General features: G+C 59.2%; 173 protein-coding genes, 4 tRNA genes, 1 pseudogene and 2 riboswitches (1 of these 180 cut by a window edge). Of the genes and pseudogenes, 62 read left to right on the top strand and 116 right to left on the bottom strand.

The window, feature by feature from the left end:
- The 8 genes from O3675_RS04450 to rpsB all read right to left on the bottom strand — a co-directional run.
- On the bottom strand, window positions 1-814 hold the 5' portion of the coding sequence (locus tag O3675_RS04450) for a chromosome partitioning protein ParA (protein WP_371571212.1). It extends 41 nt beyond the left edge of the window; 814 of the gene's 855 nt are visible here — the first part of the coding sequence; it begins with the start codon at window positions 812-814; its stop codon lies off the left edge, out of view.
- A 538-nt stretch (window positions 815-1,352) separates the two neighbouring features.
- On the bottom strand, window positions 1,353-2,678 hold the full coding sequence (gene dxr / locus O3675_RS04445; RefSeq protein WP_371571210.1) for a 1-deoxy-D-xylulose-5-phosphate reductoisomerase: 1,326 nt from the start codon (window positions 2,676-2,678) through the stop codon (window positions 1,353-1,355).
- A 143-nt stretch (window positions 2,679-2,821) separates the two neighbouring features.
- Entirely contained in the window at window positions 2,822-3,409 is a 588-nt protein-coding gene (locus tag O3675_RS04440; protein ID WP_371571208.1) for a cell division protein DivIVA, read from the bottom strand.
- Window positions 3,410-3,613: 204 nt separating this feature from the next.
- Window positions 3,614-4,441, bottom strand: coding sequence for a phosphatidate cytidylyltransferase (locus O3675_RS04435; protein WP_303936779.1), 828 nt, complete (start codon window positions 4,439-4,441; stop codon window positions 3,614-3,616).
- Window positions 4,442-4,529: 88 nt separating this feature from the next.
- The gene (gene frr, locus O3675_RS04430; RefSeq protein ID WP_005508814.1) at window positions 4,530-5,087 is read right to left on the bottom strand and encodes a ribosome recycling factor; all 558 of its coding nucleotides are present in this window, start codon (window positions 5,085-5,087) and stop codon (window positions 4,530-4,532) included.
- A gap of 294 nt (window positions 5,088-5,381) precedes the next feature.
- A complete protein-coding gene (gene pyrH, locus O3675_RS04425) occupies window positions 5,382-6,125 on the bottom strand; it encodes a UMP kinase (RefSeq protein ID WP_005507067.1) in 744 nt (247 codons plus the stop codon).
- Between the two features lie 195 nt (window positions 6,126-6,320).
- On the bottom strand, window positions 6,321-7,151 hold the full coding sequence (gene tsf, locus O3675_RS04420) for a translation elongation factor Ts (RefSeq protein WP_005508816.1): 831 nt from the start codon (window positions 7,149-7,151) through the stop codon (window positions 6,321-6,323).
- Between the two features lie 153 nt (window positions 7,152-7,304).
- The gene (rpsB, locus tag O3675_RS04415; protein ID WP_005508818.1) at window positions 7,305-8,102 is read right to left on the bottom strand and encodes a 30S ribosomal protein S2; all 798 of its coding nucleotides are present in this window, start codon (window positions 8,100-8,102) and stop codon (window positions 7,305-7,307) included.
- 689 nt (window positions 8,103-8,791) lie between these two features.
- Here rpsB and O3675_RS04410 point away from each other — a divergent pair.
- Entirely contained in the window at window positions 8,792-9,232 is a 441-nt protein-coding gene (locus tag O3675_RS04410; protein WP_371571205.1) for a M23 family metallopeptidase, read from the top strand.
- Window positions 9,233-9,403: 171 nt separating this feature from the next.
- Here the strand turns inward: O3675_RS04410 and O3675_RS04405 are convergent, their stop codons facing one another.
- From O3675_RS04405 to O3675_RS04360, 10 genes are all read right to left on the bottom strand, one after another.
- Window positions 9,404-11,638, bottom strand: coding sequence for a flagellar motor protein (locus tag O3675_RS04405; RefSeq protein WP_371571203.1), 2,235 nt, complete (start codon window positions 11,636-11,638; stop codon window positions 9,404-9,406).
- 1 nt (window position 11,639) lies between these two features.
- Entirely contained in the window at window positions 11,640-12,716 is a 1,077-nt protein-coding gene (locus O3675_RS04400; RefSeq protein ID WP_371571201.1) for a hypothetical protein, read from the bottom strand.
- A gap of 260 nt (window positions 12,717-12,976) precedes the next feature.
- Window positions 12,977-13,050: transfer RNA gene (locus tag O3675_RS04395), tRNA-Ile, on the bottom strand.
- A 115-nt stretch (window positions 13,051-13,165) separates the two neighbouring features.
- Entirely contained in the window at window positions 13,166-14,371 is a 1,206-nt protein-coding gene (locus O3675_RS04390) for a glycosyltransferase (protein ID WP_005508822.1), read from the bottom strand.
- A gap of 325 nt (window positions 14,372-14,696) precedes the next feature.
- Window positions 14,697-15,569 carry a phage holin family protein gene (locus O3675_RS04385; RefSeq protein ID WP_314938881.1) on the bottom strand — a complete coding sequence of 291 codons (873 nt, stop codon included), beginning with the start codon at window positions 15,567-15,569 and terminating at the stop codon, window positions 14,697-14,699.
- 679 nt (window positions 15,570-16,248) lie between these two features.
- A tRNA-Asn gene (locus O3675_RS04380) sits at window positions 16,249-16,321 on the bottom strand.
- Between the two features lie 216 nt (window positions 16,322-16,537).
- A complete protein-coding gene (gene dnaG, locus O3675_RS04375; protein WP_371571199.1) occupies window positions 16,538-18,664 on the bottom strand; it encodes a DNA primase in 2,127 nt (708 codons plus the stop codon).
- 137 nt (window positions 18,665-18,801) lie between these two features.
- Window positions 18,802-19,968, bottom strand: coding sequence for a tRNA dihydrouridine synthase DusB (gene dusB / locus O3675_RS04370; RefSeq protein WP_049355088.1), 1,167 nt, complete (start codon window positions 19,966-19,968; stop codon window positions 18,802-18,804).
- Between the two features lie 175 nt (window positions 19,969-20,143).
- Complete coding sequence (locus tag O3675_RS04365; RefSeq protein ID WP_371571196.1) at window positions 20,144-21,121, bottom strand: N-acetyltransferase family protein; 978 nt, start codon at window positions 21,119-21,121, stop codon at window positions 20,144-20,146.
- Between the two features lie 128 nt (window positions 21,122-21,249).
- Complete coding sequence (locus tag O3675_RS04360) at window positions 21,250-22,629, bottom strand: glycine--tRNA ligase (protein WP_005507052.1); 1,380 nt, start codon at window positions 22,627-22,629, stop codon at window positions 21,250-21,252.
- A 232-nt stretch (window positions 22,630-22,861) separates the two neighbouring features.
- Between O3675_RS04360 and O3675_RS04355 the strand changes: the two genes are divergently transcribed.
- On the top strand, window positions 22,862-23,077 hold the full coding sequence (locus O3675_RS04355) for an RNA-binding S4 domain-containing protein (protein WP_005507051.1): 216 nt from the start codon (window positions 22,862-22,864) through the stop codon (window positions 23,075-23,077).
- A 428-nt stretch (window positions 23,078-23,505) separates the two neighbouring features.
- Here the strand turns inward: O3675_RS04355 and O3675_RS04350 are convergent, their stop codons facing one another.
- The 3 genes from O3675_RS04350 to O3675_RS04340 all read right to left on the bottom strand — a co-directional run bounded on the left by O3675_RS04350 (window position 23,506) and on the right by O3675_RS04340 (window position 26,342).
- On the bottom strand, window positions 23,506-23,670 hold the full coding sequence (locus tag O3675_RS04350) for a hypothetical protein (RefSeq protein WP_371571194.1): 165 nt from the start codon (window positions 23,668-23,670) through the stop codon (window positions 23,506-23,508).
- Between the two features lie 72 nt (window positions 23,671-23,742).
- Window positions 23,743-25,767, bottom strand: coding sequence for a copper-translocating P-type ATPase (locus O3675_RS04345; RefSeq protein ID WP_371571281.1), 2,025 nt, complete (start codon window positions 25,765-25,767; stop codon window positions 23,743-23,745).
- A 248-nt stretch (window positions 25,768-26,015) separates the two neighbouring features.
- Window positions 26,016-26,342 carry a heavy-metal-associated domain-containing protein gene (locus tag O3675_RS04340; protein ID WP_371571279.1) on the bottom strand — a complete coding sequence of 109 codons (327 nt, stop codon included), beginning with the start codon at window positions 26,340-26,342 and terminating at the stop codon, window positions 26,016-26,018.
- Here O3675_RS04340 and O3675_RS04335 point away from each other — a divergent pair.
- Together O3675_RS04335 and O3675_RS04330 are read left to right on the top strand one after the other, a co-directional pair.
- The gene (locus O3675_RS04335; RefSeq protein ID WP_371571192.1) at window positions 26,341-26,505 is read left to right on the top strand and encodes a CueP family metal-binding protein; all 165 of its coding nucleotides are present in this window, start codon (window positions 26,341-26,343) and stop codon (window positions 26,503-26,505) included. The two genes, O3675_RS04340 and O3675_RS04335, sit on opposite strands and share 2 nt — an antisense overlap.
- 71 nt (window positions 26,506-26,576) lie before the next feature.
- Window positions 26,577-28,043 (top strand): multicopper oxidase family protein, encoded by a 1,467-nt coding sequence (locus tag O3675_RS04330; RefSeq protein ID WP_371571190.1) that lies wholly within the window; start codon window positions 26,577-26,579, stop codon window positions 28,041-28,043.
- 529 nt (window positions 28,044-28,572) lie between these two features.
- On the opposite strand, the gene O3675_RS04325 is transcribed toward O3675_RS04330, so the two are convergent.
- Window positions 28,573-29,325 (bottom strand): alpha/beta hydrolase, encoded by a 753-nt coding sequence (locus O3675_RS04325; protein ID WP_371571188.1) that lies wholly within the window; start codon window positions 29,323-29,325, stop codon window positions 28,573-28,575.
- Between the two features lie 94 nt (window positions 29,326-29,419).
- On the opposite strand from O3675_RS04325, the pseudogene O3675_RS04320 reads away from it, so the two are divergent.
- Together O3675_RS04320 and O3675_RS04315 are read left to right on the top strand one after the other, a co-directional pair.
- A pseudogene (locus O3675_RS04320) lies at window positions 29,420-29,698 on the top strand (MerR family transcriptional regulator); the annotation flags it as partial.
- A 75-nt stretch (window positions 29,699-29,773) separates the two neighbouring features.
- The gene (locus O3675_RS04315; RefSeq protein WP_371571277.1) at window positions 29,774-30,235 is read left to right on the top strand and encodes a TipAS antibiotic-recognition domain-containing protein; all 462 of its coding nucleotides are present in this window, start codon (window positions 29,774-29,776) and stop codon (window positions 30,233-30,235) included.
- 130 nt (window positions 30,236-30,365) lie between these two features.
- Here the strand turns inward: O3675_RS04315 and O3675_RS04310 are convergent, their stop codons facing one another.
- The 3 genes from O3675_RS04310 to O3675_RS04300 form a co-directional block, all read right to left on the bottom strand.
- Window positions 30,366-30,716, bottom strand: coding sequence for a MerR family transcriptional regulator (locus O3675_RS04310; protein WP_044146078.1), 351 nt, complete (start codon window positions 30,714-30,716; stop codon window positions 30,366-30,368).
- A gap of 354 nt (window positions 30,717-31,070) precedes the next feature.
- Complete coding sequence (locus tag O3675_RS04305; protein WP_371571186.1) at window positions 31,071-32,399, bottom strand: homoserine O-acetyltransferase; 1,329 nt, start codon at window positions 32,397-32,399, stop codon at window positions 31,071-31,073.
- 180 nt (window positions 32,400-32,579) lie between these two features.
- A complete protein-coding gene (locus tag O3675_RS04300; RefSeq protein ID WP_371571184.1) occupies window positions 32,580-33,926 on the bottom strand; it encodes a bifunctional o-acetylhomoserine/o-acetylserine sulfhydrylase in 1,347 nt (448 codons plus the stop codon).
- 105 nt (window positions 33,927-34,031) lie between these two features.
- Window positions 34,032-34,144, bottom strand: a riboswitch (SAM riboswitch).
- 340 nt (window positions 34,145-34,484) lie between these two features.
- Between O3675_RS04300 and O3675_RS04295 the strand changes: the two genes are divergently transcribed.
- The 6 genes from O3675_RS04295 (at window position 34,485) to O3675_RS04270 (ending at window position 41,851) form a co-directional block, all read left to right on the top strand.
- On the top strand, window positions 34,485-35,471 hold the full coding sequence (locus tag O3675_RS04295; protein WP_371571182.1) for an ABC transporter ATP-binding protein: 987 nt from the start codon (window positions 34,485-34,487) through the stop codon (window positions 35,469-35,471).
- A complete protein-coding gene (locus O3675_RS04290) occupies window positions 35,468-36,328 on the top strand; it encodes an ABC transporter permease (RefSeq protein ID WP_371571180.1) in 861 nt (286 codons plus the stop codon). Before O3675_RS04295 ends, O3675_RS04290 begins: the two co-directional genes overlap by 4 nt.
- Window position 36,329: 1 nt before the next feature.
- Window positions 36,330-37,160 (top strand): ABC transporter, encoded by an 831-nt coding sequence (locus tag O3675_RS04285; RefSeq protein ID WP_371571178.1) that lies wholly within the window; start codon window positions 36,330-36,332, stop codon window positions 37,158-37,160.
- Between the two features lie 80 nt (window positions 37,161-37,240).
- The gene (gene rsgA / locus O3675_RS04280) at window positions 37,241-38,461 is read left to right on the top strand and encodes a ribosome small subunit-dependent GTPase A (RefSeq protein ID WP_371571176.1); all 1,221 of its coding nucleotides are present in this window, start codon (window positions 37,241-37,243) and stop codon (window positions 38,459-38,461) included.
- A gap of 215 nt (window positions 38,462-38,676) precedes the next feature.
- Window positions 38,677-40,854, top strand: a complete 2,178-nt coding sequence (locus O3675_RS04275) for a S9 family peptidase (RefSeq protein WP_371571174.1) — start codon at window positions 38,677-38,679, stop codon at window positions 40,852-40,854.
- 670 nt (window positions 40,855-41,524) lie between these two features.
- Window positions 41,525-41,851, top strand: coding sequence for a hypothetical protein (locus O3675_RS04270; RefSeq protein ID WP_070676181.1), 327 nt, complete (start codon window positions 41,525-41,527; stop codon window positions 41,849-41,851).
- A 279-nt stretch (window positions 41,852-42,130) separates the two neighbouring features.
- Here the strand turns inward: O3675_RS04270 and gatB are convergent, their stop codons facing one another.
- The 9 genes from gatB to O3675_RS04225 form a co-directional block, all read right to left on the bottom strand.
- Window positions 42,131-43,636, bottom strand: coding sequence for an Asp-tRNA(Asn)/Glu-tRNA(Gln) amidotransferase subunit GatB (gatB, locus tag O3675_RS04265; RefSeq protein ID WP_371571172.1), 1,506 nt, complete (start codon window positions 43,634-43,636; stop codon window positions 42,131-42,133).
- On the bottom strand, window positions 43,636-45,240 hold the full coding sequence (gatA, locus tag O3675_RS04260) for an Asp-tRNA(Asn)/Glu-tRNA(Gln) amidotransferase subunit GatA (RefSeq protein WP_371571170.1): 1,605 nt from the start codon (window positions 45,238-45,240) through the stop codon (window positions 43,636-43,638). Before gatA ends, gatB begins: the two co-directional genes overlap by 1 nt.
- 15 nt (window positions 45,241-45,255) lie before the next feature.
- On the bottom strand, window positions 45,256-45,552 hold the full coding sequence (gene gatC / locus O3675_RS04255) for an Asp-tRNA(Asn)/Glu-tRNA(Gln) amidotransferase subunit GatC (RefSeq protein WP_005507016.1): 297 nt from the start codon (window positions 45,550-45,552) through the stop codon (window positions 45,256-45,258).
- Window positions 45,553-45,767: 215 nt separating this feature from the next.
- On the bottom strand, window positions 45,768-46,535 hold the full coding sequence (locus O3675_RS04250) for a transglycosylase family protein (protein ID WP_371571168.1): 768 nt from the start codon (window positions 46,533-46,535) through the stop codon (window positions 45,768-45,770).
- A gap of 696 nt (window positions 46,536-47,231) precedes the next feature.
- Window positions 47,232-49,475 (bottom strand): NAD-dependent DNA ligase LigA, encoded by a 2,244-nt coding sequence (gene ligA, locus O3675_RS04245; RefSeq protein WP_371571166.1) that lies wholly within the window; start codon window positions 49,473-49,475, stop codon window positions 47,232-47,234.
- A gap of 223 nt (window positions 49,476-49,698) precedes the next feature.
- Window positions 49,699-50,592, bottom strand: a complete 894-nt coding sequence (locus O3675_RS04240) for a PP2C family serine/threonine-protein phosphatase (RefSeq protein ID WP_303937675.1) — start codon at window positions 50,590-50,592, stop codon at window positions 49,699-49,701.
- A complete protein-coding gene (locus O3675_RS04235) occupies window positions 50,589-51,740 on the bottom strand; it encodes an adenylate/guanylate cyclase domain-containing protein (protein WP_296546852.1) in 1,152 nt (383 codons plus the stop codon). Before O3675_RS04235 ends, O3675_RS04240 begins: the two co-directional genes overlap by 4 nt.
- Before the next feature lie 324 nt (window positions 51,741-52,064).
- On the bottom strand, window positions 52,065-52,553 hold the full coding sequence (locus O3675_RS04230) for a glucose ABC transporter permease (RefSeq protein ID WP_371571163.1): 489 nt from the start codon (window positions 52,551-52,553) through the stop codon (window positions 52,065-52,067).
- Between the two features lie 122 nt (window positions 52,554-52,675).
- Window positions 52,676-53,617, bottom strand: a complete 942-nt coding sequence (locus O3675_RS04225; RefSeq protein ID WP_371571161.1) for a biotin--[acetyl-CoA-carboxylase] ligase — start codon at window positions 53,615-53,617, stop codon at window positions 52,676-52,678.
- Window positions 53,618-53,848: 231 nt separating this feature from the next.
- Between O3675_RS04225 and O3675_RS04220 the strand changes: the two genes are divergently transcribed.
- The 6 genes from O3675_RS04220 to O3675_RS04195 all read left to right on the top strand — a co-directional run bounded on the left by O3675_RS04220 (window position 53,849) and on the right by O3675_RS04195 (window position 62,853).
- Window positions 53,849-54,130, top strand: coding sequence for a YciI family protein (locus tag O3675_RS04220; protein WP_005507003.1), 282 nt, complete (start codon window positions 53,849-53,851; stop codon window positions 54,128-54,130).
- A gap of 325 nt (window positions 54,131-54,455) precedes the next feature.
- Window positions 54,456-56,057 (top strand): acyl-CoA carboxylase subunit beta, encoded by a 1,602-nt coding sequence (locus O3675_RS04215; protein ID WP_005507002.1) that lies wholly within the window; start codon window positions 54,456-54,458, stop codon window positions 56,055-56,057.
- 71 nt (window positions 56,058-56,128) lie between these two features.
- Complete coding sequence (locus O3675_RS04210; protein ID WP_371571159.1) at window positions 56,129-56,536, top strand: acyl-CoA carboxylase subunit epsilon; 408 nt, start codon at window positions 56,129-56,131, stop codon at window positions 56,534-56,536.
- Window positions 56,537-56,834: 298 nt separating this feature from the next.
- On the top strand, window positions 56,835-57,923 hold the full coding sequence (locus O3675_RS04205) for a restriction endonuclease (RefSeq protein WP_314843831.1): 1,089 nt from the start codon (window positions 56,835-56,837) through the stop codon (window positions 57,921-57,923).
- Window positions 57,924-58,401: 478 nt separating this feature from the next.
- On the top strand, window positions 58,402-60,861 hold the full coding sequence (locus tag O3675_RS04200; RefSeq protein WP_371571157.1) for a restriction endonuclease: 2,460 nt from the start codon (window positions 58,402-58,404) through the stop codon (window positions 60,859-60,861).
- Window positions 60,862-61,092: 231 nt separating this feature from the next.
- Window positions 61,093-62,853, top strand: a complete 1,761-nt coding sequence (locus O3675_RS04195) for a DUF885 domain-containing protein (protein ID WP_371571155.1) — start codon at window positions 61,093-61,095, stop codon at window positions 62,851-62,853.
- 160 nt (window positions 62,854-63,013) lie between these two features.
- Here O3675_RS04195 and O3675_RS04190 read toward each other — a convergent pair whose 3' ends face one another.
- Both O3675_RS04190 and O3675_RS04185 read right to left on the bottom strand, forming a co-directional pair.
- The gene (locus O3675_RS04190) at window positions 63,014-64,306 is read right to left on the bottom strand and encodes a glutathionylspermidine synthase family protein (protein WP_371571153.1); all 1,293 of its coding nucleotides are present in this window, start codon (window positions 64,304-64,306) and stop codon (window positions 63,014-63,016) included.
- A gap of 134 nt (window positions 64,307-64,440) precedes the next feature.
- On the bottom strand, window positions 64,441-65,391 hold the full coding sequence (locus O3675_RS04185) for a hypothetical protein (protein WP_371571151.1): 951 nt from the start codon (window positions 65,389-65,391) through the stop codon (window positions 64,441-64,443).
- A gap of 471 nt (window positions 65,392-65,862) precedes the next feature.
- Between O3675_RS04185 and O3675_RS04180 the strand changes: the two genes are divergently transcribed.
- From O3675_RS04180 to O3675_RS04165, 4 genes are all read left to right on the top strand, one after another.
- Window positions 65,863-67,281: a dicarboxylate/amino acid:cation symporter gene (locus tag O3675_RS04180; protein ID WP_371571149.1), complete on the top strand. Its 1,419-nt coding sequence runs from the start codon at window positions 65,863-65,865 to the stop codon at window positions 67,279-67,281.
- A 407-nt stretch (window positions 67,282-67,688) separates the two neighbouring features.
- A complete protein-coding gene (locus O3675_RS04175) occupies window positions 67,689-68,396 on the top strand; it encodes a nucleoside triphosphate pyrophosphatase (protein WP_371571147.1) in 708 nt (235 codons plus the stop codon).
- A 164-nt stretch (window positions 68,397-68,560) separates the two neighbouring features.
- Entirely contained in the window at window positions 68,561-70,381 is a 1,821-nt protein-coding gene (locus O3675_RS04170; RefSeq protein ID WP_371571145.1) for a biotin carboxylase N-terminal domain-containing protein, read from the top strand.
- 395 nt (window positions 70,382-70,776) lie between these two features.
- Window positions 70,777-72,177, top strand: a complete 1,401-nt coding sequence (locus O3675_RS04165) for an MFS transporter (protein WP_371571143.1) — start codon at window positions 70,777-70,779, stop codon at window positions 72,175-72,177.
- 154 nt (window positions 72,178-72,331) lie between these two features.
- Here O3675_RS04165 and O3675_RS04160 read toward each other — a convergent pair whose 3' ends face one another.
- Window positions 72,332-73,750 (bottom strand): NAD(P)H-quinone dehydrogenase, encoded by a 1,419-nt coding sequence (locus O3675_RS04160; protein WP_044142785.1) that lies wholly within the window; start codon window positions 73,748-73,750, stop codon window positions 72,332-72,334.
- Between the two features lie 159 nt (window positions 73,751-73,909).
- Window positions 73,910-77,659, bottom strand: coding sequence for a transcription-repair coupling factor (gene mfd, locus O3675_RS04155; RefSeq protein ID WP_371571141.1), 3,750 nt, complete (start codon window positions 77,657-77,659; stop codon window positions 73,910-73,912).
- 557 nt (window positions 77,660-78,216) lie between these two features.
- On the opposite strand from mfd, the gene O3675_RS04150 reads away from it, so the two are divergent.
- From O3675_RS04150 to O3675_RS04095, 12 genes are all read left to right on the top strand, one after another.
- Window positions 78,217-80,583, top strand: coding sequence for a fibrinogen-like YCDxxxxGGGW domain-containing protein (locus O3675_RS04150; RefSeq protein ID WP_371571140.1), 2,367 nt, complete (start codon window positions 78,217-78,219; stop codon window positions 80,581-80,583).
- Window positions 80,584-81,111: 528 nt separating this feature from the next.
- The gene (locus O3675_RS04145; RefSeq protein ID WP_371571138.1) at window positions 81,112-83,580 is read left to right on the top strand and encodes a fibrinogen-like YCDxxxxGGGW domain-containing protein; all 2,469 of its coding nucleotides are present in this window, start codon (window positions 81,112-81,114) and stop codon (window positions 83,578-83,580) included.
- Between the two features lie 345 nt (window positions 83,581-83,925).
- Window positions 83,926-84,786 (top strand): hypothetical protein, encoded by an 861-nt coding sequence (locus tag O3675_RS04140; protein ID WP_371571136.1) that lies wholly within the window; start codon window positions 83,926-83,928, stop codon window positions 84,784-84,786.
- Between the two features lie 207 nt (window positions 84,787-84,993).
- Window positions 84,994-88,464 carry a fibrinogen-like YCDxxxxGGGW domain-containing protein gene (locus O3675_RS04135; protein WP_371571134.1) on the top strand — a complete coding sequence of 1,157 codons (3,471 nt, stop codon included), beginning with the start codon at window positions 84,994-84,996 and terminating at the stop codon, window positions 88,462-88,464.
- A gap of 478 nt (window positions 88,465-88,942) precedes the next feature.
- The gene (locus tag O3675_RS04130; protein WP_070847254.1) at window positions 88,943-89,731 is read left to right on the top strand and encodes a CDP-alcohol phosphatidyltransferase family protein; all 789 of its coding nucleotides are present in this window, start codon (window positions 88,943-88,945) and stop codon (window positions 89,729-89,731) included.
- Between the two features lie 11 nt (window positions 89,732-89,742).
- A complete protein-coding gene (locus O3675_RS04125; RefSeq protein ID WP_371571132.1) occupies window positions 89,743-90,693 on the top strand; it encodes a glycosyltransferase family 2 protein in 951 nt (316 codons plus the stop codon).
- Between the two features lie 17 nt (window positions 90,694-90,710).
- Window positions 90,711-92,066 (top strand): O-antigen ligase, encoded by a 1,356-nt coding sequence (locus tag O3675_RS04120; protein ID WP_304268716.1) that lies wholly within the window; start codon window positions 90,711-90,713, stop codon window positions 92,064-92,066.
- Entirely contained in the window at window positions 92,063-94,033 is a 1,971-nt protein-coding gene (locus tag O3675_RS04115; RefSeq protein ID WP_371571130.1) for a lipopolysaccharide biosynthesis protein, read from the top strand. The genes O3675_RS04120 and O3675_RS04115 overlap by 4 nt, the downstream gene beginning before the upstream one ends.
- Window positions 94,034-94,099: 66 nt before the next feature.
- Window positions 94,100-95,332: a Wzz/FepE/Etk N-terminal domain-containing protein gene (locus O3675_RS04110; protein WP_371571128.1), complete on the top strand. Its 1,233-nt coding sequence runs from the start codon at window positions 94,100-94,102 to the stop codon at window positions 95,330-95,332.
- A gap of 177 nt (window positions 95,333-95,509) precedes the next feature.
- Window positions 95,510-95,989, top strand: coding sequence for a PssD/Cps14F family polysaccharide biosynthesis glycosyltransferase (gene pssD, locus O3675_RS04105; RefSeq protein ID WP_070676155.1), 480 nt, complete (start codon window positions 95,510-95,512; stop codon window positions 95,987-95,989).
- A gap of 277 nt (window positions 95,990-96,266) precedes the next feature.
- Window positions 96,267-96,977: a glycosyltransferase gene (locus O3675_RS04100; RefSeq protein WP_371571126.1), complete on the top strand. Its 711-nt coding sequence runs from the start codon at window positions 96,267-96,269 to the stop codon at window positions 96,975-96,977.
- A 251-nt stretch (window positions 96,978-97,228) separates the two neighbouring features.
- The gene (locus O3675_RS04095) at window positions 97,229-97,726 is read left to right on the top strand and encodes a DUF2505 domain-containing protein (protein WP_070676153.1); all 498 of its coding nucleotides are present in this window, start codon (window positions 97,229-97,231) and stop codon (window positions 97,724-97,726) included.
- 167 nt (window positions 97,727-97,893) lie between these two features.
- On the opposite strand, the gene O3675_RS04090 is transcribed toward O3675_RS04095, so the two are convergent.
- From O3675_RS04090 to rfbB, 7 genes are all read right to left on the bottom strand, one after another.
- Window positions 97,894-98,391 carry an adenylyltransferase/cytidyltransferase family protein gene (locus O3675_RS04090; RefSeq protein WP_070686337.1) on the bottom strand — a complete coding sequence of 166 codons (498 nt, stop codon included), beginning with the start codon at window positions 98,389-98,391 and terminating at the stop codon, window positions 97,894-97,896.
- 527 nt (window positions 98,392-98,918) lie between these two features.
- Entirely contained in the window at window positions 98,919-99,389 is a 471-nt protein-coding gene (gene sufU / locus O3675_RS04085) for a Fe-S cluster assembly sulfur transfer protein SufU (RefSeq protein WP_005506960.1), read from the bottom strand.
- 65 nt (window positions 99,390-99,454) lie between these two features.
- Complete coding sequence (locus tag O3675_RS04080; RefSeq protein ID WP_371571124.1) at window positions 99,455-100,753, bottom strand: cysteine desulfurase; 1,299 nt, start codon at window positions 100,751-100,753, stop codon at window positions 99,455-99,457.
- Between the two features lie 187 nt (window positions 100,754-100,940).
- Entirely contained in the window at window positions 100,941-101,528 is a 588-nt protein-coding gene (pth, locus tag O3675_RS04075) for an aminoacyl-tRNA hydrolase (protein ID WP_005506954.1), read from the bottom strand.
- 187 nt (window positions 101,529-101,715) lie between these two features.
- Window positions 101,716-102,336, bottom strand: coding sequence for a 50S ribosomal protein L25/general stress protein Ctc (locus tag O3675_RS04070; protein ID WP_005506952.1), 621 nt, complete (start codon window positions 102,334-102,336; stop codon window positions 101,716-101,718).
- 243 nt (window positions 102,337-102,579) lie between these two features.
- Window positions 102,580-104,004 (bottom strand): sugar nucleotide-binding protein, encoded by a 1,425-nt coding sequence (locus tag O3675_RS04065; RefSeq protein ID WP_371571121.1) that lies wholly within the window; start codon window positions 104,002-104,004, stop codon window positions 102,580-102,582.
- Window positions 104,004-105,002, bottom strand: a complete 999-nt coding sequence (gene rfbB / locus O3675_RS04060; RefSeq protein WP_044142793.1) for a dTDP-glucose 4,6-dehydratase — start codon at window positions 105,000-105,002, stop codon at window positions 104,004-104,006. The genes O3675_RS04065 and rfbB overlap by 1 nt, the downstream gene beginning before the upstream one ends.
- Window positions 105,003-105,076: 74 nt before the next feature.
- Here rfbB and rfbA point away from each other — a divergent pair, with 74 nt between their 5' ends.
- The 4 genes from rfbA to O3675_RS04040 all read left to right on the top strand — a co-directional run bounded on the left by rfbA (window position 105,077) and on the right by O3675_RS04040 (window position 108,781).
- Window positions 105,077-105,937, top strand: coding sequence for a glucose-1-phosphate thymidylyltransferase RfbA (rfbA, locus tag O3675_RS04055; protein WP_005506948.1), 861 nt, complete (start codon window positions 105,077-105,079; stop codon window positions 105,935-105,937).
- 96 nt (window positions 105,938-106,033) lie between these two features.
- The gene (locus O3675_RS04050; protein ID WP_303936473.1) at window positions 106,034-107,506 is read left to right on the top strand and encodes a polysaccharide biosynthesis tyrosine autokinase; all 1,473 of its coding nucleotides are present in this window, start codon (window positions 106,034-106,036) and stop codon (window positions 107,504-107,506) included.
- Between the two features lie 112 nt (window positions 107,507-107,618).
- Entirely contained in the window at window positions 107,619-108,476 is an 858-nt protein-coding gene (locus tag O3675_RS04045) for a nucleotidyltransferase family protein (protein ID WP_371571118.1), read from the top strand.
- Window positions 108,473-108,781: a PqqD family protein gene (locus O3675_RS04040; protein ID WP_070676147.1), complete on the top strand. Its 309-nt coding sequence runs from the start codon at window positions 108,473-108,475 to the stop codon at window positions 108,779-108,781. The genes O3675_RS04045 and O3675_RS04040 overlap by 4 nt, the downstream gene beginning before the upstream one ends.
- 82 nt (window positions 108,782-108,863) lie before the next feature.
- Here O3675_RS04040 and O3675_RS04035 read toward each other — a convergent pair whose 3' ends face one another.
- The 11 genes from O3675_RS04035 to O3675_RS03985 all read right to left on the bottom strand — a co-directional run bounded on the left by O3675_RS04035 (window position 108,864) and on the right by O3675_RS03985 (window position 122,118).
- The gene (locus O3675_RS04035) at window positions 108,864-110,111 is read right to left on the bottom strand and encodes a glycosyltransferase (protein WP_371571116.1); all 1,248 of its coding nucleotides are present in this window, start codon (window positions 110,109-110,111) and stop codon (window positions 108,864-108,866) included.
- Window positions 110,112-110,123: 12 nt separating this feature from the next.
- Window positions 110,124-111,071: a glycosyltransferase family 2 protein gene (locus O3675_RS04030; RefSeq protein ID WP_005506943.1), complete on the bottom strand. Its 948-nt coding sequence runs from the start codon at window positions 111,069-111,071 to the stop codon at window positions 110,124-110,126.
- Window positions 111,072-111,135: 64 nt separating this feature from the next.
- Entirely contained in the window at window positions 111,136-112,176 is a 1,041-nt protein-coding gene (locus tag O3675_RS04025; RefSeq protein ID WP_371571114.1) for a glycosyltransferase family 4 protein, read from the bottom strand.
- Between the two features lie 2 nt (window positions 112,177-112,178).
- Window positions 112,179-113,582 (bottom strand): O-antigen ligase, encoded by a 1,404-nt coding sequence (locus tag O3675_RS04020; protein ID WP_005506939.1) that lies wholly within the window; start codon window positions 113,580-113,582, stop codon window positions 112,179-112,181.
- Window positions 113,579-114,694 carry a glycosyltransferase family 4 protein gene (locus O3675_RS04015; protein ID WP_005506938.1) on the bottom strand — a complete coding sequence of 372 codons (1,116 nt, stop codon included), beginning with the start codon at window positions 114,692-114,694 and terminating at the stop codon, window positions 113,579-113,581. Before O3675_RS04015 ends, O3675_RS04020 begins: the two co-directional genes overlap by 4 nt.
- A complete protein-coding gene (locus O3675_RS04010; protein WP_005506936.1) occupies window positions 114,691-115,776 on the bottom strand; it encodes an acyltransferase in 1,086 nt (361 codons plus the stop codon). The genes O3675_RS04015 and O3675_RS04010 overlap by 4 nt, the downstream gene beginning before the upstream one ends.
- 11 nt (window positions 115,777-115,787) lie before the next feature.
- Complete coding sequence (locus O3675_RS04005; RefSeq protein WP_371571111.1) at window positions 115,788-118,031, bottom strand: N-acetylneuraminate synthase family protein; 2,244 nt, start codon at window positions 118,029-118,031, stop codon at window positions 115,788-115,790.
- Window positions 118,032-118,121: 90 nt separating this feature from the next.
- On the bottom strand, window positions 118,122-118,850 hold the full coding sequence (locus tag O3675_RS04000) for a cytidylyltransferase domain-containing protein (protein WP_371571109.1): 729 nt from the start codon (window positions 118,848-118,850) through the stop codon (window positions 118,122-118,124).
- Window positions 118,850-119,950 (bottom strand): RNA-binding protein, encoded by a 1,101-nt coding sequence (locus O3675_RS03995; RefSeq protein WP_371571107.1) that lies wholly within the window; start codon window positions 119,948-119,950, stop codon window positions 118,850-118,852. Before O3675_RS03995 ends, O3675_RS04000 begins: the two co-directional genes overlap by 1 nt.
- Window positions 119,941-120,939 (bottom strand): glycosyltransferase, encoded by a 999-nt coding sequence (locus O3675_RS03990; RefSeq protein WP_070667137.1) that lies wholly within the window; start codon window positions 120,937-120,939, stop codon window positions 119,941-119,943. Before O3675_RS03990 ends, O3675_RS03995 begins: the two co-directional genes overlap by 10 nt.
- Window positions 120,940-121,197: 258 nt before the next feature.
- Entirely contained in the window at window positions 121,198-122,118 is a 921-nt protein-coding gene (locus O3675_RS03985) for a glycosyltransferase family 2 protein (RefSeq protein WP_371571105.1), read from the bottom strand.
- A gap of 181 nt (window positions 122,119-122,299) precedes the next feature.
- Between O3675_RS03985 and O3675_RS03980 the strand changes: the two genes are divergently transcribed.
- Both O3675_RS03980 and O3675_RS03975 read left to right on the top strand, forming a co-directional pair.
- Window positions 122,300-123,262, top strand: a complete 963-nt coding sequence (locus O3675_RS03980) for an alpha-1,2-fucosyltransferase (protein WP_294639926.1) — start codon at window positions 122,300-122,302, stop codon at window positions 123,260-123,262.
- Entirely contained in the window at window positions 123,259-124,227 is a 969-nt protein-coding gene (locus O3675_RS03975) for a glycosyltransferase family 2 protein (RefSeq protein WP_371571103.1), read from the top strand. Before O3675_RS03980 ends, O3675_RS03975 begins: the two co-directional genes overlap by 4 nt.
- Window positions 124,228-124,336: 109 nt before the next feature.
- Here the strand turns inward: O3675_RS03975 and O3675_RS03970 are convergent, their stop codons facing one another.
- From O3675_RS03970 to O3675_RS03960, 3 genes are read right to left on the bottom strand one after another with little or no spacing between them, the layout of a single operon-like run.
- The gene (locus O3675_RS03970; protein ID WP_371571101.1) at window positions 124,337-126,154 is read right to left on the bottom strand and encodes an ABC transporter ATP-binding protein; all 1,818 of its coding nucleotides are present in this window, start codon (window positions 126,152-126,154) and stop codon (window positions 124,337-124,339) included.
- Between the two features lie 8 nt (window positions 126,155-126,162).
- Window positions 126,163-127,272: an acyltransferase family protein gene (locus tag O3675_RS03965; RefSeq protein ID WP_371571100.1), complete on the bottom strand. Its 1,110-nt coding sequence runs from the start codon at window positions 127,270-127,272 to the stop codon at window positions 126,163-126,165.
- Window positions 127,272-128,246 (bottom strand): glycosyltransferase family 2 protein, encoded by a 975-nt coding sequence (locus O3675_RS03960; protein ID WP_371571098.1) that lies wholly within the window; start codon window positions 128,244-128,246, stop codon window positions 127,272-127,274. Before O3675_RS03960 ends, O3675_RS03965 begins: the two co-directional genes overlap by 1 nt.
- 318 nt (window positions 128,247-128,564) lie before the next feature.
- On the opposite strand from O3675_RS03960, the gene O3675_RS03955 reads away from it, so the two are divergent.
- The gene (locus tag O3675_RS03955) at window positions 128,565-129,695 is read left to right on the top strand and encodes a phosphotyrosine protein phosphatase (protein WP_294640386.1); all 1,131 of its coding nucleotides are present in this window, start codon (window positions 128,565-128,567) and stop codon (window positions 129,693-129,695) included.
- A gap of 137 nt (window positions 129,696-129,832) precedes the next feature.
- Here the strand turns inward: O3675_RS03955 and O3675_RS03950 are convergent, their stop codons facing one another.
- The 3 genes from O3675_RS03950 to O3675_RS03940 all read right to left on the bottom strand — a co-directional run bounded on the left by O3675_RS03950 (window position 129,833) and on the right by O3675_RS03940 (window position 132,446).
- The gene (locus O3675_RS03950) at window positions 129,833-130,813 is read right to left on the bottom strand and encodes a ribose-phosphate diphosphokinase (protein ID WP_294640388.1); all 981 of its coding nucleotides are present in this window, start codon (window positions 130,811-130,813) and stop codon (window positions 129,833-129,835) included.
- A gap of 20 nt (window positions 130,814-130,833) precedes the next feature.
- Window positions 130,834-132,288, bottom strand: a complete 1,455-nt coding sequence (gene glmU / locus O3675_RS03945) for a bifunctional UDP-N-acetylglucosamine diphosphorylase/glucosamine-1-phosphate N-acetyltransferase GlmU (RefSeq protein ID WP_294640390.1) — start codon at window positions 132,286-132,288, stop codon at window positions 130,834-130,836.
- An 87-nt stretch (window positions 132,289-132,375) separates the two neighbouring features.
- Window positions 132,376-132,446 (bottom strand) — tRNA-Gln (locus O3675_RS03940).
- Window positions 132,447-132,678: 232 nt separating this feature from the next.
- Between O3675_RS03940 and O3675_RS03935 the strand changes: the two genes are divergently transcribed.
- Window positions 132,679-134,508: an ABC-F family ATP-binding cassette domain-containing protein gene (locus tag O3675_RS03935; RefSeq protein WP_371571095.1), complete on the top strand. Its 1,830-nt coding sequence runs from the start codon at window positions 132,679-132,681 to the stop codon at window positions 134,506-134,508.
- Window positions 134,509-134,594: 86 nt separating this feature from the next.
- Here the strand turns inward: O3675_RS03935 and O3675_RS03930 are convergent, their stop codons facing one another.
- The 7 genes from O3675_RS03930 to rsmI all read right to left on the bottom strand — a co-directional run bounded on the left by O3675_RS03930 (window position 134,595) and on the right by rsmI (window position 141,506).
- Window positions 134,595-134,894 (bottom strand): hypothetical protein, encoded by a 300-nt coding sequence (locus O3675_RS03930; protein ID WP_315353909.1) that lies wholly within the window; start codon window positions 134,892-134,894, stop codon window positions 134,595-134,597.
- Window positions 134,895-135,148: 254 nt separating this feature from the next.
- The gene (locus O3675_RS03925; RefSeq protein ID WP_371571093.1) at window positions 135,149-136,156 is read right to left on the bottom strand and encodes a 4-diphosphocytidyl-2C-methyl-D-erythritol kinase; all 1,008 of its coding nucleotides are present in this window, start codon (window positions 136,154-136,156) and stop codon (window positions 135,149-135,151) included.
- Between the two features lie 68 nt (window positions 136,157-136,224).
- Window positions 136,225-137,097: a 16S rRNA (adenine(1518)-N(6)/adenine(1519)-N(6))-dimethyltransferase RsmA gene (gene rsmA, locus O3675_RS03920; protein WP_371571091.1), complete on the bottom strand. Its 873-nt coding sequence runs from the start codon at window positions 137,095-137,097 to the stop codon at window positions 136,225-136,227.
- Between the two features lie 45 nt (window positions 137,098-137,142).
- On the bottom strand, window positions 137,143-137,964 hold the full coding sequence (locus O3675_RS03915) for a glycosyltransferase family 25 protein (protein ID WP_371571090.1): 822 nt from the start codon (window positions 137,962-137,964) through the stop codon (window positions 137,143-137,145).
- Window positions 137,965-138,385: 421 nt separating this feature from the next.
- Window positions 138,386-139,207 carry a glycosyltransferase family 25 protein gene (locus O3675_RS03910; protein WP_049327927.1) on the bottom strand — a complete coding sequence of 274 codons (822 nt, stop codon included), beginning with the start codon at window positions 139,205-139,207 and terminating at the stop codon, window positions 138,386-138,388.
- Between the two features lie 230 nt (window positions 139,208-139,437).
- Entirely contained in the window at window positions 139,438-140,511 is a 1,074-nt protein-coding gene (locus O3675_RS03905; RefSeq protein ID WP_371571087.1) for a TatD family hydrolase, read from the bottom strand.
- Between the two features lie 65 nt (window positions 140,512-140,576).
- Window positions 140,577-141,506 (bottom strand): 16S rRNA (cytidine(1402)-2'-O)-methyltransferase, encoded by a 930-nt coding sequence (gene rsmI, locus O3675_RS03900; protein WP_049327925.1) that lies wholly within the window; start codon window positions 141,504-141,506, stop codon window positions 140,577-140,579.
- Window positions 141,507-141,690: 184 nt separating this feature from the next.
- Between rsmI and O3675_RS03895 the strand changes: the two genes are divergently transcribed.
- Window positions 141,691-143,337 carry a dolichyl-phosphate-mannose--protein mannosyltransferase gene (locus tag O3675_RS03895; RefSeq protein ID WP_371571085.1) on the top strand — a complete coding sequence of 549 codons (1,647 nt, stop codon included), beginning with the start codon at window positions 141,691-141,693 and terminating at the stop codon, window positions 143,335-143,337.
- 181 nt (window positions 143,338-143,518) lie between these two features.
- Here the strand turns inward: O3675_RS03895 and O3675_RS03890 are convergent, their stop codons facing one another.
- The 3 genes from O3675_RS03890 to O3675_RS03880 all read right to left on the bottom strand — a co-directional run bounded on the left by O3675_RS03890 (window position 143,519) and on the right by O3675_RS03880 (window position 145,659).
- Window positions 143,519-144,853, bottom strand: a complete 1,335-nt coding sequence (locus tag O3675_RS03890) for a DUF1461 domain-containing protein (protein WP_371571083.1) — start codon at window positions 144,851-144,853, stop codon at window positions 143,519-143,521.
- Window positions 144,854-145,000: 147 nt separating this feature from the next.
- Complete coding sequence (locus O3675_RS03885; protein ID WP_070676117.1) at window positions 145,001-145,222, bottom strand: DUF3499 family protein; 222 nt, start codon at window positions 145,220-145,222, stop codon at window positions 145,001-145,003.
- Window positions 145,223-145,242: 20 nt separating this feature from the next.
- Window positions 145,243-145,659, bottom strand: coding sequence for a WhiB family transcriptional regulator (locus tag O3675_RS03880; protein ID WP_049327922.1), 417 nt, complete (start codon window positions 145,657-145,659; stop codon window positions 145,243-145,245).
- Between the two features lie 654 nt (window positions 145,660-146,313).
- On the opposite strand from O3675_RS03880, the gene O3675_RS03875 reads away from it, so the two are divergent.
- The gene (locus O3675_RS03875) at window positions 146,314-147,114 is read left to right on the top strand and encodes a TIGR03089 family protein (protein ID WP_371571081.1); all 801 of its coding nucleotides are present in this window, start codon (window positions 146,314-146,316) and stop codon (window positions 147,112-147,114) included.
- Between the two features lie 177 nt (window positions 147,115-147,291).
- On the opposite strand, the gene O3675_RS03870 is transcribed toward O3675_RS03875, so the two are convergent.
- Window positions 147,292-147,909, bottom strand: a complete 618-nt coding sequence (locus O3675_RS03870; protein ID WP_371571079.1) for a GtrA family protein — start codon at window positions 147,907-147,909, stop codon at window positions 147,292-147,294.
- 342 nt (window positions 147,910-148,251) lie between these two features.
- Between O3675_RS03870 and O3675_RS03865 the strand changes: the two genes are divergently transcribed.
- From O3675_RS03865 to O3675_RS03855, 3 genes are all read left to right on the top strand, one after another.
- A complete protein-coding gene (locus O3675_RS03865; protein ID WP_371571076.1) occupies window positions 148,252-149,442 on the top strand; it encodes a 5-(carboxyamino)imidazole ribonucleotide synthase in 1,191 nt (396 codons plus the stop codon).
- Between the two features lie 99 nt (window positions 149,443-149,541).
- Window positions 149,542-150,180: a 5-(carboxyamino)imidazole ribonucleotide mutase gene (purE, locus tag O3675_RS03860; RefSeq protein ID WP_070629016.1), complete on the top strand. Its 639-nt coding sequence runs from the start codon at window positions 149,542-149,544 to the stop codon at window positions 150,178-150,180.
- Window positions 150,181-150,199: 19 nt separating this feature from the next.
- Window positions 150,200-151,201 (top strand): lipid II:glycine glycyltransferase FemX, encoded by a 1,002-nt coding sequence (locus O3675_RS03855; RefSeq protein WP_371571073.1) that lies wholly within the window; start codon window positions 150,200-150,202, stop codon window positions 151,199-151,201.
- Window positions 151,202-151,382: 181 nt separating this feature from the next.
- On the opposite strand, the gene glpX is transcribed toward O3675_RS03855, so the two are convergent.
- Window positions 151,383-152,390, bottom strand: coding sequence for a class II fructose-bisphosphatase (gene glpX, locus O3675_RS03850; protein WP_005508933.1), 1,008 nt, complete (start codon window positions 152,388-152,390; stop codon window positions 151,383-151,385).
- Window positions 152,391-152,807: 417 nt separating this feature from the next.
- On the opposite strand from glpX, the gene O3675_RS03845 reads away from it, so the two are divergent.
- Both O3675_RS03845 and O3675_RS03840 read left to right on the top strand, forming a co-directional pair.
- Window positions 152,808-153,527, top strand: coding sequence for a carbonic anhydrase (locus O3675_RS03845; RefSeq protein ID WP_005508935.1), 720 nt, complete (start codon window positions 152,808-152,810; stop codon window positions 153,525-153,527).
- A gap of 224 nt (window positions 153,528-153,751) precedes the next feature.
- Complete coding sequence (locus O3675_RS03840) at window positions 153,752-155,158, top strand: class II fumarate hydratase (protein ID WP_049338717.1); 1,407 nt, start codon at window positions 153,752-153,754, stop codon at window positions 155,156-155,158.
- Between the two features lie 133 nt (window positions 155,159-155,291).
- On the opposite strand, the gene O3675_RS03835 is transcribed toward O3675_RS03840, so the two are convergent.
- The 5 genes from O3675_RS03835 to mca all read right to left on the bottom strand — a co-directional run bounded on the left by O3675_RS03835 (window position 155,292) and on the right by mca (window position 160,307).
- A complete protein-coding gene (locus tag O3675_RS03835; RefSeq protein ID WP_070644151.1) occupies window positions 155,292-156,509 on the bottom strand; it encodes an MFS transporter in 1,218 nt (405 codons plus the stop codon).
- 468 nt (window positions 156,510-156,977) lie between these two features.
- Window positions 156,978-157,484, bottom strand: a complete 507-nt coding sequence (locus O3675_RS03830) for an NUDIX domain-containing protein (protein WP_049341532.1) — start codon at window positions 157,482-157,484, stop codon at window positions 156,978-156,980.
- 127 nt (window positions 157,485-157,611) lie between these two features.
- The gene (locus tag O3675_RS03825; RefSeq protein WP_304268769.1) at window positions 157,612-158,139 is read right to left on the bottom strand and encodes a prepilin peptidase; all 528 of its coding nucleotides are present in this window, start codon (window positions 158,137-158,139) and stop codon (window positions 157,612-157,614) included.
- A 107-nt stretch (window positions 158,140-158,246) separates the two neighbouring features.
- On the bottom strand, window positions 158,247-159,056 hold the full coding sequence (gene uppS / locus O3675_RS03820; protein ID WP_049346793.1) for a polyprenyl diphosphate synthase: 810 nt from the start codon (window positions 159,054-159,056) through the stop codon (window positions 158,247-158,249).
- 279 nt (window positions 159,057-159,335) lie between these two features.
- On the bottom strand, window positions 159,336-160,307 hold the full coding sequence (mca, locus tag O3675_RS03815; RefSeq protein WP_049346795.1) for a mycothiol conjugate amidase Mca: 972 nt from the start codon (window positions 160,305-160,307) through the stop codon (window positions 159,336-159,338).
- A 419-nt stretch (window positions 160,308-160,726) separates the two neighbouring features.
- Between mca and greA the strand changes: the two genes are divergently transcribed.
- On the top strand, window positions 160,727-161,224 hold the full coding sequence (gene greA, locus O3675_RS03810; RefSeq protein WP_049355875.1) for a transcription elongation factor GreA: 498 nt from the start codon (window positions 160,727-160,729) through the stop codon (window positions 161,222-161,224).
- A gap of 168 nt (window positions 161,225-161,392) precedes the next feature.
- Here the strand turns inward: greA and ilvA are convergent, their stop codons facing one another.
- The 19 genes from ilvA to sdhC form a co-directional block, all read right to left on the bottom strand.
- On the bottom strand, window positions 161,393-162,646 hold the full coding sequence (gene ilvA / locus O3675_RS03805; protein ID WP_049355872.1) for a threonine ammonia-lyase: 1,254 nt from the start codon (window positions 162,644-162,646) through the stop codon (window positions 161,393-161,395).
- Between the two features lie 210 nt (window positions 162,647-162,856).
- The gene (locus O3675_RS03800) at window positions 162,857-164,083 is read right to left on the bottom strand and encodes an AI-2E family transporter (RefSeq protein WP_371571065.1); all 1,227 of its coding nucleotides are present in this window, start codon (window positions 164,081-164,083) and stop codon (window positions 162,857-162,859) included.
- 173 nt (window positions 164,084-164,256) lie between these two features.
- A complete protein-coding gene (locus O3675_RS03795) occupies window positions 164,257-165,267 on the bottom strand; it encodes a Bax inhibitor-1/YccA family protein (RefSeq protein ID WP_049355870.1) in 1,011 nt (336 codons plus the stop codon).
- A gap of 199 nt (window positions 165,268-165,466) precedes the next feature.
- Entirely contained in the window at window positions 165,467-166,351 is an 885-nt protein-coding gene (locus O3675_RS03790; RefSeq protein ID WP_070688359.1) for a Cof-type HAD-IIB family hydrolase, read from the bottom strand.
- A 623-nt stretch (window positions 166,352-166,974) separates the two neighbouring features.
- Window positions 166,975-167,048: transfer RNA gene (locus O3675_RS03785), tRNA-Leu, on the bottom strand.
- Window positions 167,049-167,309: 261 nt separating this feature from the next.
- A complete protein-coding gene (locus O3675_RS03780; RefSeq protein WP_005508952.1) occupies window positions 167,310-168,695 on the bottom strand; it encodes an NAD(P)/FAD-dependent oxidoreductase in 1,386 nt (461 codons plus the stop codon).
- A gap of 459 nt (window positions 168,696-169,154) precedes the next feature.
- Window positions 169,155-170,789: a S8 family serine peptidase gene (locus O3675_RS03775; protein ID WP_371571062.1), complete on the bottom strand. Its 1,635-nt coding sequence runs from the start codon at window positions 170,787-170,789 to the stop codon at window positions 169,155-169,157.
- 63 nt (window positions 170,790-170,852) lie between these two features.
- Window positions 170,853-171,806 (bottom strand): exopolyphosphatase, encoded by a 954-nt coding sequence (locus O3675_RS03770; RefSeq protein WP_371571059.1) that lies wholly within the window; start codon window positions 171,804-171,806, stop codon window positions 170,853-170,855.
- 152 nt (window positions 171,807-171,958) lie between these two features.
- Window positions 171,959-172,558 carry a DUF501 domain-containing protein gene (locus tag O3675_RS03765; RefSeq protein WP_049341514.1) on the bottom strand — a complete coding sequence of 200 codons (600 nt, stop codon included), beginning with the start codon at window positions 172,556-172,558 and terminating at the stop codon, window positions 171,959-171,961.
- An 84-nt stretch (window positions 172,559-172,642) separates the two neighbouring features.
- Window positions 172,643-173,287 carry a septum formation initiator family protein gene (locus tag O3675_RS03760; protein ID WP_371571055.1) on the bottom strand — a complete coding sequence of 215 codons (645 nt, stop codon included), beginning with the start codon at window positions 173,285-173,287 and terminating at the stop codon, window positions 172,643-172,645.
- Window positions 173,288-173,388: 101 nt separating this feature from the next.
- Window positions 173,389-174,297 (bottom strand): beta-1,6-N-acetylglucosaminyltransferase, encoded by a 909-nt coding sequence (locus O3675_RS03755; RefSeq protein ID WP_005506839.1) that lies wholly within the window; start codon window positions 174,295-174,297, stop codon window positions 173,389-173,391.
- Window positions 174,298-174,652: 355 nt separating this feature from the next.
- Entirely contained in the window at window positions 174,653-175,933 is a 1,281-nt protein-coding gene (gene eno / locus O3675_RS03750) for a phosphopyruvate hydratase (protein ID WP_005506838.1), read from the bottom strand.
- Window positions 175,934-176,304: 371 nt separating this feature from the next.
- Entirely contained in the window at window positions 176,305-177,051 is a 747-nt protein-coding gene (locus tag O3675_RS03745) for a MazG family protein (RefSeq protein WP_070676099.1), read from the bottom strand.
- Window positions 177,052-177,139: 88 nt separating this feature from the next.
- On the bottom strand, window positions 177,140-181,021 hold the full coding sequence (locus tag O3675_RS03740) for an ornithinee aminotransferase (protein WP_371571050.1): 3,882 nt from the start codon (window positions 181,019-181,021) through the stop codon (window positions 177,140-177,142).
- A gap of 249 nt (window positions 181,022-181,270) precedes the next feature.
- Window positions 181,271-182,521: an amidohydrolase gene (locus tag O3675_RS03735; protein ID WP_303944198.1), complete on the bottom strand. Its 1,251-nt coding sequence runs from the start codon at window positions 182,519-182,521 to the stop codon at window positions 181,271-181,273.
- A 242-nt stretch (window positions 182,522-182,763) separates the two neighbouring features.
- Window positions 182,764-183,552: a succinate dehydrogenase iron-sulfur subunit gene (locus O3675_RS03730; protein WP_005506828.1), complete on the bottom strand. Its 789-nt coding sequence runs from the start codon at window positions 183,550-183,552 to the stop codon at window positions 182,764-182,766.
- A 1-nt stretch (window position 183,553) separates the two neighbouring features.
- Window positions 183,554-185,317, bottom strand: coding sequence for a succinate dehydrogenase flavoprotein subunit (gene sdhA, locus O3675_RS03725; RefSeq protein ID WP_005506821.1), 1,764 nt, complete (start codon window positions 185,315-185,317; stop codon window positions 183,554-183,556).
- A 51-nt stretch (window positions 185,318-185,368) separates the two neighbouring features.
- The gene (locus tag O3675_RS03720) at window positions 185,369-185,854 is read right to left on the bottom strand and encodes a succinate dehydrogenase hydrophobic membrane anchor subunit (protein ID WP_049338686.1); all 486 of its coding nucleotides are present in this window, start codon (window positions 185,852-185,854) and stop codon (window positions 185,369-185,371) included.
- 3 nt (window positions 185,855-185,857) lie between these two features.
- Window positions 185,858-186,316, bottom strand: coding sequence for a succinate dehydrogenase, cytochrome b556 subunit (gene sdhC, locus O3675_RS03715; RefSeq protein WP_005506819.1), 459 nt, complete (start codon window positions 186,314-186,316; stop codon window positions 185,858-185,860).
- Window positions 186,317-186,663: 347 nt separating this feature from the next.
- On the opposite strand from sdhC, the gene O3675_RS03710 reads away from it, so the two are divergent.
- Both O3675_RS03710 and O3675_RS03705 read left to right on the top strand, forming a co-directional pair.
- Window positions 186,664-187,773: a mannose-1-phosphate guanylyltransferase gene (locus O3675_RS03710; RefSeq protein WP_012904083.1), complete on the top strand. Its 1,110-nt coding sequence runs from the start codon at window positions 186,664-186,666 to the stop codon at window positions 187,771-187,773.
- 299 nt (window positions 187,774-188,072) lie between these two features.
- Window positions 188,073-189,431 carry a hypothetical protein gene (locus O3675_RS03705; protein ID WP_371571044.1) on the top strand — a complete coding sequence of 453 codons (1,359 nt, stop codon included), beginning with the start codon at window positions 188,073-188,075 and terminating at the stop codon, window positions 189,429-189,431.
- A gap of 146 nt (window positions 189,432-189,577) precedes the next feature.
- Here the strand turns inward: O3675_RS03705 and O3675_RS03700 are convergent, their stop codons facing one another.
- From O3675_RS03700 to O3675_RS03690, 3 genes are all read right to left on the bottom strand, one after another.
- Complete coding sequence (locus O3675_RS03700) at window positions 189,578-190,135, bottom strand: 2'-5' RNA ligase family protein (RefSeq protein ID WP_371571041.1); 558 nt, start codon at window positions 190,133-190,135, stop codon at window positions 189,578-189,580.
- 72 nt (window positions 190,136-190,207) lie between these two features.
- Window positions 190,208-191,272, bottom strand: a complete 1,065-nt coding sequence (gene trpS / locus O3675_RS03695) for a tryptophan--tRNA ligase (protein WP_070542584.1) — start codon at window positions 191,270-191,272, stop codon at window positions 190,208-190,210.
- 86 nt (window positions 191,273-191,358) lie between these two features.
- Window positions 191,359-192,234: an exodeoxyribonuclease III gene (locus O3675_RS03690; RefSeq protein ID WP_005506814.1), complete on the bottom strand. Its 876-nt coding sequence runs from the start codon at window positions 192,232-192,234 to the stop codon at window positions 191,359-191,361.
- An 80-nt stretch (window positions 192,235-192,314) separates the two neighbouring features.
- Between O3675_RS03690 and O3675_RS03685 the strand changes: the two genes are divergently transcribed.
- A complete protein-coding gene (locus O3675_RS03685; RefSeq protein WP_368492572.1) occupies window positions 192,315-193,148 on the top strand; it encodes a GntR family transcriptional regulator in 834 nt (277 codons plus the stop codon).
- Between the two features lie 106 nt (window positions 193,149-193,254).
- On the opposite strand, the gene O3675_RS03680 is transcribed toward O3675_RS03685, so the two are convergent.
- The 5 genes from O3675_RS03680 to purN form a co-directional block, all read right to left on the bottom strand.
- Window positions 193,255-194,133: a bifunctional methylenetetrahydrofolate dehydrogenase/methenyltetrahydrofolate cyclohydrolase gene (locus O3675_RS03680; protein ID WP_005508973.1), complete on the bottom strand. Its 879-nt coding sequence runs from the start codon at window positions 194,131-194,133 to the stop codon at window positions 193,255-193,257.
- 206 nt (window positions 194,134-194,339) lie between these two features.
- Window positions 194,340-195,614, bottom strand: coding sequence for a serine hydroxymethyltransferase (gene glyA / locus O3675_RS03675; protein ID WP_304276036.1), 1,275 nt, complete (start codon window positions 195,612-195,614; stop codon window positions 194,340-194,342).
- Between the two features lie 289 nt (window positions 195,615-195,903).
- Window positions 195,904-196,485, bottom strand: a complete 582-nt coding sequence (locus O3675_RS03670) for a TetR/AcrR family transcriptional regulator (protein WP_070676091.1) — start codon at window positions 196,483-196,485, stop codon at window positions 195,904-195,906.
- A gap of 254 nt (window positions 196,486-196,739) precedes the next feature.
- Entirely contained in the window at window positions 196,740-198,350 is a 1,611-nt protein-coding gene (purH, locus tag O3675_RS03665) for a bifunctional phosphoribosylaminoimidazolecarboxamide formyltransferase/IMP cyclohydrolase (protein ID WP_070676090.1), read from the bottom strand.
- Between the two features lie 212 nt (window positions 198,351-198,562).
- Window positions 198,563-199,129 carry a phosphoribosylglycinamide formyltransferase gene (gene purN / locus O3675_RS03660; protein WP_304276037.1) on the bottom strand — a complete coding sequence of 189 codons (567 nt, stop codon included), beginning with the start codon at window positions 199,127-199,129 and terminating at the stop codon, window positions 198,563-198,565.
- A 258-nt stretch (window positions 199,130-199,387) separates the two neighbouring features.
- Between purN and O3675_RS03655 the strand changes: the two genes are divergently transcribed.
- Window positions 199,388-199,951, top strand: coding sequence for a 4-hydroxyphenylpyruvate dioxygenase (locus O3675_RS03655; RefSeq protein ID WP_070676089.1), 564 nt, complete (start codon window positions 199,388-199,390; stop codon window positions 199,949-199,951).
- Between the two features lie 12 nt (window positions 199,952-199,963).
- Here O3675_RS03655 and O3675_RS03650 read toward each other — a convergent pair whose 3' ends face one another.
- The 3 genes from O3675_RS03650 to O3675_RS03640 all read right to left on the bottom strand — a co-directional run bounded on the left by O3675_RS03650 (window position 199,964) and on the right by O3675_RS03640 (window position 203,222).
- Window positions 199,964-202,420, bottom strand: coding sequence for a DUF6350 family protein (locus O3675_RS03650; RefSeq protein WP_371571034.1), 2,457 nt, complete (start codon window positions 202,418-202,420; stop codon window positions 199,964-199,966).
- A gap of 129 nt (window positions 202,421-202,549) precedes the next feature.
- Window positions 202,550-202,984: a plasmid stabilization protein gene (locus O3675_RS03645; protein ID WP_012904099.1), complete on the bottom strand. Its 435-nt coding sequence runs from the start codon at window positions 202,982-202,984 to the stop codon at window positions 202,550-202,552.
- Between the two features lie 10 nt (window positions 202,985-202,994).
- On the bottom strand, window positions 202,995-203,222 hold the full coding sequence (locus O3675_RS03640) for a hypothetical protein (RefSeq protein ID WP_044150747.1): 228 nt from the start codon (window positions 203,220-203,222) through the stop codon (window positions 202,995-202,997).
- A 35-nt stretch (window positions 203,223-203,257) separates the two neighbouring features.
- Window positions 203,258-203,392: riboswitch (SAM riboswitch) on the bottom strand.
- Between the two features lie 185 nt (window positions 203,393-203,577).
- On the opposite strand from O3675_RS03640, the gene O3675_RS03635 reads away from it, so the two are divergent.
- Together O3675_RS03635 and O3675_RS03630 are read left to right on the top strand one after the other, a co-directional pair.
- Window positions 203,578-207,708: an SNF2-related protein gene (locus tag O3675_RS03635; protein ID WP_371571274.1), complete on the top strand. Its 4,131-nt coding sequence runs from the start codon at window positions 203,578-203,580 to the stop codon at window positions 207,706-207,708.
- Window positions 207,709-207,903: 195 nt separating this feature from the next.
- Window positions 207,904-208,740 carry an aldo/keto reductase gene (locus O3675_RS03630; RefSeq protein ID WP_371571031.1) on the top strand — a complete coding sequence of 279 codons (837 nt, stop codon included), beginning with the start codon at window positions 207,904-207,906 and terminating at the stop codon, window positions 208,738-208,740.
- Window positions 208,741-208,909: 169 nt separating this feature from the next.
- Here O3675_RS03630 and O3675_RS03625 read toward each other — a convergent pair whose 3' ends face one another.
- Entirely contained in the window at window positions 208,910-211,444 is a 2,535-nt protein-coding gene (locus O3675_RS03625) for a helix-hairpin-helix domain-containing protein (RefSeq protein WP_371571028.1), read from the bottom strand.
- Between the two features lie 413 nt (window positions 211,445-211,857).
- On the opposite strand from O3675_RS03625, the gene O3675_RS03620 reads away from it, so the two are divergent.
- Complete coding sequence (locus tag O3675_RS03620; RefSeq protein WP_371571025.1) at window positions 211,858-213,432, top strand: dehydrogenase; 1,575 nt, start codon at window positions 211,858-211,860, stop codon at window positions 213,430-213,432.
- 180 nt (window positions 213,433-213,612) lie between these two features.
- Here the strand turns inward: O3675_RS03620 and O3675_RS03615 are convergent, their stop codons facing one another.
- Both O3675_RS03615 and O3675_RS03610 read right to left on the bottom strand, forming a co-directional pair.
- Window positions 213,613-215,088: an amino acid permease gene (locus O3675_RS03615; protein ID WP_371571023.1), complete on the bottom strand. Its 1,476-nt coding sequence runs from the start codon at window positions 215,086-215,088 to the stop codon at window positions 213,613-213,615.
- A 462-nt stretch (window positions 215,089-215,550) separates the two neighbouring features.
- Entirely contained in the window at window positions 215,551-217,032 is a 1,482-nt protein-coding gene (locus O3675_RS03610; protein ID WP_070688375.1) for an amino acid permease, read from the bottom strand.
- A gap of 496 nt (window positions 217,033-217,528) precedes the next feature.
- Between O3675_RS03610 and trmB the strand changes: the two genes are divergently transcribed.
- Window positions 217,529-218,335, top strand: coding sequence for a tRNA (guanosine(46)-N7)-methyltransferase TrmB (trmB, locus tag O3675_RS03605; RefSeq protein ID WP_005508988.1), 807 nt, complete (start codon window positions 217,529-217,531; stop codon window positions 218,333-218,335).
- Window positions 218,336-218,605: 270 nt separating this feature from the next.
- Here the strand turns inward: trmB and O3675_RS03600 are convergent, their stop codons facing one another.
- The 4 genes from O3675_RS03600 to dnaK form a co-directional block, all read right to left on the bottom strand.
- Complete coding sequence (locus O3675_RS03600) at window positions 218,606-219,112, bottom strand: heat shock protein transcriptional repressor HspR (protein WP_049355825.1); 507 nt, start codon at window positions 219,110-219,112, stop codon at window positions 218,606-218,608.
- Window positions 219,113-219,115: 3 nt separating this feature from the next.
- A complete protein-coding gene (locus O3675_RS03595) occupies window positions 219,116-220,108 on the bottom strand; it encodes a DnaJ domain-containing protein (protein ID WP_070688379.1) in 993 nt (330 codons plus the stop codon).
- 312 nt (window positions 220,109-220,420) lie between these two features.
- Window positions 220,421-220,999 carry a nucleotide exchange factor GrpE gene (locus tag O3675_RS03590; RefSeq protein WP_315353959.1) on the bottom strand — a complete coding sequence of 193 codons (579 nt, stop codon included), beginning with the start codon at window positions 220,997-220,999 and terminating at the stop codon, window positions 220,421-220,423.
- A 2-nt stretch (window positions 221,000-221,001) separates the two neighbouring features.
- On the bottom strand, window positions 221,002-222,834 hold the full coding sequence (dnaK, locus tag O3675_RS03585; protein ID WP_296548602.1) for a molecular chaperone DnaK: 1,833 nt from the start codon (window positions 222,832-222,834) through the stop codon (window positions 221,002-221,004).
- 760 nt (window positions 222,835-223,594) lie between these two features.
- Here dnaK and O3675_RS03580 point away from each other — a divergent pair.
- The 4 genes from O3675_RS03580 to O3675_RS03565 all read left to right on the top strand — a co-directional run bounded on the left by O3675_RS03580 (window position 223,595) and on the right by O3675_RS03565 (window position 230,618).
- Complete coding sequence (locus O3675_RS03580; RefSeq protein WP_371571017.1) at window positions 223,595-225,631, top strand: pentapeptide repeat-containing protein; 2,037 nt, start codon at window positions 223,595-223,597, stop codon at window positions 225,629-225,631.
- A gap of 136 nt (window positions 225,632-225,767) precedes the next feature.
- Window positions 225,768-227,414 carry a pentapeptide repeat-containing protein gene (locus O3675_RS03575; protein ID WP_371571015.1) on the top strand — a complete coding sequence of 549 codons (1,647 nt, stop codon included), beginning with the start codon at window positions 225,768-225,770 and terminating at the stop codon, window positions 227,412-227,414.
- A 183-nt stretch (window positions 227,415-227,597) separates the two neighbouring features.
- The gene (locus O3675_RS03570; RefSeq protein ID WP_371571012.1) at window positions 227,598-229,262 is read left to right on the top strand and encodes a pentapeptide repeat-containing protein; all 1,665 of its coding nucleotides are present in this window, start codon (window positions 227,598-227,600) and stop codon (window positions 229,260-229,262) included.
- 132 nt (window positions 229,263-229,394) lie between these two features.
- Window positions 229,395-230,618 (top strand): hypothetical protein, encoded by a 1,224-nt coding sequence (locus O3675_RS03565; RefSeq protein WP_141762270.1) that lies wholly within the window; start codon window positions 229,395-229,397, stop codon window positions 230,616-230,618.
- The last annotated feature ends 68 nt before the right edge of the window (window positions 230,619-230,686 follow it).

Genomic DNA, 230,686 nt, shown 5'->3' with positions numbered 1-230,686 from the left:
TGATCGTGGTCACCTGTTCGATGAGGCCCTGTTCCTTTTCGAGGAAGGAACTCAGGTAAGCGATAGCCATCTTTCGCTGTTCGGTATCTAGCCCGGTTGCTTCGCGGCAGGTCGCATCGTTGATCGCCAGCTCGTGGGTGTCCTGGTTGTTCTGGCTGTACTGTAGGCGAGCCATATCCGGAGACGTGTAGTCGCCTCCGAAGCGTTCCTTCATGCACTGTGCCCACTTCTCGGTGGCAGGCCCAAGATCTTTGAAGATTGCGTCGTTGTTAAGGTAGTGAACCGCAGTGACGTTGACCTTTTTTATGATCGCACGGGATTCTTCTGAACCGAAGACTGCGCGGGTGGCTTCTTGCTGGCAACCGCCCTTTCCTTCAGTACCGTTAAGAGCCTGCATTTCAGCGTCGCTCATAGTGAGGCTCTGCTCTTCCAGCGCTGTAGTAGCCGCAGAGTAGCGCTCTTCGTATCCGCGAGCGCGGGCATCCGCGACGGTGAGAGGTTCGAAACCAGCGGTCTGTAGCAGCGGGATTTCAGTTTCTCCTGCAGGAACCTTGTAGTTCGGGAATCCTCGTTCAGCCATGCACTGGCTCAGGGAACGCTGGTAGGCACGGGCAACGTTGTCAGAAAGTGAGGCGAGGTTCTCTACTTTTTCGATAGCTTGACTATCAGGGCTCTTGGAAGCGCTATACGCCTTCTCAGCGTTAGCGGACGCCGAGGAACCGCCGCTGGGTTGCCCGGACGCGCAGGAGCTAAGCAGCAGGGTTAGCGGGAGTAGAGCCCCGGCTAGGGTTCGTAGGGTGTTCTGTCGACGCATAGGTGGGCACTTCCTCGTGAAATATAGCTGCATCTTTGTCCGCTCGTTCAGGGGCTCTTCGTTGTTTGCCCTTGAGAGAACATATTTTGAACACTAGCCTACTATGCGCCGGGGGGGGGAGGCAAGGGGGACGGTGTTCGTCCTCTCGCCTCATGCAGTGTCTGGGATGGCACGCCGCATATTTCCTCCGGGATACGACTGGAGGGGCGGTGTTCGTCCTCGTTCCGCACCATAGCGTTTGGGGAGGCACGCCGCATGTTTCCTCCGCGCCTACGCAGGGGCACCCGTCACCCGGACGCTCCGCTTCCTCCTTGCTTCGCTGCGGAAGAGCGTCCGTGTGACACCCTGAGGGCGCATCCGGAAAACACGGCGCGCCACCTCCGGTAGCCTAGCGTGCGGGTGGAGGGGCGGTGTCGTCCGAAAGTGACATCAGGGTGCCCGAAGCGAAGCGAGGGCGGGTGCCCCTGTAGGAACGAGGACGAACACCAGCCCCTCCACGCCCCATCCCATAGAAATGCGAATACCGCCTCAGAACCGGTTAGTTGCCGGTCATGCCCAGCAGCTCATTCGCGCGAACGCGAGCCCAACGCTCTGCATTCAGCACAGCCTCCAGCGTCAAATCAGCGTCAGAAACAGCCTCAGCGCTGCCGGTGTGCTCCTCCAGCACACGCGCCACCGAATCGACAATGCAGGTAAAGCGAATCGCGCCCGCGTGGAATGCTGCCACGGCTTCCTCATTGGCGGCGTTGAACACTGCCGGGTGGGTACCGCCGACCTTACCGGCATCCTTGATCATGCGCACAGCGGGGAATGCTTCCTCGTCCAGCGGCTCAAAAGTCCAGGATGCAGCCTTCGACCAGTCACACGCGGGCACAGCACCGGGGATTCGGTGCGGCCAGGTCAGACCCAGCGCGATGGGCAGAACCATGCTCGGCGGGGACGCCTGCGCAATGGTCGAGCCGTCCACGAACTGCACCATGGAATGCACGATGGACTGCGGGTGAACCGCCACGTCAATACGGTCCAGGTCCACGCCGAACAGGTGGTGTGCCTCAAGCACTTCGAGTGCCTTGTTGACCATGGTTGCCGAATTGGTGGTGACGACCAGGCCCATGTCCCAGGTGGGGTGTGCGAGCGCCTGCGCGGGGGTCACGTCGTGTAGCTGTTCGCGCTTGTAGCCGCGGAAGGGGCCGCCGGATGCGGTGAGGATGAGTCGGTCGATTTCTGCGTCGGTTCCGGAGGCGAGCGCCTGCGCGAGGGCGGAGTGTTCGGAGTCGACGGGTACCATGGGGGTGTCCAGGGGGGATGCGTCGACGGCGGCGCGTACGAGCGGACCGCCTGCGATGAGGGATTCCTTGTTGGCCAGTGCCACGCGGTAGCCGCTGTTGAGGGCGGTGAGGGTCGGTTCCAGGCCGATGGAGCCGGTGATGCCGTTGAGGACGGTGTCTGCCGGGTGTGCTGCCGCCTGTACGGATGCTTCAGCGCCGTGGGCGATCTGCGGGGTGTAGCCGGTGGCGCCTGCTTCGGAGGCTGCCGCTTCGATGAGTTCGCGGAGGCGCTGCGCGTCGTCGGCGGTGCCGCTGGTGGCGACCAGTTCGGCACGCACGTGCACTGCCTGGCGTGCGAGCAGTTCGAGGGATCGGGAGCCTGCGGAGAGGGCGACGACCTTCAGCGGTGCGTCGGCAGCGGAGGCGCTGGTGCCTTTGAGTGCGGCGAGGTGGTCGATGACTTCCATGGCTTGGGTGCCGATGGAGCCGGTTGAGCCGAGGAGGGTGACGCGCTGCGGTGCGCGGGTGAGTTCTGTGAGGGCGTCGGTGAGGCGGTCGCGGTTGCCGCCGACGCATGCTGAGGATCCAAACTTCATGGTTCTAGTGTCTCATGAGCTCGCGGGTGGATTCGGGTACTGGCGCCGCCTCTCATTCTAGAAGGCCCCAGCATAGAAGACCCCAGCGCAGAAGAATCCCCCACCCTGTCGTTTTCGGGGCGGGGGATTCAACACTTCACGTTTTAGAGCAGATCCTGCAGCAGCTCAATGCAGCGGTCCAGGAAAGCATCCACCTGTGATTCCTCGTAGCTGACGGTGCCCGAGGCGGGGCGGAACTTTGCGTGGCGCACCACGGAGGGGTCCAGCGGCTCTTCACTGTTGAGCTGGGCGTACACGCGGTCGCAGATGGCGTCCACGTCGCCGACAAAGTAGCCCATGTGGCGGCGCTTGCTGGGGCGGCGGAAACGCTCACCGGCGGGGCGTTCCAGGCGGCCAGCGAGCAGCTCGCCAGTCTCTACAAGGGAGCGTTCCCAGTTGTCCAGGCCGTACGCCTCAATGTAGCGGCTGCGTTCGAGCTTGGCGAAGCGTTCCTCAATCTTTTCGAGGGCGCGGTCGACCACATCCAGCTGGTAGCCGCCGGGTTCTTCACGGAAGACGACCTGGCGGATTCGTCGGGAGGTGTAGAGGTCTTCGGGCAGTTCGGAGGCTCCGCTGAGCTTCTCGTAGTCCTCGGCGAGGCGGGTGAACAGGCGGTCTACTTCACTGCGCTTGTAGCCGGGTTCGGTTTCTGCTGCACGGGCAAATCCGCCTTCGCGGGTGGTGCTTGCCAAAGTGGGCTCCTCTCGACGATTGAACTTTAAGAATACCAATGCGCAGGCTACATGGTGCAAGGTTGGCGGGCGGTGTCTTAGATATAGCCTTTTACGCCCCTCATCAGCGGATACAGCGAAAGCGGGTACAGCAAAGGCGGGGCGCCCCTCCCCCACTCGTGGGAAGAAACGCCCCGCCTCCATAAGCGATAAAAGCTTCAGGCTTTAGAGCGGCATAATAAACCGGAAAATCAGGCAGCCAGCCGCCGCAGCGAAAAGAATCGAGTCCAGGCGATCCATCATGCCGCCGTGACCGGGCAGAATATTCGACATGTCCTTCACACCCATACGGCGCTTGAACACGGACTCGACCAGGTCACCGGCAGTCGAAGCGACCACCATGACCGCCGCCAACGGAATAGCCCAATACCAGGGCGAACCCATAACCGCCAAGGCGATAGCGCCAACAACCGCCGAGCCGACGAAGGAACCAGCCAGGCCCTCCCAGCTTTTCTTCGGGGAAATCTTCGGCGCCATCGGGTGCTTACCCCAATTCACGCCGGCAATGAAGCCGAACGTGTCATTGCAGATGGCCATCAGCAGAATCATGAGGATACCGCGCTCGCCGTGGTCCGTCTGGAAGTAGACCATGGCAATACCCAGCATCAGCGGCACCCACAGCAGAGCCAGGGCGCTACCGCTCAAAGACTTACCCAGTGAGACCTGACGGTCAGCACGCACGAGAGCAGAAGAGAGCAGCAGCGCCAGCAGGCTCACCGCCAGGGCGATGCCCAGCCCGGTAAAACCGAACAGGTAGGACACCACCACAATTGCGCCAGACAGGGCACCCAGTAGGTATTCCGGGATGCCGTAGCCGCGGCGGGTATTGAGCACGTGCCCAATTTCCCAGGCGCCCAAAGCTGCCGCGCCGGTAGCGATCGCAACAAAAACCGGCTGGTAAATCAGGCCCAGCACCAATAGCACGCCGAAACCAACACCCACACCAATGGCGGCGGGCAGGTTACGACCTGCTTTGGCGCTACGCGACTTCACCGGCGTTGCAGCGGTCTGCGGGCTCGACTGTGGAGCAGGCGGCGCGCCTCTCTCTTCTTTCGCTTCTTTGCGTGCACTCATTTGGGGTTTAGACCTCGAGCAGTTCAGCTTCCTTGTGCTTGTACAGTGCGTCGACCTGGTCGATGTGCTTCTTGGTCAGTGCGTCCAGTTCCTTCTCAGCGCGTGCGCCTTCGTCCTCACCGATTTCGCTGTCCTTGACGAGCTTGTCGATAGCGGTCTTAGCGTGGCGGCGAACGTTACGGATGGAAACGCGGGACTCCTCAGCCTTGCTGTTGACGAGCTTGGTGTATTCCTTACGGCGCTCAGCGGTCATTTCGGGCATGACAACGCGGATAGCTGCACCGTCGTTGCTGGGGTTAACACCCAGGTCGGAGTCACGCAGAGCCTTCTCGATAGCTGCCAGTGCGGTCACATCGAAGGGAACGATCTTGACGGTACGTGCGTCCTCAACGTTGAAGGACACCAGCTGCTGCAGCGGGGTCGGTGCGCCGTAGTACTCGGCGGTCAGGCCACTGAAGATTGCGGGGTTCACACGACCGGTACGAACCTTAGCGAACTCAGTCTTGGTTGCTTCGATGGTCTTTTCCATCTTCTCGCCGGCTTCGGCAAGGATTTCTTCGATCACGAAAGGATCTCCTTTGTCGGAATTCTGGGGTACCAGAATTGTCGGTGGGCGTTCGCTCAGCCCTCGTTATTCCCCGCCGGTTCGCGGCGCATCCGAGGCGAAAGCCTTACGGATACTGCGAAGTCGACGGGAAAGAGGCAGAACGTCGTATTTGATATAAGTCTAGACGGTACCGGCGGGCATAAGCGAGTTTTAGCGCCTACCCGCGCGGTACCGTCCAGAATAAGTCCGCGCTATCGAGCACGGTCACAATCAGAGGGGCATCAAACATGCCCCGGCCTAGAAAATTAGGCGTTAGCGAGTAACGAGGGTACCCATCTTCTCGCCCAGAATCGCGCGGGTCACGTTACCCTCACCCTGCATGCCGAACACGCGCATGGTCACGTTGTTGTCACGGCACAGGGAGAACGCGGTCTGATCCAGCACACGGATGTTGCGCTGCATTGCCTCATCGTAGGTGAGGTTGTACAGGCGCTCAGCGTTGGGGTCCTTGTTCGGGTCAGCAGTGTAGATGCCGTCCACACCGTTCTTAGCGACCAGAACCTCGTCCGCGTGGATTTCCAGGGCACGCTGAGCAGCCACAGTGTCGGTGGAGAAGTAGGGCAGACCCGCACCAGCACCGAAAATCACGACTCGGTCCTTCTGCATGTGGCGAATCGCGCGGCGAGGAATGTAAGTCTCAGCAACCTGCGGCATGGTGATAGCCGACTGAACGCGGGTGTCAATACCCTCCTGCTCCAGGAAGTCCTGCAGAGCCAGGGAGTTCATCACGGTGCCGAGCATGCCCATGTAGTCTGCACGGGAGCGGTCCATACCCGCCTGAGAGAGTTCAGCGCCACGGAAGAAGTTACCGCCACCAATCACGATGGAGGTCTCAACCTCGCCAACAGTTGCGGCAATCTGCTTAGCGATGCTGCGCACGACCTCGGTCGAAATGCCAACTTCACCGCCACCAAAAACCTCACCGGAAAGCTTGAGCAAAACGCGGCGGCGGCCGGTCTCGTCACGGTGCATCGGGCGGGGATTCGCTTCAGTCATGGTTCCTCCAGTGGCTTACCTAGGGGTTGTTATAGGTGATCGGGGCGGGCTCATGCCGCCTAGTCCTTATCAAGGATACAGCAAAGCCGGGTAGCCACCAGTGGTGACTACCCGGCTTCAGGCTATAATCCCAACCTCATACGATTTCCCTTACCGGGAACCCGCAATGCGGAAGGGTAGAACTGCAGCGAGTCCTTATGCACCCACGCGGAAACGTGCGAATGCGGTAGCGGTTGCGCCAGCCTCGGACAGAACCTGTGCGACAGACTTCTTGGAGTCCTTTGCGAAGTCCTGGTCCAGCAGGGTGTTCTCCTTGAAGAAGCCCTTCAGGCGACCCTCAACGATCTTGTCCAGAATCTTCTCGGGCTTGCCCTCAGCGATTGCGGTCTCGCGAGCAACGCGCTTCTCGGTCTCGATCTGGTCTGCGGGGATGGACTCGGAATCCAGGTACTTGGGGCTCATTGCAGCAATGTGCACTGCAACGTCGTGTGCGATCTCGTCGGTGTTCTCACCGGAGACAGCCAGCAGAACGCCAACCTGTGCCGGCAGGTCCTTGGAGGTCTTGTGCAGGTAAACTGCAACGTTCTCGCCCTCAACGCGTGCAACGCGGCGGACAACGATCTTCTCGCCGAGCAGTGCACCAGCGTCGGTGGTCAGCTCCTCAACGGTCTTGCCCTCGTAGGATGCAGCCTGCAGCTCTTCCAGGGTGGAAGCGTTAGCAGCAATAGCAGCCTCGAGCACGTTCTGGCCGAAAGCGATGAAGGGGTCGGACTTTGCCACGAAGTCGGTCTCGGAGTTGACCTCGATCATGTAGCCAACGCCGTTCTCAACGCGTGCAGCTACCAGGCCCTCAGCGGTTGCGCGACCCTCGCGCTTGGTGATGCCCTTCAGACCCTTAACGCGGATGATCTCGGCAGCCTTCTGCTGGTCGCCGTTAGCCTCGTCCAGAGCCTTCTTGACGTCGAGCATACCTGCGCCGGTCTTCTCGCGCAGTGCCTTGATGTCTGCTGCGGTGTAGTTCGCCATTGTGAACTCCTTGTGTTGCTGTAATAAATCGGGATGACATCCCGGTGGTACAAATGGCGGACGGCGCCGCGCCCAGGTCAGGGCGGGCGCCGTCCGAACGTGGTCCCCGCAGGCGGGGGCCACAAAGCATAAAGCTTAGTGGGCTAAGAAAGCTTACTTAGCTGCCTCTTCAGCCTGTGCAGCCTCGTGCTGCTCCAGGAGCTCGCGCTCCCAAGCTGCCATGGGCTCCTCAGCTGCTTCAGCCTTGCCGTTCTTCTTAGCGTTGCGCTCGATCAGGCCGGCTGCCACTGCGTCAGCAATCACGCGGGTGAGCAGGTTGACGGAGCGGATAGCGTCGTCGTTACCGGGGATCGGGAAAGCAACCTCGTCGGGGTCGCAGTTGGTGTCGAGGATAGCAACAACGGGGATGCCCAGCTTCTGAGCCTCGTTAACTGCCAGGTGCTCCTTCTTGGTGTCAACAACCCACAGGAGGGAGGGAACCTTGGACAGGTTACGAATACCGCCGAGGGTCTTCTCGAGCTTCTCGAACTCGCGACGCATGAGGAGCAGTTCCTTCTTGGTGTAGCGAGAACCTGCTACATCGTCGAAGTCAATCTGCTCGAGTTCCTTCATGCGCTCGATGCTCTTGGAGATGGTGCTGAAGTTGGTCAGCATACCACCGAGCCAGCGGTGGTTCACGTAGGGCATGTTCACGCGGGTTGCCTGCTCAGCGATAACTTCCTGAGCCTGCTTCTTGGTACCCACGAACAGGATGTTGCCACCGTGTGCGACGGTCGACTTAACAGCCTCGTATGCCTTGTCGATGAAGGCGAGGGACTGCTGCAGGTCGATGATGTAGATGCCGTTGCGCTCGGTCAGGATGAAACGCTTCATCTTGGGGTTCCAACGGCGGGTCTGGTGACCGAAGTGAACGCCGGAGTCCAGCATTTCACGCATAGTTACGACGGGCATGTCGTCTCCTTTGTGGTGCCGCGCGGACCTCCCATTCGGGCCAGCCCAACGCGCGCATAGTAGTTATCAGTTTTTCCTGGCGGCGGTTAGCGTTCACGGTTACCCGTTCAGCTCAGGCCCTAACCACCCCGTGTGGGTGGACCGAAGGTCCCTTATCGGCTCCTCGTTTGAGGATGCCGCTCACGCCGCGCGTCGTCAGTGATGCTGTGCGGAATCCCTCGATGAGGGAGAATACCCGCGCAGGCACACTGCAATACGACATTGTACCGTATATTCCGCGATTAATCCGCCGGATTAGGGTTAAAACCTGCACAGGCGCGGCGAGTGTGTGCAGGGGCACTGTGGATAAAGGATTTTAAGGCGAAAACGGCGGGGTTATCCACAATTTTTCGTGAGGCGCTGCGGGGCGAGGCAATTCGTGATGTGCTCAGAAGATGAAGCAGAACATGAAGACATTAGCGACAACGCTACGGCACGCAACGCTGGTGGCGTGCTGCCTGCTGGGTGCACTTGTGAGTGCGGGCGGGCAGGGCTACACGGGTGGGCAGGACTATTCAGGCGGGGCTGGTTTTACTAACGGTACCACCGCAAGTACGCAAGCTCCCAGCAGCGCACACGTTCCCCACACCGTTGAGCTCATCGCGAGCCGACTACGCTACCGCTCCCCCACCTCCGAATCCAGACCGCGGGTGATCCGTCCCTTTGAGAAGCCCGCCCAACGCTGGAGCGCAGGGCACCGCGGCGTAGACCTTGCCGTACCCGAACACGACCGGCGCGTCTACGCACCGGCACCGGGAAAAGTGGTTTTCAGCGGCACGGTCGTCAACCGCAAAGTACTGGTCATTGCGCATCCGGATGGGCGGCGCAGCACCTTCGAACCCATGGACGAAGCACTACCGGTCGGCACCACGGTTGCAGCCGGTGAGGTAATCGGCACCGTCGCAGGCGCGGCGGGCGGCAACAGCGAGCGCCCCTACCGGCGATGCTCCACCCCCTGCCTGTACTGGGGTGTACGACAGGGAGGCGCCCGCGGGGACGGCAGCGGCAAGGCCGCCGAGTACATCAACCCCATGAGCCTGCTGGGCTCGAAGGAGCCGAGCATTCTGCTACCCGTGCCGGGCGGATATTAGGCGCGGGTACTGGATATTAGGCACGGGTACTGGTTATTAGGCGCAGGTACTGGCGCCGAGCATGAGCCGAACCAGATATAGCTGTGGCCCGTCACCTCCTCAGAAGGAGGCAACGGGCCACAGGAGCCAGCCTAAGTTGTGCTCACTAGCGTAGGCGCTAGAGGTAGCTACTTACTGGAGGACGTCACCGTCATCAGCACCGAACTGGTTCGGCTGTACGGGCTGGTTCGGCTGTACAGGGTGCTGAACGGTCTGACCGGACTGAACCGACTGAGTGGGCTGTGCAGGCTGCTCAGTCGGAGGGATGTACGCGGGCATTGCCTTGGTCGGTTCGTTCTCGCCGTAGTTCACGCCGTGCTGCGGGGTGAACACCTGAGTCGGCGAATCATCACCCGTAGCGTAGGCGGTGTTCTGCGCCGGATAGCCACCCTGAGCCTGGTAACCGGGCTGAGCGGCATAGCCATTCTGAGCAGCGTAGCCGCCCTGTGCCTGGTAGCCGTTCTGCGCGTCAGCCTGGGTTGCGCCGTAACCGGTCGCAACACCCGCCGCCGCGCCCAGTGCCGCAGCCGAAGCGGCACGACGCTCACGGCCCTTCGCACGAGCCGCCGCAATCTTCTTGCGGAACAGGAAGAGCAGAATCAGGATGAGCAGTAGCAGACCCACAATAACCGCATCCACGATTACGTCAGTCATGCTCAGACCGGACACCGGAACAGTCAGACCGGAGGTGGTGCTGACACCGCGGTCGGTCTTAACGCTCAGCTCGCCACCGTTCACGCTCAGCTGCACGTGCTGAGAGTTCTTCGCGATGCTGTTCGCGGCATCTACCTTCTGCTGGTCCAGCGAGGAGAAGGTCGGCGCCTTGAAGGTGAACTCGAAGGGAGCTGCGTAGTAGTTACCTAGCTTCGAAGAGAGCTTGATCTCAGGGGTCACGGTGTAGTCGGAGCCGAAGGGGTGGTAGCCACCGGGGCGGGTAACGGTCACCTTCGAATCGGGCAGGTATTCGTTCAGGCGCTGGTTGAACTCGTTCTGGTCCTTACCGCGAACCTTCACGCTCACGATGGTGGCGTCGCCGTCCTGACGAACTTCGGTCTCGTCATTACCGCCGCCTGCGAAAACGTCCTTGAGCTTCTGCTCAGCACCCGCAACATCCGCGGTCGGGAATGCGTAGAGGAAACGAGCTTCCATGGAACCATCCAGACCCAGGGCAGTAGCCACCTTCATGCTCTTCATCTCGATCTGGCGCGAAGAAACACGGTCAACCGCGATGAGAGTACTGCTACCGCCCGAACGGGAGGAGCTAGCGCGACCCTCGGGGTCAACCATGTAGGACTTATCGTTGGTGTCCATGATGGTCAGAGTCAGGCCATCACCGCTCGGGGAGCACAGCAGCGCGCAGTCCAGCAGACCCGAAATCTTCTTCTGAACGGTGAAGTTATTATCCTTCGCCACTACCTCACGGCTAGCGGAGAGATCGGTACTACCTGCACCAAACAGCTTCTTGAGACCGTTGCCCAAATCCTCAATCGAAGAAGCGCTAAAGGTCAGGGTACGGCCCACTTCTTCCTTCGCGCTGGGGGTCGATGCGGAAGGAGCGTATGCCTTCGCCTGCGAGGACTCCAGGCCCTTCTTCAGCTCGGAGCCCTCAGGCTTGACCTGGTTCAGGTAGGCGTCGACCGCAGAAGCGGTCTCGGTGTTCATGATTTCCTTCGCGACGAAGGAAACCATCACGGAGTAACCGCCGTCCTTCTCCTTTACGTCAAGAATGACGTTACGGAAACCGCGGTCCTGAACATCCTTCGCGGAAATCTTAGAACCACCGGAGTTCTTCACTTCCTTCTCGCCAAACTTCACAGTGGTTTCATCGCTGCTGCTGAGAACACTGTTCTTATTGGAAGCAGACACAACACCGTCCACTACCAGAGCTTCAGGAAGCCAGCCCAGCAGATCGCCCGAGCTGAAGTTTTCCTTCACCTGAATACCCTGCACCAGACCCTGGTCAGAGTTGACAATGCTAATCTGCGGCTTGATGTCGGAACCCGAAGCCTTCAGCAGAGAGGTCACCTTGGACTGGTACTCGTCCACGGAGGAGAAGGATACCTTGAAAGTCGCACGAGCCTTGTCACCCTCAGACTGAATACCTTCGTATTCCAGGCCCTCGGGCAGGTGCTTACGTACGGACGCATCCAGCGCCTGGGTGCCACCCTTAACCTTGTCCTGGTTATCCTTCATGTTGAAGGAAACCAGAATGGTGCGGGTACCCTTCTCAGCGCTCTCAAGGCCCAGCTGAGTCTCAATCTTTGCGCTGCAGGCACTCAGAATCAGGGCGGCAATGGTCAGCAGAACCGCCAGGAACATCCAGCGCTGACGAGTCGGCGCGCTCGGGGCGTGAGTCATCGCGTGCATACTAGGCTCCCATCAGGCGAATAGCCACGTAGTAAACAATCATGGAGGCAAAAACCCAAGCAGTGCTCAACGCTGCGTGCATGATAATCGGGGACTTCGCGAAACGGCCCAGACGGTTCAGACCCAGGTAGGTCAGAGCCTCGCCCGAGAACACGGCGAAAGCAAGCACCAGGCCCATGAGCATGGTCAGGAAGGACGCACCGTCACCGCTACGGCTGAGGGTCATGAAGAACACGAGCAGGTTCAGCAGCAGGAACGAAGGAATCAGCACCAGCGAAGACACCGACACGGCGTGCATACTCGCGGTGAAAGACGCCGGAGCCTTGCCAATGCGCGCGGTCAGCTGCAGCTGCACACCGCGCAGAACCTGCACGCCAAAGATGGCGAGCGCCATCAGCACGTACGCCAGAATCATGCGTCCGGTCGGCACGGCCTGCGAGGCGTAGGCGCCACCGTAGGCACCGCCTCGACCGTACATATAGCCCATCATGGACATCGCGACAGTAGCAGCCAGAATCACCAGCTGGCTAAAGAAGAACGCGCCCACCAGCGACTGCAGAGTCGTGGGAACAATCCAACCCCACGCACCTGCGGAAGAGATGCGGGCGTGCGCGGTTGCCGGGTTGCTGGAGAAAACGTCCAGGAACGCGTTCCAGGTAGCACCCAGTGCCTTCACCGCCGGATGCGGTGCGCTCGGCGCATAGGTTGCCTGGCCGGGCTGACCCGGCTGAGCGGCACCCGGCTGAGCGGCACCCGGCTGAGGTGCATCGAGCTGCGGTGCGGCGGCAGGCTGACCGGGCTGGGCGGGAGCTGCCTGAGCCTCAGTATTCGGCTGCGCATTAGCGTTTACCTGAGCGGGCTGAGGCGCCTGCTGAGGCTGGACGGGCTGCTGCGGTGCTACCGGCGCGGCAGACTGAGCAACATTACCCTGCTGGCTCGGCTGAGCAGCCTGAGCTGCGTTACCCGGCTGAGCAGCCTGACCCGGAAGCGAAGCATCCTGCGCGGGGTGTGCGCCAGCATCGTAGCCGTAGCCGCCGGCTGCACCCTGCGACGGGTTGTTGGGAGTGTTCTCCGACATTGAGATCCTCTCGTATGATGTGTGGATGCAACACCTACCGGCTGAATCGGCATCTACCGGCGGCATCGCACTGTCTTTCGTGACAAGACTCTTCAACCCTACCGTATTGAACGCTATGATGCGTCTTCGTTCGTCATTTACTCATTTTCATCACCGTTGATGCATTCCATGCACGAAAATAGGCGCCCTGAGTGTACGACAAAAAGAACACGAAAAAGCCCCGCCCGCCGACAAGTGGGTGAAGTCGACGGGCGGGGCCGTAGGGAGTGCGGGGCTCGAACCCGCGACCAAGGGATTATGAGTCCCCTGCTCTAACCGGCTGAGCTAACTCCCCATCCGGTGCAGTGACGGCACGCTATGGGTGCCAGCACCATCCTCTAGAGTACCTGAACGGCGGCTGAGAACGAAAAACACTCTACTCCTACTCAACGCTCAGAATCTAGAGAAGCTTAGCGGCGCGAATCCAGGTAGCGCTGGTACGGAGCGTCACTCACGTACAGCTCCTCGAAGGTGCGCCAGGTGTTCTCAGCACTGTGGAAGCCCACGATACGGCGGGACTCGCGGCCCATCTGCTCGCGCTCAGCGGCGGGCAGGGAGAGCACCGCCTCCAGCTTCTTCGCCAAATCCTGAGCGTTATTGGGTTCGAAGAGGTAGCCGTTCACACCGTCCTCCACCAGGTGCGGCAGAGCCAGCGCGTTCGCGAGCACCACGGGGGTGGAGGCGCTCATCGCCTCCAGGGAAACCAGGGACTGCAGCTCGGCGGTACCGGGCTGGCAGAACACGTCAGCCATCTGGTACACCTCGGGCAGATGCTCATCCGGAACGAAGCCACGGAAAATCACACGGTCGGACACGCCGCAATCGTGTGCCTTCTGCTCGAGAGCCTCACGCAGCTCGCCGCCACCGGCAATATCCAGCACCACGTGCTCGAGGGTATCGGGCAGCAGGGAGAGTGCCTCGATGAGCACGTCCACGTTCTTCTCTTCGGCAAGGCGACCCACGAAGGCAATACGCAGCTCACCGGGAACCTTACCGGCGTCCGCTCCCTCAGGCAACTCGTAGTCGCTGATTTCAATACCGTTAGAAACCGGCATGACGGGGCGGTCAAAATGACCCAGGTCGCGCATCGCATCCGCACCGATCTGGGTGGGGGTGGTAACGACCGCAGTCTTGGAGAAGCAGAAACGCATGTCCTTCCAGGTGACCTTCTCAATCACACGCTTCACGGGATCGGGGAAGGGCAGGAACGGGTCAAGGTTCGCCGGCATGAAGTGGTTCGTTGCGATGACACGGATACCGCGGCGCTTCGCCTGGAAAATCAGGGCTCGGCCAATAATGTAGTGGCACTGCACGTGCACCACGTCCGGGCGCACCTCGTCAAGGATTGCACCAACCTCGGACCAAATCTCCCAGGGGATGCAGATGCGGTTCGTCTCGTGGGTCGGAGGCAGGTGCGAACGCAGACGATGCTCAACAATGCCGCCCTCTACTTCGGTGCGGTAGCTGGGGCCGGGGATGGGGCTGGCGGCGACTACGTGCACGGAGTGGCCTCGCTTGAGCATGGAGGTGGCGAGGCGGTGACCGAATTGCGCTGCACCGTTGATGTCCGGCGGGTAGGTTTCTGCGCCAATCAGAATCGTCTTTGCCTGTTCCATGACGGGGCTCCTCATCGGGGTGTAGTGTGTCGGTGACTTTGGGGTTTCGGGTGCGACGGTGCGCCGCTTCTACCTCTGTCTGCCGCGTGCACCGGGTGGGTCCAGTACGTACAGCACTTGTCTATTCTACCTGTGAGCTACGTCCTTCTCCGACTTGTGGCGGGCGGCTTTGGCTGGGAGTTACCTCTAAACCTCCCGTTGAGACGGGAGCCTGCAACCTGCCTGTAGACGCACAAACGCCCCGATACGATGATCGGGGCGTTTGGACGCTTGGCGTTAAACCTGCGCCGGTTGAGCGGCGGCTAGGTTTAGCGGCGAACAGTGCTTAGCGGCGTACCAGGCGGTTCAGGAAGTGCAGGACGGTTGCAATGGATGCGCCCAGTGCTGCGAAGGACTTCCAGCGTGCCTGCAGAACCTCGGGCTTGCGCACGTTCTCTGCCAGGCCGCGGCCGGTAGCTGCTGCACCTGCAGCAACCTCGGAGGGAACTGCCTTGAGAGCGTCCAGAGCCTGCTGGGTGTTGTTCTGAACGTCGCCGGTGTAGGACTGCAGGTCGTCGCGCAGGGCTGCCAGGTGCTGGCGGCGTTCTGCGGTGCGCTGCTTGAGCTCTTCGAAGGTCGGCGGCTTGGGCTCTTCCTCGCCGCGTGCCTTGCGCTCTTCAGCTTCCTGACGTGCGCGTTCTGCTGCTTCTTCAGCTTCCTTAGCCTTCTGCTCTGCACGCTCTGCCTGTTCCTTCTTCAGGCGCTCAGCGGACATGGCGGTACCTTCCTTGAGTACGCCGAGGTCGAAGAGCAGACCGAAGATTGCGGATTCGGGCTTGAACGGCAGCTGTGCCTTGACCTTCTTCAGACCGACCAGGGCGCAGATTGCCAGGACGATGAGGAAGACGAGGGCGAAGACCAGTGCGGATGCCCAGTAGGGCATGACGGTGCCGAGGCCGAGGATTGCTGCGGCGACCAGCGCAATGATCAGGAACAGACCGAAGACTGCTGCGACGCCGAAGAAGGCTGCGCCCTTACCAACGGCGATGCCCTTGGTCTTCAGCTCGTGCTTTGCAATCTGGATTTCGTCCTTGACCTGGCTGGGTCCGAGGGTCTTGAAGGTTTTGCCAGCGTCGATGATGTTCGCGACGCCGGACTTAATCCCGCTGATGCCAGCAAAGAAACGCTTGGGTGCCTTGGGATTAGTAGTAGTGGTCATGACCACCTCTCCGTGACGTGTTTTTGGAGGCTTCTTTTTCGCACTCCACCTCCTATAGTTTAGCCCCTTATGATACCTCCGCGTGACCGTTTGGGTGGGGGTTTGCGCTATCTCTTCAGGTATTTTCGACTTTCTGGAGGCTGCATTGAGCTGCGGGCGTAGCTTTCTGGGTTTTGTTGTCCCTGTGGATTTGCTCTGGAGTAGGCGTAAGAGGATGCCGATGCGCCGCTCCCCCGTTACGCGCCGAGTGGGCGTGTGGTTGATGTGGGCGAGGAACTTCTCTGTGCGTTAGACTTCACATTTTTGCAGGGTACATTTTTACAGGGTGAAGTATCTTTGCCTCGCCGAGGGCGTAAGCCCGAGGAGTTACTCATTCATGACTTGAAGAGACCGTTCCGACTGGACTCGAACTAGCGAGGCGAAGATTTTCCGAGCGCGCGAGGAAGTAAAAACCATTATCCCGCCGAGGGCGCAAGCCCGAGGGGTTACTGGTACACGGTTTGGAGAGAACGTTCCGACTGGACTCGAACTAGCGAGGCGAAGATTTTCCGAGCGCGCGAGGAACCAAAAATCTTTGCCTCGCCGAGGGCGTAAGCCCGAGGGGTTACTGGTTCGAGTCTGAGGAACGTATATAGCAAGAACCCCCGAGGCGAAGCCTCGGGGGTTCTTGCTATATCTGCTCCCCCGACTGGACTCGAACCAGTAACCCTTCGATTAACAGTCGAATGCTCTGCCAATTGAGCTACGGGGGATTATTTTGTTTTCGTTGCCGGTTTCCCTTGCAACGAGTAATAACTATACCGGGGCAATTTGGGCTCCGCAACTTGAAATGCTATGAAGTGCATCACTCTTTGGGTTGCGTGGCTGGTTTGGGTGGTGAGGGAGGCTTCTACCCCGCGGTATTCCCCGGCAACCTGCAGAACACAGGACATTCGGCAGATTGCCGGGGCGTAGCGGAAGAACCGTACTTAGCCGCGCTGTGCGCTGAGCTGGCGGCGGCGCATTTCCAGTTCGAGGAGCTGACGCTGTACCGCTTCGAACTCTTCGTCGTCGGGGTTGGCGCTGAGCTGCTCTAGGCGCATCATCAGGTCGGATTTTTGGCGGGCAATCTGCTGTTCGAATAGGGCATTGAGCGCGCCAGTCACAAAACCGGGCAGACGCTCAGCGCTGCTGACCGGTAGCGGTGAGACGGCAAGTTCCGCAATGGCGGGGTGTACACCCTCCACAGCGCCGGAGCGTACGCAGTTGATCCATTCGATGCCGGGGGTAGGTGCCATGACGGTTGCGGCGTGGATAATGCCGGCGGCCACCTCGCGGTGGGTGCGGTAGCGGAACTGCACGGTGGCGAGGTTGCGCCACTGTTCCACGCTGATGAGCTCGGGGTGTTGCAGGGCAATCTCGAGCGCCGCCTTTTCGAGGCGGGCAACCGGGTCGCGCGGGTCGGGGGTGAGGAATTCCTCGACGGCGGGGGCGGGCGCCTCCGGCTGGGGTGCGGTAGGCTGAATGTTGCTCGGCGGGTGCGCGGCGGCGTTCTGCCCGGCGTAGGCGCTGGGTGCGGCGTGGTCTTCCGGTGGCGGTGCGTCGTAGGCGGGGTCGTAGGGCGCGTCAGCATGAACTGCGCCCTGAGCACCCGTATAGCCCGGCGCACCCGCGTAACCCGGCGCACCCGTATAGCCCGGCGTGCCCGGCACGCCCTGCGGCCCCTCGTTCAGACGCTCGTAACGCGGCGCGGCGGCGGGAGCCTCCGCCTGCTGGGAGCGGGAAAGCTTCGGGTGGTTCTGCGCGTACGCCACTGCGCGCTGAATCTCGTCGAGCTCCAGGCCGAGCTGACCGGAGACCTTACGCATGTAGGCGGGGCGCAGGTCGCGGTCCTTAATGCCGGCAATAATCGGGGCGATAGCGCGCATCGCCAGCACGCGACCTTCAAGGGTCGCCAAATCGTACTTGGCGAGGGTCGAATCAATCGCAAACTCGAAGAGCGGACGGCGCGAAGCAATCAGGGAGCGCACGGCGGCGTCGCCCTTGTGTAGGCGCAGGTCGCAGGGGTCCATGCCGTTCTCGGCAACCGCCACGAAGGTCTGCGCAACGAAGCGCTGGTCCTCCTGGAAGGCTGTCATGGCGGCTTTCTGGCCTGCGGCGTCACCGTCGAAGGTGAAGATGATTTCGCCGCCGGAGCCGTCGTCGGTAATCATGCGGCGCACCATCTTGATGTGGCCGGGACCGAACGCGGTGCCGCAGGTGGCAACGGCGGTGGTGATGCCGGCGAGGTGTGCCGCCATGACGTCCGTGTAGCCTTCCACGATGACGACCTGCTTGGTCTTGGTCATATCGCGTTTTGCCAGGTCAATGCCGTAGAGCACCTGGGATTTCTTGTAGAGCTGCGTCTCGGGGGTGTTCAGGTATTTGGGGCCCTGGTCGTCGTCGAAGAGGCGGCGGGCACCGAAACCGATGGTTTCACCGGCGATGGTGCGGATGGGCCAGATGATGCGGCCGCGGAATCGGTCGTACAGGCCGCGGTTGCCCTCCGAGAACATGCCGGTAGCCTTCAGCTCCTCATCAGTGAAACCCTGGGAGCGAAGGTGCTTGAGCAGGTGGTCCCAGCCGCGCGGGGCGTAGCCGACACCGAACTTGCGGGTTGCGGCGGGATCGAAACCGCGGGCGCCGAGGAAGCGCTGCGCCTCCTGAGCATCAGCGCTGTAGAGGTTACGTTCAAAGAACTCGGCGGCAATCTTGTGCGCGTCGAGCAGGCGGCGGCGCATACCCGCCTCGTAGCGGTCGCCGGGCTTACCGCCCTCATAGTGCAGGGTGTAACCAATACGGGCGGCTAGACGCTCCACCGTCTCAACGAAGCTGGTGTGTTCCATCGCCATGACGAAGGAGTACACGTCACCGGATTCACCGCAGCCAAAGCAGTGGTACGAGCCAACCTGCGGGCGCACATTGAAGGAGGGCGTGCGCTCGTCGTGGAACGGGCACAGCCCCTTGAAGGTGCCTATACCGGCGCTTTTGAGGCTCACATAGCCTTCAATGATTTCGCGGATATCGGTACGGGCGCGGACTTCATCAATGTCTTCTTTGCGGATTAATCCAGCCATAAACTCAATTCTACGGTGAGGGTCAACAGGTAGTCTCTGCAGGCGTTATAGGCGCGGGAAATAACGCACGAACATGCTCACAAAAAGGATGCGCCGCGACGCGCAAACAGCACGCCGCGGCACACAAGTACAGGTGTTTAGCCGCCGGAAATATCCAGCTCAGCCTCCGCCAGGCCCAGACGCTCAGCGTCCCCCAGGATGCGCGAATCCAGCCAGCCATCGGGCAGGTGCGGCTGCTTGGGGCTGCCGGCGCGGCCGCGCGAACCCTCCACGGCGGCACCAGGGTAACCAATCGAGTGATCCAGCTGAGCAATCAGCTCACGGAACGTCGCCAGGTCGGGCACCTGAGCCATCTTCGCGCGCAGCTCGCCACCGACCGGGTAGCCCTTGAAGTACCACGCCACGTGCTTGCGAATCTCGCGCAGGCCGCGGGTCTCATCGCCAAAGGTCTCCACCAGCAGTTCTGCGTGGCGGTAAATCATGTCCGACACCTCAGTCAGGGTCGGGCGGATACGCTCCGACGAACCCTCAAACGCATTCTGCAGGTCACCAAACAGCCACGGGCGACCCTGGCAGCCGCGGCCAATCACCACGCCGTCCACGCCGGTCTGCTCAACCATACGCACCGCATCCTCGGCGGAGAAAATATCGCCATTACCCAGAATCGGCACATCGGGAATCAGCTCACGCAGCTGCGCAATCGAATCCCAGTCAGCCTTACCCGAATAATGCTGCGCCGCAGTACGGCCGTGCAGGGCAATCGCCGCAACGCCGGCATCACGAGCAATCTTGGCGGACTCCAAGAACGTAATGTGGTCATCGTCAATGCCCTTACGCATCTTAATGGTCAGCGGAATATCGTTGCGGGACGCCTCCTTCACCGCGGTCTGCACAATCGCCGTGAACAGGTCAGTCTTCCAGGGCAGGGCGGCACCGCCACCGCGGCGAGTCACCTTAGGAGCCGGGCAGCCAAAGTTCAAGTCAATGTGGTCTGCACGGTCCTCTTCAACGACCATGCGCACAGCCTTACCGACGTTGACCGCGTCCACACCGTAAATCTGGATGGAGCGGATCTTCTCGTCCGGGTCATGCTCAATAATGCGCATAGACTCGGGCTTACGCTCCACCAGGGCGCGCGCAGTCACCATTTCGGTAACGTACAGGCCGCCGCCATATTCACTGCAGAGGCGGCGGAAAGCCTTATTGGTCACGCCGGCCATCGGGGCGAGAACCACGGGAGTATCAACGGTCAGATTGCCCAGTTTCAGGGGCGGAAGGGTAAGACGGGGTGCTTCAGAATTCACCCCTATATTGTGGCATACGGGGGCAAATCGAGAACCGGACTCAGCTGAGGGGGTACAGGAACGCAGTGCAAGCTCAGCAACCGTGAGGAGGCGCAGGTACGCACAAGGGGCAGGGAAGCAGTACGCTCCCCCGCCCCTTCAGCAAGAGTCAGCCAGCAGGCTCAATACCGCGAACCTACTCGGTTACGTAAATATAGGTCGGGTCGCCCTCCACCGAAGCAGTACCGGCGCGCAGCAGCACGTCGGTTACCTGAACCAGCGCCTCCATGGCGTCGTCAACCTCAACCAGCACCGGATACTTAGCGCTCAGCAGGGACAGCACCTGCATAATCGCCTCCACAGCGCCCTCATTATCGAAGTCGTAGCCCAGCAGCAATTCGGTGGCGGTGTTCTCATTCACCAGCGCCGCCTCCGGGTCAGTCTCAAAGGGGTGGTAGCTCACCGCAAACGCAACAATCGGGCCCTTCTTACCCTCGGCAGCAGCCTCACGAATATGGTCACGAAGCACCACGGCTCCAAAAGCACGCACCTCATCCGAGAGGAAGTAGCGGTTCACCGTGCCCAGGCCCACTTCAGCAGGAACATCCCACTCGTGGGCGCGGCGGTAGAAATCCCACAGCGCGGCGGTCAGCTCAACCGAACCGGTCGCCAAATCCTCAATCGCCTGAGTCTCGTTACCGTCAGCATCCTCACGCAAAGACACCGGAGGAATCGCCCCCGGCTCCACACGCACCATACGGGAACGCTGAATCAGCTTCATGCCAGCAGCCTGCGCAAACTCCTCACCGTCACTAAACGGCGCCAACTTCACACGCAGAGCCGTGGTCTGACCGTGCGCCGCCGCAATCTCACGCAACGCATTCAGCAGCGCGGTACCAATACCCTGACGGCGGTGATCAGCCGCAACCTCCACATAGGACCACAAACGTGTCGGATGCAACAGCGAAGCAACCACAGTACCCGCAGCCACCGGCACACCCGAAGCAGTCACCACCAGGGTGCGGCTAAACGGCGCATCCGTATCCGGGCCGAAAAGGCCACGCTGGCGCTCCTCAACCTCATTGCGGGCAGAGTTCCAAATCTCAAGCAGGGCAAGGTCATCACCCTCCTGCCAAGGGCGAATCTCAAATTTTTCGCTGAGGCGTTCAGCCATATCCGTGCACCTTTCCTTCGCTCGCGTCAAACGTGCCAATCAGTCTAACCAGGGTAGCCTAAATACACGACGGCGGGTAGCCTCTTTCGCTCTAAGAGGCTACCCGCCGACCGTGTTATGAATTATTTTTAGCCTGCCAGGCGTGCAGCCAGGTAGGACTTCACCTGATCCAGAGCCACACGCTCCTGGTTCATGGTGTCACGCTCGCGGATGGTCACAGCCTGATCCTCGAGAGTGTCAAAGTCCACGGTGATGCAGAACGGGGTACCGATCTCATCCTGGCGGCGGTAACGGCGGCCAATAGCGCCCGCCTCGTCGTAGTCCACGTTCCACAGGCCACGCAGCTCATTCGCCAGCTTAGTTGCCGGCTCAGACAGCTCAGCCTTCTTCGACAGCGGCAGAACAGCTGCCTTCACCGGCGCCAGGCGCGGGTCAAGCTTCAGCACGACGCGCTTATCCACGCCACCCTTAGTGTTCGGTGCCTCGTCCTCGACGTATGCGTCAACAAGGAACGCCATCATGGAGCGGGTCAGACCGAAGGACGGCTCAATCACGTACGGCACGTAACGCTCACCGGTCGCCTGGTCGAAGTACTCAAGCTTCGCGTTGGAGTGCTCGTTGTGCACGCCCAGGTCGTAGTCGGTACGGTTCGCAACGCCCATCAGCTCGCCCCACTCGGAACCCTGGAAGCCGAAGCGGTACTCAACGTCAATAGTGCCAGCCGAGTAGTGCGCACGCTCCTCCTTAGGAACGTCGAAGCGGCGCATGTTATCCGGGTTAATGCCCAGGTCAACGAACCAGTTCCAGCAGTCCTCAACCCACTCGTTGAAGTACTTATCAGCGTCATCCGGGTGCACAAAGTACTCAATTTCCATCTGCTCGAACTCACGAGTACGGAAGATGAAGTTACCGGGAGTGATCTCGTTACGGAACGACTTACCAATCTGGCCAATACCGAACGGCGGGCGCTTACGAGAAGCAGTGACCACATTGTTGAAGTTCACGAAAATACCCTGAGCGGTCTCCGGGCGCAGGAAGTGCAGACCCTCCTCATTATCAACCGGGCCCAGGTAAGTCTTCATCAGACCGGAGAAGTTCTGCGGCTCAGTCCACTCACCGCGAGTACCACAGTTCGGGCAAGCAATCTCTTCCATGCCCTCAGCCGCGCGGCCCTTCTTCGCCTCAAAGTTCTCCAGCAGGTGATCCTGACGCAGACGCTTGTGGCACGACAGGCACTCAACCAGCGGGTCGGTGAAGGTCGCCACGTGACCGGATGCCTCCCACACCGCACGAGGCAGAATAACAGAGGAGTCCAGGCCAACCATGTCCGCACGGGAGCGGACGAAACGCTGCCACCACTGCTGACGGATGTTTTCCTTCAGCTCTGCACCGAGGGGGCCGTAGTCCCACGCAGAGCGGGAACCGCCGTAAATTTCACCGGCCTGGAAAACAAAGCCGCGGCGCTTCGCGAGCGCAATAACGTTATCGAGGGTGGACTTTTCAGCCATAGTTACTCCTTCTGCCCCGCCACCGGCTGTGACGTGCGTGAGTTCGGGTTCATAAGGGACGCCGCCCAGAACGGGGCGCCCGTATTCGCGCTCATCGGCGCAATATGCACACTTTTTGATGCAAGACACTAGGGTACCATCACCACCCCACCCCTGGGTATGCCTACCCAACCCACCACTCCCCCATTTTTGCCGGACGCCAGGATGTACCCAGCGGGATAAACTAGAGAGCATGGAAGAAATTTTTATTCGCGACGACATGATCCGCCTCGGCCAGTTCCTCAAGCTCGCCAACCTCGTAGAGGACGGCGCGCAGGCACGCGAGGTCATTCAGCACGGCCTGGTAAAGGTCAACGGCGACATTGAAGAAGCACGCGGCAAGCAGCTGCACCCCGGCGACACCGTGACCCTCAACGGCGTGACTGTGAAGGTTGCGCACGAGGACTAGCACCGTCTGATTACACGTTTGGGGCCTAGGAACGATGAGGTGGCGGAATCTGTGAGGGGCGGTGCTCTTCCTCGTTCCTACAGGGAACCCGCCCTCGCTTCGCTTCGGGCACCCTGATGTCACTACGGACGACACCGCCCCTCCGCGCGCACCTCACCAGAGCCGAGGGTAGCTATACCCTCCGGAAGCGACATCAGGGTGCCCACCCGGGCGCTCTCCGCCGCGAAGCCAGGAGAAGCGGAGCGTCCGGGTGCGGCGGGTGCCCCTGCAGGAGCGGAGGAAGGGTATAGCGTCCCACCCACCCAGCCTCTGTAGGAACGAGGACGATAACCACCTTTCCAAGCGGAACCGCGCATTCCACGCGGAAGCAAAAGCTCAACGTAAAGCCCTCGAGTCGTAATGACCCGAGGGCTTTCCATATAGTCGATTTAGGCGTCAGAGCCTTCCGCGGTGCCGGTCGCCTCCGCAACCTTCTGCGCGCGAATACGCGGCCCCTTACCCTGCACCTTCACCTCCAGGAACTCGCCCACATTGCGGATCTCCATGGCGCTCACGCCGTGATCCATTCCACCCATCTCGTCCGTGGTCCCCATATGACCCTGAAAGGGTGCGCTTCATGGTGGAGCCTTTCAGGGTCATATGGGGCAGTGGAGAGAAGTGGTGGATCAGTGGACGGCGGTGGATGCCGGAGTAGGAGTGGTGTGTTCTTCCTTCGGACTGGTGGGAGCCAGGTGGGCAGGGTCCAGATCAATCCGGCGCAGCAACTGAGCGTTAAGCGCCACCACAATCGTCGACAGCGACATCAACACCGCAGCAGCAGCCGGGGGAAGCAGAATGCCGCTAGAGGCGAGCACGCCGGCGGCCAGGGGCACGGACAAGATGTTGTAACCGGACGCCCAGATGAGGTTCTGGATCATCTTGCGGTAGCTGGCCTGCGAGAGCTCAATCATCGACAATATTGCCCGGGGATCGTCACTGGCCAGGACCACTCCGGCGGATTCCATTGCCACATCCGTGCCGGCCCCGATGGCGATGCCGACCTCGGCGCGGGCCAGTGCCGGGGCGTCGTTGACACCGTCGCCGACCATGGCCACGCTCAGGCCACGCTCCTGTAACTGGGTGACCTTGGTGTCCTTGTCATGGGGCAGGACCTCGGCGAAGACCTCATCAATCCCCAGGTCCTGGCCAACCGCATGGGCCACCTGCTGCGCGTCACCGGTGATCATCGCGACCTTCACCCCGCGGTCCTGCAGGGCTTTCACAGCGGCGCGGGATTCGGGGCGGATCTTGTCCTCGACGGCCACCGCACCGATAATCTGACCGTCGCGGACAATATGGAGCACACCGGCCCCACGCCCGGTCCAGGCGCTGGTGGTGTCGGTGAGCTCGGCCGGGGTGGTGAGGTTGAACTCGCGCAGCATGTTCGGCCCGCCCACGAGGATCTCAGCGCCATCGACAGTGGCCCGGACCCCCCGGCCGGAGGCGGCGCTGAAACCAGTTGCACGGATTTGCCGACGAGAGGCCTCGGGATGGGCGGCCGCGGCCGCCACGATGGCGCGGGCCACGGGGTGCTCGCTGTCGGCCTCCGCGGCGGCGGCCAGGGCCAGCAGCTCGCCCTCGGTGACGCCGACAGTTGCCGCGACACCGGTGACCGCGTGCGCGCCCTCGGTCAGGGTGCCGGTTTTATCGAAGAGCACCACGTCGATGGTGCGCATCCGCTCGAGCGCCATCCGGTCCTTGATGAGCACCCCGGATTTCGCGGCCCGCTCGGTGGAAATCGCAATGACCAGCGGAATCGCCAGGCCCAAGGCGTGCGGGCAGGCGATGACCAGCACCGTGACCGTGCGCACCACGGCATCGTCCGGGCTGCCGATGGTGGTCCACACCACCGCGGTGATCAGAGCAGAGATCAGCGCAAACCAGAACAACAACGCCGCCGCCCGATCCGCCAGGGCCTGGGCCCGGGAGGAGGACTCCTGTGCGTCGGCAACCATGCGTTGGATCCCGGCCAAGGCGGTGTCCCCGCCGGTAGCCTCCACCCGGACGCGGACGGTGTTGTCGGTGGCCACGGTACCGGCGACCACCTTATCACCGGTGTCGCGGAAGACGGGACGGGATTCGCCGGTGATCATCCCCTCATCGAATTCGGCGGCTCCGTCGATGATGGTTCCGTCGGCCGGCACCCGGGCACCGGCCCTCACCAGCACGACGTCGCCGACGACCAGCTCGGAGATGTCCACGGTGCGGGTGGTCCCATCGATGACTTTCTCGGCCTCATCCGGCAGCAGGGCAGCCAGCGCGTCAAGCGCGGAGGACGCACCCCCGAGAGCGCGCATTTCCAGCCAGTGGCCCAGCAGCATGATGGTCACCAGCAGGGCCAGCTCCCACCAGAAGTCCAGGTCAAAACCGCCCAGCCCCAGAGTGGTGACCCAGGAGGCGACAAACGCCACGGTGATGGCCATGGCAATCAGGAGCATCATCCCGGGTTGGCGGGATTTCAGTTCCTTCCATCCGCCCTTGAGGAAAGGCGTTCCGCCGTAGACGAAGATGATCGTGTCCAGTACCGGGGGAATCCAGGTGGATCCGGGGAATTCCGGGAGGGGGTAGCCGAGCAGGTGGGCGACCATGGGGCTGAAAATAACGACGGGAATGGACAGAATCAGTGACCACCAGAAGCGTTCCCGAAACATTGCGGTGCTGTGCCCGGCGTGTTCGCCGTGACCATGAACCTGGTGGTCTTCGTCCAGGGCAGAGTGCGGGTGACCGTGGTGCATCGCCTGGCCGTGGGTGTCGGCGTCTGCGTGGTGTTCGTGGCTGGCATGATCCGGGTGGTGGGTGTGGTCTGTTTCCGGAGCGGGGTGATCGCCGGAATGGTGGGGAGTGTTCATGACGTTCCTTTCGCTCAACCCGGTCGGGGTCGAGATGATGGGTAAATCGATCAGGATAAGACGGTGTAGCCGGTCGCCTCGATAGCCCGGCGAACCATCTCCGGAGGTACGACACCGGTGACCGTGACGGTGGAAACATCACCAGCAGCGAGATCAACCTGGACGTCGTGGACCTGGGGGAGGGCCTGAAGGGCCTGGGTCACACTTTTCGCGCAGCGCCCGCAGGTCAGGCCGGTGACTTGGTAGCTAGAGGAGGACCCTCCTGCTGACGAGTCGCTGGCGGCAGGGTTGGAGACGGTGTCGGCACGTGAGGCAGGTCCGCAACAGCTGCAGCCGTGGGAGGCCATCGGCAAGAGGCGGGGCGGGGAGGCGCTGATGGACGAGGCGACAAACACCTTCGACAATGGGTTTATTGGCTTCTGGCTTCCCGATGATGCCATCGGCCTGATTGAGGTCAGCTACCAGGGGCGTACCGGCACCACGGAGTTTTCCACCACCGACGACGGTGCCACCTGTGTCACAGACCTGCGCCTGACGTGATGGCTCAGCAGAGTCCTCACCTGCGCCTGTCTCCCATATCACTGAAATCTTGCACCAAGAAAGGTTAAATCATGACGAACACGTTTCCCCGACGACAGTTTCTGCTCGGCGGGCTCACCCTCGCCGGCACCGGAGCCTTGGCCGCCTGCACCAGCAACCCTGGACCCGCTACCTCGACACCAGGTCCCTCCCTTCGCCCCACTCCCACCTCCACTGCGCTCGGTGAGCCGACGGTGCGCCGGACGCTGACCGCCCGGCCCCTCTCCCTGGATATCGGCGGAATCGAAGCCAAGACGTGGGGATACGTCTCTAACACCGGGGATGCGGCCATTGAGGCCACCGTCGGCGACGTCCTCCAGGTCGATATCACCAATGAACTGCCTGAGAGCACCTCCATCCACTGGCATGGCATCGCACTCCACAACGCAGCCGACGGTGTGCCCGGCATGACCCAGGACCCCATTGAACCTGGCAAGTCTTTCTCCTATGTTTTTAAAGTCCCCCACGGTGGCACCTACTTCTACCATTCCCACGCCGGCCTGCAGCTTGATCGCGGCCTCCACGCCCCACTGATCATCCGTGACCCGCAAGACGCTGAGGACCATGACGTCGAGTGGACCATCGTGCTCGACGACTGGGTCGATGGCATTCAGGGCACTCCCAATGATGAGCTCGACAAGCTCACCGGAATGGGTTCGGGCGACCATCACGGGAAGATGGGAATGGGAGATCACGGCACCCCGGACCGGGTACTGGGCGGGGATGCCGGCGATGTGATGTATCCGTACTACCTCATCAACGGACGTATCCCCCGTGCTCACCGGACCTTCGAGGCTCGCCCGGGCAACAAGGTCCGCCTGCGGTTTATCAACTCCGGCGGTGACACCATCTTCAAGGTGGCCCTCGGGGGTCATCGCATGACCGTTACCCACACCGACGGCTTCCCTGTCCAGCCCGTGGAGACCGAATCGATCTACCTGTCTATGGGCGAGCGTGTCGACGTCGAGGTCATCCTCGGCGACGGCGTCTTCCCGCTCACGGCTTTGGCGGTGGGTAAGAACGACCGCGCCTTCGCCGTCATCCGCACCGCCGGCGGCCAGGCCCCCAGCCCCGATGTCGACTTCCCCGAGTTGTCGTCCACCGGACTGCTTCTGTCCTCTCTGAAGCCAGCAGACCGTGCACTCCTGCCCGAGGGCACACCAGACCGAGAAGTCAGCATCGACCTGGACGGGCAGATGATGCCGTATAAATGGAGCATTCTCACCGACGGCCAATCCTCCTCCGCGACCGTGCAGGAGGGCCAGCGCCTGCGGATGGTCATGCGCAACAGGACCATGATGCCCCATCCCATGCACATCCACGGCCACACGTGGTCGCTGCCCGGCAGCGGCGGGCTACGCAAGGACACCGTCCTTCTCCGCGGCGGTGAAACCATAATCGCCGACCTGATCGCTGAGAACCCCGGTGAGTGGGCATTTCACTGCCATAACGCCTATCACATGGAAACCGGGATGTTCAGCTCGCTTCGCTACACGTAACCCCCACAGCAGGGTTGAGTGCCGAGGTGGGCAGAGTCGCTACAGACCACCCACCGGGCAGCACGACGACCTTCTCGGTGTGTGGCCTTCCGGGACAACCAGAACACCGTCTTCTTCCCCACCGCCCCGGAATAAGAAGATCTAATCCATGCCGAGCACACCCCGCAGAGCCGCCATCGTGGTTGCCGCGGTGCTCCCCCTCGTTCCTCCCCTCACTAAGCAGGGGCGGGGCGCCGCATATTTCCTCCGCGCCTACGCAGGGGCACCCGTCACCCGGACGCTCCGCTTCCTCCTTGCTTCGCTACGGAGAGCGTCCGGGCTGACACCCTGAGGGCGCATCCGGAAAACGCGGCCGCACCCGCACAGCACCCCAGCACGGAAAGGCGGTATCGTCCGAAGTGACATCAGGGTGCCCGAAGCGAAGCGAGGGCGGGTGCCCTGTAGGAACGAGGACGATAACCACCTTTCCAAACGGAACTACACGTAAGCCCCCGAGTCGTCAGACCCGGGGGCTTTCCATATAGTCGATTTAGGCGTCGGAGCCTTCCACGGCGCCGGTCGCCTCCGCAACCTTCTGCGCACGAACACGCGGCTCCTTACCCTGCACCTTCACCTCCAGGAACTCGCCCACATGGCGAATCTCCATAGCGCTCACGCCGTGACCCGCACCGGCGTACAGCACCTTAATGCCGTCAGTGTATTTGCGGATCCAGTCGTAGGTGTAGTTCACTATCTCCTGCGGGATGACGGGGTCTTCCTGGTCACGACCAAAGAACACCGGCAGTTCGGTCTTCTTCAGCTCCTCGTCCTTGAAGTACGGCGAGTCAGAGTCCACCGCGTAGCCAGACAAACCTACCACGGCGGCAAACTCGCCGGGAGCGTGACGCACCATCGAAGTTGCGATGGCCATACCCTGCGAGAAGCCCAGCAAGGTCACCGAAGCGTACGGTTCACGGTTCGCGCGCACCCACTCCAGCACGTAGTCGCTCGCCTGCTCAATGGCGCGCTGGTCAGATTCTAGCTGCTGGTTCAGCGGGTACCACTGGTAGCCGATAGCGTCTGCGGCAATGTAGGCGCCGGTCGAGTCCGCGGAGAACTGGCTGCCAACCGGCTGCGGTGCACGCATGGAGGCGTAGGTGAAGCCCTCCTGCGGAAGATGCGCCGCCAGAGACAGCAGGTCGTGTTCCTGGGAGCCGTAGCCGTGCAGCATGAGCACCAGGTGGGTGCCTACACGTTCGTTCTCGGGGCGGGTGTATTCGACGACGTATTTGTTTTCGCTCATGAACCCATCTTAGCGAGGACTCCCCCGCAAACCTGCACCGCAGGTTCCGCCGCTAGCTTGACCCTCACCTAACGTGAGGTTTTAGAGTGAAACCATGGACGCGAACATAACACCACCTGACGGGCAACACGAATACACCGTGGGAGAAGCGGCATCACTACACGGGCTCACAGTGCGCACGCTTCACCATTGGGAGCAGCGGGGCTTACTCAACCCGGCACATGATGAGTTCAACGGGTACCGATACTACACCGATACAGACCTTGAACGAATCACCGTCATCATGGGATACCGCGCCACCGGCATGAGCCTTGATGCCATTCACAAAATACTGCAGGACGAAGCGAACAGCACCGAGCATCTGCTCGCTCAGCGGGATATGCTTCAACGCAAAATCGCCGCATACGGGCGCATGCTTGAAATCATCGAACACCTTTTGGAGGACACCATGGCACCTAAAAATAAGCAGCTCAGCGCCGCCGAAAAAGCCGAGATCATGGGCGAAGGGTTCAGCCTCGCCCACCAGCAGGAAGCGCAGGAACGTTACGGAAAAACTGACGACTGGGCTGAATACCAGCGCCGCACTGCCTCGATGGACCGTGCCGACTGGCAGACCGGCAAACAGCAGGTCGACGAGGTAGAGCAGGCCCTCGTCGAGACGTTCAACCGCGGCGTGCAGCCGGGTAGCGAGGAGGCGAACACGCTCGCCGAGCGGCACCGCGCCTCCTTGTTCTTCTTTGAGGTCACCCCCGCTAAGCACGCTATTCTAGCCCGCGGCTACGTTGAGGATGCCCGTTTCAAGGCGCACTACGAGAAGCTTGCGATCGGGCTCGCAGAATGGTTGCGGGATGTCATCTACGAGAATGCTCGTGCACACGGTATTGACCCGGAAAAAGCGGCTTGGGGTTAAACCTACGGGCTGAAAATACCCAGTAACTAGGGGTGAGTAGCTGAGTGTGAAAGCTGAGCACGAAAAACGCCCGGTATTCCCAACGTTGGGAATACCGGGCGTTTATACGCGTCTGCAGAAGACTAGCTACTTAGCGGGTGCCGTCGAGGTGACGGCGGTGCTCCTGAATACGGCGATCCAGGTGCTCAAGGTTCTGCTGCAACCCCACAATCTCATCCTCAATCTTCTGACGGGCACGCTCCATCACATCAATAGATAGGGCGTGGTCGTCCGGATTGCTCAAAATCGTGCGAATGTCGGCAAGACTCATGCCAGCCTGACGGCAGGTAGCAATAAACCGTGCTGCGGAGATAGACTCCTCATCAAAAATACGGGTTCCGTGAGCATCACGGGGCACCGCAATGAGCCCCTCTTTCTCGTAATAGCGCAGGGCGTGGGTGCTCACCCCCAACTGCTCCGCTACCTCTTGAATACTTACCACAGCGTTAATGCTATGGGGTTAGAGCGGGTCTAAAGCAAACCGAGAACCCTTACCTTCCAGTGCAACAAGAGGCTACTTCCGCGGTATCTCGCGGAGGTTCCACAAAGCACCCAAAAACCGGAAAATATTCCCTGACTTGGCACAACACTCTTCATAAAGATAGAAAAAATGCCGGACGCTCGCATCATACGAACGCCCGGCATTCTATTACATAACCCTAAGGGTGAAGGTTAATTCACGGTGGGCGGAAGGACAGTTGAGAATACCCAGTCATTCCCTCACAATCCCACACCCACTGTTCGGATAAAACAACATTCAGCAGGATGCGTGAAACGCCTTCGGGTGCCGGTTGAGTTAGCGAGTAACAGCGCCGTACAGACGAGTCATCGATTCCAAAGCTTCACGTTCACGCTGCGCCTCACTCGGGGCGACGGAATCATCCTCAACACCCAGGGCGCGAGCCAGAATCTTCTCCACCTGCTTCGCCTCAATCAAGAAGCCGTCATGGCCGTGGTTCGACTCGATAATGTCCACGGTAACCGGAGTGGGCAGTGCCTCCGCCAGGCGGTGCGACTCGTGGGGGAAGAACAGGCGGTCTGTGTTCACCGCCGCAATGGTCCACTCACAATCGGTGTGTGCCAGCGCCTGCGCCAGAGTGCCGCGGCCACGAGCCACATCGTGCGAAATCAGCGCCTCATTCACAGCCAGGTAGCTGTTCGCGTCAAAACGCTCAACCAGCTTGGCGCCGTGGTGGTCCAGGTAGCTTTCAATGGCGTAGCGGCCGCGCGGCTCACCCAGCGAACCGCCCACAGTGTTTTCGCCGCGGTTCTCCTCGCGGCCGAAGCGGTGCTCCAGCTCTGCGGGGCTACGGTAGGTGGTGTGCGCAATACGGCGCGCCAGAGCCAGACCGGCAGTCGGTGCAGGACCGGCATAGTAGTCGCCACCGGCAAAGTTCGCATCCGAACGAATCGCAATGTTCTGAGTGTGGGCCCAGGAAATCTGCTCCGCCGTAGCCGAAGGACCGGAGGCAATGACCGCGCATCCGCGCACCAGCTCGGGGTTAGTTGCCGCCCACTCCAGGGCGCGAGCACCACCGAGGGAACCACCAATCACGTAGCGGAAGCTGTTCACACCCAGGGCACGCGCCAGACGCGCCTCCGCACGTACGGAGTCGCGAATGCTCACCTGCGGGAAGCGGGAACCCCAGTGCTCACCAGCGCCCGGGTAGCCCTCGGGGACGATGCTCGACGGACCGGTAGAACCGTAGCAGCCACCCAAAATATTGGGAGCAATCACGAAGTAGCGGTTGGTGTCCACGACCGAGCCGGGGCCCACGATGCCTTCCCACCAGCCGTCCGATTCGATAGCGCGAATCAGCGGGGCGGGCATGTCGGGGGTGGGGACGCCGCGGGAGACATGCGTGTCACCGGTGAGCGCGTGCAGGATCAGGATGGCGTTATCGCCAGCCTCGTTGAGGGTGCCCCAGGTTTCGTAGCCGATGGTGACCTGCGGCAGGGTTACGCCGGATTCGAGCTCCAGGTCGCCAATGTTCAGCTGACGCAGGTAGCCTTGCGCTTCGGGGTGTTCGCGCTGGGTGCCTGCCACGGGGATGGGCGCGGTAACAGGCTGGTTGGTAGTGCCGGGCTGGGTGGTGCCGGACTGGCTAGTGCTCTGGGCGGTCATGGGGGTTCCCTTCACTGGGTTGGCCGGCGAGGTGGTGCCGGGTGTGAGCGGGGTACTCGTCTGCGGGTTGAGGCAGCGAGGCGGCGGTGCCGCGCGCTTATGAAATGCTCCGTAACGGGGAATCCGCAGGTGGACCGAAAAGCCGTAGCTTACCGGTCCACCTGCGGGTTACATCACCGTTTAGGAGAGGGTGTCAAAGCCCAGCTGCAGGTCAGCAAGAATATCGTCGATGTTCTCAATACCGACTGCCAGGCGGACGAAGTTCGGGTACACGCCAATCTTCTCCAGCTCCTCAGTGGAAAGCTGAGCGTGGGTGGTGGAGGCGGGATGAATCACGAGCGAGCGCACGTCACCGATGTTCGCCACGTTGGAGTGCAACTTCAGTGCGTCAACGAAGTTGCGGGTCTGCTCCAGGGTTGCGTCCTTGAGGGTGAAGCCGAGCACCGCACCGGGGCCCTTGGGCAGGTACTTCTGTGCGCGCTCGTACCAGGGGGAGGATTCCACGCCAGCCCAGATGACCTTCTCGACCTGCGGGTTGGCTTCGAGCCAGCGAGCGACCTTGGTGGCGTTCTCGATGTGGCGCTCGATGCGCAGGGAGAGGGTCTCCAGACCGATGCCGATGTTGAAGGCGTTGGTCGGCGAGATGGCGGCACCGGTGTCACGCAGCAGCGAAACGCGGGCCTTCAGAATGTAGGAGAGGTTCGCACCGAACGCGGAGTCCTTGCCCAGATCGCGTGCGTAGACCAGGCCGTGGTAGCCGGGGGCAGGCTGGTTGAACTTGGGGAACTTCTCGGGGTCTGCGCCGTAGTCGAAGTTACCGGAGTCCACAATCACGCCGCCGATGGAGGTGCCGTGGCCGCCCAGGTACTTGGTGGCGGAGTGGACGACCACATCCGCGCCGTGCTCGATGGGGCGCAGCAGGTAGGGGGTGGGCACGGTGTTGTCCACGATCAGGGGCACGCCGTTTTCGTGGGCAATTGCGGCGATGGGCTCAATGTCGAGCACGTCGTTGCGGGGGTTGGGCACGGACTCGCCGTAGAACAGCTTGGTGTTGGGGCGAACCGCAGCGCGCCACTCGTCGAGGTTGTCAGGATTCTCAACGAAGGTGGTTTCGATGCCGAGATCGGCGAGGGTGTACTTGAGCAGGTTATAGGTACCGCCGTACACGGAGGGCGAAGCGACCACGTGGTCACCGGCACCGGCAATGTTCAGAATTGCGTAGGTGATGGCCGCCTGACCGGAGGCCAGCAGGAGCGCGCCGACGCCGCCCTCGAGGGAGGCGATGCGGTTCTCGATAACTTCCTGGGTGGGGTTGTTGAGGCGGGTGTAGATGGGGCCCAGCTCGGCGAGAGCGAAGCGGTTTGCAGCTTGCTCTGCACTGTCAAAGACGAAGGAAGTGGTCTGGTAGATGGGTAGTGCCCGAGCTCCCGTTGTGGCATCCGGTGCCTGTCCCGCGTGAATCTGGCGGGTTTCGAACTTCCAACCGGCGGGGTTGGCGGGAGTCGGGACGGTAGTGTTGTTGCTCATGCTTGGCTCTCCTAAGGGGATAGTTAGGGGGCCGCATGCCGAGCGGTACAGGAATCGTCGTTGAGTTGTCCTGTCACGATTGATGTACCGGATTCGGTCACATCGGTCCCGCGCTTGCGTCACGCTTGTGCGTAACGCCCGGTCTTCACCCAGGGCACCCCACCGCGGAGGAGGGTTGCCGGCCAGCTAGCTGGGGCTTGTCGCTGGCGCTCTTGACCTGTTATTTAGAGTGTCATAGGGCACGGGGCGGGGTCAAGGTTTTTGTGGGTGCACGGTACTTTAAGACATTTCATTGCAAAGATGACGTTTTTTAACGTCTGTCATAAAACGTGAACGACGGTGTCGGGGCAATCCGAGGGCGAGGCAATCGAGATGCGGAGGTGGGCACCCACCACCCACATAGTAACCCCCATCACTTTTATCTACGGTTTTTCGGTACACTGAAATGACACATACACTCACGCAGGGTACAACTCACTACGGCTCGCTACGCCGTTTATCCTGCTCAGCATCCCTCCGGTATAGGGGCCAGAGGGTCATACCCGAAGGTTACCTACTATGTCTCTTGTTCTTGATGCGGCGCAGCTCAGCCGCGTCTTTGGCAAAGGTGAAAACGCTTTTACCGCCGTCGACAGGGTGTCGCTTCGCGTCAGTTCCGGTGAGATTCATGCCCTCCTCGGCCCCAATGGTGCGGGCAAAACGACGACCGTGCAGATGTGCTCGACCCTGCTCACCCCTACCGGCGGTAACCTCACCGTGAACGGTATTGACGCTATCGCCCACCCGCAGCGGGCGCGCCGTCACGTGGGCCTAGCTTTGGGAGGGGAGAACGGCTTCTACCCGCGCGCTAGTGCCCGCGACAATCTGCTGTTCTTCGCCGATGTTGCGGGGGTTTCCGGGCGGACCCGACGACACGAGGTGGAGCATGCCCTAGCACGCGTAGAGCTCACCGATGCGGCAACGCGGCCTGTCCAGGAGTTTTCCCGCGGCATGAAGCAGCGCCTACATATTGCCCGCGCCCTGCTCGGCTCCCCCGCCCTGCTCCTGCTGGATGAGCCGACCAATGGGCTCGACCCCGATATCGCTCTGACCGTGCGTACCCTCATCCGATCTCTGGCAAATGAAGGTACCGCCATTCTGCTGACGAGCCACCTGCTGGGCGAGATTGAGGACCTAGCGCACACCATCACCGTTTTGGGCGCAGGTTCTGTCGCCGTGAGCGGCAACCTCGAGGATATTGCCGCGCACGCCGGCATTGCCGCCACGACCGTGGTTCAGGTCGAGGCCACCGCCACCGAGGGCATTGATACGCTCCGCGGGTTCCTCGGCGATAAGGCGGCGGTACTTTTTGCCCCGCGTGGTTCCGGCTGGGAACTGACCCTCTACTGGCATGGCGAGCGCGCCACGTTCGAGGCGGGCGAGGCTCACCGCATCCTCACGGAGGGGCTTGCCACCGCGAACATTGGGGCACGGACCGAACCGTACACACGCCCGGCAACCTTGGAAGAGGCATACCTGGCGATGGCGGAGGGGCTCAAGCGATGAACGCTCAGACGCAACGCTCGGAAGAGTTCCAGCGGCAGGATCGACGGTACGACCTGTGGCAGGAGTGCGCCCGGCAGCTACGGCTCATGGGCTTTAGCCTGCGCCAGTTCCTGACGGTCCCCTACTTCATTCAGCTGCTCATCAGTACGGTACTCGGCTCGGTCATCCTTCAGGCGCTCGCCGTGCATGCGGCAACGCAGAACACTGCGGCTCAGCCTGTCGACCCGACCCTAGCCTGGACTCGCGCCGGCATTGTGGGCATGTGGTCGGTCTGCATCGTGTCTGCGGGCATCATCAATTTCGAGCGTTTCCGTGGGACCCTCGTGTACCTGTGTTCGGGGTCGATTTCTCCGGTGCGGGTGCTGGCGGCTATCGTTTCGAGCGCCTCCATTGTGGGTATGGCGGCTTTGCCCCTGTCGTGGCTCATCTGGGCTCTTGTGACGCTTAACCCGCAGGTCACGGATTTTTCGGCACTCTGGCCGCGCTACGTTCTGGGCGTTCCCCTGCTGTGGCTTGCGTGCCTGTCGGTCACGTTCATGATTGCGGTATTCTTCGTGGCCACGCCGAACGCTATCGCCTACGAGGAGCTATTGCTCGTGCCGGTTTTTATTCTTTCCGGGGTTCTCTTCACGACCATTGAAGCGCCCGCCTGGCTGGATGCCGCGGGCGTGCTCATTCCCCTGCAGGCGCCGGTTCACCTCCTACTTGGGCGTACCGCCATCACTACCCCGACGGATGCACTCCTGCCCGTAATTCAGACCCTGGTCGTGAGCTTCATCTGGGCGTTGTGCGCCTTCCTTTTTGCCCGGAAGGCTCTCGCCTCCGCCCGTCGTCGCGGCACCCTGGGGGCGATGTAGCGTGCCTGTTCTCTCTACTGATTCCCTGCCCGGCGTGGTGCGCCGGGCACTGTCTACCGCCTCTATTGGCTGGTCATCTTCTATTACCTTCGCAACCCTCGGAACGGCTGTCACGACCCTGGTTCTCGTACCCGGTCTTAACGTGCTTTTCACGGTGCTTCTGGGTGCTGATCTTGCCGCAAACGATACGGTACGCATCGGCTGCGCGTCTGCTCTGATTGCCACCCTCAGCTCCGTGGCAGCCGGTATTGTCGCGCGCGTTGCCACCGACCGGTGGATTGGCGTCTTCGAGTATGTGTGCACGGCACGCCCCGTGGATGCTGGCTACTGGCTGGGGGCGGCGGCGGTACCGGCGTTGCTAGCTTCCGTGACGGGTCTGAGCAATGTGGGCATCGTGTGGTTACTCTCCCTCACATCCTCCGCTGCGGGAGCAAGTTCCGGGCTTTTAGTTGGCACCATCTTACTGATGCCGGTTGCGATTCTTGGCGGAGTCTGCCTGGGTATTTTTGCCGCCGGGCTGGGCCTGTACCTGTCGGATCCGTACACGGGCTCGAATGTTCTGTCTATTGTTCTGCCAGTGAGCGCGGGCGTGATTGTGCCGGTGAGCACCTACCCCGCGTGGCTTGCGTGGGTGTGTTCCTGGGTTCCGGGGTCCCGGCTGGTGCAGGCTTTAGATACCTCTGGCAGTATTACGAGCAGCACCGCACCGGATCTCTTCGCGCTCCTGGCGACGGACGCGGCGCTGGCGGTGCTCTACGCCGCAGTGGGGTTGGGGCTGACATTCCTTGCCGCCCGCCGCATCCGTGCCGGTGCCCGCGCCTCGCTATTGTAAACGGTGAAACCTGAAAAAGAACGAACCTTTTAAGTGCCCGTGCCCGCTACCGGGCGCCGCAACCAAGAAAGACTATTCCTGTGACCATTGCTCCCGCTTCATACACCTTAGAGGCCCTCGGCTTCGACCCATCCTGGCAGGGCGCGGCAATCCGCGCCGCGTTCACCCTCAACGGCACGCTTGAAGATTTCACCCTCGCCCGCGTGAGCGCAGTGCACCGTACTCGCTGCGAGCTGCTGACCTGCGAGCGGGGCGAGCTCGTGAAGCTTTCCGCTCCCCTGCGCTCGGTTGAGAATGACTACGGTGAAGAAGAGTACCCCGTCGTGGGTGACTGGGTGCTGGCTCAGTCCATCCCTGGAACCGGTAGCGATAGCCAGCCCGCGGAGCATAAACCCCTCGCGATTCTGCCCCGCCGAAGCTACCTTACCCGCCCCAGCGCCACCCGAGAATCCGCGGATCAGCCCGTCGCCGCCAACGTGGATATGCTCTGTATCGTTGAGCCCTGCTTCCCTGAGCCGTCGATTGGGCGAATTGAACGCTACACCGCTCTGGCGCACGCTTCCGGGGTGCAGGTCGCACTGATTCTCACCAAGGGCGATTTGGTGACCGCGGAACAGCTCGCCAACTACAAGGACTCCCTCGCAGGTGGTGTGGATGCGGTACTCACCGTCTGCACCGATAACGGCTACGACCCTGCCCCGGTCGCGGAGCTTGTCGCCGGACGCACCGCCGCATTCTTGGGCCGTAGCGGCGCCGGAAAATCCACCCTGGTCAACGCCCTGCTCAACCCCGGAGTTGACCCCCGTGAGGATAGCCAAGAATACCAGGTGCAGGTCACCTCCACGGTCCGAGATGCTGACGGCAAGGGGCGCCACACCACAACCAGCCGCCAGATGCTTGTTTTACCCGGTGCGGAAGGCTCAAGCGAAGGAGACTCGACCAACACAAAATCATCATCTGGCACGGTGCTGATCGACACTCCGGGTGTGCGAGCCCTAGCCGCAACGAGCGATAGCGCCGCGATTGACGAGACCTTCGACGACGTCTCCGGTTACGCTTCCGCCTGCCGGTACAGCGACTGCTCCCACGGCTCCGAACCCGGATGCGCGGTGCAGCAGGCCATCGCTGACGGCGCTCTCGACCCCGAGCGCTTCGAACGCTACCGCAGGATGATAGCCGAATCCGCGCGTCTACGCCTGCGCTCTCAAGAACGTGAGTACCGGCAGAGTAACCGTGCCTTCACAAAGGCAAACAAGGCGGGCCGCCGCACCCTCATGTCCATTAAGGGCCGCGCTAACTAGCCACCGAATGCGCACGTTCCAGAAGAGTGCAGGGGGCTAATCTGGGTGATACTGCTCAGGCCGCAATATAGTAGCCTGCCTCACTCTTCGATACACTAGAACTAGGCGTGCCCACAGTCCCCCGCGCACCCTCACCGCCACCCGGCGGCACAGGAACGCGGGCACAGACGGCACACACCATTCACAAACCCATAACTCATGAAAGAGGTGGCAGCATGGCTGAACAGAACCTCACCCCGCCCGTACCGAAGAAGGTCGAGCACCGCCGCGAACACCACGGCGACGTCTTCATCGACCCCTACGAATGGCTCCGCGACAAGGAAAGCGAAGAGGTCCTCAACTACCTCAAGGCAGAAGCCGAATACACCGAAGCTGTCACCGCAGACCAGCAGCCCCTCCGCGAATCCATCTTCAACGAAATCAAGGGCCGCACCCTGCTGTCGGATCTGACCGTCCCGAACCGTATCGGTGACTGGTGGTACTACAGCCGCATGGTGCCCGGCGGCCAGTACCCCGTCTTCTACCGCTACCCCGCCCTGCACGAAGGCGACGAGGTGGTGCGCTACACCCCGCCGACCGTCACCCCCGGCGAAGTACTCGAGGGTGAAGTCGTCATCCTCGACTGCAACGAATACGCCAAGGACATGGAGTTCTTCTCCCTCGGCAGCTTCCAGCCCGCACGTAACGGCAAGCTGCTCAGCATCTCCGTGGACGAAAAGGGCGACGAACGCTACGAGCAGCGCTTCCTCAACATGGAAACCGGCGCCTTCCTCGAAGACACCATCCCCAACATTGCGGCGGGATCCTTCTTCATCAACCACGCCGAGCAGCTCATCTACCTCGTGCCCGACGAGTCGTGGCGCCCCTGGCGTGTCTACGTGCACGACGTCGGACAGGGCACCGAAGACCACCTGATTTACGAGGAACCGGACAACACCATGTGGCTCGGCGCCGCCATGAGCTCCGACCGTTCCTCCGTGGTCATTACCAGCTCCAACTCCGAGTACACGGAGGTGCGCCTCATCCCCACCCGCGAACCCAAGGGCGAGCCGACCCTGCTCATCCCCAAGAGCGCAGGCATCGAATACTACGCCGAGCCGCTTAACATTGCCGGCGAGCAGCACCTGCTGATTCAGCACGACTACAATGCGCTGAATTCCGAGCTGGTGCTTGCCGACATGCCGCGCGAGGGCGAAACCCTCGAAGAGTACGCGCAGCGTTGGGTGCCGGTCATCCGTCACAGCGAACACGTGCGCCTGGAAGGCTTCACCTTCACCGCAACGCACCTGGTCGTCACCGCCCGCGCGGACACGACCACCCGCATCTTCCTTGCACCGCGTGAGCAGCTGCCCATCCAGTGGCGCCGCCGCCGCCCCGCCGGCGTGACCTTCATGGAGCCTGCCGGTTTCGACGAGGAGCTGTACACCGCCTCCGTGCTGCGTGCTGAGAACTACTCCCCCGTGCTGCGCATCGCCTACACCTCGTACCTGACCCCGCGCCGCGTCTACGACTACTTCCCCATGTCGCAGACCCTGCTGCTGCGCCGTGAAACTCCGGTACTCGGCGGCTACAACCGTGAGGACTACCGCGCTTACCGCGACTGGGCACCGGCGGCGGACGGCACGCTCATCCCGATCTCGGTGATTCACCGCGCCGACCTGGACATGAGCAAGCCGCACCCCGTCCTCCAGTACGGTTACGGCTCCTACGAGTCGTCCATGGACCCGTTGTTCTCCATTCCGCTGCTATCGATCCTGGACCGCGGCGTTATCTACGTGCTTGCGCATATTCGCGGCGGCGGCGAGATGGGCCGCTCCTGGTACCAGAACGGCAAGAAGCTCGCGAAGAAGAACACCTTCACCGACTTCGTGGACGTCACCAGCTACATTGCGGCTAAGCCGTGGGCTGATGAGGCGCGTATCGGCTGCTACGGCGGTAGCGCCGGCGGCCTGCTCATGGGCGCCGTCGTGAACCTCGCCCCCGAAAAGTACGCCGCCTGCCTGGCTGCCGTGCCGTTCGTGGATGCGCTGACCACCATCCTCGACCCGGAGCTGCCGCTGTCGGCAATGGAGTGGGAAGAGTGGGGCAACCCGATTGAGGATCCGGAAGTGTACGCCTACATGAAGTCGTACACCCCGTACGAGAACATCCGCCCGGTCCGCTACCCGGCGATTGCTGCGGTGACGAGCCTGCACGACACCCGTGTGCTCTACGTAGAGCCTGCGAAGTGGGTTGCGGCGCTGCGTGAGCAGATTGACCCGTCGTCGCCGGTGCCGCTGCTGAAGATTGACATGTCGGGCGGTCACGGTGGTGGTTCCGGCCGGTATACGCGTTGGCGTGAGATTGCGTGGGATTACGCGTTCCTGATGAGCAACCTCGGCGTTACTGAGTAGCTGGTCTCTTAAATAGAACGCTCCGTCTGTATCTAAGTGATACGGACGGAGCGTTCTTCGTTTATGTAGGTTGCTCTGCTGGAGGGACGGTGCTCGTCCTCGTTCCTACAGGGGCACCCGCCCTCGCTTCGCTTCGGGCACCCTGATGTCACTTTCGGACGACACCGCCCCTCCGCATGCACGCTAGGCTATCCGAGGTGGCGCGCCGTGTTTTCCGGATGCGCCCTCAGGGTGTCACACGGACGCTCTTCCGCAGCGAAGCAAGGAGGAAGCGGAGCGTCCGGGTGACGGGTGCCCCTGCGTAGGCGCGGAGGAAACATGCGGCGTGCCTCCCAGATGCTATAGGTACGTAGCAAGGACGATAACCGCCTTTCCAAGCGGAGCCAAGCGACCCAGCTTTTCCAAGCGGAACCGCGCATCCCGTGCAGAACAAGAGAGCACAAAAGAGGCGCCGCCTCCCACCTCGGGAGACAGCCCTTTTTTACGCTTAGAGCTGGGTCAGAGAAAAGCTTCGCCATCCAGACCTTATTTTAGATATCACTACTGTAGAGTGGGTAAATGGAGGAAGCTCGAGTCTGATGACTCGAGCTTATATCCGTATTCAAAAACCGACGAGGGGCGTGATTTCCGATCTCAGTCCCTCCGCAATCACTATTTAAGGAGATTGATAATGACCTCAAGCAATCCTGTCGAAGCCCTGCTGGGGACTATCCACATCTTGATGTCGCTAATCCCCACCCTGGCCGATTGGATTACCATTTGGTATTTCTGCTCCAGCTATCTCTACAATCCCGGTCGGATTGCTTTGGGATACATCTTGAGCCTTTTTTCAAAAATTGATCGCGAGGCTGTTCTTATTGAGCTGATGCTCTCAGTAGACGAGCGCAAATCCATCCAAATCATTGGACGAGGAGTGCGCACTTACCTCAAGCTTACGGCGCTTCTCAAGAAAACGCCCGCTTCAGAGAAGGACAAGCCCTCCGGCCTCTTGGAGTAGCACCAGCTACTAAAAGCATCCTGGCTTGCATCCGGATTTTTATAGCGCTACACCAAATACACAACACGGTTAGAGTACCACACTAAAAACTAAGTATGCAAGGCCGAGGATTTTCTCTTCTCCATATAGTCCGAGATACGAGGACGAATACCGCTTTCCGTGCGGAATCCAAGCGGAACCGTGCAGAACCTGGAATGGGACAAGAGAGCACAAAAGAGGCGCCGCCTCCCACCTCGGGAGACGACGCCTCTTTCGTTAGAGCCGGGTCAGCAGAAGAGCTTAGTCTTCCACGCCGCACTCAGCCAGAATCAGCTCACGCACGCGGGCGGCGTCAGCCTGACCGCGGGTAGCCTTCATGACCTGACCGACGATAGCGCCAGCAGCCTGAACCTTACCGGCACGGATCTTGTCGGCAACGTCGGGCATTGCTGCCAGGGCTTCCTGAACGGCTGCGGTGAGCGCACCGTCGTCGGAGACCACGGCGAGGCCGCGTGCCTCAACGATTTCGGCGGGGGTGCCTTCACCGGCGAGGACGAACTCGAGCACCTGACGGGCGATCTTGTCGTTGATCTTGCCTTCGGAGATGAGCGCTTCGAGGGCGACCACGGTTGCGGGCTCCACGCCGAGGGCGGTGAGCTCAACTTCAGCCTGCTTTGCGCGGCGGGCAATCTCGCCCATCCACCACTTGCGGGCTGCTGCTGCGGTTGCGCCTGCGGCGACGGTCTCTTCGATGACGTCGAGTGCGCCGGCGTTGACCACGTCGCGGAACTCTTCATCGGAGTAGCCCCATTCGTTCTTGAGGCGGCGGCGGCGCTCTGCCGGGGGTTCGGGCAGTTCGGCGCGCAGACGCTCAATCCACTCGCTGTTGGTGACAACCGGGACCAGGTCCGGCTCCGGGAAGTAGCGGTAGTCGTCAGCATCAGACTTGGGGCGACCCGAGGAGGTTTCGCGGGTGTCTTCGTGCCAGTGGCGAGTCTCCTGGGTGACCTTTTCGCCGCGTTCGAGGATCGCTGCGTGGCGGCGAATCTCGTAGCGGACGGCGCGCTCGACGGAACGGAGGGAGTTCACGTTCTTGGTTTCGGAGCGGGTGCCGAACTTCTCTGCGCCCTTGGGCATGAGGGAGACGTTGGCGTCGCATCGGACGTTACCGCGTTCCATGCGGGCGTCGGAGATGCCGAGGGAGCGTACGATGTCGCGGATTGCGGCAACGTAGGCGCGTGCCAGTTCGGGTGCACGTTCGCCGGCGCCGACGATGGGTCGGGTGACAATCTCAATGAGGGGCACGCCTGCGCGGTTGTAGTCGACCAGGGAGGAGGTTGCACCCTGGATTCGGCCGTCTGCGCCGCCGACGTGGGTGAGCTTGCCTGCGTCTTCTTCCATGTGGGCGCGCTCGATTTCGACGGTGAAGATGGTGCCGTCTTCGAGTTCTACGTCCAGGGAGCCGTTTTCCGCGATGGGGCCGCCAGCCTGGGAGGTCTGGAAGTTCTTCGGGGAGTCCGGGTAGAAGTAGTTCTTGCGGGCGAAGTAGGACTTGTCTGCGATGTCGCAGCCCAGTGCCAGGCCGAGCTTAATGGCGGACTCAACAGCGGTCTTGTTCACCATGGGCAGTGCGCCGGGCAGGCCGAGCGATACGGGGGTGACGTTGGTATTGGGTTCGTCGCCGAACTCGTTGGGTGCGGAGTCGAACATCTTGGTCTTGGTGTTCAGTTCGACGTGCACCTCGAAGCCGAGGACCGGGTCGTACTTTTCGATGGCTTCTTCGAAGCTGAGGACTTCTTCACTCATTACTTGGTTCCCCCAAAGTCAAAGTCGCGGATCAGAGTTTCGGTGTCGGGCAGGCTCTTGTAGAGCGGTGCGCCCCATTTTTCGGTGAGCAGTTCTTCCAGTGCTGCGCCGACGCGGTAGAGGCGTGCGTCTTCGCGTGCGGGTGCGGTGAACTGGATGCCGACGGGCAGGTTGTTCTCTTCGGAGAGGCCGCCGGGCAGGGAGAGCGCCGGGACGCCTGCCAGGTTGACGGGCACGGTTGCGACGTCGCCCAGGTACATTGCCATGGGGTCGCCTTCGGTCTTCTCGCCGAGCTTGAACGCGGTGGAGGGCGCGGTCGGGGAGATGAGCACGTCGCACTTTTCGAAGGCTGCTGCGTAGTCGCGCTGGATGAGGGTGCGTACGCGCAGTGCGGCGCCGTAGTAGGCGTCGAAGTTACCAGCGGACAGTGCGTAGGTGCCGAGGATGATGCGGCGCTTGACCTCGTGGCCGAAACCTGCGGAGCGGGTTGCGGACATGACGCGTTCGATGGTGACGGGGCCGTCTTCGGGTACGACGCGCAGGCCGTAGCGGACGCCGTCGTAGCGTGCCAGGTTGGAGGACACCTCGGAGGACATAATCATGTAGTAGGCGCTGATGGCTTCGGTGACGGAGGGCAGGGAGACCTCGATGATCTCTGCGCCTGCGGCACGCAGCTCTTCGACGGATTCGCGGAAGCGTGCGAGCACGCCTGCTTCGAAGCCTTCACCGTCGCCGCCGCCGAGTTCCTTGATGACGCCGATGCGCAGGCCGGACAGGTCGCGCTTGCGTGCTGCTTCTGCGCCTGCCTTGGCTTCTTCAACGAAGTTGCCGGGCTCGTCGGGCAGGGAGGTTGAGTCGAGCGGGTCGTGGCCTGCGATTGCTTCGTGGAGCAGCGCGGTGTCCAGGACGGTGCGTGCGACGGGGCCTACCTGGTCGAGGGAGGACGCCATGGCGATGACGCCGTAGCGGGAGACGGAGCCGTAGGTGGGCTTGACGCCGACGCTACCGGTCAGTGCTGCGGGCTGGCGGATGGAGCCGCCGGTGTCGGTGCCGAGCGCCAGGGGTGCCTGGAATGCGGTGACGGCTGCTGCGGAGCCGCCGCCGGAGCCGCCGGGTGCACGGTCGAGTGCCCAGGGGTTGCGTACTACGCCGAATGCGGAGTGCTCGTTGGAGGAGCCCATTGCGAATTCGTCGAGGTTGGTCTTGCCGAGGATGGGCATGCGTGCTTCGCGGACCTTGCGGGTGACGGTGCCGTCGTAGGGGCTCATCCAGCCTTCGAGCATGCGGGATGCTGCGGTGGTGGGCTGGCCCTTGGTGACGATGAGGTCCTTGACGGCGATGGGTACGCCTGCGAGCGGGGGCAGTTCCTTGCCTGCTGCGCGGTCTGCGTCCACTGCTGCTGCGGTGGCGAGTGCTTCTTCGGCGTTGATGTGCAGGAAGGCGTTGAGGCCGCTCTTGCCGTCTGCTCGGTTGTCGCTCAGGGGTGCGCCGTCGGTGGCTGCGATGCGGTCCAGGTGTGCCTGGGTGAGCTCGACGGAGGTGATTTCGCCGGATGCGAGCTTTTCTGCTGCTTCTGCGGCGGTGAGCTGGATCAGTTCGTTCACTTGGTTGTTCTCCTCTTAGTCTTCGTCGAGGATTGCCGGCACGCGGAACTTGCCGTCCTGTGCGTCGGGGGCGCCGGAGAGCGCCTCTTCCTGGGTGAGGGTGGTGACGGGCACGTCTTCGCGGAAGACGTTCTCGAGGGGGATGGGGTGGCTGGTCGCGGGGATGTCGGCAGTTGCTTTCTGCGACATGGTCTCAACGGATGCGACGATGACGTCCAGCTCAGACGCCATCGCGGTGAGTTCTTCATCGGTCATCTCAATGAGTGCCAGCGATGCCAGGTGCTTTACCTGTTCAAAGGTGATGGCAGACATGGTTCTCCCGTAGTTTGTTTTCTTGTCTCTTCTCTAGTGTAGTGGAGGTTGCGTGTTCCGTCTCATTGGGGGTTGGAGGGTTTACCTGCTGGTTTGCGTGTTCAGACGGTGCGCCTCTGCCCTTTTTTGGGGTTAAATGCTCAACGCCCCGCTCCTCGTGTGAGGTGCGGGGCGTTGGGCTACAACGTTTCCACGTTACGCTTAAGGGTTAATCCTTAGGCGGGGATGGTCAGAACCTGGCCGGGGAAGATCAGGTCAACGTTGTAGATGATGTCGGTGTTCGCAGCTGCGATTGCCTGGTAGCCGCCTGCAACGCCGAGCTTTGCAGCAATCAGCGAGAGGGAGTCACCGGGAACCACGGTGTAGGTGCCTGCTGCAGCCTTGGGAGCTGCAACGGGTGCAGCCGCGGGAGCTGCTGCTGCGGGAGCCTCAACTGCCGGTGCAGCGGGTGCTGCTGCCGGAGCCTCAACTACTGCAGGTGCTGCCTGAGCTGCCGGTGCAGCTGCGGGAGCCTCAACTGCTGCGGGTGCAGCCTGAGCTGCAGGAGCTGCGGGTGCAGCCTGTGCCGCGGGAGCGGTGTAGGTCTGCTGGGTCTGCGACTGTGCAGCCACGGTGGTGGGCTCGGTGTAGGTGGGAGCTGCGCCGGTCTTGCCGTAGAGGCCAAGCTTAGCGGAGCATGCGGGCCATGCGCCCCAGCCCTGGATAGCGAGCAGACGCTCGCCTGCCTCGATCTGCTGTGCACGGGAAGCGGTCGCGGGGGAGCCGGACATGCCGACGCCGTTCCAGGACTGCTGGGTGAACTGCAGGCCGCCGTAGAAGCCGTTACCGGTGTTGATGGACCAGTTGCCACCGGACTCGCACTGTGCCAGTGCGTCCCAGGTAGCACCGTCTACTGCGTTTGCAGCGGGCATCGACATGGTAGCTGCTACAGCGCCACCGATGGCGAGAGCTGCTGCGGTACGACGAATGGAAGTGTTCTTCATAATGCTCCTTGGGGCCGTCCCCGCTCGTTCCGTCCCCGGAACTCTAGCGCGCCGCCGCTCACCCTTTGATAACGAAGTAGGTTACTCATTTTCTGGCTCTACCATGTGAGCGGCTCTCCACCGATTTCATGTCACCGTGAGCGATTCTGCACTTATGTGCGGAATCCGGGTGGCACTTCCTCGATGGGGACGTGCGGTAGAACCGGGCATCGTTTCAAGCATTCCAAGCTTGAAACCACACAGGCGATTCCCTTGCGAGAATCTATCTGGTCTCAAAGATAGCCGAGGTTTTTTACGATTCCAACCCAATTTCAAGTTCACAGCGAACGCCCCGGCTTCTCCCAGGGTTCTTTCAGGTTAAAAGTGCATGGAACATTAATGGTGATCTTGAACCCCGCATATCTTAGGGGTTTTTCCCCGGAATTTCGGGGTTTTCTAGGGTTTTAATCCGGAGGCGCTCCCCCGCTGAGCTTTCTGATTCGGGGTTGGCGCACGCCCCCTTTAAGGGTTTTGAACAGCGTGTAAATATTTTTTAAATATTTCTTCGCTTTGGGAGTGTTTTAAGGCGCTTCCGCCTTAAAAGCTGTGGTAATTATAAATGCCAAAAATCGGCATTCAGGCTCTGGAGCACGCACTCCAGAGCCTGAATACTCTATATATTGCTGGGGTCAGATTCAGATGACCCCGCTACCGGGTCTACTCCGCGGGAGCCTCAACTGCCTCCGGGCCACCCTCGAGCAGGGCGGTGAAGCCCTCCTCATCCAGAATCTTCAGACCCAGCTGCTGAGCCTTATCCAGCTTCGAGCCGGCGTTCGCGCCAGCAACCACAAAGTGGGTCTTCTTAGACACCGAACCGGACGCCTTACCGCCGCGAGAAATAATGGCTTCCTTCGCGCCATCACGGGTGTAACCGTTCAGCGTGCCGGTCACGACCACGGTCAGACCCTCCAGGGTGCGTTCCACGGACTCGTCACGGGTATCTTCCATGCGCACACCGGCGGCAGCCCATGAGTCCACCACCTCGGCGTGCCAGTCCTCGGCGAACCACTCAATAATCGAATCGGCAATCGTGGTGCCCACACCATCCACAGCGGCAAGGCGTTCACGGTCAGCCTCGCGGATCGCCTGCATCGAACCGAACTCCGCGGCGAGCGCGCGGGCAGCGGTCGGGCCCACGTGGCGAATCGAGAGGGCAACCAGCACACGCCACAGCGGCTGTTGCTTTGCTTTCTCCAGCTCGGCGAAGAGGTTCAGCGTATTCTTCGTGGGCTTCGGCTCGGGGCGTGCCTTGGTCGGCTTGGTGTAGAAGTAGGGCACGCGCTCCATCTTTCCAGTGCCCACACCCTTGACCTTCTTCTCACGTTCGATGGTGACCTCGCGCAGGTCCTCAATGTTGAGGCTGAACAGGTGCGCCTCGGTCGTTAGCGGAGGGGTGTGCGGGGTTGCGGGGCTGGTGAGTGCCTTTGCTGCTTCGAAGCCGAGCGCCTCAATGTCGAAGGCGCCGCGGCTTGCCGCGTAGTACACGCGCTCGGTCAGCTGCGCCGGGCAGGAGCGCGGGTTCGTGCAGCGCAGATCCACGTCGCCTTCCTTGCCGGGGGCAAGGGGCGAGCCGCAGGAGGGGCATTCGCTGGGCATGACGAACTCTCGTTCGGTGCCGTCACGTAGGGCAACCACGGGGGCGACGATCTCGGGGATCACGTCGCCTGCCTTGCGCAGCACCACGGTGTCGCCGATGAGCACGCCCTTAGCTTTGACCACGTCCTGGTTGTGCAGGGTCGCGCGTTCGACAGTCGAGCCGGAGACGAACACGGGCTCCATGACGCCGTAGGGGGTCACGCGGCCGGTGCGTCCCACGTCCACGCGGATGTCCAGCAGCTTGGTGTGCACCTCTTCGGGCGGGTACTTGTACGCCACCGCCCAGCGCGGCACGCGGGAGGTATAGCCCAGCTGAGCCTGGGTCGCGAAGTCGTTGACCTTAATAACGATGCCGTCGATTTCGTGCACCAGAGAGTGGCGCTGCTCGCCGTACTTATTGATGAAGTCGAACACCGCCTCGGTGTTGGCGGCAATTTCGCTGTAGGGGCTCACGGGCAGACCCCAGGAGGCAAGCAGATCGTAGGTCTCGTACTGGGTGGCAATATCCAGGCCGGTGCGCGAACCGATGCCGTGCACGTACATGCTCAGCGGGCGCGAGGCGGTAATCGCCGCGTCCTTCTGGCGCAGCGAGCCTGCCGCGGCGTTACGCGGGTTCGCGAAGGGGTTCTTGCCAGCGGCAATCATAGACTCGTTGAGCTTCTCAAAATCGGCGGAGGAGATGAACACTTCACCGCGGATTTCAATCTCTTCGGGGTGGTTCTCGCCGGTCAGCTGCTGCGGGATGCTCGCAATGGTGCGCACGTTGTGGGTGACGTCTTCGCCGGTGGTGCCGTCGCCGCGGGTTGCCGCGCGCACGAGGGTGCCGTTGCGGTAGAGCAGGTTCACCGCCAGGCCGTCGATCTTCAGCTCGGTCAGCCACTGCGGTGCGCTGCCGGTGAGGTTCCGGGCACTCTCTTCGGTCTTGGTCAGCCAGGCGCGCAGCTCTTCGAAGGAGAAGACATCCTCGAGGGAGTACATGCGCTGCAGGTGGGTGACAGGTGCGAAGGCCTCGATGGCTTCGCCGCCGACTTCCTGGGTGGGCGAGTCGTTGGCGATGATGAGCGGGTGCTCCGCCTCAATGATTTCGAGGCGGCGGTAGAGCTTATCGTACTCGGCGTCAGAGAGGAAGGGCGCGTCCTCGTTGTAGTAGGCGCGGCGGGCGGCACGAATCTTATCGGTCAGTTCCGCGTACTCAGCACGCAGGGCCTCGGTAATCTCCGCAGTGTTTTCTGCGGCGTTTTCTGCGGGGCTCTCTGCTCGAGTCTCGGCGGGGGCAGTCTGCTGGGTGGTGTTGTTCTCAGTCACCCGTCCAGTCTAGCGTTTTTGCTCCGCCTCTCCCCTATCGCTCGTCATATTGCCGGGTTCCTCGCGCGCGAACAATGACGCAAACGATGAGGCAAGAGTGCCGTAGCCACTTCCTGGATCGCGCTTCCTTAGTTTCTGTGCGCGAATACAGTTCACCCCCGCCTTCTGCAGACACTCGCACGAGTACCCGAAGAGAGCGGGGGTGAATCATAAGGTATGAAGTTTAGGCTTCGACAGCGTCGGCAACAATCACGGTAATGTTGTCGCGGCCGCCCGATCGCAGCGCCTCGTGCTGGAGCACGTCAGCGGCATCCTGCGGGTGGCGAATCGAAGTGAGCACACGCGCCATGTACTCGTGCGAAAGCTCGCCGGAAAGGCCGTCGGAGCAGAGCATCAGGCGGTCACCGGGGCGGGCGGGCAGAACCCAGAAGTCCGGTTCCCAGTAGTTGCCGGTACCCAGCGCGCGGGTAATCACGTTGCGGCGCGGGTGGGTCAGCGCCTCCAGGGCGGTAATCTGACCCTCGTCAACCAAGTACTGCACCTCGGAGTGGTCGCTCGTGACCTGCTCCAGCGAAGCGGAACCCTCAGAGCCGGGCAGCTTCTCCATCGCGGAGTGGTGGATACCCTCGTCCTCACGTAGCAGGCGGTAGGTGCGGGAATCACCCACGTTGAAAATAACCCACAGGTTACGGTCGCCAATGCGAGTCAGCCAGGCACCCGTCACAGTCGTACCGCCAGAGCGGGAAAGCGCCTGCTTAATCTCCTCGTTGGTTTCGCCAATGATGTCGTGCAGACGGTTCAGGGCGCCCACGATTTCATTGTTAAGCAGGGTGTTTGCACGGCGGCGGCGCTTGCCGGGATCGGAGTCGTCAATAGCTGCCAGGCGCTCAACGTAGGCCTGCTGCTCCTCTTCGCTACGGCCACCGGGCATGGTGAAGAAGGGCGAGTAGGCGAGCTGACGCACGCACAGGCGCGAAGCAACCTCACCCGCCTCGTGGCCTCCCATACCGTCCGCGACCACGCAAAGGGAACCGGCGACGACCATCGAATCTTCGTTATTTTCTCGATGTGCGCCGCGGTGCGTTGCACCACCGGTACGTAGTTTCAGTTCAGTCATGAGAGGTCTATCTCCATTGTGTAGTTCACGCGACGAGTCACCGCCACGGGGTCTACGTTACCAAAGCTTCTAACATTTCGCGTTCCTTGAGAGGTGAGAGTATAGCGATTTCCCACCTGTCGGAGCGTGTTTGCTGTCTCATTATCGGTCAGCACGGTACCCGGTTCAGCCAGGGAAACCAGGCGCGCAGCCAGATTCACACTGGAGCCGTACACGTCACCGCGGTTAGCCAGAACCTCACCCCAGATGAAGGCGACACGTGCATCCGGCAGTTGCGGGTCGGCACCGATCTTTTCGGAGAGCTGCAGGCTGATTTCTGCGATAGCGTCCGGGGTTTCGGTGAGGAAGAAAACTTCGTCACCGAGAGTCTTAATAATGCGACCGCCCAGGGGTGCAATAACGTCCAGGCAACTCTGCTCGAAGTGGTTGATGAGCTGAGAAAGAGCCGCCGCGTCTAGGTTACGTACCAGAGAGGTGTACGAGACCAGATCCACGAATCCTACACCGCGCACCAGGGGCAGACGGGAAAGTCCGGAGGTGGTCACGTTGTTTTCGCGCAATCCCAGGCGCAGGATTCCGGCGTACATCTGGCGACGGTATGCGTACAGCGCCAGACGTTCGAGAACCTCAAGGTAGCGTGGGAAGTCTTTAAGGAGCTTGCGGCGGGCATCATTATCGCTAAGGTTTTCGGTGACCATGATGTTGTGCACGAGCGCCTCAATCTGCCAGGCGACGGTGCGATCGGTCAGTTGACCTTCGGCGCGCACGAGGGATGCCACATATTCCATGCGGATGTCGCCTTCTGCGTCCAACTTCTGTAGGTCGGCGAGCATCTGCACGTCTGTTTCAGTGAAGTAGGGCGAGTGGTTGGGGATCGTCGGGAAGCCCATGTTGTGCCAGATGCGCTGGGCGGTTTCGAAGGGAAGTCCGGCGCATTCTGCGGCTTCTACGGGGGTGTAACGGCGACCCTGTCCCAGGAGCGACTTTTCGAGGGCTCGGATTCCTGCTTTGGATTCCTCGTCGCGGTAGATATTGTTCTGGGCGAGGTTCTGCAGAATTTTGAGGTTCAGCATTTGGGTTTCGGGGCCCATGGTGGCGCCGGTACCCTGCGGAGAGTGCGCAGGTTCATGGTGGTCTGCCGTGCTCATTGCCGCTGCCGCTCCTTTCATCTCTGCCGGAAAATACTGTCTGGTTTATACCGTGGTGGCACGAGGTTACGAGGTGCCTCGTTACGCTCTGTGGGTTTTGCATTGCGTCACTGCGATGATGCTCACCGTGTAGCGCCTTGTTAATATACCCCTCCGCTATGGTGTTTGGGTCACATAAGCGCCCGCACCCTAGGATAGTTTAGTGGAGTAATTCACATTTAAGAATACTCTAATCCGCATTTTTTCGGCAGATTTGGCGGCTGATTTAGGCTCTGAGCCAACCCGACAGCTCCCTCCCAACTCGGTCGCAGAGGCGATGAAGCTCTAAATATAGCGAGCGCGCAGGGCGTAGTAGTCGCGTCGGGCGGCTTTAATTTCTTTTTCAAAGCGCTTGGGATCGGGCACGTAGGTCAGGCGGTGGTGCACCCCGCGGCACACCACGTACACCGACCCGTACCCCAGCCAGGCTCCCGGACCGGGTTGTTTTGCCCAGCGCTCCCCCATGGAGTCCAGGTAGAGCGACTCATCTCCGCTGCGGGTCATCACACCGCGGCGAACCACGAGCCGGTGGGTGGTCAGCAGGTAGTAGGTGGTTGCCCAACGCCAGGCGGTGCGCACGGCACCGAGCAGAGTACCTACCGCACAGATCATGCCGAGAGTCCACAGAATCGGTGAGGACCGTGCCGTGGAGGCGAAGGTTGACGCGGCAATCGCAACCAGCAGGTAGGCAAGCGTGGGCAGCAGGGCACCGTAGTGCTGTCGGGTCGCAATGATGACATGCTCACCGGGGTTGAGTTTTCCGCGCAAACGCATGGTGGTCCTTAGCTGTGCTGGTTGTTATATTCCGGCTGGAGGCGCCGGTTGAGGTGGTGTGGGTTGAGGGGTGCTGCCGTGCCGGGCAGAAATTTTGTGGGCTGAAATTTTAGGGATTGGTTCTAGTGTGCCTGCTGAAAATCTCCGTAGCTACCATTGGCGGGGCGAAGGTGCTCAATATCGCCCACCGCGTAGGGCTCTAGGGCCCCATCCTCGCGGCGGATGAGGATGCGCCCCTGCGCATCGAGGTCTTCGGCGGTGCCTTCTACGGTGCTTCCGTCGGGCAGACTCATGCGCACGCTGGCGCCGAGAGTGGCGGTGGCGGCGCGCGCCTGGTCAAGCAGGCTGAGGCTATCAGGGGTGAGCGGGTCGGGGCGTTCAGGGTCGCCGCCGGCGCGCACGAAGGCGTGGTAGCGGCGGGCGAAGATGCTCAGCAGTCGGGTGAGCACCTCGGAGGAGTCGATGACCTGCCCGGTACACAGGCTCAGGCTGGTGGCAGTGGGTACGGGCAGCTGCTCGGCGGACATATTCGTATTCTGACCGATGCCCACGATGATGCTGCGCTGCCCCTCGGTGGAGCCGCTTTCAGGGACGAGCTGGGCAAGGATTCCGCAGCCTTTGGCTCCCTGCGCGATGACGTCGTTGGGCCATTTGAGGGCGGCATCCACGCCGTAGCCGCGCCAAATATCGACCACGCTGAGCCCGGCGATGAGGGTCATCCAGTGGTAGCTGTCTTCGGGGAGTTCTCGGGCGAGCGGGTCGGTGGAGGCGTGCGGGCGCACCACGATACTCGCGGCGAGGCAGGCCCCGGGAGGGGCGGTCCAGGCTCGGGCGAGGCGACCGCGTCCTGCACTTTGGTAGAGGCTGGCGTAGACGGAGAGTTCACCGAGCTGTTCGCGTTCGGGGTCGCTACCATCCATAAGTAGTTCGCGGGCGCGGGTGGTGGTGGAGTCAACTTCATCGTAGAGGTTGACGCTGGAGTAGCCCGCATCCAGCGCGATGGTGCGGATTCGCGGCGCATCCAAAACCGAATGGTCGCTCTGGGTGTGTGTGTTTCTCTCCATGGCATGTGCCTTTCTGCACTATCTGAATCAGCTCTGCGATACGCCGACCCGCTATCAACTCGCCGCCATAATCAGCCAGTTTCTGCCGAGTCACGCTGATTTCTCACCATATCAATTTCTTACCGCCGGTGATGCCCACCCGGTACCCGAGACGGTACATTAGACAGTGAGGGTGCATCAAGCACCGACCGGCTGCGGAGGTTCCTCCGCCCTGCTCGAAAGAAGACCGCTATGGCTTATTACGCAATTACTTACGTTTACGCAGCTCCCGAGGAGCAGGCGAAGTACCGTCCGGCTCACCGCGAGTACCTTGGTTCGCAGATTGAGGCGGGCAACCTGATCGTTTCCGGTCCCCTGCTGGACGGCGAGACCCCCGCTGGCGCTCTGCTGATCGCAAAGGTTGATTCCGCTGAGGCAGCCGAAAAGATCGTGGCTAACGACCCGATGAACGTTGGTGGCGCGGTTCTGTCTCACACCGTGACCGAGTGGAACCCGGTTCTGGGCACCATCTAAGGTCGAGCACCGCTTCACGCTGGAAAAGCTTGAACGTAAGCCCCCTTTCCGTCGACAAGGATTGCCGAGACGGAAGGGGGTTTTCTGCGCTCTTTTAAGCCGCTCTTTCGCACTTTTCGTTTACTGTATGCGCCTTCTTGGGTGCTGAGTGCATAAAAGTGTATCTAGTGTTGATATTCTGGCTTCTCACCTGGCATATGTGCCCTAGTTCGCACTATAGTTGAGGGATATGCACATTGTTCAAGAGCGTTCTTCGGGGCCTTCTGAACAACCATCACCGCAACCACTGGCTCCCGACGATCGGGTGGAGCAGGAACGAGGAATAATGTCCGAGAACCTCCAGCAGGAATTTGATTTGAGCACCACCGCCGGTAAGCTCGCTGATTTTTACGCACGTCGAGAGCGCAGCTTCGCGCCCAGCGGTGAGGCAGCAATCGAGAAGCAGCACGCACGCGGCAAGAACACCGCCCGCGAGCGCATCGAGATGCTTCTGGATGAGGGTTCTTTCGTTGAGTTTGATGCCCTCGCCCGCCACCGCACGACCGCGTTCGGCATGGAGGCGAAGAAGCCCCTGGGTGACGGTTTGGTCTCCGGTTACGGCACCGTGGATGGTCGCCTGGTTGCCGTGTATTCGCAGGATTTCACCGTGTACGGTGGCTCCCTCTCGCAGGTGAACGGCGAGAAGATCGTGAAGGTGCAGAAGTTCGCGCTGAAGAACGGCTGCCCGGTCATCGGCATTAACGACGGTGGTGGCGCCCGTATTCAGGAGGGCGTGGCTTCCCTGGCGATGTTTGCCGATATTTTCCGCATGAACGTGCGCGCATCCGGTGTGGTTCCGCAGATTTCGGTCATTATGGGCCCCTGCGCTGGCGGTGCCGCGTACTCCCCCGCTCTGACTGACTACATCATCATGGTGGATAAGACTTCGCACATGTTCATTACCGGCCCGGACGTCATTAAGACCGTGACCGGTGAGGATGTGGACATGGAGACCCTCGGTGGTGCGCGTCAGCACAACTCCGTGACCGGTACCAGCACCTACCTGGCTGAGGACGAAGAAGACGCGTTCGACTTTGTGCGTGAGCTTCTGGAGTTCCTGCCCTCGAACAACCTTGCCGAGCCCCTGCCCCTGGAGCATGACCAGGAGCCGGTGGTGACCGTTGACGATCTGGATCTGGACACCCTGATTCCGGATTCGGCGAACCAGCCTTACGATATGCGAGCGGTCATTGAGTCCGTGGTCGATGACGGCCACTTCCTGGAGATGCAGGCGCTGTACGCTCCGAACGTAATGATTGGTTATGCCCGCGTTGAGGGCCGCACGGTCGGTATTGTGGCGAACCAGCCGATGCAGTTCGCCGGCTGCCTGGACATTTCTGCGTCCGAGAAGGCTGCCCGTTTCGTGCGTCATTGCGATGCGTTCAACATTCCGATTCTGACTTTTGTGGATGTTCCCGGCTTCCTGCCCGGTACCGATCAGGAGTTCAACGGCATTATTCGCCGCGGCGCAAAGCTACTCTACGCTTACGCAGAGGCGACCGTTCCGCTGGTTACCGTCATTACCCGTAAGGCGTACGGCGGTGCGTACATTGTGATGGGGTCGAAGAAGCTGGGTGCCGATATTAACCTGGCGTGGCCCACCGCTCAGATTGGTGTGATGGGTGCTCAGGGTGCGGTGAATATTCTGTACCGTCGTGAGCTGGCGGCTCTGGCGGCTGAGGGCGGCGATGTTGAGGCTCGCCGCGCTGAGCTGATCGCCAAGTATGAGGAAGAGCTGCTGAACCCGTACCAGGCTGCTGAGCTGGGTTACATTGACGAGGTGATTGCCCCGAGCGAGACTCGCGTGCGCATCATTTCTTCGCTGCGTGCCCTGCACGATAAGCGTGCGGCTACCCCGGCAAAGAAGCACGGTAACATCCCGCTGTAGGCTTCCGTTGTGCCCGCACCATTTGTGGTGCGGGCATTCCCACGATTTTAGGTTTCTAAGGAGGCGAGCCTTTGGCAGGCTACAATCCGCTGAGTTATTTCTCGTTTGGCAAGAAGAAGGACAGTTCGGAGGCTACTGAGAGCGCCGAGCAGCTTGAGCGCGGGTCTTCTCGCACTACCTCTTCTGCCCGTTCTTCTGCGCGCGCGGCTACCGCACCCAGCACAGCGAAGGACTCCGTTCAGTCTTCGGTTGATACTGACACTGAGCAGGAGCCGCTACTGAAGGTAGTGAAGGGCTCCCCCACCCCGGAGGAGATTGCCGCTCTCACAGCTGTGGTTGCGATGATGCAGGCGAATGCCGCGCAGAAGGAGCAGAATTCGCTGGTGGGTGCTGCTTCGCGCATCCTGAACCGCGGCCAGCGCCTGGGTGTTTCGTTGCGTCCGGGCCCCGGTTCGTGGAGGCGCGCTCGCCCCAGGTAACGCGAGCTGATAACTCTGCTTCTTATATTCCCGTCACGCCGGTTGGTGTGGCGGGAATATATTGTTTTGCTTCAAATTCAAGATTTATATTGCGTTATTCAACATCTAATGCGCTGATTCTTGTGGTTTTGTCATATTAGAAACGATAAAGTCATGATGATACGTACTGATGCTACGATGTATATACCATCACATTAGTGTTAATAAATTGGCAGGGACCATGGCAAAGATGCTGAATAAAAACCATAGGCCCCCACCGGATGTCTATATCGCGCTTCTGTTGCCGACGCTACGGCGCTTGTCGAAGACTGTACCTCGCACCGCCGCCTATGTTAGTGAGCAGTTGCGGCAGCAGACTAAGGCATTGGGGTCGAAGAAGAACCTACCCGATCTTGAATCCACCGATTTTGCGGTGGCTGTACGTACCACCTTGAAGATCTTGGTGGCACTTCGTTATGCCCAGTTGATGCCTCGCCTGACCCCGTGGGAGAAGAGGAAGTACCTGCTCACTCCTCTGGGTGCCGAGCTGACCTGCACCCCGCATCTGCACGGTTCGGTGCCGCCGCGCGTGGTAAAGCAGGTGCAGGCGCTGTGTACTCAGAGTTTGACGGCGAGGACGACGAAGAAGCTCAAGAAGCAGGCGAATGCACTCCTGGCGACTGCGGAGGCAGAACATCGCCTCATTTTTGGTGCTTCCGATGGTGATGCGGTCACCGGTATGGAGCCGTTCCTCCCTGCTGCCGATGCCGGGGAAGCTACTGCTGCCCATAAAGCAACCGGTGCGGAGCACCTTGCACATGCGTTGAATTCTGCGGGTACTGCTGAGACCTGGCCTGCGGGTCAGTCTCCTTTGGATATTATTTTGCGTGCCAGCGATTCACCGGTTATTCATGCTCAGGCGGAATTTGCCGAGCACTTTACGCAGGATTTAATTCAGCATATTCACGCGGTGACTCCGGAATATTTTGAGCAGATTGTTGCCGATATTTTTACGGCTCTTGGTTTTAGTACCGAGGTGACCGGCGGCGCCGACGATAAGGGCGTGGATGTTATTGCCCGCTACTCTGACGGCCTGGATTTCGCACCGATTTATATTCAGGTGAAGCACTATTGCGGAACCATGAAGGTCACTCCTAACGAGATTCAGAAGCTTGCCGGTGCGGTGCTTCTGCACGGCGGTTTGCAGGGTGTTTTGGTGACCTGCGGTGCTTTTGCGCAGCCGGTGCCTGAGTATTTGCAGGGATTGCCGGGTGCACGCAATATTGCTCTGGTTGATCAGCATCAGCTGGTGGAGCTGATGATTCGTCACCGTGTGGGTGTGCTTGATGGTGAGGGCGAGTGCGGTTATCGCATTGACGAGGAGTATTTTGCCCGCGGCATGGAGTAACCGGAGGGGGCTTGGGGTAAGCATTTCCTTCTGAAGGTCTCTGGTCTTCGCGCATTTCCTACGTCATTTCACTTAATGTATTTTCACTTTTCCTTGAGGATATTTTTCATATATCGGCGGGTTTTAGAAATCTAGGTTATTTCTTGAACCAGCCGATACAATGAGAGGGTAATGCGTTACATATTCTTCGCATTATTTCACGAAGTGTATATACCCGTGACGGTATAAGCACTTCACCATAATTTATAGCGTTCTTTCTGAAGTGTTCGTCATAGAAGACGGTACGTGAGCGGAACGGGCTGAGAAATCTGCCGTTCCTACTTCTCTTCACGTACTTCTCTTCACGAGGGGTTACCAAAGTGTCGACCCAAAAATAAAAATGGTGTCGCCCAGTATTGTGTGAATATTTTCCCGCTCGAATGACTGCACCTTATGAAGAATGCCCGCACGATAAATAACACCAGATAAGGAGCCCGGCGTGGCTTTTGTGAATAAAACAATGCTCCATATCGACCATTCCGAATTGCACTCTCTGCAGCAGGAAACCTCGTGGGAGACCCTACCCGAGGAAGCACGCACTCTCAGCGTTGCGGCGGCTTTCTCTCTGCTCCGCCACTTTGAGCGCGCTCAGGACCGTGGCGAGAAGGTTTTCTTCCCCGATATGTACACCCCTGTAGGTGTGGACCTGGGTTTCAACATGACTCAGCGTTTCATTGCGGTCGGTGACAATGTTCTCTTCCGTGAGGCGCTCAATAAGCTGATTGCGGCGCTGGTCAATGCTGACTATCTTGAGGTGTCCCTCAGCCAGCTGCATCCGGGCAACCTGCACTACACCCTCAGCGAGGCTGGCCGTGAACTTTTGGGCACCCCGAAGGAACAGCAGGCGCAGGCTCTTCTGCCGGTTCTGCCCCTCCTCAGCGGCGTGTACCTCTACTACCTGAAGCAGTTCTACCCGGTTCTGCTCTCGCACATTACGGTGCGTGAGCTTCTGCCCATCGTCCTGAGTGTTACCCCGGCATACCCCGCGGCGGCGCCCGTGAAGATTCGTGAGCTGGTGCTGCGTGAGTGCGGTTTTGTGCAGGGCTGGTACGGCCTGTCGTACCTGGAGCAGCGCATTGTTGAGCCTGTGATCGCTCAGGCGCTGAGCCTGCTGACCCGTGAGGGCTACCTGCGCACCAAGACGATCCACGAGCACACGGATTCTCCGCTGACTCTGTACTCGCTGTCGCCTTCGGCGAAGGAGCTGGTGGCACGCCACGAGGAAACCGGCGTACCGGCAAGCGAGCTGAGCTCCGTGCTGGCGCTGGTGAAGGATGAGGGCGCTTCCATTACGGCTGAGGATATTGCCGCAACTGATGCTCTGCTGACTCATATGGGCGTTCTTCTGCTCGACACCCTCAACGACCACGGCGCCGATGTGGAGCTGAGCCTTCCGAGCCTGGAGCAGGTCTTTGACCGCGACGAGCGTATTCAGCAGGCGGCCTCGAACCCCTATTTTGTGCAGATTGACGCGCAGGATTACCTCTACGATGTGCTGATCGCCCACCACTACCTCTCCGAGCGTGAGACTGTCTACTCGCTGGGTCCTGCTTTTGCGCCGGTTCTGGCGCAGATGGCTGAGCCGAGCGTTCATAAGCTGGTGGCTTCGGCTCTACTGGATCCTGCGGCGGTGGACGCTCTGCCGTATCCGCATCAGCTGCTGTACCCGATTCTGAAGCTTGTGGAGGAGAACCCGCGTATCTCCTACTACGACATTTACGATGAGTTGAAGCTTGCCCTGGACATCCCGTACCTGCAGGGTGAGGTCGCTCCGCACCGTTACAAGCTGACCCCGCGTCTGCGTAACCGCTATTCGGTGGCGATGCACGTGCTCAAGGGCGAACGCTACCTGAACGCTCTGCGTGAGGGTACGGGTCGTACCTCCCGCAAGAACCCGGAGCGTTATGAGCTGAGCGAGGCGGGTAAGGAGCTGCTCAAGCGTTTCCCGGAGGGTGCTCCGGAGGCGGTGACCGCCCGCATGGCGCCGCTGCCGCCGCAGTCCCTCAAGCACAAGCTGCCTCAGGATATTGCCGCTGAACTGCAGGCTCGTGAGGAGGCTCTTCAGGCTGCCAAGGAGGCGCGCGCTGCGGAGCGTCAGGCTCGCCTGGCGGCCCGTGAGGGTCGTGAGCCGTTGGCTCCGGTGCCGGGTGCTTCTCCTGCGCTGTTGGCGCGTCCTGCCGGTTCGCCGGTGGCAACTACTACCCAGGCGGTTACTACCCAGGCTCCCGCTGAGGTTCCGGCGGTTGCGCCGGTTGCTTCCGCGGCTCCGGTTGTTGAGCCGGTTGCACCCGCTGTTTCTGCACCCGTTGTGGCTCCTGCTCAGCCTGCTGTTGCTGTCCCGGTTCCCGCCTCCGCTGACCCGTCCACTGCTCTGCAGGTGGCTGCCGCTCAGGTGCGTGAGGCTCTGAAGCGTTACCGTCAGGTCTTCCGCCGCGACGCGCTGGCACCCGCCCTGGCGCAGGTGTCTGAGGAGCGTTTCCGCCGTATTGGTTTCGATCTGTTCCTGATGCGCGGCTACACCGTGGAGCCGCTGGAGGCTCGGGGTGTGGACGGCGTGGCGACCCCCGCCACCGGTGAAAAAGAGCGAGCGTTCTACGTTCGTACTCTGCGCCCGGCATCTAACGGCGTGCTGTCCGCGAGCGTTCGGCCTCAGGACATTACCGCGTTCTTCCTGGCAATTCACGCCCGCGGCGGTCAGCTCGGCACCTTCATCACGAACGCCGCGTTCAGCGATGAGGCGTACGACGAGTTCATCCGTTGCTCGACCAAGTACCCGAACATTCTGGTGGATCTGGTATCCGGCGATGAGCTGCAGGACCGCCTCATTGCGCACCGCCTCGGCGTGGTCCAGAGCGCGAACGGTCTGCTCGGGCTCAACGGTGAATACTTCACCGGCTAAGTCGCCAGCTAGCAGCTTGTAACCCATCTGGGTGACGCCCCGGTCTTCCTCTCCTGCACGTTCAGGAGGGAGAAAGCCGGGGCGTTTTCGCGCCTGAGCCCCGGTGAGTTGTCCACAGGTGAGCTGTTTTCCTTGCGTTCGGTACCGCTCAGCCCGTAATATTGCCGGTTTAAGCGAGCTAAATCACCGAAAATCGTGGTTGAAGGCACACCCCTGAGTTAGGATATGAACATGAGCACTTACCAGGAACTTCCCAGCATCTACCGATTGAAGCGCTCGCTGACCGACGTCGATCAGATTGCTAACGAATATTTTGAGAAGGTCCTCGACCTGAACCCCGTCCATGCAACCGAGCTTGGTCGCAAAGGCGTAGAGACCCTGTACCCCGACTACTCGCCCGCCGGCGAGAAGGCTTTTGCGCGCCTTGCGAAGAAGACCTTGAAGAAGGTCGATAACGTCCTGCCTATTGATGACGTTGACCTGGTCACCCTGGATGCTCTGCAGGAGCGCCTGAGCCTGTACCGCAAGCAGTACAAGGCTGGCTTTGGTGGCTGGCAGATGAACAATATTGCCTCCGTCCCGCAGGAGGTGCGCTCGGTCTTTGACCTGATGAAGCGCAACACCCAGCAGGATTGGGAGCACATTATCGGTCGTATGCACCGCGTGACCGAGGCGCTGGAGGGCTACATCCAGACCCTTGAGGCGGCTCGTGAAGAGGGCAAGGTCGCCCCGCGCCGGCAGGTGGATATTGTCATTGAGCAGACCGCCGCGTACTACGCTCCCGGTGGTTTCTTTGACGAGCTTGCCGCTGAGGTCGCCGAGGCTGTCCCCTCACTGAAGGAGGAGGCTGCCGCAGGTGCCGAGGCTGCAAAGGAAGGCTACCGCCGCCTCAACAGCTACCTGGTGGAGAAGCTGCAGCCGGTCGCTCCCTCCCGCGACGCTGTGGGCCGTAAGGCGTACAGCCTGCACTCCCGTTCGTTCCTGGGTACCACCATTGACCTGGACGAAACCTACGCCTGGGGCGTGAAGGAGCTGGAGAGCATTATCGCTCGTCAGCGTGAGGTTGCCGAGGAGATTGAGCCGGGCGCAAGCATTGAGCGCGCTAAGCAGCTGCTTGATGAGGATCCGGCACGTCAGCTGCACGGTACCGATGAGCTGAAGGCATGGATGCAGAAGCTCGCCGACGCCGCCGTGGAGAACCTGGCGGGTAGCCACTTTGAAATTGGCGGCCCCATGCGCCGCATTGAGTGCTGCATTGCGCCCACGAACGAGGGCGGTATTTACTACACCGGCCCCTCCCCCGATTTCTCGCGTCCGGGCCGCATGTGGTGGTCGGTTCCCGAGGGTGAGGATACGTTCACTACCTGGCGTGAAACCTCCACCGTGTACCACGAGGGCGTTCCGGGCCACCACCTCCAGATTGCTATTGCTACGGCTCTGCAGGGCACCATGAACTCCTGGCGTACAAACATGCTGTGGGTTTCCGGTCACGGTGAGGGCTGGGCGCTGTACGCCGAGCGCCTCATGGAGGAACTGGGCTACCTGAAGGATCCGGGTGACCGCATGGGCATGCTGAACGCTCAGCGTATGCGCGCCGCCCGCGTGGTCTTCGATATTGGTGTTCACTGCGAGATGCCGATTCCGGATGAGTGGGCTGAGCAGTTGGGTGTTGAGCCGGGCACCATCTGGACTTCTGAGCTGGGTTACGAGTTCTTGAAGCTGAACCTGGACGAGTCCGAGGGTCACCTGCGTTTCGAGTTCCTGCGTTACCTGGGTTGGCCGGGTCAGGCGCCGAGCTACAAGATTGGCGAGCGTCTCTGGCTGGAGTTGCGCGATCAGGCTGTGCGCCGCGGCGATGACATGCGTGCATTCCACACGCGTGCGCTTCTGCTCGGTTCGGTGGGTCTGGATACTCTGCGCCGCGCTCTGACCGATGAGATGATGCTCCCTCTGGATACTGAGGATGACGACGATGAGGACGATGACGAGTAGCCTCTAGTCTGCTCGCTCCTCGTCGAGTGAATCTCTGGAGCCTCTGAACTAGAGCCTTGAGATTAGGAACTCTATAGACGAAGCCCCCGCTTTAGCTTTATGGCTGAGGCGGGGGCTTCGCTGTGTTTTCGTGTCGTCTGAAGGCTATGTCTTCTGGTGGCTATCCGAAGTTTGCGGTGCCGGGGTCGGTGGTGCCGAATCCCATGCCGGAGGAGTCGTTCAGGTCTACCAGGTGCGGGGCGAAGCGGCACCAGTAGTCGGTGAGCGCGCCGTTCGATTCGCGGATGCCCACGCCTACGGTGCGTCCGTCGACCACCCACACGCCGAGGATGGGATGGCTGACCGGGTTGATGATGCCCTCGTAGCGCGGTGCCGGGATGTACTCCTGGTAGATGAATTCGCTTTCGGGGGCGTTGGCGAAGAAGTCGTCATCTTCGGGCTTGATGAAGACGTCGTAGTCGGGGGCGTAGATTTCTACTCCGTCGCCTTCGCGTCCGAAGAGGGGCTTGCGAACCCAGTTGCGCATGCCGCCGCGGTGCCCCGCGTAGGTGGGTACGAGGTTCGGGTGGCCGGGGTACTTATCCCAGAGCGCGGCGAGCAGCAGCTTATTGGAGAGGAACATCTTCCACGCAGGCTCGATCCAGCGGTCCATGGCGCCGTGGTAGGCGAAGAGGAGCTTGTCGTAACCTGCATCGCTGTCGGTGACCAGGTCTTCCCAGGGGTAGAGCTTGAAGAGGTTGGTGATGCGCCGTCCCTGTGCGTCTTCCCAGCTCTTGGTGTCTTCGTTGAAGATGACTTCGTCGATGGGAATCATATGGGTTTTGATGCCCGCCTGCTGTGCCGAGTAGGCGATGAGCCAAAGGTTGTTATAGTCCTCGTTGTTCTCATCGATTTCGGAGGGCACATGTGCCAGGTGCAGTACGGGCTGCACTCCAGCGGTGATTTCGGGGGCGAAGATGTGGCGCCAACGGTTGGTGAAGGCTTCACCGATTTCACCCCAGTGGGCGTAGCCGCGGGTGTCGAGGCGCTGGTCTTTCGCCCAGGTTTTCTGGCTGACTGCCGCCTCCACGATGCCGGTGGGGGTGTCTGCGTTGTATTCGAGCAGCTTCATGGGGTCGCCGGGCACACCGGAGTAGGTGAAGTCGAAGCGTCCGTAGAAGTCGGCGTCGCGGCGGTTCCAGGATTCTACGGCGAGGTTGAACGCCGCCTGGGGCAGGCCGAGGGTGCCGAACGCACCGGAGGCAATGTACTCGACGGTTTCCAGGCACATGCGGTGCATTTCTTCCGCTTGGGCGCGCACAGAGTCCATTTCTTGCGGGCTGAAAATGTAGGCGGCGTATTCGTTCCAGTAGTGGTCGGTGTCGTGGGGGCCGTCCACGCTGTAGGTGAGGCCTTCCTCAACGATGACGTTCTCCCAGTCGGGTCGGCCGACGGGAAATTCTTCGCGGCGCATGAGGGGCTAGGCTCCTTCGAAGTAGTGATTGGAAAGCGGTGTTGTTACGTCACCGCGAGTGTGGTTGTTCTAGTGAGGAAAATGCGGGCGGGACCGCTCAGTCCCTGCCCGCATTCAATGTGATGGCTTATGGCTTAGCCGCCGGAGGTACCTCCGCCGGACTTCGAGCCGCCACCGAAACCGCCCTTGCTGCCGGACTTCGAGGAAGAGCCAGACTTGGACGAAGAACCGGACTTCGAGGACGAACCCGACTTGGAGGACGAACCGGACTTGGAGGTGTTCGACTTGCTGTAGGAGCCGGTGCTACCGCTATTGCTGGTGCCCTGCTTACCGCTGGAGACCGAGCCGGTGGTCTTATTACGCACCGTGGAGGTCTTACCGGAGTTATTGGTGCTGGTCACCTTGCCGGAGGAAACGGTGGAGGACTTCTTCGCGGTGCGGTAGGAGTCTTCAAAGCTACCGCCCTTGGAGGACACACCGCTGTAGACGGTGCCGTTGCTGGGGCGGGTGGTGCTGCCTCCGGAGAGCTTGGTGCCCACACCGGGAACCGTAGGGGTGCCGGTAGAGTTCGCGGCACTTTGGCGACCCAGGTAGTACCAGAGGAACGCATTCGAATTATTGTGGGTGGTGGTCGAACCGGAAGTGCCCGACGACCCAGAAGAGCCCGAGGAGCTGGAGGAACCGGAAGACCCAGAAGAACTTGAGGACTCCGTGGAAGAGGCCGAGGGCGAGTCGGTCGGCTCCTGAACGCCTGCCTTCTCACATTCGCTATCTTCCACGCGCAGACCGGTCTTCGCGTCCTGGCAGACGCGGGCGTACTCTTCGCCCTGCGACAGGAACGCGTTCTCTTCCTGGTGCATGGAGTTGTAGGCGAAGATGCCACCGCCAACCAGCAGCACGCCAGCGCCAGCTACGGCAATCATCTTGGCGATGCCGGGGCGGGTCGCACCCAGGTTCAGGGTCTGCTGGGCAGAGGTCTGTGCGGCGCGGGTAGCGAAATCTGCAACCGCCTCCATGCGATTGCGGGGCTTCTTCGGGCCGTTAGGGGTGGTGGTTCCGCCGGGGTATTGGGGAGCAGAACTCATGCATCTCTCCTTGAAAGGTGGTGCGTGGCGTAACGCTCAACGCGTACATGAAGCTGAGTGGGTACAGCATCATCCGGCGACTTTCGCCGGACTATCGGTGTGGTTCCAGCATATCAAGCCCTAGCTTTCGGATTATTAGCTGACGGCAAAATCTCAGCAAGCTTCGCCGCATGTTGCGCAGTTGTTTCCTTTCTGTTTGCTTTTGCGGTGGCTCCCGAATAACTATCAGCCGTTTTAACCGCCTACGTGTGTGGGGCAGCTGGCGGCGTTGCTGGTTGGGCTGCGCTGCTGACGGCATTGCTGGTTGGGCAGTCGGGTTGGGCTGCGTTGCTGGTTAGACTGCGGGATGTACAGCCGAAAGGTCCCTTCGGAAAGTCACAGTTCGTCACGCATCCCCTACACTGCAGCGGATTGCAATACTTCTTCACACAAACTCGCGCCGGAGCGCGCAAAAGTTTTAGAGTATGCCACATGTCTACACCGCATGCATCATCTCGTTCACGTCTGCCCAAGTGGGCTACTTCTTTCGGCAACCAAATCATTGCCTCCCTCATTCTGGGTATTGTTCTCGGCGCGCTCGCCCTCGCACTGGGCGGGGACGCGAAGAGCAACCCCAACTGGCTCATGGTGACCTTAGATACCATCGGCTCTTCCTACGTCACCCTGCTGAAGGCGGCCGTTGTTCCGCTGATTTTCACCGCCGTGGTCGCCTCCATCTCTAACCTGTCGCAGGTGACTAACGCGGCGCGTCTGGCGGTTAACACGCTCATCTGGTTTGCGATTACCGCGTTCTTCGCGGTGCTCATTGGTATTGCAATGGGCCTCATTGTTCAGCCAGGCGTGGGTGCGCAGGTGCAGGGCAAGGCGTACACCGGCTCGACCGGTTCGTGGACCGCATTCCTGACCGGTCTGATCCCGGTGAACTTCCTGGGTCTGGGTGTCAGCGCTAAGTCCGGTGAGTCCGGCATCACCGCCTCGGCATCCTTTAACGTACTGCAGATCCTGGTCATTTCCGGCGCGGTCGGCATTGCCGCACTGAAGGTCGGCGAGGCAGCCAAGCCGTTCATTGACGTGGTCAAGAGCGCCCTGGCGATTATTCAGAAGATTCTGTGGTGGATTATTCGCCTGGCACCGCTGGGCACGGTGGGTCTGATTGCTAAGGCAGTGTTCGCGTACGGTTGGGCGTCGATGGGTTCGCTGGTCGCGTTCGTTATCGCCCTCTACATTGGCCTGTTGCTGGTCTTCCTCGTGGTCTACCCGATTATTGTTCGCGCGAACGGCCTGTCGGTTCGCCAGTACTTCTCGGGCGTGTGGCCGGCGCTCCAGCTGGGCTTCGTGTCCCGCTCCTCGATGGGTTCGATGCCGATGACCCAGACCGTTGCCGAACGCAACCTGGGTGTTCCCCGCGCCTACGCATCCTTCGCCGTTCCGCTGGGTGCGACCACCAAGATGGACGGTTGCGCCTCGGTTTACCCGGCTCTGGCCGCAATCTTCGTGGCTCAGTTCTACGGTATTCAGCTGGACTTCACCCAGTACCTGCTGATTGTGATGGTGTCCGTGCTCGGTTCGGCTGCGACCGCTGGTACGACCGGCGCTATCGTGATGCTGACTCTGACCCTGTCCACTCTGGGTCTGCCCCTGGACGGCGTGGGTCTGCTCCTGGCGATCGACCCGATCGTGGACATGGGTCGTACCGCCCTGAACGTTGCCGGTCAGGCTCTGGTTCCCGCGATTGTGGCTCGCCGCGAGGGCATCTTGGATGAGGAGCTCTACAACGCTCCCCGTTCGGAGGGCGGCTTCGTGGCTCAGGAATTCTACGATGAGCGCATCGCCGGCGAGGCGCAGCGACTTCACGAGGTGGAAGACAACACCGCCGTGGCACACCGCTAATCTGACGAAGGCTCACGCACACGGCGCTAGGCGGTACCGCTTAGCGCCGTGTAGCTTCTCCGCCACCCATGCCCCCAGCATGGGCGAAATACATTTGTCAACCGTCATAAAAACGTCACGATTGATTCTTCTTTTCTTTAACGTTTGAGAAGAGTTATGATTTTGAACGGCGTGTTCCATCTCCTACGTGGTTGAGGGGGATGGGACACGCTCTTTCTATGCCCGCCGGTTTTATGCCCCCTCGTTATACCCCTCGGCTCGGCGCTCCAGCCCTCCCCCAGATTACGCCCCCAGATTATGCGAATGCCCCGTGTTCAACGCTGACGCACCGGCGGAGGCTTCCACCCAGTGACCCTCAATCTGCACTCGAGGGTAAGGCTCACCCGCAAGGCTCTAAAATAGAACCTATGAGTACCACACCGATCCGTTTGATTCTTGCCTCTGCCTCCCCGGCGCGCCGCAAGCTCCTGGAAGACTCCCACATCGCGTTCACGGTGCGCGTCTCTTCCGTAGATGAGGACGCCGCACTCGCTACCGCCAACGAACAGGCGCGAGCACAGGGACGTGCGGGACTCACCCCGGCTGAGACAGCTTCCCTGCTGGCGCAGCTGAAGGCACAGGCAGTTGCCGCTGAACTCGCCGCCGAGGGTGTGCGCGATGCACTGGTTCTGGGCTGCGATTCGGTCTTCGAGTTTGAGGGTGTTGCCTACGGCAAGCCTCACACTGCCCAGGCGGCACGCGAGCGCATCAGCGCAATGAGCGGCAACTACGGTGTGCTGCATACCGGTCACGCGCTCGTGGATTTGCGCGGTCTTGAGCCAGGTGCCGAGCTGTCCGCTACTTCTGAGCTTCCTACTGTCTCGGAGCTGCGCAGCGCCACCGTCCACTTTGATGAGCTCAGCCCCGAAGAAATCGAGGTGTACATTGCTACCGGCGAGCCGCTCTGGGTGGCGGGTTCTTTCACCCTCGACGGTTACGGTTCCGCGTTTATTCGCGGTATTGAGGGCGAGTTCCACACGGTGGTGGGCCTGTCCATCCACGCGCTACGCGATATGTTGCGACGCCGCGAAGTAGCGGTGACCGAGTTGTGGCTGCCTCCCGAGGATGAGGATTAGAACCACGCCCACCGCATAAACCCACAGCATAAATCTGTCTCAAAGCGCGCCCTGAAATATACATTGTTGAACACCAATCGATAAGATAGAACAGTATGATGCGCGTTATATTCGCCAATCCTGCCGATGTATCCTTGGAGCAGGAGATTAAAGGAGAGCTTTAAGTGACTCAGCACCAGGCAGAAGCCGCCAAGAAATTTACTGCAGTCCCCGGCCGCCACACCGGCCCGGTCAGCAAGATTCTGATCGCTAACCGCGGTGAAATTGCTGTCCGCGTGATTCGCGCAGCCTGCGATGAGGGTCTGCAGACCGTCGCCGTCTACGCTGACCCCGACCGCGACGCCCAGCACGTAAAGCTCGCCGATGAAGCCTACGCTCTCGGCGGTGCCACCGCGGCACAGTCCTACCTGGTGATGGACAAGCTCATTGAGATTGCCGTCCGCTCCGGTGCTGACGCCGTGCACCCCGGCTACGGTTTCCTCTCTGAGAACGCGCAGTTCGCGCAGAAGTGCATCGACGCGGGCCTGACCTGGATTGGCCCCTCCCCCGAGTCCATTACCCAGCTGGGCGATAAGGTGGCGGCACGCCACATCGCGCAGAAGGTGGGCGCTCCCCTGGTGCCCGGCACCAAGGACCCGGTCAAGTCCGCCGATGAGGTTGTTGCCTTCGCGGATGAGCACGGCCTGCCCATTGCGGTGAAGGCCGCATTTGGTGGCGGTGGCCGCGGCATTAAGGTGGCTCGCGACCGCGAGAGCATTGTTGAGATGTACGAGTCCGCTGTTCGTGAGGCGACCGCGGCGTTCGGTCGCGGCGAGTGCTTCATTGAGCGTTTCCTGGATTCGCCCCGTCACGTTGAGACCCAGTGTCTGGCGGATGCGCACGGCAACGTCGTGGTGGTTTCCACCCGTGACTGCTCCCTGCAGCGCCGCAACCAGAAGCTCATTGAGGAGGCGCCCGCCCCCTACCTGAGCGATGAGCAGAACGAGCGCCTGTACGAGGCGTCCCGCGCGATTCTGCGCGAGGCTGGCTACCAGGGCGCAGGCACCTGTGAGTTCCTGGTCGGCACCGACGGCACCATCTCTTTCCTTGAGGTGAACACCCGTCTGCAGGTGGAGCACCCGGTCTCCGAGGAGATTTCCGGTCTGGACCTGGTTCGTGAGCAGTTCCGTATTGCTCGCGGCGAGAAGATTGAGGAGAAGGACCCGGTTCTGCGCGGTCACTCCTTCGAGTTCCGTATTAACGGTGAGGATGCGGGCCGTTCCTTCATGCCCGCCCCCGGCACCATCGAGAAGCTGACCGTGCCCACCGGCCCCGGCGTGCGCTGGGATTCCGGCTTCGTGGCTGGCGACGTTATCGGCGGTAACTTCGACTCTATGCTGGCTAAGCTCATTGTTACCGGCGCGGACCGTGAGCAGGCTCTGCAGCGTGCCCGCCGTGCCCTGGCTGAGCTGACCATTGAGGGTATGCCCACCGTCATCCCGTTCCACCGCGTCGTGCTGGATGATCCCGCCTTCGCGCCGGCTGAGGGCGGCGAGTTCAAGGTGCACACCCGCTGGATTGAGACCGAGTTCAATAACACCATCCCCATGTACTCCGGCGCACCCGGCAGCGTGGATTCCGATGAGGACGAGCGCACCACCGTGGTTGTTGAGGTCAACGGCAAGCGCATTGAGGTGTCCCTGCCCGATCTGGGCGGTGGTGCTAAGCCTGCCGCTAAGCCCGCCGCCAAGACCCGCAAGTCCCGTTCGGCACGTAGCGCGGCAAAGGGTGGCGGCGACGAGCTGACCAGCCCCATGCAGGGCACCATCGTGAAGGTTGCCGCATCTGACGGCGACACCGTCGCCGAGGGCGACCTGATTCTGGTGCTGGAGGCTATGAAGATGGAGCAGCCCATTACCGCACACAAGGCGGGTAAGGTTTCGGGTCTGTCCGCTAAGGCCGGCGATACCGTCACCTCCGGTGCGGTGCTGGCGACCATCAAGTAACGCTCTATCTCGATACTAATATCTCGATACTGAGGTCTCGCGACTGCGAGCGCTATAGGCTATACGAATCCCCCGGAAGGGTATGAGGTAATGTCTCGTATCTTTCCGGGGGATTTTCCATGTCCGCTCTTGTCTGTTTCTGTGGGGTTTGAACGACCGCCTATTGCGATTACGTCCAGATAGTGGCTGTATTTGTTTGGGTTTTTCTGAACAGAGTTATAATGTTGCACTTTAGAGGAGCCTTTCAGATTCCTACGCCCACCGCACCCACCCGGTGCGGTCACGGCACCCGATACGCGCCTACGGCACACCCGCCTCACGCGCTGACCGACAACGGAACACCTACCTCAGGCTCCATGTGTACACACAAATTCACCATCTCGGGAGTTTTCCTCATGAGCGCTTCTGCATCCGACACGAAAGCGTCTGCTGCACCGGTGAAGAATACGACTCCTCGCAGTCGAGTTATTCTCGCCTCGCTCGTTGGTACCACCATCGAGTTCTACGATTTCTACATTTACGCCACTGCAGCAGTGGCTGTGTTCCCCGTACTGTTCTTCCCCTCGAAGGACGCAACCACTGAGCTTCTGGCTTCCTTCGCGACCTTCGGCGTCGCCTTCGTTGCCCGCCCCCTCGGTTCCGTAATCTTCGGTCACTTCGGTGACAAGATTGGTCGTAAAGCAACCCTCGTTGGTGCGCTACTGACCATGGGGCTGGCGACCTTCATCATCGGCCTACTGCCCACCTACCACCAGATTGGTCTGTGGGCCCCGACCATGCTGACCATTATGCGTTTCTGCCAGGGCCTGGGTCTGGGCGGCGAATGGTCCGGCGCGGCGCTGCTCGCGAGCGAATACGCTGAGGACGGCAAGCGTGCCCGCGCCGCGATGTGGCCTCAGCTGGGTGCACCCATCGGCTTCGTGCTTGCGAACGGCTTCATGCTACTGCTGACCAGCTGGATTACCTTCAACTCCGCAACCGATGCGAAGAACCTCGAGCACCCCTTCCTCATTTGGGGTTGGCGTATTCCGTTCCTGCTGTCCATCGTGATGGTCGCTGTTGGCCTGTACGTTCGTTTCAAGCTGGAGGAGACCCCCGTCTTCGCCAAAGCAGCAGCTAACAACGAGAAGGTTAAGACCCCGCTCGTTGAGGCATTCAAGGTCGCTTGGTGGCCCATGATTCAGGGTACCTTCATCATGGTGGCATGCTACGTGCTGTTCTACCTGATGACCGCGTGGGTTCTCTCCTACGGTATCGGCAAGGCTGATAAGGGCGGCCTGGCGATCCCCTACCGCGAGTTCCTGATCATTCAGCTGATCTCCATTATTGGCTTCGCAATCTTCATTCCGATCTCGGGTTGGCTGGCTGACAAGTACGGCCGCCGCACCCAGCAGCTGTGGACCACCATCGCGATGGCTGTCTTCGGTCTGTCCTTCGGTCTGTTCATCTCCCCCTCCGTTGTTGGTACCGGCGCGAACGCAAACGCCGCTGTGGTTACCCTCTTCATCTTTATCGGTATGTGCCTGATGGGTCTGTCCTTCGGTTCCATGTCCGCATACCTGCCGGAGCTGTACCCCACTAACGTGCGTTACACCGCCAGCGGTATCGCATACAACGTGGCGTCCATCCTCGGTGCGGCACTGACCCCGTTTGTGGCTGTTTGGCTGAACACTTCCTATGGTGTGGCTGCCGTGGGCGGCTACCTGGCGTTCGCCTCGATCCTGAGCGTTGTCTTCATCCTGCTCACTCACGAAACCCGTGACGTGGACATGAACGCTGTCAGCACCACGAAGTAAAACTTCGCAGGGGCTAAGGCGTCTCTACAGCAAAGCGGTGGGGGTCGCCTCCTGAATTTCTTAGGTTCAGGAGGCGACCCCCACCGCTTTTATACTGTTCCGGGATGCTGCACCAGGCGGGGAACGCCCAGCTCAGCACCTAATAGGTTGATGCCTACAGACCGCGAGTGTGCAGCTTACGTGCCGCCTCAGCAATAGAGCCAGAGAGCGAGGGGTAGACCGTGAAAGTATCCGCCAGGTCATCCACCGCGAGCTTCTTCTCCACCGCCAGGGCAATGGGGTAAATCAGCTCGGAAGCACGCTGACCAACCACCACGCCACCAATGACGGTGCCGGAGTGACGGCGAGCAAAAATCTTCACGAAGCCATCGCGCATCGCCATCATCTTCGCACGCGGGTTCGTGCCCAGCTGCAGGGTCACCGCGTCGCCGCGGTAGGCGCCCTCGGCAAGGTCCTTCTCACTCACGCCTACGGTCGCAATCTCCGGGGAGGTGAAGATGTTCGCGGCAACCTTATCGGTGCGCAGCGGGCGCACCGCATCACCGAGGATATGCGCCATAGCGATACGGCCCTGCATCGCAGCCACGGAAGCCAGCGGGTACACGCCCGTGCAGTCGCCGGCAGCGTAAATGCTGTTCACGCTCGTGCGGGACACACCATCCACCTTAATATGACCGCTCGGGGTCTGCTCAACACCGACGTCTTCCAGGCCCAAATCTTCAGTGTTCGGAATCGAACCAATAGCAACCAGGCAGTGAGTGCCAGAAACCTTACGACCATCCGACAGAGTCACAATCACGCCGGAGCCATCCTCAGTACGCTCAACAGCAGCCGCACGGGAACGCGGCATCACTCGCACGCCGCGACGTTCAAAGACGTCCTCCAGCACGCGAGCTGCGTCCTCGTCCTCACCGGGAAGCACGCGGTCACGCGAAGACACCAGCGTCACCTTCGAGCCCAGACCGTTATACGCCGACGCGAACTCGGCACCGGTCACACCCGAACCAATCACAATCAGTTCCTCGGGAACCTCGGAGAGGTTGTACAGCTGAGTCCAGGTCAGAATACGCTCGCCATCGGGCATACCGGTCGCCATTTCACGCGGATGCGTACCCACCGACAACAGCACAAAGTCCGCGTGCAGGGGGTAGACGAGGCCCGCCTCATCGGTCACCTGCACGGTGTGGCGGTCAAGGAGCTTACCGGTACCGTGAATAATCTTCACTCCTGCAGAGGCCAGGGCGCGCTTAATATCGGCGGACTGCTGCTGGGCCAGGTCGCGGACTCGGCGGTTCACGCGGTCCATATCAACACGAAGCTGCGGCGCCTTACCCTTCGTGTTCTCGATGCCCAGGCTACCCGCCTCGGAGAAGCGGGTCATCATATCCGCCGTAGCAATCAGGGTTTTAGAGGGCACAACGTCAGTCAGAACGGCGGAGCCACCAATGGCGTTGCGTTCGATCAGAGTCACGTCCGCGTTGGATGCGGCAGCCACCATCGCTGCCTCGTAGCCGCCGGGGCCACCACCAATAATTACAATTCGCTGAGATGCGTAGTTCACCGTTGAAGTCATGCCTTAATTGTGAGCTATGCCGCCCCTACGGGGCAAACGCACTCGCCGTGCAGATGTGCCATATTGTGGCAATCTGCACGGCGAGCATTTACTTGGGGCATGCCGGTTAGACGGGGCGCCCCCCCCCGTTCTTCTAACCTCTACCCTATCTTCTAACTTCTACTCCTCGAGAGCCTGCGGTTTCTCGGCATAAATCGAGTTGATGAACTTCTCAGCCCACTGCAGCATCGCGCCGTCCACCAGGTCCTTACCGCCCACCGGCATGGTCTTCGGGCGCGGAACCAGCGTCAGCCAGGTATCCATACCCTTCGGCTGGGCGTGCGTGGAGCCAGGGTACACGCGCTTCATGCGCATCTGGCGGGACTCCGGCAGCGGCGTAGCGGTTACCACGCGAACCTTCGGACCCAACACCACCAGTTCATGAATACCGGCGGCACGGGCGTGCATACGCACCGTCGCCACGGCAAGCAGGTTCTCTACCGCATCCGGCAGCTCGCCGTAACGGTCGACCAGCTCCTCGCGAGCCTCCGCAATCTTCTCTTCGGTATCGGCGGCAGCAATCTGACGGTACGCCTGCAAGCGCAGACGCTCAGAATCAATGTAGGTGTGAGGAATATGCGCATTGACGGGCAGGTCGATCTTCGTCTCGACCTCACGCTCCTCCTTCTCGCCTCGGTAGTTTGCGACCGCCTCGCCGACCAGGCGCAGGTACAGGTCAAAACCGACACCGGCAATATGGCCGGACTGTTCGCCACCGAGCAGGTTGCCCGCGCCGCGAATCTCCAGGTCCTTCATCGCAAGCTGCAGGCCAGCGCCCAGCTCATTGTGGGTCGCCACGGCCTTCAGACGCTCGTGGGCAATCTCGCCGAGGGTCTTATCCACCGGGTACAGGAAGTACGCGTAGGCGCGCTCGCGGCCACGACCCACGCGGCCGCGCAGCTGGTGCAGCTGGCTCAGACCGTAGTTCTGGGCGTGGTCGACAATGAGGGTGTTCGCGTTCGAAATATCCAGGCCGGTCTCCACGATGGTCGTGCACACCAGCACGTCAAAGCGGCGCTCCCAGAAGTCCACAATAATCTGCTCCAGGCGCGATTCACTCATGCGGCCGTGGGCGGTGGCGATGCGCGCCTCCGGAACGAGCTTGCCGATTTCCGCAGCAACATCGTCGATATCAGCCACGCGGTTGTGCACGAAGAACACCTGTCCTTCACGCATGAGCTCGCGGCGGATTGCGGCGGTAATCTGGCTGTCGGTGCGCGGACCGACGAAGGTCAACACGGGGTGGCGCTCCTCCGGCGCGGTGGCAAGGGTGGAGGTTTCGCGAATACCGGTCAGCGACATTTCGAGGGTGCGCGGGATCGGGGTTGCGCTCATGGCCAGCACGTCCACATTGGTGCGCATCTGCTTGAGCTTTTCCTTGTGCTCCACTCCAAAGCGCTGTTCCTCGTCAATGATGACCAGGCCCAGGTCCTTGAATACCACGCTGTCCGAGAGGATGCGGTGGGTACCAATCACCACGTCCACCGCGCCGGATGCGATTTCTTCGGTAATCTGGCGGGTTTCCTTCGCCTTCTGGAAGCGGGAGAGCACACGAATCTTCACGGGGAATCCCGAGAAGCGCTCGCTGAACGTCTCGTAGTGCTGCTGCGCGAGCAGGGTCGTGGGTACGAGCACCGCGACCTGTTTGCCGTCCTGCACCGCCTTGAATGCGGCACGTACGGCGACCTCGGTTTTGCCGAAGCCCACATCGCCGGAGATGAGGCGGTCCATGGGGATTTCTTTCTCCATATCCTCCTTCACCTCGTGGATGGCGGTGAGCTGGTCGGGAGTCTCGTTGTAGGGGAAGGACTCTTCCAGCTCTCGCTGCCAGGGGGTGTCTGCGGCGAAGGCGTGACCGCGCGAGGCCTGGCGTGCCGAGTAGAGTTTCACCAGGTCGGCGGCGATTTCCTTGACTGCCTTGCGAGCGCGGGACTTGGTCTTAGCCCAGTCGCTGCCGCCCATCTTGGACAGACTCGGGTTCTCGCCACCCACGTAGTTGGAGATGAGATCCAGCTGGTCGGAGGGCACGAAGAGGCGGTCGGGTGCGCCACCGCGCTTGGCGGGGGCGTACTCGATGACCAGGTATTCCTTCATGGGTTGCACACCGTTGACCGGGGAGGCACCCGCCACCGGGCGAGAAGTCATCTCGACGAAGCGACCGATGCCGTGGCGTTCGTGTACCACGTAGTCGCCGGGGTTCAGCGCGAGAGGATCAACCGCGTTGCGGCGGCGGCGTGTCTTGAATTTCTGTCCTGTGGCGCCTCGGGGTGCGTAGGTTCCGCGGCGTCCGAGCAGTTCTGCTTCGGTGAAGACGGCGAGCTTCGCTTCCTCAAGGAGGAAGCCTGCGGAGGCGGGCGCCTCGCAGACCTCGACGATGCCGTGTTCGAGGTCCCCGGCGGGGTCGGCTTCGAGGCTGGTTCGGCGGGCTGCGGGTACGGCGGGTGCCCCTTCGCCGGAATGGAAGAGGTCGATGAGGCGGTCGGTGGAGCCGCGGCCGTTGGTGAGGGCGAGGACGGTCCACTGTTGCTGGATGAGTTCGCCGACCTGGCTGAGCATGCGTTCGACGGAGCCGTTGAATGCGGTTGCGGGGGTGGCATTGACGGTGTAGGTGTCGATGCCATCTTCGATGGCGTCGGCAATGCTCTGGTTTTCGAGTGCGCCTGCGGCGGCGTCTTCGAGCAGGTCTGCGTCGGTGACGAGTTCGGTGATTTCCCACCAGCTGAGCTTGGCTTCGAGCGCCTGTGCTGTGGTTTGGTCAATGGTGCGGAATCCGCTGTCGCTCATGCGGAGCTGACCGAGGTCGATGGGTGCTACTGCGTCGGCTTCTGCGGAGGTGTCCCATGCGGCGGCGAGGAATTCTTCGTTGGTGGCGACGAGGTCTTCGGCGCGGGCGCGCACACGCTCGGGTTCGACGTTAATGATCATGGACCCAGCTGGCAACAGCTCGGTGAGGGTGTTCATGGATTCGATGAGTAGCGGGGTGAGTGATTCCATGCCTTCGACGTAGATTCCGCCGGCAATCTTCTCAAGCATGGTTGCGGCTGCCGGGTAGTCGGCCTTCAGGCGCGCGGCGCGGCTCATGACCTCGGGGGTGATGAGCAGTTCGCGGCAGGGCAGCAGGGTGAGTTCGGTGAGCTCTCCTCCCCCGCTGAGGGTGCGCTGGTCGGCGACGGAGAAGTGGCGCATTTCGTCGAGTTCGTCGCCGAAGAATTCGAGGCGGACGGGGGTAGTTGCGGTGGGCGGGAAGACGTCGATGATGCCGCCGCGTACGGCGTATTCACCGCGCTTGGCAACCAGGTCTACGCGGGAGTATGCGGCGTCGTTGAGGCCGCGCACCACATCTTTGAAGGGGTATTCTTCGCCGCGGACCAGGTGCACGGGTTCGAGCTTTTCGATGCCGGTGACGATGGGCTGGATGACGGCGCGTACGGGTGCGATGACAACCTGGGGGCGGCTGCTGGGCTCCCCGGTCATGGCGCGTAGTACCTGCAGGCGGCGGCCTACGGTGTCGGAGCGCGGTGAGAGGCGTTCGTGGGGCAGGGTTTCCCAGGCGGGGAAGAGCGCGATGTCTGCGGCGGGCAGGTAGGAGCGCAGGGCTGCGGCGAGGTCTTCTGCTTGGCGGTCGGTGGGGGCGATAATGAGGCTGAGCGCTTCGGGGGTGGTTCCACGTACGGCGGCGGAGATGTCTGCAATGAGCGCAGCGTGGGTTCCGGCGACGGCGCCGATGAGGGTGCGTGCGCTGCGTTCAGCGGGCTTCGCGGAGGCGGCGGTACGAATCGCGGCCCAGCTGCTGAGTTGGTTGAGGGTGTTCAGGAGGGGGTGCAGGGGTGCCTCGAGGGGCTGTGCGGTAGCTTTTCGGGTGGTGCTCACGGGTTCTCCTGAGTCTGGGGCCTTCGCTTGCGGCGGTTGAGCTGGTGGAGGGCTGCTATGGATGGTCGGTATAGGGCGGTGCCGGTTTGGGGCGTCCGAGTGAATTTGCCTTTATTTCATGGTGCTTTTTGTGCGTTTTGGGGTGTTTTTTTGCGGCTTTTCCATTGTAGGACTTGTCTGCTTTTTCTGGCATTTTTCTCTTGTATTCTTCTGTGATGGAATATATTCCTTTTTGCACTCGATTGTCGCTTTCGTGGGTGATATTTGAGTATGGTTTTCTTCCGTGTCTGTTCCTGTGCCACAACGTTCATCACATGGGGCACAAATCACACATTCATGGGCATCTTTGCACTTTGTGCACCATTATTTTCACAGCTTAATCCTGTACCCTAATCATTAACACTTAGAGAAAAACCAGACAGTATATCCCCTTCCGGATTCTGTTTACCTCTTCCAACCAACCTCAGGTTTTCAGTATTTACTGCGGTTTTTCTAGTGCGCTAAATTCACCGTATCTTTCGATGTTTCTTCCGGAACGTCGCATCAGAAAGACGCATATGACAACCACATACACGAACAAACCCGCTGAAAAGCGCCATGCCCATTCATGGTCTGCTAAAAAGTGGGCCGCTTTCGCACTCGCTTTTGGTACCGCTTTCACTGCGGCACCTCTTACTCCTACTACTCCCGCCTCGGCTGCGACCGGAACCCATGACGGTTCCAGTAGCGATAAGGCGGCTGCTTCCTGTTACGAGGTCAAGCAGGTTAATCCTTCCGCCTCCTCTGGCACTTACTGGCTGTACACCCCGCAGATGAGCGGCCCGGCGCAGTTCTACTGCGATCAGGAAACTGATGGCGGCGGCTGGGTCATGATTGGTCGCGGTCGTGAGGGTTGGACCGAGTCTTACAACGGCACCGGCGACCCGAATCAACTGCACCAGAACCCCACGGGCCCTTCCGCTTTTACTCCCGTCCAGCTTCCCGCAAACACTGTCGATGCCCTGCTGAACGGCATTAAGCCTCAGGACCTTCCCGATGGTATGCGCCTGCACCGTGCCCACAATGCAAGGGGCACCCAGTGGCAGAACGTTTATGTTCAGCGTCCTCAGACTGAGCAGTGGACCTGGGCAATGAGCTACGGTCAGCGTTGGGGCACCGTGAAGTTCACCGGTGCCGGCATTAACCGCACTGCGCGTATGGGCGGTTCCCCCTCGGAGATGGCTCCGGGTATTACCACCAGTTCTGTTCGTTTCTTCGCGAACCCGAACCAGGGCTACCAGATTGGTTTTGCGTACGGTTCGCTGGTGAACTTCGGTAATGAGAATTCGGATTCATACATTTACCACAAGCGTGGTTCCGCTGGTTACTCCATCCCCTTCACTCAGGTGTTCCTGCGTCCGAAGCTGACTCAGCGTGACTTGAACTTCTCGCAGATTGGTTCTGGCTCTGCCGCTAGCAACCGTCGTGCTCTGCCAAATAGCTACACGATGCCCGTTCGTTGGCGCACCAGTGAGCAGACTGGCACCGGCAAGAAGAACGAGATGAACACCTACGTTCAGGCTATTACTCAGGTGGGCGACACCGTCTTCACCGGTGGCGACTTCAAGTATGTGGAGTCGGCTGGTGGCGAGCGCGTGGACCAGTCGTACCTGGCTGGCTACAACGTGGATTCGGGCGAACTGGTTCGCTCGTTCCGCCCGACTTTCAACGGCCAGATTAAGGCTCTTGAGGCTCTGCCGAATAACCGCCTGGCAGTTGGTGGCGAGTTCACCGAAGTTAACGGCGAGAAGGTCAACCACTTCGTCATTCTGGACGCAACCACCGGCCAGATTGACCGCACCTGGGATCTTCAGATTCAGCGCCGTAATGGCGATGCAGTTCAGGTGAAGACCCTGCTGGTTCAGGACGGTTACCTGTACATTGGCGGTAACTTCACCCATGTAAAGGGCAATACGTCTAAGGCGTACGCTTACTCGCGTGGTGCCGCTCGTATTAAGCTCTCGAACGGTGCGGTGGATTGGAACTGGCGCCCGAACTTTAACGGTACGGTCAACGGTATTACAGCTGCGTCCGATAACTCGACTGTTCACGCTGCGGGTTACTTCACTGAGCTGAATAACCAGCGTGCGTTCCGACTGGCTGCTTTGAATGGCTCGGATGCTTCGAACATTAGGTGGGAGTGGGAGCCGTCGCTGAAGCTGAACATTACTGACCGTATTGTGTATGCGTTCCAATTCGATGTTCAGGATGCTGGCTCAACCGTGTGGACTGGCGGCGCTGACCACTTGATTGCTAACTACTCGAAGAACGGTTACGGCCGTATTTCCACTGCGATTTCTAAGTATGGTGGCGACTGGCAGGATCTGCACCTGAGCGGTAACACCATTTACGGCGCGTGCCACTGCGGTGACGTCCTCTTTGAGGGTTCAACCGGTTACCACACCTACTGGAAGGAATCGAAGGCGGTTCACCGCATGCGTTTGGTCGCGGCGTTTGATAAGGACAGCGGCGAGGTTGTGGGCGAGTTCAGCCCGGTTCTGAAGGGCGCGAGCGGCTACGGTGTCTGGGAGTCCTTCGTGGATTCGCGCGGCAACCTGTGGGTTGGTGGCGACATTAACCGTTCGTTGGGTGCTAATGGTGAGCAGCGCACTGTCGGTTTCGCTCGCTTCGCAGCTCGCGATGTGACTCCCCCCTCGACTCCGTCGAACCTGTCGGTTCGTCGTGAGGGTTCGACCGATAAGCTGTCCTGGTCTGGTGTTCGTGAGAGCGGTGCTCGCTACCAGGTGCTGCGTGATGACCGTGTGATTGCTACGGTCTCGGGCACCAGCTACGAGGTTGAGCATACTGATGGCGCTCGCTACTATGTGCGTTCCATCGATGCGTCTGAGAACTTCTCGGCTTCCACGGGAGCTGCTCAGGCTTAGGTCAGATTGTTGATCTAGTTTCTTTGAGCCGCCGCCTGGTTCGGGCTCTGCAGGGTTTGCGGGGTCCGGGTCAGGCGGCGGTGCACCCGGGGTGTATGCCCTCTATAGTTTTGGTTCGGTCCGGTTTTCCCAGTTTGCTATCTCTTCGCCTCTGCGGCGGCTATGATGGGTTGAGATTCATTGCGTCGGATGGGTTGCTTCCGTCCTTTCCGATGATGGGCTGAATCTTGGTCTGTGGTGTTTCTTCGCTGTTGGTACGACAGAGGAAACTTCACAGATTTTTAGCGTTCCGCTTCGTACGGGTACGGTGCCATTGTTGGCTTCGTGCGTGAGGGGTGGGGCGTATTCATTCAATTTCCGATAACTACACTCACTGATTCCGGCTACAGACTCGCTGTTAGCGCAGTTCATAACGCTTCCCCCTTACCCCGATGCCTGGTCACTATGCTGTGCCTTGTGTGGGGTTGGTGTTGCTGTGTGAATTGCAGTTTTCTGCTGTGTGCCGGTTGAGGTCTCTAGGAGAGACAAATGAATTTTCTTCCGTTCACGCGTGGAGGGCGCGCGCAGGGTGCTGCTTCCTCCGCTTCTGAGGGCTCTCGCGTAGCTTCTCGCTCCGGGTCCCGTGCTTTGGGTGCGGCGGCTGCTTCTTTTGCGATGGTTGCGGCTTCTTTGGGTCCGATTGCTTCGGGCGCGCAGGCTGCTGATGCACGCTACTATGACGGTTCGTCGAGTGAGCGCGCGGCTGCGAGCTGCTGGGAGGTTAAGCAGAATAATCCGCGTGGCAAGAGCGGCGCGTACTGGCTGTACACCCCTGCGATGAGTGCTCCTGAGCAGTTCTATTGCGATCAGGAAACTGATGGTGGCGGCTGGGTTATGATTGGCCGCGGTCGTGAGAGCTGGACTGAGAACTACTACGGTCGCGGTAATGCCGATCAGCTGTATAAGAACCCGACCGGCTTTGATGCGGTGCAGCTCTCCGGCGTGACCGTGAACGCGCTACTGAACGGTACCCGTCCGCAGGATTTGCCCGATGGCGTGCGTTTCCATCGCGCGATGAACGTTGAGGGCACTACCTGGCAGGATTTTAAGGCTCACCGTGATTCCAGTACCGAATGGACTTGGACTTTGCGTTCGAAGATGTTCTGGTCAAATATTTCGGTCAAAAACACCTGGCAGTACAGTAACCGTTATGACTACGCCAACCGTGGTCAGGTGGCTGGTAACATCTTCACCCATGATTCTGATGATTTCCGTTCCCTGAACTTCGAAGAGAAGGCATCGCAGGGCTACAAGTTGGGCTTCACCTACGGTCGCAACGCCAAGATTACATGGTGGACCGAGACCTACCTGATGAACCGTCCTTCGGCGTATATTTACCGCCCGGCGGATGATTCGACCACTCCCCTGGTATTTACTCAGATGTTCTTGCGCCCGAAGGTGACTCAGAACGATTTGGTGGCTAAGGGTCTGCATGATTATGGCCAGCAGGGCTCTGCGGCAAGTAACCGCCGCGCGCTACCCAATAGCTACTCCGAGAAGTGGAAGTGGCGTACCAGCACTGAGACCGGTACCGGCAAGAAGGGTGAGATGAACACCCAGGTTGAGGCTATCACCGAGGTCGGTGGCGCTGTCTTTACCGGTGGCGATTTCGCGTATGTTGAGTCGGCTAGCGGCGAGAAGGTTGAGCAGGCTTTCTTGGCTGGTTACGAGGTGGGTACCGGCGAACTGCGCCGTTCCTTCCGCCCGAAGATTAACGGTCAGGTGAAGTCGGTTGAGGCTCTGCCGAACGGCCTGCTTGCTGTGGGTGGTTCTTTCGACCAGGTGAACGGCGAGTACTACAACGGTTTTGTAATTCTGGATCCGCAGACCGGTCAGGTTGCTAAGGACTGGGATATCCGCGTGGTCAGCCGCATCACTTCCCTACCGGTACAGATTAAGACCCTGCACGTGCGTGATGGCTACCTGTACATTGGTGGATCCTTCACTCACTTGAAGGGTCAGACCTCCCCCACCTACGCGTATGCAAGGAACCTGGCTCGCATTAAGTTGAGCAACGGTGAGGTGGACTGGAACTGGCGTCCGGTCTTTAACGGCACGGTTAACGGCGTGAGCGCTTCTGAGGGCAATGCCGATGTGTACGTCGCTGGTTACTTCACCCAGCTGAATAACCAGGAGGCGTTCCGTCTCGCTCATATGCAAGGCAGTAGCACGAACCCGGTGGCTTGGCACCACCGTCCTTCGTACACCCCCAAGAATGCCCAAACCTGGGATCTGAAAAACGAGCGCAGGATGTGGGGCTTCCAGTTCGATGTTCAGGATGCTGGCTCCTCCGTCTGGGTGGGTGGCACCGAGCATATGATTACCCGTTACGAGAAGTCGAGCATGCGTCGCACAGACAGTGCGATTACTCGTGAGGGTGGCGACTTCCAGGATCTGCACCTGAGCGGTAACACCATTTACGGTGCGTGCCACTGCGGCGATTTCCTCTTCCAGGGCGCAGACACTGTCTATTCGGAGTGGGAGAACGCGACCAATGCTCAGACCATTCGCCTGGTAGCGGCTTTCGATAAGGACAGCGGTAAGATGCTGCCGGAGTTCGCACCGATTATGAACGGCGCGTATGGATACGGTGTGTGGGAGTCCTTCGTGGATTCCACGGGCACTCTGTGGGTTGGTGGCGATATCCGTAAGTCGTTGGGCGCTAATGGCGTACAGCCGACTATTGGCTTCGCGCGTTATGCTCCTCGTGATGTGACCCCTCCGGCTCCCCCGAGCGATCTGAAGGTCACGACGAACGGTTCCAAGGATCAGCTGACGTGGTCGGGTATTTCCGAGCGCAGGGTGAAGTACCAGGTTCTGCGCGATGATCGTCCTATTGCGACGGTTACGGGTACGAGCTATTCGGTGGATCACCGCGATGGCGCCCGCTATTATGTGCGCGCGGTAGATACTGCGGATAACTATTCGGCAAGCACCGAGGCTGTCCAGGCAGCATAACCCCTCATCAGGGCGATATGCACTTTTATGACAAAGAATTTTAGTGATGTTCGCCCTATTGTCCCGGGCTGGTTCATGACCAGCCCGGGACTTTTTTGCACAATGTGAACCTATTTCATTCATTTACATGAAGGTTCTTTCATTCAGAGATATATATTTATCTTCCATTCGAGCAAAAATAGAGCATTATTTAGAGCTTATTCTCATCATTTATAAAAACGTTATTTTTGCGGGTCTAAGTGTTTTCCCAGCTTTGCGTGTTAGCCTTTAGGTGCTTTGCCGCTGTGCGAGGTATTATCTTCCGGAATATAGTCATTCTCACTCCAACCACTAAAGAGGCTTCCTATGTCAGCATTCTTCAAGCAGTCCTCCCGGTCCCGGCTTCTGGGCGCTCTGGGCACCGTTGCGGTATCCGCTTTGGTCCTGAGCGCTTGCGCTACTGAAAACCCGAGCTCCGATAGCTCTTCTTCCGCTTCTGCTTCCGCAAGTGTTTCCGCTTCTGCGCACGCTTCTTCCGCTCAGTCTTCGAGCGCTTCCCCTAAGGTTTCTGAGCAGGGCACCGCTTCTGCATCCGCTGAGGCTTCGGGCGAGGCATCTCCCAAGGCAAATGCTGAGGCTACTTCTTCTGACGGTCAGAAGCTTGAAGAGATTTACACTGGCTCTGAGGAAATGAAGAACGCTTCCTCCGTGCCCGTTGACGCTGAAGAAGTTAAGAAGACTACCGAACTGGTTAACTCTTTTGAGACCATTCTGACCAAGGTTAAGGCAGCTCCTTCCGCTGCTCCCTCTCCCGAGCGTACCGCTGACCCGAGCAGCGATGAAGAGGCCGAGCAGCAGAACGTTGAGCAGGCGCGTGCTGTTCTCGATGATGAGACGATTCGCTCCATCGAGGCGGTAGCTGTGGATTCCGCTGCCGCTGAGTTTGCCGTGCAGGCTTCCGAATACGCACTGGCTGGCTGGCACTACGAAGGTTCTTCCACTGTGGTGGGCACTCCCCGTATGACTGAAACTCAGTACAAGGGTCAGCCCGCGCGCATGCTGGAAGTATGCATGGATTCTTCCTCGGTGAAGATCTATGACGAGAATAATCAGCCCGTTAAGGATGACAATTCTCCTAAGCGTTCACTCAATATTTACACCCTCGTTCAGGTCGATGGTCAGTGGAAGATTGCGACCCATGATTTCCCGAACAATCCTGATTGTTAGGGTCTAATTAAAGATGCCGGTTTCCAGCTATGATTCGCTGGAACCCGCGCATTATCATCCATAGCGCATTAATGTTGATGCGCACTCGATAACATTTCTTGGCATTCATTTGGAGATATTATGAAAGCCCACCTTGGCATGACGGGCTCCGGCTTTTCACGTTCTGCTATAACTCGCTCAACTCTTTGCTTGAGCATTGCTACGGCTTTGGCTTTGCCCGTAGCTATCCCCGCTATTACGCCGAGTACCGCTGTTGAACAGACTGCGGAAAAAAGGGACTCTGCTTTCTACAATGGCACGACTTCCGAGCGTGCTGCCGCTAGCTGCTGGGAAGCCAAGCAGGCTAACCCCGAGGCAAAGAGTGGCGCCTACTGGCTGTACACCCCCGCGATGAGCCAGCCTACCCAGTTCTACTGCGATCAGGAAACTGATGGTGGCGGTTGGGTCAAGATTGGTGAAGGTCGTGACGGCTGGACCGAAAACTACGAGGGCCAGGGTGACGCCTCCCAGCTCTACAGTGGTGCCGCACCCGCGTCGTCCGGTTTGACTCTCGAGCAGGGTAAGGCGCTGAGCTCCCTGCCCGCTGCGAAGACCCCGATTCAGCTTTCGGGCACCACTATTTCTCAGTTGCTCAACGGCACCCGCCCTGATCAGCTGCCCGATGGTTACCGTTTCCGTCGCGCTCTGAACACCTCGGGCACCAAGTGGCAGGAGGCGACGGTGGATCGCCGCCAGACTTCTGAGTGGACTTGGGCTCTGCGTTCGAACGCTATCTGGGCCAACGCGACAGTCACCAACCCTGACGAGTTCTCTTCCTACAATGAAAATGGCCGCAGGGACTGGCCTAATGGCACGTGGCAGGACCATATGCTTGGCGGCCAGAACTACGGCTTCAGGACGATGCTCTTTGAGGAAATGGCTTCGCAGGATTACCGTATGGGCTTCCGTTACGGCGCCAACTCCCCCATTTCGCAGGATGGCTCTGAGCCGGCGATAACCGACGCGCAGAACTCCTATATCTACGGCAAGGATAGCAAGGGTGAAACCTCTTTCGGTTACACCCAGATGTTCCTGCGCCCGAAGCTGACCCAGAACGATTTGAACCTGGGCGCTATCCCGGATTCCGGTACTCAGGCGAGTGCTCGTCGTGCCCTGCCCAGTAGCCGTTCGGCAGATTGGCGCTGGCGAACCAGTACTAGGACTTTCACCGGTGAAACCAACGAGATGAACACCTACGTTGAGGCGATCACCGAGGTCGATCACGGCAACGGCACCTCCAGCGTGTTTATTGGTGGCGACTTCGAGTACCTTGAGTCGTCTTCCGGCGAGAAGGTTCACCAGTCTAATATTGCTGCCTTTGATCCGGAGACCGGCGAGTTGCGCCGCGACTTCAAGCTGACTGTTAATGGTCAGGTGAAGGCTGTTGAGGCTCTGCCGAATAACCGTCTGGCTATTGGCGGTAACTTCAAGCTTGTTAACGGTGAGGAGCATAAGAGCTTCGTCGTTGTTGATGCCACAACCGGTGAAGTTGCCCCGGAATGGGCCCAGGTTAAAGTCGAAGATCGCATTCGTACCGAGGTCATGACGGTGAAGACCATCCATCGTCAGGGTGACTACGTGTACATTGGTGGCACCTTTACCCACGTTTATGAAAGCGAAAACGCGGGTGCTGCGTATTCACGCAATATTGCCCGTTTTAAGCTGGGCGAACCATCTAACGGCGTGCCCGGTATTGTGAGTATAGACCGTAACTGGCGCCAGGTGTTCAACGGTACTGTCAACGGTATTAGTGCCTCCGCTGATAACTCTCACGTTTACGTAGCCGGTTACTTCACCTGGCTCAACGGCGGCCTTGCCTACCGCGTGGCTGATATTACTCAGCACCTGCAGAAGGGCAGCCCGTGGGCGTACCAGCATTCTGAGATTCCTGCCGGCGCTAATGTCTCTGACCTGCGCAACGAAACCAAGATCTGGGGTTTCCAGTTCGACGTTCAGGATGCCGGTTCTGGTGTCTGGGTGGGCGGTACTGAGCACCTCATCTCTCGCTACGATAAGGCCTCCCTGAGCCCCACCTACACCGCGATTACCCGCGACGGTGGAGACTTCCAGGATCTGCATCTGCACGGCAACACCATTTACGGCGCCTGCCACTGCGGCGACTTCCTCTACCAGGATTCGCGTAACAAGCAGGCCCCCGTGGGCGGTTCGAGCGTGATTCACTCGGTCAAGCTGGTTGCTGCGTTCGATAAGGACAGCGGTAAGATGCTGCCGGAGTTCTCCCCCGCTATTAAGGGTGACCACGGCTTCGGTATCTGGGAGTCTTTCGTTGATTCGAAGGGCACCCTGTGGGTTGGTGGCGATATCCACCGTTCGCTGGGTGTTCACGGCACTCAGGATACCGTTGGTTTTGCGCGCTTTGAGGCTCGCGATGTGACTCCTCCGGCTACCCCGCAGAACCTGCAGGTTGAGCTGAAGGACGATAAGGACGTTCTAACCTGGGATGTTGTGCAGGATACCGGTAGTGTCCGCTACCAGATTCTGCGTGACGACCGCGTCATTGCAAGCACTTCGGGTACGAAGTTCGAGATTGACCACACCGATAACGCACGTTACTTTGTGCGTGCTGTGGACACCTCGGATAACTACTCTGCGTCCACTCCGGTTCAGGTAGCTCCGGTTCGCCCGACTCCTACCCCCACGGAGACCGCAACCGAGACTCCTACCGCTGATCCGACCGCGAGCGCTGACCCCACGGCAAGTGCTGATCCTACCGCGAGCGCTGACCCCAGTGCTTCGGCAAGCGCTACCCCGAGTGCAGAAGCGACTACTGAGGCACCGAAGGCCCAGGATCCGGACCCGAAGGTTGAGGAGCCTAAGCCTGCCGATCCCAAGCCCGAGGACCCGAAGGAAGAAACTCCTAAGGACGAGGCCGCTAAGGACCAGATTGTTCTGCCCTACGCGTCCGAGTGGAAGTACATGGTCTCCAGCAAGGCTCCTAACCGTAAGTACGGTTGGAAGTACAACTTCCACTTCACCTTGGAAGATATCGCGCAGGAAGCATGGCAGACCGGCAAGACCCCGATTGGTGTCGGCACCGGTAACCTCAACACCTCGGTTAATGTTCCGCTTGTGCGTACCCGTCACAATATCTACGCATACACCACCATCCAGCTCACTCGTGAGCAGGCGAGCCGCGACCTGGTACTGACCACCTACGCGGACGATGCTATTGCTGTGGGTGTCAACGGTGAAGAAGTTGGTCGTACCAACTTCGATACCAGGGGCAAGCTGTGGAATAGCACGGTAGCTTCCAGCTCGGTAGATACCGCTGAGGCTCAGAAGACTCCGGTAACTTTCACCGTTCCGGCTTCTCAGCTGAAGGCTGGCGAGAACCTCATCGCGATTGAGGTTCACCCGGGCATTAGCCGACGTAACGTTCGCCCGAATGTGAGCTTCGATTTGCAAGCTACCTCCAAGGCACCGGTTGCTGAGCAGCCCGCCGAGAAGGAAGCTGGCAAGGAGGCGGAGGCTCCCGCCGCAAACGAGGCTGAGCAGCCCGTGGTCGACAACGCGAACAATGCGAACAATGCAAATAACGCGGCAGCCGATCGGGGCGAGCGACGCATCGTCAATAACGGAGTCGGAACCCGCGTTCCGATGCAGTCCCGAAGGAACTAATACCTTCTAGACAATCTCAGCTAAATGGGGTTTGATTTTCTGAATGATTCAGGAAATCAAACCCCATTTGCGTACGCTCCCCACTTTTCCGTGTTTTTTGTATCTTTTATTCCCATTATTTGTGCTTCTGTTATGTGCATCTCTGCACAATGTTCAGAAATGTTTTCTAAATCCACAATTCAAGGGAACAAAGCGCCGATAACCCCGCCTGACAGCACGCCAAATCTGCCCAAAGGATCCCGCAAATCTGCACCAAAGCGCATTGTCAGGGGCTTTTTACGACACAATTGTTGACCCTGACCACACGCACCCTGTCGCACTTTATCTCGTTGTAAAATATCTATATAGTGGTGTATGTGAAAAAAGGGACCAACCACCTCTTTTTTCGCGCGCGGGACTTCCGGACTTTCTCGCAACCACCCCGAAAGGGAGTAATTCACTCTCCTTCACTCCTCTCACCGATTAAAAAGGAATGTGCATGTCCACCTCTGAGGCACCTCACGCCCCGAACTCCGCGCCCGCATCGGGATTTGCCGCGAAGTTCTCCCACACCCTGCGCTCCCTTGAGGCAGCGCAGAAGCCCGGCATTGGCGTTCCCGCCTACACCCGCTGGGTCAACCGCCGAGTAGCACGCTACTTCGCTGCGGCAGCTGTTGCTCTGGGCATCACCCCCAACGGCGTCACCGCAATTTCCGCTGCATGTTCCGCGGCAGGCCTCATCGTTCTGATTACCTGCCCGCCCAGCGTTGGTGTAGGTATCTGCGTTGCACTACTCTTCGCCCTCGGTTACGGCCTGGACTCTGCTGACGGCCAGGTTGCTCGCGTGACCGGTGCGTCCTCCCCCGCCGGTGAGTGGCTCGACCACGTGGTCGACTCCATCCGTGTGCCCTCGGTGCACATGGCAACCCTGCTCTCCTTCCTGCTGTACCCGGCACACTACTCCTTCACCGGATCTAGCGCTTTCAACGGCTGGATCATTGCGATGCCCATGATTTTCACCGCTCTGACCGCCGGTCACTTCATGAGCCAGATTCTGGCTGAACAGCTGCGCAACAACCGCAAGACCGCAGCACCGCCCACCGGTGGCCCCCTGCGCTCCTTCATCAACCTGCACATGGACGCTGGCACCCTCTGCTGGATCTACATTTTTGTTGGCTTCGGCCCCGTATTCGTCATCGTCTACGCGCTGCTTCTGCTGGCTAATGCCGCAACCGTCCTGCTGTCCATGCGTCGCAAGTACGTTAGCCTCGCGACCCCCGCTGAGTAAGGAGAATCCCAATGATGCACTTCACCTCTCGCAACCCTGCTGTTTCCGCCGTTATCGCGACCAACGGCAAGCGCCCCGAGCTGCTGCGCGTGGCTGTCCGCTCTATCCTTGAGCAGAGCTACCGCGGTTTCGTTGAAGTTGTTGTCGTCTTTGACCGTGTTGAGCCCGACCGTCTCGAGGACATTGAGGTCGGCGAAAACCGTGCCCTGAAGATTGTCTCCAACACCCGTTCCGGCGGTCTGGCGGGCGGCCGCAATAGCGGCATCATCGCCTCCAGCGGTGAGATGATTGGTTTCTGCGATGACGACGACTACTGGATGCCTTCCAAGCTCACCCAGCAGGTCGCTCTCTGGCGCGAAAACCCCGAGGCAGCCGCTATCTCTTCGGGTATTACCGTCCGCTCCGGCGGTCAGGACATCGTGCGCCTGGCACCCGAGCGCGCAACCTTCGCAGACTTCCTGCGTTCGCGTATCACCGAGATTCACCCCTCCGCCATGCTGTACTCCCGCGAGGACCTGCTCGGCGTTGACGGTCAGCCCGCCCGCATCGGTCTGGTCGATGAGGAGCTGCCCGCCGCCTACGGTGAAGACTACGACCTGTTGCTGCGCGCAACCCGCCACGGCGATGTACTGAGCGTACCCGAGCCGCTGATTCTGGTGCTCTGGGACCGCCCCTCCTTCTTCTCCGGCAAGTGGCAGTCCATGGTTGACGGCCTCAGCTACATTCTGCGTAAGTTCCCCGAATTTGAGCAGGATCCCAAGGGCCTGGCACGTATTGCCGGTCAGATTGCGTACGCTCAGGCATCGCTGGGTAACAACAAGGAGGCGCGTGCCTACGCTCGCGCGGCCCTGCGCCGCGACCCCAAGCAGCTTCGTGCTTGGGCGGCGTATGTTGTATCCACCGGCGTTATTAAGCCCGCTACTCTTCTTGATCTCGTCCAGAAGACCGGTCGAGGTCTCTAACCAGGTATCGCACAGACATGGTTTCTTCTTCCGTTCTTTCCCCTCCGGGCACTTCGCCTGTGGCGCTGAAGGATTCCGCCGGGTCGGCTAGTACGCCCCCGAGCGGTATTCTGCGCGCCCGCGCGCGCATCCGCCCGGTATCTACGGCGCAGAAGAAGCTCCCCGCCTGGCCTCTGCTGGCGTTGCTGTACGGCTTCCCGGCGCTGTGGGCTCTGGGTGTGCTTCAGATTGCACCGCTGGTACTGGCAGCGATCATGCTTTTTTACCTCATTATTCGAGGTAATGTGCGTGTTCCCGGTTCCCTGTGGGTGTGGGGCGCATTCTGCGTGTGGGTTGTTGTTGCGGCACTTGCTCTGACTCGTTCCACCGACATTATTGGTTGGGGTCTGCGCTTTGTGAATATTCTCAGTGCCGGCATTTACGCCCTGTACTACTACAACGCGCGCTCCTCTATTAGCGTCAATAGGCTGCTGGGCGGTCTGGCGACTCTGTGGGTGACCCTCATTGTTCTGGGTTACGGCGGCGTTCTCTTCCCCGAGTTCCGTCTGCGTACCCCGATGAGCTTCATCATGCCTTCTGGCTTTATGCAGAACCCTCTGGTGCGCGACTACATGCTTCCTCCCCTGGCGGAGGTTCAGCGTCCTTGGGGTGCGCCTGAGGCGTATATTCGCCCCTCCGCGCCGTTCCCTTACGCGAATAGTTGGGGTCTGGCGTACACTCTGCTCACCCCGGTGATGCTGGCGTGCTTGCTGCGTCTGCGTTCCATCTGGTTGCGTATTGCGTTGCTGACCGGCATGGCGCTTTCTACCGTGCCGGCAATTGCGACCAGTAACCGCGGTATGTTCATTGGTCTGGGTATCAGCGCAGCGTACGTGTTGCTGCGTCAGTTCCTGGCAGCTAATTGGCGTGCTGTGGGTATGGGTGTTGCGGCAATTGCGGCTGTGGTTGTGGCACTCTTTGCGTCAGGCACCGTGGATAATATCCTGGGTCGTCAGGACTACTCGGACTCCACCGGTGGTCGTGCGGCGCTCTACCGCGCTACTTGGAACGCGACCTTGGAGTCCCCGATTATTGGTTATGGCACCCCACGTATGGAACCGAGCATTGGCGTGTCAATGGGTACCCAGGGTTACCTGTGGACTCTGATGTTTTGCTTCGGTTTCGTGGGTCTTGCCCTGTTCGCACTCTTCATGGTGTGCACTGTGGCAAGCGGTGCACGAGTGAAGACCGCATCCGGGTACTGGCTGCATAGTGTGCCGGTGGCATGTTGCATTGTCTTCATCTTCTACAGCTTCGATATCGCTCAGCTGACCATTCTGATGCTCGCGTCGATGGCGTGTATTCGTTCCATTCGGGATGGTGAGGGGCTATGACGAAGAATCAGTCCCCTCGTGGTTTAGATACTTCTGCGGTTTCATCTTTCGATGATGTGTATTCGACGGGTGGTCACCCTAGCCGCCGTGCACGCCTGCGTGAGAGCGGCGAGTACGTGGAGCCGGTAGTGGAGCAGGCTGATTCAGAGGCAGAGTCTTCTGCCGATGAGTTTGCTCCGACGGTGGATGACATCCGTTCCGGTCGTTTTCCTGCAACCACAGCGCTGTCGATTGTGCCTCCGGCTCGAGGCTTTGCATCCGAGGAATCGTTGCCCGATTCTTTGGAGGCAGGTACTTCGGCTACGGGTTCTTCAGCGGCGAGCGCTGTAACGGGTGCTCATCTGCCCGGTTCCCGACGGATAGCCCCCTCTACTGCTGAGTCTGCCGATAAGGTTCAGCGCGAGAAGACGGATTCTTCTGTAGCAGTGGCCAAAACCGATAGCGCATCAGCGAAGGATGTACCGGCGAAGAAGGCTCCCGCTAAGGGTAAGCAGCCCAGCCTCGCAAAGAGCGGCTCTCTTGCTTCTCTGTGCGTGATGTACGGTGCGGGTATCGCGTTCGTGACCACGATGGTGGTGTCGAACGGTATTGGTGCTGAGGGTTCGGGCGAGTTTTTCCGTCTGATGGCGTTGTTCGCGATTGCGATTTCGCTGGTGACCTTCGGCGCGGATACTGGTTTGGTTCGTACGATGAGCGCTCAGCGGGCACTGGGACGTTACGGTGTGTTGCCGCAGCTGATCCGTTACGGACTGATTCCTTCGTTGGTGACTTCGGTGCTTCTGGTGGTGGGTGTTTACGTCTACACCGAGATTGCGCCGATGGCTCCCGAGTATCAGGCTGCGATGCGTGTTAGCTCGGCTTTCGTGCTGGTGGCGGCGCTGATGACGGTGTTCTTCGGCGCACTACGCGGTCTGCATCGTGTGGTGACTTTTACGGTCTTGCAGAATGTTCTGCTTCCTACTCTGCGTTTTGCGGCTGTGGGTTTGGTGGTTCTGTTCTCGGGCCAGCTCATGGATCTGGTGTATGCATGGACTGTTCCGGTGGCAATTACTGCGGTGGTTGCTTTGTGGCTTTTGGAGCGGGCGTTCCCCAACGAGGAGCATGTGGAGGTTCTTCCTTCTGAGGATTCTCCGACTGAGACGTTCCGTTCGTTCTGGGGTTTCAGCTCTGCACGCGGTGTCGCAACCGTTGTGGAAACGATTCTGGAGTGGATTGACGTGCTGGTGGTGACGGCGTTCTTAGGTGCTGCTGCAGGTGGTGTCTATGGTGCTGTGAACCGTTGTGTTCGTGTGGGTGCCATGATTGAGCACACCGGACGTGTGGTGACCGGCCCGTCGATTAGTGCGGCGTTGGCGACTCGTCAGCTCGATCGTGCTCGAGAGATTTTCCTATCGACTACTCGCGTGTTGACTGCTCTGTCTTGGCCGTTCTACCTCTCCTTGGCGTTCTTTGGTCCGGTTCTTCTGGGCTTCTTCGGTAAGGGTTTTGAGGCTGGCGCCGGTATTCTCTGGGTGATTTGCCCGGCGGCGATGCTGTCGATGAGTGCCGGTGGTGTGCAGTCTGTTCTGCTGATGAGCGGTAAGAGTCGCTGGCAGCTGTTGAACAAGCTCTCCTCGCTGGTGGTGGCTGTGACTTTGAACTTCACCTTGGTTCCGGTCTGGGGCCTGTACGGTGCGGTGACGGCGTGGGCATCGGCTCTGCTGATTGATACCTTCCTGGCGAGCTACCAGGTGTTCCGTTTGGTGGGTATTCGCGCTTCGGTCCGTGAGATGGCTCCTTCGCTCTTCTTGGGTGCGGCTGTTCCGACGGCGTGTGCTCTGGTGTCTTTGACTTTCTTGGGTCAGAGCGTATTGGGCGTCATCGTGTACGTGGTGCTACTGGTGCCGGTGTACGGTGCGGTACTGTACCGATTCCGTAAGGCTCTCGGTATTGAGCGTTTCCTTTCCGCCCGCCGCGCGAAGTCTTAGCCTTCCGCTTCTTCTACGTTTTTCTCCGATATATAGTGTCCGTTTCTCTTCCTCTAGGATGTCCTCATGGATAACACCTCTCATTCCTCCTCGGTTACCCTTGGCAGCCAGGTACGTCGCATTTTCCGACACCCTCTGCTAATTCTGCTGTCAGTCGTGGTTTTCGCTGTGGCGGGTGCCGTCTACGGCTACATGACCAATAGCAAGTACACTTCTAAGGCTTCGCTGGTTGTTTACCCGCTGGTGGTTGATCCCGCCGGTACCGGTAGCGCTAACTCCGCGAAGGTGGATATTGCGACCGAGTCTCGTGTTGCTTCCTCTCGTGAGGTTGCGCAGAACGCCGCGAAGTCTCTGATTGCTAACGGCGATACCCTCTCTGAGGCTCAGCTGACCAGCCGCCTGATGAGCTCCGTCAAGGTGACCGGCACCTCCCAGACTGCTGTGCTGGATGTTGAGGTAACCCGTCCCAACGGCACGGATGCTGCACGTTACGCTAACGCTATGGCAAACGCGTACCTGCAGGTTCGTTCCGAGTCTCTAAAGAGCAGCGTTGATTCCGCTCTGCACCAGATTGATGAGCAGATTTCTGCCCTCGAGGGTGATAATGGCCGTGCGGGTCTGCTTTCTCAGCTGCAGGAGCGTCGCGCTCAGATTCAGCTGACTTCTACTACCGGTGGCCGTGTGATGAGCGAGGCTCAGGTTCCTTCTTCTTCCTCGGCTCTTGGCCCGGTGAAGATGGCTATTGTTGGTGCTGTTGCCGGTCTGCTGATTGGTGCTGTGCTGGCTTACGGTCGTGACCGAACCATGCGTCACGTTGGTTACGCTGACCGTCTGGAAGATGCTGGCATCCCTGTTCACGAGCTGGGTTCCTCTTCTGAGGCGAATGACGCGTTCATGCTGCTGCGCACCATGGGTGCTCCCGATGGCGATGTGAAGAGTGCTGGTGCTTCCGGCATTGTCATTCTGCCCGGTACTGACCGCGGTGTTGAGCACCTGTACCAGATGCTGCAGCGCGTTCTGCCCACCGAGTACGCACATTTCACCGATTACGCTTCGGTCCGTGACGCCCTGACCCGCCACACTCCCGAGTCGCTGGTTGAGAAGAGCGAGACTCCTCTGGTGATTAGCCTGAGCACCGCTACTCCCCTGTCGACCCAGCTGCGTTTCGTTCAGGCTGGCGGCGTGGCTCTGGTTCCGGTGACTGCAGCTACTTCTCTGCAGCAGGTTCGTGAGCTTTTCGCTCAGCTGGATCAGCTTGAGGGCGTGAACGCTCTGGCTGTGTTCCTGGATCGCGAGTAATCGGGGTTCTGTTGATGGATGCCTCGCCTCTGTGCGGGTTCGTCCTTCCGTCCTTGAGCGTGGGGTGCGGTAACGCCTGTTGAGGCGGATCTGCTGATGCAGGCGTTGTCGGCCCACCAGCTCACCCTTATCTTCTCTTCTTATTTTTCTCTTGTATTGGGGCTTTAGGAGAACACTATGACTGAGGCAACTTCCTCTCAGGCACCGAAGAAGCTTCTGCTGGTTTCTAGCAGTGGCGGACACTTGAAGCATCTGACGGCTACTTCTGCTGCGTGGCAGGATTATGACCGCGTGTGGGTTAGCTTTAAGCAGCCCGATGTTGAATCTTCTCTCGCTGATGAGAAGACCTATTGGGCGTATTACCCGACCACCCGAAATATTAAGAACGCTATTCGTAATCTGTTCTTGGCATTTCGTATTTTCCCGAAGGAACGTCCGGATGCGGTTGTTTCTGCGGGTGCGGGTGTTGCTGTTCCTTTCTTTGTTGCGGCTAAACTTTTTGGCGTAAAGACTCTTTATATTGAGTGTTTTGACCGCCCGACTCTGCCGACGATGACCGGCAAGATGTTGTACACCTTTGCTGATCGAATTATTGTTCAGAGCGAGGAACAGCAGAAGAATTTCCCTGATTCTCGTGTGATTCATCCCATTTTCTAAGAGTGATGAATTTATCCTGAAAATAGCGTCCTCGCGTGTGCTGGGGGCGTTATTTTCAGGGTATAGTATTTATTAAACATACAGATACGCATAAGTCGTGCGCTCCACTGTGGACTCACCATCCAAGCGAACTAACCACTCGCCAGAGAAGCGTATGCGGAGATTACTCACCATTTTCTCCGGCACGACGCCGCCGCGTATACCAATGATGCCCTCCGGATTTTTTGCGTCAGGTATACGGGGTTACTACCGATAAATACATAGAGAGGAATAGGCGATGTCTATTCAGAACTTCCCCCGCGTCAGCGTTGATACTTCCAAGTTCGACCTGCCCGTATTTACCCCTGCCGTCGCGCCCGTTCGTATTCCTACCAAGACTTACGATTTGGTGGTGTCCCTCGGCACCGACGTTCACACTTTTGATCGTCTTCTGCGTTGGGTTGAGGCTTATCTTGAGGCTCACCCCAAGGTCACCTGCCTCGTGCAGCATGGTCACACTGCGCCCATTAAGCACGCAGACAACCTCAAGCTTCTTCCCGCCTCCGAACTGCTGGACTACTACGCAACCGCGCGCGTAGTGCTGGTTCAGGGCGGCCCCGGTTCCATCCAGGATGCACGCCGCACCGGTGCTCTGCCCCTGGCTGTTCCGCGCCGCGCAGAGTTCGACGAGGTCGTTGATAACCACCAGGTCCCCTTCACCGCTCTGATGGAGAAGCGCGGCCACGCTGTTGTTGTTGAGAGCCGCGAAGACCTCTTCGCTAAGCTGGATCTTGCTCTGGCGAACCCCTCCCTGTTCCGCACCGCTGAGCCGTACGTCTCCACTCCGGAGATTTCTGCCGCACAGCTGGGCGAGGAACTGCAGGATCTGCTTGCTGGCAAGACCCACCGTAAGGACTCCTTCTGGGGTCGTCTGAAGCAGGCCGCTCGCGCACACCGTGCGGGTAAGACTGAGATGGCTCGCATCGACGCGATGGCTCCCAGCGCCTAAGGTTTTTTATCTTTCTAAGCTCAGTATCCTTGTGATGCGGTGTGGGAGGTGCCCTTGCCGGGTGCTTCCCACATTTTTAGACCGGCATGCGAATCCTCCAACCACCCTGTGAGAGGTTGTGGATGTTTTCCCTTGTTCACGGCATATTCTCAGGTGGATTCGCGTCTTTACATTGGTTGCGAAACCCCGCGCCCCGTATCCTTAGTAAGGGATAATGCGCGGGGTTTTCGCGCACTACGAAAGGAACAATTATGGCAGTTCAGGAATCGACCGTTATCAACGCAAGCGTTGAGCAGGTTATCGAGGCGTTCTCCAGCGAGGACTTCGCACGCTTCGTCTGCTCCGAGGTTGGCGTTGAGTTCGGCAGCTTCTCCGTTTCCGGTGACACCTCCGCAGAGTTCACCGCAACCACGGAGCGCACCGTGCCCGCTGAGCGTGTGCCGGACATCGCCCGTAAGTTCGTCGGTAGCGGTGTCTCCATGACTCAGGTGGACACCGTGAGCGCACCGGCAGCTGATGGTGCACGCACCGTCTCTACCGAGGTGAAGGTTAACGGCGTGCCCGTGTCCGCTCAGGCTACCCAGCACCTGATTCCCGAGGGCGAGCAGACCCGCCTGGACGTCAACGGCGAGGTTTCCTGCTCCATCCCGCTGGTGGGCAAGAAGATTGCTGCCGCTGCTGAGCCGCAGGTTGGCCGTGTGCTGAAGGTTCTGGGCACCTCCGCTGAGAAGTGGCTGGCACAGCGCTAAAGCCTATATACGCTCACCTTTGAGGTGTAGTTGATATACGGCTAGATACGCCAAGATACAGAGGATCCCCGTCGTAAGTAATTACGGCGGGGATCCTCTGTTCTTTATGGGTCTCTACGAGCTCTAGAGCCCTGATAAGGACGTATGCGCATTAGGAGGCGACAGCCTTAGGAAGCAACAATCGCCTCGGAGTACTCACGCTCACCGAGCAGTTCGGCGAAGCGGCGCATCTCTACGCGCAGGTCGTGCTCTGCTTCGAGCAGGTCAACGACCTTGCGCAGCTTGGTGCTGGAGGTGTGCTCGGTGTAGGGGAAGTAGTGTACTTCCACGCCGACCTCTGCGAAGCGTGCTTCGAGGGCGTTGCCCTTTTCGGTGCCCTTCCAGTCGTCGCCCTTGAAGAAGACGTTGAAGGGCTTCTGCTTCCAGGTTTCGAGCTTGTCGGGGGTGGTTTCGACGTGCACTTCGTCCACGTAGTCGATGTGGCTGACGATGGCGGCCCGCTCTTCAATGGGGATGACGGGGCGGCGGCCCTTGGTCACTTCCAGAACATCATCGTGCACGACGCCTGCAATAAGGTAGTCGCAGTTTTCCTTAGCCTTGCGGAGAATCTCGAGGTGGCCGTAGTGGAAAAGGTCGTAGGCGCCTGCGGCGTAGCCAATAATCATGGGGCTTCCTTGTGGTTGGTAGCGGCGATGGGTATTCCGGTGTGGTTGAAGTACCGGAGGGTGAGAAACATATCCGCTGTCTAGGGCGAGAGCCTAAGAATAAGTGAAGAATATGCAATATCGAGAAAATATCTTCTACTATTGTCCTATTTCTTCTCGCTGTCACCTCAGAGTGCGCGGGTCCGAAAAGAGTTTCTCGAGGGTGCTGGTTGGGCGCCCTTCGTCCTTTTATTTTACCAGTCACTTTTTTAGAGGAAAAAGGAAAAGATATAAATATGAGGCGGATACAGTGTAGTATCCGCCTCATATTTTCATCATATTGTTTTAAATCAAAGAAATCTTATAGCAAGAAAGAATAGGGAGTAGATTCTCGGATCGAGTCTCGTTCGGTACTCACCACGAAAAGTTCATCGAAAAACATTACACTTACATGCAATATATTGTCGATGGCTCCATTCGATATTTTCGATTGGCGTTCAAATATTGGCTACTTACCGAACATTCCAACCTACCCTCTCAGCAAAAAATTAGTTCTTCGCGGCTGCTTCCTTAGTAGCTTCCTCAACCGCAACCCACGAAAGCATCGCACACTTCACGCGCGCCATGAACTTCGAAACGCCGGAGAAAGCCGCCATATCGCCATACTCCTCTTCGTCCAGGGTCACCTTACCGCGCGAGCGCAGCATCTCGCGGAACGCATCCACGTGGCTCTGCAGCTCAGAGGTGGTCATGCCGGGAGCCATTTCAGAGAGCACGGAGGCGGCAGCCATGGAGATGGAGCAACCGTCGCCTTCCCAGGAGATCGACTCGATAGTCTTCTCGCCGTCCTTCAGCTCGTCAGAGAGCACCACGCGCAGGTTGATTTCGTCGCCGCAGGTGGGGTTGTACTGGTGGTTATCGGCGCTTGCATGGCCGGCGGGTACCTCTACGAGGTGCTCGCCGCTGCGCTGCTTAGAATGCTCCAGAATAATTTCCTGGTACAGGGATTCAAGAGACACGGTGATCTTCTTCCGTCAGTTGGTATGTCTGAAAAATTGGGGCGTTAGCTTCTAACGCGTCTGCGTTAAAAACCGAAGTAGGGGCGTACCTCGGCGAGTGCCTTCAGGAAAGCGTCCACGTCTTCGGTGGTGTTGTAGATGTAGGTGGATGCACGGGTCGAGGCAGTCACGCCGGCACAGCGGTGCAACGGCTGGGCGCAGTGGTGGCCCACGCGCACGGCGATGCCCCGAGTATCGAGCAGCTGCCCCACATCGTGCGGGTGCACGCCGTCGATTGCGAGGGCTACCAAGCCAGCACGCTTGGAGGGGTCGGCGGGGCCGAGCAGACGCACGCCTTCAATCTTCTGAACACCCTCAACCAGGCGAGCGCCCAGTTCGTGCTCCCAGGCCTCAACATTCTCCATACCCAGGTGCTGCAGGTAGCGCACAGCGGCGGCGAAAGCTACCGCCTGGGAGACGCGCTGGGTACCCGCCTCAAACTTAATGGGGGCGGGCATGTACTCGGCGTCCTGCAGACCCACGCGGGTAATCATGGAGCCACCGGTCAGGAAGGGTGGCAGAGCCTCAAGCAGTTCCGCACGGCCGTAGAGGGCACCGATACCGGTGGGTGCCAGCATCTTGTGGCCGGAGAACGCCGCAAAGTCGACGTCCAGGGCGTGGAAGTCTACGGGCATGTGCGGCACGGACTGGCAGGCGTCCAGTACAACGATTGCGCCGTGCTTACGAGCCATAGCAACCATGCGGGGCACATCAGTAATTGCGCCAGTCACGTTCGAGACGTGGGTGAACGCCACGATGCGGGTCTTCTCGTTGATGATGCCCTCGGCTGCCTCGTAGTCGAGCTGACCGTCCTCGGTGGAGGGGATGTGGCGCAGGGTTGCGCCGGTTCGCTGAGCAAGAATCTGCCAGGGAATGAGGTTCGCGTGGTGCTCAATCTCGGTGGTGACAATTTCGTCGCCAGGGCCCAGTGCGAAACGCTCAGCAGCCGGACCGCCGATACCCTGAGAGGCGTTGCCAATGGAGTAGGCGACCAGGTTCAGCGCCTCGGTTGCATTAGAGGTCCACACGAGCTCTTCATCAGTGGCGCCAACGAAGTTCGCAACGGTGATGCGCGCGTCCTCGAACAGGTCGGTTGCCTCAACCGCGAGGGTGTGTGCGCCACGGTGTACAGCAGAGTTAGCGTGCAGGTAGAAGTCGCGTTCTGCGTCGAGCACCTGAAGGGGTTTCTGGCTGGTCGCCCCCGAATCCAGGTAAACCAAGGGATGCCCGTTGACCTCGGTGTTGAGGATCGGGAAGTCCTGGCGAAGCTGGCGTACGATGTCGTCGCTCAGCGGGGTGTTGGCGGGGGTGGAGTATTCAGCCACGGGTACCTTCTTCTCTCGCTCATACGCTCCACGGGTCGGGTATTTTCCCGTCGTGGAGCGTATAACGTCATTCTTTTCTAGCTTATTCCCTCACCGGGCTCTTGCATAGTTAGGTAGAGCCTAGTTCACACCTCGACCCGAATCATGCGTTGCCCCGGTTCAGTGCTTGCCCGGCACGGGTCATGTGCTAGGAGCCTGCGCCGTGGTAGCGCTGCTGGGTTGCCAGCAGGCCTTCCTTCACGAGCATCATGGTGGCATCAGCGGCGTTCGAGATGAGGAAGGGCAGGTCTTTCGCTTCGGTGCTGCTGAAGGGCTTGAGCACGAAGTCTGCGGTGTCCATGCGTCCGGGAGGTCGACCGATGCCGGTGCGCACACGGTAGTAGTCCTTGGTGCCCAGTGCCTTGGTGATATCGCGCAGACCGTTATGACCGCCCTCTCCCCCACCAATCTTGAGCTTAATGGTGTCGAAGGGGATATCGAGTTCATCGTGCACAACAATGATATGGTCGGGGTCGATACCGTAGAACTTGGCGACGGCGCTGACCGGGCCGCCGGAGGTGTTCATGTAGCCGAGAGACTTCATGAGGATGACCTTGGGGCCACCAAAACCGAGGCGCCCCTCCACCACAACCGCGGAGGCCTTGGAATGCTTCTTGAAGCTGCCGCCAACTTCCTTGGCGAGCTCGTCCAGAACCATCTGACCAATATTGTGGCGGGTTTTCTCGTACTCCGGGCCCGGGTTCCCCAGACCAACAATGAGCCACGCATCAGACATATCTTCGCCCTTTCCACGGCGCTGTAAAAGGTTTTTTAGAAAATTCATGGACTACACCATTCTATGAGTATGGCCCGCTACCACCTCAGAAGAGAGGTAGCGGCGGGCCATCCACAGATCACTGTTGCGCTAGGCGCAGGGCGCGGTCTTAGTGCTTTGAGTTATCTGAGTCGTGAGCTTCGCCAGCCTAATCTGATTCCTCGGAAGCTTCAACGATGTCACCCTCGGGTGCGTTTTCGCCTTCTTCACCGGGCTCGGGAACGTCGAGTTCCTCGGGCTCAGAAACGTTAACGATCAGCAGTTCAGCGTCTGCAACCAGGGTTACGCCTGAGGGCAGTTCAACATCTGATGCCAGAACGTGAGCGCCAGCTTCGCGGCCTTCGATGCTCACGGTCAAAGCTTCGGGTGCCTTCAGTGCGTCAGCTTCAACCAGAAGAACGGTTTCTTCCTGGTTAGCAACGGCGCCAACAGCGGGCTCGCCTTCAACGTGTACAGGAACCTCGATCTCAACGCGCTCGCCGCGCTTAACGGTCAGCAGGTCGATGTGCTGCAGTTCGGGGCGGATTGCGTGACGCTGGATGTCCTTGATCATTGCGAGGTGTGATTCACCTTCGATGTCGAGGTCGAGGATAGCGTTGGGGACGCGGGCAGCCAGGGTGGTTGCGTGGCCGGGGAGTACTACGTGCTTGGGCTCTTCGCCGTGGCCGTAGATGACGGCGGGGATGTCGCCTGCCATGCGGATGCGGCGCGCGTAGCCCTTGCCGAAGTCGCTACGTACGGTAGCTGAAATTTTGATGGTATCTGACATGAGTCGTCCATCCTTTCTTGGTTAGAAGTGATGCGCCAAGTGGAATAGGGACTGGCGCCAGAAATCTCTTTCCAACCAGCCACCGTCAGTTACGGACCTACACGTTTCGTGTATTCCACCGCCTTGGCCAAGACAATATTGTACAGGTTCCCGGCTCTTCTTCAAGGGCCGGGAACCTGTGATATGGCGCTTTTCACGCCTTTTATGCTGTTATCAGCAGATATAGGACCAAATCCTAGAGGATTAGGAACCCATTTCTGCAAGGTAGGCGGCGAGCGCCTCGCGGTGATTGCGCGGGGTGAAGCCTGCAGCAATCAGCTTGGACAGGTCCATTGCCGAGTTCGTCGGACGGTGAGCGAAGAGCTCAGCGTTGGCGAAGTATTCCTCGGTGGTGGTGTCGCTGACTCGTGCCGGGTCATGGCCGGTACCTTCGTACACTGCACGAGCAAACTGTGCCCAGTTGATGACTTCACCGGTGTTCGACACGTTGTAGGTGCCGTATTCAGCGCCGGAGAAGAGCAGGTGCAGGGCAGCTGCTGCCAGGTCCTGGGTGAAGGTCGGGCGACCCCACTGGTCGGCGACCACGGACGGGTCGATGCCGCGCTCAGCCAGGGATGCCATGGTGCCCACAAAGTTCTTGCCGGCGCCAACAACCCAGCTGGTGCGCAGGGTGTAGTGCTTACGCCATGCGGCGGCGGCAACCTCACCGGCAGCCTTGGATGCGCCGTAGACGCTCAGCGGTGCCAGGGGGTGATCCTCCGGGTATTCCTCGCCCAGGGGCAGGGAACCGTCAAAGACGTAGTCGGTGGATACGTGAACCAGCGGCAGGTTAGCTTCTTCGCAGATGGAGGTAAGAGCGCTCACGCCCAGAGCGTTAGCCGCCCAGGCGTCGCGGCGACCCTCGGGGGTCTCTGCCTGATCCACTGCGGTGTACGCTGCAGCGTTGATGACCGCGCGGAAGGAGCGCCAGCGGAATGCGTCGCGCCACTGCTCGGGCTTGCCCAGGTCGAGGCGGTCACGATCCACAGCCAGGAAGGGTACGTTCTGCTCGGTGAGCTGGCGAACCAGCTCGGTGCCGAGCTGACCGCCCGCGCCAATAATCAGGATCGGGTCGGCTTCCAGGGGCTTGATCTCGTTCAGACGCGGGTGGTTACGGTCCTTCTCGGAGAGCTCAGCCTTCGCCAGGTCGATAGGCCAGTCGATTGCGACGGTCTCATCGGCAAGGTTCAGGAAGCTGTAGCCGGATACTGCATCCGCCGACCAGTGGTCGTTCACCAGGTAGGTGTAGGCGGTGTTCTCTTCCAGGGTCTGGAAGGAGTTGCCCACGCCGCGGGGCACGAAGATTGCGGTGTCCGGGCCCAGCTCAACGGTGACGACCTTGCCGAAGGACTCGCCGGCACGCAGGTCAACCCATGCGCCGAAGATGCGGCCGGTCGCAACCGACACGTACTTGTCCCAGGGCTCGGCGTGGATACCGCGGGTGGTACCCACCGAAGCGTTGAACGAAATGTTGTTCTGCACCGGGTTGAAGTCGGGCAGACCGGCTGCGACCATCTTCTCGCGCTGCCAATTTTCCTTGAACCAGCCGCGGTTATCGCCGTGAACCGGCAGATCAATGATGAGCAGGCCGGGAATCTCGGTTTCAGTAACCTTCAATTCCTTGGTCATTACTGGCCAGCCTTTGCGTACTTCGCCTCAACCTCAGCCTTCAGGGGCTCCCACCAGCCGCGGTTGTCGGTGTACCACTTAATGGTGTCGGCAAGACCGGACTCGAAGTCGGTGAACTTCGGCTCCCAGCCGAGCTCTGCACGCAGGCGGCTACCGTCGATTGCGTAGCGCAGGTCGTGACCGGGGCGGTCAACCACGTGCTCGAAGTCGTTCTCGTCCTTACCCATCAGTCGCAGGATGGTGCGCAGAACGGTGATGTTGTTCTCCTCGCCGTCCGCACCGATGAGATAGGTTTCGCCAATCTTACCCTGCTCCAGGATGCGCAGCACAGCAGAGGAGTGGTCGGATGCGTGAATCCAGTCACGAACGTTCAGGCCCTCGCCGTACAGCTTCGGGGTCAGGCCCGAGAGGATGTTAGTGATCTGGCGGGGAATGAACTTCTCGATGTGCTGGTAGGGGCCGTAGTTGTTGGAGCAGTTAGAGATGGTTGCTTCAATACCGAAGGAGCGGACCCATGCGCGCACGAGCAGGTCGGAGCCTGCCTTAGTGGAGGAGTAAGGGGAAGAGGGGTTGTAGGGAGTGGTTTCGGTGAACTTTGCCGGATCGTCCAGCTCGAGGTCGCCGAAGACCTCGTCGGTGGAGATGTGGTGGTAGCGAGTGCCGTGCTTACGGACTGCTTCCAGGAGGCTGAAAGTACCGATGAGGTTAGTGTGGATGAACGGTTCGGGGTTGGACAGGGAGTTGTCGTTGTGCGATTCCGCAGCGTAGTGAACGACAGCGTCTGCCTTGCCGACCAGTTCGTCAGCCAGCTCGCGGTCGGCGATGTCGCCTACGACGAGCTTGAAGCGGGATTCAGGAAGACCCTCCAAAGACGCAGCATTTGCGGCGTAGGTCATCTTATCCAGCACAGTAATAGTGTGATCAGTGTTATCGATGAGGTGGTGAACAAAGTTCGAACCAATAAAACCGGCACCGCCGGTAACAAGAATGTGAGCCATACGGTATATTTTACCTGCCTAAATAGCGATTTTTATGCCTCAACAAAGAGATAAACATGACACAATAAGAAGTTATGAAGGGAATTATTCTTGCCGGCGGCACCGGAAGCCGTTTGCACCCTATCACTCAGGGTATTAGCAAGCAGCTCACTCCGGTCTATGACAAGCCGATGATTTACTACCCGCTGTCCACTCTCATGCTGGCGGGTATCCGCGATATTTTGATTATTACCACCCCTACCGATCAGGAGCAGTTCCAGCGACTGCTCGGTGACGGTTCCCGTTTCGGTATTAATCTCGAATACAAGGTGCAGCCGTCTCCGGACGGTCTGGCACAGGCATTTATTCTGGGTGCTGATTTTATTGGTAATGACCCCGTAGCTCTCGTGCTCGGTGACAATATCTTCTACGGCCCCGGTCTGGGCACTCAGCTTGCCACCTACGAGCAGAAGGACGGCGCGACCGTCTTCGCTTACCAGGTTGCTGATCCTCGCGCTTACGGTGTGGTGGAGTTCGATGAGAACTTCAACGCATTGTCCATTGAAGAGAAGCCCGAGAACCCCAAGAGCGACTACGCTATTCCGGGTCTGTACTTCTACGACTCGAAGGTTGTAGAGTATGCACGTCAGATTAAGCCTTCCCCGCGCGGTGAGTTGGAAATCACTGACCTCAACCGCGTCTACCTGGAACAGGGTAAACTGAAGGTTGAGGTTCTGCCTCGCGGTACCGCGTGGCTCGATACCGGAACCTTTGATTCACTCGCTGATGCCACTAACTTCATCCGCACTGTTCAGAGCCGTCAGGGCCTGTCAGTTGGTTGCCCGGAGGAAATTGCGTGGCGCCATGGTTGGCTCTCCGATGAGCAGTTGCGCGACATCGCTACCCCCCTCGTCAAGAGCGGTTACGGTAGCTACCTGCTCGGATTGCTCCGCTAATAAACACCAGGGGATTTTCGTATCCCTTCACCGCCTGTAGCAACACTCCACGTTGCAGGTACACTAACTCAAACTTTCTGGAGTATTCTCACTACCATGACCATTTTGGAATTTTTCCGCACCACGAGGGCTAACCTCTGGTTGCTGATCATTGGCATCGTTGTCGGTGCCGCAGCGGGCTTCGGCTATGCTTCTCTCCAGCCGAAGGTCTACGCTGCATCGTCCTCGGGCTACGTGACCGTGGGCGAGTCCGGTACGGTGGATGTTCTCTCGGGCTCTACGGCTGCTAAGGAGCGTGCTCGCTCCTACGCAGCTATCGTCTCCTCTGAGGCCGTGGCACAGAAGATTAAGCAGAACACCCCCGAACTGTCTCTGACCACCGGTCAGATTCGTTCTAGCATCACCGCAGCTGCCGGCGAAAACGCTGCACTGATTACCGTGAGCGCTAAGGCTTCTTCCCCGAAGAACGCACAGCTACTCGCTAACGGCGCACTGCAGGCTACTGCCGACTACATCAAGGAAATTGAGCAGAACCCCGGTAACGCTCAGGCTCTGGTAAATGGCGACAGTACTGCTGCTTCTCCCACTGGTGGCAACACCGTTCGCGTGATTCCGCTGAATAACGCAAGCGTGAACCCCCCGCTGGTGGCTCCGAACTACGAGCAGAACACCCTTATCGGTGCTGGCACTGGTTTGGTTCTGGTCTACGCTGCAATCTTCCTGCGCCGTGCACTGGATCAGCGCATCCGTACCCGTGACGACGCTACCAAGGCAACCGGCGCAAGCATCCTGGGTGTTCTGCCCGTCAGTGACGACCTGAACGAAGACAACATCGTTAAGGGTGGCACCGACGACCACATCGCTCAGGAGTCCATCCGTCAGCTGCGCACCAACCTGCGCTTCGTGAATGTTGACACTCCCCCGCGTTCGTTCATCGTCACCTCCGCAGTGCCCGGTGAAGGTAAGTCGACCGTGTCGCTGTCGCTGGCTCGCGCAATGGCTGACGCTGGTTCGCCTGTCATCCTCATTGACGCCGACCTGCGCCGCCCGACCGTGGCTAAGAAGCTGAAGCTCGACGCTAAGGTCGGTCTGACCCAGGTTCTGGCCGGCCAGGTTGAGATTGCTAACGCCGTCCACCAGGTAGGCGAATCTAACCTCTTCATCCTGCCTGCAGGCCGTATCCCCCCGAACCCCTCCGAACTTCTGGGCTCGGATAAGATGCGCCAGCTGATTAACGAGCTCTCCGAAGAATTCATCGTGGTCGTCGACGTTCCGCCGTTGCTGCCCGTGACCGACGCTTCGCTGCTCTCCCACTCCGTGGATGGCGTGATTCTCGTTGGTTCTATCGGCCGAAGCCACCGTGAGCAGATGACTGAAGCTTCCAACATCCTGAAGAAGGTCAACGCGAACCTCCTCGGCATGGTTCTGAACCGTGCACCCCGTAAGGGTCTGGGTAACTCCTACTACGGCTTCGGTTACGCAAGCGCCTACGTTGGTTATGCAACCTACTACGGTTACGGCAAGGAAGGCGACAAGAAGTCGTCAAAGAAGTCCTCGACCAAGAAGTAACAACGTAATAAGCGCCCTAAACCATAGGGAGCGACTTAGGGCGGGATGGGCAGTATTTTCTGCCCGTCCCGCCTTATACTTATCTGGTATACATGTGCACCGAAAGGCTATTGTGACCGCTCACTCACCCAATACCCCGGAGCCGCAGACTACTCCGCTCGCGGCACGGATTCGGCTTGCGCACGCCTACTTCCAGCGGATTGCCGACATGCACTCCATCGATATTCTGCATGTCAAAGGCTACGCTTTCTCCCAGGAAATTTACCGCAAGGGCAGGTACAGCTCCGACGCTGACCTGCTTGTCCGGCCCTCTCACGTGGACCGCTTTGTAGAGATTCTTATGGCAGATGGATGGCGTATCCAAGCCCACTTCGAGACAGGTTCCGTGTTCGAGCACGCGATGACGCTCTACCACGCTTCATGGGGCCTGACTGATATTCATCGTTTCTTCCCCGGTCTGGGACGCCACGGCGATTATGAGAAGGCGTTTGACCGTGTCTGGGCGGCACGCAAGACCCGTATGATTGCTCACCGTCCATGCACTGTCCCCAGCGATCTGGACGCGCGTCTTCTCGTGGTGCTTCACCGCGCCCGCGCTGCATCACGTTACAGCGCAGATATTAACTATCTGGTCTCTCTGCTCTCCTACAGCGATTGGCAGCGCCTACGAGCCCGCGCCGAGGAGCTTGACTCATCCCTGGCATATAGCGCGGCCATGGGCGGTCTGGAGCAGTACCGTGACGACCGCGACTACCTACTGTGGCTGTCGGTCTCCCAGGATGTGCCCCACTACATCCAGTGGATCGGACGTCTGCAGTCGGCGACGACCCTGCACGATAAGCTACGCACCCTCAAAAATATTTTCTTTGTGAATAAGGACCATTTGGCGATGCAGCTGGGACGCACCCCCACTAAGGCAGAGATACGTGCAAAGTTCTTTGAGCGTTTTGGAATCAAGGTGAAAAAATGAGCAATCCGGTAGATTCCCGTCAGACCGTGTACGGCATCCCCGAGAACATCGCGTATGTTCATTCTGAAGAGTTCGCTAAGTACTCCCCCACGGCAACTTATCTCGCAAATCTTGCCAATGGTGAGCTGTCTGTTCTTCAGGATTCAGCCTCTATTATTTGGAGTATTTTTGAGGACCCGATGCCGTTGCAGGACGCTATCGACGTGCTCTGTGAAATGTATGAACAGCCCATAGAGACCATGGGGCCGCAGATTGAGGGTTTCATTCCAGAACTGCTCTCCAAGGGACTCCTAGAGGCCCGCTAAGGCTCTCAGAACAAATAAAGAAGGCGGGGTGGTAGAACTTTATAGTTCTACCGCCCCGCCTTCTTCTATGAGCCGAGCTCTTTTAGTCTTCGGGCAAAGCCTGCACGTACATCTTCAGACGGCTGATAAAACGAGCCTCCGAGAAACCGTCAACGTGCTCGCGGATGTAGTCTGCATCCCAGTCGTCCGGGTTGAAAGCTTTGAGAGCTTCCACCAGCTGCTCCACGGTCGGCTGGTTGATGAACATACCGGTCTTGCCTTCCTGAATAGTATCCAAGAAGCCGCCCGCACGGTAGGCAATCACGGCCTTACCGCTAGCACCCGCTTCCAGCGGAGTAATACCGAAGTCCTCATAAGAGATAGCCAGCAACGCCAAACAGTGACGGTACGCATAACGAAGCTGCGCGTCCGAAACACCCGAAGCAATACGAACAGTCGGGCCCGCAAGCGCTTCCAGACGTTCCTTCTCCGGACCGCGGCCGATCACCAGCAGCTTCTTACCCAACTCATTGCAGGCTTCAACAGCCTTGTCAACATTCTTGTAGGGCAGCAGGCGAGAAACGATCAAGAAATAATCGTCCGATTCGGTGAACTCTTCCAGACCCGGAATAGGCTCAACCGGTGCGGTGGTGTCTACCGAGTGCGGCGGGAAGAAAATCGGAACGTCCTTCTTGCCGTACACGTTCTCGATGCGCTTCTTAATCACGCTCGCATTCGCCACGTACACCGCCGAGCGGTGAGCCGCCCAGTGATCCCACAGCATCAGTGCAGGACGCAGGGTCTTCAGCAGCAGAGGTACGGGGCCGGTGCTCTTCTCACCCAAGTACTGATCGCTCAGGTACAGCCAACGCGCCGGAGAATGGCAGTAGATGAACTTACGGCCGGCGAAGTTGAAACCGTGCGCCCAACCGGTCGTCGACACCACAGCACGCTCAGCCGGCACCTTCAAGAAAGAAGAAGCAAACGGCAGAATCGGCAAAGCCATGCGGTGGTTACGACGCAGATAACCAATCTTGTTCAAAGGACTCGTGATAATCTTCGCGTCCTTGAACTCGGGAAAGGTACCCTCCGGGTCGTACAGAGTCGTGTAAATCGGTGCGTCCGGGAACGCACGGTGCATTGCCAGGACAACACGCTCCGCGCCGCCGCGCTGAGTCAGGTAATCATGGGCAATCGCAATCTCTTCAGTAGCCTCAGGCTTGACCATCGGCGCGTAACGGCGCACCAGGCGACCAAGCTTCTTGAGGCTCTTCGGGATATCCGCGAGCACCGCGTCAGGGTTCTTCGGCCCGGTAAACGGAGCGGAGGTCAAGAGCTGAGTGAGTGACATTTTCTTTTCCTCCTAGAAAACTTTCTGAGCTCGCTCAGGATAGTGAATACCGGCGTAAGATGCAGCCTCAACCTGCAGCGCCACAAGCTTCTCTGCAACCTTGGCGGGTAGCTTAAGCAGAATCTTATCGCTCGCATCCCCCAGAGCCTTAATGGTCTTCTCGGTGGTGAAACGAGCGAGGGTCTTGACCAAGAAACCCCAGGGACCGGTCGGGTTCGGGGCAGGGTGTGCATCTTCGCCGTGCTTACGCACGAAGATGGTGCGGGCAGAACCCGAGTGCAGGGCACGCAGGGCACGCACCGCAGTGGTGGTAGCCTCAGCATAGTGCTTGACCTCAACCTCATCAGAGATGATGATGCGGCCACCAGCGTCATGGACCATTTTGCCCATGTCTACGTCTTCCCACCCGTAGAGACGGTACGCAGGGTCGTATCCACCAGTACGGTCAAAGTACTCCGCAGAGATAGAAGAGTTGCCGTTCCAGTACAGCCAACGGCCTTCTTCAGCTACGCTGAGGGCTCCCTCTTTGAATCGGGCATCGCGGAAGTTACCGTACACACGAGAATAGGGAGTGTCCGGGTACACGTTCTTCAAGGTACCAATCACACCGTCATAATCACGGTGCAGGCGAATCTGCGCCTCGACATAGTCAGCAGCAGGCTCAAGATCGTCATCGCAACGGATGAGGATATCCGCATCAGCCGCACGGTGACCAGCGTTCAGCGCTGCCACACGACCGCGGTTCTCCTCGAAAACAATCTTGGTCAGGTTCAGCTTGCCTTCCGCAATGTAGCGGTCAAGCACAGCTTCGCTGTTATCAATATCGCCGTCGAGGACCACGATAACCTGGAAGTCCTTCTCGGTCTGGGCAGCAAGCGCATCCAGCGGGTAGTGCAGAATATCTGCACCACCGCGAGAGGGGATGATAACCGCAGCCTTGTAACGGTGGGTAGTCGTCATAATTTTCCTTCGGGTTTGAGTGAGAGGATATCCGTTGGGAATGATCTATAGGGTTAGAAGCACCTTAGCGGATAAAACGCTCCAGAACCTCACCAACACGGACCTTACCTGCTTCAGGCGAGTAATTCTCCTGCCAACGCCAGAACAGCTCGGAGGTTCGCTCCGCCAGGGCATCCGTATCTTCTCGAAGCTCAGTACCCAGGCTCTTAATAGCCTGCGCAAGAGCTACCGGCTGATCAGCAGGCACAACGTACGGGTACGAGGCGCCGCCCAGCACCTCCGATAGCGCACCCGCGTCACTGACGATTACAGGGACGCGTGCGCTCATCGCTTCAGCGACCACCAAGCCAAAGGACTCGGGGGCAATCGAAGGTACAACGAGCATGTCGATGTCACCAAAAAGACGGTCCGGGGTAGTCCAGCCCAAGCGGGTGCTGAAGGTAGCAACACGAGCTAGCGCATCCTCAACCTCAGCGCGTTCTTCGTCAGATGCGAAGACAGGCTCGCCGCCAATCACCAGGTCGTATTCAATGCCGTTAGAGTTCAAGGAACTCATCGCCTGGCACAGGGTCGCGATGCCCTTAGACGGAGTCAAACGCCCCAGGTAACCGACGCGAAGTCGGCGCTCCCCCACACGGTGATCAAGCTCGGTGGATACGCCACTGACCCAGTTCGCAAACAGCTCGCTACCGGGGCAGGCACGAGCCACATAGCGGCTAGGCACCAGGGTGACAGACGCCTTATGGCGGGCAAAGGGTACGAGCTTCGCGTTCACACCGGCAGGAAGCTGATGCAGGTGCACGATGCGGTTCTTACGGCCGCCCGTTGCCGCTGCGGGAACCAGACCGTTACACCACAGCAGAACATCCTTGTGGCGAGCGTGCCAGCTACGCAGAGCCACCATGTACTGTGCGCGGTTCTTAGCTGGCAGTACCACGCGCGCAAAACCTTCATCCGCAGCAGCTTCTACAAGCTGCTTCGGCTCGGAAGGGCCCACAATGGTGACCTTGTAGCCAAGGCTACGGGCCGCGCGGGCGATGTTCAGAAGCATGACCTCGCCGCCGCCCATGTCACCGTTATTGGTGGCGATGTAGAGTGCTTTCATCGTTATACTTTCCTCGCCCGCTGACGGATAGAACTGACGTCAAACGATTTAGACGTAGTCGACTTCTTAGGCATTTCTTGATGGGTTACAAGGGCAGGAGCTTCATTCTCAATAAGCTCGCCGTTCTGCAACTCAGGTTTTTCCTCGCTGCTCTGCGTCTTCTGCATAGCACCTGGTTCATGGTGTCCGCTATCCGAAGCGTCCAAATCCTTATCCGGGTTCAGGTACAGCAGTGCAAGACCCACCACGATAGCCCACGGCACAGTCAGAATCACCTCACCAAGACGCTGAGAGGTAATAATGATAATCACCATTGCGGCTTCGGCAATAACAATGCGCTGAGCACGCTGCTGCTTCCAGATGAATGCGGCAGAAATCATCAAGGATACAATCACAATCATATAGAGCCATCCAGCCTCCTGGACCAACGTCATATATGAGTTGTGGAAGTAAAAGTATCGATCCTGTAGCGGAACCTGTGCAGTACCCAGACCACCGCCGTACCACGGAACCACATCAATCATGCGGTACATTCCTTCGTCAATTCGCTGACGCAATAGGTCACTACCGAGTCGATCCGCGAAAGCACCCGCACGAGCAAAGTTATCTTCCAGGTAGTTCACGCCTAGATAGAACAGATACGCCAGAACAGCTTTGCCGAAGAGATTCAGACGGTAGGAGAAGTACAGCCACAGGACGGCGAAGGCATACGCAGCCAATGAAGTGCGAGAACCAGTTAGCCACAACATGCCCGCAGTAATAGTGATAGCGGCAATGCGGTGGTTTGTCTTTCTGACCATGGCGACAAAGAGAAAACCGAAAAGCGCATAGTACAGACCCGATTGGTTCTTATCATTGAGCCAACCGGTCAACGTACCGCCATAGTTATCAGGTGCTATACCCGCATAGAAGCCAATGACGTTGACAAATAGACCAAAGGCCACACCAAACAGTAGAGAACGGATATCAATCTTCTTCTGCGCAATCTGCAGAGCGAGCAGTACCACAACCGCCATTCGCACAGCGCGACGAATCGCATACTCAACAGGGAAACTGTTGAACGTCAAAGTCTCAAATAGTGCCCAACCAATAGCTAACAGAAGAATCGTAAAGAATAGCCCGTTGTAGGTGTTCTCGATTTTGGCAGGCTTCGTCAAGTTGTAGAGTACGAGCACCATCACCACGACAGTTCCCACTGGCATAGCAAAAAACGCTGTTGTAATACCAATAAAAATTAGGCCAAACCCTGCCCAGAAATCAAGCATTGACAGTTTCGAAACACTACTAGCAAGGTATTTCGCTTCAGCTTTCGCAGTCTGCCCAAAACGAGTAGCATTGCTCGAAGAGGCATCTGTGGAAGCTGAATACTTAGTTCCAGATGCAGGTTGAGAGTGAGCTACAGTCATTTCTTCTCCAAAGTACGAGTGTATATCTCAGTAGTTTGAGCAGCCATCTGCTCGTTTGAAATCCAGGTGAAAGGCTCAGCCTCACCCTTCTGCAGCTGCGCACGCATAGCCTGCAGAACATCCTGAGTCAGGGTTGCACTTTGGCGGTCTACCAGCTCGTCGGCGCCCAAAATCTCCGGGTTACCACCCACAGCGGTAGCGACCGTCTTCAGACCAGCTGCCTTAGCGTCCAGCAGAGTGTAGGAGCAGTTCTCCCACACCGACAGCTGAACAATCATGTCGCTACGGCCCATCGCCTCAATCGGGTTAACGAAGCCGCTGAAGGTCACCGATTCCCCCAGGTTCAGACGCTGAGCCTGAGCCTGCAACTCGGACGCCAAATCGCCAGAGCCCGCAATCTCAAGATGAGCCTGCGGGTAATCAGCACGAAGCTGCGCAAAAGCGTCCAGTAGCACGTCAATGCCCTTCTCAGGGGACAGACGGGACAGCGAGAGAATACGCGGACCTCCCTCTGCGGGAACACGCTGCTGCTCAACAGCCGCGTGCACCTCGGGGATATCCACGCCGTTGTACACCAGCTCCACACCACGAGCGCCCCACTTGGCACGCATCTGATCAGCGGTAGAACGAGAAACAGCAATCGCCTGATCGGTACCCCACAGGCGCACACGATGCACGGTCTCCATGAGCTTAGAACGCCAGGAGCTACCGTGGTACACCGAGTCATTACCAGCAATACCGTGCTCAGTGGTCAGAAGCTTCGGCACGCAGGTGCCGCGCTTGATGACGCTACGGATGCGTAGTGCATTGACCACAGCGGTCGCTACAACGTCCGCATACGCCAGGTGGCTGTGCACAATATCCGGGCGGAGCTGCTCAACAGCCTTCTGCAAAGAAGCAAAAGAAGTCTTAAAACCGTAGTCGGGACCGAACTCAGCCTTGATGACGGTGACGCCCAGTTCCTCGAGGCGGCTCGTGAGCTTACCTTCGGGCGCGAGAACCACCAGGTTAAAGCCGGGGAGCCCGGCACGTGCCATATCGACAACGTGCCGAGCTACTCCACCAAAATCGGGAACCGGAACGACCCATAGAGCCGTTGGTGTAGAGGTCATGCCTTAGTCAACTTTCGAGTGAGGAAAGAACGGAAGGATGCAGAAACCTTAGTTTCAATGGAAATATGCACCAGGTAAGCGAAGCAGATTACCAAAACCAATGCAATAATACGTGCCCCCCAGGGACCAGCCACCGGGTAGAACATATCAACAAGCATATAACCGACCATAGCGTGGCCCAAGTAAAGGGGATAGGAAATGCGTCCCAAGAAATTCAGCGGACCCCTCGAAAGTACCGGAACGTTCTTCAGATATACAACGATGAAGAACACCAGACTAATCAGTGCCACACCGATTCCATGAGCAAGATCATGCATCAGCGCTGCGTTGAGGGAAGCCAGAATCGCAAAGTACGGAATATGCCAGGTGAACTTTCGATCATGGCTATACATGAAGAACATCATGCCCAGGCTAAAGAGCGAAGAATGTTCCGCAACCGCAGCCCACACAATCATCTTCGGTGCTCCACCGAGAGAAGCCTCCGGGTGGAAAAGCAGACACAGAGCCGTACCGATAACCGACCAGGTGAGCAGAATCGTAGTCAGCTCCCCACGGTAAATCTTTCCCTTCCGGATAATCAGGTACAGGGCAACCATCACGTAGAACTGCAGTTCCACTGCCAGCGTCCAGTACACCTGATCCACGTTATCCACACGCAAGAAGCGTTGCAGCATCGTCGTGTTAATCAGGGTCTGCGGAATCGTAATATGGCGTCCGGGGTTTCCGTAGATGAAATACACCAGCGCCGATACCGCCAGCGCAAACCAATAAGTCGGGTAAATACGAGAAAAACGCGAAATCGCGAACTTCAGTGCCGACCCGCTCTTGATGGCGCTGAGCAGGATCACGAAACCAGAAATGATGAAAAAGAGCTGGACACCCAACTCACCAAGGGCGATGTCATAGGGCGAAGGAGCAGTCCGCGGATAATTCTCCGTAGCGGGAACACCCAGGTGATAAATCACCACGGTAATAGCAGCCAGGCCGCGGAACCCGTCCAGCTCCCGGAAACGCCCGGGAGTGATGAAGTCCTGATCAAGGACGTCACCCTCCCGAGCTTTTACGGTCTGAGACTTGGCCATAGACGCCGGTCCTACAGCCACTTCTCGAGGCGGTCCAGTGCAGTGAAGAAGCCTTCACCGTTGTTGATGTGGCCCTGCCAGATTTCGGGAATGAAGGATGCCTTCGGTGCCAGCTCACGCAGCTGCTTACCCAGGGATGCCCAGTCGACATCGCCTTCGCCAACCTGAACGCCCTCACCGTCAACGCCGGTGCCGTCCACCAGGTGCAGGTGGATGGACAGCGGTGCCAGCTGCTCAACAGCCTCCGACAGCGGAATGTTCAGGAAGTTGCAAGCAAGCATGGTGTGGGAGATGTCCAGGCAGAGTGCGGTGTCGAATGCACGCGAGAACTCGGCGGTGTCCTTCGGATCCAGGAACAGGTTGTGGTACTGCTGACCACCCATCAGCCAGGGGTACGGGGGCAGAGTCTGAGCCGCCAGGCGAACACCGGATGCGTCCAGACGCTTCAGCGCCTCACCGATACGCTCATACTTCTCAGCACGTGCGGATGCGGGGATGTGCTTGTCCTTGGTGAAGCCACCCATGGTCACGACCATAACCGGGTCCTCGTCTACAGTGAAGTAGCGGGTCAGGTCACGGGTGATGTCAATGGTGCGCTGAACCTCAGCGATGGAGCGCTCCCACACCTCGGAATCCTTCGACGCGAGGTCCACCAGGAAGTCGCCTGCGAACAGGTCGGGCAGGTGGGTGGTGAAGCCCATGTCCAGCTTGGAGTCAAAGACGTCGTCGATGTTAATCTCGAGGTCCTTGTAGGAGAAGTGGAACTCCAGGAAGTCCGGCTTCGCCTCTTCAATCAGCGGCTTGTAGTCGTGGTAACGAACCGGCAGACCCCAGGGACGGTCGAACTTGAAGTCGCGGCGGGTCACCAGGTCATCCTTCAGGTCGCCCTCGAAGAAGAACGAGCCTTCTTCAACGTCGCGCTGCATGGTGCGGCCCAGCAGCTGCGGCAGGTAGTTCGGCTGCAGACCGCGGCCGGGGGATTTCACAGCAACATCAGCCTCGGTCACGACCTCGCCCTTAGCGATGTGGCGGGTAGCAACCAGGGACTTTGCCAGGTTCACACGGTTCATCAGCTCACCGGTGGACACCTCACGAGGAGCAGCAGAACCAATAGCGGTCTCAACCTCACGGATCTGCTGGACCATTGCCTTGAATTCCTCAGGCAGCAGGGAGACGGTGTGGTCGTTACCCTCGAGGGTCTTGTCGGTGGTGAAGTGCTTCTCAATGATCTTCGCGCCGCGAGCAACAGCAGCAATCGGCACGTGGTAGCCACGCTCGTGACCGGAGTAACCGACCAGGCACTGACCGATCTCAGCCAGGCGGTCCATGTACGCCAGGTTGACGTCCTTGAAGGGTGCCGGGTACGCGGACTGGCACTGCAGCAGAGCGTAGGATGCGCCAGCGTTACGCAGCAGAGCCACGGACTCGCGGATTTCCTCTTCACGGCTCATACCGGTGGAAACCAGCATGGGCAGGCCGCGGGAAGCCACGTCGCGCAGCAGCTCGTGGTTGGTCAGGTCAGCAGACGCAATCTTCATACCCTGGATGCCGTAGTCAACCAGCGCCTGAACGGAGGGTGCGTCCCAGGGGGTGCACATGATGTCCATGTCGTGCTGCTTGACGTGGTCGAAGACCTCGTACATCTGGTCAACGGTCAGGGAGAAGCGGGACAGCAGGTCCAGGGTGTACTGAACGCCCAGGTCCTCACCTGCGGTTGCCGCACCGCGCTGGCGGTACAGAGCGTCCATGTCGCGCAGCTGGAACTTCACAGCGTCCGCGCCGGACTCAACAGCCAAATCCACCAGTTCCTTAGCGAAGTCAACGCTACCCTGGTGGTTGTTACCAATCTCAGCAATGATGAAGGAGGGGGAATCCTCGCTGATGGTGTGCTTACCGATGCGCAGGACGTCCTGCTCGTCCATTGCCAGTGCCACGAGGTGCCCGCGTTCGTCGGTCAGCGGCACGTGGTTGATACCCTTCGCGAAGTATGCGCGCAGGGTCTCGGGGTCAGCGTTAACCGGTGCGGTCTGCGGGTTGGTGTTCGCCGCGTCCAGAGCGCTGGTCTCCAGGGACGCAGTGGGGTTAGCAATCAGCCAACGACGGAAGTCACCGTCAGAGAGCGAACCGCGCAGGATACCGGACTCGTTCACCAGGAAGATGATGCGCTGACCGTTAGCAGAAATCTTCTGCAGAGCGTTGAGAATGGGGTCTTCAGCAAAGACCACGTAGGGGGCAATATTGCGTTCAATAATCACGATTTTGACCTTTTCGTTTGAGTGTTTAGTTGAATGCCTGAGTGCCGGTCAAGCCGGGAGCAGCAGACGAGGTACTGCCGCTGGTGAAGGCTACTTGCCTTCGGCCAGGATCTGAGTGAGCTGATGCTCTGCCACGGAGAAGTCAATCGGTGCGTCAATGTCGACGCCCTCGACCTCGTCCAGCATGAACAAGTCAATAGTACCGCCGGGGTAGCCGGCCAGGCGGTTGTGGTGCTCAGTGTACACAGGAGTCTTCGTGATGTACATGGAGCCGTTTTCGCGGTAGCGGAAGGTTTCCTTAGTCAGCTCCTGACGGCGCGGACGGTGCATAATCTCGAAGGCTGCGGTGGGTTCCCCATCGGCGTGCCAGGTCCAAATGAACGGGCCGATCGGGATCACGCCGACCATGGAGTCCTTACCGTTCTCCGCGAACTGGCGGACCGCACGAGCCAGAGTACCGGGCAGACGCACCGGGCTGGTTGCCTGTAGCAGCATGACAGCCTCGGGTTCCCAACCGTTTTCGGTGTAGAACTCGATGGCGTGCTCGATGACCGGCTCGGTTGCGGTGGTGTCTTCAGCCAGGTGTGCCGGGCGAATGAACGGCACCTCCGCACCATACTCGCGGGCGATATCAGCCAGCTCAGCATCGTCGGTGGAGACGACAACACGCAACTCGTGCTCGCCGGCTACTTCTTCCTTAGCAGCCAGTGCCTGCTCAATGGTCCATGCGACCAGCGGCTTACCCGCGATAGGACGCAGGTTCTTACGCGGAATGCCCTTCGAGCCACCGCGCACGGGGATGACGCAGAGAATACGCATTATGCCTCCAAAGTTTCAATCATGAGCTCGGCGATGCGACGCGCGGGCTCCTTATCCGGCTGAATCGGTGCGGGGGTCGGTTCCTGACCCCACTGGTTCATGCCGTACCGGTCCCAGAATTCCACCAGCCATGCCGGCGGTGCCGGGTGGTATACCCACGCCGGGATTCCGCGGATTGCAGCCTCCAGAACGCCGGTAGAGAAGATGGACACCACCGGGTTTGGCACCTCGTTCAGCGGGGTGCCGGAGCGGTCAATGCGGATGCCTTCTTTCTCCCACAGCTTGTGGGTCAGCACCGACAGCTTGTCCTTCTCGCTCGGGTGCGGGCGGTAGGTTCCACCAAACTTCTTCAAGAAGGAGTGGGAAGCGTACGCGAAGGATGCGCGCGGCAGTTCCGCACCGTGCATCTGTCCTAGGAAGATCGGTTCCAGGTCGTTCTGCTTCTGCGCCTCAGCACCGGCAGCCTTCTGCGCCGCAAGGTAAAGCAGCTGCGAGCCCACCGCGTGGGTGCTCACATCGCGGCGACCCGATGCCCAGAATTCCGCATCAGCTTCGCTGAAAGCCAGCAGGGTGCATCCGACCGGTAGCGGCGGTGCCTGCGGCACGAGCAGACCGTGCTGAACCACCCAGTACTCCGCGCCAATCGCGCGAGCGTACTCGTAGGCTGCCGCACCGCGTGCCAGGTAGTGGCCCAAGGAGAGAACTACGCGCACACCGGGCAGGAGCTCCTGCAACTGGTCTCCTGTCGCTTCCTGCTCGCTCCAGGCATCGCGGTCGTAACGTTCAGTGGCGTACTGGCCGTTGAGGTACTCCGAAGCGTCCTCAGGGACCCACAGGGCCACACCCACGTTTTCGAGGTACTTGAGCGGCTCCAATAGGGAGTTACGGCTCGTCGGCGAGAACGAATCGAGCACGATGAGCACGCGGGGTACGGCACCGCGGGTGTACAGCACGCCGCCGACGGGGCCTTCCTGTTCAGCCGCACCTCCGCGCAGACGGTTCACGAACTGACGTGCCTCCGTCTTAGCCCAGCGCAGGGTATTCTGGCGCTTCTGCCAGGCAGCCCATGCGTCAATATCAACGGGATAGGTTAGGCCCATAGCTGCTCCAAAATCTTTACACGCTGATCGAAGGTGTGCTCAGCCAGAGTACGCTTCTGACCGGCTTCACGAATCTGACGAGCCCACTTCGGCTCACGGAAAATACGGGTACAAATCTCGATGAGCTCATCAATGCTCTCGTAGACCAGAACCTCTTCGCCAGGAATGTAGTAGCGATCCACATCGGCACGGTCAATCACCTGCAGGGCGCCCACGCCGGGAGCCTCAAAGGTGCGCATGGTGAAACCATCCTGGTTATTGTGGATGTTCAGCGTTGCCGGGGAGGACGCCATGATGCCGTACGCCTCAGAGCGGTCAATATCGCGGCCTGCGGGCACACCGGAATCCTTGAACTGCTTAGTGCGCAGAATGTCATAGGGGTGACGCGACCAAGCACGACCGTAGGCACGCACCGGCAGACCGGCTGCGACCAGCGCCTGCAGGGTCTCCTCACGGTTCGGGTACTTAGCGCCCACAAAGTTGATGGAGTCCTCACGCATGGGGACAACCGGGCAGTGGGTGTCGTAGGCGTTGGGCATGTCGAGCACCTCGAAGCCCTGCTCACGCAGGTGCTGCGCGTCCAGCGGGCTGTAGCTTGCCAGCGAGCCCAGGTGGTGCAGGTCCTCTTCGGTGTAGCTCATGCGGCGCATTTCGTCGTAGAGCCAGGTGCCGTAGCGAACACCGGAGGTCTTCAGCAGATCCCACCATTCGCGGGAGAGCATATCGCCCTTAATGACCAGCACAATATCGGGGCGGAATTCGTTGAAAGCGTCAATAGCCTTACGGGTAGCCTGCGCTGCGAAGCTTTCGGGGCGGTACTTCTCGGGCAGCTCGTGGGCAAGCTTGTTGAGGATACGCTCGGGCAGAGTACCCGGCGCATCGTAGATGTGGGTGCGCACTTCGTATCCGTGCACTTCCAGGGATGCCTGAATTGCCTTCCAATACCCGTGGAATGCGGGCGAGAGCAGTAGAAGTTTGGGCTGAGTCATATGAGGATTGAATCCTGTCGGCGTTTGCTATACGAACCCGCAGGGTAGAACCGTGCGGTGCTATGTGTTGGAGTGAAGAGGAACGGAAAGTTTCACCTACAATTTGAGGCAAAACATACCTATTGAAATTTTACAACGAAAGCAGGAGACGACACACTCGAGTGCACTGTGTCGCCTCCTACGTTCTATATGTGCCTTCTGCTGAAGAGCGCTAGGAATCTTGCGGAACTACCGCTGTAGATTCCGCACGTTTCGCGCCTAGTTCTCGCGGCGCTCTGCCTTGGCGATACGCTCCAGCTCGGTGGCGAGGAAGCCACGAGCGTCCACGTCCTTATTGCGCAGGCCGCGCACCGAGTTCACCAGGAAGTTCGCGTAGCTGGTAGCACGCAAAGCAACAGCGAGCTTCTTCTCCCAGCCCCACTTATCCGCATAAATGAAGCGAGCGGTGGTCAGCCACTGTACACGACGCTCGGAGGGCGAAGATCCGCCTCCCTCGTGGGTTACAGTCACCGAAGGAATCAGGTAACGGTCCACACCAGCGTTCGAGAGGCGGTACTGGAAATCCACCTCTTCGCTGTTCATGTAGAAACGCTCATCCATGCCACCGATGCGGTTGAAGGTCGCACGAGGAACGACCATGCATGCACCCATAACCCAGTCGACCTTCGCGTCCGAGGTACCGGTGCATGCTTCAACGTCGTGACCGACACCGCGGTGCCACCAGTCGGTCGGCTTGAAACGAGCCAGCGGAGTGAACCATTCCCACGCAATATGCGCTGCGGTGGGGAACTTACGTGCGACCCACTGCTGCTTGCCGTCGTGGCCAATAACCTGCGGGCTAGCCAGCACCTCGCCGTGGCGTTCCACGGCTGCGAGCATGCGCGAGACGAAGCTGTTATCCAGCTCCAGGTCGCTGTTGAGGATGAAAACCCATTCACCGGTCGCGGCAGCAACACCGGAGTTCACAGCCTTACCGAAACCACCGTTAACAGGGCGGCGAACCACGGTCACGCCCTCAACCTCGGGGAACGGGATGGGCGAAACATCATCAGAGACAATAATCTCAATGTCTGCGGAGTCAATGCCCTGCTGAGCACGCAGAGTGTCAATAATGGCAAGAACCGGCTCCGGCTCGCCGTAGAAAGGAATAACCGCAGAAACGCGGGGAAGGAAGGTCATGTATTACAATCTTTCTTGAGTGAGAGGGATAATAGAAACCACCGTAGCGGTGGACGCTATCGTCTCTAGGATTATACAACTTCACTACTTTTTCAGCTGCACTTTTCGATTACCTATGCAGTTAACAAATACTCGCCCACTATCAACTCGCTATCTTACACATTCGAAAGGGGACTTTCTCGTGGATTCTGATATCCAACCCATCAATGAATCAGAAAGGGTCGCCGTATACACTGTTCAGCAACCCGCTTTCAAACGTGCTGTCAATGCGGCTTACAACTCTATTCGCCATAAGTATCTGGGGAAATATATTAACCTTCTACGTCGTGGCGAAAAATTTATTCTCCTTTCCTACCCCATCTCCCGGGGAGGTAATTGGCTGTATCTATGGGCCCGCGCGGCTACTCTGCGCCATCACGGTACTGACAAAGCATCTTTGCTTTATGGTCCCGGAATGGAGGCATGGACCGAGGAGTTCCCGAAGCTTGCCTCCATTACGGCTTCTTCGTCAGAGTATACGTTCTTTACCCGCCGTAGCGGCTACTTCCCGACGGATATTGAGAAGGATATCAGCGAAGAAGATTTGCACTTTTTTATTCGCGAGTACCTTCTTTCTTCAGAAGCCTTTAGCGAGCGCCTTGCAAGAATGCAGAACGTAGTGGATGAAAATTCTCTCGTCATTAACATTCGCCGTGGCGATTACTATTCTGTGCCTCAAATTAATGAGGTTTTCGGAATTGATACGGTGACCTATGTGGAGGAAGCACTGAAGAAACTTCAGGATACCGTAACTCCTTCAAAGATTATTTTTGTATCAGATGATCTTCAGTGGTGCGAGGAAAACCTCTCACACCTGAACTCAGTAGCACCCTGTATCTTTGAAAAGCAGGGTTCCGGTATGTTCGACGATCTGGCCCTTGTGGCCAGCGCCCCTTACCTGATTCTGACCAACACGACTTTCGGTTATTGGGGCGCCTATATCGGTGAGTTGCTGGCCCAAAAGCTCGTCCTTTCCCCTGATATTCATCAAGTTATTTCTGAAGATGCTCGTATCTATCAGAGCCGCCCAAAGATGCACCGTACTCATTGGGTTGCTGTGCATCACCCCGAAGGTAAAAACTGGATTACGGGTGAAATGCTGTGATTAACACTCTTAAATCCCTCAAGCACCAGCTTTTCGTGCTGAAAATTAATCATGATAAAAAACGCGAAGCCATTGCGCTCCGTGAGAGTACTGAGTTTAAAGAACGTTACGCTTCGCTCGATAAAACATTTACCCACACGGTTCTCCCCTCCGGCCCCTTTATATGGGGCATAACCATGGTGAAGAACGAAGCAGATATCATCGAGCAGACAATCCGACATCTATTCGATCAAGGTGTGGACCATATCTTAGCAGCTGATAATGGCTCTTCAGATGGGACCTATGAGATACTGCTCGAACTCAGCAAGATCCTACCTGTGCACGTTATTCAGGACCGTGAACTAGCCTACTACCAATCAGAGAAAATGACCTGGCTTGCTGACCGGGTGATGGAGGCGGGCGCTGAATGGATTATCCCGTTCGACGCTGATGAATTTTGGTATGGTGTTTCCGCTCCGCTATCGGAAGTCCTACGCTCGCAAAAGGGGCGCACTATCGAACTGACGAAGCTGTACAACGTTTTTCCCAGTATTGAAGGACCTAGTCTCAGGGTTGATCCAACTCCCCACTGGGACCTGAAAGTGTGTTTCTCACGCTGGGAAAATGCCGTTATCAAAATGGGTAACCATGAGGTCATTGCACCGGGTAAGCAGAAGCTTAATGAAGTTGCTATCATCCACTACCCCTGGCGTTCAAAGGAACAATTTACTCGCAAGCTACGTCAAGGGGCTAAGGCGTTGGAAGCCACCGATCTGCCTGAAGATATGGGCTACCATTGGAGACGTAATGGTGATATAACCATTGAAAGTGCTACCCCCCTGTGGGAAGCACTTTTGCGCGGCGAGGTTAACCATAAAACCGTCACTTGGCATCCAACCGGCCCTCTTACACCTATTGGTTCTTTACCTCAAGAGTTTAAAGAAATCGTTCATTTGCTCAAAGAGAAGACGGCTACAGGTATTTAACAAGGACCTTTCCAGACGGTAAAAATACAACATAAACATGCTGTAGCAAAAGAAGGGGCTCTCGTTCGTGACGAGAGCCCCTTCTACTTTAGATATGCAGTCTATGAGACTAATCCGGCAACTGGCCCAGCTTCACCAGGTTAGCGAACTCTGCGTTTGCTCGCTGCACCTCAGCGAAGGTGCCTTGATTAGCAATTCGGCCGTTGGAGAGGTAAACCAGCTGGTCAACATTGCGAACCGTCGATAGACGGTGAGCCACGATAATGACCGTAATATCCTTAGAAATACGTTCGATGGTCTTCGTAATCTTGTGCTCGGTCTCGTTGTCCAATGCGCTGGTCGCTTCATCCAGAATCAACACACTCGGGTTACGGTACAGAGCACGGGCGATACCCAGGCGCTGCTTCTGACCACCCGACAAACGGGTAGCGTTGTAGCCAATCTTAGTTTCCAGGCCATTCTCCAGGGAATCGATGACCTCGGTCAGAGCAGCCACTTCGAGGCAGTACTTGACGCGTTCCACGTCAATTTCCTCCGGCTTTAGGCCGAACGCCACAGCCTCCAGCACAGTGGAATCTGCGATAAAGACATCCTGGGGAACGTAGCCGATATGCTGGTGCCAGGAACGCAGATCCTTCAGAATCGACTCACCGTTCTGCAGCACCTGACCACGGGTCGGCGCAAAGAGACCCAGAATAAGGTCAATCAGAGTAGTCTTACCCGAGCCAGAACCACCCACAAAAGCAATTGAGGAACCCATCGGGATGTCAAGGGTGATGTCCTTCAGCACAGGCTTATCACCGTCAGGGTACTGGAAGGTCAGATTATCAATCTGGATATTAACCGGCTCAATGCTCTTATTGATGTAGTCGAGGTTCTTCGGGACGACCGGTGCAGAGGGCATCTTGAACATACGCTCTTCAGGAGTAAGGTGTTCAAGCTCTTCCAACAGTTTCTCGCTGGCATGTTCACCTGCGCGGATGCTACCAAGAGAGGCAACCATACGGGTGTAGTTAGGCAAAATACGAATGCAGGCACCAGCAAAGAGAAGCAAGTAGCCAGTGCTATCAGCACCTTGCGTAGCACTCATAAAGGCCAAGAGAGCAGCAATACCAACAATGAAGATGATTTCCAAGGTGTACTTCGGGAAATCGGAGAGGAAAGCACTACGCATCGACGCATTCACAGAGTCAATTCGCTTTTCCTGGTAGCGGTAGGTGTAGCGTTCAGTCACACCGTACATGCGGATTTCACGGAAGCCCACTACAGCTTCGATAGCTGCGTCCAGCGCACCCTTAGTCGCGTTCAGTACGATGACGCCCTGTTCGCGATTCTTGCGCTTGAGCAGAGCCTGTAGCACGAACGAAGCCAGGCCGAAGTAGATAAAGGCGAGAAGAGCGGGCACCGGCATAATGACTAGTAGCATTACCATCAACACAATAATTGACAGTAGGTCACCGATAAAGCCAAGCACACCGTTGACGAAGGTGCCGTAGGCCTGGCCCACCACATCATTTACGGAGTTCAGCACCGGGGCAGTACCGCGCTTACGGTGGTCCAGGTAGGGCTCACGCATGTAGCGGTTTAGCAGAGTCACTGAAACGGCGCTCTGCTGGGTGGCGATAAAGCCGAGGCTCCAGCGACGAATAATTAGGGAGAAGACACCCTTGAAAACAAACGCTGCGACGAGAGCCACGCCGAAGATAACGATTAGGGTGGGGGTATCCGGATCGCCGAAGAAGTTAGAAACTTTCAGGATGAAGCCTTCACGTGGGGTTCCCATGGCGAGGTTCACCAGAGGAAGTACGAGAGCCACACCAAGCATCTCAAAAAGCGATACCGCAAAGAGACCCAAAACGTTTAGTACCAGGAGCCTAAACTTTTTGCCCGGGAAAAAAACCCGAATTTTAGAGTAAACACTCTTCACAATAAGACCTATACCTTCTGTGAATATTTTTTCACAATAAATCGATGAGCCGGACGCTCAATAAAATAATGAGCCAGAAGCGCGAGAATGCTCGCGATGATAAGAGAAATTACGACATACAGCAGACCTGTTATACCGCCGTGAGCGGAGGCAGCCAAAGGTGCCGATCGCACGTATGCTAGCACCAGCTCATGCACCAGGTAAAAAGCGAAGCTCGCCTCACCGGCAATAACGGCAGCCTTCCAGAACAGGTTCTTTTCACGAGGCATGGTAGAACGCCGAATATCCCAGAGAGCCAGTACAAGAATCAATACCGCCCAAACCGGTGCCAGCAACAGGCCATGAGCCGTCTGAAGCAAGTAGAACTTTGAGCTGACATACATGGCCCCAAGAGCCAGAGTAATCATCGCCAAACAGTGGTAGCCACGAATCACGGGAACGCGGTAACCATCACGCACCATGAGAGCAAAGAGGCCCAGAGCCAGGCCGAGTGCGAACTCGCCTGAACGCAGAAGCGGGTTGGCATACACCACCACGTCCATGAAGTTCGACTGGGCGGCCAGAATGTAGGAGACCGTTGCCATCAGCAGGAACCAACCACCCAGTAGAGCAGCTTTCACACGGTAGCGCATACCATCCAAACGGTTCAACACGAACGGGGTCATGAGGTAGAAGAACGCCTCGCAGGAGAGAGACCAGCTCACCGCGTTATTCGAGAAGATAACCTCCCAAGAGGGCACCCACGCTTGCAGCAGAACTAGGTTCAGCAAAGCGCTTAGCGGGTTGAGGTCTCCAGCAGAGTTAGACACCCCAAACAGCAGAAGACCCATCAACGCCACGCAGTAGAAGAAGAAGTGCAGGGGGTATACCCTCGCAAAGCGACGAAGGTAGAAACTCTTTGCACCGGCATTCTTGTTGTACGACCATGCCAGCACGAATCCAGAAAGAATAAAGAAGAGCGAAACGCCCACGTAACCGAGACGCGCGCCCGGAATCCAGTTAGCCCACTGCGTACCGTGGATAACGTGGTAACCGAACACGAGAAGTGCTGCGGGACCGCGCACCGCGGTCAGCGAATCTAGCATAATCCTGGAGGAGGGTCGTGCGGGTGCCACCATTAGGCATCTCCCTTGGGGATTGACCCGTCTTCATTCCAGTAGTTCCATTTCAGGAACTTACCATGAACAATCGGGCCTTCCGCTACGAACTTGATTCGCTCATCGGGGCGGCCATGCGAAATGTTCTCCCATACCTCAGCAATTTCAGCATCGCTGAGCTTGCTACCCGCCTCCCAGTGAGGTGCAAAGTAGCTCAGGTCCTCACCAGTACGACGGGAAGTCTCGGTTCCCACACGTACCTTACGGGCGATCTGAGCAATACCTCGGTACTGCAGGTGAACAATCTCAAGTCGCCGCTCAATATCACCGAGGCGGCACACATCATGGTTGCCGGGGATTACCACGGCAAAGGGGTGGGAACGGAAAGCGCACTTACCCGGGAAGGGATAGGAAGCGTCCATCACCAATTCGGCGTCGACGATGTTCTCAGGCGAATCAACGGTAGGCACAGTGTGGTGGAATCCGGCATAGTAGATGCCCATGTTATCGGGTGCATTACGTAGGAAATCACCAAGCTTCTCATCCTCCGCGTACCAGAATTCGTCACCGTCAAAAGGAATAATCCAGCGAGCACCACTACGCCAAGCCAAGTGCGAAAGATAGGTTATCTTCTCAGACTGAATATGTCGGTCGCAGTTATCTTCAGCAAAGATAAGTCGCGAATCCTCGTTTGCTCGCTGACGCAAGTACTCACGAGTACCATCAGTCGAGAGGTTGTCGGCAACAATAATCCGATCAATGCCCTGGGCAAAAAAATGGTCGAGCACAGAGGGCAAAATATCTAGCTCGTTCTTAACGACAGAAACAGCCCACACTTCCTGACGAGGACCTTTAAGATGCGGTGCAGGAAGGTTATGGACTTTGAGAAAACGAATGGCTTCAACCTGATCTCGCCAGAGTTTAGGGGTGTTTCGCCGTTTAAAGGAATAACTAAGCTGACCCAATTCTGAGCGGATTTTTGAGAGAAGGTTCATGATGCCTTTCTCGACCCGTCACAAATTGCAGACGGGCCCATGTAATTGAGGAGTGATGAGTAGAGTCTAGGCATAATTCTAGCATGCAAGCTTTCTTTAGCTTTGGAGAGTTTTCTGTACTTTAGGTCATTTTTAAACAGAAGTTTCTACGAACGCTGCGGCTCTTCTACTGACTTGTAGGGTTATTCGCCACACACAGGAAAAGGAACCGTTGAAGGTGCAAGTAACTCGGTATGATAGATACTATTCATTCAACCAACCCGACACTTCCGGCTTCCCTGTTCACTGTTGGGTACGTCAATTAGAAAAGGCTTTTTGATGGGCATCTTCAACATTAAGTCCCTCAAGGACAAGTACGCTTGGGGCTCCTCCGAGGACAAAACCAACTCCGCAGAAACCGCCGAGGAACATCCGGCGACCGTTACTTCTTCCTCCGCAAATATTGCCGACGGAGTCCGCTCCCTCATTAAGAGCAACCCCGAACTGGCGGGTAAGAACCGCCGCGGGGTTGCCAGCCGTAACATCACCCCCGACGGTTCACTCCGCGAAGCCATCGGAGACTACGAAGTCCATTCCCCCTCCGAGGTAGCCGCGCAGGAAGTCACCCCGGAAGAAGAACTGAGTGCCGACGGCACTGCAACCGTCTCCGCGCAGCCCCTCACCCACACCGATATCGAGGCTACCCCCGGTGACATTCTCGACGTAGACGGCAAGCCCGCAGGCCCCAGCATTATCCGCGTGGGCCAGCATAACGCGCCCACCGTTGATGCCGAAGAACTCGCCAACCCGGAAGAAGCCAACAGCCAGAGCGCAGGAAACGCACAGCCCTCCCCCGCTACTAACTCCCGCAGCGAACGCACCCCGCTCTTCAAGTTCTCTCCCAAGACTCTCAACCGTACCGACAGCACCGGCAAAGACGGCCCCTTCGAAGCACTCTTCGTGTGCACCGGCAACATTGCCCGCAGCGCATCCGGTGAGGTGATCTCCAAGCACCTCGCCGCAGAATACGGACTGGAAGACAAGTGGATTTTCGCCAGCGCAGGCACCGGCGCACTCGTCGGTCACGGCGTCTACGAGCACGTAGCCAACGAACTTATTGAGCGCGGCTACAACCCCGAAGGTTTCGCCTCCCGCCAGCTCAACGGCCAGATTATCGAGAACGCCACCATCATCCTGGTCGCTGAGAAGGTACACGCCGACTGGATCGTGCGCGAGTGGCCCCAGCACCACGCCAAGATCAAGCTACTCAAGCAGGTTGCACGAATCCGCGAGGACGCACGCCGCGCCGAGCCTCTCTCTTACCTCTACTCGCACGGCGCCCGCCCGCTCGATAGCGACAAGCTGGAAGACCCCTACCGTCGCGGCCCCGCAGCGGCAAAGGTCGCAGTGGACGAGGTGGAACAGTCCCTGCGTGTGATTCTGCCCTGGCTTGCACAAGCACACCGCTAAGCACACGGCGCTAAATACACCACTAACCCGGCAGGAACAGATATCTATTCCTGCCGGGTTAGCTTTAGCCTCATACAACAGAATGTCCCCCACCGACCTAACGGCCAGCGGGGGACTTTTCTTTAGGCTTTAGAAGCTTAGTGCTCGAAAATCTCGGTCACAGAGCCCTCATCGAAGACCTCGCGAATAGCGCGAGCAATCAACGGAGCGATGGAGAGAATAGTCAGGTTATCGAACTGCTTCTCTTCCGGCACGGGCAGGGTGTTGGTCACGACGACCTCCACAGCACCGCACTGGGACAGACGCTCAGCAGCCGGATCAGACAGAACCGGGTGGGTTGCTGCGATGATAACTTCCTTCGCACCCTTGTCCATGAGGACCTTCACGGCGCCAGCAATGGTGCCGCCGGTGTCAATCATGTCGTCGATCAGCACGCAGGTACGACCCTCAATGTCACCCACAACAGTCTTAGAAACAGCCTGGTTGGGGACGTTAATATCGCGGGTCTTGTGCACGAACGCCAGAGGCGCGCCGTCCAGCAGGTCAGCCCAGTGCTCAGCCACGCGGACACGACCGGTATCCGGGGACACAACGGTCACGTTGGACAGGTCGTCCACGCGCTCGCGGATGTGCTTAGCCAGAACCGGAATTGCGAAGAGGTGATCAAGCGGACCGTCGAAGAAGCCCTGAATCTGCGAAGTGTGCAGATCCACGCACATCAGGCGGTCAGCACCAGCGGTCTTGTACAGATCCGAAATCAGACGTGCCGAGATGGGCTCGCGGCCCTTGTGCTTCTTGTCCTGACGAGCGTAGGGGTAGAAGGGAGACACCACGGTAATGGAACGAGCGGATGCACGCTTGAGCGCATCAATCATAATGATCTGCTCCATGAGCCACTCGTTGATGGGTGCCGGGTGCGACTGAATCACGAACGCGTCCGCACCGCGCACCGACTCCTCAAAGCGGACGTAGGTCTCGCCATTGGCGAAGGTGTATGCGGAGGTGGGCAGCAGGTCGTGATCAAGTGCCTTCGCAATCTCCTCGGCAAGCTGGGGGTGTGCTCGACCGGAGACCACTACAAGCTTGCGCTCACCGGGGTTGGTAATCTCGCTACTCATGGTGTTGTTCTTTCCTCGGATTAGGATTCTGCCGGATCCTGAGCGCCAGCGGCCTTAGCAGCCTCGGCGGGTTCGGTACCAGCACGGTTCTTCAGAACCCAGCCATCGATAGTGCGCTGGGAAGTCTCAGAGTAGGCGAGGGCGCCAGCAGGAACATCCTTACGGATCAGCGCGCCCGCGCCGGAGTATGCACCGTCACCGACGGTAACAGGTGCAACGTAAATGCCCGCAGAACCCATACGGGCGTGCGCGCCGATAACGGAGCGGCTCTTCACCAGACCGTTGTAGTTCGCAAAGATAGAGCCAGCACCAATGTTCGCGCCCTCACCGATGGTGGCGTCACCAACGTAGGACAGGTGCGGAATCTTTGCGCCATCGCCGATCTGCGAGTTCTTAGCCTCGCAGAAGGTGCCAAGCTTAGCGTCCTTGCCCAGGGTGGTACCGGGGCGCAGGTATGCGAAGGGGCCAACAGTTGCGCCTTCGCCAATGACAGCGCCGTGACCGTGCGCGCGGATGACGGTAGCATCAGCCTCAACGGTCATGTCAGTCAGGGTGGAGTCCGGGCCAATGGTAGCGCCGGTAGCGACGGTGGTAGAACCGTGCAGCTGCACACCGGGCAGCAGGGTTACGTCATTCTCAATGGTGACGGTGACGTCAACCCAAGTGTTCTCAGGATCAACAATGGTCACACCATTACGCATGTGAGCCTCAAGGATGCGGTTGTTGAGCATACGACCCAGCTGAGCCAACTGCACGCGGTCGTTAGCGCCCTCAACCTCCCAACGGTCCTCAATAGCCAGAGCGGAGGTGCGGTAGCCCTTAGAACGAGCAATGGACAGAACATCGGTAATGTACTTCTCGCCCTGTGCATTGTTGGTGGTCACCTCGAGCAGTGCCTCACGCAGAACAGCCGCGTCAAAAGCGTAAATACCGGAGTTAATCTCGGTAATTTCGAGCTCTTCGGGGGACGCGTCCTTCGCCTCAACAATAGCGGTCACTTCGCCAGCCTGGTTACGGACAATACGACCGTAGGCGCCGGGCTCATCAATGTGGGTGGTCAGGACAGTTACGGAGTTCTTGTCTTCCTCGTGGAAGGCAATCAGTTCGCGCAGAGTCTCGGGGCGCAGTAGAGGAACATCGCCGTAGGTCACCAGGACGGTGCCGGAGACGGATGCCTGCGCATCCAGAGCATTCAGACCAACCTCAACAGCGCGGCCGGTACCCGGAATCTCATCCTGATCAACGATGGTTACCTCAGGGTCAAACGCAAGCACATGCTCAGCAACCTTATCGCGCTGGTGGCGTACCACAACGGCGAGGCGCTCAGGGTTCAAATCGCGTGCAGCAGCGACAGCGTGTTCAACCATGGAACGACCACCAATGCCGTGCATGACCTTGGGGGTAGCGGACTTCATGCGCGTACCAGCGCCTGCAGCGAGAACAATCACTGCAGAGGGTGCCAGTTCAGTGTTCACTGGGAAGACTCCTTAGACGAGGTTGTAAGAGTGAGGAGTGAGCGCGGACCGCTAACTCTCTATCAACGGTGCCGTTGAGTGCTTACGCTCCGCCACTAGGACTCGAACCTAGACAAACGGCTCCAAAGGCCGCTGTGCTGCCATTACACCATGGCGGATTATCCATACATTCATATGAGTTCCCGGCTACGGGTCCCCATTGTCATTGACCGCCATTTTGGGCATAGAACAGCGCAATGCAGGAAATGCTTTCCTCAGTTTATCAAATATCTGCCCTTCACTAAGCCGCCCACCCTGCAAAACCCACCACATTTCTCGACACTGCAGTAGCCCCTCATCAAAGCTTGGAACGCTACTTGAACTGAAGACTCACCCTGTACCCTAGAAGGCGTGGCACATCTACTTGGCGGCGAATCGCTGCACCTCGAATTCCCTACCCGAACCATCTTTGAGGGCATCACGGTCGGCCTGAACGAAGGCGACCGCATCGGCATTGTCGGTCGCAACGGCGACGGCAAGTCCACCCTCATGAAGATCCTTGCTGGCCGGCTCGAACCGGACTCCGGCCGCGTTACCGTGCGCGGCGGCACCCGCATCGGCTACCTTGACCAGTCCGATGTTCTCGACGACGACCACACCGTCGGCTACGCGATTGTGGGCGACACCCCCGAATACGAGTGGGCCTCGCAGTCCCGTATCCGCGATGTCATCTCGGGCCTGGTCTCCGACCTGCCCTGGGATGCGCCGGTCTCGTCCCTCTCCGGCGGCCAGCGCCGACGAGTAGCGCTCGCCTCCCTGCTCGCGCAGGAGTGGGACGTGCTCATGCTCGACGAGCCCACCAACCACCTGGACGTTGAAGCCATCACCTGGCTCGCTAACCACCTGAAGTCCCGCTGGTCCAAGAATGCTGGCGGACTCATGGTCGTCACCCACGACCGCTGGTTCCTCGACGAAATCTGTACCGACACCTGGGAGGTGCACGACCGCATCGTCGAGCCCTTCGAGGGCGGCTACGCGGCGTACATCCTGCAGCGTGTGGAGCGTGACCGTCAGGCAGCCGCAGCGGAGGCGAAGCGTCAGAACCTGATGCGCAAGGAGCTCGCTTGGCTGCGCCGCGGTGCGCCCGCGCGTACCTCCAAGCCGAAGTTCCGCATTGATGCCGCCAACGCCCTCATTGCGGACGTTCCGCCCGTGCGTGACACCGTGGAACTGAAGAAGATGGCGGTCTCCCGCCTCGGCAAGGACGTGGTCGACCTCGAAAACGTCTCGGTCACCTACGACGACCCCTCGATGCCCGACGGCAAGCGCCCCGTGCTGAAGAAGGTCACCTGGCGTATTGCCCCCGGCGAGCGCACCGGAATCCTGGGCGTGAACGGTGCGGGCAAGTCCACCCTGCTTTCGCTGGTGACCGGCGATTTGAAGCCGACCGAGGGCCGCGCCAAGCACGGTAAGACCGTGAAGATTGCGACCCTGACCCAGCAGCTCAATGAGCTCAACGAGGTTGCTAACGACCGCGTCTCGGATGTGATTGGTCGCAAGAAGCGTAGCTACATTGCCGATGGTAAGGAACTGTCCCCCTCGCAGATGCTGGAGCGTCTGGGCTTTACGAGTGCGCAGCTGTCTACCCCGGTCAAGGACCTGTCGGGTGGTCAGAAGCGTCGCCTGCAGCTCATGCTGATTCTGCTGGATGAACCGAACGTGCTGATTCTCGACGAGCCGTCCAACGACCTGGACACCGATATGCTCGCGGCCATGGAGGATCTGCTGGATACCTGGCCGGGTACCCTGCTGGTGGTCAGCCACGACCGCTACCTCATGGAACGCGTGACCGATCAGCAGTACGCCGTGATTGACGGTTCGTTCCGCCACCTGCCCGGCGGTGTGGACGAGTATCTGGCGCTCTCTGCAGCCGGTGCTGGCGGTTCTGCTGCCGGTAGCGCGCAGGCGCGTGCCGCCTCCTCGGCGCAGGCTTCTGCTGAGCCAGATACCCCGAAAGTCTCCGGTGCCGAGCTGCGTGCGGCGCAGAAGGAGTCCGGTGCGATTGAGCGTCGCCTCGCCAAGCTCGCTGCAGAGCAGGAGAAGCTATCCGAGCAGATGAGCGCGCACGACGCCTCCGACTACGCCGGTTTGGCGGCGCTCGGCGAGCAGCAGCAGGCACTTCAGGATGAGATTGACGAGCTAGAAATGCGCTGGCTCGAACTCTCCGAACTGCTGGGCTAAGGTCTACTGAGATAAGGAATGCCGGTTCTAGATTCAATCTAGAACCGGCATTTGTGTATATATTCAGCTCTCCGTTACAGCGGCTACTAACGGTGGATGGATTCGAAAAGCTTCTCCCAATGCCGAACAACATATTCGGGCGAGAAAGTGCGAGACTTTTCACGACACAAAACAGACTTTTCAGCCCGCAATTCAGCATCACTCATTGCCAGATGCACAAACAGCTTAGCGTCGCCCTCAGATAGAGCTACAAACGAGTCATAAGACGCAGCAACCTTACGGAGAGTCTTTTCCTCATCCAAACGATAGGTACTGTTGTAGCCGCTATGAAATTCGTGGATGTACCCGATGCCCTTTTTAGAATCGGATTGAGCGTACTTCGCCATGTAATCTGCAGTCTTTGCCATAGACGTCAAAACAACAGTATTTTTGCCGAAAGACCGCAGGTAGCGGCGGGTCCGGAAAGTGTTATAGCAATCCCACAGGACCGTAAAACACTTCTTAACCGCCAATGCAGCTCCCAGAGGACCAGGATTGGTGTACACCAGTCGGTTATGGGTTGTCTTATTCACCAATGGACCCGAATTAACCACAAAATCCGGCTCAATAGCGTCCGGATGACCGGCGGTATTGTCGAAGACTAATGATACAGAATCGTACTAACCGCGCTCACAGCGTGGTTGCCCGCAGCGCGAAGAGTGGAGGCAAGAGACTCCGCATGAGCCTGTGAAGAGGCCAGCAGAAGCACCGTCGGTCCGGAGCCCGATACCAGCGAGGCGTACACGCCCTCGCTCTCGCGCAGGTTCAGGGTCTGTTCCAGCTGCGGGGCGCACGAAAGCGCGGGTGCCTGCAGGTCGTTACGTAGCAGCGACGCCAAGGAGGCGAGCGCCGCCTCCGAACCGTCGTAAGAGTTCAGTGCTTCCAGAAGCTCTACGGGTTCCACCAGCTCACCGGAGGCGGGATACAGCCCCGAGGCGCGCCCCGCGTCCAGCTGCTTGAATACGCTGGGGGTTGAGAGGCCAAACTGCGCGGCAACAATCACCAGGTGCAGGGGCTCCCGAGGCGCAGCAACGTTCTGAAGCTCGGTGCCTGTCCCCTGTCCCAGGGCGAGGGTCTGCCCCAGCGCGGCACGCACGCTAAAGGGAATATCTGCGCCCAGCTGCGCGGCAAGACGTTCATAATCGGTCTGGGTCAGTAGCGCGCCGGTGCGGCCGGTTGCGTGCAGGTAGCGGTCCGTAGCAATGAGGGCGGCAGCCGCGTCCGCTGAACCGCCCGCCATACCGCCAGCCACGGGCACAGCCTTCGCAATATGCAGGTGCAGCGCCGGGACAGATTCGATACCGTGCTCCGCAAGAATCAGCGCAGCGGCACGATACACGAGATTCCGCTCATCCATCGGCACAGCGGCAGGGTCGAACTGCCCCGCCTGCACCTGCTGATCCACGAGGGACCCGGGCACAATATCCATGCTCAAGTTCAGCCCCGGCGCGCCCCCTTCAGAAACCGTGATGGTCTCCATCAAAGAGACCGCCGCAAAAAGCGTAGTCAACGGGTGGTAGCCGTCCGGACGAACATCCCCCACAGCAAGATACAGATTGACCTTACCGGGAGCATCAACCGAAATAGCGGTCTGGGAGGCGGTACTCATCAGCGCATACACCTTTCGCGCGGGAACTCGCGTGAGAACGTCAGTGAAAAATTTAGAGCGGGAAGAAGCTACTCCGTTACAGGCTCAGCCGGGACAGTCAGCGAAGCCTCCGCAATGCGGATAAAGCCGTGAATATCCAGCTTCTCACCGCGCTCCGTCGGAGCGATACCGGCAGCCACCAGAATCTGCTCCGCGCGCGCTCCGGAGCCCACCCAGGAGCTCAACGCGGCGCGCAGAGTCTTACGGCGCTGAGCGAAGGCCGCGTCCACAATCGTGAACACCAGGTCGCGGTCAACGGTAGAGAGCGGTTCTTCGCGCATGCGGAAGCCGACCAGGCCAGAGTTAATCTTCGGCGCAGGCCAGAACACGTTCTTGCCAATCACGCCCGCCTTATAAACCTCGGCATACCAATTAGCCTTCACCGAGGGCACACCGTAAATCTTCGAACCCGGGGTCGCCGAAAGACGGTCGGCAACCTCATCCTGAACCATCACCAGGGCGTGACGGATGCTCGGGAACTGCGCAAACAGGTGCAGAAGCACCGGAACAGCCACGTTATAGGGCAGGTTCGCCACGAGAGCATCCGGAGTGCGAGGCAGCTCGGTGACCTTCAGAGCGTCCATAAGCACCACGTCGATATCGTCCGCCTTCTCGGGGCGGAACTTCTCAATCGTGTGGGGAAGCTGCTGAGCCAGCGGCGGGTCAATCTCAACCGCAACCATGTCCTTCGCAGCATCCAGGATGCCGAGGGTCAACGAACCCAGGCCCGGGCCGACCTCCAGCACCGTCTCCTCCGGTGAAATCTCTGCCGCGTTGACAATACGACGAATCGTATTGGGGTCAATCACAAAGTTCTGCCCAAGAGTCTTCGTCGGACGAATACCGAGCATCTCGGCAAGCTCACGAATCTCAGCAGGGCCGAGCAGGGGCAGATCGTTCACAGCGTTCCTTCACATAGGTGGATGGTGGGGAGGTTACAGTTTAGATTACCGCGAGAAACGCTGCTTTACCTCATCAAGAGTGGCTTCCAGAGCGTTCTTAGCGTTTGTAATACGCTTCTTCGGAGCCAAAGCAATACGCACTCGATCCAGAGGACCAGTACCGTGCTGGAGGCTATTCACCTTATCCAGATGACGCTTACCGGATTCCAAGATGACGCTGCTGCCCTCCCAGCCGCACAGGCCCGGCTGCACAAAACGCACATCCACACCCCACTGCTGGTACAGCTTGTAATCATCAGCCACAGTACCCGGCACCTTATCCTCAAACTGCTTAAGCAGCAGCTCAGCGCCCGAACGGGAAATCAGGTACAGACCGGTACAAATCAGGGGCCAGGTACCGTACGGCTTACCCATACGGTACTTACCGTGCACAAAAGGAGACAGCAGGGACAGGCGGATGTATTCCACCTGCGGGTTCAGCTTGCCGGCATCATTTGCAAAAGAATCGCTAAGGTTCACCAGGTGCACCTGCGGGTACTTCGTGATGATTGCGTTCACGACCGCCTCAGCATCCGGAGAAAGAAGGATGTCGTCTTCGGCAATCAGCGCCCAATCGGCGTCATTTGCAACAAAATCACGCCACATATTCACATGGCTGAGCATGCAACCCTTCTCCGCGGGGCTAGGGTCACGATGCCAACGGCTACGGAAAAACTCAACGTCAAATTCTTCATCAGCGACGTGATTGTCGCGGTTATCCACCGCAGAATAACGGACAAAACCCTGCGCGGGAGCACCCACTGAATAAAACGAATCGAAACGGTTCGCGCCATCCAGGCCCAGAACATACTTCAGAATCTTTGCCATATTTTTTTCCTTTCAATAGCTCATCCAGAAAACCTAAGCAATAGAAGATCGCAAAGGTTAATGATGAGTTTTCAGAACAACAGACCACCTGCACGACAGAAGGGTTCGTCAATCTTAAAATCGGTGCGTTAATGGCATGAAGTCTGAATATTGAGCGTGTGATAAATACGCACACTACTGTGCAACGTAGAAAGAATTCTATCATTCACCATGCACCAATCTCAGGTGTCCGCAGGTTAAAACGTGGTACGACACGCGTGTACCGGTGCACAGCAAAAACAATCCCCTCCCTACCGCATACACACGATAGGGAGGGGATAAACGACAGGGCAGAAGACCCACGTATTCACATTTTTATGTGATGACAGTACCCCAATCCATCTCTGGGTTACCAATCCATCTCTGGGTTACCGTCTCTGGATTATCGTCCTAGACGCTGCTTCACATCTTCGAGAGTGGCATCCAGAATATTCTTCGCGTTCGCAATACGCTTCTTCGGCGCCAGAGCGATGCGCAACCGGTCGATAAAACCGGTGCCATGCTGCGTGCTCTTGAGACTTTCCAAGTGACGAACGCCAGAAGTTTGAATGAGGCTGGTACCTTCCCAACCGCACAGGCCGGGCTGCACCAAATATACGTCCACTCCCCATTCTCGGTAGAGAGAATAATCATCAGCAACAACGCCGGGAACCGTCTCGCCATAACATTCTACGAGTCGTTCAGCCCCAGAACGCGAAAGAAGATACAAGGCAGCACCATACAGAGGCTTTGAACCATAGGCACTACCCATACGGTACTTGCCGTACACAAAAGGAGAAAGCAACGAAAGACGGGGGTAATCAACCTGCGGGTTGAGCTTGCCAGCTTCAGAAGCGTAGATATCGCCCAGGTTAACCATCTGCACGTGAGGATACTTTTCGATAATCCTCTCCACTACAGGCTGCAGGTCAGGGGAAATGAGAACATCGTCCTCTGCCAGCAAAGCCCAGTCGGCATCTGAAGCGAGGAAGTCCTTCCACATGTGGTAGTGGCTCAAAGCGCAACCCTTTTCGGCAGGCCTCGGCTCTTTACCGTAACGAGTCAAGAACAGCTTGCTATCGAATTGTGCATCAGTGACGTGGTTATCACGGTTATCCACCGCAGAATAACGCTGAAAACCTTGAGCGGGTGCCCCCACCGAGAAGAAAGAATCAAACCGGTTAGCGCCGTCCAGTCCCAGAACGTATTTCAGAATTTTTGCCATAGTGTCCTCCTAGAGCACCAATCACCGGGAGCAAGGCACAAAACCGAGTGAGAGTTCTTGCACCCCTAATTTTTAAGCGCATTCTTTTAGACGCAAAACATGCCTAAAGTACTACGCGCCAGATCATGGCATAGCTGTTTGAGTGAGTTATTTGTAGTCGCTACAGTCTAGCACGCAGACACGCACCGCGAGGCGACTCCAAGTAGCTATCCGCTACAAACTGTACGCGCCTACCACTGACCGTAAACCCACTCCGAATTCTCACGAATACGGCGGCAGAGTGCCTCCAGCTCCTCACCGCGGTGAGCAGCCATGAACCGCACCGTGTAATTCGTCATGTAGGACGCATTCGGGCGGCCACGGAACGGATGCGGAGTCAAGAACGGTGCATCCGTCTCAGCCAGCATCAGCTCCGGGCGAGCCATCGCCAACGACTCCTGAATACCCTTCGAGTTCTTGAAAGTCACCGTGCCGGCAAAGCTCATATACCAGCCGCGCTCATTGCAGATCGCCGCAAGCTCCGGGCCACCCGAATAGCAGTGGAACACGGTACGTTCCGGCGCACCCTCTTCATCTAGAATCCGCACAACGTCCTCGTGCGCATCACGGTCGTGAATCTGCAGCGCCAGGTTGTGCTTCTTCGCAATGCGAATATGCTCGCGGAAGCTGTAGTGCTGCGCCTCCATGCCTTCCTCGCCGGTGCGGAAATAATCCAGGCCGGTCTCGCCAATAGCGCGCACGCGGTCGGCGGTGGCAAGCTCGTCGAGGGTGGCGATCGCCGCCTCCAACTGTCCGGCTGCAGCCAGCTCGGGGGCGGTGTTGGGGTGAATCGCAATAGCGGCGAGGACACGCTCATCAGCCTGCGCGGCGGCAACCGCGTACAGGGAGGAGGGGATATCGCATCCGACCTGCACGATGGCGCCGATGCCGAGCTTCTCACCGGCGTCGAGTGCATCGCGGGCGCTGATTTCTACTTCGCCGTCGAGCAGGTCCATGTGGGTGTGGTTATCCACAATCGGGTACGGTAGCGGCTCGGGGGCGGGCGGGAAGACCAAGTTGCGGCTGCGGCCGTTCTCGCCGGTGGTGGAGCGGCGGCGGGTTCCCTCTCCGCCTTCGGCGTCGCTGATGCCGGTGTAGAGTTCCGCCTTATAGGGTGCGGGCACTTCACCGGGCACCGGCTCCCAGCCGTTAGGCAGGGCGGTTGCCTGGAGTGCCGCGGGGGTGGGCAGGGTGTAGTTCGCCAGGGCAGCGAGGGAGTTCAGATACTCCTGGGTGATTTCAGGACCGGGGTGGCTCTGACACATTGATAAATCCTCGGGATAAAACTGCGGGGTAAAGCTGGGGGGTAAAGCTGCGGGATGTTTCTGGGTTATTCGGAGCGGGCAGCCAGTGCCGCCTCGTACAGGTCACGCTTGGAGGTGCCGGTCTCGGCTGCGACCGCGGCGCAGGCACTCTTGAGGCGCTCGCCGCCAGCCACGCGGTCGAGGACCAGTTGCACTACGTCCTGCGCTTCGGGGGTTTCGGGGGCTTGTGCGCCCTCAACAATAATGACGATTTCGCCTCGGACGCGTTCAGACTCAGCCCATCCGGCAAGCTCAGCCAGGGTACCGCGTCGAACCTCTTCGTGAAGCTTAGTTAGCTCACGGCTGACCGTTCCGCGGCGGTCAGCACCGAAGATCTGCACGAAGTCTGCCAGGGTTGCGGCAGTGCGGTGCGGGGATTCGTAGAAAATCATGGTGCGCTCCTCCCCCGCCAACGATGCAAGACGGCGGGTGCGCTCGGAGCCCTTGCGGGCGAGGAAGCCTTCGAAAGTGAATCGTCCGGTGGGCAGACCTGAGAGCGCGAGCGCGGTCAACGCAGCGGAGGGGCCGGGCACCACCGTGACGGGCAGGTCGGCTTCCGCGACGGCTGCGGCGGCAACGTAGCCGGGGTCGGAGATGGTGGGCATGCCCGCATCCGAGAGCAACAGCACGCGCTGGCCGTCCTGTACCGCCTGCACGATGGTTTCGCTACGTTCTTCTTCGTTGTGGTCGTGGTTGACGATGACGCGACCGCGAGTGCGCACGCCAAGCCCGGAAGCGAGGGTTCGTAGCTTGCGGGTGTCTTCAACGGCGATGAGGTCTGCGGTGGCAAGAGCCGAGCGCAGTCGGTCGGAGGCGTCAGCCAGGTTGCCGATGGGGGTGCCGCCGAGGATGAGCACGCCGCCTTCTTCGGAGGTGACAGCGGTGTCAGCCTGGGGTGCCTCGACCGTTTCTGAGGGGTCGGTGGTTTCTTCGGTGTATTCTGCGGGTGCGGTCATGGCAGGCCTCGTGTCTGTGTCTGGTCTTCGTGTACCCACTAAGTGTAACGCCCGCGCTCAATCCGGCGCCGGGTGATCTTGCCGGGCGGGGCGCTGCGTCAGGCGCAGGTTCAGGGTGCTTCATATAAGCCGTTCACGGGCTGAAATGGTGCATCGTGCGTTCTGACCCTTTAGGATTGATGGGGTGAAGATACCTAAGCTACTTTCTCCCGCATCTGCCGCTCCGGTTGGTCCGGCCGATTTGACCCGTTCTTCGTCTGAACGCGGTCGTTACGGCCTCGATTCTCTGCTGGATGCGCTCGCTGTTGCCTATATTCGTGCCCCGCGTTGGGGCTGGTTGGCGCCTGCATTGATTGTGCTGGTTGCCGGTATTCTGCGTTTTTATAATTTGGCGCATCCGAATGCCATTGTTTTTGATGAGACGTACTACGCCAAGGACGCCTACTCGTATGTGCATTATGGCTATGAGTTGAGCTGGTCGAAGGACGCTAATGCTTCCTTTGCGGCGGGTCACCCGTCGGGTCTGTTGACGGATTCGCCGGAGTATGTGGTGCATCCTCCGTTGGGTAAGTGGATGATTGCCGCGGGCATGGCAATTTTTGGTGATAATAATCCCTTTGGTTGGCGTGTTTCTGCTGCGGTGATTGGCACCCTGTCGGTGGCGTTGATTGCCTATGTTGGCTGGTTGCTGTTCCGTTCGATGACGGTGGCGACTATTGCGGCGCTGCTGGCTGCTGTGGATGGTCTGATGCTGGTGGAGTCTCGTTTGGCTCTGCTGGATATTTTCCAGATGTTCTGGATTTTGGCGACTTTTGTGTGTCTGGTGCTTGACCGTATTCAGGCGCGGCGCGTGTTGGCGCGCCATATTGCGGAGGCGGCACGCCAGAATGGCGGTGTGCTTCCGCCGATGCCGTGGGGCCCGAGCATGGGTCTGCGCCTGTGGCGTTTCGCTGCCGGTGTGTGCGCCGGTGCCGCGGTGGGCGTGAAGTGGAATTCGTTGTTCTTTATTGCGGCAATGGGTCTGCTCACGGTGTTCTGGGATATTAACGCTCGCCGTATTGTGGGTCTGAACAAGTGGGGTTTGACGGCGCTGGTGCGTGACGGTATCCCCGCATTTTTCCAGATGATTGGTGTGGGTCTGCTGGTGTATCTGAGCACTTGGGCGGGCTGGTTCCAGTCGTCGAATGCGTATTTCCGCCGCTGGGCTGTTGAGAACCCGGGCAAGGGTGTCATGTGGCTTCCTGAGGATTTGCGTTCCTTGTGGGAGTACCATGTTTCGGCATTTAAGTTCCATTCTGGTTTGAGCAGCCCGCATACGTATTCTTCGCAGGCGTGGCAGTGGCTGGTTTTGGGCCGCCCGACCTCGTACTACTATGAGTCGCCGAAGCTGGGTTCTTCGGGTTGTACCGTGAAGTCCTGTTCCGAGGCTATTTTGAATATCGGTAACCCGGCGATTTGGTGGGCTTTTATTCCGGCAATTATTGTGGCGCTTCTGGTTTTGGTGCTGAAGCGTGATTGGCGTTTTGGTGCGCTACTGGTTGTGTTCGGTGCGGGCTATTTCCCGTGGTTTATGTACCCGAATCGTACGATGTTCTACTTCTACGCTCTGTCCTTTGAGCCGTTCCTGATCCTGCTGTTGGCGGGTGTTTTGGGTCTGGCACTGTCGGGTGCTCGCGGTTCGGTGTTGCGTGCCCGTTTGGGCGTGACACTGGTGGCGATTTACCTGGTGGGTGTGCTGATGTTGAGTGCGTACTTTATGCCGCTGTGGACTGCTCAGGTGATTCCGTATGAGCAGTGGTATTCGCATATGTGGTTTAAGTCCTGGATTTAGGCTCAGGTTTTAGGCTGGGGTTTTAGACCTGGTCTTAGACTCAGGTTTAGTCCTGGGTTCAGGCGCGAGCGATGCGAGCTTGGGTATAGCGAAGGGGGCTGGGTTCTACCGTGTGGTAGAGCCCAGCCCCCTTCGTTGTACCCTTTCCGCGCTGGTTTGCACGGTGAAGTGGTTGATGATTTTAGTTGTCGCCGACTCGTGCGGAGGCGAGCTTGACGCGCAGTTCCTGGCGTTCCTGGCGGCGGCGTTCTGCCTTGAGCTTGCGGTATTTGGTGGGCCAAGTGGTCACGAGCAGGAGCGTAATCTGCACTGCTACGAGGACCGCTACGGCGATTGCCGCGTCGATCCAGAATTGCGGCGGGTAGAGGCGGATCAGGGAGCTTCGTACGGAGAATTCCCAGTTGCCCTGCGGGAAGAACACCTGGTGGAAGCTGGTAAACAGCCATTCCCAACCGAAGACGCCCACAACGCCGAGCACCGCAATGAGTCCCAGGGTAATCCATGCGCCCGAGAAGAGGCTGCGGCGGATGGTTCCGGGGGCGCGCTCGCGCAGGGAGATACTGCTAAAGAGCGTCAGCAGGAAGAGTGCGGCAACGGCTACGGTGGCGATGAGCAGTACCCATTTCACGTCGTGCATGTGGTTCACTTCTGCTTCGGTGAAGGCGAGGGTGTTGTCGGCACCGGTGGTGACGCGGGCGAGGTATTCGCGCGGCGCGAAGTTGTTGATGTAATCCACGCCGTAGGAGCCCAGGCGCATCCTCTCGACGAGGTAGTAGCCGTAGCTGTCTTCGGGGAATCCGGGGCGGTGGTATTCGAGCCAGAGGAAGGGCGCGGAGGCTACAGCGCGGATCGCGATCATGAGTACGGTCAGCGGCACGGTGAGCGCGATGAGGGTTGCGCGGAGCTTGAGGAAGCGCGGGGTGTCTTCTACGGCGTCTTCGCGGGCTGCGGCGCGTTCTGCAGCTTCGGGCGAGGCTGCCAGGGAAGACAGCGGCGCGTTGGGGTCCGCGACCGCGTGGGTGTGACCGGTGCGGGTGGTTTCGGTGCGGTACTTGCGTCCGGCGGTGGAGGCGCTTGCCGCCTCCGCGGTAGCGACGGGTTCTGCTTCAGCCGCATTTTCGGCTTCTGCTGCTGCAGCTGCTTCTGCTTCGGCTGCCCTCTGCATGGTTTCGCGGTTGAGGTCGCTGAGCGTCGGATTTTTGGGGGTGCTCTGCGAGTCGCGCACGAGGGGCACGAAGCCGGTGGAGACGTTGGTGCGGGTGCGTACGCGGGTGCCGACGCCCTGTTCGCGGAGTTTGCTGCGTGCGGGGACGACGGGTACGGAGCCGGTAGGCAGGTCGGGTTCTTCGGCGACGGTGGGTACGTCTGCTGCGATGCGTCCGAAGGCGCCGGTGTGCGGTGCCGGTTCGCTGGTCACGGTCTCTGCTCGGCGAGCTTTGAGGAGTTCTTCGGCGCTATTTCGGCGGATGGCCGGGCGCAGTGCGCCCCACATTCCTCGGTGTGTTTCTTTGCTCATGGATCTCGCGTTCTTTTCGAGTGAATGGTGTTTGAGTGAGTTGCGGGTATCTGTACTATCTGCCAGTTTCTCATACGCAAAGAACCTTCCGCATGAATTCGCGGAAGGTTCTTTGCATTCGGGTGTTTAAATTCTTGGGTTTGAATTCTAGGATTCGGTGGTGTCCTGAACGGGTACCTTGTAGACCACTCGCCAACCCTGCGGTGCCGTCAGCCGTGCGGCGTGGTCGTCGCAGAGGTCGTAGGCGTGGGGTTCGCGGAATTCAGAGAGTGCGTCAATGATTGCCGTGGAGTCTGCGTAGGAGTAGTGGAGAGTAACAGTCGCCTCTCGCTGGCAGGTTTGGCGGGAGCACAGTCGTGCGGTCTGCATGTGGATGGTACCTTCCTGGCTTAGCTCGCCTGCTTGCGCAGTCGGCGGCGTTCACGTTCTGACAGCCCGCCCCAGATTCCGAAGCGCTCGTCATTGTCCATTGCATATTGTAGACATTCTTCGCGCACGGGGCATACACCGCATACCCTTTTGGCGTCTCGGGTGGAGCCGCCCTTCTCGGGGAAGAAGGCTTCAGGATCGGTTTGGGCGCAGAGTGCTTCAGCTTGCCAGGCGAGTTCTCCGTCTTCGCCTTCGGTTCCGTAGAGTCCTGCCGCTGCGGTCCATACGTCGGTGCAGGCAGGCATGTTTCGTTCTGCATCTGCGAGAAAGGCGTCGGCGGCTTTTTCGAGAGAATGAGTGGGATTCATGCTACGGTGCTGAGCGCCTGATGCGCGCGCGGCCGCGATGGAGCGGTCCGATGCAATGTAGGAGCCCATGGGTTTTCCTTCCGTGTTCTCATTGTGAGCTTAATGAGTCTGCGGATCCGTCGTGGACGGAATCTTAGTGTGTATGGTGTGGCATGGTTCGCTTTGGCCTCTACGGTCCCTCCAAGGCAAACACGCTTATATATCTATTAGACGTGCGACACGCCGTTTCGTCAAACTAGACTTAAACAATATTTAGATGTATGTGTTAGGAGCGTCATATTTAATGTAAATTTGACCTTTATGCATTTTCACACACACCACTTGCCCTCTCTCACACCCAAGGAGCACCTTAAGTTTCCCCTTCTCCAGGACTAGTTTCCACCGCTTGCAAATTCCGCATCCTGACTGCAAATATAAGGACTTACGGCGACCACCCCCACCTCTCCCATCTCGAGCTCGGGGAAAGAATCTAATAATTAGATAAGGAAAACTTATCTTTTTCACTATGCAGTTTCTGAATATTTTTCCGAGGCATTGCGAAGCATTTACATTTCCAACTTATTTTTATGCCACATTACCAAAATGAGGCTTTAGGACTGTCAAACATTTTGAACCATTAGGTTTTTAGGGCACCCTTAGGCGTTTTTACTTTACCTTTGCATCTTTTAGCACCGCGCACATTCTCCCTGACCTCTCCATCCCCGGTGCGGTAGAGTGAAACCCATGGTTACTCTCTCCCCCACCGGCGCATCCGTGCCTACAACTCTGAACCGCTTTTTTGAGAAGCTCAGCAGCCAGCAGACCCCCGCCCTCATCTGGTACTCAGCAAACGGCGAGCGCATTGAGCTCTCCGGCAGGGTCCTCATGAACTGGATTGATAAGAGCGCAAACCTGCTGGTTGAAGAATGCGAACTGGAGCCCGGCGAGGGTTTTGACTTTCAAGCGCCTCTGCACTGGCGCACTATTGTTCTGGGCCTGGCGGCGTTGCGAGTTGGTGCGCTACTGCACCAGGATGAGCCGCTGGTTGCCGCGGTCTGCACCGAACAGGAGGCGGGCTACACGAATGACCCCGCGTACCTTCTGGCGGTGGATCGTGCCCCGCTGGCGCTTTCCTACACCGGCGATCTGCAGGCGCTGTCTTCCCACGCTGATGAGGTACTCGATTATTGCGCGCTGGTGCGTAGCTTCGGCGACCAGTACTCGGGTCTGCTTCCCGATGATTCGGCAGAAATCATTGAGGGTTTCAGCTATGCGGAAGCCTACGGGCAGGCTCTCATTCAGGCACAGGCCTATCGTACGGCGGGCTATACGCTACCTTCGGGGCAGCGTGCGCTCGCTTTGGAGTTGAGCCCCGACTACGGTTTTGATGCCTCGGAGGCGACCCTGAGCGCCCTGTTGGAGGTTCTGGCGATTTTGCTCTCCGGTCATGCGGTGTTTGTGGCTGACCCGAGCGTCAACTGGCAGGATGGGCAGCTGGCGTCTTTGATGGTTGCCGAGCGTGCGGCAGAGATCCCCCGCGCATAGCGTCCCTCCCCTGTTGCCCGAAAAATCGCACGGGTGGCTACCAATCACACGGAGGGCGAAAAATATATAGGTCTTTAAACGACTCATCCCCCGATACCGTTCGTATCGGGGGATGAATCGTTATATCACGTTCTAACTAAGCTGCTTCTGCAGTCCGAGGAGTTCAATCCGAGAAGCTTAGGAGTTCTGCGAGCCCGGCTTCGACTGCGACTCGGGTGCGGCTGCTTCAGAGGTTGCCTTACGGGCTGCAGGTTCTTCGCCATCAAGAATGGCGGCGGCTTCATCAAACATGCGGCCGAGTTCCTCGTGGTCGGTACCTTCACCCTCTTCAACCTTCTGACGGTGCGAACCGTACACCCAGAAGCGGTAGAGGAAGTAGCGAAGAATGGTGCCCAGAATGGTACCGATAATCGTACCGGAGATGAAGGATGCCTCGGGGGTGCGCAGGTTCAGCACGTAGGTACTGAATGCCACACAGCCTGCTTCAACGAGAATACCGAGCAGGTTGACCAGGCCGAATTCGACCGCTTCACGCTTCCAGTTTTCGGAGCGGGAGTCGCGGAAGGTCCACAGGCGGTTCATGAGCCAAGAGAAGATGGTTGCGACAATACTTGCAACGACCTTCGCCTTGGTGTGGGACTCCGACATGATGGTCATCATCAGCACCCACACCGTTACAGAGTTGACGATGAAGGCGGCACCGCCCACGGTACCGAATTTGAGCACCTCAATACCGTAGCTGTCCCAGAGGGATTTCAGGCGTTCGGTGAGGGTCGGTTTCGTCTGTGCGCTCATGCGGGACCTATCTAGCGGAGATTTATCGGGAAAAAGGGAAGATTGGCGCCGGTTGGCGTTGGTAACGCAATGTCCGACGGTTGTTTCAGCCTCTTTTACAAGCTCTTATATGTTAATACAGTCCCGGTTGGTTGTTTGTACCTTTGAGAGTTTTTCCACAGCCCTCCCAGCTAACGAGACATTCCCTTTCATCTCACGTTGACTGGGCAGAAGGCAGGTTTTTACGATTTCTTCCGGCTTTTACGCCCAAATATTGGGCTCTGCCGCCCAGCTAAACCCATTCTGTGACCTTAATGTGGTCTTGCTCCCATAAGCACTCTGAAACCGGTACACTTAGGTGCTGTGACTTACCCTGTGACTGGACCCGTAATTGGCGTCATCGGCGGAGGCCAGCTGGCCCGCATGATGGCTCCCGTAGCAACTAACCTTGGCCTCGACCTGCAGATTCTCGCGGAGGCGCCCACCGTTGGCGCCGTGGCAGCGGTACGTACCGCTCCCGTAGGGGACTACAAAGATCTGGACACCCTCCGCGAATTTGCTCGCGGCAAGGATGTCATCACTTTCGATCATGAGCACGTGCCCACTGAATTTCTGCGCACCCTCATGGCGGAGGGTGTGAATGTTCAGCCCCGTCCCGAAGCTCTCCAGTACGCTCAGGACAAGCTCCTGATGCGCGCCGCTATTGAGCGTCTGGGCCTGCCGAACCCCCGCTGGGCTAAGGTTTCTACCCTGGACGAACTACTCGCCTTCGGCGATGAAATCGGCTGGCCCGTGGTGCTGAAGACCCCGCGCGGCGGCTACGACGGCAAGGGCGTACTCGTCCTGAACTCCCCCGAGGAGGCTCGCGAGCGCAGCGCCGAATGGTTCGAGCAGCTACCTTCCCGCACTGATTTCTCCGCTCTACTTGCCGAGGAGAAAGTGCCCTTCACCCGTGAGCTCTCCGCTCTAGTGGCTCGCCGTGAAAGCGGCGAAGTGCGCCCCTGGCCGGTTGTTGAGACCATCCAGGTGAACTCCATCTGTGACGAGGTGATTGCCCCCGCGCAGAACCTGGACCCCGAGATTGCTGAGGCTGCCGCAGCCGCTGCGGTGACCATTGCCTCCGAGCTGGGCGTCACCGGTGTGATGGCTGCCGAGCTTTTCGAGGTTCCCGGCTCCCCCGCAGGCTTCTACATCAACGAGCTGGCGATGCGCCCGCACAACACCGGCCACTGGACTCAGGACGGCTCGGTGACCAGCCAGTTCGAGCAGCACCTGCGTGCGGTACTCGACCTTCCGCTGGGTGATACCTCTGTGCTGGAGGGTGTTGCCGTGATGAAGAACTACCTGGGCGGCGAGAACGAAGACATTTTCGGCGTCTACCCGCTGGCGCTTTCGGCTGAACCGCGCGCGAAGATTCACTTCTACGGCAAGGAGACTCGTCCGGGCCGCAAGATTGGTCACGTGAATATTTCTGGCACGGTGGCTGAGCTTGAGGCGCTGCGCCATAGCGCCGCGAATGCCGCCTCCATTTTGCGTGACGGCCGCCCCCTGTAGCCCTATTTTTAGCCGGTGCGTGGGGTGAGAGCATCCTGCGTATCCGACGCACCCTATTGATGGTGGTTCGCCACCGCATCCTGAAAGGATATGAGGATTATGTCTCAGTCTCCCTATAATTCTTCCCAGCCCATTGTTGGCATTGTGATGGGTTCGGATTCGGATTGGTCGGTCATGGAGGCCGCAGCCGAGGTTCTGGACGAGTTCGGCATCCCTTACGAGGCTGATGTTGTTTCTGCACACCGCATGCCCGAGGACATGATTGAGTACGGCAAGAAGGCTCACAGCCGCGGTATTCGCGTGATTATTGCCGGTGCCGGCGGCGCCGCTCATCTGCCCGGTATGCTCGCTTCCGTGACCGCTCTGCCTGTGATTGGTGTTCCGGTGCGTCTGAAGAACCTCGAGGGCATGGACTCGCTGCTGTCGATTGTTCAGATGCCCGCCGGTGTTCCGGTAGCTACCGTCTCCATTAACGGCGCTCGCAATGCGGGTCTGCTGGCTCTGCGTATTCTGGGTTCGGGCACCGATGCGTTTGCTCAGCAGGTTCACGCTGATTTGCGTCAGTTCTCTCAGAATCTGCGCCAGACCGCAATGGACAAGGGAGCCGCTCTGCGCACCCGAGTTGCCGAGGCGAAGGCAAAGGCAGCGGCCGAGCGCGAGGCGGAGGAGAGCTCCTCCGCACCCCGCCCCGTTTCTGCTCCCGAGGCTTCGTCGGAGCCCCAGGCTTACGTTCCCTAAGCTCGGATACACTAGAAGGATGAGCAATATTCTTCAGTCCGATATTTGGGCACGTTTTCAGGAATCTAATGGTCACACCGTAATTCGTAAGAGCGGTAACGGCTGGTCGTACCTTGCAACCGTTGAGGGCGGCGCTACCGGCCGCTACCTGTACAGCCCGTACGGACCGGTCGCCTCCAGCGCTGTGGCTTTTGATGAGGCTCTCGCGTCGTTGAAGGAAGAGGCCGCGAAGCTTCGTTGCCTGTTTGTGCGCATTGAGCCTACTGAATCCGCTATTTGGGGCGATCAGGATGCGGCTGCTTTCTTGGCTCATCGCGGTGCGGTTCTGGCTCCTCGCCAGGTGCAGCCTTCGCACACTCAGATTATTGATCTTTCGGGCACTGAGGACGAAATCCTCAAGGGAATGAGCTCCAGTTACCGTAATCGTCATCGTAATATCCACAAAAAGGGCGTGACCATTGAGGTGTCGACCAATCCCTGGGATATGACGATTCTCTTCGGCTTCCTCGAGGAAACCGCGGACCGTAACGGTTTTAACCGTCAGCACGACGACTACCTGATGCAGGTTGCTCGCGTGCTGATGCCCGCCGGTGCGGCGTCCCTGTACATTGCGAAGCTGACCGATGAGAACGGTGAGAGCACCCCGATTGCGGCGGCGTTTGTGTACGATTCGGATGACACCCGCACCTACGCGCACGCTGCGGCTTCCTTCGAGCACCGCAACCTTAGTGCAGGTGTTGTGGTGGTGACGAACTTTATCCTGGACGCTAAGCGTAAGGGTCTGAAGTACGTTGACCTCTTCGGTATTGCGCCGGAGGATCAGCCGGACCACGAGTGGGCTGGTTTCACGAAGTTCAAGAAGTCCTTCGGTGGCAAGTCTGTGGAGTACCCGGGTACCTGGGATGTTCCGGTGACCTCGCTGGGTTACCGCGCCTACACCCTGGCGTACAAGGCTCGTCCGGCGGTTCGCGATGCGGTGTCGAAGGCGAAGGCGAAGGTTCAGTCTTTCCGCTCTCGCTAACGGGTTCAGGCGCACCGCTACTGGGGCGTATCCTGAGAACTAAAAGCTAAATACATGAGGGAGCCGCCCTCACCGAGTTCTTCGGTGGGGGCGGCTCCCTGTGTATGTATGTGCAATGTTTGAGGAGTCTTAGCGCGGCTCCTCAGCCCTTGCGGGGGCGAAGATTACTACTCTTCGAGGATTACTGCTCTTCGGGGCTCTTGGTGTGCGAGAGGATCTCGCGCAGGCGGGAGAGGCGGTGTTCTGCCTCAACGGTACGCACGGTACCGGAGGAGGAACGCATAACCAGCGACTGGGTGGTCACAACGTTCTTGCTGTAACGCACGCCGCGCAGCAACTTGCCGTCGGTGATACCGGTTGCGGCGAAGAAGCAGTTGTCGCTGGTGACCAGGTCGTTGGTGGTCAGCACGCGGTCGAGATCGTGGCCGGCTTCCAGTGCCTTTTCGCGCTCTGCCTCGTCGGTCGGTGCCAGGCGGCCCTGGATAACGCCACCGGTTGCCTTGATAGCGCATGCTGCGACAACGCCTTCGGGGGTGCCGCCGGTGCCGAGCATGAGGTCCACGCCGGTGTTTTCGCGGCAGGCTGCGATAGCGCCGGCAACGTCACCGTCGAGGATGATGCGGGTACGGGCACCTGCCTCGCGAATCTCCTGAATCAGCTTGGCGTGGCGGGGGCGGTCCAGCACGCATACGGTCAGCTCGCTAACCTTCTTGCCCTTAGCCTTAGCGACCAGGTGCAGGTTCTGCTTGACGGGCAAGCGCAGGTCGACGAACTCTGCGGCGTCGGGGCCGGTGACCAGCTTCTCCATGTAGAACACTGCGGAGGGGTCGAACATGGTGCCACCGTCTGCCACAGCAATCACGGAGAGGGCGTTGTCCATGCCGAGTGCGGTCAGGCGGGTACCGTCGATGGGGTCAACCGCCACGTCGAGGGAGGGACCGGAGCCGTCGCCGACGTTCTCGCCGTTGTACAGCATGGGAGCCTTGTCCTTCTCGCCTTCACCGATGACGACGGTGCCGTTGAAGTTGACGGTGGAGAGGCGGTAACGCATTGCGTCTACGGCTGCACCATCTGCGAGGTTCTTTTCGCCTGCGCCGACCCAGGGGCCTGCAGCAATTGCTGCTGCTTCAGTCGCGCGGACCAGTTCCATTGCGAGGTTGCGATCGCCGTGGTTGTTGTTCGTAGTCATAGACTCACCTTCGAGATTTCTGAATACACCGTCGGCTGGCTGGTTCTTTCCAGCACGAAGTCGCCGACGCAGTAGTGCTCCTTTCAGGATAGCGCGCGGGCGCTTCGTTTTTCTTGTTCTGAACGAGTTTGCGTGCGTGTTGACTTTAAGGTGAGCAGATGCGGCAAATTGGTGAGGGCTGCGTCTCCCTTCGACACTTCATACGCTCTGAGGTGCTGATTTTGGGTGTTGTGAAGGCGCGCCAAACTAGCTATTTTTCGCATATTTAAGGCATATTTGAGGTAGGTTCTTTCTCCGGGAGGCTCCCGGCGAGAAACTCAGCTTCAGCGCAAGCGCCTGAAGCCCCACATACCCGTTCGCAGATTCGCTGGCTCCGACGGCACGCGTTATCTGTATTTGTCCGCTAAGGAGCATCACATGGCTGGCATCCAACCGACTCCCGCAGAAGCATGGAAGCGTCTGAAGGACGGTAACCGCCGTTTTGTTGAGGGTAGCAATGAGCACCCCAACCAGGACACGATTCGCCGTACCGACCTGGCATCGGGTCAGTTCCCGTTCGCCTCGATTTTCGGTTGCGGTGACTCTCGCCTCGCGGCAGAGATTATTTTTGATCTGGGCCTGGGCGACGCGTTCGTGGTGCGTACCGCCGGTCATGTGCTGGAGAATGCCGCGCTCGGTTCGTTGGAGTACGCGGTTGATGAGTTTGAGACCCCTATCGTGATGGTTCTCGGTCACGACTCCTGCGGTGCTGTGACTGCGGCCAGCAAGTCCCTGGAGTCCGGTGAGATGCCGCACGGCTTCATCCGTAACCTGGTGCAGCACATCCTGCCTTCGGTGATGTCCCCGAAGCTGCCGGAGAACCCGGTCGTCAACGACATGGTGCGTGAGCACACCCGCCAGACCGCCATCCGAATTATTGAGCAGTCCCACATCATTTCGGATGCAGTGGTTGAGGGTAAGGTCGCCGTGATTGGTGTCTTCTACCATCTGAAGGAAGGTAAGGCAGAGCTGGTGTTCAGCTCGCAGGACCTGACCCTGCCGGAGGAGAAGAACGACGCGCAGAACCCGCCGACTCAGACGCTTCCGGTGGTCGTGAAGACTCCCCCGCGCGTTGTGGTTGCCGAGAACCTGGACTAGGTTTCCTCTTCTCCGCTCATTACGAGCCTTAGCGCGAGAACCCACATGCTCGCACTTAAGAACAGATTTTTCTATGGGATACCCCCGCCACGGTAGCGTGTTCGCACATCTACCGGGGCGGGGTTTTTACACGCCTTCTCACGCCGCAAAATTTATGAGCGTTTTTCCTCTTTTGACACCTTTTCGAGGCGACGTAAGCCACTTTGAACGCCTATCCTAGAGATATGGCTGAAAACATTGAATACCGCATTGAACATGACACCATGGGCGAAGTTCGCGTTCCGGCTGATGCACTCTACCGTGCACAGACCCAGCGCGCAGTCGAGAACTTCCCGATTTCGGGTCAGACCCTCGAATCCGCCCATATTCGTGCGCTTGCCCTCGTGAAGAAGGCAGCCGCGACCGCCAATGAGGAACTCAAGGTGCTCGACGCTGAGCGCGCCCAGGCTATCCGCGACGCAGCGGATCTGGTAGCAACCGGTAAGTACGACGCCCACTTCCCCATTGACGTCTTCCAGACCGGTTCCGGTACCTCCTCGAACATGAACGCGAACGAGGTTCTGGCAACCCTGGCAACCCGTTCCCTAGAGTCCAAAGGCATTGAGGTTCACCCCAATGACCACGTGAACGCTTCCCAGTCCTCCAACGACGTCTTCCCCACCTCCGTGCACGTTGCTGTGACCGAGGCTCTGGTGAAGGACCTGATTCCCGCTCTCGAGGTGCTCGCTGAGTCCCTGGAGCGCAAGTCCGCAGAGTTCAAGGACGTTGTGAAGTCCGGTCGTACCCACCTGATGGACGCAACCCCCATCACCCTGGGCCAGGAGTTCTCCGGCTACGCCGCAACTGTGCGTTACGGCATTGAGCGTGTGAACGCTTCCCTGCCCCGCGTGGCTGAGGTTCCCCTGGGCGGTACCGCTGTGGGTACCGGCATTAACACCCCGGACGGCTTCTCCGCTCGCGTGATTGAGCTGCTCGCTGAGGAGACCGGCCTGCCCCTGACCGAGGCTCGTAACCACTTCGAGGCTCAGGCTAACCGTGACGGCCTGATTGAGGTTTCTGGTCAGCTGCGCACCCTGGCGTACGGCCTGATGAAGATCAGCAACGACATCCGCTGGATGGGTTCGGGTCCGAACACCGGCCTGGGCGAGCTACACATCCCCGATCTGCAGCCCGGCTCCTCGATTATGCCCGGTAAGGTCAACCCCGTGATTTGTGAGGCTACCATCATGGTTGCCGCTCAGGTTATCGGTAACGACGCAACCATTGCTCTGTCTTCCACTAACGGCGCGTTTGAGCTGAACGTGGGTATCCCGGTGATGGCTGCTAACCTGCTGCAGTCGATCCGCCTGCTCGCTAACGTTTCCCGTGTTTCGGCGGAGAAGATGATTGACGGTCTGACCGCTAACGTTGACCGTTGCCGCTTCCTGGCTGAGGCTTCGCCGTCGACCGTGACCCCGCTGAACAAGCTGATTGGTTACGAGGCTGCTGCGAAGATCGCTAAGTACTCGGTGGCTCACAAGGTGACTGTCCGTGAGGCAGTTGTGGCTCTGGGCTATGTGGAGCGCGGCGAAGTGACTGAGGAGCAGCTGGATGCGGCTCTGGACGTCACCAAGATGCTGGGCAACTTCTAATCTCACCCCGCCTGAACCTCCTCTGAGGTTCGCGGCTTAACCATAGAGGGAGGGGCGACTCGCCATGACGGCGGGTCGCCCCTCCCTCTGTATGTGTTCTCTGCTCCGTCAATGAGTTGGTAGCGGGTTCTCGCTATTGTTCAACGATATTAAACACTTTGAACTGTTTATAGTGGACCAGCGTGTAGATGAGGCAGAGTACAGCCGGGATACTAACGACAAGCGCAGCGTTGAAGGAGCCGAGATGGTCAAGCATCAGTGCTACCGCGCCCATGGAGTACAGCGTTCCTAATCCAAACACGGCACCGTCAAGGGAGCTGGCACGCCCCAGTAGCTCATTCGGTGTAATGCAGTCACGCAGATTGTTGGAGAAGATGAAAGCTGATGCCCATCCTACGTCCAGGATGAAGAGCAGGGCGCCGAGCACTACGGGGTTATTGCTGACGGTGACGAGCGGTATTCCAAGCAGGGATACGACGTTGGCAACCAGTAGCATTCCTCGTGTGTTCTCGAAAGAGAGGAAACGATCGATGATGAGCGCCGCGACGATACCACCGATACCGCTGCAGGCCATAATCATGCCTACCACTGAGGCTTCAAAAGTGAGTTCCTCATACAGGCGGTAAATAATGATGAGTGAATACGATGCCGTAGCTGCCGCCAAGAAGAACGTGTAGACAAGGATAAGTCTCTGCGGGGCGCCGGAGAACATGTATTGGATACCGTCAAACATGCGGTGAATAAATCCACGTTGTGCGGTTTCGCGTTGCTCAGTTTTAGTTTCCATCTCTACGGATGGCAACGTTGCGTATGAAATAGTTGCCGCTCCGAAAAGGAGCACCGGGACGATAAGACCGACCGTTGCACCCGCGACAAGAACAATAAATCCTGCCGTAGGGGGCGCAACGATTGCGGATATTCCCTCGCAAATTTCACGACGTGCGTTATACGAAAGAAGGTTTTCTCGTCCGAGAAGCTGCGGAATATATCCTGCTTCTGAGGCAGCAGCCAGCTCGGAGAAGACACCGCTCACAAATCCTAGTGCGGCGATGGCGAACCATGACAGCATATGTTGCTCAATCATCAACGCCAAGGTAAGGATGCTGAGGATGTTTACTGCCCCGGCAATCACAATCATAGGTTTTCGAGGCAGACTATCCGATAGGGTTGCTAGTGGATATGCCAAGGCGATATTGGGGATTTGCATGGCTACCGCCATTACGCCAGCCAGCCCAATTTCGCCTGTACTAGCGAGAATCGCAATGGGTAGGGCGAAGGAATATATTCCTGTACCTACCAGAGAGCCAATAAGGGCTACGTAGATTCTCCAGGGTATTTTATGTGTTGTCATGCTTTGCTCCTTCCAGGACGCATCAAAATAGCGCCCAAGAATTGCGATGAACACAATGAGCCTAGTTCACAGAAAAATGGCATGCCTTAAAGATTTATAGGCAGAGTAAAAGGAAAGCGACTACGCTCACCAGAACATCACGTGAACGAATCTTTCTCGGGTTACTGACTAATACGGGGCCGTCACTCCCAATGTAACCCGCGTCATATATAAAGCATCTCATGTACACCACTCATAACTCGATGCACAGGCACAACTTAAAGTAAAAAAGACAAAAACAAAATAGAACCACGGCAACATTTAGGCTTCCAGACCCCCACTCCCACAGAAAAACAGGAAGAACCACCCAATAACATGTAACAAACTGTCATAAAAATACTGGGAGGGGCGACTCGCCACGACGGCGGGTCGCCCCTCCTGCATATACACGCCTCAATCAGCGGCTTTTATTTAGTCCCAGTAGCCGGTCTAGAGTTCTTCCGGCGGCACCGACTCCAAACCAAAACGGCAGTGGCCATCATAGTTCAGCGCCGCATCAATACGGTCCAGCATCCGCTCCGAAAGCAACGCACGCTCCGCCGGGTCAGACACATCCGCCCAACGCACCTGCGAAGACTCCTCATCGTTCACCTTCGCCTCACCAGAAACCCAGCGGCACAAGAACGTATGATCCAAGAACTGGCAGCGGTCACCATTACCGAACTGCATCGGCGGGTCAGCCTTCACCTGCGCCAACTCCAGCACCTCAATCTGCACGTTCGCCTCCTCCTGCGCCTCACGCAGGCAGGTCAGTGCGGGGCTCTCCCCCGGGTCCACAATGCCCGTAATCGGGGTCCACGCCCCGTTATCGCTACGGCGCACCAGTAGCACCTTAGAATCCTGCTCACGGTACACCACAGCCGTCGCACCGGACAGCCATAGGTAATCCGATCCAATCTGCTCACGCAGCTTACGGATATAGGGAGGAGTAGGCATAACATCAACCTTTCAAAAGCCCCGGCAGTTCCGCCGAGAAATAGGTGCTAGAGAGCAGAGCGAACAGCCGCGAGCCGCACACAGAACGAGCCCGCCACTTAGCCGGACGGTCACCCTACTTCGGAATCTACCACAGAGAATACGCCGGAGCAGCCAACGCCACCAGCGCGCCCAGAAGCATAAACGGACCAAACGCAATGCGGGTGCTACCGCGCGCCTTCGTGAACAGAACCAGAGCCAAAGACACCAAGCCACCGGCAAGGAACGTCACCAGCGACGCCCAGCCCAGATTCGCCCAGGACAGGTACCCGAGCACGCCGCCCAGAATGCCGGCAAGCTTCACATCCCCGCGGCCCAGCGCGCCAAAAGACAGAATACGCAGAAGCAGGTAGCAGAACCACAGCACCAGACCGGCACCAATCACACGCCAAATATCGGCGGGGCGACCGGCAAAAAGCAAAGACACCGGTAACGCCGTGTAGGTCGCAATAGCCAAAGGAATCAGGATGCGGTGCGGCAGGCGGTGCTCCCGCACGTCCATACGCCACAGCCGCAGGGTGCACCACAGGAAATACAGCAGGTAGCTGCCGAGCACCAGAGCGGCAATAACGGAGGCGCCTCCAGCGTTGTAGAGGCGGGAAAGCTCAGCGAGCATAGAACGTCCATTCTGTATTGCTGGAGGTTGCACTACCGGAGGCTGCTAGCCAGGAACCAGCTAGCCAGCCGAGAAACATGCACCGATGGCGCTAGGGCATCCAAGTTCTAGGAACCGAAACGGCGGGAACGGTTAGCGTAATCCCGCAGGGCACGCAGAAAATCAACGCGTGTGAAATCCGGCCACAGGGCGCGGCAGAAGTAAAACTCAGAATACGCACTCTGCCAGGTCATGAAACCGGACAGGCGCTGCTCGCCCGAAGTGCGAATCAGCAGGTCCGGGTCGGGCATATCGGCGGTGTACAGGTGCGAAGAAATATCCTCCACGCTCAGCTGTTCGGCAAGCGAGTCCAAGGATGCCCCCTCAGCGGCAGCCTCGCGCAGAACCGAGCGGACCGCGTCCACAATCTCCTGGCGGCCGCCGTAACCGACCGCAATGTTCACGCGAACACCGGGTAGGTGCGCAGTCTGCTCAATCGCCCAATCCAGGCGCTCGTGCAGCTGAGGAGGAATTAGGTCAATATTGCCGATGGCGCGCACCGGACCGCAGGCGGACTCCACCAGACGCACCAGAAATGCATCAATCACAGCGACCAGGCCGGTCAGCTCCTTCTCGGGGCGCTTCAGGTTCTCAGTGGAGAGCATGTACAGGCTCACCTGCGGAATCGACAGCTCAGTACACCAGGCCAGAAAATCAATAATTCGCTCCGCACCGGCGGCGTGGCCCTCACGGGTGCTCAAGCCGCGCTGAGCCGCCCAGCGGCGGTTACCGTCCACCAGCACTCCAATATGTGCCGGCAGGGATTCGGGGCTCAGCGAGCGCGCCAGAGCCTGCTCATAGATGGTAGGCTCAGTGACAGTGCCGGGGTTGCTGGCGTGGCCGTGCACAGTAATCACGGGCAGGGCGTTGGCGCTCATAGCTCATACCTCATTCGGCTGTCGTGGCAGATAATTCAGCGGGCTCATAACGAAAGAGTCCAAGCTCTTATTCTACGCCGCCGCGCCGTACCTTCGCGGCAATCAGCATCGCGGTTGGGCTGAGAATCGGCTCAAAATTTGTGGCGGCTGGTGGCGGTATCCGGGGTGCGTACAGGGGCTGCACGCATCGCGCGCCTAATAATAGTTGATGCCCTTCACCTACGACTCATATCGTGGGTGAAGGGCATCATTGTAACGCGCGGGGCGCTGCGCCCCAGCCTAGATAACGTAGTAGTCGCTCAGGCCCTCGTCCAGGCTAGATTCGGGCAGCTGAACCTCAGTATGCGAGGCGGCCAGCGTGTAGTCCTCCCAGGGCCAAATGTCCTTCAGCTGTTCACTGGGAACGGCGAAGAACACGCCGTTCGGGTCCACCTGCGAGGCGTGCGCGCGCAAAGCCTGATCGCGCTGCTCAAAGTGCTCGTGAACCAGGATGCGGGTCGTAGTCTCGTGGCGAGGTGCCTCCCCCGAGGAGGCGCGGTGCGCGAGGTTCTCAATCCAGCCGCTCAGCAGGCTCTCACCGTGCGTATCGAGCAGATGCTCGTGCAGGGCGAGGGTGCGTTCGGGGTTGAATGCGCGGTCGTAGTAGAGCTTCAGTGGGGTCCAGGGCTCACCCTCACCCACGTAGGCTTCCGGGTCGCCTGCCTTCTCGAATGCTTCCACGGCAACCTTGTGGGTCATGATGTGGTCGGGGTGCGGGTAACCGCCGATCTCGTCATAGGTGATGATGATGTGGGGGCGGTACTCACGCACCAGACGCACGAGCGGCGCGGCGGCACGGTCCAGGGGCATGGTGCCAAAGCTACCGAAGGGAAGCGGCGACATGGGGTCGCCCTCGGGCAGACCCGAGTCGAAGAAGCCAATCCAGCGGTGCTCAATACCCATAATCTCGCGGGCAGCCGCCATCTCAGCACGGCGCAGACCCGGCAGGTCGCGGTGCGCACGCGGGCTCTTATCGATCTCCTCGTTCAGGATGTCACCGCGCTCGCCGCCGGTCATCGTCGCCACCATGAAGCGGGCGCCACGGGCAATATACGCCGAGGCGGTACCGGCGCCCTTGGAGGATTCGTCGTCCGGGTGGGCGTGCACCGCGAGGATGCGCAGACCGGTGTAGTCCTCCTCCAGGGGTTTGAGGGAGTCCACGGGAGGGTGAGACGGCAGGTTTGCCTTCAGCTGTTCAATGGCTTCGCTCACGGTGGTCTCCTTTAGGTGATGCGCCAGGGGGTCGATGATGTGTCTGTGACTCGCGAATACGAGCGCTACACGGCAGAAATTTTACGGTTGTAGCTTCTCGTATGATACCCAAGGATAGCGCCGGTGTACTAGCGCAGATGACGCCGTGTGACATCGTGAAACGTGCCGTCATATCAGCAGATTCACGGGCATGAAACAGGCTGATGCTGGCGGAGTGTTCAGCTACCGGCGTGCGTACCGACGAAGATGCGTTCAGAGGGGAAGATACGACCGGCATAACAGCCGAAAATCCTCCGGTGCTCTAGAATAGGTCTGTTGATTCATTCCGTTACCGGTACCGCCGCGCATTGAACGCGGCACGCGGTAGCGGGTTTATTCGTTTCGCACCGGCAGAGCCGGCGCATAAGCAAAGGACACGCATGGCTGAAAACACCGGTGCATGGCTCACTCAGGACGCCTTCGACCGCCTCACCCAGGAGCTGGAGTACCTCTCCGGCCCGTACCGCCAGGAAATCGTTGACCGCATCGCGCAGGCACGCGATGAGGGTGACCTCCGCGAGAACGGTGGCTACCACGCGGCACGCGACGAGCAGGCTAAGAACGAGGCGCGCATCAAGCAGCTTAAGCATCTGCTCGAAACCGCACAGATTGGTGAGGCGCCCGTTGATGACGGCGTGGTAAGCCACGGCATGGTCATCGAGGCTGAGGTTGCAGGCCGCACCCTGAAGTTCCTACTCGGCTCCCGCGAAATTGAGGACACCCTCCCTGCCGGCACCGACCTGAAGGTCTTCTCCGAGAAGTCCCCCCTCGGCGCAGCAATTATGGGTGCCAAGCAGGGCGACGAGGTTTCCTACACCGCTCCGAACGGTAAGGAACTGAGCGCCAAGATTGTCTCCGTGACCCCTTACCAGGGCTAAGAGACTAGCAAGAAGCTAGGCTGCGAGACAGCGCTAGATTTAAAACAAACAGTGCGGGGTGCTGACTATAACGGTCAGCACCCCGCACTGTTTTTTGTCTATTCTTGCGTTCTGCCGATAAAGCTCAGGCGCACCTATTACAGCTCGTCGGCTAATAAATATATCGGCTTAGTAGACGATGATTGGCTTGAAGCCCTCATCCTCCAGGGCAGAAATAACCTGGCGGCAGTGCTCCACACCCTTGGTCTCCATGTCGATGGTAATCGACACGTCACCCATGGAGAGCGAGCCACCCACGCGGGTGTGGTCCACACCGGTGACGTTCGCGTCGTTCTCGGAAATAATGCGGGAGATGGTCGCCAGCTCACCCGGACGGTCAGACAGCATCATCTTCACGGTCATGTAGCGGCCAGCCGCCGACAGACCGCGCTGAATCACCTTCAGCATCAGCATCGGGTCAATATTGCCGCCGGAGAGCACGCACACGACCGTACCCAGGTCGCCGTACTCTTCCTTCAGCTTGCCGTTCATCAGCGCCGCCACGGGTACCGAACCGGCAGGCTCCACCACAAGCTTGTTACGTTCCATCAGGAAGATCAGGGCGCGAGCGATATCGTCTTCGCTCACGGTCGCCACATCGTCCACCAGCTCCTTGATGATGGAGAAAGGCATCTGACCGGGGCGGCCCACCGCAATACCATCAGCGATGGTGGAAACCTTCTTCAGCGGCACCAGAGCATCCGCAGCCAGAGACAGCGGGTACGCCGCCGCGTGCTCCGCCTGAACACCAATAATCTTGATCTTCTTGCCGAGCTTCTGCTCCTTCGCGCGGACAGCAGCGGACAGACCAGCCAGCAGACCACCACCGCCAACACCCACAATCACGGTGTCAACGTCCGGAACCTGCTCCAGGATCTCCAGACCGATGGTGCCCTGACCGGCAATAATGTCTTCATTGTCGAAGGGGTGCACGAACACCGCGCCGGTCTCTTCGGCGTAGCGCTTCGCCTCCGCCAGAGCCTCATCCACGGTCACGCCGTGCAGCTCAACCTCAGCACCGTGATCACGGGTCGCAGTAATCTTCGGCAGCGCCGCACCCAGCGGCATGTAAATACGAGCCTTAATGCCCAGACGGTCAGCCGCCAGAGCCACACCCTGAGCGTGGTTACCCGCGCTCGCCGCCACGACGCCGCGCTTCTTCTCCTCCTCGGAAAGCTTCGCCATGCGCACGTACGCGCCGCGCACCTTGAAGGAACCGGCACGCTGCAGGTTCTCACACTTAAAGAAAACCTCGGAACCGAGGCGCTGGCTCAGCGCACGCGAATGAGCGACGGGGGTGCGTTCAATAACGCCTTCGAGCAGCTCTGCGGCACGTTCAATGTCGGTGAGGGTCACGGGCAGGGAGTCGAGATCTACGCTCACGAGGTTTCCATTCTGATGGTACGTATTCTGGCGGCATCTAGCCCCACACGCAGAAGGGCGCGCGGTGGCACAGTGCACACTCCATTTTAGAGGATGCGCCGACATAAAGCAGGGGGCGTCCCCGCACTCTCAACAGGTAGTGCAAGAACGGCCCCCGATCTAGGTTATGTGCGAGCGTCTAGCCCGCGGTTAGTCACAATGAACTGAGTTCTAAGCCTTCTCAGATTCCTGAGATTCTTCAGAGCCTTCGGAGTCTTTAGCTTCCTTCACCTTTTCAGCCTCTTCAGCCTTCTTACGTCGCTCCAGCTCATGCGGGAAGAGGAACTCCTCCTCACGAGGCGCTTCCTTCTCCCAGCCGCGGCCCGCCAGGTAACGCACCACCGCGTTGACCACAGCCAGAGTCGGTACGGCGAACAGAGCACCCACCGCACCAAAAATCATGGAGCCACCAGCCACCGAGAAAATAACCGCCAGCGGGTGCAGGGAGACAGCCTTACCCATAATGAGCGGCTGCAGAATGTGGGATTCGAGCTGCTGAACCAGCAGAACAATACCGAGCATAATCAGCGCCTGCACCGGACCCAGAGCAACCAGCGCCAGCAGCACAGCCACAGCACCGGAAATAAGGGCACCAATCACCGGAACGAAAGAACCGAGGAAGACCAACACACCCAGCGGGATAGCCAACGGAACACCCAGAATTGCGGCACCAATACCGATGCCGATAGCGTCAATAGCCGCCACCAGAATCTGAACGCGCACGTACGCACCCAGGGACTTCCAGCCCGCGCGACCCGCGCCGTTGACTGCGGCACGCGCATCCTTCGGGAAGAGGCGGGTGACGAACAGCCAGATACGCTCGCCCTCCATCAGGAAGAAGACCAGGGTGAACAGAGTCAGCAGGGTGCCGGTCGCAACCTCAGCCGCAGTCGAACCCACCTGAGACACACCGTGCAGCACGGAGCTGGGGTTATTGGTTACAGCGCTCTCCATCTGATCCAACAGCTGGTTCATCTGGTCGGCACCGAACTCGTAGCCGAGGTTCTTCAGCCAACCAATCAGCTGCTGGTAGCCCTGCACCGCCTTATCCGCCATGGACACAAAACCGCGCAGAATCTGCTGACCGGTCAGCGAAATAATACCGGCGAGCACCAGGATCATACCGATTTCGGCAATAGCCGCCGCGCCACCTGCACGAACACCCTTCTTACGCAGAAGCATCACGGCGGGGCTCAGCAGAGCCGCCAGAAGCAAAGCCACCAGAAGAGAAATAACCAGCAGGGAGACGTGCCCCAGACCCTTCCAAAGGATCCAGCCTGCGCCGGCAATCATAATGATGCGCCACGCCCAAGCACCGGCAACTTCCATGGAAAAAGGAACCCGGTAGCCGCGCTCCTCCTCGGCTACATGCTCTTCTGCAACAGGTGTAATTTTCACGGTGTCTCCAAATCGTTATCGGTGTCGCACTCGTGCGGGGTAGCTTCAGCTGCCCCATCGGAGGCGGTGTGTGGTGTTGTTATTGTGTGCTCTCCCCCGCGCCTCGATACAGCAAGGAAGTAAAGCGTCAAAGGCGGCGGCACCATCACGGTACCGCCGCCTCAAAGTGAGCTTTAGTCGTTGCTAAAGATGCTTGCCAGGTACATGAGAACACGCAGGATCTCAACGTACAGCCAGACCAGAGAAGCGGTCAGGCCGAAAGCAAGGCGCCAGGACTCACGCTCGGGCAGGCCAGCCTCCACAGCTTCGGAGGTGGTGGTGAAGTCCAGCAGCAGCGAGTAGGTTGCCAGCGCAACAGCGAACAGACCAACAACCAGACCCAGCGGAATACCGCCGATGGAGAAGCTGTTCAGCGAGGAACCGAAGATACCCGCACCCAGAATCGAGATGAGGCCGTACGCCATGTAACCGATAGCGCCAATCATGAAGATCTTGTTCAGCTTGGGGGTTGCGCGCAACTTACCGTTCGCAAACAGAGCCAGGGTGGTACCTGCAACCACGAGGGTTGCCAGAACCGCCTGAATTGCCACGCCGGGGTAGCGCATATCCACAACTGCGGACAGGCCGCCGAGCAGCAGGCCTTCCATGAGCGCGTAGGTCATGACCAGGACCGGGGAAACCTTCTTCTTGAAGGAGTTCACCAGACCCAGCACCAGGCCGCCAACCATGCCCAGGAGCAGCAGCACCGGTGCATGCCATGCAACGGCGGCACCGACAGCGACCAGACCCAGGTTGATACCGGTCTTGACCATGACATCGTTCATGGTCAGACGCTCACCTGCGGAAATGGGCTCCGAGTAGGTGGGAGCCGCTACGCCGTAGTCAGCCTCACCGTACGGCTGGCCGTACTGTGCCTGCTGGTCATACTGGGGCTGGCCGTACTGCTGACCATAGGGCTGCTGACCGTACTGGGGCTGACCGTATGCGTTCTGACCGTAGCCCTGCTGGCCGTACTGGCCGTAGGACTGCTGACCGTACTGACCGTAAGTCTGCTGGCCGTAGCCCTGCTGCTGACCGTACGCCTGCTGGTTGTTCTGCTGAGACTGCGCACCAAAGCGACCGAAACGAGAGTCACCCTGAGTGGCATTCTTCGTCATTGAATTCAGAAGCGGATTTCCCGCCATCATTCTCTCCTTCATACGGGGACAAAACTAATTCTTGTTAATTCTATCGGATAGATTCTGCGCTCACGGGCGCTGTTCGTTACCAGCAAGCGCATCTGGCGACCTTGCCAGAATATTTCAGGGCGGTGTTTACCTGAGGTTCACCCAAGTCCACACCGCCCCGCATGCAGACCCTCCGGCGCACCTCTTTGTGAAGCGTCTAGTGCGAAGCTTCCAAACGATCCAGGAGTTGCTCCAGATAATCCAGAACTGCTTGCTCCTCGTTCGAGCCGATCACCTCGTCAGCAGCATTCCGCACAACCTCCGGGGCGTTAGACATGGCGACACCCCAGCCCGCATAGCGGAGCATCTCCATGTCATTCTCGCCGTCACCGAAGGCAAGAATGCCCGCAGGGTCAGCATCCAGACGCTCGCACAGGTCCTTCAGACCGGTCGCCTTGTTGACACCGGTGCGCACCAGGTCAATGGCACCGAAGCCGCTGACCATCGGGGTAACGGTCTGCGGAAGAACCTCACGCAAGTAGACGCTCAGTTGCTGCGTCTGCTTAGGCGGAGTCAGCAGCGGGAACTTAATGGGTGCACCCTCAAAATCTTCAATAGAGTCAACCATGACCGAGCCGGGGAAGAAGAACGCCGCAAAGTCCTCCAGGGTGAGGGTTTCGGGAAGCTCCTGACCGGTGTCTTCAAAATAGCCGCGAATCATGTGCACAATCTGATCGCAACGATCCTTGGGCAGGTAAATACCCTCGGTGGTGCACACCAGCAGACCGATCTGGTCCAGCCCCTGCACTACCTCAATAATGCGCGGGATATCCTCTTCCTCAAAGGGATGCACGGCAAGCTGACCGCTGTCATCGGCGAGGTACGCGCCGTTCTCAGCAATGTAGGTGAGGCCCTGGTCCTCGAAACCGCGCATATAGTCCTGTAGCTTGGCATGGGTATTTCCGCTCGCCACGACGAAGTGGATTCCATGCGCCTGCAGGCGGGGCAGGATGCGCGCGAACCGTTCGGTGTCGAAGGTTTTGGAGTCGGTGAGGAAGGTGCCGTCCATATCGACGGCAATGATGGAGGGTTTAGTCTGCATGCTGTGCCTTTCTGACTCTGCTCCCCCGTTCAGGCAGGGGTGCGTCTGTGGCTGTGTCTCTTTATAGGGTCTCACGTTTTTTGAGCTCCGGAAGACGGTTCGCGGGTGTTTTAGGGCGTGGAGCCCCGTCACAAAACGTCATCTAAACCCCCTGTTTTGCACTCTTTTTCTCCACAAACTAGACTTACTTGAAGTGTAAAACTTTACTTGTCAAGCTTGAAGGCATGAACAACACCACGAAATACAGCGGCGCAGGCAAGTTCTCCATCGACGCGCTCGTGACCGCGCGCCGCAAGTAAGCTTTGAACCGCCTCCTGCCTCCACACATGACCGAGGCAGGCAATCACCTGCAGGTTCACCAGACTTCACCGCCAGCCGTCCTGATTCCGGCAGAGGACGAGCTCTTCTATCCGCGGTGAAGAGAGTGCGCGGAATGCCATAGCCCGCACCGCCACTCCACGATGCCCCCGATAGTATGGGTCGGGGGCATCGCCTTTTAACTTCCAAACAGCAAACCCCAAACCTGTAAACCTTCAGACACGCAAGCGGCGGCCCCTCCCCCACGGGAAGAGCCGCCGCTCACTTATATATGCCTATCGGCTCTATATTGCCTCTCAACGCAGTGCCCCCACTGGGACTCGAACCCAGAACACAAGGATTTTAAGTCCTCTGTCTCTGCCAATTGGACTATGGGGGCGCACCCCGCATAGTTCGGGGCACAAACACCTATTATTCCACGAAAACGCACCCGAACCTAAGCAGAAACACATTTCAAACGGTTCCCCACGCTCAGCCACAGCAATCACCACGCAAAAGCACAGGTGGGCGACTAAGCCGGGCAGCTGGCGAGCATCCGGACACAAAAACGGGCGGTGCAGAAGACCGAAGTCTTCCACACCGCCCTTTGCTTTATCTCAAGTGCGCTATCTCAGGGAGCATACCCCTAAGTCAGGCTATTTTAGAGCTTTGCCTTCTGGCGTGCCGGTGCAGTACCGGTTGCTTCCTGGAATGCCAGGCGCGGGGAGCGCTGGTGGCGAATCGAGGAGGTGTCGCGGCCGAAGATCTGGTTCAGAGCCCAGGTGGTCATAACGCGAACGGTACGCTCGGTGGTGGGGATTGCAGAGCCGTGGTAGCCGCGGTGCATGATCCATGCCAGCGGGCCGCCAATGGTCTTGCCCTTGAAGTTTGCAACACCCTTCCACAGGCCCAGACCTGCCACAACACCGATGGTCTCGTGGTAGTAGTCGGTCAGGGGCTCGCCGCGGCGAGCAGCCAGCAGGTTCTTAGCCAGAACAACAGCCTGGCGGGAAGCGTGCTGAGCATTGGGAACGCAGAAGCCGCCCACGCCGCCGCCGGAGAGGTCCGGAACAGCTGCGTTGTCGCCTGCAGCCCATGCGCCCTCGACCACGCCGTCGTCGCCGGTGACGCGCAGGTCTGCGCTCACGCGAACGCGGCCACGCTCGTCGATCGGGAAGTCGGTGTTCTTCAGCATCGGGGATGCTGCCACACCTGCGGTCCAGATCAGGGTGTCGGTCTTAATCTCGCCTGCAGGGGACTTGTCAGCCATGTTGATCAGCTGCAGGTTGCCGTCGGTTGCGTCGGAGAGGGAGGTGTTCAGCAGGATCTCGATGCCGCGTGCACGCAGCTCTGCAACAACCTTCTCTGCACGGTCTGCGGGAACCTCGGGCATGATGCGCGGTGCAGCCTCGACCATGACGAAGTGCAGGTCGGAAACGGAGAGACGCTCGTTGCGCTCCACAGCAACGCGTGCCATGTCCTCGAGCTCGGAGATGGTCTCAACGCCAGCGAAGCCACCACCAACGATGACGAAGGTCAGGGCGCGGCGGCGTGCCTCAGCGTCGGACAGCATGGATGCAACCTCGATGCGGTCCAGAACCCAGTTACGAACGGAGACTGCCTCTTCAATGGTCTTCAGACCGATAGCAACCTCTGCCAGACCCGGAATCGGGAATGCACGGGTCACTGCGCCTGCACCGAGTACGATCTCGTCGTACTTCAGCTCGAAGGGCTCACCGTTGTCGGTGGGCTCAACAACAGCAGTGCGGTTTGCGTGGTCGATGGAGACAACGCGGCCGGGAATCAGCTCGGTGTCGCGCAGGTGCTGACGCAACGGCACGGTTGCGTTACGGCCTTCCATGGAACCTGCCGCAACCTCGGGGAGGAAGGGCTGGTAAGTCATGTAGGGGTTCGGCTCAACGATGGTGACGACGCCACCGGTCTCCTTGATAGCCTTCTGGATCTTCTTAGCAACGGTGAAGCCGACGTAGCCGCCACCGACGATCAGGACGCGAGGACGGTCCTGTGCCACCTTAGTGAATGCCATTTTGTTACTTCCTAGTCTTTAGGTACCGAGGTTCGGTAGCCCCGGTAGGTTGGTATGTGCAACTTTCGGGTCGTTCCGAAAGCTCCCCTGACGAACAAAGCGGCCCGCTCTGGAAGTCCTTGCGCAACGCGAAGTGGCTAGCAGCACGAGCCTGTCTATCACATACCTGTTGTCTTTTATTTTACGCCTTTGTTTAGGTAATTTCGCACCTATGGTCCCTTTGAGCTGAGCCTAAGTTAAAAGTTTTGAAGATATGAACAGAGTTCATCTCGTGATGCGGGTTACAGTCAAAAATACCCTTTCCGTTTTTTGCGCAACATATTCGATATTTTCGTTTATTGGGGTGTTCCGCCGTCTCAAGCCAGATCCCAAAGAACATAGCCCGGGACCAACTCAAAAGTCAGCCCCGGGCGAACAGAAGAAGCTCCCGCACAGGAGAAAAACACAGGCAAACACCGCTTAGCGAGAAGCTCTACGAGACCTCTTCTGCACACGACCAGAACCTCGATGGGAACCCGGATGATGCGCCATCTCACGAGCCATCCGCGCAGCCTGCCCCGCGCTCACATGCATCCTATGCAAACGATGCACCGAACCAGCCGTAATAATCGTCAGCCACAACGTCAGCGCCGTCAAAATCACCGGCGGCAACCAGCCACGATCCTCTGGAGGACGACGCGCATCCGGCGCAGCCGCCTTCACAATGCTCTCGCCCTCCTCATGGACCGGCGCAGCATCACTCGGAGTCGGATCGCTCACCTGCTGTTTACGGTGCACCGCAATCCACTCAGAAATAGAACCCAACGGATTCGCCGTCACCGTAGGCGCCGCCAAAGCCATCGCATCCTGCGGATTGAAAATACCGTAACCATACAAAGGGTCACGGCCCGTCACACCAGCATCATCAGCCGAAGCAATCAAACGCTGAACCAGCTGAGCCGCCGACTCCTTCGGATACTTCTGCTTCAACAACGCCGCAACCCCCGTCACCAACGGAGCAGCAGCCGAAGACCCCGACCAAATCATGTACCCATTACCCGGAGCAGCCGCAATCATATCCGTACTCGGAGCAACCACAGCAATCGAAATACCCTGAGTCGACGAGCCCTCAGAAACCTGCTTATTCCGGTCAATACCGCCCACCGTCAACACGCCAGGAATCGTCGCCGGAGCACCAACCTGCGTCAAGCCGCTACCGCGGTTACCCGCAGCCGCAACAATCAGCACGCCCTTCTGCTCCGCATATGCAAACGCCTCATCCCAGCTCTGCGGCCAGCTCGTCTTATTCGAGCCAATCGACATGTTAATAATCTGAGCCCCGTGGTCGACTGCATAACGCACCGCCGCCGGGATCTGCTCATCAATACTCTTACCACCGGTCGTACCCATATTCAGCGAAATCGGCAGAATCTTCGCCTCGGGAGCCACACCAATCACACCGGTCGGCTTACCCGGCTGACCCGCAATCACAGAATAGCCCTGCGTATCGTGACCGTGACCGGCAATCAGAGAAGCGACCTCCGTGCCGTGCATCGGCTCAGCACCCAGGCCCTTCCAGCCGTCCTCGCTGCCCACACCCGAGGCGTCATAACCACGCAGAACATTACCCTCAAGATCCGGGTGAGTACCATCCACGCCCGTATCAATCACAGCAACCGTCACGCCCTTACCCGTAGCCTGCGGCCACAAGGATGTAATACCGTACTCGTTCAGCCAATACTCACGCTGGCGAACATCATCACCATTCGTGGTCGACGTGCCCTTATTTGGAGTTGCAGAAGTCTTCGGCACCGCAGTAGCCGACGGCGAAGGAGTCGCCGTCACTTCCCGCTTCGGGCTCGGGGAAGCAGAAGGGGTCGGGTCCGTCGCCCAAGCAGCAGGCGCCATCGGAGTCCACAACGGCAGAAGAGTCAACGCGGCACTGGCACCCAAAGCTGCAACCTTGCGGGCGCGGCGAGTAGCGCCTCGGCCAGAACCAACCGAGGCGCACACACCAAATACACGAGACGCACAGGCGCAAGACGACGCAAAAGACCAGCCGGTCAGGGGCATACCTCGCCGATGCTCAGAACGAAGATGCTCAGAACGAACCATTAAAACTCCTCAAGCTGAGCCGCGCCGTGAACCACCATCGGTTCACGGCGCGAGCGCTCAAGCCTACAGCTGGGACAGAGCGATACCGTCCAGAATGTCGTGCTCGCTGACGGTCACCGAATCCACGGCACCATCAGTCATCTCATTCAGACGGGTCAGGATGCGGGCGTAAATCGTCGCGCCGGCACCAATCACATCCACCCGGCCGGGGTGCATGTAGCCGAGCTCCTCACGCTCGGCACGGCTCAGCGAAGCCAACCAGCGGGCGGTCTTCTGAACGGTCTCCACCGAGAAGCTCTGAGCGTTAATAGCCTCAGAATCGTAGCGGTCCAGACCCAGGGCGGCGGCAGCCACAGTGGTCGCGGTGCCAGCCACAGCCACCACGCGACGCGCATCCTGCAGGGGCACCGTCTTACGCGCCGCCTCGAGAGCCTCGTCAGTATCAGCCTCAACGCGAGCAATCTGCGAGTCAGTCGACGGGGCGCTCATCATGTGACGCTCAGTCAGACGCACACAACCAATATTGACGCTGCGGGAAGCCTTCACACCCGACTCGTCACCGAGCACGAACTCAGTCGAACCGCCGCCCAGGTCAAACACCAGGGTGTCACCGTCGCCGTAACCGACAGCGCGCACCGCACCAGCGAAGGACAGAGCAGCTTCCTCATCACCGCTGATCACCTCGGGCTCAATACCCAGAATCTCGCGGATACCATCCACGAACACCTGACGGTTACCCGCATCGCGGGTCGCACTGGTCGCCACAAAACGCACCGAATCAGCGCCGTGCTCCTTCAGCAGCTGCGCATACTCACGAGCCGCAGCGAAAGTACGGTCCAGTGCCTCCTGCGCCAGCCAGCCGGTCGCATCCACACCCTGGCCCAGACGCACAATGCGCATCTGGCGCACAACGTCCTTCAGGACGGTCTTCTCGACCCCGTCCACCACCTCAGTAGTGGAATCAGCAATCAGCAGGCGAATAGAGTTCGTACCGCAGTCAATCGCACCAACGCGCACGGTGGGTTCCTTTCAGGTCTTCAATACCAATCAGTGCCAAAGGCAACGCGAGCGCCGCAGGCGAAAAATTTTCGCTTTTCGGCGCTCTTTCTTCTATCTATTATGCGCCCGCACCGTCGCTGACGACGATGCGGGCGCACCAGAATCAATATTTAGGCTTCTTCACGCCACGCAGGGTCGCAGGAGCAGACCTCGGGGGTCCACCACTCGGCGATAGCGTCCAGGCCGCGGTCACCCATCGGGTTCACGCCGCGACCCACCGACAGGGTGTGGCCGATAACGGCGTGCAGGCACTTCACGCGGGTCGGCATGCCGCCGGCAGAGATGCCGTCAATCTCCGGGACCTCTTCGGTGCCGCTGATCAGGCGGATGCGCTCACGCTCAGCCAGGTAGTTCTCGTGCGCGGCAGCGTACTGTGCCGCAAGGTCCGCGTCCTCAGCCAGAGAGTCGGTCATCTCGTACATCAGACCGCCCGCCTCCAGACGGGAAGCCGCAGCGGTAATCACCGGATGCGCCAGGTAGAACACGGTCGGGAAGGGGGTGCCGTTGCTCAGGCGCGGCGCGGTAGCAGCCACGAGCGGGTTGCCGCACACGCAGCGTGCCGGAATCTCAATCACGTCGCGGACCTTACGGCCCAGCTGCGCGGAGAGAACACGGATGTCCTGCTCGGTGGGGGTCAGGGTTTCAACAGTTACGCCGAAGCCGCCGGGGGTGCGTGCCTTCAGCTCTTCAATGGTGTTTTCGGTGCTCATAATCCTAAGTTTCTGGAACGAGGGGTCACCTCGTCCACTTGTGCCGGGTGTCTGCACGGGCAGGGTTACTGCCGGCAGCTGGGGCTAGTTCTTCTCGAGAGAATTCCAAACCTTGGTAGTCCAGGCTTCCTCGGGTGCGTTCTTCGCATTCGCAGAAGTACCGTCCGCCTTCGTGGAATCCTCGGTAATGCCGGTGACCACGTAGGGGGTGTCGCCGGGGTTCACATAGTAGAGGCGGCTACGTGCCTGCTGGCGAACGTAGTTGTCGTCGTTCCACCAGGTCTGCTCCGCCTTCAGCTGGGCGTTCTCCTGTTGCAACTGGGAAATGTGCGCGTTGATCTGCTTGATTTCCCGATCCTGGTCAATGTAGGTGACCACCGGGTATGCGGTACCGAGCGCAATCACGCCCACCACAACAGCGGTCAGGAAGCTACGACCGGAGAACATATGAGCCGCCACGGGGGCGTCGTATCCGCCCTCTTCACTGCCCTGCTGGGCTGCGGCGCGGCGGCGAGCACGCTCCTCACGGCGAGCCTGCGCCTGACGTTCACGCTCAGGGTGGCGCTGATTCAAGCCCACACCGAAGAAAAGGGCACTAGCCTTCTTCATCAGGGAGGTGCGGGCTTCCTTAGCGGCGCCACGCGGCGCATTGGAGGCGGTAGCACCCTGAGCGGGTGCAGTGGAACTCGTAGAGTGCGACCGGGTCTGCTGGTTTGCTCGCTGGCTCATTGCTCTATCCTTCGTTCCGTTCTGTACCGCTAAGCGCTTCCTTCATATTCTACCGGGTTTGTAGCACCACTTTTCTTCACGGGTGAGGCAGAATCTGAGGATTATAGAATCTGTCGTTGACGCAGAATATCGAGCAAATCCTGCGATTTTTCAGCATCAACTTTTCGGATGAACCACTTGCCTGACGCATCAATCTTCTCAAGGTCACCGCTATGTAGAAGAGCAGGGTTCTCGCGTTCAGGATCCCAATCAATGTAATGGTGGTAAACCTTGTTCTCTTCCTTCATAGTTCCAGGAACAAGCTGACCATCGGTATCCCAGTTGGTAGCATGTTCCTTCGCAGAAGAATTCAGGAGAGCAGTAGCACCCCAAATCTCATCAGATACGTGGGTTTTCCGCAAGAACTTCTGCATAGCTTTACCCTGATTGGAATCAAGGAATTTCACCATTGCCAGCGCTCCTTCACGAGAAACAACCCAAGAAGAAGAGCCACGGTAAAACTGCACCGGATACTTCATGCGAGGCCGACGAGAGTAGTATACGTCCCAAAGTTTCTGAACCAGGGCGTACACCTTATTGCCCAAACGCGCCTTCAAGTCGTAGGAACGCGGGTACTTCAAAACAGTATAGAACTGAGTACCAGGTGCCATTGCGTAGAAGTTCATCCAGCATCGGTCACGGTTCTCTTCTCGGCCTAGGTACTCAATGTATTCAGTGAGCGGACGAGCCGGATAATCTTGGCCTGACAAGAAAATATAGTGATGAGCGTCGGGGTAGGTTTGCAGAGCCTCACGCAGCAGAACCTGCATAGCACGTGTCAGGGAATAACCTCCCCAGTTAACGTTAAACCGGCGGCTTACAAAATGAGCATCAGCAGTTTCAAATTCCTGCAAATTAGCTTTTTTATCAATAAAAGCGACTGTTTCTCCACCCGAATTTTTAATGATTCTGGTTAGTTCAAGAAATTGCTGAGGTCGCGAATGGGCAAGAATCATAAAACATACAGTCATGACAGTCCTTTAAGAAATTGAGTGGAAAGATTTGGGTGCCCTATCATGGCATAAAAATAAGGCCGCACCGTAACTATCTGTCATGAATCACATCACGATATAGTCAGGTACGACCCGAGTAGCCGAGCAGAGAGCACCAGTTAGCTCATAGGTTTAAGTCGTCAATTGACGCATTAAACCAATTGAAAGTATGAAGTGTGAGTGAGTATATACCAAGATTATATGCCTCTGACAAGGAAAAACCGGGCCAATCCACAATACATGACGTGATGAATTAGCTCACGATGTATCAGGATTGACCCGGCCTGTTCAGGGAAGTTCAGCAGAGCATCCCTTTATAAGCTTTCAAGCGTCATTATGCCTTGAAGCGGGGGAATGCGGACTTGCCAGCGTAAACAGCTGCCTCGCCCAGCTCTTCCTCAATGCGCAGCAGCTGGTTGTACTTAGCAACGCGCTCGGAACGTGCGGGAGCACCGGTCTTAATCTGGCCAGCGTTGGTTGCAACAGCCAGGTCAGCGATGGTGACGTCCTCGGTCTCACCGGAACGGTGAGAAACCATGCAACGGTACTCGTGGCGCTGTGCCAGCTCCATTGCGTCGAGGGTCTCGGTCAGCGAACCGATCTGGTTCACCTTCACGAGCAGAGCGTTAGCTGCACCCTCTTCGATACCGCGAGCCAGACGCTCGGGGTTGGTCACGAACAGGTCGTCACCGACGATCTGGACCTTGTCACCGATCTGCTCGGTCAGGGTCTTGTAGCCCTCCCAGTCGTTCTCATCCAGGGGATCCTCGATGGAAACCAGGGGGTACTTTGCAACGAGGTCAGCGTAGTATGCGCTCATCTCAGCTGCGGACTTCTTCTGACCCTCGAACTCGTACGCACCGTCGTTGTAGAACTCGGAGGATGCAACGTCCAGTGCCAGTGCAACCTGCTCGCCCGGCTTGTAGCCAGCCTTCTCGATTGCCTCAACGATCAGGTCCAGTGCAGCTGCGTTGGACTCCAGGTTGGGTGCGAAACCACCCTCGTCGCCCAGGCCGGTTGCCAGGCCGCGGTCGTGCAGCACGGACTTCAGGGAGTGGTAAACCTCAACACCTGCGCGCAGAGCGTCAGAGTAGTTGTCGAAGCCGATGGGAGCAATCATGAACTCCTGGATGTCAACGTTGGAGTCTGCGTGAGAACCACCGTTGAGGATGTTCATCATGGGGACGGGCAGAACGTGAGCGTTCGGGCCGCCGAGGTACTTGTACAGGGGCAGATCAGCGGACTCAGCAGCTGCCTTAGCAACAGCCAGGGAGACACCCAGGATTGCGTTTGCGCCCAGCTTGCCCTTGTTGTTGGTTGCATCCAGAGCAATCATGGCTGCGTCAACAGCGCGCTGGTCGGAAGCCTCAATGCCGATGACCTCTTCAGCGATTTCTTCGATAACAGACTTCACTGCGCCCAGAACACCCTTGCCCAGGTATACGGACTTGTCGCCGTCGCGGCGCTCAACAGCTTCCCACTCACCGGTGGATGCGCCCGAGGGCACAGCTGCGCGTGCGAAAGCACCGTCTTCGAGCAGAACCTCAACCTCAACGGTCGGGTTGCCACGGGAATCCAGGATCTGGCGTGCGTGAACTGCGGTAATAACAGCCATGAATTGTTCTCCTTATGAGATGTCAAGGATGTGAACGGCTCACCCGGTAGTGGACAAGTCGCGTCCCCTAAATTCTAGCAAAACTCCCACACAAACACACTAGTTGCCACCGCTTTTTTATTGCCTTATTGAAGGTCTAAATAACCCTTAGTCAGGCGCTACAAAGCGGAACAAGACCCACACTCCCCCACATTGGGAGGGTGTGGGTACTCGACCAAAGCACAACATGAGCCCAAATGCCGGGGTATGTGCCAAGAGCATCCTCACGGCTGCCCAACACAACCCCAAACAAACAGAAGGCGCTTTGAAACCTCTTATTCCCTCAGAGAACAGATTTCAAAGCGCCTCACAGAAGAACTCAACCACCGTTTCTAATAGCTCGGCTCATCATGCGTATGCTGAGCAATATAGCGACGAGTGTACGAACGCAGGGCACGCTCCGGATCCAAACCATTACGCTGTGCGCGGCTCACCAACGCAAAGAGCAGCTCGCCGAATTCCTCTTCAGTGTGCATATAGCGCAGGTCGTCCTCCATGCTCGTAGGCTCCGGCGGCAGAATAATACCCGCCTTACGTGCCTTCACAGCAGTCTTCTCAGCCATAGCGAGCGCCGGCAGATGCGGCGGAATACCGTCCAGCGCGCCACGGTCACTCTTCTCCTTCTTCTTCAACGCATCCCACGCCGCCTGCTGCTCAGCTGCGGTGCGGGGCGCCTCCGAAGAGCCCTCAGACTCAGCCGCGAACACATCGGGGTGGCGCGAACGAAGCTTCTGCACCAGGCCCTCAACCACCTGCACAATGTCGAAGCCCTGCGGATTTGCCGCAGCAATATCGGAATGGAACACCACCTGCAGCAACACGTCGCCCAACTCCTCACGCAACAGCGGCATATTCGGCTCGCCGCCGGTTTCTACCGCCTCGACAACCTCGTAGGCTTCCTCCACCAGGTAGCGGATGAGGGAGGCGTGAGTCTGCTCAGCATCCCACGGGCAACCGCCCGGTGCGCGCAACAGCGCCATGGTTTCCACCAGGGTGCCAAAGGCTTCAGCCGCGCGGGCGGCAGTGTCCTGAACGTTCTGCACCGCAGAAGCCTCAGGAGTATTAGGGGTATCAGTCATAACAATCTTCCTCATCGAAAAAATGACAAACATAGCACGCCGCGCCGACCCCCACACGGGGAGCCGGCGCGGCGCACCTTACAAGGTTTTAGAGGTTCCAGTGCGAAAGCGCGCTCGTCATATGAGCCGGGATCTTCGAACCCAGACGCGGGAACATGCGCAGCTCCTCAACGTAACGCTCAGCATCCAGCGGACGCGGGTAGGTGACAAACGCCTGCTCGTTCGCATAATCGAATGCCGCCTGAACCGGCACGCCCGGGGTGAAGGTCAGGCTCATAGCCAGCGGCGAGCCCTCGCCCTCGCTGTACGAGTCGGTCTTCAGCGCCGGAATGTCCAGCAGGGTTTCGGGAATCAGCTCGAAGGTACGGACCTGCTCCCAGAAGCCGTTGCGGCGCACGTGGGTCAGGGCGTCGTAGTAGGAACCGAGGGCACGTACACGAATCAGCACGGTAGTGGCGTCCTTTGCGGTGCCGTTCTCGCCGAAGAGGTGCTCGACGACCGGCGCCAGACGCTGAGCGACCTGAGCCTCCGTCAGAACCAGGTTGCCAGCTGCCAGCTGAGTCTCCGAGGGAACCAGCGGGCTCTGCACCGCGGCGGAGGGGGTGTCCGGCTCAGCCACGATGGTGGGCAGCTGGTTGAGCTCGCTCAGCGCGGATGCCGAGATGCTGGAAGAGATACCTGCCGGGGTGCTCTCCGGCAGGGCAACCGGGGTGGTCGCCGCAGCGGGTGCCGCCTCTGCTGCCGGCGCTACCGGTGCAGTCTGAGCGGCGGCCTCGGAGGCGGGCGCAAGCGCTGCGGGAGCCTCAGCAATCTTAGCCGCGGGGGTCACCTCAACGGTCTTGAGCTCAGCGACCTTCTCAGCGGGCTCTTCCTGAGCGCCGGTAGCCTTTGCCTCAGATACCTCAGATGCCTTTGCCTCGGTAGCCTTCACAGCGACACCTGCGGTGCCCACTGCGGCAGCTGCGGCAAGAGCACCAGCCAGGCCGGGAGCCACAGATGCGCTCTCAGCGGCAGGCTCAACGTCTACGAGGGCAGGTTCCTCGGAGGGCTCTTCAGCGGAAGCAGCGGAGGTTTCCTTCTCGGGCAGCAGTTCAGAGTCATCCAGGAACGCGGGCAGTGCGGGCTCTTCAGCCTTCTCTACGACCGGCTCATCTGCAGCTTCTTCAACGGGCTGGGTGCGGTCCAGGGTGAAGGACTCTGCAACCACGGGGGCGGCAGCCTTCTGCTCCTCGACAGCTGAAACTTCCTCAGCATCCAGCTTCTTCTGAGCGTTGGCAACGATGGCAGCCAGGGCGGCTTCCATATCTTCGCTGGGCTCGTCAGAGTCCTCTGCGGATACCTCGGTTGCCTCAGCGGCGGACTCTTCAACCTGCTCAGTTTCGGGCTCTACGGTAGCCGCGCCGAAGACAGGGTCATTCTCGTAGTCGTGCTCAAACTCAGCTTCAACCGGCACAAACTCAGTCTGGGTAGGCTCGTCGGAAGCTTCAACAGTCTCCTCTACGTCGTCTTTCTCCTGTGCAGAAGCAACAGAACCAGCCACTGCAGTACCGGCAACGGCAAGACCTGCAGCGGTCAGCAGACCCGCGGAGGCGCCCTCTTCAGCAGTCTCAACTACAGGCTCTTCAGCAGCATCGGCAGCTACCTCAGCCTCGTTCGCAGCCTGCTTCTCAGCGAGTTCAGCCTCCAGCTCACGCTCGATAGCCTCACGTTCAGCCTCAATCGGGTCAACGCTCTGAACAGCAGCTTCCTGAGGCTCATCCTGCGAGGTAGCCTCAGCGGCCTCAGCGGTAGCAACGGGCTTAGCCTCAGCGGCAGCACCTTCCAGCAGGAAGCTCTCGCTAATAGTCTGACCGTCCACAGCACCCAGGTACGATGCGTGAACCTCCAGGCCGTCGCCCAGACGCGGCTTCAAAGAGACAGCCGCACGGTTCCAGGTTGCGCCGGCCTGCTGAGCCTCGGTGTACAGTGCCGCAACGGGTGCAAACCAGTCAACGCCAGGCACGACAATGCCGGTTTCAACCTCACGACCGCGGTGTAGCAGACGGTAGTGCATATCCTCATCAACCTGGCGCAGTTCCAGGCTCATGGTGCCCGAACCGCGGGTGCGCATGAGCTCCGCGAGGCCGTGGAGAGCGCGCTGCGCGGGGAGAGCGGGCAGGGTTGCCGCGCCCTCAACGGGCTCGCTCAGGATGATGGATTCGGCAACCAGTTCAGCTTCGTCTTCGCTGAGCTTCTGCTCGGCTTCCTTCAGCTCAGCAACGGGCTCCTCAGCGGAGTCTTCACGAGTAGCAGACTCGTGCTTCTCTGCTTCCTTCTTATCGATGCCTTCTGCGGTCAGCGCGACGCCCTGAGAGGTGCCCTCTTCAGCCTTCTCCTCAGCCTTTTCGGTCTTTGCGGCAGAGGCAACGGTAGCTGCAACAACTACGGGGGCGGCAACAGCGGCAAGCGCAGGAGCTACAGAGGAGCTCTTGGCGGGTTCGTCTTCCGCAGAATCGGTACCTTCAGCCGCGGAGTCCTCAAGCTCAGAGTCCTCAACCTCGGTAGCGGTTACTACCGGTGCGGGGGTCTCCTTTTCGGTTTCTACCGCAGCAGTTTCTTCGACAGCGTTTTCTTCCGCAGCAGGCTCTTCCACAGCGGAGGCGTCGAAGATCAGCTCTGCGGTGTTCTCTTCTTCAGCGTCGAAGTCCTTAGCCTCGGGCGCTTCAGAGACGGACACATCACGCTTCTCCTCAACGGATACAGCGGAGAGCAGCTCGGTCTCGTCAGAGACCGCGTTTTCTTCCTCAGTAAGTTCAGATGCCAGCAGCTCAGGCGCCTCAACGACAGCCTCAATCGGCTCTTCCTCAGCAGCGGCTGCAGGCTCTACAACTTCTTCTGCACCTGCGGTGAGGTCAACGGTCTCCTCGGATTCGAAGTCTTCAGCAGTCTCAGCATCAGTTGCGGATACCTCAGACACATCAGTGTCCTCAACAGGTTCAGTAGCTTCAGCGGGCTCCGGTGCCTCAACAGTTGCCTCGTCAGTAGCACTTTCCTCAGCGATCACCTCATCGGAAGATACCTCGACAAAGGTCTCCTCTTCGCTGTCCAAGGTGATGCCCAGGCGTGCCGCGTAGGCTGCCGCCAGGTCGTCCAGACCGGCGTTCTGCGCCTCGGTCACGGCGGCATGGGTACGGGCTGCATTCATATCTTCAACGGTAAGAATTTCCTCAGCTTCAGATGCAGAATGAGCGTTCTCAGACTTGTTCTCGGAAGCATCTACAACAGCCTCGACAGCCTCAAGCTCTTCGTGACTCTCTGCCTCGTCTGCAGTATCTGCATCGGCCTCCGCATCCTCAACGGCAGTATCCTCAGAGGCAGCATCTTCGGTGTTCTGGGCACGCACAGCACGCAGGTGCTCCTCAAACTGGGAGCGCGCATCCTCTGCGGCATCCTTCGGCTCCTCAGCCTCGGCAGATGCACCCTCACCAGCGCCTTCCTCGTCATCGCGCAGGAACGCGGGAGTAGCGGGCTTAGCAACCTCAGCAACCGGGGCGGCTTCTTCTTCAACGTCCTGGACCTCAGCGACCTGCTCGGCCTCAACAGGCTCCTCAGATTCCTGGGGGAAAGCGCCAAGCGCCGCCAGCAGGCTACGACGCTCCTGCTCCTCCGCCTGTTCCTCGGTCAGCTCATCAGCAGCGGAAGATTCTTCAGCCTTCTCATCGCCGTGCAGGAGGGCACGCTTGAGATCCTCAACAGCGCGGTGCTCTTCGTTCTGCTCTTCATCTTGGTTCTGGTGGCGTGCGCTTTCAGACTTCACGAAGCGGCGCAGGGAGTCCTCCCACTGCTGCTGTTCCATAATCTTCTGGCTCAGTCGTGCGCTCTTGGGAGCGTCTTCGCTTGCCTGTTCCTTCTGAACCTCAGTAGTTTCGGCGCTCTGTTCTTCGCGCGACTGTTCATCCAACTTCTTCTTGCCGATTCCAAAGAAGCTCATTGGGTGTCCTCCTCCGGCGTGCGCCGTGTGATGATGCGCCATCTCCTTCATCCCCCGAGGGTGTGTGGGCACGGGGTTGAGATCAGAACGCAAATGTCCTCATAATCCTTTTAATTCTATCGCGTGCATAGAGTTTCACCCCGTCACTCGGTGAGAGGTGACGGGGTGAAACTTGTACAGCTTTCAAGGCTTGATACGGCTATATAGTCGTACTTTCAAGCCTGGCTCATCAGCTTTTCGAGAAGCTCTTTAGCGTGCCTCATCGCGGATGGGGTTCGCCGCCTTCGCAGCCTTCGCCAACTCAAAACGGACGGCGCGCAGGGCGGTTGCCGCCATGACGCGCACACCAATGCCGATCGCCTGCTCGCTCGGGGCGTAATCGCCCTGATGCAAATCGTAGGTGGGGTCGCCGGGGGCACGGGTACCCAGACGGAACATGGAACCGGGAACTTCCTGCAGCATCCACGCGAAGTCTTCGCCGCCCATAGACTGTTCCACCAAAACGATGGAATCCTCACCCAGCTCGGCGCGGGCCGCATTCTCGAGCATGGTGGTTTCCAGGTCGGTGTTCACAACCGGCGGCACACCGCGGATGTGTTCCACACGCGCGGTCACGCCGAAGGGCACAGCGACCTGCTCAATCACTTCGTCCAGCAGGTTGCCTGCCTGGCGCCATACCTCAACGTCCAGGCAACGCATGGTGCCCGCCAAGTAACCCTCGGCGGGGATAGCGTTGGGAGCAACGCCGGCACTGACCTGTCCCCAGGCGACCAGCACGCCCGAACGCACGTCGGTGCGGCGGGTCAGCACGGCGGGAACCTGCACAGCGATCTGGCTCATCGCGTAGATGAGGTCCTCGGTCAGGTGCGGGCGAGAAGTGTGGCCACCGTGACCGCTCAGGTGAATCTTGATGGTGTCGGATGCGCTAGTAATCGCACCGATACGGGTACCAATCTGGCCCAGGTCCACCTTCGGGTCGCAGTGCAGAGCAAAGGCGCGCGGAATGTCCTTCAGCAGACCCTGCGAAATCATCTGCACCGCACCGCCGGGCAGCTGCTCCTCAGCGGGCTGGAAGAGAATACGGACGCTACGGCCCAGCGGGGTCTTCTCGTTCAGCTCGTGCAGTGCCAGCGCCACACCGAGCATGACGGTCTGGTGAATATCGTGACCGCAGGCGTGCATCACGCCGGGCACGGTAGAAGCATAGGGCAGGTCGGTCTGCTCAACAATGGGCAGAGCGTCAATATCGGCGCGCAGAGCCACAGCGAAGGGGCCGCTCCCGATATCTACGTAGCAGCCGGTACCTTCGCAAGCAACGGGGTTCATGCCGGCTTCTCGCAGTCGATTCATGAGGCGCTCAGTGGTCGCCACTTCACGGAAGGAAAGCTCCGGGTTGGCGTGCACTTCGCGGCGGAACTGCACGAGGGTACCCATCATGCGCTCCACCCAGTCGTCGAAGACAGGGGTGGACAAATCGTAGCGAGAATTAGCGAAAACCATACACAGTAGAATAACGCCGCCCGCCGGGGTTTACCTACCCGCTCCCCCTTTCTGACAGCCCTCGAGAATATCTATGACTTTATGACAGATTGTGAAGAGTTTTTGTGCACGCCGAAGCCCCTGAAAATGCTCTGTGCCATCATTTCCATCAGACTTTTTCTGTCAAACAATTCAAGCCGCCACCCGGTGTGGGTGACGGCTTGAATCGTCAATGCTGTATCAGCTGATACCGCGTACTCAGATTAGAGCGAGCGGCTCAGGATTGCCTGCTTCACCTCGGCAATAGCCTTGGTGATCTGGATGCCACGGGGGCAAGCCTCGGTGCAGTTGAAGGTGGTACGGCAACGCCATACGCCTTCCTTGTCGTTGAGGATCTCCAGACGCAGGTCGCCTGCATCATCGCGCGAGTCGAAGATGAAGCGGTGTGCGTTCACGATAGCGGAGGGGCCGAAGTACTGACCGTCGGTCCAGAAGACCGGGCAGGACGAGGTACATGCTGCACAGAGGATGCACTTGGTGGTGTCATCGAAACGTGCACGGTCCTCAATGGTCTGCAGGCGCTCACGCTCAGGCTCGTTCGAGTCGTTGATGAAGAACGGCATGATTTCGCGGTATGCCTGGAAGAAGGGCTCCATGTCAACGATGAGGTCCTTCTCGCAGGGCAGACCCTTGATGGGCTCAACGGTAATCGGCTTGGACAGGTCAAGGTCCTTCAGTAGGGTCTTGCAAGCCAGACGGTTACGGCCGTTGATGCGCATTGCGTCCGAGCCGCAGATGCCGTGTGCACAGGAGCGGCGGAAGGAGACGGAGCCGTCTACTTCCCACTTAATCTTGTGCAGAGCATCCAGCACGCGGTCGGTGCGGTACATGGTCAGCGGGAATTCATCCCAGTATGCCTCGGAGGAAACTTCCGGGTTGTAGCGACGAATCTTGATGACCACATCGTAGGTGGGGATGGAGTCGGAGTCGCCGCCGGTCATACCCTCAAACAGCTTGACGGATTCCGGTTCGGGGAGTTCGTTTTCAGCCATTTTAGTACTTACGCTCCTTCGGCTCGTAGCGGGTGTAGACAACGGGCTTGGTTTCGAATCGCAGACCCTTGACACCCTCAAACTCGGATTCGGGGTCGAGGTAGACCATCGAGTGCTTCATGAAGTTAACGTCGTCACGCTTGGGGAAGTCCTCACGGTAGTGACCACCACGGGATTCCTTACGGTGCAGCGCACCAACGGACATGACCTTTGCCAGCTCAATCAGGAAGCCGAGCTCAACAGCCTCGAGCAGGTCGAGGTTGAAGCGCTTGCCCTTGTCCTGGATGGCGATGTTCTTGTAGCGCTCTTCCAGTTCAGCGATAGTTGCCAGTGCTGCGCGGATGGTCTCGTCGGTACGGAACACCTGCATGTCAGCTTCCATAGCCTTCTGCAGGTCTGCGCGGATAGCGCCGACCTTCTCGGTACCCTTGCCTTCGAGGATGCCGTTGAGCATGTTGAGAACGCGATCTGCAGCGTCGTCCGGAACCGGCACGAACTCAGCGGATGCTGCGTACTCTGCTGCCTTGCGGCCTGCACGCTTACCGAACACGTTGATGTCCAGCAGGGAGTTGGTGCCCAGACGGTTTGCACCGTGGACGGACACACAAGCAACCTCACCAGCTGCGTAGAGGCCGGGGATGGTCTCTTCGCTGTTGTGGTAGACCTCGGTCTCGTTGTTGGTGGGGATACCGCCCATTGCGTAGTGCGCGGTGGGGAACACCGGGATGGGCTGGTGGTGCGGTTCCACTGCCAGGTAGGTACGAGCGAACTCGGTAATATCGGGCAGCTTCTCGTCGATGTGGGAGGGCTCCAGGTGGGTCAGGTCCAGCAGCACGTAGTCCTTGTGGGGACCGCAGCCGCGGCCTTCGCGCACCTCGTTTGCCATTGCACGTGCCACGATATCGCGGGGTGCGAGGTCCTTAATGGTGGGTGCGTAGCGCTCCATGAAGCGCTCACCGTCAGCGTTACGGAGAATACCGCCTTCACCACGAGCACCCTCGGTGACGAGAATGCCCAGGCCAGCCAGACCGGTCGGGTGGAACTGAACGAATTCCATGTCCTCCAGGGGCAGACCTGCACGCAGAGCGATAGCCATGCCGTCACCGGTGAGGGTGTGTGCGTTGGAGGTGGTCTTGAAGATCTTGCCACAGCCGCCGGATGCGAAGATCACGGACTTAGCCTGGAAGACGTGGACCTCGCCGGTTGCCAGGTCGTAGGAGACGACGCCGGCGGGGCGGGGCTTGCCCTCTTCGTCCTTGACCAGGATCAGGTCGAGAACGTAGAACTCGTTGTAGAACTCCACATTGTGACGAACGCAGTTCTGGTAGAGGGTCTGCAGAATCATGTGGCCGGTACGGTCAGCTGCGTAGCATGCGCGGCGCACAGCAGCCTTACCGTGGTCACGGGTGTGACCGCCGAAGCGGCGCTGGTCAATGCGGCCTTCGGGGGTTCGGTTGAAGGGAAGACCCATCTTTTCCAGGTCGAGCACAGCGTCAATAGCTTCCTTAGCCATGATTTCTGCTGCGTCCTGGTCGACCAGGTAGTCGCCACCCTTGACGGTGTCAAAGGTGTGCCACTCCCAGTTGTCCTCTTCAACGTTAGCCAGAGCGGCGCACATGCCACCCTGTGCCGCGCCGGTGTGGGAGCGGGTGGGGTATAGCTTGGTCAGTACCGCGGTGCGAACTCGCTGGCCGGCCTCAATGGCGGCACGCATACCTGCGCCGCCGGCACCGACAATCACTACATCGTACTTATGTACCTGCATGATGTTCTTTCTGTGTTTTAGATGTTTTCGTTTGTCTCGGATACGTCGCCGTTAGCGTGCCGAGCAGAAGCTGGGGAGCAGTTCAGCCGCTGCGCCGGAGGGGCAGGGGTCGAACGCAAAGATGGTGAGGGTACCAATCAGCAGGACAAATGCGCATGCTGCGAAGAGGATGATCTTCAGCCAAACGCGCAGGCGGTCCTTCTCAGCGTAGTCATCGATGATGACGCGGATGCCGTTTGCGCCGTGCAGCATAGCCAGCCAGAGCAGCAGCAGATCCCAGACCTGCCAGAAGGGGTTTGCCCACTTGCCGCCCACGAAGCCGAAGTCGATGGCATGGATGCCGTCGCCGACCATGAGGTTGGAGAAGAGGTGGCCGAAAATCAGCACGACGAGTACAACGCCAGACAGGCGCATACCGAGCCAAGCGAACATCTCAAAGTTGTTGCGCTTGGAGGAGGAGCGGTTGTACTTCACACCGTCGATGCGGTTGTCACGCAGACGGGGTACATAGGTGCGGGGCTTAAGCGGAGTAGCCATAGTTTAGTGACCTCCCATGTGCGAGAAAACGATCGGCAGGTGACGCGCTGCGAAGCCCGCAACGGTGATTGCCCAGAGGAAAAGCACAACCCAGAGAATCTTGATGTGCGTGTAGGTTGCCTTCTGGCTGATTTCGACGTTGCCGTCCTTGTTCTTCGCCTGGATGTGCTCCACGTGCGAGTTGGTTGCCTTACCCCAGAAGTCAATGAGGATAATGCGAATACCGTTGAACGCGTGGTAGACGATGGCGGCGACAAGCGCGGTCTCACCCAGACCCATGATGGGGTTCTTGTACAGGCTCAGTACACCGTTGTAGGCCTCCGGGGAGATACGCACGACGGCAGTATCTAGGATGTGTACAAGAAGGAAGAAGAAAATCGCGATACCGGTAATGCGATGAGCAACCCAGGACCACATGCCCCAGCGGCCGCGGTAGAGGGTTCCTTTAGAACCATTCAACACTGAATAACCTCCTGCTGCGACGGCGAGCTTCCGGGTTCTGAGGGGTCATTGTGATCCTCAGCTTCCGGGCATGACTGTGTGCTCACCGACTGCTTTTTGTTCGTCTGTTACTTCCAAGATATCAGGTAAATTCACAGCTTACTGACACCCTGTTTAGGGTTTTTTTACAGGTTCTAAAAGGGAATTAGAGCATGTTTTTATTGCGATATCGCCTACTTCCCTGTGTTTGTGCGGGACTTACCTTAACCTAACCTCAAACATCGCCTAAATGAGAGCCATCTGACACTTTTTGTTTAAACCCTAAAAGAATTCGATATATGACAAATTGACCCGCTATTCTTGAAGCGATGAATACTGCACTCACTCGATTCCGCCCGCTTATTCCCGCCGGCGGTGTTGGCTCGCGTTTGTGGCCTCTATCCCGCGCGCACGCCCCGAAGTTCCTGCTCGACCTCACCTCGTCGGGCAATTCCTTGTTGCGTGACACCTACGACCGTCTCATCGATCTCAGCAACGGTTCCGTCATGGTGGTTACCGGTACTTCGCACGCCAATGCGGTCACCCAGCAGATTCCTGAACTGCGTGCCGCTGACCTGGTACTGGAGCCCTCCCCCAAGGATTCGGCTGCAGCTATCGGCCTGGCTTGCGCTATCATCCACCGCCGCGAACCGGACGCCATCATTGGCTCCTTCGCAGCTGACCACGTGATCAGCCCCGTGGATGAATTCCACCGTGTGGTGACCGAAGCTGTCATCACCGCGGCAACCGGCAAGATTGTCACCATCGGTATTACCCCCACCGAGCCCTCCAGCGCGTTTGGCTACATCCACGCCAGCGAGTCCCTGGGTATTGAGGACGCCCCCAACGCTCAGGCTGTGGACACCTTCGTGGAGAAGCCCGATGCCGCTACCGCACAGAAGTACCTGGACTCCGGTGAGTACACCTGGAACGCAGGCATGTTCGTGGCACCGGCGGCTCTGATGCTCAAGCACCTCGAGGCGAACGAGCCCGAGCTGTACGCGGGCATCATGGAAATTGCTAACGCTTGGGACACCCCCGAGCGTGAGGCTGTTATGGACCGCGTCTGGGAGACCCTGCCCAAGACCGCTATCGACTACGCTGTGGCTGAGCCCGCTGCGGCAGCGGGCGACGTTGCAATGGTTCCCGGTTCCTTCAGCTGGGACGATGTGGGAGACTTCGACGCTGTGGCACGCCTGAACACCGAGAAGAGCGGCGAAGAGCTGACCATTCTCGGCGAGAAGGATAACGTTATCAACCACGGTTGTTCCGGCATTATTGTCGCGAATACCGACCGCAAGATCTCTATCCTTGGCCTCGACGATATCGTTGTGGTGGACACCCCCGACGCCCTGTTGGTCGCTCCGCGCTCCAAGGCACAGGCTGTCAAGGATGCAGTGGGTGAGGTCAAGGCGCGAGGCCTGAACAACCTCCTCTAAGTTTTTAGCCCTAAATGTTTAGCTCCGAGTAGGCGCTTGAACCCTACTCGAGCAAAAGACACCTCTAGAAACCGGCTCTCTTCTTTTCGGAAGGGAGCCGGTTTTTTATGCCCTGATGAGCCATTTCGCGAGTCGATTCAAGGCTTTCACCTAGTGGGGGCACAAAAGGACACTTCCTTCGGCTGGGCAGGGGCAGAATACCTTACACACCCCGCGCAGATTGCACTTCCAGACTCTGATACGAGCCAAGGATCAACCACTATAGAGAACCATTCTCATGTTAATCTTGGTGCATGCACATGACCCGTAAGTTTTTCCTCACCCGTGCCGGCGCACTCGGCGCAGTAGCCGCACTCGCCCTGACCGCATGCGGCTCCCAGACCACCCAGAACGCCCAGACCAGCCCCAGCGCCTCCACCTCCGCGAGCGCAACCCCCGCCCCTATCACCGAAGGCAAGGGCGCTGCCAGCCGCGTGGCCATCACCTACGACGGCGGCGTGCTCGTCTATGACGCCAAGGACATGAAGCTGCTCGCAGACATCCCCAAGGAAGGATTCCTGCGCCTCTCCGATGCCGGCGATAACCGCCACCTCGTCGTGGCCGACGGCAACAGCTACACCTTCCTGGACACCGGCGTGTGGTCCGTAGCGCACGGCGATCACTCGCACTACTACACCACCGCCCCGTCTCTGTCTTCGCTGTCTCTTGCCGCTGACCATACCGGTCACGTCATCAAGGACAACGGCAGGGTTGCGGCCTTCGCTGACGGCACCGGCTCCTTCGCCGTGTACGACCCGGCGAAGCTGACCCAGGACAAGCGCACCGCGGCCTCCCTGGACACCACCACCGTCACCCTGCCCAAGCCGCACCACGGCTTCGCAATCCCGCTGCCCAACGACCAGTACCTGGTAGCGGTCGGCGACTCGAAGACCCGCACCGGCGCCGCTGTTGTGGATGCTCAGGGCAAGACCGTCACCGAGAGCCCCGCCTGCCCCGGCGTTCACGGTGAAGCCATCGCCAAGGACGGCGCGTTCTCCATCGGCTGCACCGACGGCGCGCTAGTCTACAAGGACGGCAAGTTCACCAAGATCACCAACCCCGAGGACCCGTACTCGCGTTCCGGCAACCAGGCTGGTAAGGCTGACTCCCAGTACGTTCTGGCGGACTACAAGACCGACAAGGACGCTAAGCTGGAGCGCCCCGAGAAGTTCTCCATTATCGACACCGTTGCGGCAACCCGCACCGTCTACTCCCTGCCTTCTGGCGTGAGCTACACCTTCCGTTCGCTGGCTCGCGGTCCCCAGGGTGAGGCGCTGCTACTGACCACCGACGGTAAGCTGCGCGTCTTCGATCCTGCAACCGGCGCCGAGCTGGGCTCCGTACAGCTCATGGAGGCGTGGACCGAGTCTGAGACGTGGCAGGACGAGCGTCCGGCACTGTGGGTGGACGGTAAGACCGCCTACGTGACCGACCCGGCAACCAAGAAGCTCATTGCGGTGTCCCTGTCGAACCCGGCAGCACCGAAGGAACTGATGAGCGTGGAGCTTCCGAAGACCCCGAACGAGATCCTGGGTGTTTCTTCTGCGAACGCTGCACCGGTTGAGGCAGAGGCACACGGCGCAGAAGCTCACAGCTCGGCTTCCGCTGACGCACACTAATCCGGCGAGTCTGGCGAGCCTCACGAGGGCCACTCCCGCTAGGGCTCTCACGCTGAGATAAACCTAGCGAAAACATAAAGAGAGATGCGACCGATAACCTATCGGTCGCATCTCTCTTTGTGCATGCAGGGTTTATGCGCCAGCTACTAACGCAGCGGCAGACCCCCAATTTCTTCCCAGTTCTGCCCATCGTAGGAGTAGCAGTGCAGGTGATCCACGGTGAAGGTACGCTGCTCGGCGGGCAGAGCGTCAAACACCTTGCGGGCGTTCGCCACCTGCTCCTCACTCAAGCCGTGACCCAGGGTCACGTGCGGCACATAGGGGAAGGACGCCGCGCCGGCACCGAATAGCTCAACCAGCTTCTGGTGAATCTGCTCGAACTCGGCCCTACCCGCCTCCAGGTTCAGGTACTCCACCTCGGTGACCGGGCGGAAGGAGTGCACCGAACCCCAGCGTGCCTCAAAACGCGGGGTGTCCAGCGCCTCGCGGAACTGCGGGGACTGCACCGCAGCCAATAGAGATTCGTTCAGCTCCGTCAGGTACACGGTCACGTGGGTGCTGATAGGCGCCACCGCACCACCGGCTACCGCGCGCTTCCACTTTTCCAGGCGCTGAGCATTCTCACCGCTCACGTGCGCAATAACGCTCAGGTAGCGGCGACCGGGTTTCAGGGTCGGGGATACAGGAGCCGTCGTGGGGCTCAAAGAGTTCTCTTGTGCTGTCATCTCAATCGTGCAGGTAATGCGGCGTCTCAGCCGGACTGGCTGAACAGCGCGCTAGATTGCTGCGGCAGGCAGGAAGCCAACCTTCTTGTACACGTTCTCAATGGTGACCGTAGCGATCTCGCGGGCAGCGGATGCGCCCACAGCCAGCAGGCGGTCCAGCTCGGCGGGGTCGTCCATCAGCTCGAGGGTACGCTCACGCACCGGGGTGAGGCGCTCCACCACAATATCGGCAAGGTCGACCTTCAGATGGCCGTACATCTTGCCCTCGTAGCGTGCCACGATCTCGTCGATGCTCTCGCCGGTCATTGCCGAGTAGATGGAGAGCAGGTTCGAGACGCCGGGCTTAGCCTCGCGGTCGTAGGCGATGACGGAGCCGTCATCGGTCACGGCGGACTTAATCTTCTTCTGGGTGACCTTGGGGGTGTCCAGAAGCTTGATCAGGCCCTTATCGGATGCCGCAGACTTGGACATCTTCGAGGTCGGGTCCTGCAGATCGTAAATCTTAGCGGTTTCCTTCAGAATCACCGGATCGGGCACCACGAAGGTCTCACCGAAGCGGGAGTTGAAGCGCTGAGCCAGGTTACGGGTCAGCTCCAGGTGCTGACGCTGGTCCTCGCCCACGGGCACGCCGTCCACCTGGTAGAGCAGGATGTCGGCGGCCATCAGAATCGGGTAGGTGAACAGGCCCACGGAGGCGTTCTCGGCACCCTGCTTCTGGGACTTGTCCTTGAACTGGGTCATACGGGATGCCTCGCCGAAACCGGTGAAGCAGTTCAGAACCCACGCCAGCTGGGCGTGTTCAGGCACATGCGACTGCACGAACAGCGGGGTGCGGGTCGGGTCAATGCCGGAGGCGATGTACTGCGCCGCGGTCAGGCGGGTACGCTCACGCAGCTCCTCGGGGTTCTGAGGAACGGTGATGGCGTGCATATCCGGGATAAAGAACAGACATTCGTTATTCGGGTCGTCCTGCAACGCCACCCAGTTGTTCACAGCACCAATGTAGTTACCCAGGTGCATCGAATCAGCCGACGGCTGCGCACCCGAGTAGATACGTGCCTTCTGCTGAGAGGCGTTAGGGATGAGGGACTTATCCTGCTTCTTTTCGTCTGCCATAGTTATTTCCTGTGCAGTTCTTCCTGTGCGGTGCTGCGGACGGTGCAGCACATCTTCAAAAACTTATCTGTAGGTGGGTCCGCGTCTTACTCACCGATGCGGTAGTCAACCACGAGCGGCGCGTGATCGCTGAAACGCTCATCGTAGCTTGCCGCGCGGTCCACGACCGCTTCTACGGCGCTTTCGGCGAGCGCCGGGGTCGCCATGTGGTAGTCGATACGCCAGCCTGCGTCATTATCGAACGCCTTACCGCGGTAAGACCACCAGGTGTAGGGGCCGGGCACCTGACCCGCCAGCTCACGAGCCACATCGCGGTAGCCGATATCACCGAAGAAGCGGTCAAAGTAGGCGCGTTCCTCCGGCAGGAAGCCGGCACGCTTCTGGTTAGCCTTCCAGTTCTTAATGTCCAGCTCGGTGTGGCCCACGTTCAAATCGCCCACGATGAGCACGTGATCCGAATGCTTTGCCAGTTCAGGCATGCGCACCAGCATGCGCTCCAGGAAGCGGTACTTATCGTCCTGCTTCTGGGTACCGACCTCGCCGGAGTGAACGTAGGCGCTGACCACGGTCAGGGTCTTACCGTTGGGCAGAACGTAGTCTGCCTCAACCCAGCGCCCCGAATCGTCAAAGTACTCTTCGCCAATATTCGAGCGGGTCGCTACCGGCTGGTTCTCCAGAACTTCACCGGCTGAGTTCGGGGTGCGGCGGGTCGCCACCAGCACGCCGGCGCGGCCCTTCGCGGCAGCCTCCGCGTGCAGAATATGCCACTGGGATTCGTCCAGCAGTTCACGCACGATAGCGTCGGGGGCGCGCACCTCCTGCAGGCAGAGAATGTCGATGTCACGGCTCGCCAACCACGCCGCCATATCCTTCTTGTAGGCGGCTCGGATACCGTTCACATTCACGCTCGCCACGCGAAGCAGACCGCTCGGGCGCGGTGCAGGGGTGTTAGAAAAATGCATAGTCTTAATTATGCCAGTTTGAGGGAAGAGAAATTTTCACTCGTGCGCGTTTTTTCTCTGGCTGAACGGTAAACTATTGGGTGATGAATTCACACTCCTCACATACCACCGACCACGGTGCCCCCTCACATTCTGCGGGCACCACCGCATCCGAAAGTACCGCTCACAACGCTGAGAGCCGCTACGAGCTACCCCCGATTCCCGGCCCCAAGTACGAGCAGGTCATCCACTACATTGAGCAGCGCTATATTATTCCCGGCAAGCCCGGCGATAAGCTGCCCACCGAACGTATGATTCAGCAGAACTTTGGGGTGAGCCGCCAGACGGTTCGTAGCGCCCTGAAGGTTCTGATTGAACGCGGCCTGCTCTACAACGTGCAGGGCTCCGGCACCTACGTTGCCGAGCGCACCGACGCCACCTACATTCCGCGCGTGGACACCTTCGCCGACGATATGCGCCGCCGCGGTTTTGAAGGCTCCACCCGCATGATTGCGACCCGCTGGGTGGACGCCACCGAAGAGATTTCCACCCACCTATCCGTGCCGGTGGGCGAGCAGGTGCTGTTCGTGCGCCGTCTGCGCCTTGCCAACCAGGAAGTCATTGGCTTTGAGCGTTCCTACTTTGTGAAGGCTGCCGCAAGCAGCATCCTGGACGCCATGATGGCGGAAATGTCCGGTGTGATGAGCTCGCTAGACCAGCTTGCCGACACCCCCAACGCTATTAAGCACGCCCGCGTACGCACCAGCGCGGCGCTCTTCACCGACGCCGACGCCGAGGCGTTCAACCAGCAGGTGCCCGTGGGCGAGGCGGCGTTCAAGGTCTGCGCGACCGGCTACACCGAAGAAGGTAGCCCCGTAGAGTACGCAGAGACCCTGTACCTTGCCGATGCCTACTTCTACGAGATGATTCTCTAGCACCTGCCTTTTCGATTGTGATGACAGTGTGAAGGGCGGTGCCCCGGTAGATTGTTCTACCGGGGCACCGCCCTTTTGAGTTATCAGCCCTGAAATGTTGCGAGCCTTACGCCGCCTGACGCTCCGCTGTCTCAACCACATTCACCAGCAGCTCCGCGCGGGTCATCGGGCCCACACCGCCGGGGTTCGGGGAAACCCAGGACGCCTTCTGCGCAGCCTCCGGGGAGACGTCGCCGAAGAGCTTCTTCTTGCCGGTTTCCGGGTCCTCAGCACGGGAAACACCAACGTCCAGCAGGATTGCGCCGTCCTTGACCTGGTGAGCCTTCAGCACGTGCGGAACACCCACAGCGGCAACAATGACGTCAGCCTCGCGCAGCACCTCGTCCAGGTTCTCGGTACCGGTGTGCGCCAGGGTTGCGGTCGCGTTCACCTCGCGGCGGGTCAGCAGCAGACCCAGCGGGCGGCCCACGGTAATGCCGCGGCCGAGCACCACAACGTTCTTACCGTTCCAGTCGATGCCGTGGCGCTTGACCAGTTCAATGACACCGTTGGGGGTGCAGGGCAGCGGGGAGTCCAGCGGCTCAGAAACGTTCAGCACGAGCTTGCCGAGGTTGGTCGGGTGCAGGCCGTCAGCATCCTTCTCGGGGGCGATGCGCTCCAGCACGCGGTTGGTGTCCAGGTGCTTGGGCAGGGGCAGCTGCACAATGTAGCTGGTGCACGCCGGGTCGTTGTTCAGCTTGTCGATCTCTGCGTCGAGCTCTTCCTGAGTGATGTCACCGGGCAGGTCCACACGGATGGAGTTAATACCAATCTCTGCGCAGTCGCGGTGCTTAGCGCCCACGTACGAGCGGGATGCGGGGTCGTCACCGACCAGCACGGTACCCAGGCCGGGGGTAATACCCTTAGCCTTGAGCGCCTCGACGCGCTCCTTCAGCTCTTCCTTGATGGCTGCGGCGGTTGCGTTACCGTCTAGAATCTGGGGCATTGTTTTTCCTTCCATAGATTGCGGCGGGTTCGCCGAAACGGATGGTCTGTGTGTTGGGTTCTAGGGTGTGTGCCTAGAAGGTACCGCTCCCCCGCGACATCCCTCGACGGGTGTAGTGGGTAGAGCGGCAAAAAGTAAGAGGGCGAAATAACCCCGCCCGCTCAGCACCCACAGGGAATGTTGAGCGAACGGGGTCATTCATGGGTCTACCAGTTCTCGCTGCCCTGGTAGAGGGGGTACTTGGCGCAGAGCGCATCAACGCGGGCACGCAGAGCGGCAATGTCCGGGTTCGGCAGCAGCACGGAAGCGATGATGTCTGCAACCTCGGTGAAGCCCTCAGCGTCGAAGCCGCGGGTCGCCAGAGCGGGGGTACCGATACGCAGACCGGAGGTCACCATCGGCGGGCGGGGGTCGTTCGGCACAGCGTTACGGTTGACAGTAATACCGGCATCGTGCAGCAGGTCTTCTGCTTCCTTGCCGTTGAGGGCGTGGTTGCGCAGGTCAACAAGCACCAGGTGAACATCAGTACCGCCGGATGCGATGGAAACGCCGGCGTCCTTCACGTCCTGCTGCAGCAGGCGGTTCGCCAGGATCTGTGCGCCCTCAACGGTGCGCTTCTGGCGGTCCTTGAACGCGTCAGATGCGGCAACCTTGAACGCGGTAGCCTTCGCAGCGATTACATGCATGAGCGGGCCGCCCTGCTGGCCGGGGAACACTGCGGAGTCAATCTTCTTCTTCAGCTCCTCGGTGCAGAGGATGAAGCCGGAACGGGGGCCGCCCAGGGTCTTGTGCACGGTGGAGGAGACCACGTGTGCGTGCGGGACGGGGTTCGGGTGCAGACCCGCAGCCACCAGGCCCGCAAAGTGAGCCATGTCCACCCACAGGTACGCACCGATTTCGTCAGCAATCGCGCGGAACGCAGCGAAGTCCAGCTGACGGGGGTATGCGGACCAGCCGGCAATAATCAGCTTGGGACGCTCAGCCAGCGCCAGTTCACGCACCTGATCCATGTCAACGCGGCCGGACTCGTCCACGCCGTACGCGACAACGTTGTACAGCTTGCCGGAGACGTTCAGCTTCATGCCGTGGGTCAGGTGGCCACCGTGTGCCAGGGACAGACCCATGATGGTGTCACCGGGGGTCAGCAGCGCGTGCATGACGGCGTTATTCGCCTGCGCACCGGAGTGCGGCTGAACGTTGGCGTGCTCGGCGCCGAAGAGTTCCTTCACGCGGGAAATAGCGAGGGACTCAACGATGTCAACGAATTCGCAGCCGCCGTAGTAGCGGCGGCCGGGGTAACCCTCAGCGTACTTGTTGGTCAGTACCGAGCCCTGGCTTTCGAGGACGGCACGGGGGACGAAGTTCTCGGATGCAATCATCTCGAGGGTGTTCTGCTGGCGTTTGCGCTCCAGCTCAATGGCTTCTGCAACCTCGGGGTCGAGGTCGGCGAGGGGCATCTCGAGGATCTTCTGCTCGGACATTACGCTCCTGGGAGTGTTTTTGCGTTATCTTCGGTCGCTCATCATCGGGGTTGCCGCGGCGTGCGCCGGGCGGTCTTCAGGAGGCGGCGGGCGCCTCCAATTGAAAACCCTAAATGAAAAAATATGAGCTACACCTCATAATACCGTAAAGCCCGCTTTCCTTCGAGAAGGAAAACGGGCTTTACAAAGCATCACGATGAAGTTTTTACGGCGTCGGCGCGACACCGGCGAGGGGCATAGAACGCGCCCCGGCAGGCTAATCGGCGACAGTTAAGCGGGTCTACACACCCTACGCCTGACGCAGGATAGCGGAAGCATACTCCAGGTACGCCTCGCGAGCGCTCTCCTTCTTACCGCCAGCCACCAGCTGGGTCTGCACCACGTAACCGGTCAGCACCGACAGCACCGCGGCACCGATAACGGTCAGCCACTCTTCAAGCTCCTCTTCGGTGAAGTCCAGCTCAGCGGCACCCCAGGCGCGGTAGCGTTCCAGGGACTGATCGCGCAGGTAGCTCAGCTGCTCAGAGACGACGGTCGCCAGCTGCGGCATTGCCACAGCCTCACCCCAGGTGACGAGCAGGTGACGGCGAACCTTGGGGGTGTCCAGCACCTTCAGGCACCCGAACACGTAGTCCCAGGGCTGTTCGGCGCGGATGCGGTCGAAGGGCGCCATGTCCATGCGGGCTGCCGCCAGAATGATCTCATCCTTGGAAGAGAAGTGGTTATAAATCGCTCCAGCAGACAGGCCGGTGGCCGCAATAATGTCGCTCATCGAAGCCTTCTGATAACCGTGCTTGATGAAGCATTCGCGGGCGGTCTCTACAATCTGAGAACGCCTGTTCTTTTTGTATTCTTCGCTGACTTTAGGCACAACCTAATCCTAGCGAACTTTTAGCCAATCCGTGCGCATCCTGGTCGCCGTTGACGCGCCCTCATGCGCAAATCCGGCGCAAAATAGAGCAAAAATTCTATAAATACGACTGCCCACAATACGGATGCCCCAACGCTGATGCCTCGGGTGGAGAGCACGAAAAAGCGGGGCACCCCGGGCTCACCAAAAGGTTCACCCGGAAATGCCCCGCTCACAGCAGGCAGCTCAGCGCGCACTGAGCCCGCTACATATTCTTAGTGGAAGAAGTGGCGGGTACCGGTCAGGTACATGGTCACGCCAGCAGCCTTAGCCGCCTCGATAACTTCCTCGTCGCGGATCGAACCGCCCGGGTGCACGACGGCACGCACACCGGCGTCCAGCAGCACCTGCAGGCCGTCAGCGAAGGGGAAGAACGCGTCGGATGCAGCAACCGCACCGCGGGCACGCTCGTTACCTTCACCGCCGAGAGTGTTCGCGCGCTCCACCGAGAGCTTGCAGGAATCCACGCGGTTCACCTGGCCCATGCCGATGCCCACGGCGGCACCGTTATCAGCAAGCAGAATAGCGTTGGACTTGGGCGAACGCAGTGCACGCCACGCGAATTCGAGGTCGCGCAGGGTGGCCTCGTCGGCGGGCTCGCCGGCAACCAGGGTCCAGTTCTTCGGGTCGTCGCCCTCAGCCTGCAGGCGGTCGGCCTCCTGGAAGAGTGCGCCACCGGAAATGGGGCGGTACTCGATGGCCTCGCGGGCAAAGTTCTCGGGCAGAACCAGCAGGCGCAGGTTCTTCTTCTCGCGCAGGATCTCCAGCGCCTCGGGCTCGAAGCCGGGAGCCACAATCACCTCGGTGAAGATGCCCTTGACGGTCTGAGCCATAGCGGCGGTCACCGGGCGGTTAGCGGCAATCACGCCACCGTATGCGGACAGCGGGTCGCAAGCGTGCGCCTTCGCGTGAGCGTCCGCAATCGGGTCAGCCGCACCGGGGGTTGCCACAGCAATACCGCAGGGGTTGTTGTGCTTGATAACGGCAACAGCCGGCTCGTCGAAGTCGTAAGCGGCACGCAGAGCGGCGTCAGCGTCAACGTAGTTGTTGTAGCTCATCGCCTTACCGTGCACCTGCTCCGCCTGAGCAATGCCGGGGGCAGCGGCGGGGTCAACGTACAGGGCGGCACGCTGGTGCGGGTTCTCGCCGTAACGCAGGGTCTCGCTGCGCTCGAAGCCCAGGCCAGCGTACGGGGGCCAGAAGTTAGCATCCTCATCCTGCAGGAACTGGGATGCGGTCCAGGTAGCCACAGCGGTGTCGTATGCGGCGGTGTGGGCGAATGCGCCAGCAGCAAGGCGGCGGCGCTCGTCCAGGGAGAAACCACCGTTCTTAGCGGCCTCAACGGTGCGCGCATAGTCGGCAGGGTCCACAACAATTGCGACGGCGTCGTGGTTCTTCGCGGCAGCGCGAACCATGGAGGGGCCACCAATGTCGATCTTCTCGATGATGGCGTCCTGACCGGCACCGGATGCAACGGTCTCAACGAAGGGGTACAGGTTCACAACCACCAGGTCGAACGCCTCAACGTCCAGCTCTTCAAGGGTGTCGATGTGCTCCTGCTTGCGGCGGTCAGCCAAAATACCAGCGTGGATGCGCGGGTGCAGGGTCTTCACGCGGCCCTCGAGGCACTCGGGGAAACCGGTCACTTCGGTGACCTCGGTGACGGGTACGCCTGCTGCTGCGATGGTGGATGCGGTGGAGCCGGTGGAGACCAGCGCGACGCCAGCCTCGTGCAGGCCGCGGGCGAACTCCTCCAGACCGGTCTTGTCGTAGACGGAAATGAGGGCGCGGCGCAGGGGCACGCGATCGAGCTCAATGAGAGACACAAATACTCCGATGCTTTAGACGTGCGCCGGTTCTCGGCGGCACAGCTGGTGGATGGACGTAGCCTGCCCGGATAGACAGGATATGTGTGGGGGTATTCCCCGCCGCTGTGCGTGACGCTAAGGTGAGCGCGTCGAATGGGCACAACGGAACGTGTGTGGGCGGCGGGGTTTGAGCTCGGCTCATTCCGCCGCGAAAAATTTAGTGGGCGGAATTAGCTGTCAGATGCAGTGCCGCGGGATTCAGCGAGAGACGCGATGGTCTGCACGAGCAGGCGGCGCTCCTGCACCTTAATGCGTTCGTGCAGGGTCTCTTCGGTATCGTCGTCCAGAACGGGCACTGCCGCCTGGGCGAGGATGGGGCCGGTATCAACGCCGGCGTCGACGAAGTGCACGGTCAGGCCGGTAATCTTCACACCGTGCGCCAGGGCGTCACGCACGCCGTGCGCACCCGGGAAGGAGGGCAGCAGGGCGGGGTGGGTGTTGATGATGCGGTTGCTGAAACGCTCGACCAGCTGCGCGTCAACAATGCGCATGAAGCCAGCGAACACAATGTAATCGGGGTTGTAGGAAGCGATCTTTTCTTCCAGCGCGCGGTTCCAGGAGGGGCGGTCGGCGTAGTCGCCGGGCTGCACCAGGAAGGTGGGTACACCCGCCGCCTGGGCACGTTCAATGCCCAGACAGGGCTTGTCGGCGCCCACTGCCGCAATGTCGAGGGGAAGCTCGCCCGCTGCTACAGCGTCGAGGATGGACTGAAGATTCGTTCCGGAGCCGGATACCATAACCACAATTCGCACCCGACTAGTATAGCCCGTCTCACACCCTTATCCAAAGGGGGTAAGAGGTTCACAACGCACCCAAAGCCCAAAGGTGAGCACAAAGAAACCCCAGCGGGATGAATCCTCACCGGGGTTCACTGGAGTTCATGGGGGTTCATGGGGCTTCACCGGGGTTTGCTGGGCGCAAACTCAACAGGTCGCGAACTCAATAGGCCGCATACTCAATAGGTCGCGGGCGCACGGGACGGTACCCTTATAGGTATGTCTACTCCCCCGCAGAACACTCCGAACAATGCCCCGCAGAACCAGGCATCCCAGAACCAGCAGGTTCCGCCGCGAGCGCCGCAGCAGGCGCCGCAGAACATGATGCCGCCACATCGGGCCCCTCAGGGTAAGAAGCCGCGTAAGCCCATCGACCCCATCGAACAGCAGAAAGCGAATATTCGCACCTCGCTCATGCTGATTGCTGCCGCGTTGGTGATTTTTGCGGCGTCTTCCTTCGTGCTCTCCACGATGCCGCTTTTCTTGGCGCTCTTCATCTTCGCTCTCGCCGGCATTACCCTGAGCATTATTGCGATTGTGCGCACCGCCGTCTACCGCGGCCCCTGGTTCTTCTACATTGCCGCGGGCGTCAGCATCATCTACGGCGCGATGACCCTGCTCGGCGGCATCGGTCTTGCCCTCATGCCCGGCGCGCAGGAGTACCGTGAGTGCCGCGCCGCCGCGCTGACCCAGACCGACATGTACACCTGCGATCAGAAGTTCCAGGGCACGATGGACAAGCTCACCGGCACGTCCAGCTCTAGCTCTTCTGCAGCTCGTTAGGGGTTCTGTGCGCTAGTTCTTCTTGCGGGCGTTAGAACCCTGCGCATTAGAGCCCTGGGCGCTAGAACCATGAGACTTCGAGGAGCTGACATCCAGCGGGGGCAGCTCCACGGTAGACGCCTCATCGGTCACCAGCGGAAGGATGCCGGTCTGGCTACGAACCTCAAAGATGCGGCTCATCGCCTGATCGGCAGAGAGGACATCCAGCTCACGATCCACAAAATCACGTTCTAGGTCGTTCTTCTGCTTCTTGCGTGCCGCCTTAGCCGCCTTCTTCGCCTCGCGCTTCTGCGCGCGCTCGTGTGCGCGGTCGCTGGTACGATCATCGCCGGCGCGGTCCTGCGCGGCAGATTCAGCGTGGGCGGCATCAGCCGAGTTATCCTGCGCTGATTCATCCTGCGCAGTGGCGGGCTGCTCAAGACCAAAACCGAAGTACGCCATAATGCGGCTCGCGCGACCCTTCGAACGCGGCGCTTGCTCCGCAGGCTCCTCAACAGCGTTCTCACGCTCAGTAGCCACAGGTTCGGCAGTCTCGTAGACGGGCTCCTGAATCAGTTCGCGAGTCTCCTCCTCGGAGGGGTCATGAGCGTACACGGCGGGGTTATAGGTGCCGTGTTCGTCAGCATCCTCATCGTGCGGGGGTGCGGAGTGCAGGTAATCGACCTGCTGAACGGCCTCAATCGGCTCGTACTGCTCAGCGGGGCTCTCTTCAGCAGTAGCCTCTTCGGAGGCGGGCTCTTTAGCCGCCTCTTCACGCTCTGCAACAATCTCGGCGAAAGCGTCCGCCGCCGCACGCTGCGCCAGCTGTTCGGTCGCCTCCACGGGGACGGCAACCACCGGCTCCTGCGGATGCACCGGAACATGACCGGTCGCTACCTCAGATACAACAGACTGCTCAGGCTCAGAGACATTCTTCTCAGAAGCCTTCTTAGAGGCAGCCGCGCGTGCCGTCTCTTCCGCCTCGCGCTCAGCTGCTTCACGCTCTGCAGCCTCACGAGCGGCGACTTCCTCAGCTTCACGCTCTGCAGCTTCACGCTCAGCCGCCTCACGTGCCGCGGCTTCCTCGGCCTCACGCTCCATACGCTCCGCACGCGCCTGCGCACGCTGCTCACGACGCTCCGCAAAACGCTCACGAGTCGAAGCAGTAAAACTCATCAGACGCTCACCCAGGTTCGGGCGCTCATCCGCAAAACGAGGCAGCTCACGGCTACTATCCGGCACCAGGGCGCGGCTCAGCAACATACCGAAAGTCACGCCGGCACCCACCGTCAACGCGGTATGCGCCGCAAAAGTCAGCGGCTCAGCACCAACCTCCGTAAAACGACCAATACCCAGAGAGCCGTACGAAATCCAGCCCAGCCACAGGGCACCAAACGACGTCATAATACCGGTCATCACGCCCAGCACCACCGCAGAAATCAGCGCAGACAGCGGGCGGAACGGAACCTTCAGAGCAACCCACTCATCCAGGTGATCCTCACCCTCACGCAAGAACCACCAGCCAGCAATCGCACCGGCAACCAGTGGCACCAGCAAACCCACCAGACCAAATGTGCCCAACGACTCGGGCACAGCGCCCAAAATCGGAAGCATCGGCAAAGTACCAGCATCGCTACTGGTCAAACCAACCGAGGTGCCCGCACCAAAGGAGAAACCGGCACCGGTCGACCACGCAATCGCGTAGATTACCAGGTTCGGCAAGAAACCCAGCTGCAGCAGAGTCACCGCAGTATCACCCACAGCGCCCGCGTGCAGCTCCTGGTAGGTGGCAACGATCTGCGACCAGCCCGCCAAAATACCGATACCCAAAAGCACCGCACCCAAACCAATCAGCGCAACAAAAGCAACCACCGCAGCACGCACCACAGCCCAGGCGTACGAACCCGCCCAACGCGAATACTGACTCATCTGCGAAATCTGCTCCGCAGTATCAACACCCACCATGCGCGAGAGCGAACGCGCCTCACGGTAGCCACCCCACATCAGACCAGCCACCACAATACCCAAAGGCACCAGGGCAGCATTCAACGCCTGAAGAGGCTGCGGATGCGGGCTCGCCCAACCGTACATCGCCGAACTAATCAGCGCATAGGTCACCGAACCGGACAGCACCGGAATCAAAAACTCACCCTCATACGAGGCGCGCGCCAGGCGACGACCCGAACGGTAACAGAGCAGCAGAGGCAGAATACTCAAACCCAGCGGCACCAGCGTCATCGTGCCGGCAGAAGCACCAAAAGCAGCCGCAAGATCCAGGGGAACACCGTGAATCAGAAGCCACAGGTGCGCCGACATGGCGGCCACGGAGGAGAACTCCATGTCGCCAAAACCCTTGGTCGCCCACACGGCAGACATCGCCGCAAACACAGCAAGCGCAGAGAACAGGGCAGTAACAATTAGCTCAACAACACCCTGAAGCCACAGAGGCATGGGCATGGAATAACGAGAGATAGGTGAGGTGCTTTTCATCGTCCTTCAATCATGCCACGAATTAACGACGAAACCCGCCTCCGATTAACACTCGAAAGCGGGTTCTCACAACTATTCACACAGGTATTCATCCAGACGCGCACGCGAGGACGCGCATCCGGCAAAGTTTTAATCCTCAGTCCACGGGTTGGAAGCCTGAACACCCCAGGCGCGGTACACCTGAGCCTTAGAAGAAATCAGCTCCAAATCATAGGCACTCGCGCTCGCCGCCATCAGACCCTCCAGGGCGGCGGTAGGCAGCGGACCGGCATCATCACGACCCACGGCATGCACACCGAGCGGCGCCTGACGACCAGCCCACTCGAGGCTCACATGCGCATCCACATTAATAACGTGGTCGCCAAAGCGCTCAAGAAGTTCGGTAATCCAACGATCAGTTTCCGGGTAGGGGTACAGGCCCTTCAACTCGCCAATACTCAGCACGGAAATGTACATGTGTCGGAACGAGCGGCGGCGCAGAAAAGCGACCACGGCGGGATCAGGATCCGCCTTACGGATCTCCGCAAGAACGTCGGAGTCCAGGAGCATACCGGAGAAATTCATACCCCTAATGCTACGCTACGCGCAGACCGGCGTACTGAATAGCGGGGATGCCCTCGGGGTTCGGCAGAAGAAGGAAGTTCAGGAACTCGTCGCGCTTAGAAGAAATGCGGGAGTAATCGTCAATGCTGACTGCGGTGTATCCGCCTCGCGCGGGGACAGCTGCGGCACGCAGGCTTTCCTGGTAGGAGCGGGAGGGGTTCAGAGAGATTGCTGCTTCGGTTGCAGAGCCGTTGTACATGTGACAACCTGCGCCGTGAGTGGCGCGATCCTTTCGCGTTGCTCTTGTCTGTACCAATTACCACCGGTTATTCCGGTGGTGAATACAAACCGCTTCGTCATCCGAGCCACCCGTGAACATGGGGTTGGCGTTCGACCATAGTCGGAGCTTATCAGTCGAAACTCTTGAAGCTGGGTTTAGCTTACAGCATTTTCTCAAGTTAAGTAAAGCGTTTTTTGAAAGAGATTTAGATTATTGGCGTTTTGGCTTGTGGAAGTGTTTTGAATGGCGGGAATTTTTGATACGGCGCGGAATATCTTATGTGAATACCGCTGTTTTTATGCATCAAAAACGCATCCTGCACACCCACCCGGCAATGACCGGCGACAAGGCGCAAGCCCGCACGATACGCGATAATGAGCTGGTGAGCGCCAACAATCCTTTCCCCGAAATTCCCGTCACCGTACCGCAGATCATTCGCCAGGCCGGGCACCGCACTTACCAGCGCGGTGTCGCCTACCAGCACAACCGCGAAGTCATCCGCTACAGCTACGACGAAGACGAACGCACCCTCACCGGGCTCGTCAACGGAAGCACCATCATCCCCTACGAAGTGACCGTCCGCTTCTTCCCCGCCGTCAGCGGCTCCGCAACCTTCACTGCCCGCTGCACCTGCCCCGTACTCACCGACTGCAAGCACGCCGTAGCGCTCATGCTCACCGCGCTCGACCGCGCCTCCGTAGCGAAAAAGGCGCTCAGCGAACACCCCGGACCCGTCGGCGTGCCCAATACTGGCTCTCATGGCGTAGCAGCGAAGAGTGCGGATGTTGCAGAGGCGAAGAAAGCCGCCGACCCGCTCGCGGCGTTGCGCGCCTCCGGTGCGCTCACCACCGCGGCGAAACTGCCCGCACCCGATGCAGCGGCTACCGAGCCCGAAAACACCCAGGGAAGCTTTGCGCTCAACGAGCTAGGCGCCTCCCCGAGCCTGCAAGCAGAGGCATCCGCCACCAAAATCTCGGCATGGCGGCGCGACCTCTCCTCCGTTCTTTCCGCACGTCAGGACCTTGCGGGCATCGATTCGATGCGCGTGAGCGGTGCCCTGGATTTCTCACTGAGTGTCTCCGGTTCCTACGCGCGCGGCCGCAATATGCCCGGCGCAACCCCCAGCATTAACCTGCTCGCCCGACCGCTCATGGCGTCCAAAACCGGGCGCTGGATCAAGGGCGGACTCAGCTGGGAAACCTTCGCATCCAGCGTGGGCGGGCCCGTCGGGCGGCACGAAATCTACCCCGAACACGAACGATTCTTCGCCGAGCTCTACTCGATTGCCCGCCCCTGGCAGAACATGTATTCCTCGCACCGCGACTGGATCTCAATCAGCGCTTCTGCCTCCACTCTACTCTGGGACGTACTCGCCCGTGCGGAGGATATTGGCCTGCCCCTGCTCGTCAACGGTCGCGAGGTGAACTACGCCGTGCTGAGCCCCGCACAGGTGCGCCTGCACGCCGCCGCCAGCGAAGAGAAACACGCAGAAGGCACCGGACTACAGCTTCAAGCCGCGCTCAGCTGGGAAGGACGCGAAGGCGAACTACTGCGCCAGCTCTGGCTACCCGCCGCGCACTGCCACCCCATCGGCACCCCGCGCACCGGCTTCTTTGCCCTGGGCGGGCTCGCCCAGCAGGAGTACGAGCAGGCGGCAAAGGCGGTGCACTGGAAGACCGCGCGCCCCGGCGCACTGGATGAAGTGGGCCGTGAATCTTTTGTTCAGAAGAGCGAGCAGGAGGCGCCGACTGAGGAAGCCGAGAATAGCGCACCGACGATTGCCCCAGTACAGGGTGAGCGGGTGCGTTACTCCCCCGCCGTACCCGAACTGCCCGAGGGCGTGGAGCTGGCACTCATCCCCCTGGTCGAGCCGCTCGATGCCGCCTCCGAATCGCTCATTAGCGCCGGAACCGTGCACATTCCCGCCGCGGAACGCGCCACGTTCCAGAAGGAGTATCTGCCCGCGCTCAGCCGTTCCATTCCCTCGCTGACCCCCGATCCTGCGCTGGCGCTGCCGCGCGTGAAGCCGCCGCATCTGGTGCTTGAAATCAGCTTTGACGAGCAGGTACGCCACGACGCGCAGCTGAGCTGGCGTTGGGAGTACCCGCTGAACCCCTTCGCGGAGGACAGCGCAGAGGAGGCGAGCGCACAGGACTCTGCGGGTGCCTCCGATGTGTACTCCCTGCCCGTTTTCGGTTACCCCGGTGAAGAGGGCGGCGAGGTGCGCGACGAACGTTTTGAGGCGCGCGTACTGCGTTCGGTGCGCGCAATTCTTGCCGCCCACCCGGCGCTTTCCGGGCTGGAGGAGCGCCGCATCGAAGGCTGGGAGACCCGCGAGTTGCTCAGTGCGATTCTGCCGAAGCTTCGCCGTGTTTCCGCTGTTCAGGTGCGTTTTAACGGCACCCCGCCACAGTTCGTGGAGGCAACCGACGCGCTGATTGAAATCACCGTGAGCGAGGGTAATTCGCGCGACTGGTTCGGGCTGGGCATTGCGGTGAAGGTCAACAATTGGACTGTACCGTTTGCACAGATTTTTGAGGCGCTCGATCGCGGGGCGGACCGTATTCTGCTCGGTAACGGCACCTATTTCTCGCTGCGTCGACCCGAGTTTAAGACCCTGCGCACCCTCATTGCGGAGGCTCGCGAACTCGACGATGCGGGCGGTGAGCTGCGCATTAACCGTCACCAGGCGGGGCTGTTCTCTGAGCTGGAGTCGCTGGCGGCGAGCGTGCATACGACCGCGCGGTGGGATGCTCAGGTGCGTTCGCTGCTACAGCTGGTTGAGGGCCTGGAGGATGCCGAAGAGAGCGCCGAAGAGAACCCCGAAAAGGGCATTGAAAAAGCACTCGACAAGGGCGCTCAGGATTCCCCCGCGCTCCAGAAGACCTCTCGCAAGAAGACTTCCCGCCAGATTATTCCGAGCTGCCCGGTACCCACCGGCCTGCAGGCGACCCTACGCCCCTACCAGGTGGAGGGTTTCCAGTGGTTGTCGTTCCTGTACGAGCAGCGTCTGGGCGGTATTCTCGCCGACGATATGGGTCTGGGTAAGACCGTGCAGGCTCTCGCCCTGCTCGCCCACGCGATGGAGGAGCACCGTGCCGCCTCCGAACGTGCCGCAAAGCGAGGTGAGAGCGTCGAGCCGTTCGCGCCCTTCCTCGTGGTTGCGCCGACCTCCGTTATCGCCAACTGGGCGGCGGAGGCTGAGCGATTCCTGCCCGAGGCGAAGGTCGTGACCATCACCGAAACCACCGCCGGTAAGACCCCGCTTGCCGAGCGGGTTGCCGGGGCTCACCTGGTACTGACCAGCTACACACTGCTGCGCATGGACGAGGACGCCTACACCGGCTACGCCCGCACGCTAGGCCGTACCGTTGACGAGCGCACGGGCGAGCAGTCCGCCCCCGAAGGCTGGGGTGCGCTCCTGCTGGACGAGGCGCAATTCGTCAAAAACACCGGCACCCGCGCCTGGTCCATCGCCCGCGCAATGCCCGCCCGCACCAAGATTGCGATGACCGGCACGCCCATTGAGAACAACCTCATGGAGCTGTGGGCGCTGCTGGCAATTGTGGCGGACGGCCTGTTCCCCTCCGCCCGTGCGTTCCGTGACCTGTACGCTCGCCCGGCGGAGTCCGGAGAGGACCCGGCGCACGCCGCGGCGACGGCTGCTCGTCTGCGTCGGCGCATCCGCCCGCTCATGCTGCGCCGTACCAAGGAGCTGGTGGCGGCGGAGCTTCCGGCGAAGAACGATACGCGCGTGAACCTGCCGCTGGCTCCCGGTCACCGCCGCATCTATGACACGCATCTGCAGCGTGAACGCCAGAAGGTGCTGGGTCTACTGGAGGATATGGATAAGAACCGGTTCACGATCTTCCAGTCGCTGACCCTGCTGCGCCGCCTGGCGCTTGATGCTGCGCTGATTGATCCGGAAGCCTACGCCGGGGTGTCGTCGGTCAAGCGCGACTACCTGGTTCAGCAGCTACCCGACCTGCTCGAGAAGGGCCACCGTGTGCTGGTGTTCAGCCAGTTCACCGGCTACCTCAAGAGCATTTCGGCGCGCCTGGCGGAGGAGGGCATCGGCCACCTGTACCTGGACGGTTCGACCCGCAACCGCGCCGAGGTTATTGAGGCGTTCACGAGCGGTCAGGAGCCGGTGTTCCTCATTTCGCTCAAGGCTGGCGGTTTCGGTCTGAACCTGACCGAGGCGGATCACGTGTTCATCATGGATCCGTGGTGGAACCCCGCCGCTGAGCAGCAGGCAGTGGACCGTATTCACCGCATCGGCCAGGACAAGGAGGTGCACGTCTACCGCCTGGTCGCCGAGGGCACGATTGAGGAGAAGGTCATGCAGCTCAAGGAGTCGAAGGCCGCGCTCTTCGATGCGGTGGTCGGTGAGGGCGAGTTCGCCTCCGCGGCGGTGACGGCTGAGGATGTGCGCGAGCTCTTTGCGCCGGCTGTCGAGCGATAGCCGCCCTCCAGCCCGAGCGGTACCCCTCGAGTCTGAGGAGGTGTCTGGTGCCCGTCATTTTTTGTCATTTGGTTACGCCTCAGGCTAGATTCACGCCCGATTCTGGCCCGGCTCTTCTCAACGGTGACTCTGGGGCGTAGCCTTGAAGGACTACTTACGGAGGCGCCGCCTCCCCATAGATTCCAAAGGAGCATCATGAGCTACAACGTACCCAACGTAAAGTTCAACGACGGCCGATCCATTCCGCAGCTGGGCTACGGCGTGTGGCAGGTCGAGGACGAGGTCGCCGAGAAGGTTGTGGGCACCGCCCTGGAGACCGGCTACCGCCACATCGACACCGCCGCTATTTACGGCAACGAGGCGGGCGTAGGCCGCGCTATCGCTAACTCCGGCGTGGCTCGCGAAGACATCTTCCTCACCACCAAGCTGTGGAACTCCGACCAGGGCTACGAGAGCGCTTTCGAGGCGTTCGAGGTGTCCCTGGACAAGCTGGGCACCGACTACGTTGACCTGTACCTGATTCACTGGGCTAAGCCGCAGCAGGGCCTGTACCTGGATTCCTGGCGTGCGCTGATTGAGCTGCAGAAGCAGGGTAAGGTCCGTTCCATTGGTGTTTCGAACTTCCCCGAGGAGCAGCTGCGCGAGATTATCGAGGAGACCGGCGTGGTTCCGGCCATCCACCAGATTGAGCTGCACCCCTACTTCTCGCAGGAGGCGCTGCGCGCCGTTCACGCCGAGTACGGTATCGCAACCCAGGCGTGGAGCCCGCTGGGCAACGGCAGCGACCTGCTGCAGAACCCCGTGCTGGCTGAGATCGCGGAGCGCCACGGCGCAACCCCCGCGCAGGTCGTGCTGGCGTGGCACCTGGCTAAGGGCACCGTGGCTATCCCGAAGTCTGTGACCCCCTCCCGCATTGAGGAGAACCTGGCGTCGGTAAACGTGAAGCTGACCGCCGAGGACATCGCGGCCGTGGATGCGCTCTCCACCCCCGAGGGTCGTATTGGCGCTGACCCGGCGAACATTGACTTCTAAGGTGTAGCTCGGGCGTATAGCTCGATACACACCTAAATAAAGCCCCGACAGGCACAGATAGTGCTTGTCGGGGCTTTTGTGCGCTCTTGCGGGAGCCAAGGTTTTAGAGAATGCTCATTCGCGGATTGCTCAATAAGTCGGCGAGCGCTCCGCAGCCATCTTTCGCCCGCTAGTTCTCGTCCTCTACCAGCAGGGAGAGGGAGATGCGGCGGCGAGCCGGGTCAACCTCCACGACGCGCACCTGCACGATGTCGCCGCTGCGCACAATGTCGTGTGGGTTCGCCACGTAGCCGCGGCTCATCTGCGAGATGTGCACGAGGCCGTCCTGGTGCACGCCAATATCCACGAACGCGCCGAATGCCGCCACGTTCGAGACGGTGCCCTCGAGCACCATGCCGGGGCGCACGTCCTCGAAATGCGAGACGGACTCGGAGAATCGGGCGGTGCGGAAGCTACCGCGCGGATCCAGGCCGGGGCGGCGCAGCTCGGCGAAGATGTCCTCGACCGTGTACACGCCGGCGGTGCCTTCGTCCGCGCTCGCCTGAGTATCGCTATCCTGCACATAGTCGGCTGGGTTCAGCCCGGCGAGCGGGTCGCTACCGTCCGAGGTACCCAGGGCGCCGGCAACCCAGTGGGCGCCGTTGCGTGCCTGCGCGTCAGCAATAATGCGGCGCGCGAGCGGGTAGGCTTCCGGGTGCACGGCGGAGGCGTCCAGCGGCTCCTCGCCGCCGCGGATGCGAATAAATCCTGCCGCCTGGCGGAAGGTTTTCGCCCCCAGTCGCGGCACGTTCAGCAGCTGCTGACGGTTCGCGAAGGGACCGTGTTCAGTGCGGTAGGCGACGATGCGTTCGGCGGTTGCGGTGCCCACGCCCGCCACGTGCGCGAGCAACTGCACGGAGGCGCTGTTGAGGTTCACACCCACGGCGTTCACGCAGTCTTCGACGGTGTCGTTGAGGGCACGGCGCAGGGCGGCGGGTGGCACGTCGTGCTGGTACTGGCCCACGCCGATGGACTGCGGGTCGATTTTGACGAGCTCGGCGAGCGGATCCTGCAGGCGGCGGGCAATGGAGACGGCGCCGCGTACGGTCACGTCGTAGTCGGGCAGCTCGGCGGCGGCGAGGGCGGAGGCGGAGTAGACGGAGGCGCCCGCCTCCGAGACGGTCACCTTCTGGGGTGCTTCTGCGCCTTCCTCGCGCAGGGTGCGGATCAGTTCGCTGGCGAGCTTGTCGGTTTCGCGGCTTGCGGTGCCGTTGCCAATGGCAATGAGTTCCACGCCGTGCTCGCGGCAGGCGGCGGCGAGCTCGCGCAGTGCTTCTGCCCATTGGTTGCGCGGGGCGTGCGGGTAGACGGTGCCCACGCGCAGCGGCTCACCGGTGCCGTCGACTACGGCGTATTTCACGCCGTGGCGCAGGCCCGGGTCCAGACCGAGGGTGGTCTTGTGTCCGGCGGGTGCGGCGAGCAGAATATCGCGCAGGTTGGAGGCGAACACCTCGGTCGCGTGCTGTGCGGCGGCGTCGAGCAGCTGGTGGCGGATGCGTTCGGCAAGGCGCGGGCGCAGGTGGCTGCGCCATGCGGTGCGCACGGTCGCGGCGAGCCAGCCGAGCACGCGATCTTCGTCGTCGACGGTGTTGAGCACCTGCACGGGGATGCGTAGCGCGGCGGCGACTTCACGCTCGTATGCAGAACGGACGTTCTCGTAATTTTCGGCGGCGGCCTCAGCTTCGGCGCGGGCGGCACCACGCAGGCGGCTGAGCGCCACGGGGGCGGGTGCCACATCCACTTTGAGGCGCACCACGCCGGCGTCCTTGGCGCGGTGCAGCGCCAGCACACGGTGCGGCGGAATGGAACGAATACGGTCCGAGAAGGCGAAATAGTCGGAGAACTTCGCACCAATGCTTTCCTGACCGGCAATCACGCGAGACTCAATCACGCCGCCTTCACGCAAGCGCTTGAGGAGCTTTTCGCTCAGCACCGGGTTGGTGAGGGCGCGGTCAACCAGAATTGCGCGGGCACCGTCGAGGGCCTCTTCGGCACTGTGAATCTGCAGGGCTTCGTCCGCCTCTGCAACCTCAATGCCCTCGTCCTCATCGTCTTCGGTGTCGTCGGTAATGTATGCGGCGGCGATAGCGTGTGCCTCGGCGAGGGGCACCTCCAGCAGGTCTTCGACGAGGGAATCAAGCCCGGCGGCACGCGCCATCTGCGCGCGGGTCACGCGCTCGCTGCGGTACGGGGCGTAGATGGCGTTCACGTCTGCGATGGTGGCGGCGTTCATGAGCGAGGAACGCAGCTGCAGCAGGGTGAGCGGGTCGATGAGGCCTTCGTCGGCGCGTTCGGTGAGCGCTTCGAGCACGCGGTTGCGACGCTCTTCGAGGGCGCGGAGCTGACCCAGACGCGACTGGATGGTGCGCAACTGAGTGTCGGTGAGTGCACCCGTTGCTTCTTTGCGGTAGCGGGCGATGAAGGGTACGGAGTTGTCGGCGTCAAGCAGCGCCACGGCTGCGCGGATGCGGTGCGGCGCGATGCCGGTTTCTACGGCGAGCGCGTTGATGAGGTGCTCGGCGGGCTGCTCAGTCTTGCCGCCGGTTTCGTGTTTTTCGCGGTGTGCGGCGCTGCTGAGTTCATTGCCGGCGGCGCTGCTGGGCGCGGGGTCTGCAGCTCGATCCGCGCGCGGGCGGATACTGCTCGGGAGGGGGTGTTCGCTCATCCTTCCAGTTTCGCATATTTCGCCGCGGCTCATGGGTTGGCCGGTAATGCTGAGAAAAGAGTCAGCGCGGGGCGTATTTTGCTCGCCTGTGCGGGTGCGGGTAAGCGTATTTTTCTATCGCATCTTCTAGTGCAGATTACGAGTCTTTACGCACATTTTGCCCTGTGGGTGCGCTAAATATTGTCATCTTTCCGTAAGAAACCGTGTTAGGGGTTCACGTATTTGAATAGTGCTTAGTTTCAGCGATAAATTTAGATAAAAGAGCATATTTTTTTGAAAAAATATCTCTTATTCGTGCAGATAAGAGCTGGACTCACGCCACGCAAACACCCTTATCTGCGTGCACACGTTCAGGGTTTCGGCGGCACGGTACGACATGGTGCCGCCACATCCTGCAGATGAAAGAGGGACCCATGCGCGAACAAGCCGCGCTATCAAACGCGCCGGAGGGCTACTTAGATTTTCACGACGAGTACGCGGAACTCATCGCCGAACTCGCCGCGCTGGGGTTCACCCCTACCCAGGTTCTCCGCCGCCTCAACTTTCTGTACCCGCACATCAACAAGAAGTACCTGAACTATGCGCTGAGCTCCGGCATCTGGCAGTTTGGCCCGGTCACGGCAGACGCCCCGAGCTACACGGTGCTCGCATGCGGCCTCTGGTACGTTTTCGCGGAAGCCTACGATTTGCCTCCGGAGCCCGAGTACGCGGCGCTGATTCTTGATTGCGATATTATTCACGACCTGCCGTCCGCGCTGGAGGCACGCCACTTCAACAATGAAGACATTGCACACGTTCTGGCGAAGATTGGCGCAACGCTCAAGTACCTTGCCGCACACCCCTACTCCCAGCTGGAGGAAGAAGCCTACGCGCAGACCCTCGAGGACATCCGGCTGCGCGGCTTGGAAGAAATCGGCACCGAGGGCGGTAGCCTGTACACCCTGCTTGCCGCCAGCATGGAGGGCGAATCGGCGTGGCCTGCCCCCGCACAGACGGTCAACGATTACCTCGGCGACGGCGACTGGTCCTTGGGCATGCTCCGCACCGGTATCTACCCGGCGGAGGCACTCGAGAACGAGTGGTATATCGACGCCGCGGCGGTACCCGAGGATTTTGCGCCGAAGACTCTGAGCCTGTTTTTGAGCTATTGTGCCCGCTACGACCGCGATCCGACGGCGCTGAACTACGGCTACTGGTCTACCATTCCCACGCTCATTGAGCAGGTGCCGCCGCTGGGTGCGGTACGCGCCAAGTTCGGTTCCTGGCAGACGACTCTGCATCGCGGACGCACGCAGATTGCCCGCGAGCTGCGCCTGTGGACGAAGAACGAAGCCAACGCAGCTGCCGTGGAGGCGGGCGCCGCTGAGGAGCTTGAGCTCCTCGACGCTGAGCTGACTAACGCTGAGCTGGCTAACGCGGAGCTCACCAAAGCAGAACTAGCAGAGTTGGATACCCCGGACGTCTCCCCTGCGGACGCTCCCGCGGAACCGGCAGAGCCCGCGCGTCTGAGCGCCCGCGAACTCACCGAGCAGGGCATCGGCGTGGTGCAGACCGCCCACACCGACCTAGCGGCGTACCACCGCACTCGGTGGGAGCAGACGGTGGAAGTCTTCGGTGAACGCCTCGCGCAGCTTGCCTGGAACCGCCGCCTGAGCACCTACTACTTCTTCGACGGCGCCTGTCTGGAAGACGCCGACCCGACCCCCGTGGTGACGGTCTTCCGCTCCCCCACCGGTTTCCTCTGCGAGCTCGAACCCACCGCCGAGGCGCTACCCGCCTTCGACCCCGAGTTTCTGCAGGAGCACGGCTGGAGGCGCCCGGTACCGGTGCATGCGCTGTGGAACCTGCACGCGCTCGACCCGCTGGAGGCAGCTGCCGCCGTCATCGAGGCGATGCGTTCGGGATGCGGTTGTGAACGCTGGGATTTCTACCGCACCGATGACGACAACGACCCGCTTGCCGAAGAGGCTGAGGTGGCTTCCGTCTAGGCAAGCACTCCCGCGAGCCTCTCTGGTTCATCTCTAGAGCCTCTCTGGTTCATCCCTGGAGACAGCGAAAGCCCGCGTCCCCCGCTCCCTGAGAGGAGCAGGTGACGCGGGCTTTACACATGCACGGGATACCAGCTGCGGCAGCCGGCACCGATAGCCGGCGCAGATAGTAGATGCGGCTTAGCGTGCCGAGAAGATCTCGGACGCCTCCACAATCGCAATCTGCGCGGTGCGGGTCGAGATTGCCTCTTCGCGGCGTGCATCAGCGCGGCGCTTGAAGACCCAGCCGATACCCAGAATCGCAAACCAGACGGGCATCGCGAGCAGACCCATGAGAGTTTCCTCGTTCATGGTCAGCACACCAATGGTGAAAGCGAAGAACGCCAGAGCCAGCCACGCGGAGAAACGGCCGCCGGGCAGACGGAACTTCGACTTCTTGTGGCGCGAGGGGAACTTCTTGCGATACATCAGGTAGCTGACCATAATCATGGCCCACGCAAAAATCACGAGCACCGCAGCCACGGTGGTGACCAGGTTGAACGCACGAGAGATCGAGTCACCCGCGTAGAGCAGCACAATCGAGGACAGCAGCATCACGGCGGAGAGGAACAGCGCGTTATGCGGCACGCCATTCTTGGAAATCTTGCCCAGGAACTGCGGTGCACTGCGCTCGCGTGCCAGGCCGAATGCCATACGCGAGGTGGAGAAGATACCGGAGTTCGCCGAGGAGGTCGCGCTGGTAATCACCACGAAGTTGATGATATGCGCGGCGATGCCCAGGCCCGCCAGAGTGAACATGGCGACGAAGGGACTCTTATCGGGGCTGACCAGGCGCCAGGGGGTGACCATCAGGATGACGGCGAGCGCGCCCACGTAGAAGACCATAATACGTACCGGCACGGCGTTAATTGCCTTGGGCAGGGTCTTTTCGGGGTCCTGGGTTTCTGCGGCGGTGGTACCGACGAGCTCGGAACCCATGAACGCGAAGACGGCAATCTGGAATGCACCGAGGAAGCCAATCAGGTGGTTGGGGAACATTCCGCCGTCGTTCCAGAGGTTTGCGACGGATGCCTGCGCACCACTGGGCGAGGTGAAGCCGACGGCAATCATGCCGCCGCCAACGATAATCAGGGCGACGATGGCGACAATCTTAATCATGGAGAACCAGAATTCGATTTCTCCGAAGTTCTTCACGGAGACCAGGTTCAGGGTCAGCAGAACGCCGATGACGGCGAGCGCCGGGATCCATGGCTGCAGGTCGGGCCACCACATGTGCAGGTAGCCGACGATTGCGATGATGTCCGCGACGGCGGTAACCACCCACATGAACCAGTAGGACCAGCCGAGGAAGAAGCCCGCCATGGGGCCGACAAGGTCGGTGGTGAAGTCAGAGAAGGACTTGTACCTCAGGTTGGAGAGCAGAATCTCGCCCATAGCTCGCAGCACCAGGAAGATGACGGCGCCGATGAGCATGTACACGAAAATAACTGAGGGACCCGCCATGGAGATAGCGCGGCCGGAGCCCATGAACAGGCCGGTACCGATGGCACCGCCGATTGCGATGAGCTGGATGTGGCGGTTGCTTAGACCGCGGTGCAGTCGCTCTCCCTGTTCGGGAGCTTTAGGATTCAGGCTGACGTTGTTCTGTTCAGTCACGACGTCCTCTTTTCAGCGGTTGTACCCCGTACCGCATGTGCCGTTACTGGAATAAGAATCGCTAGATCGCAGCAGGCACGGTCACTGTATGAATATGCGGCCATTAGCTTGCGGGGCGTCCCCGGATTTCGGGGCGCGGCTGGGGCTCCATGCCAGCTACCGCGCGGTACTCGGAAGTGTCACACTATCGACTAACGCGAAGTTTTTCTGGGAGCTCTCACAGCTACTTGGATAGTTATTCTACAGGTGTTAAGTGCAAGAAAACAGGATTTACGGCAAAAATGTGACCTGTTTCTATTATTTACGTCATATCAAGCGGTGTAAAAAATGCCGCCCGGAACGTAAACAGGCAGGCACGAGGGCACGCGAAAGCCCCGCCTCCGCATCCTAAAAGAATGCAGAAACGGGGCTTACCAACAGCGCCGCAGAAACACTACATAAACGCCGCAGAAAGAACAGAAACTACTTCTGACCAGCCTTGTCAGCAGCGTTTTCAACAGCCAGCGCACGAGCACGCTTCGCCGCGTGGCGGCGGGTCAGAATCTCGTAGCCAATAGCCAGAGCGATAAACCAGATGGGGGTCAGCGCCAGGCCGATTGCGGTGTCCGGGTACAGGCTCAGGGCGTAGACCATGACGGCGAAGAAGACCAGACCAAACCAGCTCATGCCAATACCCCAGGGCATCTTGTACGCGGACGCCTCGTGGCGCTCCGGGAACTTCTTGCGGTACACCAGGTACGCAATCAGGATCATGCTCCAGGTGAAGATACCCATCATCGACGCCACGGAGGTCACCACGGTGAACGCCTCCATGATGCCGCTACCGGCATACAACATGACCAGACTAAACAGCAGCATCACGGTGGTCAGGTACAGGGCGTTGGCGGGCACACCGTTCTTGGTGAGCTTACCCAGTGCGGAGGGGGCGGCACCGTCATGCGCCAGACCGTAGACCATGCGGGAGGTCGAGAAAATACCGGAGTTCGCCGAGGACGCCGCGGAGGTCAGCACCACAAAGTTCACCAGGGAGGCGGCAACAGCAATGCCAGCCAGGGAGAACATGCCCACGAAGGGGCTCATGGACTTATCCAACTTGTCCCAGGGGGTGACGGCGAGGATGGTCAGCAGCGGCAGCGCGTAGAAGAGGCCAATGCGGAAGGGTACCGCATTAATCGCCTTGGGCAGGGTGCGTTCGGGGTGTTCGGTTTCCGCCACGGCGGTACCGACCAGCTCAGCACCCACGAAGGCAAAGAGCGCAATCTGGAAGGCACCCAGGAAGCCCGTCAGGCCCTGGGTAAAGATACCGCTACCGGAGGGGCCGGGGCGATCCCAGAGATTTGCCACAGAGGCGACGGTACCGTCGGGCGCGGTGAAGCTAAAGGCAACCATGAGCGCACCAACAATAATGAGGGCGACAATCGCGACGATTTTAATGACTGCGAACCAGAATTCGATTTCACCGAAGTTCTTCACCGAGGGCAGGTTCAGCAGCAGCAGAGCCACGATAACGGTCAGCGCCGGGATGAAGGCTGGGATTTCCGGCCACCAGTATTTGATGTAGCCGGTAATGGCAATGACGTCCGCGATACCTGTGACGACCCAGAAGAACCAGTACGACCAGCCGACGAAGAAGCCGGCGCGCAGGCCGAGGATGTCGGTGATGAAGTCGGTGAAGGACTTGTATTTGGGGTTGGAGAGCAGAATCTCGCCCATGGCGCGCAGAACAAAGTAGATGACGCTACCGATAATGGCGTAAACAAAGACGATGGAGGGGCCGGTCAAGGCGATGGTCTTTGCCGAGCCGAGGAAAAGGCCGGTGCCGATGGCGCCGCCAATAGCGATCAGCTGGATGTGTCGGTAGCTTAGTCCGCGCTGAAGCTTGGAGTGCTCAGCTTCGGAGTCTAGGCCAGTGACGGAGTTGTGCTGCGTTGGCTGCTGTGTCACGTATTTCTCTTTCCTGCGTCGATTCGCCCTAAATTTCACTCGGGGGCGAGTCCGGGTGGTTGGTATTCATGCATAATCCTGAACGGCGCGCCAAGAGGCGGTTCCCGCGCTTCCCGAGCCAGCGCGGTGCGCTTGGGCTTGTGGGCTCCGATTTCGCGGGGCTTCCGATTTTCTTGCATCGCCGATAAAGGGTTATGCAGAGAATGCATAATTTCAAATTTTACCCCCTCATACCCACACAAGTACAAGGAATACAACATCACCAGATTTTTGAGACGGGGCGATTGAGACGGGGCGAGTCTGCGGCATCTCTCAGCCTCCACCCGAAACACGCCCCGCATCACCCCTGAGCCGCCGCACTTTTGTCTGCGCGCTAAATTTCTACGCCCGCCAGACGAACACCGCACCCACCCCACGCCCGGCTAGTTCAGCATCACGCCAGCCCCACGCGCCGCGAAACCGCACGGTGTAGCGGCGCTACGCTATTCTTTTAGGTATGTCTACTGAGAACACGCAGCCTAGCCAGGCACCCGAATCCACCGAAGAAAAGGCCAAGAAGCCGGTTCCCGAAGAATTCTTCCGCCAGCCCTACTCCTTCGTCCGCCGCGGCGACCGCCTCACCGCGCGCCGCCAGAAGGCGTGGGACACCTACTCCCCCACCCACGTGCTGGACATCCCGCGCCTGCGCACCGACACCTCCGTCGCGCCCGAGGCGACTTTCGACCCGGTTAAGATTTACGGCCGTGAGGCGTACCAGGTCGTCGAGATCGGTTCCGGTCTGGGCGAGGCGATTGTGCACCGCGCAGCTGAGGTGCCCGAGGCGAACTTCCTCGCCGTTGAGGTGTACACCCCCGGCATCGCGGACCTGCTGCTGAAGATGGGCAACGCCGGCGTGGAGAACGTGCGTGTGGCTCAGGCGAACGCGCCTGAACTGCTCGACAACATGCTTGAGGAGAACTCCGTGGACGAGCTGTGGGTGTTCTTCCCGGACCCCTGGCACAAGTCCCGCCACCACAAGCGCCGCCTGGTGTCCCCGGCGTTCGCTGATAAGGTTGCGCGCGTGCTCAAGCCCGGCGGCATTTGGCGTCTGGCGACCGACTGGGAGGAGTACGCCCTGGTCATGCGTGAGGTTCTGGAGGCGCACCCCGACTTTGAGAACGTGAACCCCGGCGCCGGTGCGACTGAGGAGGATCCGCTGGGTGGTTGGGCTCCGCGTTGGGAGGGTCGTACCCTCACCAGCTTTGAGCGTAAGGCTCAGGAGGCGGGCCGCCGCGCGCACGACCTGACCTACCGCCGCAAGTAAGCACCGCCGCAAGTAAGCGAGGCAGCGCCAGTTACAGCCAGGTGGTTTCCCGCCACCGCGCAAAGTGCATACGTTAAAGCAGGTGAGGCTCCCCGATCGTTCGGGGAGCCTCACCTCCTTGTGTGTGGGTCTGAGTGCATGCGGGGCGGGGGTCTACCCTCCCTCTCGCGGCGTATACACAAAGACGCACAAGCCTACATGGGCGGCTGACTAGCGCAAATGAGCTAAAACAGCCGAGCCGTTTATCCAAGTGTAGCGGGTTTAGCCGGTTTAGCGCTGCGGTTTCGTATCATCCGCCGTAGCCGGCTGGTGACGCTGACGGTACAACACCACAGCCGAAGAACGCTGACGAGGCGCCGGGCGGGTACCACGGGCAATATGCACCACGTCACCACTGGTACCGGCAGCGAACACGCGCTCCGCCAAGCCCAGCTTCACCTTCGCATCCTCAACCTGACGCTGCAGCGCCGCAATCTGCTCCTGCTGCTCCTCCACGAGGGACTCCAGCTCAATAATGCGGCGAATACCCTCCAGGGAGACGCCCTCCTGCGAGAGCTGCTGAATCTGCTGCAGACGGTTCACGTCACGCTGCGAATAGCGGCGCGCCTTACCGGGCGCACGCGAAGGCTGGACCAGGCCGATACGGTCGTACTGGCGCAGGGTCTGCGGGTGCATGCCCGCCAGCTCAGCCGCCACAGAAATCACGAAAACCGGCAGGTCCACACTGTGCAACGGCTTGCCGCTACGGGACTTAGATGATGATTCTCGAGATGCCATGGTTTACTTCGCCTTCTTCAACAGATCCTTACGCGGGTTCTCCTGCGGTGCCAGTTTTACGAACTTATCGAATGCCTCCTGCGCCTCTGCGCTCAGCTCGGTGGGCAGTACAATCTCCGGGATGACCAGCAGGTCACCGTCGCCGCCCTTAGCCTTGAAGCCGCGGCCCTTAGCGCGCAGTCGGCGACCGACCTGACCGGGTGCCAGGCGCAGCTTCACGGTGGATGCATCGGGCAGGGGCACCTCAATCACTGCGCCGTCGACGGCCTCAGCGAGGGTGACGGGCGCGCGCATAATCAGGTTGTTACCCTCGCGCGAGTACACGGAGTCATCGGAGACGCGCACGGTGACCTTCAGGTCGCCGCCGCGCAGGCCCTTGCCGCGCAGGCGCACCTTCTGGCCGTCCTTAATGCCTGCGGGGATGCGTGCCTCGGTGTGAGAGCCGTCCGGCAGGAACACGGTCACGGTCGCGCCGGTGTATGCCTGGGCGAGGCTGACGCGGGTGCTGGTGGTGCTTTCTTCGGGGGCTGCGTGCTGTGCGCCACCGAAGCCGCCGCCGCCCATGCCGCCGAAGTCGGCGCTAGTGAAGCCTGCGGAGCGTCGGGAACCGCCGGCGCTACCACCGAAGAGGCCGCCGAGCAGGTCGTCGATGTTGATGCCTGCGCCGCCGTTGCTGAAGCCGCCGAATGCGTCCGCGCCGGGGTAGCCGGTGTAGCTGCCACCGCCGAAGCCGCCTCCGCCGAAGCCGCCCATGCCAGATGCGCCGTAGCGGCGGATCTGGTCGTACTCTTCGCGCTGCTTCTTGTCGGAGAGCACGTCATATGCTTCCGAGATTTCCTTGAACTTCTTCTCTGCTGCGGCGTCGCCGGGGTTCAGGTCCGGGTGGTACTTGCGGGAGAGCTTGCGGTACGCCTTCTTGATGTCGCTTTCGCTTGCGTCTTCGCTGACACCCAGTGCCTTATAAAAGTCGTCGGTTAGCCAGTTTTCACTTGCCATGTTGTGTTTCTCCTTCTGCGGTGATGCGCCGCCCTCCTCGGTTACGGGACGGCTTGCAGGGGCACCGCGTGCTTGTGTTAATACTCTATATAAAAGTTTAGTCTACTTGACTCAATTTTGAAAGGGCTGAGCCCAAAAAAATAGCACCCCTACAAGCCTTTTAACCGCCGCACGGCTCACCAAAACCCGGGCCAACACGCCGGTATAGCAACCCCGGCAGAACAGCTTAGGCAAACAACAGGGCGGGCACTCCCCCACCAGGGAGAGCACCCGCCCGTCGTTAGTTATTCAGCCAATGCTGAGCCGACCACCTTACGGTGCGACAGCCACAGCCACCTGAGCGGTACGAACCACACGGTCGTTCACGCGGTAGCCGTAACGCAGAACCATGGAGACATGATCCTCGGCCACCTCGTCAGTGGGCTGCTGCAGTACAGCCTCGTGGATGTTCGGGTCGAAGGCGTCGCCTACTTCACCGAAGCGCTCCACGCCCTGCTTGCCGAGCAGCTCTTCGAGCTTGGTAGCGATGGAGGCGAAGGGGCCTTCCTGCAGGTCGCCGTGCTTGCGTGCGGCGTCGATATCATCGAGCACCGGCAACAGCGCGGTCACCAGTTCACTGGTTACGAAGTCTCGCAGCTGCTCCTTTTCGCGGGCGGTGCGGTTCTTGTAGTTGGTGAACTCAGCCTGCAGGCGAAGCAGGGAGTCCAGGCGCTCTGCGGCGAGTGCCGCATCCGCAGATTCTGCTTCTACGGCGTCCTGGAGCTCAGCCTCGACGGCTTCCGCTGCGTCGTCGGCGGTTTCAACCGATTCAGCTTCGGGGTGGCCTTCCGCTGCGGGGGCGTTGAATGCCTCCTCCAGCGGGTCGGGGGTGGTGTTTTCCTGCTCAGCCATGATTACTTCTTCTCGTCTTCGTCGATAACCTCGGCGTCGACAACGTCCTCATCAGCGGCGGGCTTGGACTCGGATGCCTCAGCCTGTGCTGCTGCGTAGAGTGCCTCGCCCAGCTTGGACTGGGATGCCTGCAGCTTCTCGAGTGCGGACTTCACTGCTGCGTCGTCGTCGCCCTCGAGTGCCTTCTTCAGCTCGTCGACATCGCCCTGTACGGAGGTCTTGACATCCTCGGGCAGCTTGTCGCCGTTCTCCTTCAGGAGCTTCTCGACGGAGTATGCGAGGGACTCAGCTGCGTTGCGGGTGTCAGCAGCCTCGCGGCGTGCCTTGTCCTGCTCTGCGTGTGCTTCTGCGTCCTTGACCATGCGGTCGATGTCGTCCTTGGAGAGGGAGGTGCCGCCGGTGATGGTCATGGACTGCTCAACACCGGTACCCTTGTCCTTTGCGGAGACGTGGACGATGCCGTTTGCGTCGATGTCGAAGGTGACCTCAATCTGGGGCACGCCACGGGGTGCGGGGGCGATGCCGGTCAGCTCGAAGGTACCCAGGTTCTTGTTGTCGCGAGTGAACTCACGCTCACCCTGGAAGACCTGAATGGTCACGGAGGGCTGGTTGTCCTCTGCGGTGGTGAAGGTCTCGGAACGCTTGGTCGGGATTGCGGTGTTGCGCTCGATCAGCTTGGTCATCACGCCGCCCTTGGTCTCGATACCGAGGGAGAGGGGGGTGACGTCGATCAGCAGAACGTCCTTACGGTCGCCCTTCAGCACGCCTGCCTGCAGTGCTGCACCCATTGCCACGACCTCGTCGGGGTTCACGCCCTTGTTGGGCTCGCGGCCGGTGAGCTCCTTGACGAGCTCAGCAACAGCGGGCATACGGGTGGAGCCGCCAACCAGGATGACCTCGGAGATCTCGGAGATGGACACGCCAGCTTCCTTGATTACGTCGAGCACGGGCTTCTTGGTGCGCTCGAGCAGGTCGCGGGTCAGTTCCTCGAACTTTGCGCGGGTCAGCTTCTCATCTAGGTGGATGGGGCCCTCGGGGGTCACGGACAGGTACTGCAGGGAGATGTTGGTGCTAGAAGCGCTGGACAGCTCCTTCTTAGCCTGCTCAGCTGCTTCCTGCAGACGCTGCAGAGCAATCTTGTCCTTGGACAGGTCTGCGCCGGTGTTTGCCTTCACCTGTGCGAGCAGCCACTCGACGACGCGGTGGTCCCAGTCGTCACCACCGAGGCGGTTGTCACCGCTGGTTGCGCGAACCTGAATGGTGGAGAAGCCGTCGTCGTCCTTGCCGACTTCCAGCAGGGAGACGTCGAAGGTACCGCCACCGAGGTCGAAGACCAGGATGAGCTCGTCTTCCTTACCCTTGTCCAGACCGTATGCCAGTGCTGCGGCGGTGGGCTCGTTGACGATACGCAGGACGTTCAGGCCTGCAATCTCGCCGGCTTCCTTGGTTGCCTGACGCTCAGCGTCGTTGAAGTATGCGGGGACGGTAATGACGGCGTCGGTGACCTTGTCGTTCAGGAATGCCTCTGCGTCGCCCTTCAGCTTCATGAGGATACGAGCGGAGATTTCCTGCGGGGTGTACTTCTTGCCGTCGATCTCGGTGGTCCAGTCAGTGCCCATGTGGCGCTTGACGGAGGAGATGGTGCGGTCGACGTTGGTCACTGCCTGACGCTTTGCAACGCTACCGACCAGAACCTCGCCGTCCTTGGAGAATGCGACGACGGAGGGGGTGGTGCGGGTGCCCTCTGCGTTAGCGATGACGACGGGGTCGCCACCTTCCAGTGCTGCTACGACCGAGTTGGTGGTACCGAGGTCAATACCTACTGCACGTGCCATATGTTTATTCACTCCTTAGGTGTTAGTGCCCCGCTTCTTCTAATGCGAGGCGGGATAGTTTGAAAGTTTTGGAGGCGGTCGGTGCTACGCGTGCCGCCCCGCGTGGGGTGGTCTGCGCGGCTTCCTTGAGCCTCATGTACTCAAGTATGCACCCTCTCGGAGGGGCTGTCAATAGAGTTGAGCGAACTTTACTCAACTTTTTTATGCGGAGGGGCGTGAGGGGTGGATGTTTTAGGGCTCCGGAGGGGTGTTTTGCGGGGGATTTTGGGGCGGCGGCGAGGCGCGAATGGGCGGTTTTGCCGCGGAATTCCGGGGTTTTCGGGCTGAGTGAGGGCGCGGCGCGGCGATTCAGCGCACGGCGGACACGGACAGAATGGTTGGGCGAAAAAATTTTTAAAAAAGGGGCGAAAAACCCAAAAAATTGGGGTACGAGAGGTGTCGGGAGGTGGTCTGGGAGCACCTTATATAGGGTGCGCGGGGGTTGTGCGGGGGTGGTTTTAGGTCTGGAGACTAGGCCTCCGGCTGCGCTGCTAGGGGTGCGCTTCGTGTAGGCACCTCAACTACGGGCACCCACCTGAGATCTCAGAGATTCACTCCTCTTATATATAGAGGGCATGTTTGCAAGCTCCATCGCTCACTTTATGAAGGTATCTCCGCTTGTCCGACCCGCAATTCTTCAACCCTCAACTGTGGCTTGAGGTTACCCACCTGCCGTATCCTGGTTACGACCATATCCTCTCAAAGTAGACAGGAGAATTACGTGTCAGAACAAGACATTTCAAAGGCACCCTTGGCAGCTTCCAAGCAGACTGACGAAACAAGACAGGATCCATCAGAATTAGCCACATCAAATAATAAATGGGGCGCAGAACGCATACTACTTACTGGATTAGCTATAGCAGTAGTTATTTCTTTGGTTATTTATTTATTGACCGGCGCTGAGTGGCATAGTCCAAATATTCATTGGCTTCCTATTACCCTCATGTTGAGCATTATTTTTGTAACCATATTGTTCTTGTGGAAAAAAATATGGTTTCTCAAAAATATTTCGCAGTTTAACTCATGGATTTTTGGGGTAACAATTATTGGCGGCACTATTGCCTTCTTGCTACCTCTAGCGATAGCAGATAATTTCTCTAGCAATGGAGAAGGCACTGCACTACGTCAAATGCTTATTTACACCACTGGTGGTCTACTCGGTGTCATCACCCTTAGTGAAACGCGGCGCAAAAATGATTTGGAGAAATCTAAATTTACCGAGCAGCAGGATCAATTCAGAAAGCAGCTGGAAGCGCAGAAAGCGAACCTCGAATCACAGCTGGATGCTCAGAAAAAGACCCTCAGTTCACAGCTAGAAGCCCAAAAAGAGAACCTCAACTCACAGCTGGACGCCCAGAAAAAGACCCTCAGTTCACAGCTAGAAGCCCAAAAAGAGAACCTTGAATCACAGCTGAAAGCTCAACATGACAACCTTGAACTTCAGCTTACTTCGCAGGAAAAGAAGGACAAGAGAGACCACAGCCGCGAGGTTCATGCTGAACGTCGTAGCCGCTATACCAAGGCTGTAGAACAGCTAGCTCATGAGAAATCGGCCGTCCGTTTGGGTGGTATATATACCTTGGTGGGCCTTGTCGATGAATGGTTAGAGGACGAGGCTCTTACAAACGAAGAACAGCTTAAAGAGGGACAGACTATTATCAACAATCTCTGCTCCTACATTCGCTCACCCTTCCTCACCGCGGAAAAAATTGAAGCATATGAAGCTCGTAATGATTTTAACCAGCTTGAGGAATATGAAGCTGCATCTTCTTTCGAAGAATATTCCCCACAGCTCCGGGCCCAATACGAACGTTTTAAAGAATCTGGTAGCTTTAAAAACTTTCAAGATATCACCGCAGACTATGCAAAGTTCCACGAAGAACAGGATGTACGCCGTACCATTTTTGTTGAAATGAGCAAACGTAGCAGCACCTTCATCAAAAATGAAAAGGGAGAAATGGTTCCTAGCCCGAGTACATGGAGCAACTTCGAGTTCGATTTCAGCCGAGCACCAATTTTCTATCCCCTCAATGACCTCACAATTGAGAAAGGTAATTTCTCTTCTTCGAAGTTCCACGCTAAGGCTGATTTCTCTCGTGTAACTTTCACCTGCGATGCAAACTTCAGCGGGACGATTTTCACCAATGACGCTAACTTTATCGATGCAACATTCATCAATAATGGGGACTTTAATAAATCGATCTTCATTGGAGAAGCAAAATTTATCGGAGCTACGCACTTCATCAATGCTAAGGATTTCAGCCGCGTAGCCTTCAGCGGCAATGCAGATTTCAATAATGCAGAATTCCATAGTAAAGCAAACTTTACGGGTGCAGATTTCGCTCATGAGGCTAACTTCAATAATGCGACATTCACAGGTGATGTTAGCTTCCGCGACGTAATCTTCACCGGTGAGGCTAAATTTGGAGGGGCAACCTTCACAAGCAACGCAAATTTTGTCGAGGCTACTTTCAAAAGAAGTGTTGGATTCTACAAAGCGACCTTCACAAAATTTAAGCCAATTTTCATTGTCACGTGTTTGCATGCCCGATTCTCCGCAGCTATGAATCCGCGGGATTACAATTTCTCCGTTACAGAAGAAAGCAAACCTATTCGTTGTGGAACGGCTAAGCTCCTCGGTAAATCGTTCAGGATACCTCTCAGCACGATACTTTTCGATCCTGATTCAAACGATATAAGTGAACCTGCGAAGCCAATAGAAGAGTCTAATAATCAGGGAGAAACCCCCTCCAAGTAGGGCTCTCTAAAAGAAGCCCTGCCTGCATATACCACGCAGGTGGGGCTTCTTCTTTTGCCCAGCGCGAGCGCGCCAGGGCGGGGTCCTCCCCTATGCTGGTTATAAGCCAGCACCGGAGAAGGAAGGGCACACCCCCATGAACCTCAACAAACTCTTAACTGCGCTACGGCAACGCAAAAACACCCCGGCACACACCCAGCAGGCCGGGCGGCACGAACGCTACACGCACGCCCTCGAACAATTCCTCGACGGGCACCAGCCCGCCGTACGCCTCAGCGGGGTGTACACGCTCGCAAACCTCGCGGACGAATGGCTCACCGACGATTCCCTCCCCGAGCAGGTGCGCCGCAAAGAAGCCCAGACTATTATCGACGCGCTGACCGGGTGCGTCCGCACGCCCTACCCCCTCGCGCAAAAACGGCAGATACTAGAAGCAGACGAGGCCCCTGAAGGGTACGAAGGCGACTTCACACGTGATCAGGAGGCGCTACGCGAAGAGCAGCTGGTGCGCCGCACCGTCTTCGTGGAGTTCAGCCGCCGCCTCGCCGCCGCAGCCGAAAGTACCAAGGCAGACCATAAGAAGAGCCAGCACGCGGTACCGCCAATATCGCCCATATGGGCTGACCTGCGCTTCGACTTTGGCGGTGCACCCATCTTCTACCCGCTACGGCTGCTGCACTTTCAGAACGCCGATTTCGCCTCCGCAACCTTCTACGGACAAGCGGATTTCTCTGGTTCAACCTTCCACGGTGACACCAGCTTTTCCGCGGCGCAGTTCACGGCTGACGCGTCCTTCCATGGCGCGAACTTCAACGACTGGGTGGGCTTCAGCGCTGCGCACTTCGCGGGCGCGGCAGAGTTCAGCGGGGCACGCTTTGCGGACGCGGCAAGCTTTGCGACCGTAACCTTCACCGGCGAAGCCGACTTCTCAGACGCGGTCTTCTCGGCTGCGGCTGACTTCGCGGTAGCCTCCTTCGAGTCCGACGCCAACTTTTCACACTTGAACACCGCGGGCATAGCCAGCTTCGCGGCGATCACCTTCGGCGGAGAGGCAATATTCACCGCCTCCACGTTCCACGATGAGGCGCACTTCGCCGCGTCGGTCTTCAACCGTCCGGCGGTGTTCTCCAAGTCGCTTTTCGGCGGGGCCGCGCGCTTTGCCGGTGTAGTCACCAAGCAGTCCGCGATGTTCCTCGGCACGAGCTTTGCGGGCACGGCGGACTTTAGCGGGGCGTCCTTCACGCAGTACGAGGATTTTGGTGGGGCACGGTTCGACGGCGACGCCACGTTCAGCCGGTCGAGTTTTTTTGCGGTTATAAGGACGAGCTATGACATGGACTTCCCGCAGTACGCGAACTTCGCTAACGCGGCATTCGCGCAGGGCGCCGACTTTAGTGAGGCGACGTTCACGGCATTTGTCGGCTTCGGTAGGGCGACGTTCGCGGGGGCGGTGAGCTTTAACGGGGCGAGCTTTGCGGGAGCCTACTTTGCGGATGCGAAGTTCAGTCAGAAGGCTGATTTTAGGCAGACTAGATTCTCGTACGCTGAGCCGTCTTTTTGGGACTCGGAGGGTCAACAGAAGAGTGCCCGGTTCTCGGCGCAAGCGGATCCGCAGGATTACTTGTTCGAGGTGCGCCCGGAGAGCCCGCACGGTTTCAGCTGCGGCGAGGCGCAGCTTCTTAATAGAACGTTCGTTCTCCCTGTCGGTGCGGTGCTGTACGACCCGGGCTCCTGGGACGAAGAGAAGCAGGAGTACACCCACATCAGTGAGCCTGCGCAGTAAAACCTAGCACTCCCCCGCCGTCGGGGAAGCGCCCACACACATATGCACAGACCCCGCCCGTGCATCCAGCACTGGCGGGGTCTTCGTGTATGCCCGCAATATATACGCCAATAGGCTCCCGAAAAGCACTGTTGAACTATGCTGAATATGACCCGCCCCTTTCAACGATGACAGGAGAACCACATGCATCTGGCACCCAGCACCGCGTGGGCTTGGCTGATAGCTTGCGCAGTCGTCATTCTGCTTTTCCCGCTCGCCGCGCAGTTCGGCAACCTCAAGGGGAAGCTGTCTAGCTTCCGCGCCTGGGTTTGGGCTATCGCGCTCTTGGGCATTGTCACGGCGGGTTTTATGCCTTTCACCTTTGATACTGACATCGCCACTTTTGAGGTTCAGCCGTTCATTTTCTTCATCACCGGCACCCTGCTGGGCGTTCTCTTTCTTGGGGAGTTCCACCGCATGAACGCCCAGAAAAAGCTGGAACATCCCCAGCGAGTACATGCCAAGCGCCATACCCGTTACAGCAAGGCAGTTGAGCATCTGGCGTATCCGAACCCGGCAGTCCGTGCGAGCGCCATCAGCACGCTTGCGGGTCTGGTTGATGAGTGGCTCGCTGACGAGCAGCTCAGCGTTGAGGCGCGGCAGAAGGAGGGGCAGGTCATCGTCAATGCCCTCTGTGCTTATGTGCGTTCGCCGTTCGCGCGGGCGTTCAAGGCTGAAGCTTTTGAACCTGATACGCCGCCCGCTAACTATGCGGGTGATTTTGCTACGGATCTGGCGGCTTTCCGTGGTGAGCAGGATGTTCGCCGCAGCGTCTTCGTTGAGATGAGTAAGCGTAGCAGCACCCTTGCTGAAAATGAGAAGGGCGAGGTGGCTGTTGTTCCCGGCGCGTGGAGCGGCTTTGAGTTCGATTTCAGCCGGGCGGTCGTCTTCTACCCTCTCGACGGTCTGACTCTTGAGAACGCCGATTTCTCTGCGGCGAGGTTCTGCAACGGTTCAGATTTCAGCGGGGCAACTTTTGTGGGAACCGCGGATTTCAGCCGCGCAACCTTCGGAGAAATCGCGGGGTTCGATGAGGCGACCTTTGCGGGCGATGCGAACTTTACCCGGGCGGTCTTTGACCAGGATGCGCGTTTTAGCGGCGTAACTTTCATGGGTACGGCTGACTTTAGTAACGCGCGCTTTGCTGGTGATGCGGTCTTCCGCTGGGTGTCTTTCAACGCTAATGCGGACTTCCGCGAGGCTTCTTTTGGAGGGCACGCTGACTTCCGCGACACTGCGTTTGCGGCGGATGCGGGCTTTAGCGGCGCTTCCTTTGAGGGGAACGCTGGGTTCTTTAGGTCGTCTTTCGGCGGTAATGCGAGCTTCTTCAGGACAGATTTTGCGGGAGTTACGGAGTTCCGTGAGGCTGTCTTTGAGGGGCATGCCGGGTTTAACGCGGCAACCTTCTACGGGGATGCGCACTTTAGCCGGGCTACGTTTGAGGGACTCGCCGGGTTCCGTGATGCAGCCTTTGAGGCAGGCGCAGATTTTGCAGGGGCGTCCTTTATAGGCATTGCAGATTTCTGCGAGGTGTCTTTCGTGAAGAGCCCGCCGCTCTTTGCGGCGAAGAATGTTGAGTCGGGTGAGGTGTACCAGGCTCGATTTGCTGCGCTGTCTGCCGGCTCTGGGTCCACCGGTCAGGAGGCGCATAACTTCGCGGTGTACGAGGACAGTCAGCCTATTCCTCTGGGTACAGCCGGGCTGAACGGCGTGGGCTACCGTATCCCGGTCGGGGCGGTCCTCTTCGATCCGTCTTCCTGGGATGAACGACAGAAGGAATACACGCGCATGAGTGAGCCCGCGCAGTGATATCCCGAAGGCCCCGCCACATTGAATGTGTGGCGGGGTCTTTGCGTATGACCGCTAGAAGCACAGGCTAGACAGTTTTGCACTATGCTGAAGAGTGACCGTTCCTCTCAAAGTAGCTAGGAGAGATTTCCAGTGCTATCAAAAATTCCTTTAAGAAAAACACTCAGCAACTTTCTACAGATTCCTATCATAAATAAAACAATAGATAAAATTAACAACCCTAGAATAATATTTCCATCCATTTCCGTAATCCTCCCTTTTTTAACATGGATCATACTATCCTCTCCAGAAATCCTATTCAATGAAAAAAATTTCTTTAGGTGCATCCAATTTCTATTCCTTGCAATTTTTCCAATCCTCATAATAACAAGCAAACCATCAATTCAATTGGACAACAAAAAGAATCCAGAAGATATTCCAAACCATAAATCAAACAACTTCCTCATAGAGCAATTCAAAACCGTCCTATCACTATCGCCTATAGCGCTAATCATAACCTTCATGCTCACCCTTTACTATTACAACTGGGTGACTCAAGGAAACATTAATTTAGCGTTTAGGATAACCTCTCTTCAGCTTACACAGGATAGGTATCAACTAATATCTTCAACCGTCATCTCACTATTCATAATATATTTAATACTCATCCCAAGTAAAACATTAGATATTACAGCATTAAATATGGATACCACATCAGATTCGAAAGGCCCTCAAAAAAACCTAGATTTAGATGTATACATTAGAGCAACCTGGCATATCGCAATATTTACCCTCTTTGCAGGATTTCCAGCGTGGGCAATATATAGCCTGATGGCCCCCCAGAGTTACATTGACGACCTAGCATTATTTGTATTTTTTGCATTCGTTTTTGGTCAAATAAAATTGCTAAGCTCATCTCCACTAGAGACAATCGACGCTCTTAAATCAATCGCTAAATCCGCACCAAAATTTAAAGGACTAAAGTCAATACTATTCACCCTCTTGGTCGTATTAATATTACTTAAATTTCCAACATCATCATTAGTTATAAATGCCGGGAAGGGCGTAGTGGATATTGGCTCCACATCAAATAACCCAATGCATGCATACTCTTGTATATTTACCCTGCAAAACCCCCAATCAGAATCCATATCCTTCGGAATAGTCGTCGAATCCAAAGATAAATATCTACACATTTTTACACCAACTTACAACCAGGAGAAAAATAGCTATACACAATTTGATTTTATTGGCAATACATTTCCACTAAATCCGACAGAAAGTTACATATCAATAAAAGAAGATTACAGAATTGAACAGTACAACGAGTCAATACATGAATATAACAGCAATACTGGGAAATGTAAGCATAAATAATTAAAGATTATTTTCATAATTACAAGCCCCGCCGAACTGAACTGCCTCCCGTTTCTTGGACATCAAAA

This window comes from Rothia sp. 27098_8_27, from assembly GCF_041432805.1.
GTDB lineage: Bacteria > Actinomycetota > Actinomycetes > Actinomycetales > Micrococcaceae > Rothia > Rothia mucilaginosa.
Note: the sequence above shows the minus strand (reverse complement) of the source record. Positions and strands in the feature narration are given on the sequence as shown.

Coding starts and splice junctions, on each gene's coding strand:
- trmB (WP_005508988.1), top strand. CDS start 217,529: ATGTCTACTGAGAACACGCAGCCTAGCCAGGCACCCGAATCCACCGAA.
- O3675_RS04230 (WP_371571163.1), bottom strand. CDS start 52,553: ATGCGTTTGCGCGGAAAACTCAACCCCGGTGAGCATGTCATCATTGCG.
- O3675_RS03710 (WP_012904083.1), top strand. CDS start 186,664: ATGAATACTGCACTCACTCGATTCCGCCCGCTTATTCCCGCCGGCGGT.
- O3675_RS03570 (WP_371571012.1), top strand. CDS start 227,598: ATGCATCTGGCACCCAGCACCGCGTGGGCTTGGCTGATAGCTTGCGCA.
- O3675_RS04145 (WP_371571138.1), top strand. CDS start 81,112: ATGAATTTTCTTCCGTTCACGCGTGGAGGGCGCGCGCAGGGTGCTGCT.
- O3675_RS03870 (WP_371571079.1), bottom strand. CDS start 147,909: ATGAGCGCACAGACGAAACCGACCCTCACCGAACGCCTGAAATCCCTC.
- eno (WP_005506838.1), bottom strand. CDS start 175,933: ATGGCTGTTATTACCGCAGTTCACGCACGCCAGATCCTGGATTCCCGT.
- O3675_RS03640 (WP_044150747.1), bottom strand. CDS start 203,222: ATGTACAACGGCTCTGCAACCGAAGCAGCAATCTCTCTGAACCCCTCC.
- O3675_RS04020 (WP_005506939.1), bottom strand. CDS start 113,582: ATGACTGTAGCTCACTCTCAACCTGCATCTGGAACTAAGTATTCAGCT.
- O3675_RS03835 (WP_070644151.1), bottom strand. CDS start 156,509: ATGACAACACATAAAATACCCTGGAGAATCTACGTAGCCCTTATTGGC.
- O3675_RS03630 (WP_371571031.1), top strand. CDS start 207,904: ATGAGCTACAACGTACCCAACGTAAAGTTCAACGACGGCCGATCCATT.
- O3675_RS03880 (WP_049327922.1), bottom strand. CDS start 145,659: ATGGGCTCCTACATTGCATCGGACCGCTCCATCGCGGCCGCGCGCGCA.
- O3675_RS03635 (WP_371571274.1), top strand. CDS start 203,578: ATGACCGGCGACAAGGCGCAAGCCCGCACGATACGCGATAATGAGCTG.
- O3675_RS04270 (WP_070676181.1), top strand. CDS start 41,525: ATGACCTCAAGCAATCCTGTCGAAGCCCTGCTGGGGACTATCCACATC.
- O3675_RS03755 (WP_005506839.1), bottom strand. CDS start 174,297: ATGACTGTATGTTTTATGATTCTTGCCCATTCGCGACCTCAGCAATTT.
- O3675_RS04355 (WP_005507051.1), top strand. CDS start 22,862: ATGGAAGAAATTTTTATTCGCGACGACATGATCCGCCTCGGCCAGTTC.
- O3675_RS04390 (WP_005508822.1), bottom strand. CDS start 14,371: ATGGAACAGGCAAAGACGATTCTGATTGGCGCAGAAACCTACCCGCCG.
- O3675_RS03625 (WP_371571028.1), bottom strand. CDS start 211,444: ATGAGCGAACACCCCCTCCCGAGCAGTATCCGCCCGCGCGCGGATCGA.
- O3675_RS04225 (WP_371571161.1), bottom strand. CDS start 53,617: ATGGAGAGAAACACACACACCCAGAGCGACCATTCGGTTTTGGATGCG.
- O3675_RS03655 (WP_070676089.1), top strand. CDS start 199,388: ATGTCTACTCCCCCGCAGAACACTCCGAACAATGCCCCGCAGAACCAG.
- O3675_RS04140 (WP_371571136.1), top strand. CDS start 83,926: ATGTCAGCATTCTTCAAGCAGTCCTCCCGGTCCCGGCTTCTGGGCGCT.
- O3675_RS04220 (WP_005507003.1), top strand. CDS start 53,849: ATGGCTTATTACGCAATTACTTACGTTTACGCAGCTCCCGAGGAGCAG.
- O3675_RS04290 (WP_371571180.1), top strand. CDS start 35,468: ATGAACGCTCAGACGCAACGCTCGGAAGAGTTCCAGCGGCAGGATCGA.
- O3675_RS03950 (WP_294640388.1), bottom strand. CDS start 130,813: ATGAGTAGCGAGATTACCAACCCCGGTGAGCGCAAGCTTGTAGTGGTC.
- O3675_RS04385 (WP_314938881.1), bottom strand. CDS start 15,569: ATGACCACTACTACTAATCCCAAGGCACCCAAGCGTTTCTTTGCTGGC.
- O3675_RS04300 (WP_371571184.1), bottom strand. CDS start 33,926: ATGAGCAACAACACTACCGTCCCGACTCCCGCCAACCCCGCCGGTTGG.
- O3675_RS04335 (WP_371571192.1), top strand. CDS start 26,341: ATGGACGAGGCGACAAACACCTTCGACAATGGGTTTATTGGCTTCTGG.
- O3675_RS04250 (WP_371571168.1), bottom strand. CDS start 46,535: ATGAAGAACACTTCCATTCGTCGTACCGCAGCAGCTCTCGCCATCGGT.
- gatC (WP_005507016.1), bottom strand. CDS start 45,552: ATGTCTGCCATCACCTTTGAACAGGTAAAGCACCTGGCATCGCTGGCA.
- pth (WP_005506954.1), bottom strand. CDS start 101,528: ATGTCTGATGCGTGGCTCATTGTTGGTCTGGGGAACCCGGGCCCGGAG.
- O3675_RS04095 (WP_070676153.1), top strand. CDS start 97,229: ATGGCAGTTCAGGAATCGACCGTTATCAACGCAAGCGTTGAGCAGGTT.
- O3675_RS04025 (WP_371571114.1), bottom strand. CDS start 112,176: ATGAAAGCACTCTACATCGCCACCAATAACGGTGACATGGGCGGCGGC.
- rsmI (WP_049327925.1), bottom strand. CDS start 141,506: ATGACCGCACCCGCAGAATACACCGAAGAAACCACCGACCCCTCAGAA.
- O3675_RS04110 (WP_371571128.1), top strand. CDS start 94,100: ATGGATAACACCTCTCATTCCTCCTCGGTTACCCTTGGCAGCCAGGTA.
- rfbA (WP_005506948.1), top strand. CDS start 105,077: ATGAAGGGAATTATTCTTGCCGGCGGCACCGGAAGCCGTTTGCACCCT.
- O3675_RS03650 (WP_371571034.1), bottom strand. CDS start 202,420: ATGAAAAGCACCTCACCTATCTCTCGTTATTCCATGCCCATGCCTCTG.
- O3675_RS03735 (WP_303944198.1), bottom strand. CDS start 182,521: ATGGTTTTCGCTAATTCTCGCTACGATTTGTCCACCCCTGTCTTCGAC.
- O3675_RS03905 (WP_371571087.1), bottom strand. CDS start 140,511: ATGTGTCAGAGCCACCCCGGTCCTGAAATCACCCAGGAGTATCTGAAC.
- O3675_RS03890 (WP_371571083.1), bottom strand. CDS start 144,853: ATGAGCAAAGAAACACACCGAGGAATGTGGGGCGCACTGCGCCCGGCC.
- O3675_RS04035 (WP_371571116.1), bottom strand. CDS start 110,111: ATGTCACTCACTCAGCTCTTGACCTCCGCTCCGTTTACCGGGCCGAAG.
- O3675_RS03915 (WP_371571090.1), bottom strand. CDS start 137,964: ATGGCAAAGATTCTGAAGTATGTTCTGGGCCTGGATGGCGCGAACCGT.
- O3675_RS03595 (WP_070688379.1), bottom strand. CDS start 220,108: ATGGCAAGTGAAAACTGGCTAACCGACGACTTTTATAAGGCACTGGGT.
- O3675_RS04330 (WP_371571190.1), top strand. CDS start 26,577: ATGACGAACACGTTTCCCCGACGACAGTTTCTGCTCGGCGGGCTCACC.
- pssD (WP_070676155.1), top strand. CDS start 95,510: ATGACTGAGGCAACTTCCTCTCAGGCACCGAAGAAGCTTCTGCTGGTT.
- O3675_RS03620 (WP_371571025.1), top strand. CDS start 211,858: ATGCGCGAACAAGCCGCGCTATCAAACGCGCCGGAGGGCTACTTAGAT.
- O3675_RS03930 (WP_315353909.1), bottom strand. CDS start 134,894: ATGGCGAAGTACGCTCAATCCGATTCTAAAAAGGGCATCGGGTACATC.
- O3675_RS03645 (WP_012904099.1), bottom strand. CDS start 202,984: ATGAATTTCTCCGGTATGCTCCTGGACTCCGACGTTCTTGCGGAGATC.
- O3675_RS04275 (WP_371571174.1), top strand. CDS start 38,677: ATGGCTGAACAGAACCTCACCCCGCCCGTACCGAAGAAGGTCGAGCAC.
- glyA (WP_304276036.1), bottom strand. CDS start 195,614: ATGTCCGAGCAGAAGATCCTCGAGATGCCCCTCGCCGACCTCGACCCC.
- O3675_RS03995 (WP_371571107.1), bottom strand. CDS start 119,950: ATGGGCCTAACCTATCCCGTTGATATTGACGCATGGGCTGCCTGGCAG.
- O3675_RS03760 (WP_371571055.1), bottom strand. CDS start 173,287: ATGAGCCAGCGAGCAAACCAGCAGACCCGGTCGCACTCTACGAGTTCC.
- O3675_RS03875 (WP_371571081.1), top strand. CDS start 146,314: ATGGTTACTCTCTCCCCCACCGGCGCATCCGTGCCTACAACTCTGAAC.
- O3675_RS03885 (WP_070676117.1), bottom strand. CDS start 145,222: ATGCAGACCGCACGACTGTGCTCCCGCCAAACCTGCCAGCGAGAGGCG.
- rfbB (WP_044142793.1), bottom strand. CDS start 105,002: ATGGCTCACATTCTTGTTACCGGCGGTGCCGGTTTTATTGGTTCGAAC.
- O3675_RS04180 (WP_371571149.1), top strand. CDS start 65,863: ATGTCTACACCGCATGCATCATCTCGTTCACGTCTGCCCAAGTGGGCT.
- O3675_RS04240 (WP_303937675.1), bottom strand. CDS start 50,592: ATGACTGAACTGAAACTACGTACCGGTGGTGCAACGCACCGCGGCGCA.
- O3675_RS03845 (WP_005508935.1), top strand. CDS start 152,808: ATGGCTGGCATCCAACCGACTCCCGCAGAAGCATGGAAGCGTCTGAAG.
- O3675_RS03790 (WP_070688359.1), bottom strand. CDS start 166,351: ATGCAGACTAAACCCTCCATCATTGCCGTCGATATGGACGGCACCTTC.
- tsf (WP_005508816.1), bottom strand. CDS start 7,151: ATGGCGAACTACACCGCAGCAGACATCAAGGCACTGCGCGAGAAGACC.
- O3675_RS03740 (WP_371571050.1), bottom strand. CDS start 181,021: ATGAGCTTCTTTGGAATCGGCAAGAAGAAGTTGGATGAACAGTCGCGC.
- O3675_RS03600 (WP_049355825.1), bottom strand. CDS start 219,112: ATGGCATCTCGAGAATCATCATCTAAGTCCCGTAGCGGCAAGCCGTTG.
- O3675_RS03925 (WP_371571093.1), bottom strand. CDS start 136,156: ATGAGTACCGCCTCCCAGACCGCTATTTCGGTTGATGCTCCCGGTAAG.
- O3675_RS04195 (WP_371571155.1), top strand. CDS start 61,093: ATGAGCACTTACCAGGAACTTCCCAGCATCTACCGATTGAAGCGCTCG.
- O3675_RS04190 (WP_371571153.1), bottom strand. CDS start 64,306: ATGCGCCGCGAAGAATTTCCCGTCGGCCGACCCGACTGGGAGAACGTC.
- O3675_RS04400 (WP_371571201.1), bottom strand. CDS start 12,716: ATGTCGGAGAACACTCCCAACAACCCGTCGCAGGGTGCAGCCGGCGGC.
- O3675_RS03680 (WP_005508973.1), bottom strand. CDS start 194,133: ATGCCCCAGATTCTAGACGGTAACGCAACCGCCGCAGCCATCAAGGAA.
- O3675_RS03965 (WP_371571100.1), bottom strand. CDS start 127,272: ATGGTGGCACCCGCACGACCCTCCTCCAGGATTATGCTAGATTCGCTG.
- O3675_RS03590 (WP_315353959.1), bottom strand. CDS start 220,999: ATGGCTGAGCAGGAAAACACCACCCCCGACCCGCTGGAGGAGGCATTC.
- O3675_RS03705 (WP_371571044.1), top strand. CDS start 188,073: ATGACCCGTAAGTTTTTCCTCACCCGTGCCGGCGCACTCGGCGCAGTA.
- O3675_RS04295 (WP_371571182.1), top strand. CDS start 34,485: ATGTCTCTTGTTCTTGATGCGGCGCAGCTCAGCCGCGTCTTTGGCAAA.
- O3675_RS04305 (WP_371571186.1), bottom strand. CDS start 32,399: ATGACCGCCCAGAGCACTAGCCAGTCCGGCACCACCCAGCCCGGCACT.
- O3675_RS03765 (WP_049341514.1), bottom strand. CDS start 172,558: ATGAGCACCGAAAACACCATTGAAGAGCTGAAGGCACGCACCCCCGGC.
- glpX (WP_005508933.1), bottom strand. CDS start 152,390: ATGACTACGAACAACAACCACGGCGATCGCAACCTCGCAATGGAACTG.
- O3675_RS04100 (WP_371571126.1), top strand. CDS start 96,267: ATGTCTATTCAGAACTTCCCCCGCGTCAGCGTTGATACTTCCAAGTTC.
- O3675_RS04405 (WP_371571203.1), bottom strand. CDS start 11,638: ATGCACGCGATGACTCACGCCCCGAGCGCGCCGACTCGTCAGCGCTGG.
- dnaG (WP_371571199.1), bottom strand. CDS start 18,664: ATGGCTGGATTAATCCGCAAAGAAGACATTGATGAAGTCCGCGCCCGT.
- dnaK (WP_296548602.1), bottom strand. CDS start 222,834: ATGGCACGTGCAGTAGGTATTGACCTCGGTACCACCAACTCGGTCGTA.
- O3675_RS03955 (WP_294640386.1), top strand. CDS start 128,565: ATGGGCATCTTCAACATTAAGTCCCTCAAGGACAAGTACGCTTGGGGC.
- O3675_RS04365 (WP_371571196.1), bottom strand. CDS start 21,121: ATGGCTGAACGCCTCAGCGAAAAATTTGAGATTCGCCCTTGGCAGGAG.
- O3675_RS03840 (WP_049338717.1), top strand. CDS start 153,752: ATGGCTGAAAACATTGAATACCGCATTGAACATGACACCATGGGCGAA.
- O3675_RS03985 (WP_371571105.1), bottom strand. CDS start 122,118: ATGACCTTCCTTCCCCGCGTTTCTGCGGTTATTCCTTTCTACGGCGAG.
- O3675_RS03575 (WP_371571015.1), top strand. CDS start 225,768: ATGAACCTCAACAAACTCTTAACTGCGCTACGGCAACGCAAAAACACC.
- dxr (WP_371571210.1), bottom strand. CDS start 2,678: ATGAAGTTTGGATCCTCAGCATGCGTCGGCGGCAACCGCGACCGCCTC.
- O3675_RS04070 (WP_005506952.1), bottom strand. CDS start 102,336: ATGTCAGATACCATCAAAATTTCAGCTACCGTACGTAGCGACTTCGGC.
- O3675_RS03745 (WP_070676099.1), bottom strand. CDS start 177,051: ATGACTGATACCCCTAATACTCCTGAGGCTTCTGCGGTGCAGAACGTT.
- O3675_RS03830 (WP_049341532.1), bottom strand. CDS start 157,484: ATGCCTACTCCTCCCTATATCCGTAAGCTGCGTGAGCAGATTGGATCG.
- O3675_RS04125 (WP_371571132.1), top strand. CDS start 89,743: ATGATGCACTTCACCTCTCGCAACCCTGCTGTTTCCGCCGTTATCGCG.
- O3675_RS04015 (WP_005506938.1), bottom strand. CDS start 114,694: ATGACCTCTACACCAACGGCTCTATGGGTCGTTCCGGTTCCCGATTTT.
- O3675_RS03780 (WP_005508952.1), bottom strand. CDS start 168,695: ATGGCATTCACTAAGGTGGCACAGGACCGTCCTCGCGTCCTGATCGTC.
- uppS (WP_049346793.1), bottom strand. CDS start 159,056: ATGAGCGCCAACGCCCTGCCCGTGATTACTGTGCACGGCCACGCCAGC.
- O3675_RS04090 (WP_070686337.1), bottom strand. CDS start 98,391: ATGATTATTGGCTACGCCGCAGGCGCCTACGACCTTTTCCACTACGGC.
- O3675_RS04150 (WP_371571140.1), top strand. CDS start 78,217: ATGACAACCACATACACGAACAAACCCGCTGAAAAGCGCCATGCCCAT.
- O3675_RS04130 (WP_070847254.1), top strand. CDS start 88,943: ATGTCCACCTCTGAGGCACCTCACGCCCCGAACTCCGCGCCCGCATCG.
- O3675_RS04120 (WP_304268716.1), top strand. CDS start 90,711: ATGGTTTCTTCTTCCGTTCTTTCCCCTCCGGGCACTTCGCCTGTGGCG.
- O3675_RS04345 (WP_371571281.1), bottom strand. CDS start 25,767: ATGTTTCGGGAACGCTTCTGGTGGTCACTGATTCTGTCCATTCCCGTC.
- pyrH (WP_005507067.1), bottom strand. CDS start 6,125: ATGACTGAAGCGAATCCCCGCCCGATGCACCGTGACGAGACCGGCCGC.
- O3675_RS03730 (WP_005506828.1), bottom strand. CDS start 183,552: ATGGCTGAAAACGAACTCCCCGAACCGGAATCCGTCAAGCTGTTTGAG.
- O3675_RS04360 (WP_005507052.1), bottom strand. CDS start 22,629: ATGGCTGAAAAGTCCACCCTCGATAACGTTATTGCGCTCGCGAAGCGC.
- trpS (WP_070542584.1), bottom strand. CDS start 191,272: ATGGCAGACGAAAAGAAGCAGGATAAGTCCCTCATCCCTAACGCCTCT.
- O3675_RS04010 (WP_005506936.1), bottom strand. CDS start 115,776: ATGGCCAAGTCTCAGACCGTAAAAGCTCGGGAGGGTGACGTCCTTGAT.
- gatB (WP_371571172.1), bottom strand. CDS start 43,636: ATGAGTGAAGAAGTCCTCAGCTTCGAAGAAGCCATCGAAAAGTACGAC.
- O3675_RS03825 (WP_304268769.1), bottom strand. CDS start 158,139: ATGCTCGCTGAGCTTTCCCGCCTCTACAACGCTGGAGGCGCCTCCGTT.
- O3675_RS03720 (WP_049338686.1), bottom strand. CDS start 185,854: ATGGCTACTCCGCTTAAGCCCCGCACCTATGTACCCCGTCTGCGTGAC.
- O3675_RS04030 (WP_005506943.1), bottom strand. CDS start 111,071: ATGACGACTACCCACCGTTACAAGGCTGCGGTTATCATCCCCTCTCGC.
- O3675_RS04115 (WP_371571130.1), top strand. CDS start 92,063: ATGACGAAGAATCAGTCCCCTCGTGGTTTAGATACTTCTGCGGTTTCA.
- O3675_RS03690 (WP_005506814.1), bottom strand. CDS start 192,234: ATGCATTTTTCTAACACCCCTGCACCGCGCCCGAGCGGTCTGCTTCGC.
- purE (WP_070629016.1), top strand. CDS start 149,542: ATGTCTCAGTCTCCCTATAATTCTTCCCAGCCCATTGTTGGCATTGTG.
- O3675_RS04315 (WP_371571277.1), top strand. CDS start 29,774: ATGGCACCTAAAAATAAGCAGCTCAGCGCCGCCGAAAAAGCCGAGATC.
- O3675_RS04165 (WP_371571143.1), top strand. CDS start 70,777: ATGAGCGCTTCTGCATCCGACACGAAAGCGTCTGCTGCACCGGTGAAG.
- O3675_RS04175 (WP_371571147.1), top strand. CDS start 67,689: ATGAGTACCACACCGATCCGTTTGATTCTTGCCTCTGCCTCCCCGGCG.
- O3675_RS04000 (WP_371571109.1), bottom strand. CDS start 118,850: ATGCGTATTCTCTGCGTCATCCCCGTGCGCGGTGGCTCGAAGGGCATT.
- O3675_RS04235 (WP_296546852.1), bottom strand. CDS start 51,740: ATGAGCACGGCAGACCACCATGAACCTGCGCACTCTCCGCAGGGTACC.
- O3675_RS04350 (WP_371571194.1), bottom strand. CDS start 23,670: ATGGGGACCACGGACGAGATGGGTGGAATGGATCACGGCGTGAGCGCC.
- O3675_RS04040 (WP_070676147.1), top strand. CDS start 108,473: ATGAGCAATCCGGTAGATTCCCGTCAGACCGTGTACGGCATCCCCGAG.
- O3675_RS04065 (WP_371571121.1), bottom strand. CDS start 104,004: ATGACCAAGGAATTGAAGGTTACTGAAACCGAGATTCCCGGCCTGCTC.
- O3675_RS04185 (WP_371571151.1), bottom strand. CDS start 65,391: ATGAGTTCTGCTCCCCAATACCCCGGCGGAACCACCACCCCTAACGGC.
- O3675_RS04215 (WP_005507002.1), top strand. CDS start 54,456: ATGTCCGAGAACCTCCAGCAGGAATTTGATTTGAGCACCACCGCCGGT.
- sdhA (WP_005506821.1), bottom strand. CDS start 185,317: ATGCAGGTACATAAGTACGATGTAGTGATTGTCGGTGCCGGCGGCGCA.
- O3675_RS04325 (WP_371571188.1), bottom strand. CDS start 29,325: ATGAGCGAAAACAAATACGTCGTCGAATACACCCGCCCCGAGAACGAA.
- O3675_RS03990 (WP_070667137.1), bottom strand. CDS start 120,939: ATGACTCAGCCCAAACTTCTACTGCTCTCGCCCGCATTCCACGGGTAT.
- O3675_RS04160 (WP_044142785.1), bottom strand. CDS start 73,750: ATGACTTCAACGGTGAACTACGCATCTCAGCGAATTGTAATTATTGGT.
- greA (WP_049355875.1), top strand. CDS start 160,727: ATGGCTGAAAACACCGGTGCATGGCTCACTCAGGACGCCTTCGACCGC.
- O3675_RS03910 (WP_049327927.1), bottom strand. CDS start 139,207: ATGGCAAAAATTCTGAAATACGTTCTGGGACTGGACGGCGCTAACCGG.
- O3675_RS03775 (WP_371571062.1), bottom strand. CDS start 170,789: ATGGTTCGTTCTGAGCATCTTCGTTCTGAGCATCGGCGAGGTATGCCC.
- O3675_RS03855 (WP_371571073.1), top strand. CDS start 150,200: ATGAGCAATATTCTTCAGTCCGATATTTGGGCACGTTTTCAGGAATCT.
- O3675_RS03960 (WP_371571098.1), bottom strand. CDS start 128,246: ATGAACCTTCTCTCAAAAATCCGCTCAGAATTGGGTCAGCTTAGTTAT.
- O3675_RS04050 (WP_303936473.1), top strand. CDS start 106,034: ATGACCATTTTGGAATTTTTCCGCACCACGAGGGCTAACCTCTGGTTG.
- rpsB (WP_005508818.1), bottom strand. CDS start 8,102: ATGCCCGTCGTAACTATGCGTGAAATGCTGGACTCCGGCGTTCACTTC.
- purN (WP_304276037.1), bottom strand. CDS start 199,129: ATGGTATCCGGCTCCGGAACGAATCTTCAGTCCATCCTCGACGCTGTA.
- O3675_RS03795 (WP_049355870.1), bottom strand. CDS start 165,267: ATGGCGGGAAATCCGCTTCTGAATTCAATGACGAAGAATGCCACTCAG.